Source organism: Nonomuraea monospora (assembly GCF_039531895.1).
Taxonomy (GTDB): Bacteria; Actinomycetota; Actinomycetes; order Streptosporangiales; family Streptosporangiaceae; genus Nonomuraea; species Nonomuraea monospora.
The window spans coordinates 1-194,162 of the sequence record NZ_BAAAQX010000023.1; the positions used below are offsets into that span (position 1 = coordinate 1).

The window sequence follows — 194,162 nt, forward strand, 5'->3', positions numbered from 1 at the left end:
CACCATGCGGACGGCTTCTTCCTTGAACTCCGGCGAGAACTGCCTACGACGCCTTGCCACGTACCTACCTCTTCCAGACTTCTGTCAGCTTATGTAGCCGACTGTCCGGAATCTGCTGGGCACCTCAACCGGTCCCCATGCGTCTCTGCGCCGCTGTGGAGATGAGTGTTGTGAGGTGGCGCAGTTGGCTTTCGTGGTCGAAGCCGGAGCCGTTGCCAGAGAGAGCGGATAGAGAGAGCAGTCATGAGTGGATCGCCTCCGAGGAGGGGTCCAGGACCGACGCAAGGACACCGGTCCTGGACCGATTCCTTACGTCACGCACAGTCCGTGTGCGTTAGTGATCAGGACTAAGGTCACGCTGCGTTCGTGCGCCCAGCGTGCGCCACGCGTGCGCCAAGTCCTGCTAAGTGCTGCTCGATGCTGCTCGATGTTTTTGCAGCTCAGAGCAACGTCCGCCCTCGGAAGTGGGTTTCCGTCTTCGTTCACACCGAAGAGGTCACTGGTTCGATCCCAGTATCGCCCACCAAGGTCAAGGGCCACATCCCACAAATGGGAGTGGCCCTTTCGATCTTTGTGCAGCAGCAATGTGCAGTAGTCTCCATGAATCGAGGCTGCCACCCAACCGCCTGAACGCGTTCCTGGTCTCCTCGTTCGGTGCTTCGCTGTAGACGTCCATCGTCACCGTGATCTCGCTGTGACGGAGGATCTGCATCGCCACCCGCGGGTGCACGTTCAACGCGACGAGGAGCGACGCGCACGTACGACGAGTGGACTGACGTTGCGCGGCTCGTACGGCGTGCCGTGCCTGGTTGTGATCACCGATCCGTTATCGACCCACGCCACACCGGCCGCGGCCTTGTCCACCACCTGCTGTTCTGACCGTTCCTTGAGCGCCGCCACGCACATGTCCGGGATCGGCAGCACCGCCGCCGACCCAGGCGTCTTGGTTTCACGATGGTGCAGCTTGCCGCCGACACGTTGGAGTCGCCAGGCGACCGTCAGCTCGCATGCATCGAGATCGACCCTCGCTGGACGAGCCCGAGCACTTCCCCACGACGCAGCATCGGCAGACGGACCGCTCCGGTTGCGCTCTTGGAGATGATCTCTTCGGTGATGGCAATGCTCGGCGCTGCTCGCAGGCTGTCCCGAGCGTCCTTGATCGTGCGGGCGGACAAGACGCTCTGGCAGCACTTGCCCATGGCACAGCGCTTCGGCGTGCGCCGCTGGGCATCCTTGCCCAGAGCGCAGCACTGGCAGGTCCGACGGAGCTTGTTGCGCCACTCGCGGACATGCTTGACCGTCAACTTGTCCAGGCGGCGAGAGCCGAGCCCGGGAACAAGGTATAACCGCACGAAGCTCTCATACCGCGCATACATTGCAAGCGTCAGATTGGGCTCCACCAAGGCACGTCCGGCCCGGTGCGACGTAACCTGTCCGACGAGGAGACGCCCCGAACCGCCCCCTTGTAGATGGCTGACGCCGGAGCCATCGAGCTGAACCACACCCCTTCCGTGCCAGACGGACGTTCGGGATTCGACTACATTCACGACAATGGTCATGTTTGCGTGCGCCACGTGCGGTACGGCTGTGACGTTGGACCTGGAAGAGACCGACTACCCCACCGGCCTCCAGTCCGATCGTGAGCTCAGCCTGACTGATGAGAAGCCGCAGCTGATCCCGCAGGGCAGGTACGCGGTCAATCCGCGGTCAGTCCGGCGGAAGCCGTACATCGCCATCGCGGGGTACGGCCGCGAGTTCGTGTCCGAAGGGCCAGGCAGATCGATCGTCGTGAATTCGGCGGACATCATCGCGTTGACCTGCCCTCCGAATCCCCCCGGGGGCGGGTGCTGCGGCTGGGGGCCGAACGATGGGCCCAACCTGGCGTGTGAGGCATGCGGCAGGGAGATCGCCACCGAGGTGAACGACTGCGGCATGAGCTGGTGGTGGGTCACGCTTTTCCTCGACGACGTGCTCGGAGCTCCCCCCGCACGGCCTGTCAGGAACCCGCCCGCCGTTCAGCGGAGGCATGACAAGAGGCGACGGCTGCGGTGACCCAGGACAAATCGCTCGGGAACCGGTCGTGTTCGTCTACCGGCGCGGTGCAGCGACAGAGTGCAGCCACTTCTCACGCGCGGGAGTGGCCCTTCGGTCTTTCCCTGACCGAGTGCCTGGCGACGACCCGTCATCTGCAGGCGGTAGACCGTCTCAGTGACGGCTGTCCACCGGGGCGTTGCCGGCGCGCTCATCTTGGGGCTGTTCTGGGCGGCGGCCACCAAGTCATCCTGATCGTCCCCCTGCCGGCGCCTTGCGGGTGGCGCTCAGAGGCTTCAGGACGCGTCGAGGGTCACGACGTGCGACCAGTTCAGGCCGTGAAGATGAAATGTCCTTTCAATGAGAAGACCACCAAGGCCATCGACGGAACTCTTGTCGGCATCGGGTCCTGCACCTTTTGGCCGTGATCGACCTCGTCCCGAGATCTGCGTGGAACAAGGCTGATGGCGAAGAGCTGGTTCGCGTCCCATCGCGTAAGTGAGTGACGAACTGCGTGACGTCCGGGATGCGCAATGAGGTCTGGTCATGAACGTCGCTGCAGCTCAAGGTCTTCCTGAGCGACCAAGGCTCCTGGCCGCCCTTGAGGCGACGCCGTTCCCGGAGACCGCCCCCCGACGCGCGCATACCTGCCGCATACCGGCCCTTGTTAGCGTCCGCCGCACAAGTACGTGCCCATTCTCCCGGCAGAGAGGAACGCGCATGTCCCGCACCCGACAATGGGTGGCCGCGCTCACTGGAGTCCTTCTCCCCATGGCCGTCGCCGGTGTCTGCGCCGCTCCCAGCGCGTCCGCGGATCCGATCGGCCCGACCTTCCGGTTCGTTTACAGCGTCAAAGTGACCAGCACGCACACGGCCGCGGTCAATCGTGACCGCGTGCTGGCGACCTGCTCGGCAGGAAAGGGCGGCACCTGCTCGATTTCGAAGTCCCGCTCCGTCGCGCGCACCATCGACCTTGGGCTGGGCGTTTCGCGAGGTTTCGTCGCAGGGCAACTGGGCTGGAGCAAGAGTTCTTCGGTCACGGTGACGGCGCAGTGCACCTCCCCGGTGTTCACCAAGAGCGGCCAGGTATACCGCGCTTACCCGCAGGGAATCAGAAAGCGCTACACGATCACGAAGAAGACCTATTCGTACGGTTCCAAAAAGCCCAAGCTGATCAGGATCGAGACCACCGGCGGGGTGGCCTTCAATCCCAAGGGCGTCTCCTGCTACCTGTCCTGAGCGTCACCATCCGATCTCGCCGCCGGGTAGGAACACCACGGAGATGTCGTCGTGGCGTTTGGCCCGCGGCCAGCGCTCACCCCCGGGGTCGCTGGTCTCGGCCGCTCGGATCTCGTCGAACAGGCGCCACGGCGTGCGTGAATCGAGTACGTCCAGGAGGTCAGCGAAGGTTCCCAGGCCGAACTCGACGAATCGGGTGGCGCCATCGCTCAGCAGGGCCAGGCGGCGCACCTGCCCGGCCGGATGGCTGCCCGTGAGCGCGTCGCGTGCCGCCTGGTCGTGGACCGAGGCGATGGGGTAGCCGCGGGGGTGGTTGCGCATGCGGCGCTGGTGTTCGACGAAGGCGATGCGGGCCGACTGGTGGGCGGGGGTGCCGGTGGGGAGCGAGGCCATTCGTTGCCAGAGGTTGTGGCCGACTGCCTCGATGCGCCGGTCCGTCACTGTGACGATCTCGCCGTCGATGTCGGCGACGAAGGTGGAGTCGCCGAGGACGAGGTGTTCGATGTGGCCGGCCCTGAGCCGGAACAGGGCGGCCGTGCTGGATGGGGTGCCGGGGTGGGCGAGGTCGCAGGTGTACGCGCGGTGCGTTCGTGTGACGGAGGCGATGGCGCGTACGAGGGCGAGGTTCAGGTCGGTGTCGGGGGTGCGTAGGTGGGTCATGGCGGCCTCGCCGAGGTGGGCGACGAACCAGGGGGTGCCGTGGTGGCAGCCGGTCGGGAGTTCGGCGGGGCCGCCCGCGCCGTCGAGCAGGAGGGCCTGGGTCGTGGTGCCGGCGGCTGCGGCGACATAGTCCTCGTTCGGCTTGTCGGGGCTGCCGGGCCTGCTGTGAAGGAACAAATGCTCTCCTTCGTCGGAGTCGGGGTGTGAGGTGGGGTGTCGGGGTGTGGATGGGGGAGGGTGGGTGTCCGGTGTGGGTGGGGGAGTCCGGTGGGGGTGGGGGAGTCGGGTGTGAGCCGGGGAGTGGTTGCGGGGCAGGGAGTTGGGGTGTGGGGCGGGGAGTCCGGGTGTGAGCCGGGGGTGTCGGGCGCGGGGCGGGGAGTCGAGGGTGTGAGCCGGGGAGCGAGGGTGTGGGTCGGGGGGTCGAGGGTGAGGCGGGGGAGTCGGGCGTGAGGCGGGAAAAATGGGTGGAGGGCGGGTCTGGTCTGATGCGATAGTCGACGCGCACGCCTGCATAGCTCAGTCGGTGAGAGCGCCGCACTCATAATGCGGAGGTTCCCAGGTTCGAGTCCTGGTGCAGGTACAGAGAAGATCGCGCCACCACCGCACAGGCGCCAGTGAGCAGAATGAGCTTTTCTTGACCTTGTCAGAGTGAGTCAGCAATGATCATCGCCGGACCCCACCGAAAGGTGATCACGTGCGACTCTTCTCAACAGCAAGAGCCGCGGCGTTAGCCGCCGTCCTGACCGTCGCCACCTTATCCGTCCCGCCACCGGCCTCCGCCGCCGCCCAGCTCATCGCGAACGGCACCTTCACCGGCTCGACCACCCCCTGGGCCGCTATCGGACAGACCACCGTAGCCGCCGAGAGCAACCGCCTGCGGATCGACGTCACGCAGGTCGTGGCCAACCCCTGGGACGCGATGGTGGCCGCACCCACCACCGCCGCCCTGAACCCCGGCAAGAGCTACACCCTCTCCTTCGACGCCTACTCCACCGTCGCCTTCACGGCCAGGACCACGGTGCAGTACACGGCCACCCCCAGCTCCAACCAGTCGCTCGCCGCCGACGTGCAGCTCACCACCGCGAGCAAGCGCTACAGCATCCCGTTCACGGCCGCGTCCGCCTCCGCGACGGCGGCCGAGGTGACCTTCCAGCTCGGCGGGTCGGGCGGCAAGCCGGTCGTGCGGCTCGACAACGTCTCGCTGATGGAGACGCAGACGACCAGGCCCACGTCCCTGTACGTGTCGCCGCTGTCGCACCCCGCCAAGTGGGCCGCGGACAACGGCAACACGACCATCATGACGAACATCGGCAGCAAGCCGATCTTCGAGTGGTTCGGCGGCTGGTTCAGTGACCTCACGCTGGCCGTGGACACCTACGTCGGCGCCGCGCAGGCGGCTGACCGGCTGCCGATGCTGGTGGCCTACAACATCCCCAACCGGGACGCGTGCGCCGGGCACTCGGGCGGCGGCGCCGGTGACGCGGCCGGGTACCACGCCTGGGTCACCGAGTTCGCCAAGGCGATCGGCACCCGGCACGCCATCGTCGTGCTGGAGCCCGACGGGGTCGCCGCCGCCGGATGCGTGACGCAGATCGGCAAGGACCCCGAGGACCAGTACCGGATGCTGCTGGACGCCGCGCAGGTGCTGCGCGCGCAGGCGCCGAACGCGTGGGTGTACCTCGACGCGGGCAACGCCACCTGGATCCCGGCCGCGGAGATGGCGTCGCGGCTGGTGAAGTCGGGCATCGCCAGCTCGCGGGGCTTCTCGGTCAACGTGTCGAACTACATCACCACGGCCGACAGCGAGACGTACGCGGTGGCGGTCAAGGCCGCGCTGCAGCCGTCGGTGGGCGCGAAGACGTACGTGATCGACACCAGCCGGAACGGCAACGGCCCGTACGTGGACAGCACGCCGGATGACAACTGGTGCAATCCGCCCAAGCGCAAGCTGGGCGCCACGCCGCGGCAGCAGACGAGCGGCGCCGAGTACCTGCTGTGGGTCAAGGTGCCGGGCGACTCCGACGGGCCGTGCGGCATCGCCGGGACGATCCCCGCGGGCACCTTCAGCCCCGACCTGGCCATGGCTCTGATCAACGGCAACCCCTGACGTCGTACACCCCCCAACACGTGGACCGCGGCCGGCCGGCCGCGGTCCGCGCCCGCGGCTCTCTGGAGGCTGAGATCCCCATGTCAGACCGGAAACGCTTAGCGGTGGGCGTCACCGCTCTCGCGCTCATGACCGTGAGCGTCATCTCCACCCCGGCCGCCGCGGCGGCCCCCGTCACCTACTACGTCGACAGCGTCAGCGGCAACGACGCTAGGCAGGGCACGTCCGAGGCGACCGCGTGGCGGACGCTGTCCAAGGCCAACGCGGCCAACCTGACCGCCGGCTCCAAGCTGCTGCTGCGCAGGGGCGGCACGTGGGCGGAGCAACTGCTCATCACCGAATCCGGTACGCAGGCGGCCCCGATCGTCGTCGAGGCGTACGGCACCGGCGCCAAGCCCGTGATCAAGGGCACCGACGAGGTGGCCTGCGTGCTGCTGTCCGGCGACCACCTCGAGGTCTACGACTTACAGGTCGGCGTGGAGGGCGCGGGCCGGTGCGAGTGGTCAGGGTTCTCGATCGAGGGCGACCACAACTTCCTCAACCGCAACTACATCACGGGCGCGTCGGCGGGCGTCTTCATCGACGAGGACGCCGACTACACCTCGATCAACAACAACGAGTTCGTCAACAACAACGTGATGAGCGTGAACACCGACGCCTCGGAGATGGGCGAGGAGTACTCCAACGACGACTCGGGCGCGTTCGCCATCCTGGTCCACGGCGACGACTCCGAGATTTCCTGGAACGACATCAGGGGCTCGATCGCGCCGAGCTTCGACTACGTCTTCGACGGCGCCGCGGTCGAGATCTTCAAGGGCTCGCGCAACCGGGTGCACCACAACATCTCGGTGGACAACGACACCTTCACCGAGCTGGGCACGCTGACCTCGGCCAACGGCCAGACGCAGGACCCGGACGGCACCGCGGACAACGTGTTCGAGTACAACGCCATCTACGGCGACCGCACCAGGGGCGGGATGGTCACCCGCGGCCCGTACAAGGAGGAGGCGGGCTCGCCGATCGAGCCGAACGGGCCCGTGCTGCGCACGGTCTTCCGCAACAACTCCATCTACCTCACCCACGAGGACGCCGAGGGCGTGGTCTGCGACGCCACCTGCACCAACCAGCATCTGACGATGACGCAGAACGCCATCTACGCCAAGAAGAAGAGCGTCTACGCGCCGGGCGTGACCGGGGCCGCCAACTCGTACAACGTGCTGGAGGGCGACCAGTACCAGGCGGGTGACGACGGCGTCGGCAACTTCTTCGAGGACCCGCGCTTCGACCCGGCCAACCCGCTGCGGCCGCTCGCCGGCAGCAAGGCGATCGGTCTCGGCAGGGTCGCGTACGGGCAGGTCGACCTGAACGGGGTGGCGGTCGGCTCGGGCGGCGGCATCGAGGCGGGCGCCTACGAGTACGTGGCGGCGCAGCGCTGAGAAACGCGTCGCGGGGGCACCACGCGCAGGCCGACCTGAAGGCCGGACGTGGTGCGGGGCACGGGCCGGGTCGTCATGATCCGGTTCGTGCTCACCGCGGGCTGCCGTGCCCGATGCGGAGAGTCAGAAGCCGCGCGTCCGGCGCAGTTCCGGCGGGCGGCCGTCCGGGTCGACCGCGAACCGGTACAGCGGCAGCGCCATCAGCTTGCGCGCCCGCGAAAGGCGCGGCTCAGGATGCGGCCGCAGCCGCCCCGACGGCCGCGGCCCCTCACCGCCGGACTCGTGCCACGCCTCCAACGCCTCAGCCGACCGCTTGAACGCGTCGAAGGCGGCCACCGGATCGCACAGCTCGTCCACCCGCTCGTCAGGCAGATCCAGATGCTCGGCCATCAACGTCAGCCGCAGATCCCTGGCGAACCGCAGCGCCCCGGCGGGCGCCCGCGGGTCCTCCTCCTCGTCGAGCACCGCGCAGCTCAGCTCGGAGTCGTACGTCCACGACCGCAGGTTGACGTTGTCGGAGCCGATGGCGGCCCACACGTCGTCCACGACGCACACCTTGGCGTGCACGTAGATGGGCGTCCCGTGGTGGTTCTCCAGGTCGTAGATGCCCACCCGGTCCCCGCCGGCGTCGCGCAGGCGGCGCAGGGCGTCGGTGCGGCCGATGAGGCTGGCGGGGCCGGCGAGCCAGCCGTCCTGGTCGGGGTGGCGGGGGACGATGACGATCATGCGCAGGTCCAGGTCGCGTTCGAGGGCGCGGGCGAACGGTTCGATGACGTCCGTGGACCACAGGTACTGGTCCTCCAGGTAGATGAGGGACCGGGCCCGGGAGAGGACCTTGCGGTAGGCGTGGGCGATGCTGCGCTCGCCGCCGGGCGCGAACGGGTAGCCGTTGCGCCGGGCCGGGTAGGTGCGCAGCAGTTGGACGCGGTGGCGGCCGGCGGGTGGCGGGGGCGGGCCGGGGTGGGGGAGCGGCGGGGCGTCGTCGAGGCGGCCGAGGTGGTCGCGCAGGCGGCGCAGCGGGTCGCGGGTCTCCGGGGCCGGGTCCTCCCAGCGTTCGCAGAACACCTTCTCCACCTCGGCCACGGCGGGGCCGCGGATGGCGGCCTGCACGTCGTGCCAGGGCGGGCGCGGCCCGTACACGTCGGGCATCGGGGCGAACTGCGGGTCGCCCTCGTGCGCGGCGTCGTCGCGGCGGCTGTGGCACAGGTCGATGCCGCCGACGAACGCCACGTCGCGCGTGGCGTCCTGGTCGTGGCGCAGGATGACGAACTTCTGGTGGTGGGAGCCGCCCGGCTTGGTGCGGGTGTCGAGGAGGGCCTGGCCGCCGGTGTCCTCGATCTCCTGGCCGAGGTGGCGGTTCTCGGCGGAGCTGAACCGCAGCAGGTCGAGGTGCGAGCGCCAGATGAGGCCGCGGACGAGCGCGCCGCGTTTGGCCGCCGCCGCCATGGCGGCGCCCACGGTGGGCCCGCCGGGCGTCAGGCGCTCGTCGGGGTCGCCGCGCCAGTCGGCGAACAGCAGCAGGTCGTCCTTGTCCAGCCGCTCCAGGCAGTCCTGTAACACGGCGAAGTAGGCGGCGCCGTGGACGAGCGGCCGCACGTCGTTCCCGCACGACCAGGGCTCGAGCTTGGTCGCCGGATTGCCGCGCTCCTCGTCGGTGAGGAACCAGTCCTCGATTCGCATTCGGTTCTGGCTACCCCGGCAGCGGCGGCTGATACCTCTGATAGGCGGGCTCCACGATCGGCACGGGCGGGTGGGCGGGCAGCCGTACGGTGAACTCGGCGCCGTCGCCCGGGCGGCCGTCGGCGGTGATGGTGCCGTTGTGGCCGTCCACGACCTCCCGCACCAGCGCCAGCCCCAGCCCGAACCCGGTCCCCTCGAACCGGGTGAACAGCCGCTCGGCGTCGCCGGGGTCAAGGCCCGCGCCGTCGTCACTGACGGTGAGGCCGACCGTGCCCGGCCCGCTGGACAGCGTCACCCAGATGTGCCCGCCGGCGCCGGTGTGGCCGAGCGCGTTGTCCAGCAGCGCCGAGACCACCCGCCGCAGGGCGGACTCCACCCCGCGCACCACGTGGTCGCCCGGCCCGTCGCAGCGCACCTCGATGCTCACCCCCTGGGCAGCGGCCCTGACGTCCTCGGCCACGGCCAGCTCGGCGGCCAGCACGGCCAGGTCCACCGGGCCGAAGGGGCGGCGCAACTGCTTGAACTGGGCGGATCTGAGCAGGTCCTCGACCACCTCGCCGAGCTGCCTGGTGCCGGTCGCGAGCTGGTCCACCTCGTCGATGAGCAGGATCGGGTCGGTGTCGCCGCGCAGTCGCCGCGACAGGAGCTGCGCGCGGGTGTGCAGCCGGGTGAGCGGCGTGCGCAGCTCGTGGCTGACGTCGGCGGCGAAGCGGCGCTGCCGGGCCAGCGCCTCGCCCAGCGGCGCGATCGCGCGGCGCGAGACGACCTGCCCGACCAGCAGCGCGGCCAGCAGCCCGGCGATCTCCGCGCCGATCAGCGTGCGCAGCAGCCGCTGCTGCTCGGCCATCAGCCAGCGCAGGTCCATCGCGGCCTGCACGGTCGCGCCGCCGCGTTCGCGCGTGTGCACCAGGTAGTCGCGCCCGGCCACGCTGACGTGCGCCGTCTGCGGCCCCGACCCGGCCGCGACGTACGCGAGCGCCACCCGTACGGGCAGCGCCGCGGGCGCGCCGGGCGAGGCGCGCACGGTGCCGTCGGCGCGCAGCTCGTACAGCCACACGCAGGGCGGCGGGTACGCCACGGGCGAGCGCCGCGCGGCGGCGGCCAGGTCGCGTTCGGCGGCCACGCCCTGGCTGTGCCCCATGGCGCACCACACCAGCACGCCGACGAGCGCCAGCACCACCGAGATCGCGCCCGCGACCTGCACGGTGATGCGCCGCCTGGCGCGGACGAGCAGCCGATGGTCCGGGTCCGGCAGCCGGGGCCGGTCGAACCGGGCGACGCTCATAACGCGCCCAGGCGGTAGCCCACACCTCGCACGGTGTCCACGACGCCGGAGCCGAGCTTGTTGCGCAGGTAGTACACGTACGTGTCCACGATCGACTCCTTGTTGGCCCCGTCGAAGACCCGCTGCCGCAGCGACCGGCGGGTGTGCACCTGGCTCGGGCGCACGGCCAGCGCGCTGAGCAGCCGGCACTCCTGGCCCGACAGCGTCACCTGCTCCCCGCTCGGCAGCCGGACGACGTGCGCCTCGGTGTCCAGCCAGCCCGCGCCCAGCGGCAGCAGGGCGGCCAGGTCGAGGTTGCGGCGGTGCAGCGCGCGCACCCTGGCCAGCAGCTCGTCGATCTCGAACGGCTTGACCAGGTAGTCCTCTGCCCCGGCGTCGAGCCCGGTGACCCGGTCGGCGACCGTGCCGAAGGCGGTGAGCACGAGCACCGGGACGGTGACCGCCTGCCGGCGCAGCCGCCGTACCAGGTCGATCCCGTCGAGGGCGGGCAGGCCGCGGTCGATGATGAGCACGTCGTACGCGCGGGACAGCGCCAGGTGCAGCCCGCGCTGCCCTTCCGGCGCCAGATCGACGGTGTAACCCTGTTCGGTGAACAGGCCGACCAGCATGTTCCCCAGTTCGCGGTCGTCCTCGACGAGCAGCAGCCGGCGTGCGGCGGGGCCGGCTGTGCCTGATGTCCCAGCCACCAGACCACGGTTGCACCGCCGTGGCGGATTTTCCAGGTCCACTCGGTCATTGGCCCACCAGAACCACGCGGGCGGTCACGGGGAAGGGGACCGGGCCTCGACGGGCCGCTCCTCCGCTGGGGCCTCGGCGCGGGCGCCGGCCTCCAGCCGGTCGGGCAGTGCCAGCTTGTACAGGGGCAGGGCGCCCGCGGTGGTGAGGACGGCCACGAGCACCAGCATGGCGAACAGCTCCTGCGTGATCATGCCCTGGGCCAGGCCGATGTTGATGAAGATGAGGATCATCAGGCCCCGGGCGTTCATCAGCGCCCCCACCGCGTACGACTCCCGCTTGCCGAACCCGATGCCGCGCATCGCCAGCGAGCAGCCGAAGTACTTCCCGGCGAACCCGGCCGCCAGGATCAGCCCGAACGCCCCCAGCATGGCGCCGCCCGCGATGCCGCCGAGCTGCGTGTTCAGCCCGGAGAAGGTGAAGAAGGTGGGCAGCAGCAGCGTCGAGACGAGCTCCATCATGCGGCTGTGCAGCGCCTGGCGGAAGGCGGGGTCGCGGGGCATGGCCAGGCCCGCGAAGAAGCCGCCGAACACCGAGTAGACGCCGATCCAGTCGGTCACCCAGCCCGCCGCGAGCGGGACGAGGATGACGACGTACATGGCGGTCGGGCCGAGCCGGCCGGTGCGCGCGACGGTCCTGCCCATCGGGCGCAGCAGCGGCGCCACGACCTTCAGCATGACGACGGCGAACAGCGCGGTCAGCGCGATCGTGGGCAGCGCGCCGCCCGCGCCGCCGCCGAGGTGCATGGCCGACAGGACGGCCAGAATGCACCAGGCCAGCGCGTCGTCGATGGAGGCGGCCAGCAGGGTGAGCCGGCCGATGGGGGTGTGCTCCAGGCCCCGCTCGTACAGGATCCTGGCCAGCATGGGGAAGGCGGTCAGCGACAGCGCGCCGCCGACGAACAGGGCGAACTGGAACGGCGGCACGTCGGGCCGGGAGAGCAGGTCGTACAGCAGGAAGCCGGTGGCGGCGCCGAGCAGCAGCGACGGGACGATGCCCGACGCGGCCAGCACGCCCGCCTTGCGGAACTCGCCGGGCGTCTGCGCGCCCTGCTCGATGCCGGCGCCGACGAGGAACATGTAGAGGGTCAGGCCGATGGTGCTCAGCACGTACAGGACGGGCCGCACCTCGGGCGGGAACAGCGCCGCCTGCGCCTCGGGGAACAGCCAGCCGAACAGGGTCGGCCCGAGCAGCACGCCGGCGACCATCTCGCCGAGCACGCGCGGCTGCATCACGAGCTGGGCCAGCCGCCCGCAGATCGCCGCCGTGAGGAGCAGCACGACGAGGGCGGGCAGGACCTTGAGCACCAGCGCGAGGTTCGCGTCAGGAGCTGTGACGTGAGCCAGGATGTGCATGGGTATTCTCCGGGGCGTCAGAGGCGAAGTGGCGCTCGCACAGCCGCAGCCTGCGCGCGTCCCACACCATGTACGTGCCGAGGACGAGCTGGACGAGGCTGCGCCAGACGCCCTCCCACCGGTCGCGCACGCGCAGGTAGGCCAGCGCGCGGCCGGGCCGGTGGGGGGCGCCGCGAGGGGTGAGCAGGCAGGGCCCGCGATGCGGCATGGACCTGGTGTGGGTGACGGAGGAGTCCAGGACGTGGCGGTCCAGCACCTCGCGGGTCACCGCCCGCATGGCGATCGGCGCCAGCCGCCAGGCCGGGCACGGCCGGTTGGCCGCGACGCCGAACGGGATGTGGTTGAGGTCCTTGGCGCCGGGCCCCGCGAACCGGTCAGGGTCGAACCGGCCGGGGTCGGGGCAGCCGGCGTGGTGGAAGGCGGGGTAGTTGAAGCAGAGCACCGACCCGGCGGGGATCGTGGTGCGCGCGTCGAGCTCGATGTCGCCGGTGGTGATGCGGTGCGCGATGCCGAACAGCGGGTAGAGCCGCATCGTCTCGGCGATCACCTGGTCGAGGTAGCGGTCGTCGCCCGCGCGGGCCCGCTCCTGCACGGCGGGGTGCCGGGCGAGGACGAGCAGCAGGTGGGCCATGGCCTCCGACAACTGCACGACCGCGGTGGTGAAGAAGGCGCCGTGCAGGTAGTACGCCTGCTGCCGCGGTGTCAGGCCCTCGGGGAGCGGCAGGCGCACCCGGTGCAGGTTGCGCAGCAGGTAGGCGTTGAGGCGGTCGCGGCGGCCCATGTGCCGCAGGCTCGTGCACTTCAGCGAGGAGGCGACGTCGGCGGCGTTCCCGGCGATGAGATCGCGGGCCTCGCGCGGGCAGGGCTCGGCGAAGACCAGCTCGTAGGAGAACTCCGCCCACAGCGGGATCATCAGGTCCCGCAGCCGCACCAGGCCGCGCACGTCCCGCAGCGCGCGGCCCGCGCAGCGGCGGGCCAGCTCCTCGGCCTCGGTACGGCGCACGGCGAGCATGCGGCGCGTCAGCCGGGCCACGGCGTCGTAGGCGTCGCCCGCCTCCAGGTGCTCCTGGTGCATCTCGGGGCCGGGCGAGAGCCAGTACCAGAACACGTCCGACAGCGCCGCCCCCTTGCTGCGCCCGCCGGCGGCCGGGTGCGCGTACACCTGCTCGAACCGCTCGACGGGGACGAGGTCGCCGGGCACCGGGATGCCCTCGTCCCCGTTGATCCGCTCGAACACGCGCACCCGCAGCGCCACGACCCTGGCGGGCAGCCACCACGGCAGGCTCGCCAGCACGGCGAGCAGCACGACCGTGATGAGCGCGGCGGTCAGCATGCCCGTCCCCTCCTCACGCGGGCACGCCGGCCAGCCGCGCGGCGAAGAAGGCCCGGAGCGGCTCGACGTGGACCTCGGGGGAGTCCCACTCGTTCTCCAGGTTCTCCGTGACGTGGTGCACCGCGACGGGCCGGCCCGGCAGGTGGTGCCGCACGACGGGGTGCAGGTAGTGGCCCTCGTGCGCGCGGGCCGAGTCGCTCTGGCTGATGCGGCCCACCTCGATGTCGAAGGGGTCGATCCGGTCGTGGTCCGGGCCGTACTCCAGGGTGATCGCGAAGTGGCCGCGGTCGCCGATCGGCGGGCCTTGCAGGTCGAACGGCAGTTCCTCCAGGTAGCGGGCGGTGCCGTCGCCGTCCGGCACGATCACGTCGGCCAGCAGGCCGAACTGCTGCCACAGGGCCGAGGAGCGGTTGACCCGGCCGATGACCGCCGCCGCCAGCGCCGCCGGGTCGGCGGGCAGCTCCGTGGCCGGCCAGGGCACGCCGTGGTGGCGCGACTCCATGATCCGGTGCAGGGCGCGCACGCCGTACCTGAAGCCGTGGATGAAGCCGCTGGTGCCGCGCTTGAAGTCGCGCGACTGGGTGATGGTGCCGGCGAAGTACAGGCCGGGCACGTTGACCGACTCGTACGCCGGGGTGAGCGCCGGGAACCTGCCGTTGATCACCAGGTCGGGGCGGCAGTCGCCGGCGAAGATCGAGGAGTCGAAGCGGAAGCCGGTGCAGACGATCACCCGGTCGTACGGGATGTCCTTGGTGACCTCGTTGACCCTGGCGAAGGCCACCGTGACCAGGTAGGTGCCGTCCGGCTGCCGCTCGATGCGCCTGATGTCGCCGTCGAGCAGCGCGTTCTGCGACTTGAGCTGGTAGGTGTCGAGCAGGCTGTTGTTGACCGCGCGCAGGTGGCCGACGTAGTGGGTGCGCCAGGCCATCCGTACGGAGTGCGGGCCCGCCACGTGGATGACCGCCGCCGTCTCGATGAGGTTGTCGGCCGTCTCGAACGCCGAGTTGCCCTTGCCGATGACGAGCACCCGCTGCCCGAGGTAGTCGGCCGGGTCGGTGGAGGCGGTGCCGTACGGGTCGGCCGTCTCGATGCCCGGGATGGGCGGGATGTTCGGCTGGGTGACGCCCGCCGCGACGACGACCCGGCGCGCCTCGTAGGTGCGGCCGTCCTCCACCGTCACGCGGAAGCCGGACGGCCGGTCCACCCGGGCCACGCGCGAGTCGAAGGCGATCCGCAGCCCGCACTTCTCGGCGAAGTCGCTCAGGTAGCGCACCATGTCGTCGGCGTGCGGGAAGTAGCGGTCGCTGTAGCCGGTGAACAGCAGGCCGGGGTCGTCCGACAGCAGTGAGTTCCAGTCCATCCGGAGGTTGAGCTCGGGGTCGTCCCATCCGGTGTGCTTCTTGTTGATCGAGATGAGCGTGCGATGGCGCGGGAAGGTGCTGAAGAACCGGCCAGGCGCCGGCCCCGCCTCGAGGATCAGGTACTTCCGGCCCGCCTTGTGCAGGAAGTAGCCGAGCTGGAGGCCCGCGGGCCCGGCGCCGATCACCAGGTAGTCGAGGGTGTTGTCCACCACTGACGCCTCCGTCACTGCGAAGTGGTTGAAGAGACAACCTCAGTGTTGGCGGCCGATTCTCAGAGTTTGATCAGAACAGGTTCTCGCCGTGCCGTGCCAGCAGGGCCCGCTTGTCGGGCTTGCCGCTGGTGGCCACCGGGACGCCCGGCACCACCGTGATCGTCTTGGGCACGCTGTCCTCGCCCAGCTCGGCCCGTACGCGGGCGGCCAGAGCGGCCTGGCCGGGCACCCGGCCGGGCGCCGGCACCACGAACGCGTGCACCGCCTCGCCGGTGCCCTCGTCCGGCGCGCCCACCACGTACGCCTCGTCCACGTCCGGGTGGGCCGTCAGCACCCGCTCGATCGGCCCCGCGTACACCACCATCGCGTTGACCATGACCACGTCCCTGGAGCGGCCCTCCAGGTGCAGGAAGCCGCCCGCGTCCACGTGGCCGAGGTCGCGGGTGCGCAGCCAGCCGTCGCGCAGGGTGTCGCGGGTCTCCGCCTCGTCGCCCCAGTACCCGGCCATGACGTACGCGCTGCGCACGCAGATCTCGCCCGTCCGCCCCGGCGGCAGGACGGCGCCGTCCTCGTCGCGCACGCTCAGCTCGACCCCGGGGTGCGGCAGGCCCACCGGCGCCACGATGCCGGCGGCGATGTGCGCGGGGGTGAGCATGGCCACGTTGCCCGCCTCGGTCTGCCCGTACCCCTGGTAGACGACCGGGCCGAGCCGCTCGGCCGCCGCCCTGAGCCGGCGCGGCCCGATCGGCGAGCCCGACACCATGAGCGCCCGCAGGCTCGACACGTCCGCCGAGTCCAGCAGCTCCAGCATCCTGAACAGCCGGGGCACGGTGATGATCGACCCGGTGATGCGGTACCGCTCGATCGCGTACGGGAACATCGGCCGCCCGTCGTCCTCCGGGATGACCGCCGTGCCCCCGCCGAGCAGGCACGGCGCCAGGAACTCCAGCACCACCATGCTCGCCAGCGTCCCGAACAGCAGGTACCGCTCGAAGGCGCGGGCGAAGGCCGCCGCCGACGGCCCCCAGACGCGCGGCTGCCACGCCCAGTGCTCGGTGAGCGCCTGATAGGTGATCGCGCAGCCCTTGGGGCGGCCGGTGCTGCCGCTGGTGAAGGTCAGGGCGGCCACGTCGCCGGGCCGGGCGGCCAGCTCCAGCGGATGGCCGTCGTCCGGATGGGCCAGCAGGTCGGCGGCGCCGGGCACGGGGCCGAGCGAGAGCGTGCGCTCGGTCATGAGTTGCGGCGTGGCGGTGAGCGGGTCCACGAGGACGGCGTCGACGTCCATGGCGAGCACGTGGGCGAGCTGGCCGGGCGGGTAGCCGGGGCGGACCCCGACGACGCGGCAGCCCAGCGCGTGCGCGGCCATGTGCGCGGCGAACGCCTCGGGCGTGACCTCCGTGCGGACGGCGAGCGCCCGGCCGGGGCCCAGGCCCGCCTCGCGCATGGCGCCCGCCAGCCGCCGGATCAGCTCCAGCAGCTCGGCGCGGGTGACGGTCCTGCCGCCGTGCTCGAAGGCGGGGGTCGCGGGGGCCTTGCGCAGCGCCTCGATCAGGGGGGACGGGAAGAGCATGGTGGGGCTCCTCTGTGCGGTGAGGGGGCGTTCCCGGAGTGCCTTATGCCGTCATATAACGGGATTTGTCGCGACATTAGGCGGCGCACATCAGAGAAGGATCAGAGGTGCGCGGGTGAAGGTGATCGGCGCGGGCTTCGGCCGTACGGGCACGAGGTCACTGAAAGCGGCGCTCGAACTGCTCGGACTCGGGCCCTGCTACCACATGTCCACCGTCATCGCGGAGCCGTACCGGGTGCGGCAGTGGCTCGACGTCGGCGAGGGGCGCACGCGGGATTGGGACACGCTGTTCGCCGGGTTCCGGTCGGCGCTCGACTGGCCCGCCTCCGCGTACTGGCGGGAGCTGGCCGCGCACTACCCCGAGGCCAAGGTCATCCTGACCGTGCGCGACCCGGGACGCTGGTACGAGAGCGTCAGCGCCACCATCTTCCGCAGCGCCCTCGAACAGCGGGGGAGGCAGCCGCTGCGGCGGCGCGCGATCCGGTGGCTGGTGGCCAGGCGGTCGCCCGACTTCGCCCTGTACCCGCGGATGGCCAGGGCGACCTTCATCGACCCGGTCTTCGGCGGGCGCATCGACGATCGCGAGCACGTCATCGAGGTCTTCGAACGGCACGTCGCCGAGGTCAGGGCCACCATACCGGCCGAGCGGCTGCTGGTGTTCGAGACGGGGGACGGGTGGGAGCCGCTGTGCGCGTTCCTCGGGGTGCCCGTGCCGGACGCGCCCTACCCGCAGGCCAACGAGCGGGCCGCGTTCCGGCGCAAACGGCCCCGTCGCCTCGCCCGGCTGATCCTGCGGGGGCGCTGAGCGTCAGGACAGCGCCCACTCGCCCTTCTGACTGGCGATCCCGTAGTTCAGGCCGAACTGGAACTTGGTCAGCCGCGCCGCCTCCGGCACCTCGAACACGATCACGCCCTTGCGCGAGTCGCCCGCGTTGACCGTCACGGTGCCGCCGAAGCTCTGGCCCTCGGTGACGTTGGAGAGCGAGAAGCGGTACTGCTGGCCCTCGGCGTCGATCAGCCAGGCGCCGGTCGTGGGGGCGTCGGTGTAGACGGCCTGGCCCGCGTTGGTGAGGGTGATCTCGACGGCGGCGAGCTTGTTGCCGGTCTGCGGCTTCAGGAAGTCGGAGGCGGGGGTGGCGGGGTTGATCACGCGGTTCAGGGTGACGCTCACCTTCAGGGCGGGGTCGGTGCCCTGGAGGGTGAGCGCGCCGCCCACGCGGGCGGTCTGTCCCTGGGCGGCCGGGTTCGTCGCGCCTGCACCGGCCGGAGGCTGGCTGGCGGCGGGCGAGGTGGCGGCGGGTGCGGTGGCGGCGGGTGCGGTGGCGGCGGGTGCGGTGGCGGCGGGCTGGCTCGCGGCCGGCTGACCGGCGGCGGGCGGGCTGGTTGCGGGCTGACCATAGGCGGGCGCGCTGACAGGAGGCTGCCCCACCGCGTCACCCGCCGCCGCCGGGGGTTCGCTCGGCAGCGGCTCCTGGGTGATGACCATGGTCGCCCCCTCCGAGCCGGTGAGCACGGCGGGCCGCCCGGTGTCCGTCAGCACCATCACCACGGCGGCGCACGCCCCCAGGAGCAGCATCGGAACGCCTACCGCGAGCAGCACGACGAGGGGCCGGTTGTCGGGAGGCTCCGGCGCGGGTTCCTGCCCGGCCGCAGGTCCAGGGGGCCGCATGCCGTACGGCGGCTGCCGGTACGGAGGCGGTGGTCCGTACGGGCCGGACGGCAGGGGCGGATATCCCATGGCGCGACTCCTGATAGGGGACGGGATTAGTGAGACGTCCGGCATCCGCCTCCGGTTGTCCTTGATCCCCCGGATGCCGTCATGCCGGGCCCATCCCCTAATGTGCCGTGCATGAGTGGACGTGCGGTTCTTGTCACCGGAGCATCGCGAGGCATCGGACGGGCGGTCGCGGCGGCGTTCGCCGCGCAAGGAGACAGGGTGGCGATCCACCACCGCGACTCCGCCGAGGAGGCCGACGGCCTGCTCCGCGAGCTGCCCGGCGAGGGGCACTCCGTGGTGCGCGCCGACCTGGCCGACCCCGAGGCCGTCAGGGCCATGGTGGACGCGGCGGCGCGGGAGCTGGGCGGCTCGATCGACGTGCTGGTCAACAACGCGGGCAGGTACTTCCACCACCCCGTCACCGACCTGTCGTACGAGGAGTGGCAGGACGCCTGGCGGCGCACGCTGGAGGTGAACCTGCTGGGCGCGGCCAACGCGATCTGGTGCGCGCTGCCGTACCTGCCGCCCGGCGCGAGAATCGTCAACGTCTCCTCGCGCGGCGCCTTCCGCGGCGAGCCCGACGCGCCCGCGTACGGCGCCAGCAAGGCGGGGCTCAACGCGATGAGCCAGTCGCTGGCGGTCGCCCTGGCCCCGCGCGGCATCGCGGTGGCCGCCGTGGCCCCCGGGTTCGTCGAGACGGACATGACCAACGAGCACCTCAAGGCGCCGCGCGGCGACGCCATCCGCGCCCAGAGCCCGTTCGGCAGGGTGGCGGCGCCCGAGGAGATCGCCGCGGCCGTCCTCTACCTGGCCGCGCCGGACGCCGAGTGGGCCAGCGGCGCCGTGCTCGACCTCAACGGAGCCTCCTACCTGCGCTGACAAGCAAGCCCGTGATCTTAGCGAGAGCGGGAGCTATGGTGAACTCTCAGGGCACTTCGGAAACTCGCTCAGAGGGGGACGGCGTGGCCAAGGGCTGCCTGTACGCGCTGTTATCGGTCGCGTTCTCCGCGGCCGTCCTGGTGACCTGCCTCGCCATGTTCCTGGTGGCCGGGCCCGTCGGCGCCGTGTTCAGCGTGCTGGCCGGGCTGGTCGGCCTGAGCGGGTTCGTCGTCGCCCAGGACTCGGTGCGCCGCCGGTCGCTGGCCGCCGAGGAGGCCAGGCGGCTGGCCCAGGAGCGCGACCACGTCAGGCGCACGGTCGACTTCGTCGCCGACCCCGACCTGACCGAGGAGCAGCGCCTGGCGGTGATCGACTCGTTCGTCCCGAGGCTGCGCGTCTCGCGCGCCCCGTACCGCGACCGGGTGGTCCTCGTCCCCGAGCTGTCACCGGCCGCCCGCGCGCTCCTGGAACGCGCCAGGCGGGCCGTGATGTCCGTCTACACCTCGCAGGCCATGCGGCGCCGCCTCCTGGACGGGCTGGCCAACGAGGTGCTGCTGCCCCGGCAGATCTGGGAGATCGCGCTGCTGCTGCGCGTCCAGACTCGCCTGTACGAGGAGCAGGACCGCGCGGTGCGGGGCGTCGTGATGACCCCCGAATTGCGGGCCGTGCTGGAGCCGCAGCAGGAGGCGCTGCGCCGGTCCGTGGCGGCCGTGACGGCCAGGGTGGAGCAGCTCGAACGGTACGCGCGCCGCGTCCAGGAGGCCGACGCCGCCCTGCGGGCCCGCGAGGCGCTGGACAACAACGACAAGTACCGGGCCCTGCTGGCGCACACCGACGACGCCGAGGGCATGCGCGCCCTGGAGGACCACGGCGCGGCCCTGGAGGAGACCCTCGCCAGGAGCGTGCGGGTGGCCATCGAGGCGGGCCACACGCTCGACCTGGACCGCACGCCCTGAGGGGGTCAGCCCAGCTTCCACTCGCCGTGCTGGTCGGCGTAGCCGCTGTTCAGCGTGAACTGCAGGGTGGTCATCCTGGCGCCCGCCGGCACCTCGAACACGACCAGCCCCTTGCGGCTGTCGCCCGGGTCGATCGTGGTCGCCCAGTGGAACTGCTGGCCCTCCTCGACGTAGGCGATCGAGAACGGGTACTGCTGCCCCTCCGAGTCGATCGCCACCGCCCCGTTCACGGGCGCGTCCTTGTAGGTGACGCGGCCCTTGTTCGTCAGCGTGAGCTGGACCGCCATCAGCCGGTTGCCGGGCTTGGGCTGCACGCTGTCCTGCGTCGGCCGGGCCTCGCTCCACACCCGGTTGAGCGTCACGGCCATCTTCGAGCCCGCCTCCATGCCCTTCAGCGTCACCGTCCCGCCGGGCTCGCTGGTGAGCGGGTCGCCGTCGTCGCCGCCCGGCGCCGGCTCCTCGGCGGGCGCGTCGGAGGGCCCGCCGGACGGCTCGTCGGGCGCCGCGGCGTCCGGCTCCGCGTTCTCGCGCGTCTCCGCGGGGGCGACGGTGGCCGAGGTGATCGAGTCGCGGACCGGGGCGATCAGGACGAACCATGCCGTCGCGAGGCCTGCGATCAGCAGCATCGGCACCCCGATGGCCAGGGCCAGGACGAGGCCGAGGCCGCGTCTTGGCGGGGGCGGGGCGGGCGGCCCGTACCCGTACGGCGGGCCTGCGCCGTACTCGGTGCCGCCCAGGTACGGCGGCATCTCCTGCTGCGGGCGTGGCGGTTCTGACGGGTATCCCATGGCGCGGCTCCACTGGAGGGAGAAGGACCGTCCAAGGATGCTCCCGGCAGCCCGCCCGGGATGGCCGTGATGCCGGTTGGGTCTCGGGTTGAACCTCGACGGCCCCTCAGCCGCCCCGCGTGGCCCAGTCGTGCAGCTCGTCCGCCGTGCCCGACGCGTCGAGGTTGAGCGCCGCCTCGATCAGCGCCAGGTGCGTGAACGCCTGCGGGTAGTTGCCCAGCATGCTGCCGTCGTCCGGCGCCATCTCCTCGGCGAACAGCCCCAGCGGCTCCGCCCGCGCGCACAGCGTCTCGAACCGGTCGCGGGCCTCCGCCGTCCGCCCCGCCAGCACCAGCGCCGACACCATCTCGAACGAGCACATCAGGAACGCGCCCTCCGGCCCGTCCACCCCGTCGCCCGTGCTCTCGGGGTCGTAGCGGTGCAGCAGCGCCCCGCCCTCGCCCAGCCGCGACTGCACGTGGTCGAGCGTGCCCAGCACCCGCGAGTCGCGCCCGTCGAGGAAGCCGACCAGCGGCACCCGCAGCAGCGACGCGTCCGCGCCCGTCGAGCCGTACGACTGCGTGAACGCGCCGGCGTCCGCCGAGTAGCCGTGGGCCAGCAGGTCCTCGCGCACCGCCTCCCGCTCGGCGCGCCACTCCTCCAGGGGCAGCCCGTTCTCGCCGGTCAGCTCCGCCAGCCGCACCGCCCGGTCGAAGCACACCCAGGCGTACAGCTTGGAGTACGTCCACGGGCGCGGCGCCCCGCGCACCTCCCAGATCCCGGCGTCGGGCTCGCGCCACTGCTTGCGCGCCAGCCGGACCAGCCGCCACAGCCTGGACGTGTCGTGGCCGGTCAGCTCGCCGGTCACCTCGTGGTAGGCCAGCGCCGCGTCCAGGATGTGCCCGTAGGTGTCGAGCTGGTGCTGCGTGGAGGCGTCGTTGCCGATCCGTACGGGCCGGGAGCCCGCGTACCCCTCCAGGTGGTCGAGCACGGTCTCCCCGGTGACGGGGCGGCCGTCGATGCCCGCCATCGGCGGGATCCGGTCGGAGCCGCCGCCGCACTGCCGCAGCAGGCACTCCAGGTAGCCGCCCGCCTCCTCGCGATGGCCGAGCCGCAGCAGCGCCAGCACCGTCAGGGCGGCGTCGCGGTGCCAGACGTAGCGGTAGTCCCAGTTGCGCGGCCCGCCCGGCCATTCCGGCAGCGACGTCGTGGGCGCGGCCAGCAGCCCGCCGCCCTCGTCGTACAGCAGGCCGCGCAGCACGATCGCGCTGTGCCGCACCTCCTTGGCGCCGATGCCCGCGTACCCGGAGCGGGCCGACCACGACCGCCAGGACCGCACCGTGTCCTCCAGCAGCCGCCCGGCGTGGCCGCCTGGAGCGGCCCCCGTGTAGTGGCCCGTGTAGTCGCCCGTGTAGTCGAGCGTGAGCGCCAGCGACTCGCCCTCCCGCAGCACGGTGCGCGACTCGGGCTCCGGCGCGCCGGCCAGGACCAGGCCGGACTCCTCCACCAGGGCCTCGCCGCGGGAGGTCCAGCGGGCCTCGCGCACCCCGTACTCCGGCCTGGCCAGCACCCGCGACCTGACGACCGCCCGGCCGCGCTCGCACCTGGCCCACCGCACGAGCAGGCGCACGGGGTTCATGCCGCCGTCGCCGGAGGGGGACAGGGCCAGGAAGTCGTGCACGACCACCGAGCCCTGCGCGCCCTCCCAGCGCGTGCGCAGCACCAGCGTCTCGTCCAGGTAGCCGCGCTCGGCGACCGACGCCTCCTCGACGTGCAGCTCCCACGCCCCGCCGCGCCCCCGGTCGAGGATCCTGGCGAACACGCTGGGTCCGTCGAAGCGCGGCACGCACATCCACTCCACCGCCCCGTCGGGAGCGACCAGCGCCGCCGTGTGGCAGTCGGACAGGAACGCGTACGAACCGATGGGCGGGTAGCCGCTCGTTCTCACCCGAACGGGCTGCCCGGCTCCTGACCTGCTTAAACGGCGTTCCGGCTAAGCGGAGGCGCGCCGCTCCAGCAGCACCGCGCCGCGCCCGGCCAGCAGCGAGCGGCACCACTCGCGCAGGTCCGCCGGCTTGGGGCCGCCCAGGTCGCCCTCGTCCAGCAGGTCCGCCCAGTCGAGCAGCGACTCGGCCAGCATGAGCGGCACGCCCTGCCGCTCGTGCACCTCGGCGGCGGCCTCGAAGTGCTCGGCCGCCCGCCGCGGATCGCCCATCGCCACCCGCAGGTGCGCCAGGTAGTGGTGCCCGCAGTGGTGGGCCACCGCGCCGTGCCCGAACGTCTCGCCGCCGGAGGCGGCCAGCGAGTCGTACAGCCGCCCGGCCAGCTCGGCCCGCCCCAGCCGGGCGGCGGCCACCGCCAGGTTGTCGAGCGCGGACCGGTGCGCCATGTTGCGCGGCGGCGCGGCGCCGCCGTAGTCGAGGATGCGGTCGAGCAGCGGCGCCGCCTCCTCGTCGCCCAGCTCGCACAGGTAACGCAGCACCGCGTGCACCGGATCGACGCGCGGGCGCTGCCCGGCGCGGCGCAGCCGGTCGCGCAGCTCCCACAGCCGCCCCTGCAGCCGCCTGATCTCGCGGATCTGCTCGGAGTAGATGGCCATGGCCTCCAGCCGGCGGCCGATCTCCGAGCCCAGCCGCAGCGCCGACTCCGCCTCCGCCTCGGCCTGCACCAGGTCGCCCTGCATGAGGGTCAGCCCGGCCTTGGAGTAGCCGATCAGCCAGGTCAGGTGCGGCTGCCCCAGCCGCCGCGCCAGCTCGTCGGCCTGGCCGAGCAGCATGGCCACCCTGGTGGTGTCGCCCAGGTCGAGCACCGGGGGAGTGCGCTGCATGTACGCGTGGAACAGCGCCAGGTCGTCACCCGTCCTGCGGGCCGCCTCCAGCATCTCGTCGCCGTCGCGGTGCCGCTGGTGCAGCGGGTCGGCCGGGATGATGGTCAGGCTGCGCATCCCCAGCACGCTCGCCAGCGTGCGCGGGTCGCCGGACTTGCGGGCCAGCGCCACCGCCTCGTCGCTCAGCGCGAAGCGCCGCTCGCCGTCGGGCGCCCAGATCAGCTCGGAGGCGAGCTGCGCGGCCAGCAGCGCCCTGGTGCTCACGTCGGTGGAGTCGACCACCTTGCGGGCCTCGGTCAGCAGCGCGATGCGCTCGTTGTCGGGCGCGGCCGAGATGGCCGAGCCCCTGTCGCCGCCGAGCGCCGCCGTGACCAGCAGGTCGTGCCGCTCGCACTCCCTGGCCAGGTCGGCGGCGTCCAGCAGGGTGCGCCTGGCCTCGGGATGCCCGGCCAGCCACATCGCCCTGCCGCACTCGACCAGCAGCTCGGCGCGCCGCTCCAGCGTGGTGCCGGGCAGGTCGCGCAGCAGGTCGAGCACCCGCTGGTACCAGGTGACCGCCTCGCGGTGCGCCAGCCCGGCCAGCGCGTGCTGGGCCGCCTGCACGCCCGCGTCGGCCGCCGCGCTCACCCGGCCGGGGTCGCGGCCCTGCTCGGCGGCGGCCATCAGATGCCTGGCCACCACGTACGGCCGCGCCCGCACGGCCGCAGGGTCCGTCTCGCGCAACGCGTCGGCCACCCGCCCGTGCAGCAGCGCGGCCCGCGGCGGCGACAGCGTGGCGGAGAGCGCGTCCCTCGTCAGCTCGTGGGAGAACTGGCAGGACCCGTTGTCGAGCATGGTCACCAGGCCGGTGCCCATGGCCTCCTCCACCGCGGCCACGAACCTGGCCTCGTCGAGGCCGAGCCCGCGGCGCAGCTCGGCCGAGGTCATCCGCTCGCCGACGGCCAGCAGCGTGACGAGATCCCTGGCGTCGGGGTGCAGCGGCGACAGGCGGGCCGTCACCATGCGGGTGACCGAGTCGGGCACGGCCAGCGCGTCGAGCTCCTTGCCCGCCGCCAGCTCCCTGATCACCTCGCTGACCAGGAACGCGTTGCCGCCCGTGATGCGGTGCAGCCGCTCGGGGTCGCTGCCGGTCCGCGCCTGCGTCAGCGCCGAGGACACCTCGTCCAGCCCGAACGACGGCACCTGGACGACCCGCGCGGTCGCGGTCAGCTTGTGCAGCTCAGGCAGTGCCTGGGGCGCTGCCTGCTGGGACGGGGACGGCGCGGACTCCACGGGCACGGGCCGCGAGGTGGCCAGCACGAACAGCGGCAGCGCGTCGGCGTCCCACATGAGGGAGCTGAGCATCTGCAGCGACTCCAGCGTGGCCCACTGCAGGTCGTCGATGATCAGCAGCACGGGCCGCACGGTGGCCAGCCGCTCGATCAGCGTGCGGGCCGCGGCCATCAGGTGGTAGCGCTCCGACACCGGCTCGGTGGCCGGCGGCACCTGCAGCGACAGCGGCGGCGCCGCCAGCGACGGCGCCAGCCGGACGAGCTGGCCGCACTGCTGGTCGACGCCCGCCCGCAGCAGCAGTGCGGGCGAGGTGCGGGCCAGCCGCTCCACGGCTCCGGCGATCGGCTCGTACGCCTTGCGCGCCGGATCCGTGCACCGCCCCGCCAGCACCGTGAACTGCCGCTTGAGCGCCCTGCGCGCCACCTCGGAGGCCAGCCGCGTCTTGCCCACGCCCGGCTCGCCCTCCAGGATCACCAGCCCGCTGCCGAACTCGGCCGCGGCCAGCTCCCCGTCGAGCACCCGCAGCTCCCGCTCGCGGCCGACGAAGGGCAGCACGCCGGCGTCGTCCAGCCACGGCGCCAGCCCGCCGCCGAGATGGTGGTCGGCGCTCTGCCAGTGCAGCTCGTAGGTGTGCAGCGGCTCGCGCAGCCCCTTGCCCGGCAGCCGGCCGAGATCCTTGAACTCGTGCCTGCTGCGCCCCTGCGCCAGCCTCCTGACCAGGTCGGTGCAGAGCACCTGCCCGCCCTCGGCCACCGCCACCAGGCGCGCCGCCTCCACCGTGGGCAGCCCGCTCACGTCGTCCTGGCCCCAGCACACGTCGCCCGCCGCCAGCGCCGCCCTGATGGAGATCTTCTCCAGGGCGCGCTCGTTCTCGTCGGCCACCGCCTGCTGCACCGCGATGATCGCGTCGAGCCCGGCCGTCGCGGAGTCGAACACGGCCATCAGCCCGTCGCCCAGGCTCTTGGTGAAGGTCGAGCCGCTGGCCGTCACCACCGAGCGCAGCAGCTCGTACAGGCGGCGGAAGACCACGTTGGCCCGCTCCTCGCCGAGCCTGATCCGCAGCGCGGTGGAGCTGACCACATCGGTGAACAGAATGGTCGCCGTGGTGAGCGTCCCCGGCTCACGTCTGTGCTCATCACGTCTGTGCTCATCACGCCGGGGCTCGTCACGCCGGGGCTCATCCCCCTTGGGCTCATACGCAGCAGTCACTAGCGCGGGCCTTTCCGCCCCTGCGCGGGCGCTCGTAGCGTCGTACGGACGGAGCGGCGGATCGCGCGGGTCTTGACCGCGGGGGCCGACCGCTTGATCCGCCAGGCGCGAGCCAGCTCGTCGGGGATCCTGAACGCCGCCTGCCCATCGGAGTGGCGGTCGATCAGCGCGACCACGACGTGTCGCCCGGCCTTCCGTACCAGCCAGCGAACCACACCCCGCACGGGACCTGCCAGCCGGTTTCGCCGATGGGCGGAACGTGCCACCGCGAACAGCCCGGTGAACCACCAGGCGGGCGCGGGCACGCCGAGCAGCTCGGGCACCCGGTCGGCGCCGTGCTCCGCGTGCTGGAAGATCCAGTGCACCAGGCTGCGCGGCATCTTGCGCCAGCCCAGCGGCATGTAGGCCTCCATCTCCGTCAGCAGCATCGCCATCAGCCGGCGGCCCTCGTCGCTGGTCTCCAGCATGCGGCCCAGGCGCGCGCTGACCGCCGGGACGTCGTCGAGCGTGAGGGGGCCGTCGCGGCACACCTCGATCCCCATCAGGTGGCCGAAGACGCTCCAGGTGTAGAGGTTGGCGGTGCGCTCCTCGTCGGTCAGCACCACGCCCATCGTCTCCATCGCCTCCCACGTGACCACGGAGAAGTCGAAGAGCGTGGCCAGCAGCAGCTCCTGGTTGACCGGCGGGCCGTAGCGCTCGGTGTCCCAGCGGTCGGCGTACTTCTCCTCGACCAGGGCCCGCACGACCGAGTGCAGGATGCGCAGCCCGATCGCCGTCGTGTGCCCGGGGCGGCCCGGCTGCAGGCTGTCGGTGGCCTTCAGCCCCATCACGTCCACCAGCATCTGGCCGGTCTCGGCGACCCGGCGGGTCAGGCTGTGCGTGGCCAGGTTGGAGACGCCGGCCAGCACCCTGGCGCTCGACACCTCCACGTACGCCATCGGCAGGCACGCGAAGAACAGCGCGGCCGACTGGTACAGCCCGTAGTCGGCGAAGACCGCCTGCCCCCTGGCCAGCAGCTCCCGGTCGTCGCCCCACTCGGGCAGCTCCCTGACGAACTCGATCGCCTCGAAGATCTCGGCGGCCGGCGGCTCTCCCGACGGCTCCCTGGCCTCCCGCTTGGCCGCCCCCAGCTCGGCGATCACGGCCTTGACCAGCTCCAGCGCGCCCTGCCCCGGGGGCCGCGTCTCGAGGTACCCGGCCACCACCTTGTCGACGTCAGGGTCGGCCTGCTGCCTGAGCTGCCGGAACCGCTCCTCGGGCCAGCGCTCGTCATGCTCGTTCATCTACCCCGTACTCCCCAGTTCGTGTCAGAGGCCGCCCCGTTTCCGCAGGGCGGCGACATCCAGCAGCGTGATCGTCCGCCCTTGGACGGCGATGAGGTTCCTCGACACCAGCGACTGCAGCGCGCGGTTGACCGCCGGCCGCGACGCGCCGATCAGCGCGGCGAGGTCGGACTGGGTCAGCCCGGGCAGGTCCACCACGTCGTCGGACTTGCCGTGCCTGTCGGCCAGTTGCAGCAGCAGCTTCGCCAGCCGGCCCCCCAGGTCGAGGAAGGCCAGGTCGGCGGCCTGGCCGGTGAGCCTGCGCACCATGCGGCCGAGCAGCCGCAGGAACTCGTCGGCCAGCCCCGGATGCTCCCGCATCAGCTCCAGCAGCCGCGCCCTGGGCAGCGCGAAGACCCACGCGGCCCGCACGGTCACGATCGAGGCCGAGCGCGGCGAGCCGTCCAGCAGCGCCATTTCGCCGAACGTGTCGCCCCGCCTGAGCATGTTCAGCACGATCTCGTCGCCGTGCTCGGTCGTGAAGACCACCTTCACCAGCCCGTCGAGCAGCACGTACAGCGACTCTCCCGGGTCCCCCTGATGGAAGATGATCTGCCCCGACCGGTAGCGGCGCGCGATCCCCGCGCGCGCCGTGCTCTGGATGCCGTTCTCCCCGAGCACGCGGAACAGCGGGATCTCCGCCAGCACGGCCGCGACCGGCTCGACGTCGTGGGGCAGGCCGCTGCGCGCGTTCATGCAAGAACTCTAGGCCGCAATCCGCGAGTGGACAGCAGGCGGCAGGCGATCTCCCGAATGTGACGCAGACCACACTCCGGCTGTCTCCTTCGGAACAGTCTTTTCGGATCATCCATCGCACGGTGAGGTAGCCGGCCGGAATTGGCCCCCCGAGAACCCGGACCGGCGGGGAGAACGACATGCAAGCGCAGACCATCGAGCGCCTCGACACCGGAGCCCTGGTGACCGCCGCCCAGGAAGGCGACGCCTGGGCGTGGGAACAGCTCGTCGAGGAGTTCAGCCCCATGCTGAGGGCCCGCATCCGGCGATTCAGGCTCAGCCACGAGGACGCCCAGGACGTGCTGCAGACGACGTGGATGCTCGCCTGGCAGAACCTGGGCAGCGTCGAGGACGGCCAGCGCATGCCCGGCTGGCTGGCCACGATCGCCTTCCGCGAGTGCCTCAAGCTCACCAAGCGCACCAGGGAGATCTGCACCCCGGATCTCGACTCGCTGGGCAGCACGGACGACGTCGACAGGGAACTGGCCAGGATCTGGCTGGCCGGCACGCTCGAAGAGCTGGTCGAGGAGCTGCCGGCAGCGCAGAGGGTGCTGTTCAGAGCGCTCACGGAAACCTCCGAGCCCCACTACGTGGACGTGGCGCGCAGGCTGGGCAGACCGGTCGGGAGCATCGGGCCCACCCGAGCCCGCGCTTTCGCGAGGCTGCGCGGGCTGCTTCAGGCCCGCGAGATCACCCGCGACTTCCTGGACTAACCACTACTGGTCAAGGGGGATCGCCTCCAGGAACGGCTCGAAGTCGAAGTGCGCCATCTCGTACGCGTCCGGATCGGTCTCCGTCGGGAAGGCGTAGAACTTCGTGCCGCGCAACGCCGGCATGCCGCTGACGGCCTCGGGGACGAGCCCCCGGGCCATCTCCTCGGCCAGCCCGTCGGCGATCTTCTGGTCGAAGGGCACCCGGTAGAGCGCGTCCACGGTCTGGTAGACCCGGAAGTAGCTGACGATGAAGCGCATGCGGTCGGGGTAGGACACCCAGTCGGTCACCCCGGCCGTGGACGCCTCCTGGTCCTCGGTGATGAACTCCTCGGCCAGCTTGCGCACCCGCTCGTTCTGGATCGGCACCCACGCCTTGGCCATGTCCACGCCCGCCGGGGCGGTCAGCGGCTTGCCGACCTTGACGTCGCTGAGCGGCGTGGCCACGGCGAACAGGTGGCGGGTGTAGAGGGAGGACCACAGGTCCTCCAGCTTGCGGGTCAGCCAGGGCTGGTCGGCGTGCGCCGCCGCGTACAGCTTGAAGCGTGGGAACGGCCTGCGCGTGACCAGGGAGCGCAGCGACCGCCACGACACCCGGGTCATCCACCGGACCGGCCGGTAGAGCACCAGCTCCAGCGCCGCCTGCGCGCGGGCCTGCTCGTAGGCCGACAGCGCGATGTTGGCGCCGAACATCAGCTCCGCGCGCGCCGCAGGGTCCTCGGTCTTGGCCGCCTCCACCATGAGCTGCGCGGCGTCCTTGAGGTAGCGCGGGTCGGCCGGTGACAGCAGGTCAGTCAGGAACTCCGGCGGCGCCGGCGTCAGGTCGGACTCGGGGCTGACCTTGAGGAAGCGGTCGGGCTCGTCGGTCCACAGGTTGACCGCGAGGCTGGCCGTCTCCAGGAAGATGGCGCGGTTGGCGAGCGCCAGGCCGAGCTGGTAGCTGGGCCCGAGCAGGGTGAGCAGCGCGGCCCTGAACAGCCGTCTGAAGCGCTGCGGCACGCGCAGGCGGCGGCCGAAGTCCTCGATGAACGGCGACTTCGGGCCGAGGTCGAGGCTGTCACCGACCGCCTTGGAGGTCCAGGTGGCGTAGCAGTACCAGTTGTTGGCGGCCCGGCCCAGGTGCACCGCGAGGTCCCCGGCCACGCGGTGGTAGCTGTAGGCGATGACCATGGCTTCGAGTGCCGCGCTCCGGTCCTTGTAGGCCGCGATGCGCAGCACGTCATCCGCGGTCATCGGAGTGTCGGACATGGAGTCTCCCGTTTGCTGGTCCCGTCGCCTGGCGGAGGGCTCACGGAGTTAAGAGCGCTCCCCGTCGGCGTCAGATACAGTCAGGCGGCTGGTCTCTCCCCGCAGCCGCGCCAGGAGCCTAGGAGCCCCCGCTTGCGGCATGCTTGCAGGATGATCACCACCCCCGGCGATCCGGGGGTGGGGCTCTCACTCCTTGACCGTCAACTTGCTGATCACCACGAATCCGCCGAGCGCCCCCGCGGTGCCCGCGGCCGTCGTCGTGGTGAGGTTGACCACCAGGTCATAGATGCCGGGGGTGAGCTGTCCGCGCATGGGGATCGAGGCCGTATATCGGCCCGAGCCAGGGGTGAAGGTCAGCACCACGGGTGGTGACGGATGTCTGGTCTCGCCACCGCCCATCAGGTCCGCGATGATCTCCACCTGCCAGCAGCCCGCCAGCCAGTCGATGAGCTCGCCGGTGACCTCCCAGCTCACGTCCACCGTCCAGCCCTCGTCGCGATGGACCACATAGGTGGGCTGGGCACCGGGATCGACAACCTGGCCGTGAAGAATGCCGGCCAACTGCTCGGCCGGCACCTTCATGACCTGGAACTCTCCTGATGCCATGGTGATCTCCTCTCCGCGGGCGGGTCCCCGTGCGAAGGAGCAGAGCGACGACACCGGTGACGAAATACCCGTCCCTTCTATCGATGCATATCCCGTTTTCGTCTAGACAAGTCGGCCGTTGATCCGGGTGAGGTCGCCGGGCCCCGCGGCGCCGGTGCGCACCCCGTTCAGCCGCACGCCGGCCTCCACGGCGCAGTCGAGGTAGGCGTTGAGCCCTCTGATCACGACGTCGCCCACCTGCCCGTCGGCCAGGCGCAGCACCGCGCCGGCGCCCTGCGCGGCGACCACCTCGACCGTCCCGTACGGCGTCCGCAACCCGATCGGCCCCTCGTTGTGCGACTGCACGAGCACGACGAGATAGTGCACATCCTCCACCGGATGGCTGCGCAGGAACGCGTCGGCCTCGCCGTACAGGACGAGGCTCTCGTCCGAGGCGGGCGGGGGAGCGGACGGTGTGATCAGCGCGCAGGGCGCCATCCGCTCGTCGAGGGCGGGCACCGGGCCGTCCACCAGCACCAGGCCGCCCGCCTGCGCGTAGGCGGCCAGCAGCTCCTGCACGCGCCGGTGCATGAACGGCCCGCCCGGCACCGTGACCGACCGGTAGGCGGCCAGCTCCGCCAGGCTCGCGCTCTCCAGCTCCACCAGCCCGTAGTCCAGCCCGCGCGTCCGCATGCGCTCGTGGAAGTCCAGCAGCGCCCGCCCGCATCCGGGCCCGCCGCCGTCCTGGGACAGGGCGGCGATCCCGGCGTAGGGCAGGTACAGGCCGAACGCGTCGCGCCGCACCGGCTCGCACTCCAGGAACTCGGCGCCGTGCGCGGCGAAGAAGCCCGCCAGCGCCCGCACCACCGGCGCCTTGCCCGTCGGGCCGCCGTCCGCGCCGATGGGCGGGCAGTCGGGGTACGGGCCGGCGCAGGCCGCGTCCAGCTCGGGCGCCCAGCCCGAGGTGGCCACCCCGGTGTAGACGTTGAAGCCGGTCGCGCCCGCCGCCAGCGCCAGCAGCGACTGGTGGAAGCTGGTCGCCCCGTCGATGAAGGCCGGGTCGTAGAGCTCCGAGAAGCCCCAGTTCTCCTCCAGGTTCGGGCCCGGGGCGCGCTTGGCCGCGATGACGTAGCGGGCGTGCGCGTCGCGGTCGGCCGACACGACGCCCATCCAGTTGGTGAACCCGTAGGAGATCTCGCCCCACAGCTCCGGCCTGACCCTGGCCAGCCAGTCGTCCAGGGCGGGCACGGTCGGCGGGTTGAGGTTCACCAGGACCGGCAGGTCGGAGCCGACGGCCTGCGTCCAGACGCGGTACACCTCGGCCAGGTACTCGGCGGCGAAGCGCCCCCAGTCGGCCTGGGCGAGCGGGCCCGAGGCGGCCGTCGGGGGCTCGATCTCCGCCCAGTCGCCGCAGGCGGCGCCGTGCGCGGCGTTGTACGCCTCCGGCGTCCCGTACCAGGCCCGCAGCCGGTCACGGTAGAACGCCACCCCGGACGCGCTGTAGTCGTAGGCCGTCAGCGGCAGCGCGCCACTGGTGTAGACGCCCTCGTTCGCGATCTGCAGCGCGATCACCGCCTCGGCGCCGTCCAGCACCTCCTTGCCCACCGCCGACAGCCACTCGCCCGCCCTGGCCAGGAACGCGGGGCCCAGCGGCGCGGGCAGCGGCCTGCCGCCGGGCGCGGCGGCGTCCGCCCAGCAGGAGGGCGCGCCCGACGCGTCGAGCAGCGCCTCGAAGGCGGGATCGGCGTCGGGGCACACCCAGTCGGGCAGCCCGCCGTAGTTCACCTCCGCGTGGATGAACGGGCCGGGCTTGGCGACCACCCGCAGGCCCAGCTCGTGGCAGAGCGCCAGGAAGCCGACGACGTTCCTGGACGGATGGGTCAGGCCGGTGAAGTCGGGCGCCGTGGCCGCCTCCGGCTGGTGGTGCCGCCAGGGCAGGTAGCAGGTGATCACCTCGATCCCGAGCTCGTCCCGCACGGCACGCAGCCGGTCGGCCCACACGGCCGGATCGTCGCGGTAGTACGGATAGTCGGCGGTGACGAGCACCCGCGGCACGCCGTCGACGACGGCGACCCCGTCGCGGACCTCGATGACCACAGTCGTTTCCTCCCTTGTCGACGGCCCGCCGGACGGCGGGCCGCGTTCTGGCCCTGGTCAGCCCTTGAGGCCGGTGAAGGCGATGCCCTGAAGGATGCGGCGCTGGAAGACCAGCAGGACCGCGATCACGGGCAGGACGGCGAGCGTGGCGCCCGCCATGATGTAGTACGCGCGCCCGCCGTCCGGGCTGGCGACGAGCTGCTGCAACGCCAGCGGCAGCGTGTAGAGCTCGGGGTCGTTGGTGACCAGCAGCGGCCACACCAGGTCGTTCCAGTGGAACAGGAAGCTGGTGATGGTCACGACCGCCAGCACCGGCTTCGACAGCGGCAGCACGATCCGCCAGAAGATCTGCATCCGGCCCGCGCCGTCGATCAGCGCGGCCTCCTCCAGCTCGCCGGGCAGCGACAGGAAGAACTGCCGCAGCAGGAAGATGTCGAGCACCGAGGCGATGTTCGGCACGATCAGCCCCCACCCGGAGTCGAACATGCCCAGCGACTGGGTGACGTGGATGCGCGGCACCAGCAGCGTGATCGCGGGCACCATCATGCCGCCCAGCATGATGAAGAACAGCTTGTCGCGGCCGGGGAACGGGATGCGCGCGAACGCGTACGCGGCCAGCGCGTCGATGAGCAGCTTGGCCGGCACCAGGATCGCGCACACCCAGACGCTGTTGACGAACGCGCTCCCGAGCCCGCCGACGTCCAGCACGTAGGCGTAGTTGTCGAGGGTGGCCGCCCACTCGCCGGTCTTCTTGTCCAGCGGCAGCAGGCTGGGCGTCTTGGTGTAGATGTCGGGGCCGTGCTTGAGCGAGGTGGCCAGCATCCACAGGAACGGCACCACCGACACGGCCGCCAGCAGCACCAGCGCGACGTAGACGGACGCCCTTCTCACGTGGCCTCCTGCTTGACGAACCGGAACTGCAGCGCCGTGACGATCATGATGAAGACCAGCAGGATGAACGACATCGCGCAGGCCGCGCCCATCGCGTCGTAGCGGAAGGCGAACAGGTACAGGTGCAGCACGTACGTCAGCCCCGACTGCTCGGGGCCGCCGGTGACGCTGCGCCCGTTGCCGGAGAAGATCACGTACACCAGGCCGAACACCTGCAGCGCCGCGATGACGCCCGTCACGAGCAGGTAGAACGTGGTCGGCCGCAGCATCGGGAAGGTCACCCGCCAGAACCGCTGCCACGGCCCCGCCCCGTCGATGATCGCCGCCTCCTGGATCGAGGCGGGGATGCCCTTCAGCCCCGCCAGATAGATGATCATCGAGATGCCGCACTGCCAGGCCGCGATGAACGCCAGCGCCGGGATGACCAGCTCGGGGGTGTTGAGCCAGTTCTGCCCCGGGATGCCGACGAGTTCGAGCAGCGTGTTGATCAGGCCGTACTGCGGGTCGTAGAGCCAGCGCCAGATCGCGCCCACCGCCGCCTCCGCCGTGACGACCGGCAGGAACAGCAGCAGCCTGAACAGGTTCGCGCCGCGCCTGACCGCGTTAAGCAGCAGCGCCTGCGCCAGCGCGGCGACCAGCGTCAGCGGCACGGCGAGGAGCGTGTACTGCAGGGTGACGCTCACCGACTTCCAGAAGTGCGGGTACTTGACGTCGTCGAACAGCAGATCGGTGTAGTTGGCCAGGCCCACCCAGGCCGCGTCGGTGCGCAGGTTCCAGTCGGTGAAGCTGTAGTAGAGCGCGGACAGGGCCGGGTACAGCAGGAAGACCACGAAGTAGGCCAGCGCCGGAGCGACCAGCAGCCAGCCGATCAGGTGGTCGCGGCGCCGGGCGCCCGGGCGGCGTCTGGCGCGCCTCCCGGGTCCCGTCGTCACCCTTTCGAGTACGGGAGCGGCCACGTCAGCCGTTCCAGCCGAGCAGGGACCGGGTCTTGGCCGCCGCGTCGGTCAGCGACTGCTGCGCCGTGGCCTTGCCGGTCAGCGCCGACTCGATGGCCGGGGCGATGATCTCGTCGTTGACCTGGATCCACTGCGGCACCGCGGGGCGCGCGTGCGCGACCTTGAGCTGCTCCAGGAAGGCCGCCTGCTCGGGCCCGCCCGCGGGCACCTGCGCCTTCAGGTGCACCGGGAAGCCGCCGAACGCGTCGGCCACCGCGCCGTTGTTCGCCGCGTTCGACAGGAACGCCAGCCACTTCCACGCCAGGTCGGGGTTCTTGCTGGTGGAGAAGACCACGGAGTCCTCGCCGCCGATGTTGCCCGCCGGCTCCGTCTTGTACGGCAGCGGCGCCACCCCGAAGTCCAGGTCGGGGAACTGCTCCTTGATCGTCGGCACGTCCCAGGGGCCGGAGACCGTCATGGCCGCCAGGCCGTTCTCGAACGGCTTGTCCGAGTCGGTGATCTTGCGGGGCGACGACTCCTGGAGGTCCACCCAGAGCTGCAGCGCCTCCACCGCCGGCGGCTGGTCGAACAGCACCTTCTTGCCCGCGTCGTCCACCATCTCGCCGCCCGCGCCGTGCACGAAGCCGGGGAACATCCAGGCGCCGTACCCGTCGCCCTTGGGCACGTTCATGCCGGCCACGTTCGCGTCGGCGGCGTGCACCTGGGCGGCGATCAGCTTCAGCTCGTCCCAGGTCTTCGGCGGGGTCGGCACCAGCTTCCTGTTGTAGAAGAGGGCGACCGTGGTCTGGTCCTGGGGCAGGCCGTAGAGCTTGCCGCCGGCGCGGTTGGTGTCGAGCGCGCCCTTGTAGTACTCGGCCTCGTCGATCAGCCCGGCGGGCACCTCCTTGATCGTGCCGTCGAGGGCGTACTTGGACACCAGGGGCTGGTCGAGAATGCCCGCGTCGGGCGCGCTCTTGCTGGCCACGGCGCTGCCCAGCTTGGTGTTGTAGTCGTCCTTGGGGATCTTGACGAGCTTGACCGTGACACCGGGGTTGGCCTTCTCGAAGTCCGTGCGGACCTTCTCCATGACCTGGCCCGCCTGCGGGGTGCGGTCCTGGTACATCCAGAACGTCAGCTCCTTGCCCGCGCCCTGTTCGCCCGCGCTCTGTTCGCCCGCGCCGCCACCGCCGCACGCGGCCAGCCCGCTCACGAGTGCCGCCACGACGGCGCCTCGCACAAGTCCTCGGCTCATTGCCATCTCCTCATCGGGGGGATGGCCCAGACCATAATCTAAGCCTCGAAGAAAGTCAGGAAACGCTTTGGTAACACCGGCTGCGTGCGTTCTTCGAGGCGTGAACTAACATGGCGGCGAACTTCTGAGAGGGACGGGGACGAGCATGGGCACGCCAGGGCGCAAGACCGTACGGGACCTTCGCCGGGGCAACCGGGCGATGCTGCTGCGCGCGCTCTACTTCGGCGGCCCCGCCAGCCGCAACGAGCTGTCCGCCGAGACCGGGCTGAGCGCCGCCACGGTCAGCACGATGACCGGCGACCTGCTGGCCGACCACGTCATCGTCGAGGCAGGCCAGGTCGACTCCGACGGCGGCAGGCCCCGCGTGCTGCTCAAGGTCAACCCCGCCTACGGGTACGCCGTCGGCGTGGACGTCGGCGAGACCCAGGTCAAGGTCGAGTTGTTCGACCTGGAGATGAACGTGCGGGCCAGAGCCCACTACGCGGTCCGCTCGGCCAAGCACGACCCCGAGCTGGTCGCCCGCCACATCCTGACCGGCGTGGACGCGGTCATCGCCGAGGGCGAGGTGCCGCCGGGCCAGGTGCTCGGCGTCGGCGTCGGCGTGCCCGGCATCGTCGAGCCCGGCCCCGACGGGCTGGTGCGGGCCAAGACGTTCGGCTGGGAGGCCGTGCCGCTCGGCGCGCTGCTGCGGGCCGGCACCGCGCTGCCGCTGGTCCTGGACAACGGGGCCAAGACCATGGGGCAGGCCGAGCTGTGGTTCGGCTCGGGCAAGGGCACCCGCGAGGCGGTCATCCTGCTCGTGGGGTCGGGCGTCGGCGGGACGATCGTGACCGGCGGGCACATCTACCGGGGCGCGGGCATGGCGGCGGGCGAGGTCGGGCACCTGAAGGTGGTCGCCGGGGGGCGGCGGTGCCGGTGCGGGGCGCGCGGCTGCCTGGAGGCGTACCTGGGGGCCGAGGCGATGCTGGAGCGCGCCGGCGTCGAGGCGGACTCCGCCGACGAGGAGGCGGCGCTGGCCGGGCTGCTGGAGGCGGGCTCGCCGGTGATCGGGGAGAGCGTCGAGCTGCTCGGGGCCGGGCTGTCGTCGCTGGTGCACCTGTTCAACCCCGAGCGCATCGTGATCGGGGGATGGGCCGGGCTGATGCTGGGCGGGCGGCTGCTGGCGGAGATCCGTGCGGCCACGGCGGCGAACACGCAGGCCCAGCCGTTCCAGCCGGAGTCGGTGGTGCTCGGGCGGCTGGGGCCCGACGCGGTGGCGCTGGGGGCGGCGACGCTGGTCATCGAGCCGTTCTTCGGCGACGCCGGGTATCCGGCGTCGGTGTCCACTATTGCGTAGAGGTTAAATCAAGCATTGACATAAGTTCGGGCCGCAGGCACGCTCTGCTCGATAGAGCGCTCTCTTCACCACCCCCGTTCGTGAGGAGCCCAGCAGTGCACCCGCGCAGAAGTCCCGCCCTCCTCGTGGCCGCGCTGGCCGCGTTACTCCTGTCCTTCCTGGTCACAGCCCCCGCCCAAGCCCGAGCTGAGGCACTGGCGTGTGGCACGACGAACGCCGCGCAAGGACGCCCCGCCACCGCCTCCTCCACCGAGAACGCCGGCACCCCCGCCTCCGCCGCCGTGGACGGCAACGCCGGCACCCGCTGGTCCAGCGCGTTCAGCGACCCGCAGTGGCTCCAGGTGGACCTGGGCTCGTCCCAGGAGATCTGCCAGGTCGTGCTCCAGTGGGAGACCGCCTACGCCACCGCCTTCCGCGTCCAGGTCTCCGGCGACGCCGCCACCTGGACCGACCTGTACTCCACCACCACCGGCACCGGCGGCACCCAGACCCTCACCGTCGCCGGCACCGGCCGCTACCTGCGCGTCCACGGCACCGCCAGGGCCACCGGCTGGGGCTACTCGCTGTGGGAGCTGGCCGTCCGCACCACCACCACGACCCCGCCGGGCGGCGGCGACCTCGGCCCCAACGTGCACGTCTTCGACCCGTCGATGTCGTCGGCGAGCATCCAGGCGACGCTGAACTCCGTCTTCACCCAGATGGAGTCCAACCAGTTCGGCACCCAGCGGCACGCCCTGCTGTTCAAGCCCGGCAGCTACAACGTCACCGCCGACATCGGCTTCTACACCTCGATCATGGGCCTCGGCCGCAACCCCGACGACGTCACCATCAACGGCCAGGTCAGGGTGGACGCCGGCTGGTTCGGCGGCAACGCCACGCAGAACTTCTGGCGCTCCGCCGAGAACCTGTCCATCACCCCGACCGGCGGCACCAACCAGTGGGCCGTCTCCCAGGCCGCGCCGTTCCGCCGGATGCACGTCAGGGGCAACCTCAACCTCGCCCCCTCCGGCTACGGCTGGGCCAGCGGCGGCTACATCGCCGACAGCAGGATCGACGGCACCGTGCAGCCGTACTCGCAGCAGCAGTGGTTCACCCGCGACAGCAGCATCGGCGGCTGGCTCAACGGCGTGTGGAACATGGTGTTCTCCGGCGTCGAGGGCGCGCCCGCCCAGTCGTTCCCCGAGCCGCCGTACACGACGCTCGCCAACAGCCCCGTGACCAGGGAGAAGCCCTACCTGTACGTGGACTCCGCCGGGGCCTACCAGGTCTTCGTGCCGTCCCTGCGGCAGAACACCCGCGGCGCGAGCTGGCCGGGCACCGGCACCTCGATCCCGCTCACCCAGTTCTACGTGGCCAAGCCGTCCGACACCGCCGCCACCATCAACGCCGCCCTCGCCTCGGGCCTGAACCTGCTCTTCACCCCCGGCATCTACCACGTCGGCCAGACCATCAACGTCACCAGGCCCAACACCGTCGTCCTCGGCCTCGGCTACGCCACGATCATCCCCGACAACGGCGCCGTGCCGATGAAGGTCGCCGACGTGGACGGCGTCAGGGTCGCCGGGCTGCTGTTCGACGCCGGCAGCGTCAACTCGCCCATCCTCATGGAGGTCGGCCCGCCCGGCTCGTCCGCCTCCCACGCCGCCAACCCCATCTCCATCCAGGACGTGTTCTTCCGCATCGGCGGCGCCCACGCAGGCAAGGCCACGACCAGCCTCGTCGTCAACAGCGACCACACCCTCATCGACCACATCTGGGCCTGGCGCGGCGACCACGGCGCCGGCATCGGCTGGACGGTCAACACCGCCGACACCGGCCTGATCGTCAACGGCGACGACGTCACTGCGTACGGGCTGTTCGTCGAGCACTACCAGAAGTACCAGGTCATCTGGAACGGGCAGCGCGGGCGGACCATCTTCTTCCAGAACGAGATGCCGTACGACCCGCCCAGCCAGGCCGCCTGGATGAACGGCTCCACCCGCGGCTACGCCGCCTACAAGGTCGCCGACTCCGTCACCTCGCACGAGGCGTGGGGGCTGGGCGCCTACTGCTACTTCAACGTCGATCCGAGCATCGTCGCCGAACGCGGCTTCGAGACGCCCGTCAACCCCAACGTGCGCTTCCACTCGCTGCTCACGGTCTCGCTCGGCGGCAACGGCACGATCAACCACGTCGTCAACAACACCGGCGGCCCGGCCCAGGGCACCGCCACCGTCCCCGTCAAGATCGTCAACTTCCCCTGAGCCGCACCAGGTCGGGGGTCAGCCCCTCGACGCCGCCGCTCACACCCAGGAGCTGCAGCGTCCGTACGAGCTCGGCGTGGAGCAGGTCCAGCACCCGCGCCACGCCCGGCTCACCCCCCGCCATCAACCCGTACAGGTAGGCGCGGCCGACGAAGCACGCCCTGGCGCCCAGCGCGACCGCGGCGGCCACGTCGGCCCCGCCGCGCACACCCCCGTCGAGGAACACCTCCGTACGGTCGCCGACCGCCTCCACCACCTCCGGCAGCAGCTCCAGCGGGGTGGCGGAGCGGTCGAGCTGGCGCCCGCCGTGGTTCGACACCACCACCCCGTCCACCCCGACCGCCGCCAGCTCCTTCGCGTCGTCCACCCGCTGCACGCCCTTGACCAGCAGCTTCCCCTGCCACACCGACCGGATCCACTCCAGATCCGCGATCGTCACCGACGGGTCGAACATCAGGTTCGTCAGCCCCGCCATGTCGGCGGGCGCCCCCTCCACCGTCGCGAACCTCAGCGGCTCGCCGGTCAGGAAGTCGAACCACCACGCCGGATGCCGCGCCGCCTCCAGCACCCCGCGCCAGCGCAACGACGGCGGAATCGTCAGACCGTGCCGCACATCCCGCAACCGCGCGCCAGCCACCGGCACGTCCACCGTCACCACCAGCACGTCCATCCCCGCGTCCGCGGCCCGCTCCAGCGCCTCCACGTTGCGCCCCCGGTCGCGCACCACGTAGAGCTGGAACCAGTTCCACCCGCCGGGCGCGGCCGCCGCCACGTCCCCGGCCGTCGTGGTGCCCATCGTGGACAACGTGTACGGGACCGCCGCCCGCTCCGCCGCCCTCGCCACCGCCCGCTCGCCGCCCCGGTGCATCATCCGGGTGAAACCCGTCGGGGCCAGCACCACCGGCATCGCGATCCGTCGGCCCAGAATCTCCACCGAGGTGGGCGCCTCGGCGACGTCGCGCAGCACGTGGGGGGCGAACTCCACCCGGTCGAACGCCGCCGTCGCCCTGGCCATCGACCGCTCACCCTCCGCCGCCCCGTCCACGTAGTCGAACACCATGCGGGGGGCGCGCCTTCTGGCCAGCCGCCTCAGGTCTGTGATGTCGGCGGCCCCCTCGATCCTGGCCGCCCTGGACCAGCGGGGGCGGGCGGGCGCGATTCTGCGCAGCTCCCGCCAGCTCGGCAGGCGCCGGGGTTCCTGGTGCGCGTTCGATCCGATGCCGGGACCTTAACATCGCGAGGGCCGCGTACGGTGGGGTGGTGATCGACGAACCGGCCACCCCACCCGCCCACGGCGGCACGCCCGCGCATGGCGATGCGCCCGCTTACGGCGGCACGCCTGCCCACGGCGGTGCGCCTGTGCGCGGCGATGCGTCTTCACGTGGCGATGCGCCTGCGCGTGGCGATGCGCCTGCGCGTGGCGATGCGCCTGCGCGTGGCGATGCGCCTGTGCGCGGCGATGCGCCTGCGCGTGGCGGTGCCTCTGCGCGCGGGGGCGCGGTCGGCGGCGGGTCGCGTGCTGGGCTCCTGCGTGGCTGGGTCGCGGTGGCGGGTGACACGCCCGCCGCGCTCGCCCTGGGAGCCGAGCTGATCGCCCGCTGGGCGGAGCCGCACCGCCGCTACCACACCCTCACCCACCTCACCGCCGTCCTGACCGCCATCGACGACCTCACCGACGCCGGGCCCGACGACCCGGCAGCCGTCCGCCTGGCAGCCTGGTTCCACGACGCGATCTACGACGGCCGCCCGGGCTGGGACGAGGAACGCAGCGCCCAACTGGCCCAGGCCCGCCTCCCGCAATGCGGCGTCCCCACCGGACGGGTGGCGGAGACGGCCAGGCTGGTCCGCCTCACCGCCGCCCACGACAAGCTCGACGCCGCCGACCGCAACGGCGCCGTCCTGTGCGACGCCGACCTGGCCGTCCTCGCGGGCCCCGGCTACGACGCCTACGCGCGGGCGATCCGCCAGGAGTACGCGCACGTCCCGGACGCCGCGTTCACCGAGGGCCGCTCGGCGGTGCTGCACCGCCTGCTCGCCACCCCCACCCTGTACCGCACCCCGCGCGCCCGCGACCTGTGGGAGGAACGCGCCCGCGCCAACATGACGGCAGAGCTGCGCACGCTACAGGCAGGCTGACCGGGCAGAGGCATGAGCACAGAGCACTCACCGCCGATGACAAGCCTCAGCGCGGCCGGTGCTGCTTGCGGCGGCGCAGCCCCGCCTCCACCAGCCGCCGCAACAGCTCCCGCGAGCTGACCGCCTCGGCCCCCAGCTCCACCGCCCGCGCGTGCACGGTCTCGGGCACGTCGTAGTGATCGCGATCGAACGCCCGCGTCGGCACCCCCAGCCGCACCGCGAACGCGTGCAGCTCGTCCAGGGACCTGTCGCTGACGAGATGCGACCACATGAGCCCGCGCGGCCCCGGCCAGTTGGGCGGATCGATGAGAACGGTCACGACGTCAAGGGTAGAACCCTCCCACGCACCTCGATCGCCCCCAGATCGGGCACCGCGGCACGATCCTCCTCGACCACGACCACCAGCCCGAACCCGCCCTTGCCCACGGCCTCGATGGCGGGCAGCGCAGACACCACCACCGCGACCTTGGCCGCGGGCAGGTCGAGCCGCCGCGCCGCCTCCAGGAAGAGGGCCGGGTCGGGTGTGCCGGGGAGGTTGAGCAGGGCGGCGTCGTTGCCGTCCACCATGAGGTCGAACAGGCGCATGACGCCCGCCGAGCCCACCAGCTTGCGTCCGTGCAGGCTGGCGGAGACGGCGGCCGTGCGGGCGCCGCGGTGCCGCAGCTCGTGCAGCAGCGCCACGGTGGCGGGGAACGCGGCGACGCCGTACTTGTCCACCTGTTCCATGAACACGCGGTCCTTGGCCAGGCCCAGCCCGTGCACGGTGGGAGCGCCAGGCTCGTCGTCGGGCGACCCCTCCGGGACGCTGAGGCCGCGGGCGGCCAGGAAGGTGCGGATGCCGTCGAGGCGCGGGCGCCCGTCCACGTGGCGCAGGTAGTCGCCGCGGATGTCGAACGGCGCCGAGCGGCCGCGCAGGAACGCGTCGAAGACGTGCTTCCAGGCGGCCGCGTGCCCCCGAGCGGTGTCAGTGACCACGCCGTCGGTGTCGAAGACGACGGCGCTGATCGCGGTCAGGTCGATGACAGGCTCGTTCACACAGCGAACGTAACCGCTCTACCAGGCGACGGGTAGCTCTTTGACGCCGTAGACGATGGCGAGTTCCCTGAACGGCACCTCTCCGGCGACGTGCAGGTCCGGGAAGCGGCGCAGCAGCGCGGGGAAGGCGATGCGCATCTCCATCTGCGCCAGGGGCGCGCCGATGCAGCGGTGGATGCCGTGTCCGAAGGCCAGGTGCGAGCCGGCCGTCTCGCGGCCGGGCCGCACCTCGTCCATGCCGTCGCCGAGCGCCGGGTCGCGGTTGGCGCCGGTCAGCGAGCACAGCACCATCTCGCCCTTCTTGATGGGCACGCCGTGCAGCTCCAGGTCGTCGCGGGCGAAGCGCGGGAAGGCGACCTGCACGACCGTCATGTAGCGCAGCAGTTCCTCGACCACGTCCACGACGTAGCCGTCGACCTCGCGCACCTTGGCGGCCTGCTCGGGGTTGCGCAGCAGCCAGAGCGTGCCGAGCGCGAGCATGCTGGTGCTGGTGTCGTGGCCGCCGGTCAGCAGGCCGTCGGCCATGCTGGCGAGCGTGCGGTCGTCGAGCTCGTCGCCGTGCTCGCGCAGGAGCTGGCCGAGCAGCCCGTCGCCCGGGTTCTGCCGCTCCCTGGCGACGAGGTCCGTGAGGTACGCCATCGCGTCGTTGATGGCCTGCAGCGACGCCTCGGGGCCGGCGGTGAAGTCGAAGCGGTCCTTGCTGAGCTTGACGAAGTCGGCGCGCTCGTCGTACGGGACGCCGAGCAGCTCGCACACGACGAGCGACGGGATCGGCAGGCAGAACTCCTCGACCAGATCGACAGGCATCCCGTCGGCGGCGCCCTTGGCCTCGATGCGGTCGAGGGACTCCGCGACCATGGCCTCGATGCGCGGCTCCAGCCTGCGCAGGCGGCGCATGGTGAACTCGGGCGTGAGGTACTTGCGCAGCCGCGTGTGCTCGGGTGGGTCGCGGAAGCCGAGACCGCCGGGGTCCTCCTGGTTGGAGCCGAGCCCGATCACGCCCGCGAAGTCGTTGCTGAAGCGCTCGTGGTCGCCTAGCACCGAGCGGACGTCGTCCCAGCGGGTGACGAGGTACACCGTCTGGTCACCCGGGATCCGCATGGGGAAGACCGGGTGCTCGGCCCTGATGCGCGCGAGCTCGCCCACGGGGTCGAACCCGTCGCGCATGAACTGGACGAGCGGGAACTCTTCTGTCTCTGACATCGAAATCCGTCCTGGCTGGGATGCATCACACCATGTTGGGATAAATCCCTGCATAGATGGTCCCATCCGGAAAGGTGAATGGTGCCCTCCGAAAGGACGAATTTACATCTCACCCTCACCGCCCTTGCCAGGGCGGGTGACGGTCATGTCCCGGCTAACGACCTGGTCACCTCCTCCGGCGGCGGCAATGTCCTGTCACGGGCATGAACGGGCGGATCGGGCGGCACCGCCTCCGCCGACAGGGCGGGCGGCGAGGGCTTGGGCCTGCGCGGCTCCCGCACCCCGCCCTTGCCTCCTGGCGGGTCGGTGAACGGCGGGTAGTCGCGTTGGGTCCAGTGAGGTTCGCCGGGGCCGAAGCCGGGTGGCCAGGCGGGTGCGCCGCTGGAAAGAGCACGGCGTCTTCGCGATCGCTTGCTCACATTCCCTCCTCCGCGTCCCATTGTGCGCCCGGCCACGGCCCGCGACCAGCCGAAATCGGAGCTGTCACCACGACGGCAGGGGCCGCGGCGACCGGGCCGCCGGGCTCGCGGTCACGCCGGCGGCGGCGCGGCGCTCCCGGGCGCGGCCTGCGGGGGAGCGGTGGGGGTGGCCGGTGCAGTGGTTGGTGCTGTGGCTGATGCTGTGGCCGGTGCTGTGGCCGGTGCTGTGGCCGGGGTCGACTGCTGGCGGACGAGCACGGCGCCCAGCAGCGCGACGAACGCCATGATCGACGCCGTCTGCTGCTCCGTCAGCGACACCCCGAACACCAGCCCCAGCGTGACGGCGGCCTGCGCGAACCCCAGCACCGCCGCCTTGACGCTCCTCCCGCCGTCCAGGTCCCGCGTGGCGAACGCCGTCCAGACGCCCAGCCCCGCCGCCGCGATCGAGTTGACCGCCGCGACCTGCTCGGTCGTCAGCGGCAGGAAGAGCGCCGTCAGCATCTGCAGGCCCGCGCTCAGCAGGCCGAGCGCGAGCGCAGGCTCGCGGACGAAGAACTTCATGGTCGGTTTCCCCCTCCGGTGAATCGGGCCCCTGTGACGGAAGAGGGAAAGAGCCCTGGCTTGATACACCTCCGTAAAGTGCCCTGAACAGCAGTGAAAGCAGGGCAAACTGGGGCAGCAGACGGCGTTTGGCGTACAAGATGGCGACATTCTGCGATGATCTCGTCGCATAGAGCCGGAGTTTGAGCCATCACGGATAGTGACTGATGCCGACATTTGAGGAAATAACAGCCTTCATCACCGAGAAGCCGCTCGCCACCGCCGTCATCGCGCTGCTGAGCCTGGTCGGCCTGGTGCTCGCGGTCCTGGCGCTCAGGGTCGCCTGGCGTGCCGTGGCCTGGTTGTTCACCAGGTACGTCGCCCTGCGGCCCGTCGAGGACGTGCTGACCATCGTGGCCGCCTCCATCGCCACCGGCGTCTCCGCCCAGGGCATGTGGCGCTTCTCGGGAGACGTGCTGGGCCTCGACGGGCCGCTGCGGTTACTGCTGTTCGCGTTCATCGAGGTCGCGATCATCACCTCCGCCGTACGCGCGCGCCGCAACATGCGCGAGAACTTCTCGGCCGGCATCGACGGCATCGCCGTGTGGGCCCTGACCTGCCTGACCGCCGTGCTGTCCTCGATGGACGCGCGCAGCCTGCCCGAAGCCGTCTTCCGCCTGGCCGCCCCGCTCGTCGCCGCCTGGCTGTGGGAACGCGGCATGGCCATCGAACGCCACCGCATTCGCGGCACCGGCCGCATCAACTGGCGGCTCACCCCCGAGCGGCTGCTGGTCCGGCTCGGCCTGGCCGAGGTCAGCGACCGCACCGCCAGTGAGGTCGACGCCCACCGCAGGCTGACCAGGGTCGCGCTGGCCGCCAAGAAGGCCAAGGCGCTGCGCGAGGCCGGCGCCCCCGACCGCAAGATGCGCGCCGCGCTGGCCAAGCTCGACAAGGCCATGGACCAGGCCGTCGAGCACACCGGCCTGGCCGTCGACCCGGCCCGCCAGGAAGCGCTGCTCGCCCAGATCGCCGCCCTCTACAACACCTCCGCGCTCATCGACGCCGACCCCCGCGTGCCCTGGGAGCCCGAGGCCGACCACCACCCCGTCCCCGCCAGGCCCGCCCTGCCGCCCGCGCTGGCCGAACTCGTCAACGACGAGGACGAGGACGCCGTGCTGTTCGACACCACCCCGCAGGTCGTCAGCACCGCGGAACGGGCCGCGCTCATGCGGGCCGCCCGCGTGTTCTGGGACCGGCAGATCTCCAAGGGCATCGTGCCGCGCACGGTGGACATCGCGCAGGAGATCGGGATCTCGCTGGCCACGGCGCGCGAGTACCGGGCGCTGTGGAAGCTGGAGCCGGCGGCGCACGCGCTCATCGAGGCGCTGTACCAGCAGCACGGCATCGTGGACACGGGCGCGTTCCCGGCCATCGCGGACGACGGGCGGGTGCTGACCACCAAGTCGTAAGCTGGTCCTCCGTCCCCCGGCCCGGTGCGACTGGATCGGGACGCGCCCGCGATCGGGCACGGCACTGTGTGAGGCGCGGCGCGTTGGCGAGCTGCGGCATCCACGTGAGGTGCGGCACGATGGCGAGCTGCGGCACGCGAGTGGGGCGTGGCATGCGTGCGGTGCGGGCAGGCGTGGGGCGGGTCGAGACGGAGGGGGGGAGCGGGTGCGGGAGCGGACGCTCGAACGCGTCAGGAAGCTGCTGGCCAAGGCCGAGCGCACCGACAACGAGCACGAACGCGCCACGTTCATGGCCGCCGCCTCCGCGCTGATGGCCAAGCACGGCATCGACTCGCTGCCCCCCGCGGGCACCCGCCAGGTCCCCGGCGACCGGATCGTCACCCTGCCCGCCCCCTGGGCCAGGGAGAAGGCCCGGCTGGTGAGCCTGGTGGCGCAGGCGCTGCGGTGCAGGCCGCTGCTGATCGGGCGGGGCGACGGCGGCCAGCGGGTGCACGTGTTCGGGTTCGCGGCCGACCTGGAACGGGCCGACCTGCTGGCGACGTCGCTGCTGCTGCAGATGGCCTCGGGCCTGGCCAGGGTGGAGCTGCCGGAGGACGTCACCGCCGTGCGGGCCTACCGCAGGTCGTGGCTGCTGGGCTTCACGGACGAGGTGTACCGGCTGCTGTGCGCGGCCGAGTCCAGGGCGGAGGCCGAGTCGGCCGGTACGGGCACCGCGCTCGTCCTGGCCGACCGCAACGCGGAGGTGGCGCGGGTGGTGGCCGCCCACTACCCCGACATCCGCATGAGCGTGCCCAGGACCAGCGGCACCGGCTACCGCGACGGGGTCGCCGCCGGGCGGGAGGCCGATCTGGGCCGTACGGGGATGGCCACGGCGACGGCGCACGAGCTGACCGCTCGGTAAGCCTTTTCCAAGATCCGTCCGACGTGGCCGTGCAGGCGGTGTTCTACGCGGAGCCGTTCGGGGCACGGGTTCGGTACACGGGGTTCGCGGCACAACCGGGCGGCACAACCGGGGTGGCACAACCGGGCGGCACAACCGGGGTGGCACAACCGGGCGGCGTCCCGTGGCTGGTGGCGGTGTTCCTGGTCGGCTCGTTCGCGGCGTTCCACGCCTCACGTGAGAGCAAGGAGACGGACATATGGACATGAACGGCACGGTCGCGGTGGTCACCGGCGGCGGCACGGGCATCGGCGCGGCCGTCGCGGAGAGCCTGGCCAGGAAGGGCGCGGCGGCCGTCGTCGTCAACTACTCGCGCTCGGCGGGCGAGGCGCAGGAGACGGTCGCCCGGCTGGAGGGCCTCGGCTGCAAGGCGGAGGCGGTGGCCGCCGACGTGTCGGACGACGCCGCCGTCCGACGCCTGGCCGAACGCGTCAGGGCCGACTACGGGCGGGTGGACGCCCTGGTGTGCAACGCGGGCACCACGAAGTGGGTGCCGTTCCCCGACCTGGAGGGGCTCACCGACGAGGTGTGGCAGCGCGTCATGGGCGTCAACCTCATGGGCGCCTTCTACTGCGCCCGCGCCTTCGCTCCCGCGCTGCGCGCGTCGCGCGGCGCGATCGTGAACGTCGCCTCCGTCGCCGGGCTGCTGGCCACCGGCTCCTCCATCGCGTACGGAGTCAGCAAGGCCGCCCTGATCCAGCTCACCCGCGACCTGGCGGTGGCGCTCGGCCCCGAGATCCGGGTGAACGCGGTCGCGCCCGGCATCGTGGCCACCCGCTGGCACATCGACCGGGTGGGTGAGCAGGTGTTCACCGAGATGGCCGCCAAGGAGGAGCTGAAGGCGCCGCTGCGCCGCACCGCGCGTCCCGAGCACATCGCGCAGCTCGTCACGGCCCTGCTGGAGTCGGACCTGGTGACGGGCGAGGTGCTGGTCGGCGACGGCGGGCGGCACCTCCAGTACTGAACTGAACGGGGGCGCCTCCAGTCAGGCGCTCAGCGCGTCGGACACCAGCGAGCGGGCCTCCTCCTGCACCTGGGCCAGGTGGTCGGGGCCCTTGAAGGACTCGGCGTAGATCTTGTAGACGTCCTCGGTGCCCGACGGCCGGGCCGCGAACCAGGCGCTGCGCGTCGAGACCTTCACCCCGCCCAGCTTGGCCCCGTTACCGGGCGCCGCCGTCTGCACCGACTCGACGGGCTCGCCCGCCAGCGAGTCGGCCGTCACCTGCTCGGCCGACAGCTTGCCGAGCACGGCCTTCTCCTCGCGGGTGGCAGGCGCGTCCACCCGCGCGTACGCGGGCTCGCCGAACCGCTCGACCAGCTTCCGGTAGCGGGCGCTCGGCGACTCGCCGGTGACGGCCAGGATCTCCGAGGCCAGCAGCGCCAGGATGACGCCGTCCTTGTCGGTGGACCACACCGAGCCGTCGCGCCGCAGGAAGGACGCGCCCGCGCTCTCCTCGCCGCCGAACCCGAGCGACCCGTCCAGCAGCCCCGGCACGAACCACTTGAACCCGACAGGAACCTCGTACAGCTGCCGCCCCAGCGACTCGGTGACCCGGTCGATGATGCCGCTGCTGACCATGGTCTTGCCCACGCCCGCGTCGGACGGCCAGCCGTCGCGGTGGGTGTAGAGGTAGTCGATGGCGACGGCCAGGTAGTGGTTGGGGTTCATCAGCCCGCCGTCGGGGGTGACGACGCCGTGCCGGTCGGCGTCGGCGTCGTTGCCGGTGGCGATGTCGTAGGTGTCGCGGCCGGCGATGAGCGAGGCCATCGCGTACGGCGACGAGCAGTCCATCCGGATCTTGCCGTCCCAGTCGAGCGTCATGAACCGCCACGTCGGGTCGACCAGCGGGTTGACCACGGTCAGCGCCAGCCCGTGCCGCTCGGCGATCTCCCCCCAGTAGGCGACGCTGGCCCCGCCCAGCGGGTCGGCGCCGATCCGCACGCCGGCGGACCTGATCGCGTCGAGGTCCACGACGGACGGCAGGTCGTCCACGTACGTGCCGAGGAAGTCGTAACGCCCGGCCCTGCCGAGCGCCGCCGCGTACGGCACCCGGCGCACGCCCTTGAGCCCGTCCTGCAGCAGCCGGTTGGCGCGGTCCTGGATCCAGCCGGTGGCGTCGGTGTCGGCGGGCCCGCCGTGCGGCGGGTTGTACTTGAAGCCGCCGTCGGCGGGCGGGTTGTGCGACGGCGTGACGACGACGCCATCGGCCAGGCCGTTGGTGCGGCCCTGGTTGTGGCGCAGGATGGCGTGGGAGACGGCGGGCGTGGGCGTGTAGCCGTCACGCGAGTCGATGAGCACCTCGACGTCGTTGGCCGCGAACACCTCCAGCGCCGACACCCGCGCGGGCTCCGACAGCGCGTGCGTGTCGATGCCCAGGAACAGCGGCCCGCCGGTGCCCTGCGACTGCCGGTACTCGCAGATCGCCTGGCTCGTGGCCACGATGTGGTCCTCGTTGAACGCCGAGTTGAGCGACGACCCCCGGTGTCCCGACGTGCCGAACGCCACCCGCTGGGCCACCTCACCGGCATCGGGGTGCAGCGCGTAGTAGGACGTCACCAGCCTGGCGACGTCGACCAGGTCGGATGGCCGGGCGGGCTGTCCCGCGCGTTCATGCGTCATAGAGGTCACTTTACAAATCGGGTGCGGCCCGGCGGGTGACCGCATGGCCGGGTGGGGAGATACATTCGCGTCAGTCACCAGAACGGAGTTCTGTTCCTATGCGTTATGGATGTTTCCTCGCCGAACCCCAGGGGTCCGACGCGATCGGCGGCCTGCGCGACCAGATCGCCCAGGCTGTGGAGGACGGCTTCACCTCCGCCTGGCTCTCCAACATCTTCGGGCTCGACGCCATCACCGCCCTGACGGCGGCCGGCGTCCAGGCGCCGCCGATCGAGCTCGGCACCGCCGTCGTGCCCACCTACCCGCGCCACCCGGTCGTGCTCGCCCAGCAGGCCATGACCGCCAACGCCGCGCTCGGCGGCCGGTTCGCGCTGGGCATCGGCCTGTCGCACAAGGTCGTCATCGAGGACATGTTCGGCTACAGCTTCGAGCGGCCCGGCCGGCACATGAAGGAGTACCTCGACGTCCTGATCCCGGCCTCGCGCGGCGAGCAGGTGGCCTACCAGGGCGAGACGCTCAAGGCGAACGTGCGGCTCACCGGCCCGGGCGCGGGCTTCCCCGTGCTGGTCGCCGCGCTCGGCCCGCGCATGCTCAAGCTCGCCGGCGCCGTCGCCGACGGCACCGTGCTCTGGATGACCGGGCCGAAGACGGTCGCCGAGCACATCGCGCCCACCATCAAGGCCGCCGCCGCGGAGGCGGGCCGCGAGGCGCCCAGGATCGTCTGCGCGCTGCCCATCAGCGTCACCGACGACCCCGCCGCGGCCGTCGCGCGCGCCGACGAGATCTTCAAGATCTACGGCCAGCTCCCGTCCTACCGTGCCATGCTCGACAGAGAGGGCGCGGCCACGCCGGGCGGGGTGGCCATCGTCGGCGACGAGGACACCGTCCTGGCCAGGCTCGACGAGCTGAGGCAGGCGGGCGTGACCGACTTCGTGGGCTCGACGTTCGCCAACCGGGAACGCACCAGAGCCCTGCTGATCGGCGCGGCGAAGGGCTGATCGGCGCACATCTCCATAAGATCCGGCAAGGTGAAGCGCGTGCTACAGGGCATCGATGTGTCGAACTGGCAGGGCACCGTCGACTGGGCCGGCCATGCGGACTCCGGCGTGGCCTTCGCCTTCGCCAAGGCGACCGAGGGCGGTGACTTCACCGACAAGTGGTTCACGCGCAACTGGAACGGCATGCGCGAGAGCTGGATCGTCTGCGGCGCCTACCACTTCGCCAGGCCCAAGGGCGACCCCATCGAGCAGGCACGGCACTTCCTGGACGTGATCAGGTCGGCGGGCGGGCTGCGCCGCGGCGACCTGATCGCGCTCGACCTGGAGACCAACGACGGCCTGCGCCCCGAGCAGGTCGCCAGGTTCGCCCGCCGCTGGTGCCACCACGTCGAGCGGCACGCCGGCGTGCGGCCGTTCATCTACACCTTCCAGGCGTTCGCGCGCGGCGGGCACTGCGCAGGGCTGGCCGAACACCCTCTCTGGATCGCCAGCCCCGAGAGCCCGCGCGGCAACCCGCCGGTGCCGCGGCCCTGGCGCGACTGGACCATTCACCAGTACGCCAACAGCCCTCTCGACCGCAACCTCTTCCACGGCACCCGGCAGGAGCTGACAAAGCTGGGGTTTCACCCGCGATAGCATCGGGTGCCTACCGACGAACCTGCCTCGGTGCCGGGCATCGAGCGCGATACTCAAGGAGTCACCGTGTCAGCCGAGCTACGCATCACCCTCGCCGGAGCCGAGCGTGTGGTCGCGGCCGGCACGACGGCCGGGGGCGCGCTGGAGGCCGACGGCCGCACGGTCATCGCCGCCAAGGTCAACGGCGAGGCCCGCGACCTGGCCTGCGAGCTGGCCGACGGCGACGCGGTCGAGCCGATCGAGGTCTCCAGCGAAGAGGGCAGGGCGATCGTCCGCCACTCCACGGCGCACGTCATGGCGCAGGCGGTGCAGGAGCTGTTCCCCGACGCCAAGCTGGGCATCGGGCCGCCCGTCGAGAACGGGTTCTACTACGACTTCGACGTCGCCCAGGCGTTCAACCCCGACGACCTCAAGCGCATCGAGAAGCGCATGCGCGAGATCGTCAAGCAGGGGCAGCTCTTCTCCCGCCGCCCGGTCAGCGACGACGAGGCGCGCGACGAACTGGCGGCGGAGCCGTACAAGCTGGAGCTGATCGGCCTGAAGGGCGGCGCGGCCGACGAGGAGAGCGTCGAGGTCGGCGCGGGGCAGCTCACCATCTACGACAACCTCGACGCCAAGAGCGGCGAGCTGTGCTGGAAGGACCTGTGCCGGGGGCCGCACGTGCCCTCCACCCGGTCCATCCCGGCGTTCAAGCTGATGCGCTCCGGCGGCGCCTACTGGCGGGGCAGCGAGAAGAACCCGCAGCTCCAGCGCATCTACGGCACCGCGTGGGAGTCCCGCGACAAGCAGGACGAGTATCTCAAGCTGCTCGAAGAGGCCGAGAAGCGCGACCACCGCAAGCTGGGCGCCGAGCTCGACCTGTTCAGCTTCCCGCCGGAGCTGGGCAGCGGCCTGCCGATCTTCCATCCCAAGGGCGGGATCATCCGCAAGGAGATGGAAGACTACATGCGCAGGCGGCAGGCCGAGGCGGGCTACGAGTTCGTCAACACGCCGCACCTGACCAAGAGCTCGCTGTTCGAGACCTCCGGCCACCTGCCGTGGTACGCCGAGGACATGTTCCCCGCCTTCGAGCTGGAGGGCATCGAGTACCGCGTCAAGCCGATGAACTGCCCGATGCACAACCTGATCTACCGGGCGCGCGGGCGTTCCTACCGCGAGCTGCCGCTGCGGTTGTGCGAGTTCGGCTCGGTCTACCGCTACGAGAAGTCGGGCGTGGTGCACGGCCTGACCCGCGTGCGCGGCATGACGCAGGACGACGCGCACATCTACACCACCCGCGAGCAGATGGCCGACGAGATCAAGTCGCTGCTGCGGTTCGTGCTGAGCGTGCTGCGCGACTTCGGCCTTGAGGACTTCTACCTGGAGCTGTCCACCCGCGACGACTCCGAGAAGTTCATCGGCGACCCCGCCGAGTGGGAGGAGGCGACCGAGGCGCTGCGCCAGGTCGCCACTGAGTCCGGCCTGACGCTCAAGGACGACCCGGGCGGCGCGGCCTTCTACGGCCCCAAGATCTCGGTGCAGGCCAAGGACGCCATCGGGCGCACCTGGCAGCTCTCCACCATCCAGCTCGACCTCAACCAGCCCAAGCGCTTCGGCCTCGAATACCAGGCGGCCGACGGCTCCCGGCAGACCCCTGTCATGATCCACCGGGCGCTGTTCGGCTCCGTCGAGCGCTTCCTCGGCGTGCTCACCGAGCACTACGCGGGCGCCTTCCCGCCCTGGCTGGCCCCGGTGCAGGTGGTGGGCATCCCGATCGCCGAGGCCCACGTCCCCTACCTGCAGGACGTCGCCAAGCGGCTGCGGGCCGCCGGCATCCGGGTCGAGGTCGACGCGGCCGACGACCGGATGCAGAAGAAGATCCGCAACGCGCAGAAGGCCAAGGTGCCCTTCATGCTGCTGGCCGGTGACGACGACATCGCCAACGGCGCGGTGTCCTTCCGCTACCGCAACGGCGAGCAGAAGAACGGCGTGTCCGTGGACGACGCCATCGGCGAGATCGTCAGCGCCGTGGAGCGCCGCGTCCAGGTGTGACCCCCGACGACGCGGAAGCGGGCCGTGCCTGGTGGCACGGCCCGCTTTCCGTTTCGCCGGTCTACTTGGCGAGCGGCTGACCCTGCTTGTCGGTGAACTTGCCGATCAGGATCATGATGAAGTCGATCAGCACCCAGACGCCGAGGCCGCCGAGCGTGACGATCTGGAGGATGCCCGTCCCGACCTTGCCGACGTAGAAGCGGTGCACGCCGATCGCGCCGAGGAAGAAGCAGAGTAAGACGGCGACGATCCATGACTTCTGCATGGGAGATACCTTTCGAGTGAGGGGTGGGCCGGGCGCCAGAACTGACGCGTCCGGCCGGCTTCTGCGGGAAGGATCTTCCGCAGGGCACGAAACCCTAGCAAGGTCCCACGGCTCGCCGCAGACACTCGCGCAAACTAGCGGCTGAACAGGCGGAACGTCACCGCGGGCCGGCCGCCGAAGCGCTCCGCCTGCTCCCGGGCGAAGCCCTCGATGAGGGTGCGGGCGTAGGTCTCCGGGTCCTCGCCGGTGAGCGCCTCGATGTAGGCGCGGTGCTCCAGGAGGGAGCGGACGCCCCGCTCCAGGCCGTCGGTGACGTCCACGGCGTGGGTGGGCTCGTCGGAGCCGGCGACGGCGATCCAGCGCACGCCGTTCCACGGCGCAGCCTCCGTATCCGGAAATATCCAGCGATTCCCGGCGTCTCCGACCGCGTCCATCACCGCCCGGCCGACCGCCCGGTGGTCGGGGGTGTTCCAGTACGTGCCGCCCCAGGTGTCCTCGTAGTTGAGCGTGATCACCAGCTCGGGGCGGTGCCTGCGGATGGCGGCGGCCAGCTCCCTGCGCAGCGCGACGCCGTACTCGATCACGCCGTCGGTGTGGTCCAGGAACTCCACCCCCGTCACCCCCGCCACGGCCGCGCTGGCCCGCTGCTCCCGCTCGCGCACCGGGCCCGCCTTGGCGGGCTCCAGCGTGTCGATGCCCGCCTCGCCGCGGGTGGCGAGCAGGTAGGAGACGGTGCGTCCCGCGTCGGTCCAGACGGCCACGGCGGACGCGCAGCCGTACTCGAGGTCGTCGGGGTGGGCCACGATGGCCAGGGCGCGCTGCCAGTCGTCGGGCATGGGTTCGAGCTGATCCGTCATGCCTGCCATCCTGACACCCGCCACCGGCGGCCGACAGCGCGCGGTTCGCGGGGGTTCGTGGCGGAGTGTGCTGTGCGGCGAGCGCGCTTTACGACGAGAGTGCCCTATGGCAAGTGCGCTGTGCGAGGCGTGCGCTCCGCATGGCGTGCGCTCCGTAAGGCGTGCGCTCCGTGAGGCGCGAGGCGTGCGCTGTGCGAGTCGCGCGAGTCGCGCGAGTCGCGTGAGGCGTGCGCTGTGCGAGTCGCGCGAGGCGTGCGCTGGGCGAGGCTGCGAGGCGTGCGCTCCGCGAGGCGGGCGTTCTGCGACGTGTGCGTTCGGGTGGGTGTGTCTCACGCGGCGGGCGCTTTGCGGGTCGGGCGGGGTTCACGGCGGGTGGGTGCTCGTGCGAGGCTTGCGCCGGGAGGGCGAGAGCGGCACGTGGGCCAGGGGAGGCGACGTGGGCGACGAGAGCGAGGCCGTCGCGGCCGTCAGGCAGGGCGGGCAGGCCGTGTTCGGCGAGCTGGTCGAGGAGCATCGGCACGAGCTGCACGTGCACTGCTACCGGATGCTCGGCTCGTACACCGACGCCGACGACATGGTCCAGGAGACCATGATGCGGGCCTGGCGGCGGCGCGAGACGTTCGAGGGCCGCTCCACGCTGCGGGCCTGGCTCTACCGCATCGCCACCAACGCCTGCCTGGACCTGCTGTCCGGCCCTGCCCGCTCCCGCGAGATCACGGTCGGCGTGGGCGGCGAGCCGCGTTCGCCGTTCGCGGAGGTGCCGTGGCTGCAGCCGTACCCCGACCGGCTGCTCGACCTGGCCGCGCCGGGGGAGGGCACGCCGGACGCGGTGGCGGTGGCCAGGGAGACGATCGAGCTGGCGTACCTGGCCGCGATCCAGCACCTGCCGCCGCGCCAGCGGGCGGTGCTGATCCTGCGGGACGTGGCCGGATGGTCCGCGGAGGAGACCTCGCAGGCGCTGGAGCTGAGCGTGGCGGCCGTCAAGAGCGCGCTGCAGCGGGCCCGCGCGACGCTGCGCATGCACCTGCCCGCCCGCCGTACGCAGTGGGGGCCCGCCACGGCGCCGAGCGAGCAGGAGCGGGCCGTGCTGCGCCGCTACATGGAGGCCTCCGTGGACGGCGACCTGTCGGCGCTGGCCGAGCTGCTGCGAGAGGACGCCCGGCAGACGATGCCGCCGGCGTCGCAGGTGTTCGACGGGCGGCAGGCCATCCTCGACATGTGGCGCCCCGTCATGGCCGGTCCGGAGGCGTGGGGTGACTGGCGGGCGCTGGCCACCCGCGCCAACCGGCAGCCGGCCGTCGCCAACTACGTACGCCGCCCGGGGCAGAGCCGCTTCACGGCGGTCAACATCGACGTGCTCCGCGTCGAGGACGGCTTGATCGCCGAGATCACCACGTTCGGCGCCGAGCTGCACGCCGCCTTCGACCTGCCGCAAGAGCTCTGACCGCAAGAGCAAGGCTCTGATCCCGAGAGCCGCCGGAGAAGCCCCGATCCGAAGAGAAGGGAGATTTCCCGATCCCGACCGATTCCTTTCCCGCCGCCGCGCCGTCATATGGCCGTACGACCACTCACTAGAGAGGAAATTCCGCCATGACCGAGCACAACGACCCCAAGCTCAAGGCCCTGGACCGCCTCGTCGGCACCTGGAAGGTCACCGGCGCCGCCCCCGGCACCGTCACCTACCGCTGGATGGAGGGCGGCCACTTCCTCATCCAGGACGTGGACCTCACGCAGGACGGCGGCACGGTCAAGGGCACGGAGTTCATCGGCAGGAAGCGCCCGTACGGGGCGGAGGCGCCCAGCGAGGACGTGCACTCCTGGTACTTCGACAGCGACGGCAGCACCCTGGCCTACGTGTACGAGGTCGAGGGCGACACGCTGACGATCTGGGCGCACAAGAGGGATTCCGGCGCCTACTACCGCGGCACGTTCAGCGCCGACGGGGCGAGCGTCACCGGCGCCTGGGTCTACCCGGGAGGCGGCGGCTACGAGTCGAACATGACGCGGGTGGGCTGAGCCTCAGCCCGGCTCCCCGCCGTCGTCGAGGTCCTCGGCGAGGTCGCGGTCAGCGGCCCGGCCCTCGCCGGGGAGCCGGACGTCGTCGACGGTGACGTTGACCTCCATGACGCGCATGCCGAGCATGCGGCTGACGTTCCTGGCGACGTTCGTCTTGACCTCGGCGGCCACGTCCATGACGACGTGGCCGTACTCGACCACGATGGTCAGGCTGACCGCCACCTGGCGGTCCTGGATCTGCGCGCTGACGCCCTGGGTGCCGCGGCGTGAGCCGATGCCGATGCGGTCGCGAACGGACTCGAAGGCCCGCGCCAGGTCGCCGCCCATGTCGGCGACCCCGGCCACCTCCAGCGCGGCCAGCGCGGCGATCTTCTCGACCACCTCGTCGGCGACCTTGATCCTCCCCTTGACCACCGCGCCGCCGGTGGGCGCCTCGATGTACGAGGGGGAGGGCTGCTCGGCGGACGGTGCGGGCTGCTCGGCTAAGGCTTCACTCATCGCGGCCTCCTGTAGGCAATGCTCAGGATTGTGCCGGAAGAGGACCCCGTTTGTCCGGGGTCCTATGCTGCTAGTTATGCACGATCAGGCAGGGGCCGGGGCCCCGGACAACTTCGACCGGCTGTGGACCCCGCATCGCATGGCCTACATCAAGGGCGAGAACAAGCCGACCGGCACGGGCCCCGGAGACGGCTGCCCGTTCGACGCCATCCCGAAGATGAGCGACGAGGACGGCCTGATCGTGAAGCGGGGGGAGACGGTCTACGCCGTGCTCAACCTGTACCCGTACAACTCGGGTCACCTGATGGTGGTGCCCTACCGGCACGTGTCCGACTACGACGAGCTGGACACGGCAGAGGTGGCGGAGCTGGGCGAGTTCACCCAGAAGTCGCTGCGGGCGCTGCGCAAGGCCAGCGGCGCGCAGGGCTTCAACGTCGGCATGAACCTGGGCCACGTCGCGGGCGCGGGCATCGCCGCCCACCTGCACCAGCACGTGGTGCCCCGGTGGGGCGGCGACACCAACTTCATGCCGGTCGTCGCGCGGACGAAGGTGCTGCCGCAGCTACTTCGCGACACCCGCCAGTTGCTCGCCGACGCCTGGGACTGACTCGCTCTCCCGGCGCAGCGCGCCGATGCCGGTGGCGAGCAGCAGCGGTACGGCCAGCGCCAGGGCCATCGACAGCACGGCCGCGCCCGAGTCGTTGACCAGCATCCCGACCACGCCGCTGACGAGCGTGCCGATCAGCCCGGCACGCAGCGCGGGGGAGTGCTCGAACGCCGCGGGCACGACCCCGGCCGACGCCTGCTCGGGGCGCAGGATCGCGTACACCAGGAACGCCACGGCGGCGATCACGATCGGCATCAGGTTCGGGTTGGCCAGGGTGGAGATCATGGCGACGAACTTGCGCCAGATGACGTCGAACGCCTCCCCCGTCAGCACCTGCCCGACGAACCTGCCCAGGTGCGACTGCTCGGCGGGCGGCCGCAGGTAGTTGAGCCACGCGAAGCCCATCACGATCACGCCTCCGGCCACGCAGAACGCGCCCAGCTTGACCAGCGAGACCCGCCTGCCCGACAGGATCAGCGCGGTCACCGCGATGCCCGGCACGAACGCGATCACGCCGCCGAAGTCGCTGCCCATCCCTGAGCCGCCCAGCACCATCGCGAACGCCCCCAGCACCACGATCGCGGCCACCCCGACCTTGCCCGGCCAGCGGTGCGCGATCACCGTGGTGGCCAGCAGCGTGCCGGTCGCCAGCAGCGCGAACGGGATGTTGCCGAGGCCGAAGTAGCGGGCGCCCTGCTCGGCGCTGTAGCCCATGAAGCTGTTGAGCTGCAGGGTGGTGCCGGTGAGCAGGTCGCCGACGAGCGTGAGCGCCGTGATCGCGGCGACCACGGCCAGCGGGCCGAGCGGCCTGCGCCGCCACGGCCCCGCCAGGGCCAGCGCGGTGATCGCCGCCCACCAGGCCGCCATGCCGCCGAACAGCTCCAGGTGGTTGTCCCACGGCAGCAGGTTGACCAGGAACGAGGTGACGGGCAGCGCCGCGAGCGCCACGGCGGCGCGGCGCACCCAGGGCAGGCTCTTGCGGCGGCGCAGCAGCAGGAAGGCCAGCACGTAGAACAGCACCTGGAACACCGCCAGGGCGGTGAAGTAGGCGGCCTTGGCCGAGCGCATGGTCTGGGCGGTGGCGTCGGCGCTCGCCAGGTGCTCGAAGGCGGCGGCCTTGTCGCCCTGGCTGTCGCCCGGCCCGCCGCCCAGCCTGTCGCCCAGGCGCAGTGGCGCGCCCACCACCGTGCTCGGGACGGCCACGCCCACCTTGTCCAGCACGGTGGCGGTCAGGTCGGTCAGGATCGAGATGTCGTCGCGGCGGGTGGAGGCCGCGCCCAGCAGCCGCCCCTCGGCGCCGGGCTCGCGCAGCGCGGCCACCCGCAGGTGCGGCACGGAGCCGTGGTCCGACAGGCCCGCCAGCAGCACCGTCGTGTCCGCGGGCAGCTTCGACAGCAGCGCGCCCGCCTTCGCGTCGGCCAGCCGCAGCGCCTGGCGGCGCTCGGCGGCATCAAGTTTCTCCGGCACCTTGGGCAGCTTGTCGGGCTCGCCCGCCAGGTAGGCCTGGACGAGGTCGTCCACGTCCATCGCGACCATCCGGCACCCGCCCAGGTCGGCGGCGGCCACCTGATCCGGCGTGGCGCGGTAGTGCGCCACCGCGCCCTGCTGGTCGGCCAGCGCCAGCGCCGCGCCGGGCCCGATCGCCACCGAGCACTGCCCGGCCGCCTTCAGCGCCTCGCCCAGCGTGCCCGCGGTGCGCTGACCGGCCACGTCGATGAGGTAGCGGTAGTCGGGGATGACGGCGCCGTCACCTTGGGCCTCGGGCTTCGGCGGCGCGCCGCACGCGTACCCGGCCGCCGCCCTGGTGCCCGCCGACACGGTGAGCCACCCGTCGTAGGGGCAGGTCACGTTGCCGACCGTGCGGACGGACAGGGAGCCGACCGCGCTGGACCCGGCCAGCGCCCACAGATGCGGGGTGTCGGACGGGGTCAGGTCGTTCCAGTGCAGGCCGGGCACTCCGATGAGCGCCACCCGGCCCGCCTCCGCCCGCGCCCCGGCGGGGCCGGCGAACCAGGCATGACCGATAATCAGCTGACCGACCAGCACGGCCAGCACGACCAGCGCGCGCCTCACTCCGATGACCTCCCGTGATCGCAGAGTTCTGTGGCACGGCCGAGCTAGGTAGTGCTAGGTCATGTTCCGGCGCCACCAGACGCGACTACCCTCTCATGGGTGGCGAGCGCGGGAGGCCGTTCTGGGCTTGCCGGGCGGCGATCGTACGGATCGATCGCCGCGCGCCACGCCGAGGTCAGGCGGTCACCGGGGTGAGCCAGTGCTGGTAGCGCTCGTCCCTGCCGTGCACCACGGCGTCGTAGGCGTCGGCCAGCCGGGCCGTCACGGAGCCGTGGCCGAGCTCCCGCTTGTCCACCGAGGTGACGGGCACGATCCCGGCCGCCGTACCGCACAGGAACACCTCGTCGGCGGCGTACAGGTCGGACCGCATCAACTCCCGCCTGACCGCCCGCACCCCGAGGTCGCCGGCCAGCCGCTCGACGGTGTCCTGCGTCAGCCCCTCCAGCGCGCCCGCACTGGCGGGCGGCGTGGCCAGCAGCCCGTCACGCACCACGAACAGATTGGCCCCCGTGCACTCGCTGACGTAACCGGCGGCGTTGAGCAGCACGGCCTCGTCGTAGCCGGCGTCGAGCGCCTCCTGCTTGGCCAGGACGGAGTTCAGGTAAGGGCCGGTGGCCTTGGCCGAGGTGGGCACCACCATGGGGTCGTTGCGCCGCCACGAGCTGGTCATCAGCCGCACCCCTGAGCCCAGCAGCGCGCCCCACTCCCAGGTGGCGATGGACACGGTGGTGGGGCAGTTGCGCGCCGCGATCCCCATCTCGCCGTAACCGCGGTGCGCGAGGTGGCGGATGTAGCAGGACGGCCGGCCGTTCGCGGCGACGGTGCGCAGCGTCGCCTCCCGCAGCTCCTCCAGCGTGTACGGCATCGCCAGCCCGATGATCCGGGCACTGAGCAGGAGCCGTCGCAGATGCTCGTCGAGCCGGAACACGGCGGGCCCCCGCTCCGTCTCGAACGCCCGCGTGCCCTCCAGGACGGCGGTGCCGTAGTGCAGGGCGTGGGACAGCACGTGCACCCGGGCCTCGCCCCACGCCACGAGCTCCCCGTCCATCCAGATGAACTTGGCCTCCTCCACCCGCACTCCTTCCCTCAGTGGCCCGGCCCAGCGACATTCCGATGGGCCAATCGCGCGGCGAGTGGCACATTATCTGGATAATGGTGGCCATGGGAAGGGAAGACACCCTCGTCACGCTCGTCCGCGACCGCCTCCGGCTCCACCAGGGCCCGCCCAGCCGCCGGCTGGCCGGCGCGCTCGCCGACCTCGCCCACACCGGCCTCATCAGCCCCGGCACCCGCCTGCCCTCCGAACGCGACCTGGCCCAGGCGGTCGGGGTCAGCAGGGGGACGGTGGCGGCGGCGTTCAACGCGCTGTGCGAGGAGGGGCTGTGCGAGCGGCGGCACGGCAGCGGCACCTACGTCCTCGGCACGCCCTCCTTCGGCGCACTCCTGCAGGCGGGCGCCGTCCGCGCGGACCTGTCCACCTCCGTGGTGCCCGACCCTTCCCACCTGGTGCTGCCTTCGGTCGATCCGGCGGAGTTGATGAGGGTGCCGAGCGGGCACGGCTACGACGCCATGGGCGACCTCCGCCTGAGGACCGTACTGGCGGCGTCCTCCGGGATGGCGGCGTCTGGGGCGGCGGCGTCCGGGGCGGCGGCGTCCGGGGCGGCGGCGTCCGGGGCGGCGGCGTCTGGGGCGGCGGCGAGTGCGTCGAAGGCGTCCGGCTTGGTGGCGGGCGCGTGGGCGTCCGGGATGGCGGCGTCCGGGATGGCGGCCTCTGGGGCGGCGGCGTCCGGGATGGCGGCGAGCGGGTTGGCGGCGAGCGGGCCGTCGGGCGGTGGGAGTGTTGGCCCGAAGGACATTCTGGTCACGGCCGGTGCCCAGCAGGGCATCGACCTGGCCGCCCGCGTGCTGCTGCGGCCCGGTGACCGTGTGCTGGTGGGGGATCCCGCCTACGGTGGCGCGCTGAGCGTGTTCCGCCGGGCGGGCGCGCACGTGGTGGCCGTCGATCTCACCTCACCCCAAGCCGTGGCGGACGCCCTGGCCCGCCACCGCCCCGCTGCCGTTTATGCGGCGTGCGTGGACAACCCGACCGGGACGGTCGCGCCGCTGCGGCACGTCGCCGAGCTGGCCAGGGACGCCGACGTGACGGTGGTGGAGGACCGGGCGCTGGCGGCCCTCGTGCACGACGGCGCGCCCCCGCCCGAGCCGCTGGCGGCGGCGCATCCGTACGGGACGGTCACGGTCGGGTCGCTGTCGAAGTCGTTGTGGGGCGGCCTGCGGGTGGGCTGGGTGACGGCACCGGAGCCGCTGCTGGCCCGGCTGACCGAGGCCAAGGTGGACGCCGACCTGGCCACCAGCGCGGTCGCCCAGCGGCTGGCCACCGACCTGCTCGAACGCAACCCCGTGGCGCCGTGGCTGGCCGAGCTGGGCCGGCGCAGGGACCACTGCCTGGCGGCGCTGTCCGCGCACCTGCCCGAGTGGACGTGGACGCGGCCCGCGGGCGGGCTGTCGGTGTGGGCCCGGCTGCCCGGCGCGGACACCGACCGGTTCGCGGCCGTGGCGCGCGAGCACGGCGTCGCGGTCGCGCCCGGCTCCCTGTTCTCCCCTGACGGCCGCCACCGCGACCGGCTGCGCCTCAGCTTCGCCCTGCCACCCGACCTCCTGGACCAGGCGATCGCCGATCTCGCCCAGGCCTGGCGGGCTTACGAGCGCTAAGGCTGCCCGCCGGCCCAGGGCAGGCGGCCCTACGGGTGCTGAGGCTGCCCGCTGGCCCAGGTCTGGCGGCCCTACAGGTGCTGAGGCTGCCCGCTGGCTTAAGGCGTGACGAGCCCACGAGCGCTAAGGCCAGGCCTGACGACCCTATGGGCGCTGATCCCGCTCGCTGGCTCAGGGCTGGCGGGCCTATGGGCGCCGAAGCCGCCCGCTGGTTCAGGCGTGACGAGCCTACGAGAGCCAAGGCCGGGCCTGGTGGCCCTACTCGCGCGGATGCCGCCTGCGCCCAGGCCTGGCGGGCGTTCGAGCGCTGAAGCTGCGCGCTGGCCCAGGGCTGGCGGGCCTATGGGCGCTGAAGCCGTTCGCTGGCCCAGGTGCGGTGAGCCGAGGAAGATGACGGGTGCGTCAGCCGACCACCACGTCGTCGCCGTAGAGGACGCTGATCCCCGCCAGCCCGTCCCGCATCCAGGCCGGGGTGATGTCCGCCTTGAAGCGGTGCCGGTCGATGAGGCGTCCCGTGCGGGCGTCGAGCTTGGCGAGCGTTCTGGTGTCCTCGGCGACGTAGGTGTGCACGCCGTCGGTCAGCACGGTGTCGCTCCACGTGTCCCCCAGGTCCCGGCGCCAGGCGAGGCTGCCGTCGGCGGTTCGGTAGGCGGTCACCTGCGTACGCGTCCGCACGGTCACCAGCCCGGCCGACACGCCCATCGACTCCCCGCCTGAGGCCTCGCCGCCCCCGGCCAGTGGCACTCGCCAGACTGGCTTCCCGTCCCCGGCCCTGCGGACGTTGAGGCGGCCGCGCTCGTCCACGTAGGCCAGGCGGCCGTCCCCGAGGTCGCGGGCGTGCCACAGCGCGCCGCCGTCGAAGCGCCACAGCGGCCTGCCGTCCGCAGCGCTGAGCACGACGTCGGGCTGCGGGCCCGTGCCAGCGCCAGGGCCAGAACCAGCGCCAGGGCCAGCGCCAGCGTCAGCACTAGCGCCAGCGCCAGCGCCAGCGTCAGCACTAGCGCCAGCGCCAGCGTCAGCACTAGCGCCAGCGCCAGCACTAGCGCCAGGGCCAGCGCCAGCGCCAAGGCCAGTGCTAGGGCCAAGGCCAGAGCCAGAGCCCGTGTCAGGGCCGGGGCAGTTGCCGGAGACGAGGACGACCTGGCCCACGCCGCGCGCCGCCCCCGGCACCTGACAGGAGCCCGCCGGCCCAGGCGGATAGGACCAGCGAACCGCCCCCGTACGCCCATCCAGCACATCGAGGCGCCCCTCGTGCAAAATCACCAGGACCGGCACGGAGCCGTCGCGGGCCACGCTGATCTCCCAGGCCGCCCCCCATTCCTCGTCGTAAACCCGGTTGGCCTCGTGCCCAGGCCCCGGAGGCATGCCGGTCTGCCAGACGATGCGCCCCTCCGGAGCGTCGATGAGGGTCACCCGGCCGTCACGCCAGACGGCCGCGAGCCGCCGGTCGTCCAGCACCACGTGGCCGACCAGGTCGTCACCCCAGTCGTTCCGGTACGTCCACGCCACGCCCCCGTCGCTGATCCGCCTGCCGGTCAGGCTGTCGCCGGTGAGCCCCCACCGCCCGGACACCGCCACACCGCCGACGACCTGACTGGTGGCGGAGACCGTGCCGACGACGTCGATCGGCGGCGTCCCGAGCCCCGCCGGGCGCCACGGCCGCGTGGCGTCCCCGGCCCGGATGACGATCTCGCCCGGAACGCCGACGAGACCCAGCAGGAGCACGCTGGCCACCGCGCCGGACAACAAGTGAATCAGCCGCATGGGCCCCAGCATGGCCGACAAAGCGGAGGAAATGCCGAAAGGCCGGTCGGAATCGACCAGCCTTTCGAGGTCAGGGGGTGGCTAGCCCGCCTTGACCTTCACGGCCTTGCTCTCGTGGTGCAGCCGGTCCAGCGAGGTGACCAGGTACGTCCCCGCCGACTTCACGGTGTAGGACGGGCCGCTCACCACGGCCACCAGGTTGCGCGCGTCGGTGGTGTGGCAGTCCTTGCCGGACTTCGGCACCTGGTACACGGCGTACCCGCGGGCCCCCTCGGAGGCCTTCCACGACAGCTTCGTGCCCTCGGCCTTGGCCCCGGCGGGCGCGGCCGGGGCTGACCCGCCGAGCGAGTCCTTCACCGGTAGCAGCGCCGGGCGGCTGTAGTAGGTCTTGACCAGCCGGTCGACCGACCCGAGCGGGTTGGCCACCAGGTTCTTGGCGCTGAAGTAGACGGCGCCGTCGACCTGCTTGCTGGCGCGGTTGACGCCCACCTGGGCGGCGAGCTCACCCGGCTTGAGCCAGGCCTTGTCGTCCTTGGCGCCGACCCGGTAGAGGCCCTGGCCGATGTAGAGCTGCACGTCGCTGCCCTTGACCTCGTTGGACCACCAGCGGGTCAGCGTGGTGTAGTCGGCCAGCTTGTGGCCGCGCGGCCAGTAGAGCTGGGGCAGCACGTAATCGACGGTGCCGGCCTTGATCCAGGCGCGCGCGTCGGCGTAGATCGAGTCGTAGGCGGACATGCCGGACGTGCTCGACCCCGTCGGGTCCTGGGCCTTGTTGCGCCAGATGCCGAACGGGCTGATGCCGAACTTCACGTGCTCCTTGGCGGCGTGCACGGCCTCGTCCACCTGCGCGACGAGCTTGTTGACGTTGCCGCGCCGCCAGTCGGCGAGCTTGTCGCCCTTGCCGTACTTGCGGAAGGCGGCGGTGTCGTCGAACTTCGCCCCCGCCACGGGGTAGGGGTAGAAGTAGTCGTCGAAGTGCACGCCGTCGACGTCGTAACGGTCGACGACGTCGGTGATGACCTTGGTCACGTGCTCGCGCACGGCGGGCAAACCAGGGTTGTAGTACAGGCGGCCGCCGTACTTGACGGTCCAGTCGGGATGCTGGCGTGCCGGATGGTTGGCGGGCAGCGCGGCGGTGCTGTCGCCGTAGGAGGCGCGGTACGGGTTGAACCACGCGTGGAACTCCATGCCGCGCTTGTGCGCCTCGTCGATGAGGAACGGCAGCGGATCCCAGCCGGGGTCCTTGCCCGCGGTGCCGGTGAGGTACTGCGACCAGGGCTCCAGCGAGCTCTTGTAGAGGGCGTCGGAGGCGGGCCTGACCTGGACGAAGACCGCGTTCATGTTGCGCTTGGCGGCGCTGTCCAGGATCTTGACGTAGTCGGCCTTCTGCCTGTCGGCGCTCTGCCCGGCCTTGGAGGGCCAGTCGATGTTCTGGGTCGTGGCGATCCACACCCCGCGCAGCTCACGCTTGGGATAGCGGGCATCGGCCTTGCAGGCCGCGGCGGGGGGTGCGGCGACGGTCGTCTTCTTCTCGCTCGCTGCGGGGCTCTCGCCGGGTCCGAAGACGTAGGCGGCGGTCGTCGTGGCGACGGCCAGGGCAGCAGCGGCTAGGAGTGGGCGTCCAGTTCGCATAGTGCCACCCAGTGTGACAGCTGCTCCGGCATGCTCGGTACGAAAAACCGAAATCAAGTCGTGACACATTTGTGACAAAAGCCTACGGCTGGGCCGGGAGGGACAAATCCCTCCCGGTCCTCAACGGGCCTCAATCCGTTGCCGTCACCTTGGTCGCGAGGTTCGGCGGCAGCGGTTCGTAGCGCAGGAACGTCCGCGTGAACGTGCCCGTACCGTGTGACATAGATCTCAGATCGATCGCGTACCGCGTTATCTCCAGCTCCGGCACCTCGGCCTTGACCAGCGTACGGCCGGTGCCGACCGGCTCCGTGCCGAGCACGCGCCCGCGCCGCGACGACAGGTCGGACATCACCGACCCGACGTAGTCGTCGGTCACCAGCACCGACAGTTCGTCCACGGGTTCGAGCAGCAGGGTCGACACCTTCGCCGCGGCCTCCTTCAGCGCGAGCTGCCCCGCGATCTGGAAGGCCATGTCGGAGGAGTCGACGGAGTGCGCCTTGCCGTCGTACAGGGTGACCCGCACGTCCACCATCGGGTAACCGGCGATGACGCCGCGCTCCATCTGGGCCCGCACGCCCTTCTCCACCGACGGGATGAACTGCCGGGGCACCACGCCGCCCACGATCTTGTCCACGAACTCGAAGCCCCCGCCGGACGGCAGCGGCTCGACCTCCAGGTGGCAGATGGCGTACTGGCCGTGGCCGCCGGTCTGCTTGACGTTGCGGCCCATCGCCTGGCACTTGCCGCCGAACGTCTCGCGCAGCGGCACCCGCAGGTCGATCCGCTCGACCTCCACGCCGTGCCGCTTGGCCAGGCGGTCGAGCAGCACGTCGGTGTGCGCCTCGCCCATGCACCACAGGACGAGCTGGCGGGTCTCGGCGTTGTTCTCCAGCCGCAGCGTCGGGTCCTCGGCGACCAGCCGGCCAAGTGCCTGCGACAGCTTGTCCTCGTCGGCCTTGGACTTGGCCCTGATCGCCACCGGCAGCAGCGGGTCGGGCATGGTCCAGGAGGTCATCAGCAGCGGGTGCTCGACCTCCGACAGGGTGTCGCCGGTCTCGGCGCGCGACAGCTTGGCCACGGCCACGATGTCGCCCGCCATGCCCTTGGCCGCGCCGCGCTGCTGCTTACCCAGCGGGCACGTCAGGGTGCCGATGCGCTCGTCCACGTCGTGGTCCTCGTGGCCGCGGTCGGCCAGGCCGTGCCCGGAGACGTGCACGGTCATGTCCGGGCGCAGGGTGCCGGAGAAGACGCGGACGAGGCTGATGCGGCCCACGTACGGGTCGCTGGTGGTCTTGACGACCTCCGCCACGAGCGGCCCGTCAGGGTCGCACGCGATGCCCTTGACCGGCTTGCCGGACAGGTCGGTGATCTCGGGCATGGGATGTTCGAGCGGGGACGGGAAGCCCTGCGTGATCAGTTCCAGCAGCTCCTGGGCGCCCACGCCGATGCCGCTGCACAGCACCGGGTAGAAGCTGCCGCGGGCGACGGCCTTCTCCAGGTCCTCGATGAGCACCTTGGTGTCGATGGGCTCGCCCTCCAGGTATCTCTCCATGAGCGACTCGTCCTCGCTCTCCTGGATGATGCCCTCGATCAGCGTGCCGCGGTGCTCCTCGATCTGCGCCTCGTACTCCGCGCCGGGCTCCTTCACCGTGCGCTCGCCTGTGGCGTAGTTGTAGAACTTCTGCGTCAGGAGCCCGATCAGCCCGTTGACGTGGCCGTTGGTGATCACCGGGAGGTAGAGCGGCGCGACACCGTCGCCGAAGATGTCCTGGCAGGTCGCGAGCACCTCGTCGAAGTCCGCCCGCTGGTGGTCGATCTTGGTGATCACGACCGCCCGCGGCATGCCGACCTGCGAGCACTCCTCCCAGAGCATCTGTGTGAGACCGTCGACCCCGTCGGAGGCCGACACCACGAACAGCGCCGCGTCGGCCGCGCGCAGCCCCGCGCGCAGGTCACCGACGAAGTCGGCGTAGCCGGGGGTGTCGAGAAGGTTGATCTTGATGCCGTTGTGCACCAGCGGCGCCACGGCGAGGTTGACCGACCGTTGCTGCCGGACCTCCACCTCGTCGAAGTCGCTGACCGTGTTGCCGTCCTCCACCCGTCCCGGGCGCTGAATGGTGCCCGTCGCGGCCAGCAGCTGCTCGACGAGGGTCGTCTTACCCGCTCCTGAGTGGCCGACCAGCACGACATTGCGTATCGCATCCGCCCTGTCGGCCGCTGGTGCCCTGCCCGCGGCTCCCACGGCGCCACCAGAGTTTCTTTCCGCCACATCGGCCTCCCGCGTCGTCGGTTGTCGCCAACGCCGCGCCCGCGCGGAGGGAGAGAGAAACCGCATGGACGCGGTGTGTTCACCAAATACCCGTGTGGCGGATATCACAAGGGGGGCGGGGCAAAGAAAGTTGTCAGGCGCGTCATGGCCTACGATCGGACCGCGATGCTCAAACTCCTGCGCCCGGCCATGACCCGGATACTCACCCCGCTGGGCAGGGCCCTCGTCGGCCGCGGGATCGGCCCGAACGCCGTCACGGCGGTCGGCACCCTCGGCACCGTCGTGTCCGCCCTGCTCTTCTTCCCCCTGGGCCACCTCACCTGGGGGGCTCTGGCCATCACCGTCTTCGTGCTGTTCGACCTGCTCGACGGCGTGGTGGCCCGGCTCGGCGGGAAGGGGGGCAGCACCTGGGGGGCCTTCCTCGACTCCACGCTCGACCGGGTCGCCGACGCCGCCATCTTCGCCGGCCTGATCCTGTACTTCATCTCCGCCGGCGACACCCTGATGGCCGCGGTGACGCTGGTCTGCCTGGTCGCCGGCGCCGTGGTCTCCTACGCCAAGGCCAGGGCGGAGGGGCTCGGGCTCACGGCCGACGTCGGGCTGGCCGAGCGGCCGGAGCGGCTGGTGGTGGCGCTGGTCGCCGCCTGCTTCGCCGGGCTGGGCGTTCCGTACGTCCTGCCCGTGGGCATGTGGCTGCTCGCGGTGGCCAGCCTGATCACCGTGGGCCAGCGGGTGGTGGCCGTATACCAGCAGACGAGGGAGCAATGAGCGAGAAGGTGTCCTTCGGCGACCGCGTCGTGGCCGGCGGGTTCGCGGCGGGGTGGAAGCTCGTGCCGCTGCTGCCGCAGCGCCCGACGGCCGCGGTCTTCCGCTTCCTGGCCGACCGGGTGTGGAGCAGGCGCGGCAAGTCCGTACGCCGCCTGGAGTCCAACCTGGCCAGGGTGACCGGCCTGACGCCCGGCAGCCGGGAGCTGCGCGAGCTGAGCAGGGCCGGGATGCGCTCCTACTTCCGCTACTTCCACGAGATCTTCCGCCTGCCGTCGATGGACCGCGGCGAGCTCGTCCGCCGCACCCACGTCATCGGGGCCGAGCACATCCACGACACCGTGGCCGCCGGGCGGGGCGTGGTGTTAGCGCTGCCGCACATGGGCAACTGGGACCAGGCGGGCGCCTGGCTGGTGGGCGTGGGCCACCCGTTCACCACCGTGGCCGAGCGGCTCAAGCCCGAGTCGCTGTTCCGCCGCTACGTGGCCTTCCGCGAGGGGCTCGGCATGGAGGTGCTGCCGCTCACGGGCGGCGACGGGCACAACTTCGGCACCCTGGCGACGCGGGTGCGCAAGGGCGGCGTGGTCTGCCTGCCGGCCGAGCGCGACCTGACCAAGAGCGGCGTCGAGGTGAGCTTCTTCGGCGCGGCCACCAAGTACCCGGCGGGCCCGCCGCTGCTGGCCGTGCAGACGGGCGCGGCGCTGCTGCCCGCCACCGTCTACTTCGTGGGCGACGACTGGGGCATCCACATCCACCCCGAGCTGCCCGTCCCCGCCGAGGGCACCAGGCAGGAGAAGGTCGCCGCCGTGGCGCAGGGCCTGGCCGACGTGTTCGAGAAGGGCATCTCCGAGCATCCCGAGGACTGGCACATGCTGCAGCGGCTCTGGCTCGACGACCTGGAACCCCGATGAGGGTCGGCATCGTCTGCCCGTACGCGTGGGACGTGCCGGGCGGCGTCAAACAGCACATCGACGACCTGGCGCAGGCGCTCATCGCGCAGGGGCACGACGTGTCGGTGATCGCGCCCGCCGCCGACGACGAGGAGCTGCCCCCGTACGTGACGGGGGCCGGCCGGGCGATCCCGGTGCCGTACAACGGGTCGGTGGCGCGGATGTCGTTCGGGTTCCTGTCGGCCGCGCGGGTGCGGCGCTGGGTGCGTACGGGCGGCTTCGACGTGCTGCACATCCACGAGCCGCTGATCCCCAGCCTGGGCGTGCTGGCCTGCTGGGCGGCCAAGGGGCCGATCGTGGCCACGTTCCACGCCTCCTTCACCCGCTCGCGGGCGATCGCCGTGGCGGAGCCGCTGCTGCGCAGCGCGCTGGAGAAGCTCAGCGGCCGCATCGCGGTCTCCGACGCGGCCCGCAAGAGCCTGGTCGAGCAGTTCGGCGGCGACACCGTGCTCATCCCGAACGGCGTCACCGTCGCCCGCTACACCGAGGCCGAGCCGCTCGACGGCTGGGGCCCCGACGGGCGCACGCTGGGCTTCCTCGGCCGCATGGACGAGGAGCGCAAGGGCCTGCCGATCCTGCTGGAGGCGTTCGGCGCGCTGGCGGCCGAGCGGCCGGAGGTGAAGCTGCTCATCGCGGGCCCCGGCGACGAGAAGGACGTCTACGACCAGGTGCCGAAGCGGTTCCGCGACCGGGTGACCGTGCTGGGCATGGTCAGCGAGGCCGACAAGATCCGCGCCTACCACTCGGTTGACGTGTTCGTGGCGCCCAACACGCGCGGCGAGAGCTTCGGCATCGTGCTGGCCGAGGCGATGGCGTCCGGGGCGACGGTGCTGGCCAGCGACATCCCGGCGTTCCGCAAGGTGCTGGGCGACGGGCAGGCGGGCGCGCTGTTCGCCAACCGCGACCCGGCCTCGCTGGCGCGGGAGGCCGCCGCGCTGCTCGACGCGCCTGAGCGGCGCGCCAAGCTGGCGGCCGAGGCGCTGGTGGCGGTCAGGAAGTACGACTGGTCCACGGTGGCGCGCGACGTCGTGCGCGTCTACGAGACCGTCACCACGAGCGGCGCCGGCCGTGTGGAGGAAGATCTGTGACGTCCACCATGATCGTGCTGATCGTGGGCATCGTGGTGGTGCTCACGGCCGTCTACATCTCCTGGCGGGCGGGCCGTCTCGACCGCCTGCACATCCGCCTGGAGCTGGCCCAGGAGTCGCTGGACGCCGCGCTGATGCGGCGCCGCGCCGTCGTGCTGGAGCTGGCCGGCTCGCGCCTGCTCGACCCGGCCACGTCGCTGGTGCTGGCCGCGGCGGCCCACGAGGCCAGGTCGGCGGGCCCTGAGGAGCGCGAGCACGCCGAGAGCGACCTGTCGCGGACGTTGCGGGCCGTGGTGGACCAGGACCGGTTCAGGGAGAAGCTCGCGGAGTCGCCTGGGGGCCGCGAGCTGCTGGAGGAGCTCGACACGGCGGTGGCCAAGGTGGTCTACTCGCGCCGCTTCTACAACAACGCGGTCGGGGTGACGCGCGCGGCTCAGGACCGCTGGCTCGCCAGGACGTTGCGCCTGGCCGGGCACACCGAATACCCACAATTCTTCGAGATTGATGACAATCCGCCCGCAGCCATGGCAACTGAATGACCTAATTTGGGGAAGCCAGTAAGCTTCATCCCGTTTTCGGGCTGAAGCGAGGAGAGTTACACGTGCGGCTACCCCGGATGATCACGGTCTACCTGGCCGGAGCGGCCGTGCTGCTGCCCGTGGCGGCCTGTTCCCCGGACGACCCGGCGGCCGGCCAGGCCCCCGCGCCGTCCGCCACGGCGGCGCCCAGCGAGGAGCCGGAAGAGGTCAACGCCCATCCGTTCACCGGCAAGCCGTACGAGACGCTCAAGCCCGTACTGGCCGTGAAGATCGAGAACACCGCGGCGGGCAAGCCGCAGCTCGGCCTCAAGAGCGCGGACATCGTCTACATCGAGCAGGTCGAGGCGGGCCTGACCCGCCTCATGGCCGTCTTCTCCTCCAAGCTGCCGGCCAAGGTGGGCCCGGTGCGCAGCGCGCGCATCTCCGACCTGCACATCGCGCCGCAGTTCGGCAAGCCGGCCTTCTCCTACTCCGGCGCGCAGACCAAGATGCTGCCGTTCATCGCCGAGGCCTCCCTGTGGGACGTCGGCGACACCCGCAACCCCGGCGCCTACTTCCGCCAGCCCGGCCGCTTCGCCCCCTACAACCTGTTCGCCAACACCAAGCAGCTCCTGGCCAAGGCGCCCAAGGCGAGCAAGGCCAAGGACATCGGCTTCACCTTCGGCGACGCCCCGGCCGAGGGCGGCGTGGACAAGAAGTCGTACACCGTCAGGTGGCCCGCGGCCCGCTTCACCTTCGCCTGGTCGCAGGACAAGGAGCAGTGGCTGATCTGGCAGGACGGCAAGAAGGACATGGCGGCGGAGGGCGGCCAGCTCGGCGCGCCGACGATCGTCATCCAGTACACCAAGACCGAGCGCTCGGAGTTCCACGACAAGAACGACAGCTACACGCCGCTCGTGCACACCACGGGCAAGGGTTCCGCGATCGTGCTGCGTGACGGTAAAGCTTTCAAGGCGCGGTGGGAACGGGAATCGGAGGAGAGCGGCACGACGTTCACCACTGAGAGCGGCGAGCCGATGAACTTCGCCCCCGGCCAGGTCTGGGTCGCCCTCGCCAGCCGCAAGCCTGTCATTCCGTAGAAGTCGGGGAGTGAATCCTGACATCTTGGCATGTCGGGGGAGGGGTCCTCCAGGACCTACGATGGGCTTGAAAAACTGACCGAATCGCCGTGAGAGCCCGTGAGGATGACCGTGTCGACCAGCACGCCAGAAAGCACCCCCGTCACCGGAACCGCGCGCGTCAAGCGCGGCATGGCCGAGATGCTCAAGGGCGGCGTCATCATGGACGTCGTCACCCCCGAGCAGGCCAAGATCGCTGAGGATGCCGGCGCGGTGGCCGTCATGGCCCTGGAGCGCGTGCCCGCCGACATCCGCGCCCAGGGCGGCGTGTCCCGGATGAGCGACCCCGACATGATCGACGGCATCATCGCCGCCGTCTCGATCCCCGTCATGGCCAAGGCCCGCATCGGTCACTTCGTCGAGGCCAAGGTGCTGCAGTCGCTCGGCGTCGACTACGTCGACGAGTCCGAGGTGCTCACCCCGGCCGACTACGCCAACCACATCGACAAGTGGCAGTTCACCGTGCCGTTCGTGTGCGGGGCCACCAACCTCGGCGAGGCCATGCGCCGCATCACCGAGGGCGCGGCCATGATCCGCTCCAAGGGCGAGGCCGGCACGGGTGACGTCTCCAACGCCGTCACCCACATGCGCACGATCCGCGCCGAGATCAAGCGGCTCACCTCGCTGCCCGAGGACGAGCTGTACGTCGCCGCCAAGGAGCTGCAGGCCCCGTACGAGCTGGTCGTCGAGGTCGCCAAGACCGGCAAGCTGCCGGTCGTGCTGTTCACCGCCGGCGGCATCGCCACCCCGGCCGACGCCGCGATGATGATGCAGCTCGGCGCCGAGGGCGTGTTCGTGGGCTCGGGCATCTTCAAGTCGGGCGACCCGGCCAAGCGCGCCGCGGCCATCGTCAAGGCCACGACGTTCTACGACGACCCCGACGTCATCGCCAAGGTCTCGCGCGGCCTGGGCGAGGCGATGGTCGGCATCAACGTCGACGAGATCCCGCAGCCGCACCGGCTGGCCGAGCGCGGCTGGTAACCGGCGCGTCGTCGCAGGTCACGGCGGTGGCGGTGTGAGACGATCACTTCCGGCAGGCCGACGGCGGCCTGGCGGGGGCGCCACCGCGTGACGGTGAAAATTGCCAAGTAAGGCGGCATCCGCGAAGGATGTCGCCTTTTTGGTGTTGTGTGGCGTTCACCACGTGGTCATGATCCTCAGTAAAGCTACGGGTCAACCCTCGTCCCCAGATCGTCCCGGGAGCCACACGTGTCCAAGCTGAACCGCAGACACTTCCTCGTCACGGGGTTAGCCGCAGGCGCCGCCGCGGCGATCCCCGCGGGTGCCGCGCACGCCGGCCCCGACCCGTCCGCCGAGACGGCCCAGACGCTGGCCTCGCGCGGCCTGACCACCGATCCGTTCACGCTCGGCGTCGCCTGCGGCGACCCCGACAGCGAGGGCTTCGTCATCTGGACCAGGCTCGCCCAGCAGCCCATGGCCGAGGACGGCTTCGGCGGCATGCCGCAGCGGCCCTTCCCCGTGCAGTGGCAGATCTACGCCGACGAGCGGGCCCGCCGCGTCGTCCGCACCGGCGTGTCCGTCGCCGCCCCCGAGTGGGGCCACAGCGTGCACGTCGAGGTGCAGGGGCTCAGCTCCGACCGCGAGTACTGGTACCGCTTCCGCGTCGGCCCGTACGTCTCGGCGCTCGGCCGCGCCCGCACCGCCCCGCACCCCCTCTCCTACGGCGGCGGCCTGGCCATGGCCTTCGTCTCCTGCGCCCAGTACGAGCACGGCTACTTCACCTCCTACCGCCGCCTGGCCGAGGAGCACCCGGACCTCGTCCTGCACCTCGGCGACTACCAGTACGAGTACACCAAGAACACCTACACGATCCCCGGCGGCAACGTCCGCCACCACGAGGGGCCCGAGACCGAGACCCTGGCCGGCTACCGCCAGCGGCACGCCCAGTACAAGGCCGACCCCGACCTCCAGGCCGCGCACGCCGCCGCGCCCTGGCTGGTCGTCTGGGACGACCACGAGCTCGACAACAACTGGGCCGACGAGGTGCCGGAGAAGCCCGAGGTCCCCCAGCCGGACTTCCTGACCAGGCGCGAGGCCGCCTTCCGCGCCTACTACGAGAACATGCCGCTGCGCCGCACCTCGATCCCGCGCGGCATCGACATGCAGCTCTACCGGCGCATCCGGTGGGGCCGGATGGCCACCTTCCACATGCTCGACACCCGCCAGTACCGCGACGACCAGGGCTGCGGCGACGGCTACAAGGACTGCCCCGCCGCCGTGGACCCGGCCCGCTCGATCACCGGCGCCGAGCAGGAGGAGTGGCTGCTGAACGGCTTCCGCCACTCCCGCGCGCAGTGGGACATCCTCGGCCAGCAGGTCTTCTTCGCCCAGCGCGACAACAACGCCGGGCCCGTCAAGGTCACCTCCCAGGACTCCTGGGACGGGTACGTCGCCTCCCGCCGGCGCATCACGCAGGGCTGGATCGACGCGCAGGTGCGCAACCCCGTCGTGCTGACCGGCGACGTGCACGCCCACTGGGCCAGCGACCTCAAGCTCGACTACGACGACCCGACCGGGCCGACCGTGGGCTCCGAGCTGGTGGCCACGTCGATCTCGACCGGCGGGAACGGCGCCGACTCCGACCCGGCCCAGCACCCGTTCCTGGCCATCAATCCGCACCTGAAGTTCTACAACAACCAGCGCGGCTACGTGCTGACGAGGATCGAGCGCGACCAGTTGTCCGCCGACTTCAAGGTCGTGCCGACGGTGCAGACGCCGGGCTCCGAGGTGTACACGCGGGCCACGTACGTCATCGAGGACCGGGTGCCCGGCGTGCAGCAGACGTACCTGCGGCCGCTCGACCCGACGATGCGCAGCGCGGCGGCGATGACCGTGGAGGAGACGGTCCGCCTGGAGACCGAGCGCCCGTAACCCACTCCTGGACCAGCGTGGGCACGCCGAACCTCCTGGGCGTGCCCACGCTCTCTTTACGGCCGGAATATTAGCCAGGCTAAGTTAGTTGGGCTAAGCATGAGGGACGATCCCACCCGCCTGGCCGAGCAGGTCTCCACCGTGCTGCGGCACCTGGTCCTCCTGCTCAGGCGCACCGTCGCCGGCCAGCCCGTGACCAGCCAGCAGTACGGCGTGCTCGGCTCGCTCGAAGCCGGCCCCCGCCGGATGACGGAGCTGGCCGAGGAGCACGCCGTACAGCTCCCCACCATGACCGTGCAGATCAACCGCCTGGAGGACGCCGGCCTGGTGGCCCGCGGCTCCGACCCCGCGGACGCCCGCGTCAGGACGGTCGAGCTGACGCAGGAGGGCCGCGACCGGCTCGGAGCCGTCCGCAGGGCCAGGATCGCCCGCCTCACCACGGAACTGGCCGCGCTCACGGAGGACGAGCGCGCCACCCTCGCGGCAGCCCTGCCCGTCCTGGCCAAGCTCGGACGCGCCCAGGAACGCCCCTAGGAGAAGGAGCACCATGCAATCCGGCGGCGGAATCCTTCGCCAGCCCATGTCCGTCTGGGCCACCGCGTTCGCCGCGGTCGTGGCCTTCATGGGCATCGGCCTGGTCGACCCCATCCTGCCTTCCATCGCCCAAGGGCTGAACGCCACCCCCAGCCAGGTCTCGCTGCTGTTCACCAGCTACTTCCTGGTCACCGCCGTGGCCATGCTGATCACCGGCTGGGTCTCCAGCCGCATCGGCGGCAAGCGCACGCTGCTCGTCGGGCTGGTGCTGGTCATCGTGTTCGCGGCGCTGGCCGGCACCTCCGGCAGCGTCGCCGAGCTCGTCGGCTTCCGCGCCGGCTGGGGCCTGGGCAACGCGCTGTTCGTGGCCACCGCGCTGGCCGTCATCGTCGGCGCCGCCAGCGGCGGCGCGGAATCGGCCATCATCCTGTACGAGGCCGCGCTCGGCCTCGGCATCTCGCTGGGCCCCCTCGCCGGCGCCCTGCTCGGCGACTGGAACTGGCGGGCCCCGTTCTTCGGCACCGCCACGCTCATGGCAGTCGGCTTCGTGCTGATCGTCACGATGCTCCGCACCACCCCCAGACCCGCCCAGAAGACCCGGCTGAGCGCCCCCATCAGGGCGCTGGCGCACGGCGGCCTGTCCACGACCGCCTTCACCGCGCTGTTCTACAACTTCGCGTTCTTCACCGTGCTGGCGTTCACGCCGTTCATCCTCGGCATGTCCGCCTACGGCATCGGCGCCGTCTTCTTCGGCTGGGGCGTCTGCGTGGCGCTGTCGTCGGTCTTCGCCGCGCCGCCGCTGCAGCGCAGGATCGGCTCGGTGAACGTGCTGCACCTGGCGCTGGCCCTGCTGGCCGTCTTCCAGATCGGCATCGCGCTGTCGGGCCACGCGGGCGTCATCGTGTTCACCATCCTGTCGGGCATCCCCATCGGCCTCAACAACACCGTCTTCACCGAGTCGGCCATGGAGGTCTCCGACGCGCCCAGGCCGGTCGCGTCGGCGGGCTACAACTTCGTGCGCTGGATGGGCGGCGCGCTGGCCCCGTTCATCGCCACCAAGCTCGGCGAGGAGGTCGGGATCGCGGTGCCGTACGTGGTGGGCGCGCTGTGCTGCGTCGTCGGCATGGCCATCCTCTACACCAGGCGCCACCACCTGAGGTCCCTGTCCCGCGTGGACGCCGATCACACGGCGCACGACGCCGAGACCGTGCCCGCCACGTGATTTGCTGTGTCCCACCATGATGGGACACATCCTGCTGCTCCTGGCGAGCCTCCTTCCCGTCCAGCAGGCGAACCTGGCCGTGATGACCTGGAACGTCTGCACCGGGACCAACTCCGGCTGCCGCCTCTACCGGGCGACCGCCGTCGAGCTCGCCGGGCACGTCGGCGGGCAGGCGCTCGCACACCGGTCGGAAGTGATCTTCCTCCAGGAGTTCTGCACCGGCGCGACGGGCGCGCTGGAGCTGTGGCTCGAACAACGCACCGGGCGGCCATGGACGATCGGCTCCTGGGGCCTGACCAACCAGGACGGCACCCCGTACGCCTGCCACCCCGACCTGCTCGGCCGCCCGCGCGGCGCGCAGAGCATCGCCGTCGCGGTGGCGGGCGACGCGGCCGTCGAGGTGCACCCGCTGCCCGCCCCGCCCTGGTACGTCAAGCGGGCCGCCATCTGCGCGGACCTGCCCGCCAGGAAGGTCCGCGCCTGCGGCACCCACCTGTCCGCGGGCACCGCCTACGACGACCGCCAGCCGGGCGCGCCGTACCGCACCGAGCAGCTCCGGCGGCTGCTGGAGATCTCCGCCAAGCCCGGCTACCGCAGCGTCGTCGGCGGCGACCTCAACGTCTCGCCGCCCGACAGCGGCTACGGCTCCGCCGCCGGACGCCGGGCCGTCGCCCCCTTCTACCGCGCCTACCAGGAATGCGACCAGCGGGGCGGGCGGCGTACCGGAGGGTGGACCAGGCAGGGCAAGAAGCTCGACTACCTCTTCGCCCCCAAGGGCAGCGTGCGGCGCTGCCACGTGGCCCGCGAGATCACCCTGTCGGACCACAAGCCCGCACACATCGAGGTGACCCTCTAGGAAGACTCCAGGCCATCCTGGTGTTGAATATCTGGCAACCCGTACCCGGACGAAAGGATCGACTGTGCCCTCGATCGGTGTGCTCGCCCTCCAGGGGGACGTGCGCGAGCATCTGCGCATGCTCCAGGAGGCAGGCGCCACGGCCACAGCCGTGCGCCGTCCCGCCGAGCTGGACGCGGTCGACGCCCTGGTCATCCCCGGCGGCGAGTCGACCACGATGTGGAAGCTGGCCGAAACCTTCGACATGCTGCAGCCGCTGCGCCTGCGCGTCAAGGAGGGCATGCCCGCCTACGGCTCCTGCGCCGGCATGATCATGCTGGCCGACCGGATCGAGGACGGCATCGCCGGGCAGCAGACCATCGGCGGCATCGACATGGTGGTCAGGCGCAACGCCTTCGGCCGTCAGGTCCATTCCTTCGAGGCCGACCTCGACTTCGGCGGGGAGCAGGTACACGCGATCTTCATCCGGGCTCCCTGGGTCGAATCGGTCGGCGCGGACGTCGAAGTGCTGGGCAGGTGCGAGCCTGGGGATAGGATCGTCGCGGTCCGTCAAGGGCCGTTGCTCGCTACGTCGTTCCATCCCGAGCTCACCGGGGACGTACGCGTGCACCGTTACTTCGTAGACATGGTGAGGGAGCTCTAGGTAATGTCCGGCCACTCCAAATGGGCGACGACGAAGCACAAGAAGGCCGCGCTCGACGCCAAGCGCGGCAAGCTGTTCGCCAAGCTCATCAAGAACATCGAAGTGGCGGCACGGACCGGTGGCCCTGACCCGGACGCCAACCCCACCCTCTTCGACGCCATCTTCAAGGCGAAGAAGAACTCCGTGCCCAACGACAACATCGAGCGGGCGCGCAAGCGGGGCGGCGGCCTGGAGGCGGGCGGCGCCGACTGGCAGACGATCATGTACGAGGGGTACGCGCCCGGCGGCGTCGCCGTGCTCATCGAGTGCCTCACCGACAACCGCAACCGCGCCGCCTCCGAGGTGCGCGTCGCGCTGACCCGCAACGGCGGCTCGCTGGCCGACCCCGGGTCCGTCTCGTACATGTTCAACCGCAAGGGCGTCGTGATCGTCCCCAAGGCCGACGGGCTCGACGAGGACACCGTGCTGATGGCCGTGCTCGACGCGGGCGCCGAGGAGGTCAACGACCTGGGCGACACCTTCGAGGTCGTCTCCGAGGCGGGCGACCTGGTGCCGGTGCGCAAGGCGCTGCAGGACGCCGGGATCGACTACGACTCCGCCGAGTCCGGCTTCCTGCCGACGATGAGCGTGCCGCTCGACGAGGAGGGCGCCAAGAAGGTGTTCCGCCTCATCGACGCGCTGGAGGACAGCGACGACGTGCAGAACGTCTTCGCCAACTTCGACGTCTCCGACGAGGTGCTGGCGGCGCTCGACTAGCGTACGGACGCTCGTAGGGGCGCTCGTACGGGCGCTTTCGCAAGGGCCTGGCGCACGCCGGGCCCTCCGTCATGCCCGCCGCCCGCCGTATTCGGTGCATTTCAGGCCGTATGGCGATCTTCCCTGCCCAACGCGTTTCATCGCGTGCGAGCGGGCCCTGGGCAGCGTAGGGTCTGGCGACGTGACTTCCCCCACCCCTCCTCAGACGTACGTGTCATCCGCTCTCGGCTGGCTCCTGGCCGTGCCTGCGCTGCTCGGCACCCTCATCACCCTGGTGCTGCCGACCGCCCAGACGATCTGGCTCAGCTTCCAGAGCGGCGGCGTCCTGCGGGAGAGCACCTACGTGGGGCTGGCCAACTACGGCGAGCTGCTCGGCGAGGCCGCCTTCTGGCGGGCGCTCGGCTTCACCTTCTCGCTGACCGTGATCCCGCTGCTGGTGGCCGTCGTGGTGGGGCCGCTGCTGGCGCTGGCGCTCGACAGGGCGGGCACCTGGACCCGCCGCGCCGGGCGGATCGTGCTCTCGCTGGCGATCGTCGCCTTCTCGCCGGTGGCGGTCGCGGGGGCGTGGCTGCGCGGCTCGATCGGGCAGGCGTCCGGGCTCGTCACCCTCGCGGAAGGGCTGCGCGAGCCCGCGACCGCGCCGGGCACGCTGCGGCTGATCGTCGCGGCGGCCACGTTCGGGCTGGTGTGCGCGCTGGCCGTGATCGCGTTCCTGCCCGCCCTGCGCGGCGGCACCGCGGGGCCCGCGACGCTGGTCGTCGGCGTGCTCGTCGGGCTCGCCGTGGTGGCCGTGGGGCTCCAGACGTTCTCGATCGGGCTGGTGCTCACGCGGGGCGGCCCTCAGCGGGCCACAGAGACGCTCGCGGGGCTGCAGTTCGACTACGCCTTCCGGCTGGCCGAGTTCGGGCCTGGGGCGTCCGTGGCGGCCCTCACGGGGGTGATCCTGGGCGTGCTGGGGATCGTCGCCACGGTCGTCGCGGCGGCCACCCGGCTCAGCATCACACTGACCCCGCGCACCCCGGCCCCGCATGCTCCGGCCCCGCACGCTCCGGCCCCGCACGCTCCGGTCCCGGGCGTCCAGGCCCCGGGCACTCCGTTCCCGGACGCCCCGGCCCCGGACACCCGGGCCACGGCCGTCGGGATGACCGTGGTGGGCGTCGCCGCGCTCGTGCTCGTCACCGCGGTCGGCATCGTCCTCACCTGGCCCTGGATGGACGGCGTCCTCGCCTCGCCCGCCACCCCGGCCGGCACCGTCACCACCCAGGTCAACACCTGGGCCCCCGCCATCGCGGGCGCGATCGTCTCGGTGGGCGTGGCGTACCTGGCGGCGCTCGGCATCGGCGGCCTGCGCCCGCTGGGCAGGGCCAGCGAGTGGCTGCTGCTGCTCTTCGCCCCCTGGCTGTTCGTCGGCCCCGGCCCGCTCTCCGTCGCCAACTGGCAGAACGTCCACAACCTCGGCCTCATCGACACCTTCCCCGCGCTCATCCAGCCCCTCCTGGTGAGCGTCCCTGCGCTGCTGGTGCTCACGCTCCTGTGCAAGGGCCTGGCCGAGCGGGCGCGCCCCGGCGACTTCTTCGGCGGCGTGCTGCTGCCGTCCCTGCCCATGGCGGGCGTCCTGGTCGGCGCCGTCGCGCTCCTGAACGCCCACGACCTGCTCTGGCCGATGCTGGTCGTGCAGAAGCAGGACCTGTTCACCACCCCGCTGGCCCAGGCGAACCAGCTCACCGGCTTCGCCGTGACCTCACCCGACGTGGCCGCCGCCACGCCGCTGGTCGTCGTCGCCGTCGCGCTGGCCGCGCTGGTGGCCGCCCAGCTCCTGTACCTGGACCGGCTCGCCATCCGGACAAACGGCTCGCAGGTTCGCACATCGGGTGCGTAGGGTGGCCGCTTGTGGAGATACGCGACCTGACTGCCGAAGACCTCGACGACGTCCTTGACCTGCGTAGGCGCTCGTTCGGCCCGCTGTCCGCCGACGACAGGGAGCGGTGGCGCAAGGCCGTGCTCCCGGCGCTGGGGGAGGGCCGCTACCTGGGGGCGTTCGACGGCAGCCGGCTGGCCGCCGCGGCGCGCCTGCGCCGGTTCACGCAGTGGTGGCACGGCAGGCCGCAGCCGATGGCGGGCGTCGCGGGCGTCACGGTCAACCCCGAGGACCGCGGGCGCGGCGTCGGCAGCGCCATCATGCGCGCGGTCATCGGCCGCGCCGCCGACCTCGGCGACGCCGTCTCCGCGCTCTACCCGGCCACCACGGCGATCTACCGCGGGGTCGGCTTCGAGCACGCCGGAGCCCAGTACAACGTGCGCCTGCCCGCCGAGTCGCTGCGCGGGATCCGGCCGTCCGGGCAGGTCAAGCTGCGCAGGATGGGTCCCGGCGACGCGGCCGAGCTGATGGCGGTGCTGCACCGCGTGCACGGGGCCGCCCGCTCCAGCGGGCCGATCTCGTGGGACGAGGACACCTGGAACCTGTGGCTGGCCAACGAGGACGACTTCCTTTACCTCGCCGACGACGGCTACGTCGTCTACCGGTGGCGCGGCGACGACATGGAGGTCGAGAACCTCGTCGCCGCCTCCTCCGACACCCTGCGCGCCCTGTGGTCCATGGTCGGCAGCGCCTCCACGATCGCGCGCGAGGTCGTCGCCTCCGTGGCGCCGGACGACCCGGTGCTGTGGCTGCTGCGCGAGCGGACGAAGGAGCAGGTGCAGCAGGTGCGCTGGATGTTCCGGGTGCTGGACGTGGCCGCCGCCGTGGAGCGTAGAGGCTTCCCCTCGAACGCGTCCTGCGAGGCCGTCGTCACCGTCGACGACCCGATCAGGGGCGGCGGCACGTGGCGGCTGACCATCTCCAACGGCTCCGGCACCGCCACGCCGGACTCCTCGATCGATGAGTCCGGCGTCAAGCTCTCAGTGAACGGCTTCTCCGCCCTGTACGCCGGCATTCCCACCCGAACCCTCCGCCTCGCCGGCCTCATGTCCGGACATGAACGACACGACGCCGCCCTCGACGCCGCCTTCGCCGCCAAGCCCTACATGCTCGACTACTTCTGATCCCCGCTTCCCGCTGCACACCCCTCCCAGCCGGGGTAAAGTCTCATGCCGAACAGATGTTCGGCGACGGGATGGTGGGCCGGTGCGGGTGATGGGCGTCGATCCGGGGCTGACCCGGTGCGGCCTCGGTGCTGTCGAGGGGCGCCCCGGCGCGCCACTGAGTCTGGTGGCCGTCGGGGTGGTGCGCACGGGGGCCGACGAGGAGCTCGGCACCCGCCTCGTCGGCATCGAAGCCGGCATCGAAAGCTGGCTCGACGAGGTGCGGCCCGACGCGGTGGCGGTGGAGCGCGTCTTCAGCCAGCACAACGTACGCACCGTCATGGGCACGGCCCAGGCCGCGGGCATCGCGGTGCTCTGCGCGGCCAGGCGCGGCCTCCCGGTGGCCCTGCACACGCCGTCGGAGGTCAAGGCCGCCATCACCGGCAGCGGCACCGCAGACAAGAAGCAGATCGGCGCCATGGTCACCCGGCTGCTGCGCCTCTCCGAGATGCCCAAGCCCGCCGACGCCGCCGACGCCCTTGCGCTGGCCATCTGCCACGTGTGGCGCGGCGGCGCCCAGCATCGCCTCTCCGAGGCCCTGGCCCGCGCCACCAGCCGAAGGAACCCGGCCCGATGACCGCGCGGCCCGCCGCGCGTGGCGCGAGTGGGCTCTTCGCCGCCGAATGCGCTATGACAGGAAACCGGATCGTGAAGAGAAGCCGGAACGTGGTGCGCCCCTCGGCAGGCAGCCGGGACGCGGCATGGCCTCCGACGGGACGCTGGACCGCGATGCGGCCGGTGGCCGGCCGTGGGGTCGTGGTGCGGCTTTCGGCAGGCTGCCGGGTCGTGACGCGGCCTGCGGTGGGCCGCCGGGTGGTGGTTCGGTTTTCGGCGGGCTGCCGGATCGTGGTACGGCGGATGACAGGAAGCCGGGTCGTGGCGCGGCTGACGACAGGAGGACGGGTGTGATCGCTTCGGTGGCGGGCAAGGTGACGGCGATCGCGCCCGACGGGGCCGTGATCGAGGTCGGCGGCGTCGGCATCCTCACCCACTGCACCCCCGGCACGCTCGCGACCCTCAGGATGGGCGAGCAGGCGCGCCTGGCCACCTCGCTGGTGGTGCGCGAGGAGTCACTCACCCTGTACGGCTTCGCCACCGACGACGAGCGCGTCGTGTTCGAGCTCCTGCAAACCGCCAGCGGCGTCGGCCCCAAGCTGGCCCTGGCGATGCTCGCCGTGCACACCCCCAACACGCTCCGGGTCGCCGTGGCCAGCGCCGACGTCAAGGCGCTCACGCAGGTGCCTGGCATCGGGCAGAAGGGGGCACAGCGCATCATCCTGGAGCTGAAGGACCGGCTCGGCACCCCGGAAGAGGCCGTGGACGCCGCACTCAACGGCCGGCGCCGGGCGGCGGCTTGGCGCGACCAGGTGCACTCGGGGCTGGTGGGGCTCGGCTACTCGGGCAAGGACGCCGACGAGGCCGTCGCCGCCGTCGAGCCGGACGCCGACGCCGAGCTCGCCGCGGGCCGCCAGCCGCAGGTGGCCGCCCTCCTGAAGGCCGCACTCCGCTCGCTGAGCGTCCGATGACTTCCACACTCGCCGCCCCGAAGCACGTCAAGCGCCTGCCGGCTGCCGTCCTCCGCGCTCGAAAGCCCGCTGAGGGCCGAACGACCCCGGTGCCCTGCGCGGGAAGGCCCGCCAAGCGGCTCTGCGCCCGGCAGCCCGTCAGGCGTCCGATGACTTGCGCGTCCTCAGCTCAGAAGCCCGCCGGGCAGGCGTCGGCTCGCGCGCTCTCCCTCCGCCACCCGCACCCGTGCAGCGCCGGGGTGAGGGCTGCGGGCGGCGGGGTGACATCTTCGGATCCCGAGACCCAGAGGAGGTGCGGGCGTGGCGCTTGAGCGGGAGGAGATCCTGTCGTCCACGGCCGGAGGCGACGAGCTGCAGATCGAGGCGGCCCTGCGCCCCAAGCGCCTCAGCGAGTTCATCGGCCAGGCCCGGGTGCGGGAGCAGCTCTCGTTGGTGCTGGAGAGCGCCCTGCGCCGGGAAAGCACCCCCGACCACGTGCTGATGAGCGGCTCGCCGGGCCTCGGCAAGACCACCCTGGCCATGATCATCGCAGCCGAGCTGAACGCCCCGCTGCGCATCACCTCGGGCCCCGCTCTGGAGCGGGCCGGTGACCTGGCGGCGATTCTGTCGACGCTGTCGGAGGGCGAGGTGCTGTTCATCGACGAGATCCACCGGATGGCCAGGCCCGCCGAGGAGATGCTGTACCTGGCGATGGAGGACTTCCGGGTCGACATCGTCGTCGGCAAGGGCCCGGGCGCCACCGCCATCCCGCTGGAGATCGCCCCGTTCACGCTGGTCGGAGCCACCACGCGGGCAGGGCTGCTGCCGGCGCCGCTGCGTGACCGCTTCGGCTTCACCGCGCACATGGACTTCTACGAGAGCTCCGAGCTGGAGCAGGTGCTGCGCAGGTCGGCGAGGCTGCTCGGGGTGAGCCTGCCCGACGAGGGCGCGCACGAGATCGCCAGGCGCTCGCGCGGCACGCCGCGCATCGCGAACCGGCTGCTGAGGCGGGTGCGCGACTTCGCGGACGTGCGGGCCGACGGTGTGATCAACCGGGACGTGGCGGCGGCGGCGCTCAACCTGTACGAGGTGGACGGCGAGGGGCTCGACCGGCTCGACCGGGCGGTGCTCGGCGTGCTGCTGAAGAAGTTCGGCGGCGGCCCGGTCGGGCTGTCCACGCTGGCGGTGGCCGTGGGGGAGGAGCCGGAGACGGTCGAGGTGGTGGCCGAGCCGTTCCTCGTCCGGCAAGGGCTGCTGGCCAGGACGCCGCGCGGCCGGGTCGCCACGGCGGCGGCATGGGTGCATTTGGGGATGACACCGCCACCGGATGCGTTCGGAGCGTCACTTTTCGAGTGATCACAGATCGGTTGCAACCGTTTCAAAATGGGAACTTCCCCGCGCGCCGGAACGCTGCCTCGTTGCCGCGTTTCATAACAAGCGCCTACACTCCGTGGCTTGGCTGGCTGTGTAGGCTGACGGGCTGAGCGGCGCGGCCCGACGCAACGCACGGAATTTCCGGCGCGAGGCCGGTGTCAACTTCTTGTACGACAATGGAAGGTCGCCCCTTATGGACATGGGACAACTCGGAAGTATCCTGCCGCTGATTCTTCTGGTGGTGGTGTTCTACTTCCTGCTGATCCGCCCCCAGCGCAAGCGCCAGCAAGAGGCGGTCCAGATGCAGAACTCCCTGACGCCGGGCAGCCGGGTCATGACCACGACGGGCCTGTTCGCCACCGTCGTGGCGGTCGACAACGAGGACGTCGTCCTCGAGGTCGCGCCAGGGATCGAAACCCGCTGGGTCAAGGCCGCGATCGGCCGAGTCGTCACTCCTGGCGACGCCCCGGTGAGTGACGACGAGTCGGCCGCTGACCAGGTCGAACTCGACGAAGAGGGCAAGAAGGAGTCCGAGGCCACCGTAGAGCGTGACGGCGACCAGGGCTCCAGTACCAAGCAGTCCTGACTAAGCTCTGCGACACAACCTCTATCTGAAAGAACTGACGACCAGTGGCCCGACCGACCAGCCGCCACAGCCGACCGGGGCGTACGCTCCTCGTGCTTCTGGCGCTCATCCTCGCCCTGGGCGGGACGATGTTCTTGCAGCAGGCGTACACGCCGAAGCTGGGACTCGACCTCGCGGGCGGCACCACGGTGACTCTGACACCCGTGACCCAGAACAACGCGTCGCCGCCTGAGGAGATCCTCGACCGCGCGGTCAACATCATCCGCGACCGGGTCAACGGCACCGGAATCTCCGACGCCGAGGTCGCCAAGTCCGGCGACAACATCATCATCTCGATCCCGGGCGTCGGTCAGAACGAGGCCATCAAGCTGGTCGCGACCACCGCGGAGCTCCGCTTCCGCCAGGTGCTGGCCGTGGCGGCCACGCAGGTCCCGCAGAATCTGGCCACCAACGCGCCGACGCCGAGCGGCTCGCCCTCGGGCTCCGCGAGCCCGTCGGCCGGCGCCTCCACCTCCCCGACGGCGCAGCCGTCCACGCAGCCCTCCAGCTCGCAGTCGATCACGACGCCCAGCGCCTCCCCGACGGGTAAGGCGCTGTCGTCGGCTCTGACCGCCCCGACGCCCGCGGCCTCGGGCGCGGCGGACCCGTCGGCCAAGCCGGCCGAGACGCAGAAGACCGGCCAGGACGGCAAGACACAGACCGGCCAGGACGGCACGCAGCAGACGGGCCAGGACGGCAAGCAGCAGGAGCAGGGCGGCAAGAAGGGCCAGGAGGCCAAGACCTCCCCGACGGCCAAGGCCTCCCCGACGGGCAAGGCCACGCCGAGCGCGCAGGCCAGCACACCTCCCGCCCAGGACCCGAACGCCGGCATCGACACCACGGGCATCGACCCGGCGGTGCTGGCCCAGTTCAACAAGCTCGACTGCTCCGACCCCGCCAACCGCGGCCAGGGCGTCCAGGACGACCCGGCCAAGCAGTACGCGGGCTGCGAGACCGACGGCAGCTACAAGTACGTCCTCGACGTCGCCAAGGTCGTCGGCACCGACATCGACACGGCCTCGGCGGGCGTGCGCCAGGGCACCACCGAGTGGGTCGTCCAGCTCGACTTCAAGAGCAAGGGCGCCGGCGAGTGGGGCAAGCTCACCACCACCGCCTACAACTCGCCCGAGCCGCGCAACATGGTCGCGGTCGTGCTCGACGGCGTCGTCATCACCGCCCCGGTCATCCAGAGCCCGATCCCCGGCGGCCGTGCCGAGATCACCGGCGGCTTCGACCAGGCCAGCGCCACCAACCTGGCCGACCAGCTCAAGTACGGCGCGCTGCCGCTGAAGTTCAACCGCAGCTCCGTCGACACGGTGTCCTCGACGCTGGGCCAGGACCAGCTCGAAGGCGGTCTGATCGCGGGCATCATCGGCCTCGGCCTGGTCGTGCTCTACTGTCTGCTCTACTACCGGGGCCTGGGCATCGTGGCGGTGCTGAGCCTCGTGGTGGCGTCGGTCCTGACGTACACGGCGGTGGTCGTGCTCGGCCACAACGCCGGCTTCCGGCTCTCGCTGCCGCACATCATCGGCCTGGTGGTCTCGATCGGTATCACCGCCGACTCCTTCATCGTGTACTTCGAACGTATTCGTGATGAGATGAAGGAAGGACGGCGGACGCTGCGCGCGGCCGTCGAGGTGGCCTGGGTCCGTGCCCGGCGCACGATCCTGATCGCCGACGCCGTCATGTTCATCGCCGCCATCGTGCTGTACTTCCTGGCGGTGGGCGGTGTGGCCGGGTTCGCGTTCGCGATGGGCCTGACCACGCTGATCGACATCGTGGTGGTGTTCCTGTTCACCAAGCCGTTCATCGCTCTGCTGGCGAGGATGAAGTTCTTCGCCAAGGGCCACCCGCTGTCGGGTCTCGACGCCGAGCGCATGAGCGACACGTCGTCGACCGGCCGCACGACCACTCCGCAGGAGGCCTGAGATGGGACTTGCGCGTCGCCTCTACCGCGGCGAGATCGACGTCGACTTCGTCGGCAAGTGGCGGTTGTGGTACAGCCTGTCCGGCCTGCTGCTGGTCGTCTCGCTGGCCGGGCTGCTGTTCAACGGGCTCAACCTGGGCGTGGAGTTCAAGGGCGGCACGATCTTCTCGTTCAAGGCCACCCAGACCTCCGTCCAGGAGGTGCGTCAGTCCGTCCTCGACGAGGGCGTGCACCAGGTGATCGTCCAGCAGGCCGGCACCGACGGCTGGCGGGCCACCACCGAGAGCCTGTCGGAGGACACCCGGGCTCAGGTGCAGAGCGCCATCGCCAAGGACTTCAGCGTCCCGGTCGACCAGGTCAGCATCCAGGCCATCGGCCCGTCCTGGGGCGGTGAGGTCTCGCAGAAGGCGTGGATCGGCCTCGGCGTGTTCATGCTGGCGATCATCCTGTACCTGTCGATGGCGTTCGAGCCGAAGATGGCGCTGGCCGCGATCGTCGCGCTCGTGCACGACCTCGTCATCACGGCCGGCATCTACGCCTGGTCGGGCTTCGAGGTCACGCCCGCGACGCTGCTGGGCTTCCTGACCATCCTCGGTTACTCGCTCTACGACGCGGTCGTGGTGTTCGACATGATCAAGGAGGTCACGGCCAAGCTGGGGCACACGTCCAAGCAGACGTACTCGATGGCCGCCAACAACGCGCTGAACCACACGCTGATCCGGTCGCTGAACACCTCGCTGGTCGCCATCCTGCCTGTGGCGGCGATCCTGTTCATCGGCACCACGGTGCTCGGCGCGGGCACGCTGAAGGACCTGTCGCTGTCGCTGTTCGTCGGCATGATCGTCGGTACGTACTCGTCGCTGTGCGTCGCCACGCCGCTGCTGGTGACGTTGAAGGAGCGCGAGCCGAAGTACCAGGCCATCGCCAGGCGGCTGGCCTCCACGGGAGGTGGGGGCAAGGGGTCGAAGGGCTCCAAAAGCGCGGCGGTAGCCAAGGGTTAGCCGCCCTTCAAGGCTCCGTACGGCGCCCTCGCCCCTCGAACGGGGCGGGGGCGCCTTCGTGTGCGCCCGAACGCTGTTCGCGCGCTCGCGGGCCGCCACAGGTCCTCGGGACGCTGTTCGCGCGCGTAAGGGCCCACACCAGGCGCGCGGGGCGCTGCTCGCGTACGTGCGGCGGGGCCGCGCCAGGGCACGCGAGGCCGTACGCGCTGCGAACCGCGCCAAGGCACGCGAGGCCGTACGCGCTGCGCACCGCGCACCGCGCTCTGGGCGCGTGTAGGGGACCGCACCAGCCTCGCGCGCGGCGCTGGGCGCGGGCACGTTGGCCGCGCCAGGCTCGCGAGACCGCACGTGCTGCGGGCCACGCACCGCGCTCTGGGCGCGTGTTGGAGGCGCATCAGGCTCGCGCGCGGGCGGGCAGGCTGGCCGTGCCAGTCTTGCGGGGCGCTGCTCGCGTACGTGCGGCGGGCCGCGCCAGGGTCGTGGGGTGGGGTACGGGGTGGCGGTGGGATGCACCATCATGGAGCCCGGCAGACGGCCGGCTGGACGAAATGCGAGGGAAACACCGATGACCGAGCTGAGCGCGCTGATCCTGGACCGGATCAGGGACGTCCCCGACTACCCCAAACCGGGCGTCATGTTCAAGGACATCACCCCCCTCCTGGCCGACCCGGTCGCGATGGCGGCCGTGGTGGACGAGCTGGCCGGGCTCCAGCAGGTGGACAAGATCGTGGGCATCGAGGCGCGGGGCTTCATCCTGGCCGCGCCGGTGGCCTACCGGGCGGCGGCCGGGTTCGTCCCGGTGCGCAAGAAGGGGAAACTGCCCGCCGCGACCCTCGAAGAGTCCTACGATCTGGAGTACGGCTCCGCGACCATCGAGGTGCACCGCGACGCGTTCGCGCCCGGCGACCGGGTGCTGGTCGTCGACGACGTGCTGGCCACGGGCGGCACCGCGAAGGCGGCGGTGGAGCTGGTGCAGAGGGCAGGGGCCGAGGTCGTCGGCATCGCCGTGCTGATGGAGCTGGCGTTCCTCAAGGGGCGCGAGCGGCTGACAGGGGTGGATGTGCACTCCCTGGTGATCGTCTGAGCCCGGCCCCCGACAGGTCCAGGTTCGCCACCTGGATACACTGGGGGATCTGGACTCGAAACGTGAGGAGCTTTACGTGGGGAGTCAGTGCGGGAGGAGTCTGAGTGCCCCGTGATGCGGTCGTGCCCGAGGTAACCGAAACCGGGAGTGCAACCGGCAGTGCCGAGGCGTCCGGCGTGCCCGCGGTGCGTCGCAGGCGGTTTGGGGGTGGGGCCATGAATCCGGTGCTGGAGCCACTGTTCCGCACGGTCAGAGCCACCCATCCCAAGGCCGACCTGCGGCTCATCGAGCGCGCCTACGACGTGGCCGCCTACCACCACCGTGACCAGAAGCGGAAGTCGGGCGACCCGTACATCACGCATCCGCTGGCCGTGGCGACGATCCTGGCCGAGCTGGGCACCGACGACGAGACGCTGTGCGCGGCGCTGCTGCACGACACGGTCGAGGACACCGCCTACAGCCTCGACGAGCTGCGCGGCGACTTCGGCGACACGATCGGCTCCCTGGTCGACGGCGTCACCAAGCTCGACAAGGTCAAGTTCGGCGACGCCGCGCAGGCCGAGACCGTCCGCAAGATGGTCGTGGCGATGTCGCGCGACATCCGCGTACTGATCATCAAGCTGGCCGACCGCCTGCACAACATGCGGACCATGCGGTACCTGCCGGAGCACAAGCGGCACCAGAAGTCGCGCGAGACGCTGGAGATCTTCGCTCCGCTGGCGCACCGCCTGGGCATGAACACGATCAAGTGGGAGCTGGAGGACCTCGCGTTCGCCATGCTCTACCCCAAGCGGTACGACGAGATCGCCCGCATGGTGTCGGAGCGGGCGCCGCGCAGGGACCTGTTCCTGCAGGAGGTCATCGAGAAGGTCCACGGCGACCTGCGCGAGGCGAAGATCCGCGCGGTGGTGAAGGGCCGGCCGAAGCACTACTACTCGGTCTACCAGAAGATGATCGCCAGGGACGTCGCCTTCGACGACATCTACGACCTCGTGGGCATCCGCGTGCTGGTCGACAGCGTGCGCGACTGCTATGCGGCCCTCGGCACGATCCACGCCAGGTGGAACCCGGTGCCGGGCCGGTTCAAGGACTACATTGCGATGCCCAAGTTCAACATGTACCAGTCGCTGCACACGACGGTGATCGGTCCCGAGGGCAAGCCGGTGGAGCTGCAGATCCGCACCCACGCGATGCACCACAGGGCCGAGTACGGCGTGGCCGCGCACTGGAAGTACAAGGAGGAGGTCGGCGCCCCCGGCCCCACGGGCAAGGTCAAGCCGGGCAGCGACATGGCCTGGCTGCGCCAGCTCCTCGACTGGCAGAAGGAGACCTCCGACCCGGGCGAGTTCCTGGAGTCGCTGCGTTTCGACCTGTCGGTCTCCGAGGTGTACGTGTTCACGCCGAAGGGCCAGGTCATCGCCCTGCCCGAGAGCGCAACGCCGGTCGACTTCGCCTACGCGGTGCACACGGAGGTGGGCCACCGCTGTATCGGGGCCCGCGTCAACGGCCGGCTGGTGCCCCTGGAGTCGCGGCTCGGCAACGGTGACACGGTGGAGATCTTCACCTCCAAGTCGCCGGACGCCGGGCCGTCGCGCGACTGGCTGAAGTTCGTCAAGTCGGGCCGGGCCCGCAACAAGATCCGGCAGTGGTTCTCCAAGGAGCGCCGCGAGACCGCGATCGAGGCGGGCAAGGAGGCCATCGGCCGGGCGATGCGCAAGCAGGGCCTGCCGCTGCAGCGCCTGATGTCCGGCGAGGCGCTGCTGGCGCTGGCCCGCGACCTGCGCTATCCCGACGTGTCCGCCCTGTACGCGGCCGTCGGCGAGGGCCACATCGCGGCCCAGGCGGTCGTGCAGAAGCTGGTGGCCTCGATCGGCGGCGTCGACAGCGCCGAGGAGGACATCGCCGAGACCTCGCTGCCGACGCGGCTGCGCGGCCGTCCGCGCGGCGGTGGCGGTGCGGGTGTGGTGGTGGCCGGCGACGCCGACGTCTGGGTGCGCCTGTCGAAGTGCTGCACCCCGGTGCCGGGCGACGAGATCGTCGGCTTCGTCACCCGGGGCCACGGCGTGTCGGTGCACCGGGCCGACTGCACGAACGTGCAGTCGCTGAAGTCGCAGCCGGACCGCCTGGTGGAGGTGAGCTGGTCGCCCAGCGACGACAGCGTGTTCCTGGTGGCGATCCAGGTGGAGGCGCTCGACCGGCCGCGGCTGCTGTCGGACGTCACCCGTACGCTGTCGGACCAGCACGTCAACATCCTCAGCGCGTCGGTGACGACGTCGCGCGACCGGGTGGCGATCAGCAAGTTCACGTTCGAGATGGGCGACCCGAAGCACCTGGGGCACGTGCTCAAGGCCGTGCGCAACATCCAGGGCGTCTTCGACGTCTACCGGGTGAGCGGCGCGGGCGGCTGAGCCGCTCAGTGCTGGCGCAGGTCGGGCAGGTTGACGACGATGGCCTCCTGGGTGCTGCGCGCGATGACCACGACCGCCTCCTGTGACGGGTCGGGGTTCTCCTCGCGGTGCGGCACGTAGGGCGGCACGAACACGTAGTCGCCGGGGCCCGCGTCGATGCGCCGCTCCCGCCCGTCCTCCAGGAACACGAACGACGGCGTGCCGCTGACCACGTAGATGGCGGTCTCGGAGGCCCCGTGGTGGTGGTCGGAGGAGCGGGTGGCGGGGGAGACGTGGGTCTGCCCCATCCACAGCCGCGACGAGCCGGTGGTGGCGCCGCTGATGGCGGCCAGCCGCCGCATTCCGGTGCTTTGGGCTGTTTCGCCCGAGAGCGTCCCTGAGGGCATGTGACGCAGCGGCTGGTGGAAGGGGTCCCCCTGGGCGCGGTAACCCTCCCAGAGGCGGCCTCCGGCCCGCTCAAGGACGTCCGTGGCCACCGCGGCCAGCCTGGCGGGGTCGTCGCGGACGGCCAGCAGCTCATCCGCCAGCTTGGCATCGTGCGTGCGCAGCTCGCGCAGCAGCCACTTGCCGTTGCCCTGCCACGCCCGCCCCACGCCCAGCGCAGTCCGCGCGGTCGCCTGGACGACCTCCCAGCCGATGAACGCCTGCTCGCCGGGGTCGGTCGCGCCCGTCAGGTCGTCCAGCAGGTCGGACAGCACGTACCTGAAGCGCTCGGCCTGGCCGGTCGTCAGCCCCGTGGGGCCGTCGGCGAGGCGCTCGGCCAGCTCGTTCTGCAGGTCGCTGGCCCGCCCGCCCGTCCTGTCGGTCACCACCGCGCCCTCGGCGCAGATGCGTGCCAGGACGGGGCGCCGCTGCTCGAAGCCGTCGCCGACGTAGACGGCCAGGCTGGTCTCGCTGTGCGCGAACAGCTCCACCGGCCACTCGCGCCAGCGCAGCGACTCCCTGTACGGGGTGGCCAGGCCGTCGAGCACCACGATCACGTCGAGGTCGGAGGTGCCGGTGCGGTGCCCGGTGAGCACGCTGCCGCCGACGAAGGCGTACAGAGCGCCGGGGAACAGCTCTTCGACGAACGCGCGCGCGGCCGAGACGGGATCCATGCCCGCCAGCCTAGATCCCGGGCCCCGTCGCGCGCCGCCCGATCGGCGACGGCGACCCGGGGGAGAGGCCTAGCTGAACTCGGTGAGCGTGCGCTCGGCCTCCGCCAGCCACGAACGGCGGGCGATCAGCGCCTCCTCGGCCTCCTTGACGTCCTTGGCGCGCCCGGCGGCCTGCGCCTTGGACAGCCGCTTCTCCAGCTGCTCGATCGAGGTGCGGAGCTGGTCGACCGTGCTCTGGGCGCGGGCCCTTGCCTCGGGGTTGGAGCGCTTCCACTCGGCGTCCTCGGCCTTGCGCACGGCCTCGTCCACCTTGCGCAGCCCGCCCTCCAGCCGGTCGCGCTGCTCGCGCGGCACGGGGCCGGCGGCCTCCCAGCGCTCCAGGATGTGCCGCAGCGCGCCCCTGGCCGTACGCACGTCGGTGACCGGGAGGATCTTCTCGGCCTCGGCCAGCAGCTCCTCCTTGACCTCCGCGTTGGCGGCCAGGGAGGCGTCACGCTCGGCGAAGACCGCGGAACGGGCCTGGAAGAACTGGTCCTGGGCGGCTTTGAAGCGCCCCCACAGCTCGTCCTCGGCCTCGCGGGAGGCCCTGCCGGCGTTCTTCCACTGCTGCATCAGGTCGCGGTAGATCGCCGCGGTCTGGCCCCAGTCGGTCGAGTCGGCGATCGCCTCCGCCTCGGCGACGATGCGCTCCTTCTCCGCGCGGACGCCCTCGCGCTGCTCGTCCAGCCCGGCGAAGTACTGCTTGCGCCGCTTGGCGAACGCCGTGCGGGCGGCCGACAGCCGCTTCCACAGCGCGGCCTCGGTGACCCGGTCGATGCGGTCGGCGGCCTTCCACTCCTCGACGAGCTGACGCAGCCGTTCGCCACCCGACTTCCAGTGGGTGGTCTCCTCGGCGATGCGCTCGGCCTCGCCGACGATCCGCTCCTTGACGGCCCTGGCCTCGGCCCTGGCGTGCTCGCGAGCCGCCTTGACCTCCTCGCGGCGCTGCGCGACGAGCTCGGTCAGGCCGTCCAGCCGCCGCGTCAGCGCGTCGAGGTCGCCGATGGCGTGCGCTTCGGAGACGGCCTCGCGCAGCTTGGTGATGCTCGCCTCGGCCTGCGCCGGAGCCAGATCGGTGCCCCTGACACGCTGTTCGAGCAGCTGCACCTGACCGGCCAGCTCGTCGTACTTGCGATGGAAGTAGGCCAGTGCCTCTTCGGGTTCACCGGCCTGCCAGGAGCCGACGGCCCGCTCTCCCTCAGCCGTACGCACGTAGACGGTGCCGTCGTCGTCTACCCGGCCCCACGGGTCGGTGCTCACCGTGTCCTCCCGCACTATCCATCAGACCCTTCGGGACTACTTCGTCCCTAGTTTGTATTACGTCAGCTCTTGCCGGCGATTGTCACGTCTTTGATTTCGACGGTTTGCTTTGGTGCTCCGGTCCCATCTCCCATGGCGCTAGGGATGTTGCCTGCTTTGTTCACCTTGTCCAGGATGTCGAGCCCCTTGGTGATCGTACCCACCGGCGTGTAATCCGGGGTGAGTCCGATGTCCCCGTAAACGAGGAAGAACTGGCTGCCCGTGCTGCCGGGGGCGGAGGTCTTGGCCATGGCCATCACGCCGCGCTTGTACTGGGCGCCCTCCAGGTTCTCCTCGGCCATCACGTAGCCGGGGCCGCCCTGGCCGTCGGTCTCGTTCTTGCCGTCCGCCTTGGCGGTCGGGTCGCCGCACTGCAGCATCGGGAACTGGTCGCCGCCGAGACGGTGGCACTTGCTGCCGTCGTAATAGTTCTTCTCCGCCAGGAACTCCAGCGAGTTCGTCGTGCACGGAGCCTTGGCGTTGTTCAGCTCCACCACGATGTCGCCCTGGTTCGTCTTGAACGTCATCGTCTTCGTGGCGGGCTCGGTCTTGACCTTCGCCGGCGGCATGCCGACGTCCTTGACCGTGCCGCCCGAGGTGTCCTTCACGTAGTCGCACGTGCCCGTCTTGGCGTCGTACGGCTTCGGGCCCGTGCTCGCCGATGCCTGCGCGGTGTCGGCGGGCGAGGCCGAGGCCGACGGCGACGCGGCGGCCTCCGTGCCCGTGTCGTTGCCGCCCAGCAACGCGACCGCCGCCACGATGCCGCCGACCACGATCACCACGCCCACGGTGGAGCCGATGATCGCCGTGCGCTTGGCCTTCTGCTCGCGCTCGATGCGGCGCTGCATCTGCCGCTCGTAGTGCTCGCGTGCCAGCTGCTTCTGCCGGTCCTTCCCCGTGGCCACCGCTTTGCCTCCCATAGTCAATCAACTGAGGTGGGCGAATCGTATCGGCCAACGGGTAATGATTCGCAGCCCGGCGACCCGCACCGGTACCCTTCGGTTACATTCCCATTGGCTTTTCGACGAGATCACCTGAGGCAGATGCTCATCGCAGGCTTCCCCGCAGGGGCCTTCCAGACCAATTGTTACGTCGTCGCGCCCGCCGCCGGCGAGGAGTGCGTGATCGTCGATCCAGGTCAGGACGCGACGGAGGGCGTCGAGGAGCTGCTGCGCGAGCACCGGCTCAAGCCGGTCGCCGTCCTGCTCACCCACGGTCACCTCGACCACGTCTGGTCGGTGGCCCCCGTGTGCGGCGCGCGCGACGTGCCCGCGTGGATCCACCCCGACGACCGCCACCTGCTGAGCGACCCCGCCGCCGGCTGGTCCGACACCAGCGCCTCGCTGTTCGGCGGCATCACGCTGAGCGAGCCCGACGACGTGCGCGAGCTGTCCGACGGCGCCGTCCTGTCGCTCGCCGGCCTGGAGCTCGTGGTCGACCACACGCCCGGCCATACCAGGGGGTCGGTGAGCTTCCGCACGCCCGGCGACGAGATCATGTTCTCGGGCGACCTGCTGTTCGCCGGCTCCATCGGCCGCTCCGACCTTCCCGGCGGCGACTATCCGACGATCCTGCGCAGCCTGGCTACCAAGTGTCTGCCGCTGCCTGACGATACGGTCGTCCTGCCGGGCCACGGACCACAGACCACGATCGGCCGCGAGCGCGCGACCAACCCGTACCTGAAGGAAGCAGCGCCGCACGCCGGTCCCACACGAGGGATCTAATGAGCTTCCAAGCACCGAAAGGCACCTTCGACTGGCTGCCTCCCCGCTCCGAGCGGGTCCTCGCCGTACGCGAGGCCTTGGCCGAGCCGCTGCGGCGGGCGGGGTACGGCTACATCGAGACGCCTGTCTTCGAAGACACACAGTTGTTCGCCAGGGGCGTAGGCGAGTCGACCGACATCGTCACCAAGGAGATGTACACCTTCTCCGACAAAGGCGGCCGCTCCCTGACGCTGCGGCCCGAGGGCACGGCCTCGGTCGTGCGCGCGGTGCTCCAGCACAACCTGCACACCGGCCAGCTCCCGGTGAAGCTGTGGTACTCCGGCAGCCAGTTCCGTTACGAGCGCTCGCAAAAAGGCCGCTACCGGCACTTCTGGCAGGTGGGAGCCGAGGTGCTCGGCTCGGAGGACCCGGCGCTCGACGCCGAGATCATCCTGCTCGGCGCGCGCGGCTTCGCCTCGCTCGGCCTTCGGGGCGTGCGGCTGCTGCTCAACTCGCTCGGCGACAAGAGCTGCCGGCCCGCCTACCGGGCGGCGCTGCAGGAGTTCCTGCGCGGGCTCGACCTCGACGAGGAGACCCGCGCCCGGATCGAGATCAACCCGCTGCGGGTGCTGGACGACAAGCGGCCCGAGGTGCAGGCCCAGCTCACCGGCGCCCCGCTGGTCGTCGATCACCTGTGCGCGGACTGCCGGGCCTACCACGAGGAGGTCAGGAGCCTGCTGACCGCCTCGGGCGTGGCCTTCGAGGACGATCCCCGGCTGGTGCGGGGTCTCGACTACTACACGCGCACCACCTTCGAGTTCGTGCACGACGGGCTCGGCTCGCAGTCGGCCGTCGGCGGCGGCGGCCGCTACGACGGGCTCAGCGAGATGCTCGACGGCCCGCCGCTGCCCAGCGTCGGCTGGGCGCTCGGCGTCGATCGCACCCTGCTGGCCATGGAGTCGGAGGGTTTGCTCGGCGAGGAGAGCGCACAGCGGCGCGTGCAGGTGTACGGTGTCCCGCTGGGTGACGACGCCCGCCGCCGCATGTTCCTGCTCGTGGGCGAGCTGCGCGAGGCGGGCATCAGCGCCGACATGGCCTTCGGCGGCAAGGGGCTCAAGGGCGCGATGAAGGGCGCCGACCGTTCGGGCGCCGCGTTCGCGCTGATCCTGGGCGAGCGTGACCTGGCGGCCGAGGCCGTGCAAGTGAAGGACCTGGCCACCGCGGAGCAGATCCAGGTGCCGCTGGCCAAGGTCGCCGACGTCTTGAAGGAGAAGGTGAAGTGATCGGCTCGCCTTCCTCCCCCTATCCGTACGAAGGGATTGTGCAGTGATCCGCACGCATACGGCCGGGTCGCTCCGTGAGGAGCACGCCGGGCAGCAGGTGACGCTCGCGGGATGGGTGGCCCGCCGCCGTGACCACGGCGGCGTCGTCTTCATCGACCTGCGTGACGCCTCCGGCTCGGCGCAGGTGGTCTTCCGCGAGGAGGACCACGCCCACGACCTGCGCGCCGAATACTGTGTGCAGGTCGTCGGCCAGGTCAGGGTCCGCCCCGAGGGCAACGAGAACCCCGACCTGCCGACCGGCGCCATCGAGGTGGTGGCCGACAGGGTCGAGGTGCTGAGCGAGTCGGCGCCGCTGCCGTTCCCGATCGAGGGCAACGTGGGCGTGTCGGAGGAGGCGCGGCTGAAGTACCGCTACCTCGACATCCGCCGCCAGCAGGTCGCCGCCGCGATGCGCACCCGCTCCAAGGCCACCTACCTGGCCAACGAGGTCATGCACGAGCTGGGCTTCGTCTACGTCGAGACGCCCACCCTGACCCGCTCCACGCCCGAGGGCGCGCGCGACTTCCTGGTGCCGGTCCGCCTGCAGCCCGGCAACTGGTACGCCCTGCCGCAGTCGCCGCAGCTGTTCAAGCAGCTCCTCCAGGTGGCCGGCCTCGAGCGCTACTACCAGCTCGCCAAGTGCTACCGCGACGAGGACCTGCGGGCCGACAGGCAGCCGGAGTTCACCCAGATCGACGTCGAGATGTCCTTCGTCGACCAGGAGGACGTCATCGAGGTCGGCGAGAAGCTGATCGGCAGGCTGTGGCGGGAGATCGCCGGCTACGAGCTGCCGCTCCCGCTGCCCCGCATGACCTACGCCGACGCCATGGCCCGCTACGGCTCCGACAAGCCCGACCTGCGCTTCGGCCAGGAGCTGGTCGAGATGACCGAGTACTTCTCCGGCACCACCTTCCGCGTCTTCCAGGCCGACTACGTGGGCGCCGTCGTCATGCCCGGCGGGGCCTCGCAGACCCGCAAGGAGCTCGACGGCTGGCAGGAGTGGGCCCGCTCGCGCGGCGCCAAGGGCCTGGCCTACGTGCTCGTCCAGGAGGACGGCACGCTCGGCGGCCCCGTCGCCAAGAACCTGTCGGAGCAGGAGCTGTCCGGCCTGGCCGCCAAGGTCGGCGCCGCGCCCGGCGACGCGATCTTCTTCGCCGCCGGCGCCAGGAGCGCCGCCCGCGACCTGCTCGGCGCGGCCCGCCTGGAGATCGGCCGGCGCTGCGGCCTCATCGACGAGTCGCAGTGGTCGTTCCTGTGGGTCGTCGACGCCCCCATGTTCGAAGAGGACGGCGAGGGCGGCTGGACGGCCGTGCACCACCCGTTCACCGGCCCCAAGCCCGAGTGGGCCGACAACTTCCAGGACCACCCTGGCGAGGCGCTGGCCTACGCCTACGACATGGTCTGCAACGGCATGGAGATCGGCGGCGGCTCCATCCGTATCCACCGGGCCGAGATGCAGCAGCGCGTGTTCGACGTGCTCGGCATCTCCAAGGAGGAGGCGGAGAGCAAGTTCGGCTTCCTGCTGGAGGCGTTCAAGTACGGCCCGCCCCCGCACGGCGGCATCGCCTACGGCTGGGACCGGATCTGCATGCTGCTGTCCGGCGGCGACTCGATCCGCGACGTGATCGCGTTCCCGAAGACGGCGTCCGGCTTCGACCCGCTCACGGGCGCGCCGACGCCGATCACGGGGGAGCAGCGCAAGGAAGCGGGCGTGGACGCCAAGCCCAAGACCGAGGCCTAGCGGTGGCCTAGCGGTCATGACGAGAAGGGCCGGGGCGATGCCGCCCCGGCCCTCTTCGTGTGCGCGCGTCGCGTCAGGAGAACGTGATCCGCTTGATGATCACCGGGTTCTTCGGCACGGTGGTGCCGCCGTCGCCCGTGATGTCCGCCTCGTTGACGATCAGGTCCTTGCCGCTGGTGGCCAGGCCGAGAAGCATGTCCATGCCTTCGCTGACCATGCCGACGACCGAGTAGCCGTCGCCGATCTGCACGTTCTCGTCCGACAGCGAGATCGCGAACTGGCTGTTGTTCTGGCCCGCCGCGTCACCCGGCTGCGTCATGAACACCACGCCCTTGCCGAGCGGGATCTCGATGTTCTCGTCGGCGTAGACGTACCCGGCCGTGCCCTGGCCGTCCGTCGGGTTCTTGCCGTCGGCCTTGGCCAGCGGGTCGCCGCACTGGAGCATGTGCACGCCGGACACGTCGGGCGTGACCAGGCGGTGGCACTTCATGTTGTCGTAGAACTTCTTCTTCGCCAGGAAGTTCAGCGAGTTGACCGTGCACGGCGCCATGTCCGTCATGAGGTCGACGACGACCGTGCCACGGTTCAGCTCGATCGTCATCTTCTTCAGCTTCATGTTCGGCTTCTTGCCCGGCAGGCCCACGAACTTGTTCGGCACCGAGGTTTCCCGCTTGTAGGTGCAGCTCACGGGGGCGGCCTTCGACGGGCTCGTGGACGGCACGGGGATGGACGCCGATGCAGAAGGCGACGCCGACGCGCTGGGCGAGGCGCTGCTCTGCGCCGCCGCCTCCCCGGAGTCGTTGTTGACCAGGGTGGTCGCGGCGAAGATGCCGCCCGCGACCACGACGACGGCCACGGCCGCGCCGATGAACGTGTTCCGCCTCGACTTGACGCTCTGCTCAGCGGCGCGCTTCGCCTGCCGTTCCTTGTGCTCCCGCGCCAGCTCTCTCTGGCGGTCCTCTTCGTTCTGGCGGTCGTCGCCGCTCACCGCTATGTCCTCTCGTCTTTGCCAAGGGATGACCAAACAACTCCGCGCATGCTACCGGCCTCCGATATGTGACGGACGTAAGTGGCGAAAGCCGCGGGTGCGACTGTTGTGGTCGCGAACCTTATGGTGTCGGCAAACGTAGTTGAAACGAGCACTAAGGAGGCGTTCCATGTTCGACGAGATCATGGGCCTGCCGGCCCACCCCTTGATCATTCACTTCGCCGTGGTGCTGACCCCGCTGCTCGTCGTGGTCGCGATCGCGTACGCGCTGTTGCCGCGCTGGCGCGTGAACGTCGCGTGGGCGGTGGTGCTGCTCTCCCTGGCCGCCCCGGCGGCGGTCTTCGCGGCCAGGGAGAGCGGCGAGAGCCTCAAGGCGGCCCGCTTCGGCACGGCGGAGGGCGAGATGGCCGCGCGCATCTCCACGCACCAGAGCTTCGCCACCCCGCTGCTGATGTCGGTGCTGGGGCTCGGCGTCGCGGCCCTGCTGCTCGTGTACGCCACCCGGCCCGCCCGCGACTCCGTCGGCCGCGACCGCTTCGGCCGGGCCGTCACGGTCATCCTGTCGGCGCTGACGGTGGTGCTGGCGGCCGTCTCCGGCTACTACGTCTTCCAGTCCGGCGACTCGGGGGCCAGGGCCGTGTGGTCGTGACGCGGGCCGGTGACCCGGAGCGTGCTGACGCGGACCGGTGACGGCGGCGCAGCGTGTAATCTCGCGTTGTGGATAGCCTGTTCGACTCGGCGGCTGAGGAGGCCACCCCGCAGCCTCTCGCGGTGCGCATGCGCCCGCGCACGCTCGACGAGGTGATCGGCCAGCGGCACCTGCTCGGCTCTGGCACCCCGCTGCGGCGCCTGGTCGAGAGCGAGGCTCCCATGTCGCTGTTCCTGTGGGGGCCGCCGGGCACCGGCAAGACCACGCTCGCCTACGTCGTCTCCAACGTCACCAAGCGCCGCTTCGTCGAGGTCTCGGCCGTGTCCGCGGGCGTCAAGGACGTCCGCGCCGCCATCGACAACGCCCGCCGCGAGCTGGGCATGTCGGGGCGGCAGACGGTGCTGTTCGTCGACGAGGTGCACCGCTTCAACAAGGCCCAGCAGGACGCCCTGCTGCCCGCCGTGGAGAACCGCTGGGTCACCTTCATCGGCGCCACCACGGAGAACCCGTTCTTCTCGGTCATCTCGCCGCTGCTGTCGCGCTCGCTGCTGCTCACGCTGGAGTCGCTGACCGACGACGACATCCGCGCCGTACTCCAGCGCGCCGTGGCCGACCCGCGCGGCCTGGCCGGGCGCGCCACCCTCGCCCCTGAGGCGCTGGAGCACCTCGTCCGCCTCGCGGGCGGCGACGCGCGCCGCTCACTGACCTACCTGGAGGCGGCGGCGCTGCTGGCCGACGACATCACGGTCGAGGTGGTGGAGAAGGCCGTCGACAAGGCCGCCGTCCGCTACGACCGGCAGGGCGACCAGCACTACGACGTGATCAGCGCGTTCATCAAGTCGATGCGCGGCTCCGACGCCGACGCCGCCCTGCACTACCTGGCCCGCATGATCGAAGCCGGCGAAGACCCGCGCTTCATCGCCCGCCGCATCGTCATCTTCGCCTCCGAGGACGTCGGCATGGCCGACCCGACCTGCCTGCAGACGGCGGTGGCGGCGGCGCAGGCGGTGCAGCTCATCGGGCTGCCCGAGGGGCAGATCAACCTCGCGCACGCCGTCATCCACTGCGCGATGGCGCCCAAGTCCAACGCCGTGGTCAAGGCCATCGGCGCGGCGATCGGCGACGTGCGCAAGGGGCTGATCGGGCAGGTGCCGGGGCATCTGCGCGACGCGCACTACCCGGGGGCGGCCAAGCTCGGGCACGGCGACGGGTACAAGTACCCGCACGACTTCGACCATGGGCTGGTGCGCCAGGACTACGCGCCCGAGCAGGTGCGGGAGCGGCGCTACTACGAGCCGACGCGGCACGGGGCCGAGGCGCCGGTGGCCGAGCGGTGGGCCAAGATCCGCGACTTCCTGCGCAAGTCCTGAACCCCGCGGCGGTAGGTTGAGCGGGACATGATCGAGTACCGCGCCTCCTTCGACGCCGCCATCGTCTTCAGCAACGGCGGCGACCTCACCGTCCACGGCTTCCGCGTGGACCTGCCCGGCCCCGACACCTCCGAAGCCGACATCGCCGCGCTGTTCGTGGCCTCCCTCGGGCTGCTGATGACCGACCACGTCGAGCTCACCGACGTCCAGATCTTCCCCGAGCCGCACAAGGGCACCAGGGGCGGCCCGTCCGACTCGCGCCGCACCGCCCCGCCCGCGCCCGGCGGTGGCAGGCTCGTCGAGCTGGACCACCTTCCGCAGGAGGGCGGCACGTACCTGGAGGCCCCCGACCTGGCGGCCGTCTCGCTGGCGCGCGTGGCCGACCTGCCCGCCGTGGTGGTGCGGGTCACGGGCGCGCGCCGCAGCCCCGTCGGGGTCGGCTCGCTGGCCCCCTTCGACGTACGCGGCCACGCCGTGCTCCTGCACACCGGCGTGCGCGAGGGCCACTGCCTGGCCCCCGAGGCTGCCGCCTGGCTCGTCGAGCACGGGGCGGTGCTGGTCGGCACCGACGCCGACGGTCTCGACGACTGCGCGCGCGAGGAGCGTCCGGCGCGCGAGTCGCTGCTGGCCGGCGGGGTTCCCGTCGTGGAGCGGCTGACCGGGCTGGAGCGGCTGCCGCCGACCGGCGCGCTGTTCACGGCCGCGCCGCCGCGCCTGCTGGGCGTCGGCCGCGTCCCGGTACGCGCCTACGCCCGCCTCCCCTGAGCGCCGCACCGGAGCCTCAGCGGCGGCCCGCGAGCGCCGCACAACGCTTCGCCGACGAATCGTGCAATGTCGTACTAAGCAAGCGATCGCTGGGAATCACCATCATGTGAAGGCAACGGTTACCCCCGGCGGCGGCCTCTTCGGCCCCCGGTCGATCAGCTGGCGAGTGCACACCGAGACGCCCGGCTGGCCGGCCGCCGTACGCGCCTTCCAGCTCCAGTCCCTGCACCCGCGCACGATCCGCGGCATCGCCCAGAACTGCCTCCTCGACGACCCCGAGGTGTCCAGGGCCCGGCTGCGGCGGCAGCTCGACTACCTCGCGGTGCGCACGTTCGGCACCCGCGAGCAGGCCGAGCACGCCGCCGAGCGGGCCCGGCGCGTGCACGCCCGCCTGATCGGCCTCGACACCGACACCGGCACCCTGTTCCGGGTGAACGAGGAGGAGAACCTGCGCTGGGTGCACTGCGCGGAGGTCTCCTCGTACCTGGAGGTGGCCGGGCGCGCGGGCGTGCGGCTCAGCGCGGCCGAGCGCGACGCGTACGTGGCCGAGCAGTGCCGCAGCGCCCGCCTCGTCGGCCTCGGGGACGTGCCGCGCGACGCGGGCGAGCTGGACGACTACCTCGACGGCATGCGCCCCTACCTGTCGGCCACGCAGGAGGCGCGCGACGCGCTGCGCCGCAGCGTCAGCCCGCAGCTCTCGCTCAGGCTGGCGTTCATCGCGCCGCCGCTGGCGCTCGGCTCGCTGCCCGCCGTCGGCGCGCTGGCGTTCGCGACGCTGCCCGCGTGGGCCAGGCAGATGTACGGCTGCCGCGGCAACAGGGCGGCCGAGTTCGCCGCGGACACGGCGCTGAAGGCGCTGCGCGCGGCGGCCATGGCGATGCCGGAACGGCTGGTGGCGCCCGAGATCAGGGCGGCACGAGGGCTCATGCGCGCGGTCACGGAAGTGCCAGGGGCCGACGTGGCGGCCTGAACGAGGGGGCATTCGCCACTAACGTTGTCACTCGAACGCGATAGGGTCTTGCCGTTCCGGCCCAGCGTACGAGGGAGATGCGCGGATGCTTACCGCTGGAGAGGTCGCCGGGCTGATCGCGGCCACGGGCTGGGTGGTCCTGGTCTGCGTCATGGCCATGGTGCTCATCAAGCTCGCGAGGCTGCTCACCGAGACCACCAAGGCGGTCTCCGACCTGAACAACCGCCTCGCGCCGCTGCTCGACGACATGAGCGTCACGGTCAACGAGACCAACAGGCAACTGGTCGCGGTCGAGGCGATCGCCAAGGACGTCAAGCAGGTCAGCGGGCACGCGGCCAAGCTCAGCGCCGTCACGCAGACCATCTTCACCGGCCCCCTGATCAAGGTGTCCTCGCTCGGCCACGGCGTGCGCCGCGCCATCGAGGCCCGCCGCGTCAGCCGGCCCCGGCCTCGCGTGAGACGGCCCGAGCAGGGGCGAGTGCGATGATAAGAAGGCTGTTCTACCTGTCGCTCGGCGCGTTCCTGGCCTTCTGGGTGATGCGCAGGCTGCAGGCGCTGCATCCCGACCACGTCGCCCGCAGGACCGCCAGCGGCGCGGCGGGGATGCTCCGGAGGGTGAGAGACTTTACTACCGACGCGCTCGGCGAGGCCGCGGAGCGCGAAACGGAGTTGCGAGCCCGCTTCGGGCTCGACAACGCTGAAGACAGCAACCGCTGACGGCGGCGCCCGCCGCGGCGGCGTCGCCGGATGCGGCGATCGTCAACGCTATGAACAACTGACTACAGCAAAGGATGGCCACAATGGAGTCGGCAGAGATCGCGCGCCGCTTCCTGCGCTTCTTCGAGGAGCGTGGGCACAAGGTAGTGCCCTCGGCCAGCCTGATCGCTGAGGACCCGACGCTTCTCCTGGTCAACGCGGGTATGGTGCCATTCAAGCCGTACTTCCTGGGGCAGCGTAAGCCTCCGGCGCCACGGCTGGCCACCGCGCAGAAGTGCGTGCGCACCCCCGACATCGACGAGGTCGGCAAGACGACCAGGCACGCGACGTTCTTCCAGATGCTGGGCAACTTCTCGATCGGCGACTACTTCAAGTCCGAAGTGATCCCGTTCGCCTGGGACCTGCTCACCAAGTCCGAGTCCGAGGGCGGCTTCGGCTTCCCGGAAGACAAGCTGTGGGCGACGGTCTACCAGGACGACGACGAGGCGTTCGAGATCTGGCGCGACAAGGTCGGCCTGCCCGAGCACCGCATCCAGCGCCGCGGCCTGGAGGACAACTACTGGCACATGGGCGTGCCCGGCCCCGGCGGCCCCTGCTCGGAGATCTACTACGACCGCGGCCCCGAGTACGGCAAGGAGGGCGGCCCCGTCGCCGACGAGGACCGCTACCTCGAGGTGTGGAACCTCGTGTTCATGCAGTACCAGCTCAGCCAGGTCCGCTCCAAGGTCGACTTCGACATCGCGGGCGAGCTGCCGGCCAAGAACATCGACACCGGCATGGGCCTGGAGCGCATGGCCGCGATCCTCCAGGGCGTCGACAACATCTACGAGATCGACACCACGTACAAGATCCTCGACAAGGCGGCGGAGCTCACCAAGACCCGCTACGGGCGCGACCATCGCTCCGACGTGAGCCTGCGCGTGATCGCCGACCACGTCCGCACCGGCACCATGCTGGTCGCCGACGGCGTGCTGCCCAGCAACGAGGGCCGCGGCTACGTGCTGCGCCGCATCCTGCGCCGCTCCATCCGCAACCTGCGGCTGCTCGGCTCCGGCGACGAGCGCTACATGCACGAGCTCACCGACGTCGCGATCAACGTCATGGGCGAGCAGTACGAGGAGCTCAAGGCCGACGCGCCGCAGATCCACTCGGTCATCGACGCCGAGGAGGCGAGCTTCCTCGGCACGCTGCGCACCGGCACGGCGATCTTCGACGTGGCCGTCGAGGAGACCAAGCGCAAGTCCGGCACCACGATCTCCGGCGACCAGGCGTTCCAGCTCCACGACACCTACGGCTTCCCCATCGACCTGACGCTGGAGATGGCGTCCGAGCAGGGGCTCAAGGTCGACGAGGAGGGCTTCCGCCGCCTCATGAAGGAGCAGCGGCAGCGGGCCAAGGCCGACGCGGCGGCGAAGAAGACCGGCAACGCCGACATCTCCGTGTTCGGGCAGCTCCTGGAGTCGGCGGGCAAGGTCGAGTTCCTCGGCTACGACGAGACCGAGGCCGACACCAGCGTGGTGGGCATCCTCGTCGACGGCGTGCCCGTCCCGGCGGCGGGCGCGGGCACCACGGTCGAGGTCGTGCTGCAGCGCACCCCGTTCTACGCCGAGGGCGGCGGCCAGCTCGCCGACCAGGGCGTGATCCGCACCAGCGGCGCCGAGGTCGAGGTGACCGACGTGCAGACGCCGATCGCCGGCCTCGTCGTGCACCGCGGCAAGATCCGCACCGGCGAGCTGAAGGTCGGCGACGAGGCGCAGGCCGAGATCGACCTCGAGCGCCGCCGCGCCATCTCGCGCAGCCACAGCGCCACCCACCTCGTCCACCGCGGCTTCAAGAACGCGCTCGGCGAGACGGCGGCGCAGGCCGGCTCGGAGAACTCGCCCGGCCGCTTCCGCTTCGACTTCACCTCCGCGGGCGCCGTGCCGCCCAGCGTGCTGCGTGACGTCGAGGACGAGGTCAACGCCGTCCTCATCAACGACCTCAAGGTCAACGCGTTCTACACCTCGCAGGCGGAGGCCAGGGCGATGGGCGCGCTGGCGATGTTCGGCGAGAAGTACGGCGACGAGGTCCGCGTCGTCGAGATCGGCGACTACTCGCGCGAGCTGTGCGGCGGCACCCACGTCCACAGCTCCGGCCAGCTCGGCCTGGTCAAGGTGCTGGGCGAGCAGTCGGTCGGCGCGGGCGTGCGCCGCGTCGAGGCGCTCGTCGGCATCGACGCCTTCCGCTTCCTGGCGCGCGAGAGCGTCCTGGTCGCGCAGCTCACCGAGCAGCTCAAGGCGCGCCGCGAGGAGCTGCCCGAGCGCATCGACGGCATCGTCACCCGGCTGCGCACCGCCGAGAAGGAGCTGGAGCGGCTCCGCTCGGCCCAGGTCCTCGAAGCGGCGGGCGAGCTGGTGTCCCAGGCTCGCGACCTGCGAGGTGTCTCCGTGGTGACACACCGCGCGCCTGATGGCACCGGCGCCGATGACCTGCGTAAGCTCGCGCTTGATGTGCGTGGCAGGTTCCCGGCCGACAGGCCGGCGGTCGTCGTGATCGCCGGTGCCCCCTCCGACCGGCCGGTGGTGGTTGCCACGGTCAACGAGGCGGGGCGCGAGCGGGGGCTCAAGGCCGGACAGCTGGTCGGCGTCGCCGCCAAGGCTCTTGGGGGTGGCGGTGGCGGCAAGGACGATGTCGCGCAGGGCGGTGGCACGCGGCCGGAGGCGATCGGCGACGCGCTGCGACTGGTCGAAGAGACGATTTCTGGGCAGCTCGGCTGACATGAGGTTCGGTTCACGGATCGGCGTCGACGTCGGCTCCGTACGCGTCGGCGTGGCCCGCAGCGACCCCAGCGGGCTGCTGGCCACGCCGGTCGAGACCGTCAGGCGAGGCAAGGGCGACCTCGACCGCATCGCGGCGATCGTCGCCGAGCACGAGGCGATCGAGGTCGTCGTGGGGCTGCCCACCTCGCTGTCGGGGCGTGAGGGGCCGGCGGCGGGGCTGGCGCGCGAGTTCGCCGCCAAGCTCGCCGCCAAGCTGGCGCCCACGCCCGTACGGCTCTTCGACGAACGGCTCACCACGGTCGCGGCGCAGCAGGGGCTGCGGGCCAGCGGCGTGCGGGCCAAGAAGCAGCGGGGGGTCGTCGATCAGGCGGCCGCCGTCGTTCTGCTGCAGGACGCGCTCGACTCCGAGCGTGCAACGGAAAGACCACCAGGCAGGCCCGTCGAACCGCCATCCGCGGCCGACGGACCTGCCTCATGAGCGGGCGTCCGACGGGGGGCCGCCCCGCTGAGGGCCGGCGACGCGCCTTGCAGGCCGAGGATCGCGCCGCGCATGTGGTGGGCCGGGCAGTGTGCGTGGCGGGAGGCGTCGCGTATGCCGAGGATCGCCCCGCGCATGCCGAGAGGGGCCTAACGCCTGCCACCGGCCGCGCAGTGCGCGTGGCCGCCCACGGCATGGGCCGCGCAGTGCGCGTGGCGGGAGGCGTCGGGCATGCCGAGGATCGCGGCGCGCATGCCGAAAGGGGCCTAACGCCTGCCACCGGCCGCGCAGTGCGCGTGGCCGCCCACGGCATGGGCCGCGCAGTGCGCGTGGCGGGAGGCGTCGCGCATGGCGAGGGGCGTGAAGGGCGCGTCGCGGGAAGTGCCGCGCATGGCGAGGGCCGTGCAGCGAACGCCGCGGGAAGCGCAGGGTGCCGCGCGTCGCAGGGTGCCGCGCCCGTGAGGGGCGGGCGGCTCGTGGGTGGGGTGGTCGCATGACCGGGACGCCGGAGGACGACGACGTCGGCGACGTGATCCCGTTCCGGCAGGGCGAGGGCCAGGGCGACCAGCCCGACCCGCGACCGGCCGCCAAGGAGACCGTCCCGGAGGCGGAGGTCATCCCGCTGCCGGCCGCCCCGCGCAAGCGGGCCGTCCGTAAGGTGGGTCTGCTGTCGGCGGGCCTGCTGGCCGGGGCGCTGGCTCTGGGCGGGGGCGCCATCGCGGTGCTCAAGCCGTACCTGAGCCCGGACGACTTCGACGGCCCGGGCAGCGGCGCGGTGACGGTGCGGATCGCGCCCGGTTCGAGCGCGCAGGCGATCGGCGCGGCGCTGGCCGAGGCCGGCGTGGTGGCCAGTTCGGGCTCGTTCGTGAACGTGACGGAGGACCGCGCGGTCAGCGACCGGCTGCGGCCCGGCCACTACCGGCTGCGCAAGGGCATGGCGGCGGGTGCGGCGCTCGACCTGATGCTGAGCCCGGCCGCGCGGATCGTGCGGCGGGTGACGTTGCCGGAGGGCATGCGGGTGGCGGAGGTGCTGGCCCGGCTGTCGAAGCAGGCCGGGCTGTCGCTGCAGGCGCTGAAGGGCGTGGACAAGGCGCTGGTGGGCCTGCCCGAGTACGCGAACGGCCTGGAGGGCTTCCTGTTCCCCGCCACGTACGAGATCGAGCCGGGCGACACGGCCGTGGACGTGCTGGCGGCGATGGCGGAGCGGTTCGCGGCGGCGGCGCGGCACGTGGGCCTGGAGGATCTGGCGCCGCAGGTGAAGCTGTCGCCGCTGCAGGTGGTCACGCTGGCGAGCCTGATCCAGGCTGAGGGCGGCACGGACGCCGACTATCCGAAGATCTCGCGGGTGATCTACAACCGCCTGGCGAGGGACATGCCGCTGGAGATCGACAGTACGGTGCTGTACGCGCAGAACCGGAGGACACTGAAGGTCACGGAGCGTGACACCAAGGTGAGCTCTCCCTACAACACCTATCGCCGTAAAGGACTGCCGCCGGGGCCCATCGCCAATCCTGGAGAGAAGGCGCTGATGGCGGCCCTGAACCCCGCCGAAGGTGATTGGCGGTGGTTTGTGACGACGGATCCAGCGCATAGAATCACCAAATTCACCAGCAAAGAGAGCGAGTTCGTGAGATACCGGGAAGAGTTGAACAAGAACCTCGGGACGAGCTGATGTTCGACGGAACCCCCTCCGTACGCGCACAAAGGTCCCAAAGTGGGGCGAGTGTCCTCTTTCCGTCCCCTAGCATGGCTACCCAGAGTGATTCCCGCCGTGCGGTGCAGAGCGTACGGCGACTCCCCCAGTTTCGCTCGGTGACACCAGCCGATTGGGCAGTTCCGCTTGACGTCCGACCGGCTGTACCGGGAGATTGGCCAGCGCACCTATGAACGATCTCGATCTGAACACCCTGCTCGGTGCCGAGGACGACGAAGGCTCTTCCCGGCGCCGGTCCCGGAATTCCGGCAAGCGCGGCGGTCGCAGGCGGCGCCGCAGGCGCAACCGGGGCGGTTTCATCGCCCCGCTGCTGGCGTTCGTCATCCTGGCGGGCATCATCGGCGGCGGCGGCTACTACGGCTACATGTGGCTCAACGACGCTCTCGTACCCGACGACTACACCGGCCAGGGCACCGGCGAGGTCGTCATCGAGATCAAGGCGGGCCAGAGCGCGTCGGAGGTGGCGCAGGAGCTGGAGAAGCAGGGCGTGGTCAAGAGCGCCAGGGCGTTCACCAACGCGATCTCCAACGCCAACATGAGCGCCAGGCTGCAGCCCGGTGAGTACAAGCTGCGCAAGCAGATGTCGGCCGCCGCGGCGGCCGCGGCGCTCGTCCCGGGCAACAAGCTGCTCGCCAAGGTACGCCTCGCGGAGGGCCTGCGCCTCAGCCAGATCTACAACGAGCTGGCCAAGCAGACCGGCAAGCCGGCCAAGGAATTCGCCGCCGCGGCCAAGGACGTCGACGCGCTCGACCTGCCGTCGTACGCCAAGGGCAAGCTGGAGGGGTACGTTTTCCCCGCCACCTACGAGTTCCAGCCCAAGACCACGCCCAAGGAGATGCTGGCGGCGATGGTCGACCGCTACAAGCAGGCGGCCGAGCAGGCGGAGCTCGAAGCGGGCGCCAAGTCGCTCGGCTACACGCCGCACCAGCTCGTCGTCATCGCGAGCATCGTGCAGGCCGAGGCGGGCCGCCAGGAGGACATGGCGAAGATCGCCAGGGTCATCTACAACCGGCTCAAGCTGCCGATGAAGCTGCAGATGGACAGCACCACGATGTACGCGCTCGGCAAGTTCGGCACCGCGGCCACCAACGCCGAGACGCAGACCAAGCACCCGTACAACACCTACTACGTGGACGGTCTGCCGCCCGGCGCCATCACCAACCCCGGCGACCACGCCATCGAGGCCGCGCTGAACCCGGCCAAGGGCAACTGGCTCTACTTCGTCGCCACCGACCCGAAGAGCAACGTCACCAAGTTCGCCAACACGGAGGCGGAGTTCAACCAGCTCCTGGCGGAGTACCGCGCGAACGGCGGCTGACACGCAGGCTGACACGCAGGCGACCTGAAGCGGCCGTCCGGATCTCCGGGCGGCCGCTCGCTGTAAGGTCGTACAGTTCGGAAGGGAGTGGGGGATGCGGGCTGCGGTGATGGGGTCGCCCATCGGCCATTCGCTCTCGCCCTGCCTGCACAGGGCCGCCTACCAGGCGATGGGGCTCGGCGGGTGGAGCTACGAGGCGTTCGAGTGCGACGAGGCGCGGCTGCCGGGGCTGCTGGCGGAGCTGGGGCCGGTGCGCGGCCAGGCCGGCGCCGGTGCGGACGCCTGGGCGGGCCTGTCGCTGACGATGCCGCTCAAGCGGGCCGTGCTCCCCCTGCTCGACACGGTCTCCGACCTGGCCGTCGAGGTGGGCGGGGCCAACACCGTGGTGTTCCGCGACGGGCGGCGGCACGGCGACAACACCGACGTCTACGGCATCGGGCAGGCGCTGGCCGAGGCGGGGGTGCCGGTGCCGCGCTCGGCCACCGTCCTGGGCGGCGGGGCCACGGCGGCCTCCGCGCTGGCGGCGCTGCGCGACCTCGGGCTGTTCTCGGCCACGCTGCTGGTCCGCGATCCCGCGCGGGCGGGGGAGACGGTCGCGGTGGCCGAACGGCTGGGCGTGGCGCTGGCGGTGGAGACGTTCGACAAGCTCGACGCGTTCACGGGGGTGGACCTCGTGGTGTCCACGCTGCCGGGCGGCGCGGCCGACGTCTTCGCGGGCCGGCTGGCGCGGGTGCCGGCGCTCTTCGACGTCATCTACTCGCCGTGGCCGACCGAGGCGGCGGCGGCCGTCACGGCGGCGGGCGGCATCGTGGTCGGCGGGTTCGCGATGCTGCTGCACCAGGCGGTGCGGCAGGTGCAGCTGATGACAGGGGAGACGCGGGTGCCGGTGGCGGCCATGCGCGCCGCTGGCGAGGCCGAGATCCTCAGGCGGGCCGCCGCGCGAACGGGATGATTCGAGCGGGCTCGGGCGTTGTGGTAATGTAGCTCTCTGATCGGTCCGGCATGCCTTGCTGGACGCGCAAGCGGAGGTCTCCCTCCCACCTGAGTCACCGCGAGGTGGCCGGGTCCAGGATCACGCCGGACTCTCCGGGGAGCTCGAGGCCACGAAAGCCACAGAGCTCAGTGGCCCCGCATGCGCGACGTGCGGGGCTTTTCGCATTCGGGGGAATGCGTCAAGCTCCGATACGACGAGCACGTAGGGATCGCAAACCTAGGAGGCCCCATCAGCACTGAGCCCCGCATCAACGAGCGTATCCGAGTTCCCGAGGTTCGCCTCGTGGGCCCGAACGGCGAGCAGGTTGGCATCGTCTCGATTCACGACGCCCTCAAGCTCGCCCAGGAGGCCGACCTCGACCTCGTCGAGGTCGCGGCCACGGCTCGACCGCCCGTGTGCAAGCTCATGGACTACGGCAAGTTCAAGTACGAGTCCGCGATGAAGGCGCGCGAGGCGCGCAAGAATCAGGCGCACACGATCATCAAGGAGATCAAGCTCCGGCCGAAGATCGACCCGCACGACTACGAGACCAAGAAGGGTCACGTGGTGCGGTTCCTCAAGGCGGGGGACAAGGTCAAAGTCACGATCATGTTCCGCGGACGTGAGCAGTCCCGGCCGGAGCTCGGTTTCCGGCTGCTGCAGCGGCTGGCGGACGACGTCCAGGAGCTCGGCTTCGTGGAGTCCCACGCCAAGCAGGACGGCCGTAACATGATCATGGTGATCGGTCCGCACAAGAAGAAGGCTGAGGCCAAGGCCGAAAAGGCCGCAGCCAAGGCACAGCGTGGCGACGAGGAGCTTTCCGTACCGGAAGAGTGACCCGTGGTTGGGGTTAGCCTTACAGCACCCCAGCAGCCACCGGCAGACGTAGGACGCCGCGACCGGGCCGGCCAGCACCGGCCCGGCCACCGGCACGACCGAAACGAGGAGAGACGGCGACATGCCGAAGATGAAGACGCACAGCGGTGCGAAGAAGCGGTTCCGGGTCACCGGCACCGGCAAGATCAAGCGTCGCCGTGCCAACCGCGCGCACTACAACGAGTGGAAGTCGTCCACGCTGACGCGCCGTCTCAAGAACGAGGTCGTCCTTTCCGACGCCGATTCCAAGAAGATCAAGAAGCTGCTCGCCAAGTAGCGCGAACTTTCCCCGGGGAGAAGAAACATGGCACGCGTGAAGCGGGCGCTCAACGCCAAGAAGAAGCGCAGGGTCGTCCTCGAGAGGGCGAGCGGTTACCGTGGCCAGCGGTCGCGTCTGTACCGCAAGGCCAAGGAGCAGATGCTCCACTCGATGACGTACGCCTACCGGGACCGCAAGGACCGCAAGGGCGCCTTCCGTCGTCTGTGGATCCAGCGCATCAACGCCGCCGCTCGTCAGAACGGCATGACCTACAACCGCCTGATCCAGGGTCTGCGGCTGGCCAACATCGAGGTCGACAGGAAGATTCTCGCCGACCTCGCGGTGAACGACAGCCAGACCTTCGCCACGCTCGTCGAGGCCGCCAAGAAGGCGCTTCCGGCGAACGTGAACGCTCCGGCCGCGAGCTGAAGCGGTCGATCTGATCGAGGGGCCCACCGAACGACGGTGGGCCCTTTGTTGCTGTCTGCACGAGTTGGGGGAAGTCTGTGGCCGGGTCTGAGCTGACCAACGTCAGGTCGCCGCGGGTGAAGGCCGCCAGGCGGCTCGCCAAGCGCGCCTTCCGCGAGCAGGACAGGAAGTTCCTGGCCGAGGGCCCGCAGGCGGTGCGCGAGGCGCTCAGGCTGGACGACGTGGCGCTGGAGCTGTTCGTCACGGCCGAGGCCGAGCTGCGCCACCCCGAGCTGGTCGGCGAGGCCGCGGACAAGGGCGTGCCCGTGCACCGGGCCAGCGGCGAGGTCATGTCGGAGCTCTCCCAGACCGTGACCCCGCAGGGCCTGGTGGCCGTCTGCCGGCTCGTGCACGTGCCGCTGGAGCAGGCGCTGAGCGGTGAGCCGCGGCTGGTCGCCGTGCTCGCGCACGTGCGCGACCCGGGCAACGCGGGCACCGTGATGCGGGCCGCCGACGCCGCCGGGGCCGATTCGGTGATCTTCACGGACGCCTCCGTGGACCCGTACAACGGCAAGTGCGTGCGCGCCAGCGTCGGCAGCCTGTTCCACCTTCCCGTCACGATCGGTGCACCGGTGGGCGCCGCCGTGCGTCAACTGAGGGAGCGTGGACTGCGCGTGCTGGCGGCCGACGGCGCGGGCAAGCACACGCTCGACGATGTCGATCTTTCCGGACCCACCGCGTGGATCTTCGGCAACGAGGCCTGGGGACTGCCGGAGGAGATACTCGCCGAGGCGGACGATGTGGTCAGAGTGCCCATCTACGGACAGGCTGAAAGTCTGAACCTGGCCACCGCCGCGGCGGTATGCCTTTACTCCTCGGCCAGGGCTCAGCGAGTGCCCTAGGCGGCCGGAAACCCGCTATTGTCGGCGTTGTAGGCGGAGGAGGCGAGGTCGTGCACGGCGCAGACACCGACGGGCGAGTTGTGGCCGCCGCGTGCACGATAGCCATCGACGATCTTCCCGACGGCCTCATCGTGACCGACCGATATGGGTGCGTCCTGGCCGTCAACCGGGCCGCGGCGCGGCTCACCGGCGTCGCCATGGAGCGCGCGGTCGGCCGGCACATGACCGACGTCTTCCCCTTCCGCGACCACGACGGGCGCGACTGGTGGAAGGCGCTCGACCCCGAGGGCGGGCTGCGTACCAGGAGCCGGGTCCCCGAGCGTCCGCTGCACCTGCCCGGCGGGCAGGAGCTGTACGTGGCGGCCAGGCTCGTGCGCGAGCCCGAGCGGGCCGGCGAGGTCGAGCGCGTCACGATCACCCTGCGCGACGGCGGCGCCCGCGCCCGGCTGGAGCGCAGCCGCGCCGACCTGGTCTCGACCGTGGCCCACGAGCTGCGCTCGCCGCTGACCAGCGTCAAGGGCTTCACCGCGACGCTGCTGGCCAAGTGGTCCCGCTTCACCGACGAGCAGAAGCGCGTCATGCTGGAGACGGTCAACAACGACGCCGACCGCGTCACCCGGCTCATCACCGAGCTGCTCGACGTCTCGCGCATCGAGTCCGGGCGGCTGGAGGTGCGCCGCCAGGTCGTCGACCTGCCCGCCAGGGCGCGCAGGCTCATCGCGGGCCGGGTCGCGGCGGGCGAGGCGGAAGACCGGTTCCGGCTCATCGTGGGCGACGACCTGCCCGAGATGTGGCTCGACCAGGACAAGATCGACCAGATCCTGGGTAATCTGGTGGAAAACGCGCTGCGCCATGGGCGCGGCACTGTGACAATGGAAATCGAGTCCGTCGGATGGGGAGTTGCCGTGTCGGTGCGCGATGAGGGCGAGGGCATCGAGCCCGAGCTGGCCCCGCGCGTCTTCAGGCAGTTCTGGCGAGGCGGCAACAGCCGTCGCCGCGGCGGCACCGGCCTCGGCCTGTTCATCGTGAAAGGCCTGGTGGAGGCGCACGGCGGCACGATTACGGTGCAGCGCGCGCCCGAGGGCGGGGCGGAGTTCCGATTTACCGTGCCCACCGGCACGCCCGACTTCGCCAGCGTCTAGTTGCCGAATGCGGGCCCGGTGGGCGGGCCCCACTAGACTCTTTTCCGCTCAAGCCCTGGATACGGAGCCCACTCTTGTCTGACTACGATCCCGTCGAGGTGACACCGTTGCATGCCGACGAGCTGTCCCGGATGGAGGCCGACGCCATCGCGGCGATCAAGGCGGCCGGCGACCTCGACGCACTCAAGCAGGCCAGGCTGGCGCACGCGGGCGACCGCTCGCCCATCGCCCTGGCCAACCGTGAGATCGGGGCCCTGCCCCCGGCCGCCCGCGCCGAGGCGGGCAAGCGGGTCGGCGGCGCCCGCAAGGCGATCAACGAGGCGCTGGCCGCGCGCCAGGCCGAGCTCGAGGCCGAGCGCGACGCGCGCGTGCTCGTCGAGGAGACCGTCGACGTCACCCTGCCGTGGGACCGCCGCCCGCGCGGCGCCCGCCACCCGCTGACCACCCTCCAGGAGCGCATCGCCGACGCGTTCGTCGCCATGGGGTACGAAGTGGCGGAGGGGCCCGAGCTCGAAGGCGAATGGTTCAACTTCGACGCGCTCAACATCGCCAAGGACCACCCGGCCCGCTCCGACCACGACACGTTCTTCGTCGGGTCCACCGGCTCCGGCATGGTGCTGCGCACGCAGACCTCGCCGGTGCAGATCCGCGCGCTGCTCCAGCGCGAGCTGCCGGTGTACGTGATCTCGCCGGGCAAGACGTTCCGCACCGACGAGCTCGACGCCACCCACACCCCGGTCTTCCACCAGACCGAGGGCCTGGCCGTCGACGAGGGCCTGACCATGGCCCACCTCAAGGGCACCCTCGACCGGTTCGCCGAGGTGATGTTCGGCAAGGGCATCACCACCCGCTTCCGGCCGAACTACTTCCCGTTCACCGAGCCGTCCGCCGAGATGGACCTCAAGTGCTTCGTCTGCCGCGGCACCTCGGCGATCCCCGGCAACCCGCCCTGCCGCACCTGCAAGTCGGAGGGCTGGATCGAGTGGGGCGGCTGCGGCATGGTCAACCCGCGCGTGCTCGTCGCGTGCGGCGTGGACCCGTCGCGCTACTCCGGGTTCGCCTTCGGCATGGGCATCGAGCGGACGCTGATGTTCCGCCACAACGCCGAGGACATGCGTGACATGGTCGAGGGCGACATCCGGTTCACCCTCCCGTTCGGAATGGAGATCTGATGAGGGTCCCGCTCTCCTGGCTGCGGGAGTACGTCGATCTCCCGGCGGTCACCGCGCATGAGGTGGCCGAGAAGCTGACCGCCGCCGGGCTCAAGCTCGAGTCGATCACCTCGCACGGGCACGACGTCAAGAACGTCGTCGTCGGCGAGGTGCTGGAGATCGAAGAGCTGACCGGCTTCAAGAAGCCCATCAGGCACTGCAAGGTCGAGGTGGGCGAGGCCACGCCGCGCGAGATCGTCTGCGGCGCCTCCAACTTCGCCGCCGGTGACCGCGTGCCCGTCGTGCTGCCCGGCGGCGTGCTGCCCGGCGGGTTCGAGGTCGGGGCGCGCAAGACGTACGGGCGCATGTCCGAGGGCATGATCTGCTCCGAGCGCGAGCTGGGCCTCGGCGACGACCACAACGGCATCATGGTGCTGCCCGAGGGCACGCCCATCGGCACCGACGTGGTCGAGCTGCTCGGCCTGCGCGACGACGTGATCGAGCTGGAGATCACGCCCGACATCGGCTACGCCCTGTCGATCCGCGGCGTGGCGCGCGAGGCTGCCACCGCGTTCGGCGTCGCCTTCCGCGACCCCGCCGACGTCGAGCTGCCCGCCGAGACGGCGCCCGCGTGGCCGGCCTCGATCGCCGACCCGACGGCGTGCGACCGGTTCGTGCTGCGCGAGGTGAGCGGCTTCGACCCGGCCGCGCAGAGCCCGCTGTGGATGCGCGTACGCCTCACGCGGGCCGGCATGCGCCCCGTGTCGCTGGCCGTCGACATCACCAACTATCTGATGCTGGAGCTGGGGCAGCCGCTGCACGCGTTCGACCGCTCGAAGCTGCGCGGCGAGATCGTCGTGCGCAGGGCCGCGGCCGGCGAGCGGCTGGAGACGCTCGACCACGTGGTACGCGAGCTCGACCCCGACGACATCCTCATCACCGACCAGTCCGGGCCCATCTCCATGGCCGGCACGATGGGCGGGCTGGAGACCGAGATCTCCGACGTCTCCACCGACATCGTCATCGAGGCCGCGCACTTCTCCGCGACCGGCATCTCCCGCGAGTCGCGCCGCCACGGGCTCGTGTCCGAGGCGTCCAAGCGGTTCGAACGCGGCGTCGACCGCGAGCTGCCGCTCGTCGCCTCCTGGCGGGCCGTGCAACTGCTGGCCGAGCTCGGCGGCGCCACCGTGCAGCCCGGCGTCACGCACGCCGAGGTCGAGGTGGAGCCCGCGCGCATCGCGATCCCGTCCGGGCATCCCGGCCGGGTCGCCGGCGTCGACTACTCCCGCGACACCGTCATCGCGCGGCTGGAGCAGGTCGGCTGCGTCGTGGCCGACGGCGACGACCCGGCCGTCCGCAAGGGCGGCGTGGCCCCCACCGGCGTCGTGACCGGCGGCGCCTTGGCCGCCAGGCTCGCCGTCACCGGCGACGACATGCTCACCGTGACGCCGCCGTCCTGGCGGCCCGACCTCACCGACCCCAACGACCTGGCCGAGGAGGTCATCCGGCTGGAGGGCTACGAGAACCTCCCGTCGGTGCTGCCCTCCGCGCCCGCCGGCGCCGGCCTCACCGAGGGCCAGCGGCTGCGCAGGCGGGTCGGCAGGGCGCTGGCCGAGGGCGGCTACGTCGAGGTGCTCAGCTACCCGTTCATCAGCGGCGACGACTTCGACCGGCTGCTGCTGCCCGCCGACGACGCGCGGCGCGTGGCCGCCCGGCTGGCCAACCCGCTGTCCGAGGACGAGCCGCTGATGCGCACGACGCTGCTGCCGGGGCTGCTCAAGACCCTCGTCCGCAACGTCGGGCGCGGCTTCCCCGACGTGGCGCTGTTCGAGACCGGCGCGGTCTACCGGCCCCGCCCCAGCGCGCCCGACGCGGCGCCCGTGCTCGGCGTCGAACGCCGGCCGACCGCCGAGGAGATCGCCTCCATCGAGGCGGCCCTGCCCGACCAGCCGCTGCGCGTCGCGGTCGTGCTGGCCGGCGAGTTCGAGCGGTCCGGCTGGTGGGGCGGCGGGCGCGCCGCCTCCTGGGCCGACGCCGTGCAGGCCGCGCGCCTCGTGGCCGCCGAGGCCCGGGTCGAGCTGTCCATCAGCGCCGACCAGCACGAGCCCTGGCACCCCGGCCGGTGCGCCGCCCTCTACGTGGGCGACACGCTGGTGGGGCACGCCGGGGAGCTGCACCCGCGAGTGATCGAGGCGTACGGGCTGCCGCCGCGCACCGCCGCCATGGAGGTCGAGCTGACCCGGCTGGAGGCCGTCATGCCGGGGCCGGTGCAGACGCCCGTGGTGTCGGCCTACCCGGTCGCCACGCAGGACGTCGCGCTCATCGTGCCCGACTTCACGCCGGTGGCCGACGTGGAGGCCGCCCTCCGCGACGGGGCCGGGGGGCTGCTGGAGTCGATCCGGCTGTTCGACGTCTACGCGGGGGCGCAGGTGGGCGAGGGGAACAAGTCACTCGCCTACTCGATGCGGTTCCGGGCCGCCGACCGGACGCTGACCGTGGAGGAGACCACGGCGGCGCGGGACGCGGCCGTGGCGATGGCGGCTGATCGGGTGGGGGCTCAGCTTCGCGGGTGAGCGCCTGGTGGGGGCCGGTGCGGCGGGTGCTGTGCCGGCCCTTTCGCGTCACATGCGGTCGATCTCGGTGAGGTCGATGTCGACGTCGAACGGGACGATCAGCTTCAGCCTGCCGTGATGAACGATCACCGCTTCGGAAGTCATGGCGCGACGCTACCGACCTATTGTGCTCACGCCTGGTGAACGTCACGAAACGGAGGGCGGTCGATGACCCAGTTGCTCGTCTTCAGCGAGAGAGATGACGCCGAGGAGGTCGCCGAGACGCTGGGGGAGTGGTTTCCCGAGCTGGGCGTGCCCAGGGTGGTGCGGGAGACGCTCGCCGGTGAGGACGACGCCGAGGACGCGCAGTGGCTGGTCGTGCTCGAAGGCCTGGACGGTGAGGCTTTGGGCAAGGTGGATGAGCTGGCTGAGCGGTACGACGGGTGGCGTGAGGAGGCTGGGGGGTTCGCCGCCGGGTAGCGACGCGGGCCTCCGGTGCGCTACGGCGCGGGAAACTGCAGTGTGTCGGCCCTGTAGAGCTTGGTGAGGTCGATGTCGATGTCGATGTCGAACGGAACCGTGAGCTTCAGCCAGTCGTGGAAGACGCCGGCGGGGGCGTAGGCCTTGGTGGCGGGGTCGAGTTCGAAGGCGAAGACCGCGGGCTTCGCGTTGATCTCCTCGATGCGCCAGAAGTGCGGGATTCCGGCTTCGGCGTAGAGGACAGGCTTGCGGTACCTGTCCCGCAACTCGGACGCCGCGGAGACGACTTCTACAGCGAGCACGACATCCGCGGCGTCCAAGCAGATGACTTCGGGCGCGATTCTTGCTTGGGGCCCCACGACCAAGAGGTCAGTCTCTGGACGTTGCCGCGGACCTAGCTTGACGGTCATCTGCGAGAGCACCTCATGACTCGTGGGCGTCAGGGTCTCCAGCAGGTTGTGCAACCGATGAATGACCGCCTGATGGAAGTGTCGCTGGGGGCTCACGAAGACCAAGCTTCCATCAATCAACTCTGTGTGCGCAGGCAAATCCGGAATGTGATCGAGATCTTCTGCCACGAAGCCCTGCGGTGGCGGAAACACCCAGTCGGGGAGCGAGGTAGGCGTCATCTCAACGATCACGGCTTCGGCAGTCATGGTTGAACGCTACCAATCTCTTGTGCTCACGCCAGGTAAACGTCAAGACACGGACGTGGAAGAGTGGGGGCATGCGAGTCGCCGTGCTGTCCGACATTCATGGGGTGCTGCCCGCGCTCGAAGCCGTGCTGGCCGAGCCCGACGTGGCCGGGGCCGACCGGATCGTGGTGACCGGTGACATGGCGGCCGGGCCGATGCCGGTGGAGACGCTCGACCTGCTCCTCTCGCTGGGGGAGCGGGCGCTGTGGCTGAGCGGGAACGCCGATCGGGAGCTGGTCGAGGTGGCGGCAGGGAAGGCGAGTCCCCGCACGGTGTCGCAGTGGGTGGGTGGGCGGTTGCGTCCTGACCAGGTCGAGTTGCTGGCCGGGCTGCCGCAGCGGCAGGTGCTGGAGCTGGGGCGGCTCGGGGTGACGTTGTTCGTGCATGCGACGCCGCGCAGCGACGAGGAGGTGATCCTGGTCGACAGCTCGCTGGAGCGGTGGGGTGAGGTGCTGGCGGGGGAGAGCGCCGCGACCGTCGTGGTGGGGAACACGCACATGCCGTTCGTGCGGCTGGTCGATCGGGTGCGGGTGGTCAATCCCGGGTCTGTGGGGATGCCGTACGGGACTTACGGGGCGCACTGGGCGTTGCTCGATGGGGAGAGCGGGGCGGTGGCGTTGCGGTGTACGGCGTTGGACGCCCGGGTGGTGGGGGAGCGGTTGCTGAGGGCGAAGGTTGTCAGGTGGTGGCTTTTGCCGCTGCCTGGGCGGCTTCGGCTGCGGCGGCGGCCTCGCGGCGGGCCTTCTCCCTCAGCGCGTGCTCGTCCGTCCTGGCGTCGTACCGCAGGAACTTCGGCAGTGCGGCGGCCAGCCCCAGGACGGCGGCCACGCACAGGATGCCGCCGCTGGTGAGCGAGAAGCGGGTGCCGCCGAAGTTGGCCATCAGGCTGGCGCGGGCGTTGCCCAGCATCGGCCCGCTGGCGTAGGAGAGCAGCTCGATGCCGGCCAGGCGGCCACGGTACTCGGGCGGGATGGTCTGGTTCCACATCGTCATGCGGAAGATGCCGCTGATCATGTCGGCGGCGCCGGCGAGCGCGATGCAGACGAAGACCAGCCAGACGTTCGGGGCGAGGCCGGTGAGGGCGACCGCGGCGCCCCAGAGCACGGCGGCGACGATCACGCCGAGGCCTTGGCGCTGCACGCGCGCCGACCAGCGGCCGGTGAGTGAGGCGATCAGCGCGCCGACGGCGGCGGCCGAGTAGAGCAGCCCGAGCGCCTGGGGCGCGCGCAGCTCGTCGGCCAGGAACGGGTACAGCGACGTGGCCATGGCGAACACCATGGCCGCGATGTCCACCAGGTACGTGCCCATCAGGTCCTTGCGGCTCACCGCGTACCGCACGCCCTCGACCAGCGAGCGCAGCGACGCAGGCGCGGCGTCCTCGGCCGGTGGGATGGACCGGACGCGCCAGAGCAGGACGAGCGACAGCACGAACGTCAGCGTGTCCAGGCCGTACGCGGCGGCGGTGCTCCAGGTGACGAGCAGGCCGCCGAGGGCCGGGGCGACGATGGCGCCGAAGTTCCAGCGCAGGCTCGACAGCACGGCGGCGGCGGCCTGCTGGTCGTGCTTGACGACCTGCTGGATCACGGCTTCGAGGCTCGGGCGTTGCAGGGAGGCCAGGCCGGTGGAGAGGGCGCCGACCACGTACAGGACCCAGACCTGCGGGGAGGGCAGCAGCGCGTTGACGAACAGGGCCGCGGAGGTGACCAGCAGGCCGAGCTCGCTCAGGAAGATGATGTTGCGGCGGTCGAGCGCGTCGGCGATGGCGCCGCCCCACAGGCCACACACCACCATCGGCACGAACTCCGCCAGGCTGACCAGGCCGACCGCCAGGTAGGAGCCCGTCAGCTCCTTCATCTGGTACGGCACCGCGACCATCGTGATCATCGTGCCGAACATGGTGATGACGCCGGAGCCGAAGAGCAGCCGGTAGTCGCGAGAATCGCGCAGCGGGCTCAAGTCCAGCGAAAGGTGACGGAGAAGGCGTTTCACGGCAGGTAGCACGAAGTGCAATTGTCGGTGAGCGGTGGACCGTTGGGCAAATCGTTTTCTGAGGCGACGCGAACGGCCCTCCGGAGGTCCGGAGGGCCGTTGACGTGGACGTTCAGGCGGCGGGAACCTTGTCCAGGAAGCCGAGGACCTTGCTGATCCTGCCGTCCTCGGCCAGCTCGATCACGTCGAACCCGACCGCGACCGGCTCCCCGCCCGCCGGCCCCAGGTGCCAGGTGAAGCGGGCGAGATGGTGGTGGGCGTCGTACACCTCGCCCGGGGTGAAGACCAGGCCGGGGAACATGCCCTGCGCGCCCTCGATCACCGCGGCGATCCCGGCGTGGCCGGCGACGTCGGCGAGCGGGTCGGTGTAGGTGGCGTCCTCGGTCCACAGCTCGGCGACGGCCTTGGCGCGGGTCTCGGGGTCGGTCTCGTTCCAGCAGGCGATGTAGCGCTCGACGATGTTCATGGGATGTCTCTTTTCCAGGTCGTCTCAGGTGGCGCGGCTCTTGCGCAGGTCAGTTGGCGCGGCTCTTGCGCAGGCCGGTGATCTGCAGCTCGGCGAACCCGGCGACCACCAGCGCCTGGGCGATGGCCCAGACGGCGCCCATCGTGGTGAAGCCGGCCGCGCCGGTGACGACGGCGGCGACGCTGGCCAGGGTCCAGATGATGTTCATGGCGATGACGGCCTTGGTGGCGGCCGGGCTGATGGCGCGGCGGGTGGCCAGGAAGCCGACGGCGGCGCCGTACACGAGCAGGAAGACGCCGATGCCGCGCAGCAGGCCGGTGTCCGGGCCGAGCAGGGCGCCGACCGGGCCGGCGAAGGCGAGGTAGACCAGCCCGTTGCCGCCCGTGACGACGGCGTCGGCGGCCAGCGAGAGACGCAGGAACTTCATCCGGTCGGTGGTGACGGTCAAGGCGGTCATGTCGGGCTCCTTTTGGATGGCCTCGTTCGTGCGGACATCTGAAAGATGCCAGGCCAGGGGTAGGGGCCGCGATTACGCGCCAGGTAAAGCGGGGCGATGATCCCCGCGCCGAGCAGGGGAACACGGGGATTTGTGAGGGTCGTCACAGCGAAGGCCGCCGTCCGGAGGGGGACGGCGGCCGTTGCCTGGCGAAAGGGGGTCAGACGCCCAGGACCTCCCGGCGCAGGTGCGTCTTGAGGATCTTGCCGCCGGGGTTGCGGGGCAGCTCCCCGTCCCGGAACCACACGTGTACCGGGATCTTGAACTTGGCGATCCGCTCCGCCAGGAACGCCTGCAGCTCCTGCACCTCGACCGTCCTGCCGGGAGCCAGCCGGACCACCGCGCCGACCTCCTCGCCCAGCTCGTCGTGCGGCACGCCGATCACGGCGGCGTCGTCCACAGCCGGGTGCTCGAACAGGGCCGCCTCGACCTCGGCGCAGTAGACGTTCTCGCCGCCTCTGATCACCATGTCCTTGGCGCGGTCCACGATGTAGACGAAGCCCTCGTCGTCGATCTTGGCCAGGTCGCCGGTGTGCAGCCAGCCGCCGACGAACGTCTGCGCGGTCGCCTCCGGCTTGTTCCAGTAGCCGAGGATGACGTTCGGGCCGCGTACGCACAGCTCGCCGACCTCGCCCGGCGGCAGCTCGTTGCCCATCGGGTCCACCACGCGCACGTCCACGACCGCGGACGGCAGGCCGATGCTGTCGGGTTTGGCCTGGTAGTCGGCTCCGCCGTTGCCGATGGCCAGGGCGGAGGTCTCGGTCATGCCGTAGCCGTTGGAGGGGGCGCGGTTGGGGAGGTTCGTGGTGATGCGTTCCAGCAGCTTGGGCGGGGCGGGGGCGCCGCCGTAGCCGAGGGTGGCCAGGGATGACAGGTCGTACTTGCCGAAGTCGGGGTGGGACATGAGCTGCCAGGCGTTGGTGGGCACGCCGATCATCGCGGTGACGCGCTCCCGCTCGATGAGGCGCAGCGCCTGCTCGGGGTCCCACTTGTACATCAGCACGAGGCCGCCGCCGCTGAACATCGTGGTGGTCATGGCGGAGAAGCAGCCGGTGACGTGGAAGAGCGGGACGGTGAGCAGGGTGATCCTGCGGGTGCCCGCCGCGGCGCCGACGTCCTTGCCGGCCATGGCGACGGCCTTCATGAGGCCGAACGCGACCGTCATGGGCGACTGGCCGATGTTGCGGTGGCTGCCGAGCGCGCCCTTCGGGTTGCCGGTCGTGCCGGAGGTGTAGAAGATCGTGGCCGGGTCGTCGGGGGCCAGCTCCACGTCGGGCAGCTTCACGTCCGCCACGACCTCGCCCATGACCTCGTCGAACGCGCGCGCCCCCGCCGGCACCTCACCCCTGGTGACGATCATCGGCACGCCGGTCGCCGCCAGCCGGACTGCGCGCTCGGCGTCGGCGATCAGCACCTTGGCTCCGGAGTCGCGCACGCCGTAGGCCAGCTCGGCCTCCGTCCACCAGGCGTTGAGCGGTACGGCGATCGCCCCCGCCGCCAGCGCGGCCGAGAACGCGACCACCCACTCGGGGTAGTTGCGCATCGCCACGGCCACCCGGTCGCCCTTCGTCACGCCGTACTCCTCGACCAGGCGGCAGGCGAGGGTGGCGGCGCGGCGGAAGTGCTCCTCGAACGTGATGTGCTCGTCCTCGTAGACCAGGAACACCTTCTCGCCGTGGAACCTGCTCATCTCCAGCAGGGCGCGAAAGTGGGCGGGAGCATGCTTCCAGGTGCGTACGCCGGTGTCGCCGATCTCCTCGATCTCGAAGAGCTGGCCTGGGGCGGTGAGCTGGGCCTGGACCTGGGCGTGCGAAAGAGACATACGCAGAACTCCCGCAATGGACGATTATTCCGGAGATTTCACAGTACCGACCGGCCGGTACGTCGCGCTAGACGGTCATGGGGGCACCCTTCGGTCATGAAAGTTTCATTACCGAACCGATAGTTTCTGGCTTCCAACTGCTGCTTTAGCGTCGGCGTGGGCTTGCCATTGACCGTTCGCGTGCATGTCAATACCGTCTGCGATGCGATCTCCAACCGGCCGAAACTTTCGTGCGGAGGTAGATGTCCGTGCATTCGTCCAAGCTTCTTCGACTCCTCACGTTAGTGGGGATGTTCGCCGTCTTCCTCCTGCCCGCCACCCCGGCGCAGGCGTCCGCGCCGCTGCGCACCCACGCCGCCGCCAGGAGCAAGTTCATCGGCGCTGCGCTGGCCACCAGCCCGCTGTCGAACGAGACCTCCTACCGCACGATCGCGGCCACCGAGTTCAACCAGGTGACCGCCGAGAACGCGATGAAGTGGGACTCCACCGAGCCCAGCCAGAACCAGTTCAACTTCTCCGGCGCCGACGCCATCGTCAACTTCGCCACCCAGAACAACCAGCAGGTCCACGGCCACACCCTGATCTGGCACCAGCAGACGCCAGGCTGGGTGCAGAGCCTCGGCGCCACCGCCATGCGCTCGGCGATCCAGAACCACATCAGCCAGGTCGTCGGCCGCTACGCCGACAACGCGACCGTGGTCTCCTGGGACGTGGTCAACGAGATCTTCGACGACAACGGCGGCTGGCGCACCTCCTTCTGGTACAACACGCTCGGCCAGAGCTACGTCGCCGACGCCTTCCGCGCCGCCCGCGCCGCCGACCCCAACGCCCGGCTGTGCATCAACGACTACAACGTCGAGGGCATCAACGCCAAGAGCACCGCGATGTACAACCTGGTCTCCTCGCTGCGCCAGCAGGGCGTGCCGGTCGACTGCGTGGGCTTCCAGGGGCACCTGGCCATCCAGTACGGCTTCCCCAGCGACATCCAGCAGAACATGCAGCGCTTCGCCGACCTCGGCGTCCAGGTGCGGGTCACCGAGCTGGACGTGCGCATGCAGATGCCCAGGGACACCACCAAGGACACCACCCAGGCCACCTACTACCGCAACGTGGTCAACGCCTGCAACGCCGTCACCGCCTGCGCGGGCGTGACGATCTGGGGCTTCACGGACAAGTACTCCTGGGTGCCGGACACGTTCTCCGGCCAGGGCGCCGCACTGATCTACGACGAGAACTACCAGCAGAAGCCGTCCTACACCGCCGTGCACGACGCGCTTGCGGGCGGCACCACCACCGACCCCACCCCGCCGACCACGCCGGGCACGCCGGCGGCGAGCAGCGTGACGTCCAACTCGGCCACGCTGACCTGGACCGCCTCCACCGACAGCGGCGGCAGCGGCCTGGCCGGCTACAACGTCTACCGGGAGCAGGGCACGACGGACACGCAGCTCGGCCAGAGCACGACCAACTCGATCAACCTCACCGGGCTCACCCCGAACACCCAGTACCAGGTGTACGTGCGCGCCCGTGACGGGGCGGGCAACCTGTCCGCCAACTCGGCGCTCGCCACGTTCACCACGCAGTCCGGCCCCGCCGGCGGCGGCTGCACCGCCGCGGGCACCGTGCAGAGCCAGTGGAACAACGGCTACGTCGTCCAGCCCGTCACCGTCACCAACAGCGGCTCGTCGGCGATCACCGGCTGGACCGTCACCTTCACCCTGCCCGCCGGCCACACGCTCGCCGGGTCGTGGAACGCCACCCTGACCGTCAGCGGCCAGACCGTCACCGCCAGGAACGCCTCCTACAACGGCAACCTGGCGCCGAACGCCGCCACCTCGTTCGGCTACCAGGTCAACCGCCCGACCGGCAACACGCAGACGCCATCCGGCTACACCTGTGCCTGATCGGGGCGCCTGAATCGGGGATCCCCTGGGGCCTGCCCGCCTGCCCGCCCGGCATCGGCACCCGCCCCAGGGGATTCTCTCCGCCCGGAACATTGACATTTAAACCGTCGAGGTCTGTCGTTCGCCGTAGGAGGTGAACGGCATGAACGAATGGGATGCCACCTCGTACGCGGGAAAGGACACGATCCTGCGAGTCGTCCGGGAGGAGGCCGAGCGGCTCTTCGCGCTCGCCGAACCGGAGGAGGCCTGGGAGGCGCCGACCGCCTGCACGGGCTGGACCACGCGCGACGTGGTCGCGCACATCGTCGACACGACAGAAGGCTACTTCGCCGCCTTCGACGCCGCCCGCGGCGGAGGTGACCCCGGGACGGCGTACGGGCTGGCCGGCATGGGCGACCGGGTCAACGCCCAGGCGCTCGCACTGCGCGGAGTGCCGCAGAAGGAGCTCCTCGACCGGCTCAAGGCCGACTTCGAGCGGATGCAGACCATCCTGCGGAGGCTCGGCGAGGACGAGTGGGCCGGGCTGACCGTCCCGCACTTCTACATGGGGCCGCTGCCCGCGTACTTCTACGCGGCGGGGCAGCTCATGGACTACGCGGTCCACTCGTGGGACGTCCGGCAGGGGAGCGGGCGGGCGCACGGGCTGCCGGGGGAGGCGGCCGACCTGCTCGTGCCGTTCATGTTCGTGCTGTGGCAGTCCACGATCCGGCAGGGGGCGGATCTGACGCCGTTCGAGATCGGGATCCGGGTGGGCGGGGTCAACGGGGGTGACTTCCGGGTCTCGGTGGGGGCGCGGGGGATGACGTACGAGCCTGGGGGGCTGGAGGGGCTGCCGGCGGTCATCGAGTTCGACGCCGGGAGCATGGTGCTCACGACGTTCGGGCGGAGCAACTCGGGGACGGTGCGCGGTGATCTGCGGGTCGCCGACCGGTACCTGAATCTGTTCTTCCGGATCTAGCTTCGGGCCGTGGCGCAGTGGCTTGCTGGTGGGGTGGCCGGCAGGCCACTGAGCCGCGGGAGATCCCGCGGTGCGATCGTCGAGACGCGGGCGGATGGGGCAATGCTGGAAGTGGCGCTCGGGATCGTTCTCGGGCTGGCGGGCATCACGGTTTCGGTCCTGCTCGGGCGAGGGCAGGCACGTGAGGCCAGGAGACGTAAGAGCATCGACCGCTTCATGCGGACGCGCAGATGGCTGAAGACGAACGAGAAACTACTGGCTCCCGTGGCGGCGCGCCGGCATCCGGATCTCCCCGGAGCGGATCCGAACGTTCCCGGCTTCTACCGGCCCGAATGGTTACTCGAGAAGCCGATCCCGCTGGACGGGGTGACCTTCGCCCTCCTTCCTGAACCGCCTGAGCCACCCCCGCACCTCGACGCTATGAAGCGCCTGTGGCCGTTCGACAGCACCGGGAGGCGTCTCGACTCGTACAGCGAGGCGGTCACCGCGCATGACCGCCCTGCCCACTGGTTCAACGGAACCAGTTATCGGCTGCTCGACGTCACCCGCACCGATGCCGGCCACCTGCGTCTCTCCGTGTGTCTCATGCGCTACCTGAACGGCTTCGACTCGTGGGGAGGGCTCCTGCACGAGGCGGCCGAGCGATACCGGAAGACCTCGGGGCGTGATGTCGGCGGGCCTTATCGGCGACGACTCGGCGACCCGTTCGACCTGCGTGCACGACACTGCGCGATCGGCTTCAGCGTCCTGACCGTGCGCCGGGCGCCGGGCGGCTCCACCTTCTTCCTGCATCGCCGGAACGAGTGCGTGGCCAGTGGGAACAACGTCACCAGCCTCATCCCCGCCGGCGAGTTCCAGCCCTCCGACGACTCCAGGCTCGCCGCGGGAGCCGACCTCGACCTCTGGCGGGCCATGACGCGCGAGTACGCCGAGGAACTCCTGGGCATGGAGGAAGCCCGATTCCGCACCGGGGCTCCCCTCGACTACGCCGGTGAGAGCCCGTTCAAGGAGCTGGGGCAGGCCTACCGCCGTGGTGCCGTCCGCGCGTACCTGCTGGACGTCAGGCTTCATCCCGTCTCCTGGAAGGCCAGCCTCCGGATCGTCTGCGTCTTCAACGCGCGGACCTTCGACCGGATCTTCAGCGGCATGGTGGCGAAGAACGCCGAAGGCATGCTCGAGTTGCCGTCCCCGCGCCGCCGCGCGACCGGCAGCTTCCAGGGCTGGCCTCTGGACGAGGAGACGGTCGCGCGTTGCCTCGCGGACGTCACCTTGGTCGAGGGCGGGCGTACGTGCATAGCCAGGGCGTGGCAACATCGCCATGCTCTCGGCCTCGTCCCTAGCCCTTCACCGACCCGCCGAAGTTGAACGACCCCGCCAGATACTTGTTGACCGCCACGTACAGAATCACCGCAGGCGCCGTATAAAGCACCGAGAACGCCGCGAGCTGCCCATAAGCCACCTGCCCGTACGTGGAGAAGAACGTGTAGATGGTGACGGCCGCAGGCTGCTTCTCCGGCGTGTCGAGCAGGACGAACGGCGCGAAGAAGTTCCCCCACTGCCCCACGAACACGAAGATGGCCACCACCGCGATCCCCGGCGCCATCAACGGCCCGACCACGGCGCGCAGTGACTGCACCCAGCCGGCGCCGTCCACCCAGGCGGCCTCCTCCAGGCTGACCGGTACCCCGTCCATGAAGTTCTTCATCATCCAGATCGAGAACGGCAGCGAGCTGGCCGTCAGGAACAGCACCATCGCCGGCACGGAGCCGTACAGGTTGAACCGGAAGAACATCGCGTAGACGGGCACGAGGATCGCCGTGACCGGCAGGCCCGTGGTGAACAGCAGGGTCAGCATGAAGTGGCGGCGGTAGCGGAGCTGGTAGCGCGACAGCGGGTACGCGGCCAGCCCCGCCACCAGCACGGTGAGGAGGGCCGTGGAGCCTGAGATGACGACCGAGTTGATCAGCGGGAGGATGATCGTCTCCCAGGTGAGCACGGCCTGGAAGTTGGCCAGGGAGAAGGTGAACGTCGGGGTGGCGGAGAGCGACGCCTCGGGCTGCACCGAGGAGACGAGCACCCACAGGAAGGGCCCGAGGAAGGCCAGCGTGATGACGAGCAGCGACAGCAGGGCCGCGCCCCTGGCGGCGATCCGGGTCATGCGTCCTCCACCTTGATCAGCCGCAGGTAGACGAGCGAGAACAGCGCCCCGATGACGAGCATGACCAGCGCGATGGCCGAGCCGTAGCCGATCTCGAAGTAGCGGAAGGCCTGCTCGTACATGTAGAGCGGGGTGGTCTGGCTGGCGGTTCCCGGGCCGCCGCCGGTCAGGGCGTAGATGAGGCCGAAGCTGGCCAGCGTCTGGAGGGTGATCAGCATGAGGTTCGACATGATCGAGCGGCGGATCAGCGGCAGCGTGATGTGCAGCAGCCGCCGCAGGGGGCTCGCCCCGTCCACCGCGGCGGCCTCCACCAGGTCGGGCGGCACCTCCGAGAGCGCGGCCGAGTACACCAGCATGGAGAAGGCGGTGCCGCGCCAGACGTTGGCCAGGATGACGGCGAGCATCGGCGCGGTGTAGAGCCATTCCTGCGAGATGCCGAGGACGGTGTTGAGCGTGCCGTCCTCCGACAGGAACGAGAACCAGCAGGCGGCGGCGACGATCTCGGGCATCACCCAGGCGCCGATGACCACGCCGTTGACGACGCTGCGCGTCACCCGGCCGCGGCCGCGCTGGAGGAGGGCGATGATCAGGCCGAGGGTGTTCTGGCCGATCACGGCCGAGCCGATGACGAAGACGAACGTGAGCAGGAAGGAGTTGACGAAGTTCGGGTCGTCGAACATCCTCGTGAAGTTGTCGAACCCCACGAACTGCGAGTTCACCGAGGCGGAGCCGGTCAGGGTCTCGTTGGTGAAGGCGATGTAGACGCTCCACAGGATGGGGCCCGCCAGGAACAGCGCCAGCAGCACCAGCGCGGGGGCCATCGGGAGCAGCCAGCGCAGCACCCGCCGCCGCCGTGCCGGGCCGCCTGGCGGCGTGCCCGTCACGGCCGGCGACGGCGCTGTGGCGATCGTCATCGGGCCAGGACCTTGTCGGCGCCCCCGACGGCTCCTGGCAGCGCCTTGGCGTAGGCGGCGGTGGCCTCCTCAGGGCTGCGCGAGCCGGTGGTGACCGCCTCCATGGCCTCCTGGACCTGCGCCGACACCTTCGGGTACGCCTCGTACGCCGGCCGGTAGTGCGTCACCTCGGCCAGGTCGGTGAAGAACTTCACGCTCGGGTTGTCGGCGGTGTACTTCGGGTCGGCCGCGACGTCCTTGCGCGGCGCCAGGTCGCCGGTGCTCACGGAGTACGTCAGCGAGTTCTCCTTGTTGGTGGCCACCGTGATGAAGTCGAACGCCTCCTGCTTGAGCTTGGCGTAGGAGCTCATCGCCATCACCCAGCCGCCCGACATGCTGACCGCGCCGGGCTCCTCGCCGTTCTGCGTCGGCATGGCCGTCCAGCCGACCTTCTGCTGCCACTCGGGCCACGGCTTGGTGCTGGTCGGCTTCCAGGCCGCCGCCGTCCACGCGCCGTCGAGCGAGATGCCGATCTTGCCGGCGGGGAACCACTCCAGGTTGACCTTGTCGGCGAGCTTGGCGTTGTGCGCGTCGGCCTGCTTGGGGCCGAGCTCCTCGCGGTAGACGGTGTTGATGAAGGTCAGGGCGTCGGTGAAGTTCTTGCCGCCGGCCACCCACTTGTTCTGCGTGTCGTCGTAGAGGGTGCCGCCGGGGGTGCCGTACAGGAGCATCTCGAAGCCCTGCATGGTGGACGCCTCACCGTGGATCTTGGTGGAGTACATGCTGAACGGGACGGCGTCCGGCACCTTCTGCTTGATCGTGCGGGCGGCGGTCAGGACGTCGTTCCAGCTCTTCGGCTCCCACGGGACGGGCAGGCCGGCCTTGGCGAAGACGTCCTTGTGGTACCAGAGGCCGCGCGTGTCCGTGCTGATGGGCACGCCGTAGATCTTGCCGTCGATGCCCTTGGCCGCCTCCTTGACCGAGTCGGGGAACTGGGCGGTCCAGTCGGGCCACTTGGTCAGGTAGTCGTCGAGCGGGGCCAGCTTGCCCGCCGCGACGTCCGCGTTGACCTGGAACGTGTCGTGCAGGTAGACGTCGGGCGCCGAGTCGGGCGAACGGTTCAGCAGCGCCAGTTTCGTGTAGTAGGCCTCGTTGTTGCCCTGCACCGGCGTCAGCTTGATCGTGACTCCGGGGTGGGCGGTCTCGTACTGCTTCTTCGCGTCGCGGAGCACCTTCTCCAGATGCGGCCACGTCGGCTCCACCTTGTAGAGGACTTCGAGCTCCTTGGCTCCGGACGCCTCCTGCGTGGCGCCGCCACCGCAACCCGCGGCTGTCAGCGCTGTCAACAACACGAGGGAACCAGCCAGGCTCCGTCTCATCACGGCCTCCCCTTGTTTCCTTGGGTTGCTGGAGAACGTAAATCTTTTTGATTTACTAAGTCAACACTCTGTGGTGATATTGCTCACATGCAGCAGGGCACGAACCTGCCCAAGGTAGGCAGCTACAACCGCGCCGTCGTGCTGGAGGCCATCCAGGCGTCCGACGGCATCAGCCGGGTGCAGATCGCCGCCGTGACCGGACTCACCGCCCAGACCGTGTCGGTGATCGTGCGCAGGCTGCTGGAGGAGGGCCTGGTCGTCGAGGACGGCTCCGCGCCGTCGAGTGGCGGCAAGCCCAGGACGATCCTGCGCGTGGACGCCCGCGCCGGCTACGCGGTCGGCGTGCACTTCGACCCGCAGGAGCTGTCGTTCGTGCTGGCCGACCTGGCGGGCCGCCCCGTCACCCGGCTGCACCTGCCCTTACGCCCCCGCACCAGGCCCGACGCGGTGATCCGCCGGATGGCCAGGGCGGCCCGCAGGATCCTGCGGGAGGCGGGGGTGCCCGACGGCAAGGTGCTCGGCGTGGGGCTGGCCTGCCCCGGGCCGCTGGACGCCGACGGCGTGATGGTGTCGCCGCCGCGGCTGCCCGGCTGGGACCGGGTGCCGATCAAGGGGCTGCTGCAGGAGTACACCCGCTTCCCCGTGACCGTCGACAACGACGCCACGGCGGCGGCCATCGGCGAGCGCTGGGCGGGCATCGCCCGCTCCGCCCCCGGCTTCGCCTACCTCTACCTGGGCACCGGCATCGGCGGCGGGCTCATCCTGGACAACCAGGTCTACCGGGGCAGCTCGCTCAACGCCGCCGAGTTCGGGCACATCACGGTGGAGCCGGAGGGGCCCGAGTGCTATTGCGGCAACCGGGGGTGCGTGGAGGCCGTGTGCTGCCCGAGCGCCATCGAGGCCGCGCTCGGCAGCGGCGCCGACCACGCCGCCATCTGCGCGGCGGCGGCCGTCGGCGAGCCGGAGGCCCGCCGGGTGATCGAACGGGTGGCGCAGCGGCTCGCCGACGCCGCCGTGAGCGTGGTGAACATGCTGGACATCGACCTGCTCGTGCTCGGCGGGCCCGCGCTGCGGGAGGTCGGGGAGATCTACCGGGAGGTGATCGCGCGGGCCGTGACGGAGCGTCCGCTGGCCAGGCGGCTGCACGGGGTCAGGGTGGAGACCTCGCCGATCGCGGCTGACGCCGCCGCGATCGGCGCGGCCTCGCTGGTCTTCCACGCCACGTACGCGCCTCGCCTGGGCACCCTCGTCAGCGGTTGAGGCGGGTGATCAGGCGCGCTTGAGCCTCAGGGTCACCAGCTCGAACGGCCGCAGCGTCACCGGGATCTCACCTCCCTGGGCGCGCGGCTCGCCCGTTGGCCGCTCCAGCAGGTCCGTCGTGACGACCTGCGCGACCGGGAACGCGGCACGCAGGGTCGCCCCGGCCCGGCCGCCGCGCGACTCGTGGAAGCGGACGATCACGTCGCCGCTCTCGTCGTCGGCCAGCTTCACCGCCGTCACCACCACGGCGTCGTCGTCCACCGTGACCAGCGGCTCGACCGTGCCCGCGCCGGGCACGCGGCGTTCGGGCAGGTTGATGAAGTACCCCTCGCGGACCGCGTCGCCGATCGCCGCGCCCGGCACCAGCGCGTGCCGGAAGCGGTGCGTGCCCTGGTCGGTCTCCGGGTCGGGGAAGCGCGGGGCGCGCAGCAGCGAGACGCGCAGCGTCGTGGTCGTGCCGTGCTCGTCCACCTCGCGGGTCACGTCGTGGCCGTAGGTGGAGTCGTTGACCACCGCCACGCCCCAGCCCGGCTCCTCCACGTGCACGAAACGGTGGTTGCACGCCTCGAACTTGGCCGCCTCCCAGCTCGTGTTCGTGTGGGTGGCGCGGAAGGAGTGGCCGTACTGGCTCTCGGCGGCGTACCGGTCGGCGCGCACGTCCAGCGGGAAGGCCAGCTTGAGGAACTTCTCCGTCTCGTGCCAGTCGACCTCGGTGCCGATCTCCAGCCGTCCGCCGGTGACCGTGAGCCGCTGCGTCACCGACGACGCGCCGAACGAGCGCTCGACCACCACGCCGTCGCCCTCCAGCCGGACGTCGCGCGCCTCGGTGAGGTCGGTGACCGTGTGGCGGTAGAACTCGTCCACGTCCCAGGCGTCCCACTTGTTCGGGAAGTCCTGGTGGAGCTGGAGCAGGTTCGCCGCGCGTCCCGGCGCGACCGTCTCCCTGCCCGCCCGCAGGTCGAAGGCCGACACGACCAGCCCGCGCCCGTCGATCCCCACCCTGATCAGCTCGTCCTCCAGGACGAAGCCGCCGCCCTCGCGGGCGCGCGCCACCGCGGCGGACGGCCTGGCAGCGGGCGCAGCGCCGCCCGCGGGGACGCCGTCGCGGGCGTGCGGGGCGCCGTTGAACGTCAGCTCGCCCGGACCGTCCCCCGTCAGCGCCCGCTGGGCGCCGTCGATGATCTCGTTCAGCTCGCCCGCCACGATCTCGTACGTCCTGCGCGCCTCCCGATGCACCCACGCGATCGACGACCCCGGCAGGATGTCGTGGAACTGGTGCAGCAGCACCGTCTTCCAGATCCGGTCGAGCCGCTCGTACGGGTAAGGGTGGCCCGCCCGCACCGCCGCCGTCGCGGCCCACAGCTCGGCCTCGCGCAGCAGCGACTCGCTGCGCCGGTTGCCCTGCTTGGTCTTGGCCTGGCTGGTCAGCGTGGCGCGGTGCAGCTCCAGGTACAGCTCGCCGACCCACACCGGCGGCTGCGGATACTCGGCCTCTGCCTTGGCGAAGAACTCCGCCGGCGTCTCCCAGGTGACCTTGGGCGAGCCCTCCAGGTCGCGCACCCTGGCCGCCTTGGCCACCATCTCCCGCGTCGTGCCGCCGCCGCCGTCGCCCCACCCCGTCGGGGCCAGGGAGTGGCGGGCCACGCCCTTGTCCTTGAAGTTGCGCGCCGCGTGCGCCAGCTCCCCGCCCCGCATCGAGCAGTTGTAGGTGTCGACCGGCGGGAAGTGCGTGAAGATCCGCGTCCCGTCGATGCCCTCCCACAGGAACGTGTGGTGCGGGAACGTGTTCGTCTGGCTCCACGAGATCTTCTGCGTGAGCAGCCGCTTCGACCCGGCCGCCTTGATGATCTGCGGCAGCCCGGCCGCGAACCCGAACGTGTCCGGCAGCCACACCTCCTCGTTGTCCACGCCGAACTCGTCGATGAAGAACCGCTTGCCGTGCACGAACTGCCGGGCCATCGCCTCCGAGCCCGGCATGTTCGTGTCGGACTCCACCCACATGCCGCCCGCCGGGACGAACCTGCCCGCCGCCACCGCCTTGGTCACCTTCGCCCACACCTCGGGCCGGTGCTCCTTCACCCACGCCCATTGCTGGGCCTGCGACATCGCGAACACGAAGTCCGGCTCGTCCTCCAGCAGCGCCGTCATGTTGGACGTCGTACGGGCCACCTTGCGCACCGTCTCACGCAGCGGCCACAACCACGCCGAGTCGATGTGCGCGTGCCCGACCGCGCTGATCCGGTGCGCCGACGGCACGGCCGGCGAGGCCAGCACCCCGGCCAGCTCCGCCCTGGCCGCCGTCGCCGTACCGCCGACGTCCTGCAGATCCACCGCGTCCAGCGCCCGCTCCACGGCGCGCAGCAGCTCCCAGCGGCGGGCACTGTCGACCGGCAGCTCCAGCATCAGCTCGCCCAGCACCTCCAGGTCCATCACCAGGTCCCACACCGTCCTGTCGAAGACGGCCAGGTCCATGCGGGTCAGCAGGTACAGCGGATCGCCGCCCGCCGTCGCCTTGTCGCCCATCGCCGTCGGACGGAACTCGTTGTGACCCAGAATGATCGGGTTCGACGCGGCCTCAATGTGCAGCCGCACCTCCTCGCCGCCCTCGACCGGCTCGCCGATCCGCACCCACTGGTTGCGCGGGTTGAGCCCCTTCACCGGCGTGCCGTCGGGCCGGTAGACCAGCCCCTCGCACTGGAAGCCCGGTTTGTCCGCGTCGAAGCCGAGATCCAGGATCGCCTCCACGTTCCGGCCGCTCCACTCCATCGGGACGGTGCCGGTGACGGTGAACCAGCTCGTACCCCACGGCCTGCCCCACGCCCGGCCCACCGCGATCGGCTCCGGCACGGCCGCCAGCCCCTCCGCCACCGGCACCGGCTCGTCGGGCGCATGCCAGACGGCCACCTCCAGGGGGACGGACTCGGGGTAGATCGCCGGGCGGATCCGCTCGTCCAGAACGCGCTTGAGCCGGGCTTCGACCAGGTTGCGGTCGTCATGCATCAGGGAGGGCTCCTCATCGGTCAGGCAGTGAGTCAGGCAGTGGCCAACAGCACGTTAGGCACGCTGTCGGCGCGAGGGCAATGGATCAAACGGTCGTACGGCAGGGATGTGTCCCTTAACGGGGATAGTTGAAAGGCGTACGTTTGACGCATGGCTGCGACCCCGGAAACGGTGCACTGGCGCGGCGTGCACCACCTCGCCCTGGTGACCTCGGACATGGACGCCACCGTGCGCTTCTGGCACGGCGTGCTCGACGCCCGCCTCGTCACCACCCTCGCCGTCCCCGCGTTCAAGCACTACTTCTTCGAAGTGGGCACGGGCAACACCGTCGCCTTCTTCGAATACACCGACCAGGAGCTCGACAGCTTCGCCAAACCGGCCGGCGTGCCGTACGCGAAGGCGGCGCAGTTCGACCACCTGGCGCTGCACCTGCCGGACGAGGACGCGCTGCTGCGGCTGCGCGACCGGCTCAAGGCGCACGGCTGCGAGGTGACGGACGTCATCGACCACGGCTTCCTGCGCTCCATCTACTTCAGCGACCCGAACGGCATCGCGCTGGAGGCCTCCTGGTGGACCGTCGACCCGACGGGCCGCCCGGTGGACTACTTCGACGAGCGGCTGTTCGCCGACCCCGACCCGGTGCCGGCCGTGCGGGAGCTGCGCGACGACGGCCGGCTGCACCACACGGTGGCCACCCGGCTGGTGGACGGCATCGTCGAGGACCTGCGGCGCGAGGGCATCACCCTGGACTGAGTCGCGGGCGAGGCCGCGCACGTCAAGCCGACAGGCAGGCGTGCAAGGCCTCGGCGAAGGCGGCCGGCTGGCGTAGGTAGCCGACGTGGTCGCCGGGCAGCTCCACGGCGTACCTGCCCAGGTGCCCGGCCACGGCCAGCGTGGTGCGGTGGAAGAGTGTGCCCTGGTCCTCGGCCCCGTACGCCACCACCAGGGGAGCCTCCCGCAGCGCCGCCGCGTCCGGAAGGTAACGGCTGAAGGCGCGCAGCTCGTGGCGCAGGTTCGGCTCGGCGTTGGCCGCGATCCTGGTCAGCATGTCGCGCAGCCACTCCGGCAGGCCGGGACCGGGCGGGCCGGGGGCCGCCATGCCGGTCTCCTCGCCCATCAGGCGCATGGCGGGCCCGGCGCCCTCGCGTTCGAACCGGTCGAGCGCCTCGGCCGTCATGAGGCGCCAGCGTTCGGCGTCCGGCAGCAGCTCGTAGACGGGAGGCTCGTGCGCCACGAGCCGCCGCACCCGCTCAGGACGGCGGGCCAGCAGGTCGAAGGCGATCAGCGCGCCCGCGTGGGTGGCGAAGAGGCAGGCGGGGGCGGGCCCGGCGGCGTCGAGGAGGTGGAGGGCGTCGGAGGCGTGCTGTTCGACGGGATGTCCGCCGAAGGGCTGTGACAGGGGGCTGCGGGAGTAGCCGCGCCGGTCGTAGGTGATGACGGTGTAGCGGGCGGACAGGATCTCGGCCAGCGGGGCGGCCATGGCCGGGTCGGTGCTGCCGCCGAGCATCACCAGGAGCACCGGCCCTGAGCCACGGACCTCGTAGTAGAGCCTGGCGCCGGGAACGTCGAGCATTCCTGTGTCCATGGTGGGATCACTGTAAACGGGGCGTGTTCGTTAGCCAACTCACGCGTGGCGGATTTACGACAAGTCTGGATGTAGCCACCCAAAAAAGATAGACACCGCCAGCTCAGGGTGACTAGGAATTCGGTATTCGTGCTTACCGATGCTCTGGAGGTCGTCCATGCGTGGCTTAAGGCGGGGGATGGTGATGGCCGTCGTGGCGGCCATGGCGGCCTCGCCGCTCTCGGTTCCCGGCGCGTACGCCGCTACCGCTGCGGCGGTGGCGTTCACGGCGGAGGCGGACGGCGGCGAGATCACCCTGATCACCGGTGACCGGGTGCTGGTGCGGGCCGTGGACGGCGAGCACAGCACGGTGACGGTCACCCCCGCGCCCAGGGCCGACGGTTCCGTGCCGACGTTCCAGGTGCTGGAGACCGGGCGCGGCACGACGGTCATCCCCGACGACGTCGCCGCCCTGGTGCCCGAGCGGCTCGACACCGAGCTGTTCAACGTGACGGCCCTGGCCGAGCAGGGTTACGGGGCGGCCATCCCGCTGATCCTCACGTACGCCTCGCCGAACGCCACCAAGGCCGCGCTGCCGGGCGTCGAGCAGGTGCGCACGCTGGAGAGCATCGGCGGCGCGGGCGTGCGGGTGGCGGCGAAGGACGCGGCGGCGTTCGGCGCGGAGCTGGCCAAGCTGGCCGCCCCGGCGGCGCAGCGGGCCGCGGCGCCGCTGGCCGGGGTGGCGAAGGTCTGGCTGGACCGCGAGGTGCGGCCGGTGCTGGAGGAGAGCCTGCCGCAGATCGGCGCGCCCGAGGCGTGGGCCGCCGGCTACGACGGCGCGGGCACCACCGTGGCGGTGCTCGACACCGGCATGGACGCCGCCCACGCCGACCTGGCCGGCAAGGTCGCCGACCAGCGCGACTTCACCGGCGAGAACACCACGGGCGACCCGCACGGCCACGGCACCCACGTGGCGGGCACGGCGTCCGGCGTGGCGCCCGGCGTGAAGCTGCTCAACGGGCGGGTGCTGGGCGCCGACGGCTACGGCCAGCTCTCCTGGATCATCGACGGCATGGAGTGGGCGGCCGGCGAGAAGCACGCCGAGGTCGTCAACCTGAGCCTGGGCGGCCAGGAGGCGGGCGGCCCGCTCACCGAGGCGGTCACCCGGCTCACCGAGCAGTACGGGACGCTGTTCGTGGTGGCCGCGGGCAATGACGGCTGCGACGCGTGCGTGGGCACCCCCGGCGACGCCCCCGAGGCGCTGACCGTCGGCGCGGTCGACAAGCAGGACCACCTCGCCCCGTTCTCCAGCAGGGGCCCGGTCGTGGCCGACCAGGCCGTCAAGCCCGACGTCACCGCGCCCGGCGTGGACATCACCGCAGCCAAGGCGGGCGGCGGCCGGGTCGCGATGTCCGGCACGTCGATGGCCACCCCGCACGTCGCGGGCGCGGCGGCGCTGCTGCGCCAGGCCCGCCCCGGCATCGCCGCGAACGAGCTGAAGTCCCTGCTCATGGCGACCGCCGAGCCGGGCGGCGACATCCCGGTGGACGCGCAGGGCGCGGGCCGCATCGACGTGGCCGCCGCGGTCAAGGGCACGGTGGTGGCCTCGGCGGGCTCGCTGAACTTCGGCCGGCTCACCACCGGCGAGCAGAAGACGCTCACCATCGGCTACCGCAACCTCGGCCAGACCCCCGCCGAGCTGCCGCTGACCGCCGGTGACGCGTTCACCGTCGAGCCGGCCACGCTCACCGTCCCGGCGGGCGGCACCGCAGAGGCGAAGGTCACGCTGAAGGCGGGCGAGGAGGGCCTGCTGCGCCAGGAGTTGACGGCGGCGGGCGTCCGCACGCTGCTGACCGCGAGCGTCCAGGAGAAGCTGGTCGAGCTGCGCGTACGCGGCATCGCCAGGGACGGCCGCACCGGCCGGGGCGGCTTCACCGTGCTGAACCTGGACGAGGGCACCCTGGTCGGCCGCCTGCTCCCCGGCGACCCCGCCCAGCCGTGCACCGACGCCAAGTACGGCTCGGGCACCTGCCTGCTGGTCAAGCCGGGCACGTACTCGGTGCTCGGCCACATCTTCACCATGCCGGCCACGCAGGACAGCACCACCGGCGGCAAGCCGCTGCACGAGAGCCTCGTCGGCGACCCGGAGCTGCGGATCACCGGGAACACCGAGGTCGTGCTGGACGCCCGCAAGGCCGTCGAGGTCAAGGTCGAGACGCCCGACCACGAGACGAAGCGCAACACCGGAGCCGCCGCCGCCCTCATGTGGTATCGGGCGGGCGAGCAGGGGACGGCGCTGCGCGGCGGCACCACGATCACGCCCGGCGGGCAGGTCGAGGAGCGCCTGTTCGTCCAGCCGACGAAGAAGGTCACCAAGGGCACGTTCGTGGTCTCCACCCGCTGGCGGCTCAAGGCCCCGGAGATCGCCTTCTCCACGCTCGGGCTCGACCTGAACCCCGAGTATGTGGACCCGGTCATGTTTAGCGACTTCGCCACCGAGTACCCGCGCCTGGACGGCACCCGCCTGCTCCTGGCCGTGGACGCCGGCCGGGGCAGCGCCGGTGAGCTGAAGGGCCGCGACCTGCGCGGCAAGCTCGCCGTCATCCGCCGCACCGAGGGAGTCGCGGTCTCCGCCCAGGCGAACGCCGCCGCCGCGGCCGGCGCCGCCATGGTGGCCGTCTACAGCGACCGGCCCGGCTCCGACGTCACCACCGGCGGCGGCGGAGTCAAGCTGGCCGTGCCGACCGTGCGGCTGACCCACGAGGAGGGGCTCAAGCTCCTCGAACGGCTGCGCCGCCTGCCGGTGCCGATCGTCGCCAAGGGCATCGTGGCCAGCCCGTACGTGTACGACCTGCTGCTGCGCGAGCAGGGCAGGGTGCGCGACTCGCTGACGTACACGGTGCGCGCCAGGTCGCAGGCCAGGGTCGAGACCGGCTACCACAGCCAGCTCGCCGACGACGTGACGGTCAACGAGGCCCGCTACGTCTTCGAGCCGTGGGACCAGGTGTCGATCTCCACGAACCATCCCATGGCGCACGTGCCGCGCACCCGCGTGGACTACGTCACCCCTGATCCTGACCTGCGCTGGAGCACGTCGGCGGTGACGCCGGAGCGCCCCTACAACAACCTGTGGCCGCGCGAGGACGTCTTCAGGATGGGCGTCGCGGCGCCGGAGATGCGCTCGTACGAGGCGGGGGAGCGGGTCAGCCGCACCGTGTTCAAGCAGCCGCTGCTGCCCGGCGTCAACCCGCGCAACCCGCTGCGCAGGGAGGGCGACAAGCTGCGGGTGTCGATGCAGGGCTTCGTGGACGCGGGCGGCAACTACGGCGAGGCCTACACGAGCCTGTTCGAGCACGGCCTGAAGACCGACTTCCGGCTCTACCAGGGCGAAACGCTGCTCTGGCAGACGAACTACCTGCCCGCCGGGTCGGGCACGCTGGCACCGGAGAAGGCGGCGTACCGGATCGAGTACGACGTGGCGAACGAGTCGCCGTGGGCGAAGCTGTCCACCCGCACCCGCGGCGTGTGGACGTTCGCCTCGCAGCGGGAGACCGCAGTGATCCCGCTGCTGGTGGCCTCGTTCGACGCGCCGGTGGACCTGACGAACCAGGCCAGGTCCCGCACGCTCGACCTGAGCGTGCGCCACCAGGAGGGCGCTGAGCGCAGCGCGATCGAGGACGTCTCGCTGGAGGTGTCGTACGACGACGGCGCCACCTGGAAGCCGGCCCGCCTGCGTGACAGGGGCGAGGGAGCCTACCGGGCGACGCTCGACCGGGCCCGCTCCGGCTTCGTCTCGCTGCGGCTCAACGCCTCCGACGTGAACGGCAACACCGTGACGCAGGAGGTGATCCGCGCCTACGCCGTCCGCTGAACGCCGTGCAGGAGGGTGTCGATCACCTTCTTCGCCACCGCGTCAGCGTCCTGACCTGGGGGAGTGCCGCCGTGCGCGGCCTCCCCCAGCAGTGCGAGATAGACCTGCCTGGCCCAGACGAGGTCGGCGCCGGGCCCCAGCAGTTTCGAGAAGACCTCCTCGCACAACCCCATCACCTCCGCCTGCACGGCCTGGGCCTGCGCGCTGAGGGGGATCTGCCTGGCCAGAGTGAAGCGCCAGGCGGGCTTGATCTGCAGGATGCCGGCCGTGGCCTGGTGCAGCGCGACCAGCGGGGGAGCGGTGTGCGGGCGGGCGGCGTGCACCGCGTCGAGGATCTCCTGCCAGGCGGTCACCTCCATGGCCTCGATCAGCGCCTCCCTGCTGGCGAACCTGCGGTGGACGGTGGCCCTGGCGACGCCGGCCGCCTCCGCGATCTGCTCCATCGTGGCCACCGGGCTGGCGCTCAGCACGTCTTCCGCCGCCGCCATGATCGCGCGCATGCTGCGCTCGGCGTCGGCCCGCAGTCTTCCCATGGGAAGGAACGTTACCGCCTGGAAGTGAGACAAAGTGTTGCAGTTGGATGAGAATCTGCTACTTTCTTGCTCATGAACACCAAGGGAACCGCTCTCGTCACCGGCGCGTCCTCCGGCCTCGGCGCCGAGTTCGCCCGCGCGCTCGCCGCCCGCGGGCACGACCTCGCGCTGGTCGCCAGGTCCGCGCCCGCCCTCCAGGCGCTCGCCGCCGATCTGCGCCGCGACCACGGCGTCCGCGCGGAGGTCATCGTCCAGGACCTGTCCGCGCCCGACGCGGCCACCCGGGTCGCCGAACAGAGCGCCGATCTCGGGCTCACCGTCGATCTGCTCGTCAACAACGCGGGCTTCGGCACCGCCGGCCACTTCGACCGGATCGCCGCCGAACGCGAGCACGACGAGCTCATGGTCAACGTCGTGTCGCTGGTGGGGCTCACGCACGCGTTCCTGCCCGGGATGCTCAGCCGCCGCACCGGCGGCGTGATCAACGTGGGCTCCACGGCCGGGTTCAACGTCGCGCCGTACTTCGCGACCTACGCCGCGTCCAAGACGTTCGTGCTCAACTTCAGCCTCGCCCTGTGGAGCGAGCTGCGCGGCAGCGGCGTGAAGGTGCTCGCCGTCACGCCGGGCCCGGTCGAGACGGCCTTCTTCGACCGCATCGGCACCAGGAAGGCCGCCATCGGCGCCACCCCCGCCACCCCCGTGTCCGTCGTCGCCGACGCCCTGCGGGCCTACGACCGCGACCGGGGCTACGTCGTCCCCGGCCGCGGCAACTTCGCCATGGCCCACCTCATGCCGCGCCGGCCGCGCAAGCTCGTCGCCCTGCTCGGCCGGCGCGTCACCCGGCAGGTGGCCGACGAGCTCACACCCAGCGCGGCCCGGTGAGCGGGCGGCTCCTGCTCCTGTCGATGACCTCCTCCGTCGTCAGCGGAGAGCTGGGATGCCAGGTCAGGCACATCGGCACCCGCGTCTTGGCGAACGCGGCGCCCTCCCGCGCCACGTAGAACTCGCCCGAGCTCAACCGCGAGACGTCCGGCACGTCCCCGCCCTTCGCCCGGGCCATCTCCCTGGCGGCGGTGATCTGGATCGGCGCGTTCAGCAGGCCGAAGAACTGCGTGGCCGAGTTGCCCGGGATGTGGTTGTGCAGGGCCTTGGGCGCCTGAGTGGCGAAGACCAGGCCGAGGCCGTACTTGCGGGCCTGCGACGCGAGCAGCACCGTGCTGCGGGTCGAGGCCGACGGGCCCGTCGCCGGCGCGAACGTCTGCGCCTCGTCCATCACCAGCAACGCCCCCAGCGGCCGGTCCTGAGCCGGATGCCGCTTGAACCAGACGAACAGCTCCATCTGCAACTGGCTCACGAAACTCTGCCGCTGCTCCACCGAGGGCAGCCCGACCAGGCTGATCACCGACACCCGCGCCCGCCTCCCCTCGGGCGGCGTCACCAGCAGGCCAGGATCCACCGGCGTGCCCGCGCCGCCGAACAGCGGATCGTTGTCCATCGCGGCCGTCAGCGACTGCGCCAGCTCGGCGGCGATGCGCGGCGCGTTGGCCAGCTCGCTCACCCCGTCCGGCAGGTCGGACAGCAGCGCCGCGAACCCCTTGAGGCTCGTCGCGCCCCGCCGGCCGTAGTGCGCCAGAGCCTTCCTCAGCACGGCCTGGCCGAGCTGCGCCTTGCCGGTGTTGGCGTCCAGGCGGATCCGCGGCGCGATGAACGCCACCGCTGCCTCGATCGCCTCGGTGAACTCGTCGGGGTCGTCGGCCAGGCCTCTGAAGTCCGGCAGCGGCTGGAACGCCAGCGGGCGGCCGCCCGCTCTGCCGGGGGTCCAGATCACCACGTCGGTGCCGGTCAGGTACGTCTCGGCGCGGCGGGCGTCGTTCTCCATCCAGGTCGTGGGCGGGTGCGGCCAGCGTTCGCCCAGTCTGGCCAGGTCGTTGTTCGGGTCGAGGACGATGGCGGAGACGCCCAGGAGTGCGCACTCCTCGATCAGGCGCCTGATGAGCACCGTCTTGCCGGAACCTGAGCCGGCGAAGATCGTGACGTGCTTTCTGAGCGCCTCCAGGGCCAGGGTCACGGGGGCGCCGTCGGCCGTCCTCCTGCCGATCGTGAGGGACGGCGTGCGCGTCGCGGGGGGCTCGGAACCGGGGTGCGGCGAGCGCGCGTGCGCCGGCTGCGGGCTTCCGGGCGCGGGCGTCGAGCGCGGAGTGGCGGACGGGCCTCCGGGCGCGGACGCCGAGCGCGGGTTGGTGGGCGGGTGCGCGGGTGGCGGTGCCGGGCGCGAGGGCGCGGGCGGGTTGGCGGGTGGGGGAGCGGGTGCCGGGTGCGGGGACGCGGGCGGGGGTGTCGGGTGGGGGCTTCTGGGTGCGGGACGGGGGCCTGCCGGACGGTTTTCCGGAACGCTCCACGCCTCGGCCAGCGCCTCCCGCAGGAACCACACCCCGGACGTCGGCCGGCGTTCGGCCAGCCAGGCCGCCAGGTGCGGCGGGTTCTCCGCGAGCAGCACCTGGAGCGCGGCCAGCACCCGCAGATCCTTCTCGCTCACCGGCAGGGTCCTGCCGCCCGCCTGCTCGAACTCCCGCAGGGCCGCCCGCGTCGCCGCCCCCTGCGACCACGGCGTGTTCCGCAGCAGGAACAGCCGCCGCTTCGGCACCGCCGCGTCCAGCCCCGCCGCCACGGACGCCCGCCGGATCCGGTTCAGCGCCGCGTTGCCGTGCCCGGCGGAGACCGCGCGGAAGGCCCAGTGGATCTCGTCCTCCCTGGACTCGTCGAGGGTGCGGCGCAGCCGCGCGTGCAGCGGCGGCTTCGGGCTCGGCGGCGGATCCACGCCGAACGCCAGGCCGCCCTCCCCCCGCTCGGCGATCCACGCCGACAGCCCGGCGGCCAGCAGCGCGGGCATCGTCGCGTCCTCGGTCGTCTGGTCGAAGCGCGGCGCGGGGCCGCCGTCCCGCAGCTCCGCGAACCGCGCGTCGATCACGCTCAGGTCCCCGGGTGGTGGATGCGCCGCCGGGGTGGCGGGCTCCTGCTCGGCGGCGAAGCCGGTCAGCTCCCTGACCTCCTCGTCCAGCAGGCACGCGCGGACGTGCTGGTCGATGCGCCGGAGCAGCTCGCGCGGGGTGAACCCGGGCGCCTGCTCGAAGGCCTCGGGCCGCACCGGCCACGTCGGGTAGGGCGGTTTGACGCCGGCCTCGCCGTACTGGACCTCGAAGCGCCTGGTGACGATGGCGCGGGCGGTGGCCGCGTCCGGGATGGTCATGAGCTGGACCGCCTGCCTGAAGCGGTCGCGCACCGTGTCCACCGCCACGTTCTCGATCAGCGCCCAGGTGGCGGGGATGCAGGTCACCACGGTCAGCGTCCTGCGGGTGACCTCCCGCAGCGCCATGAGGCCGCCCGCGATGCGCTCGATCATCAGCGCCTCGCCGTGGTCGTGGACGGCCCCGGCGGTCGCGGTCGAGGACTGCGCCACCAGGGGGTCGATCTGGTCCACCGCGATGATCGTCGGCCCGGTGAGGGCCAGCAGGCGGGAGACGTCCCTGACGATCTCCTGAGGCGACCTGCCGAGCTGCCTGATGCCCCACCTGGCGCGCTCGCCGGCCTCCCCCTCCGGCGCCGACGACAGGAAGGCCTCCCCGAGGTCCTGGAGGCCGAGGTCGTCGCCGGCCAGCAGCACCAGGGCGCGCACGGTGTCCTGGCACTCCCGGCCGACCTGGGGCTCCCTGCGGCGCAGCGCCACCACGAACGCGTCCAGCTCCTCCCGGGTGACGGGCCGCTTGCCGGTGATCGCCCGCCTGGCCATGCGGGTCAGGCCGGTCTCCGTGGCCAGCCGGTCGAGGAACAGCGTGAGCTGCGCCTGGCCGTCCGCGCCCCGGCGCGACAGGCTGTCCAGGATCGACACCATGGTGCTCTCCCAGAAGCCCCTGGCGTCCAGCAGCCCCACGAGGACGAAGTAGCCGCCCTGGCTCTGCACCTGCTCACGGACCCAGCCGAGCAGGTGCGTCTTGCCCGTGCCCCGCTGGCCCTGGATCACCACGCCGATCGGGCTGGTCTCCGGACGGTGCGCCGCCTCGGCCAGGCCGTCGCGCAGGATCCTCGTGGAGGCGCCGTGCAGCCCCGCCACGTGGTACGCCGAACGGCGCCACACGTCGTCGGCGCTCTCCGTGTAGTTGAAGGTCAGCGCGGCGAGGTCGGGCACGCCGCCCGTCATGCCGGGCCGATCCACAGCAGGTGCTTGCGCTGGCCGCCGATGAGGACGGCGGCCTCGCGATCGGCGGGCGTGAGCGTCTTCTGGTTCGACTCGGGGACGAGGTTGACGTCCGGGAGGCGTTCCATGCGGGTCAGGGTCTCGTCCACCTGCGCCCTCGGCACGTCCGCGAGGAGCGCGCGCAGGCCGGCCAGCCCCACCCAGGTGCCGGGGCTGCGGGCCAGTTCGGCGTACGCGCCGCGAACGCGCGCCTCCAGGTCGCCCGTCGCCAGGTCGCCCGTCGCCAGGTCGCCTGTCGCCGGGCCGCCCGTCTCGGCGCTTTCGTCGTCCGGCTGGAAGACGTCCGCGAGGCTCTGGTCCGTGCGCCGCATGTAGCGGGGCAGCCAGTCCAGCAGCGCCCGCGCCATCGCCCCTGACGAGCCCGTCTGCGGCGGGATGTTGCCCGTACGCAGGTCCTCCGCCAGCCGCGCCCAGCCGGCGTCGGTGAGCACGTGCAGGAACACCCGGCCGGGCTTCCTGCTCTCGACCAGCTTCAAGGCGTTGAGCCGGTGCCGCTTCTGGCCGTCGATCGTCAGTCTGTGTCGTTGCCTCAGCTCGGTGTTGGAGACCTCACGGGCCTCGACGGCCAGCACTACCAGGGCCGAGAAGTCGGGGAGTGAAAGCCCGTTGTGCGGCATCTCTTATCCTTCCGTCCTGCGGCGGCTCCGCAGGAACTGTGCGATCTGGCGGACCACGGTTTCCGTGTCGGTCAGTACCTGAACATCGAGGAAGCGCAGGACGGCGTAACCATCGAGCTGGAGGCGCACGTCGCGCTGCCGGTCCGCGGCGAACTTGGCGGCGCCGCGGTGGTCGGGGCCGTCGATCTCCACCACGCACCGCTCCGTCTCCCACAGCAGGTCCAGGCGGTAGGGGGTGGCCAGCGGGTGCGGCTGGTACGTCTGGTTCCAGGCGCGGCCCGACGCCCACGCGCGTCCGGCGAGCGCCGCTTCGAGTGCCTGCTCGGCGGGGCTGCCGGGGTGCGGTCTGCCCGCTATCGCCGGGTAGAGCAGGCGGGGGTCGCCTTCGTCGGCCGGGGCGGGGAGGACCGCGGGTGGAAGGTGCGGTTTCACCGTCTCCACGCGGTCCACGGCGTCCAGCGGGGCGCCCGTGAGCCACACCGCGGCCGGCGCCCGGTGGGCCAGCCACTCGCAGCCCGCGACGAGCACCTCCTGCGCGGCCGGCGCCAGGCCCGCCGGGACGCGGACCAGGACGGCCAGCCCCGACCTGCCGAAGCTGTCGGCCAGCACCCTGGCCAGGCCCGCCACCCGCACCTCCGGCCCGAACACACTGGGCAGCTCAGCCCGCGCCAGCTCCGCTGAGCCGGCCTGCGCCGAGCCGGCCTGCGCCTGTGTGGCCCAGTCGCCCGGCATCCGCGCCGCCGAGCCTGCCAGGGCCCGTGACGCCAGTTCGGCGAGGAACGGGCCGTAGTGCTCGCTGGCCGAAGCCCTGCGCAGCGCCAGCGACCGGACGGCCGCCACGTTCGCGCCGCCCGTCCCCTCGATCCCGGAGGCCTCCGGCAGCCAGGCGGGGAACAGCGCGATGGCCGCCTCGTCCAGCGAGCGCAGGACCGAGGCGACCAGGCGGGGGAGCGAGCGGACATCGCCAGGAAGGTAGGTGAGGATGGCCGGGGCGTCCGGCGGGAGCGGGTCGATGCTCAGGGCGAGCGCCTCGGCGTCCGCGTCCAGCCGGACCACCCGGCCGGGAGGGAGCTGTGACCACGACCGCACGAGCACCGCCCCAGATGGACCTGATGATCAACATCTGTGACGTTATAGGCCCTTCAGCCGGCTGTCACCCGATCGGCGAAAGGGGCAGGGGCGCGGGTGAGCATGGCCTGGGCGAGGCTCGCCTTGACCAGGGCCGCGCCGCGCACCACCGGGACGAGGGTCAGCGCGAACACCACCCCGATCGCGGTGTTGAGGACGACGAACGTCGTGTCGCCGCCGCCGAGGCCGAGCAGCTCGGGCAGGGTCAGGTCCAGGCCGGGCAGGGCGGCGATGACCCAGCCGTACAGGGGGAAGGTGAGGCCGGCCAGGGCGCCGGTCCACCAGACGGCGGCGACGACGGAGGCGGCCAGCGAGATCGGGAAGGCGATGACGCCGTACAGGAGGTCGAGCGCGGCCTGGCCGTTGGCCAGCGGGTTCATCGTGCGGCGGAACCAGCCCGCCCACGCGGGGGCGGCCGGGTAGGGCGGGCGGGCCACGTCGCGGCCGAGCACGCCGGGGAGCGCGACGCGTTCGAAGTCGGCCAGGTTCCTGGCCGCGGCGGCGGTGGCGGCCAGGATCGGCAGGCCGATGAACACGACCGCGGTGCCCAGCCCGGCCGAGACGCCGGCCACGACGACGGCGAAGTGCAGGAGGGCCGCCGGGAGGCCGAGCAGGGTGTAGCGGGTGTCGGTGGCGAGCCGATGCCAGAGGGGGTGGCGGGTGCTGGTGGCGGGGCTGTGCCGGAGGGTTGTCATGGGGACGACGCTACGGGCGCGCCCCCGTCCCGCTCGATCCCGCGTGCGGCCCAATGCGGGGTAGGGCTGGCACTACTGCCGGAAGCCGCGCTCGCCCCGGTCGTGGCGGAAGGCGTCCAGCCGGTCGAAGTCCAGCTCGTGGGGTGAGACGGGCGCGTCAGGCGGCCCGGTGAAGAAGCCCGTGGGCGTCTGCGGGCACGGGTTGGCGAAGCCGGTGACCCCGGCGCACGGGTGGCCCAGGTAGGTGGTCTCGTGGTGCCAGTCGCTGACCGCCACGTACGTCATGAACTCGTAGGCCCGCGCCACGCTCATGTGCTGCCACAGCTCGCGCGCGGGCGCGGGGCCTTCCCAGCGGGTCACGGAGAAGGCGGGCACGAGGACGGCGTCGAGCCGGTCGTGCCCGGCCAGGCTGGCCGAGTACCACAGGTCGGCGCAGAGCAGCACGTGCAGGCGGCGGCCGTCCAGCTCGAAGCCGCCGCTCGGCCGGCCCGGCCGCACGCCGGAGCGCAGCTCCAGCCCGTACGGATGCACCTTGTCGTACTCCAGCAGCAGGGTGCCCAGCGGGTCGTAGACCGCGCCCCGGTTGACGGGGCCGTCGTAGTGGGAGCCGCCGACGACCGTCATGCCGGAGCCCTCGGCCAGCGCGCGGACCCTGGCCAGGTAGTCGGCGCGGGGCAGGCTGGAGCCCGCCAGCTCGGGCAGCAGCACCACGTCCCCCGAGCGGGGGCGGAGCAGCTCTTCGACGGCGTCGAAGTTGGCGTGACCGTCGGGGGACCAGTGCGGGGGCTGAACCAGGAGGATCTTCACGTCTCTACTGTGACCGGCCGGGGATGGCGGCGAGCAACTCGCGGGTGTAGTCGTCGGACGGATGGTCGAAGATCTCCTCCGCGGTGCCGCTCTCCACGATCCGGCCGCCGCGCATGACGTGCACGGCGTGCGAGATCATCCGTACGACGGCCAGGTCGTGGCTGATGAACAGGTAGCTGAGCCCCAGCTCCCGCTGCAGCTCGGCGAGCAGCTCCAGGATCTGCGCCTGCACCAGCACGTCCAGCGCGGAGACGGCCTCGTCGAGCACGACCAGCTCCGGCGACAGGGCCAGCGCGCGGGCGATGGCCACCCGCTGGCGCTGCCCACCCGACAGCTCGTGCGGCAGCCGCCCCGCCAGCGACGCGGGCAGCGACACCTTCTCCAGCAGCTCGGCCGCCGTCCTCCTGCGCTCGGCCGCGGTGCCGACGCCGTGCACGCGCAGCGGCTCGGCGATCGACTTCTCCACCGTGTAGCGGGGGTCGAGCGAGGCGTACGGGTTCTGGAAGACGGGCTGCACCCTGCGGCGGAAGGCGAACAGCTCCTTCCTGCCCAGCGCGGTCAGGTCGGTGCCGTCGAAGCGGATGCCGCCCGCGGTCGGCGCGTCCAGGCCGAGCAGCAGGTTCGCGGTGGTGGACTTGCCGGAGCCCGACTCGCCCACGATCGAGACGGTGCGGCCGCGCGGGATGGCGAACGACACCCCGTCCACCGCCGTGAACTCCTCCCCGCCGCCCCTGATGGGGAACACCTTGCGCAGCCCGTCCACGACGACCAGGTCCGGCTCGTCGCGGGGCGGCTCGCTGACGCGTACGGACGACAGGCTCGGCACGGCCTGGAGCAGCCGCTTGGTGTACTCGTGCGCCGGGTCGGACAGGATCCCGGCCGCCGGGCCTGTCTCGACGATCTCGCCCTGGTACATGACGGCCACCACGTCGGCCCGTTCGGCGGCCAGCGCCAGGTCGTGCGTGATGAGGAAGACGGCCGTGCCCATCTCGGCGGTGAGCTCCCCGAGCTGGTCCAGGATGCGCCGCTGCACGGTCACGTCCAGGGCGGAGGTCGGCTCGTCGGCGATGAGCAGCCGGGGCCGGCAGGCCAGCCCCATGGCGATCAGCGCCCGCTGCCGCATGCCGCCGGAGAACTCGTGCGGGTACTGCCCGCTCCGCCGTTCCGGGTCGGGAATGCCGACCATGTCGAGCAGCTCGACCACGCGGGCCCGCGCGGCCCGGCCGGTGGCCACGCCGTGCACCTCCAGCGCCTCGGCGATCTGGTCGCCGATGCGCATGAGCGGGTTGAGGTTCGACATCGGGTCCTGCGGCACCAGGCCGATGCCGGCGCCGCGGATCGCGGTCAGCTCGCGGCGGCTCGCCTTGGCCAGGTCGCGGCCCTCGAACAGCACCTGGCCGCCGGTGATGCGGCCGTTGTCGGGCAGCAGCCGGTTGACGGCGGCGGCCGTGGTGGACTTGCCGGAGCCCGACTCGCCCACGACGGCGACGGTCTGGCCGGGCAGGATGTCCATCGAGACGTTCCTGACGACGGTGACGTCCCGCTTGCGGGTGCGGAAGGCGACGGAGAGGTCGCGGATCTCCAACAGCGGGCTCATGCGGTCCCCGATCGGTGTGCGATGTCCTGCAGCAGGGCGTTCCAGAGGTCGTCCGTGGGCGTGGGCGCGCCCTCGACGAGCAGGCGGTTGCTCGCCAGCGCCAGGGCGACGTCGCGGCCGGGCACGAACCCGACGGCGCAGCCCACGTAGCCGGGGTGGCCGAGGACGGTGACGGTCTCGCCGGGCAGCTCCAGCGCGTACCTGCGGAAGCCGAGCGCCTGCTCCTGGTCGGGGCCGGGGGTGAGGAACTCCTTGACGACCTCCGGCCGCCACAGGTGGTCGTACTCCTCGTACCTGGACATCGCCAGGCCGTACCTCAGCAGGTCGGGCACCGTGGAGAACAGGCCCGCGTGCCCGGCGACGCCGTCGAAGGCGTGGTAGGCGTTGCCGTCGGCGACCTCCCCGAGCACCGGCCCTGACCGCCAGCGGCCGAAGTCGCCGCTGCGGTAGGGCACCGGGTAGGGACGGCCGGTGTCGAGCATCGTCATCTCGGCCCGGTCGTCGAACGCGCTCATGGCCGCCTCCGAGCCCGCCGGGCGGGCGTAGGTGGTGGACGTCAGGCCCAGCGGCCGGGCGACCAGCTCGGCCAGCGCCCGGTCCAGGCGCAGCCCCGTCACCTGCGTGACGATCCTGCCCAGCAGGATGAAGCCCAGGTCGGAGTAGTGGCGGGCGCGGCCCGGCCGGTAGCGGGGCGGCGGGAGCTGCGGCTGGATGTACAGCGGCCACCACTCCCACAGGCCGCCGCGGTGCAGCAGCAGGTCCCGCACGGTGATCGCCTCGTACGACTTCGGCAGGTACGCGCTGAGCGGCGCGTCCAGATCCACGAGCCGGTCGGACACCAGGCGGATCAGCATCGTGGTGGTGGCCACGACCTTCGTCACCGAGGCCAGGTCGTGGTAGGTGTCCATGGTCATCGGCGCCGCGCCCTCCGGGTGCGCCGTCCGGTGGCCGTGGCACTCGTCGAGGTCGAACCAGGGGGTGCGGGCCGCCATGATCAGGCCGGGTGGCGGCGCGTTCATGCCAGCCTCAGCGCGCGGGGTGGCGCGGCGACCGGCTCGGGCAGCGCCAGCGGCCCCGCGCCGGGGGTCAGCGTGCCCAGGATGCGGGCGCCCGCCGCGCCCGTCCCGCCGGGCGCCGTGCCGGGCAGGCCGTGCGCGGTGAGCCAGCCGATCAGCGCGAACGCGATGGCCTCCTTGTCGTCGGAGGGCGTGCCGAAGTCGTCGGACGGCGACACGGTCACGCCGGGCAGCGCGGCCCGCAGCCCGTCCATGACGACCGGGTTGCGGCATCCGCCGCCGGAGACGACCAGCGTGCCGACCCCGGCGGCCCGCACGTCGTGCGCGACCGTGCGCACGGTCAGCTCGGTCAGCGTCGCCACCAGATCGGCGTCACCGACGCTCACCGCGGCTTCGGCCAGGGCCGCGTCCACGTACGCCAGGTGGAACAGCTCCTTGCCGGTGCTCTTCGGCGCGGAAAGCCGGTAGTACGGCTCGTCCAGCAGCACCTCCAGCAGCCGCTCGGACACCCGTCCGGACGCCGCGATCCGCCCGTCCTCGTCGAAGCCGCGCGGATGCAGCCCCCGGCTGGTCACGACAGCGTCGATGAGCGCGTTGGCGGGGCCGATGTCGTAGGCGTACAGCGTGCCGCCGCGCACCACGGTCATGTTCGAGATGCCGCCCAGGTTGAGCGCCCCCGCGCCGCCCTCGTACCCGCCGAGCAGCAGCCCGTCCAGCACCGACACCAGCGGCGCTCCGTGCCCGCCGGCCGTGATGTCCCTGATGCGCACGTCCGACAGGACGGGCGCGCCGGTCCGCTCGGCGATCCAGGCGGGCTGCCCGATCTGCAGGGTGCCGAGCGCGTGCGCGCCCTCCACCCAGTGGTAGACGGTCTGCCCGTGCGAGACGATCAGGTCGACCGGCCCGCTCGCGTCGATCGCCGCGGCGGCGGCGCCGGCGAAGCTCTGCCCGATGAGCGTGTCGAGCACGCACACCTCCGCCAGCGTCGCCGGCGCGGGCGGCAGGGCCGCGATCAGCCGCGCCCGCAGCTCCTGCGGGTACGGCGTGCTCGCGGAGTGCGCCAGCCGGCCTTCGAGCACGCTCCCGACGAGCTCGAAGTCCACCACGGCCACGTCGATCCCGTCGTGCGAGGTGCCGGAGATCATCCCGAGTACTCTCATGACAGCTCCCCCAGAGCGGCGCGCAGCCGCCCGCCGGCCGCGGCCAGCCGGGCCGCCGCCTCCCGTGGCGGCAGGTCGAAGCGCGTGGCCACGACCGCCTGCTTGACGTTGAACCCGTTCGCGTCCAGCGCGGCCAGCGCCTCGTCACGCCCGGCCCCCGTGATCGTCCGCACCATGCGCACGGCCCGCTCGCGCAGCTTGCCGTTGCTGGCCTTCACGTCGACCATCAGGTTGCCGTACGTCTTGCCCAGCCGCACCATCACGATGGTCGAGAACATGTTCAGCACGAGCTTCTGCGCCGTGCCCGCCTTGAGCCTGGTCGAGCCGCTGATCACCTCGGGCCCGACGAGCACCTCGATCGCGTGCCCGGCCGCCGCGCTGAGCGGCGCGCCCGTGTTGCACGACAGCCCGACGGTCAGCGCGCCCAGCTCGCGCGCCCGCCGCACGGCGGCCAGCACGTACGGGGTGCGCCCGCTGGAGGCGATGCCCACCACGGTGTCGAGCGGCCCGACCTGGGCGGCGTCCACCGCGGCGGCCCCGGCCTCCTCGTCGTCCTCGGCCCCCTCGCAGGGGGAGACGATCGCGCTCTCGCCGCCCGCGATGATCGCGAAGACCTGCTCGGGCGGCGTGGAGAAGGTCGGCGGGCACTCGGAGGCGTCCAGCACGCCGAGCCGTCCCGGCGTGCCCGCGCCCACGTAGACGAGCCGGCCGCCGGCCTCCATGCGCGCGGCCGTGGCCTCGATCGCCGTCGTGATGCTGGGCAGCGCCGCGGCGACGGCGGCGGGCACCGTGGTGTCGGCCGCGTTCATGGCCGCCGCCAGGTCGCCCACGCTCATGGTGTCGATCTCGGCGAAGCGCGGGTCGGCCGACTCCGTCGTCAGTTCTGAAAGGTTCACCGCGTTCCCCGGTTCCGTGGGTCGAGAGTGTCACGCAGGCCGTCGCCGAGCAGGTTGAGCCCCACCACGAGCAGCACGACGACCACGCCGGGCGCGATCAGCGTCCACGGCGCGACGAACACCAGGCTGCGCGCCTCGAAGATCATCGAGCCGAGCGACGGCGCAGGCGGCGGGGTGCCGAGGCCGAGGAAGCTCAGCGACGCCTCGGTCAGCACCGCCCACGACAGCGACAGCGCCACCTGGACGACGATGATCGAGGTGATGTTGGGCAGCACGTGGCGGAGCATGATCTGCCAGCGGCTCTGGCCGGTGGAGACGGCCGCCTTCACGTACTCGATCTCCCTGAGCGAGAGCACGGGGCCGCGCGTGACGCGGATGAAGATCGGCACGTACACGATGGCGATGGCCACGGCGATGGTGAACCAGTTGCGGTCCAGCACCGAGGCCAGCGACAGCGCCAGCAGCAGGGGAGGGAAGGCGAACAGCACGTTCGTCACGCCGCCGATCGCGCCGTCGGCCAGGCCGCGGTAGAAGCCGGACACCAGCCCGCCCAGCGTGCCCACCACGGTCGCGAACGCCACCGCGACCACGGCGATCAGCGCCGAGTTGCCGACGCCCGCCGCCACGCGGGAGAAGACGTCCCGCCCGAACTGGTCGGTGCCGAACAGGTGCGTGCCCGACGGGGCCTGAAAGCGCGACGGCGGATGTTGCGCGATCGGGTCGTACGGCAGCAGCCCCAGGTACGACAGCATCGCCACGACCGCCAGCACCGCCAGGATCACGATGCCCGCCAGCGCCGCCGGGCTGCGCCTCACGATGCCCTCACCCGCGGGTCGATCACCCGGTAGAGCAGGTCGGTCAGCAGGTTGACCAGCACGAACGCCAGCGCGATCACCAGTACGGTGCTCTGCACCACCGCGTACTCCTTCTGCTGGATGCCCAGCAGCACCTGCCGCCCGATGCCCGGCACGGAGAAGATCTGCTCCACCACGACGGCCCCGCCCAGCAGGTAGCCGAACTGGAGCCCTGTCATGGTGACGATCGGCACGAGCGCGTTGCCCAGCACGTGCCTGGCCTGCAGCCGCCGCTCCGGCACGCCCTTGGCGCGGGCGGTGCGCACGAAGTCGTTCGAGCGCACCTCCAGCACCGCCGTGCGGGTGGTGCGCAGGATGGGCGCGGCGATGCCGAAGCCCAGCACCAGCGCGGGCAGCAGCATCTGCCGCAGGTTGAGCAGCGGATCTTCGAGCAGGGTGGCGAAGCCCTGCCCGTTGGGGTTGAACCCGAATGACGCCGCGAAGATCGACAGCAGCGTCGTGGCCAGCAGGAACGCCGGGATCGACAGCCCCGCCAGGCTGACCACCTGGCCGGCGGCGTCCCTGACGGAGTTCGTCCGGGAGGCGGCCAGCATGCCCAGCGGCACCCCGATCAGCAGCGCCAGCAGGATCGACAGCACGGCCAGCTCGAACGTCACCGGCAGCGCGTGCAGGGTCAGGTCGAGCACGCTCTGCTGCGAGCGGGCCGAGTAGCCGAAGTTGCCGGTGAACATGTTGCCCAGCCACGAGAAGAACTGCGTGACCAGCGGCTGGTCGAGGCCGTAGTACTGCTCCAGGGCCTGCCGCTGGGCGGGGGTGAGCGCGGCGGCCTCCGTGCCCAGCCCGGCCGTGATCTGGTCGCCGGGCAGCGCCCGCAGCATGACGAAGACGACCACGGCCACCCCGAACAGGATGCCCGCCGTCTCCGCCACGCGGCGGACGACCCGGTTGCGCGCGAACCTCATCCGACGGCGGTGGTCCGCAGGTACTGCAGCGAGCCGCTGGCCATCGGCGTGAAGCCGCTGACGTTCGCCGTCGTCGCGGTGTAGGTGTAGCCGGAGAACAGCCAGATCCAGGCCGCGTTGTCCTCCAGGTGCGCGCCGACCTTGTCGTAGATCGCCTTGCGCTCGGCCTGGTCGGTGGTGGCCTTGCCCTGCGCGAACAGCTCGTCCAGCTCGGGGGAGCTGTAGCCGGCGACCTTGTTCAGGTTGCCCTCGCTGGTGAAGTAGCGGCCGTAGGAGCCGTCGGGGTCGGGCCGCCCGCCGTTGAGCGCGACGGCCGCGTCGAAGTCGGCCGCCACCCAGCGGTCCACGAACGCGCCCGACTCCAGCACCTCCAGCTCCAGGTTGATCTTCGCCTCGGCGAGCTGGGCCTTGAGGTTCTGGGCCTCGTTGACGGAGGTCGCGTACTCGCCCTGCGAGACGATCGCCTTGACCGTCAGGCCGCCGGACTTGCCCGCCTTGCCGAGGTACTCGGCGGCCTTGGCCAGGTCACGGGAGGGGCAGGGGCGCTTGTTCGGGTCGGACTTGAAGGCCGGGGCGGTGATCGGCCCGGTCACCTCGCCCTCGCCGAGCGCGGCGGTGTCGAGCACCTGCTTGCGGTCGATCGCGCACTGGATCGCCAGCCGCACGTTGACGTCCTTGAGGTCGCCGTGCTGGGCGTTGAGCTGGAGCGCGTGGTAGTTGAGCTGCGGCGTCTTGGCCACGGTGATCGTGCCGCCGCCCTCGGCGGTCTGCGCGACGAGCGGGTCGTTGAAGACCGCGAGCTGCACGTTGCCCGACTGCATGGCCGACACGATGGACGACTCGTCGGGGATCACCCGGAACTCGACGGCGGCGACCTTCGGCTTCTCCGCGCCCCAGTACTTGTCGTTCCTGTTGAGCGTGATCGACTGGCTGGCCACCCGCTTGCCCAGCGTGAACGGCCCGGTGCCGTTGGGCGTGGCGGTCAGCTTCTCCTCGGTGTCGTCGGAGGAGATGATCGCCATGTTGACGGTGGCGAGGTTGGCGGGCAGCGCGGCGTCGGGGCCGGTCAGCTCCAGCACCACGGTGCTCGCGTCGGGCGCCTCGACGGACTTCACCGAGGCCAGCGACGCCCTGGCCACGGCCGCCGTCTTCTCGTCCATGATCTTGTCGAGGGACGACTTGACGTCCTTGGAGTCGAACGCGCTGCCGTCGGCGAACGTGACGCCCTGCCGGAGCTTGAGCGTCAGCTTCTTGCCGTCGTCGGACGGCTCCCAGGACTCGGCCAGGCCGGGCACCACGTTCAGGTCCTTGTCGAACTCGGTGAGCGTGCCGTACAGGTTCTGCAGCACGTTGACGGCCGTGAACTGGGTGGCCTTCCAGGGGAAGAGCGTGTCGGGGTCGGAGGTCACGCCGACCACCAGTGAGCCGCCGCCCTGGCCGGCAGGGGTGCTGCTGGTTGCTGGCCCGGAGGAGGACGAACAGGCGGTGAGGGCGAGGGACAACGCGGCGGCGAGGCCGGCCGCGGAGAAGGCGCCACGGGTCATGTGGTCTCCTTCGGGCAGTAGGTCATAAAATTACGCAGACCCTACCACCAGGGTATTTTCTTTCCAGCGACGGGGTGACGATGGCCGAGGAAGCCGAGACGCTGCTGATCCGCATCCGGGCGGCCATGCCCGCCCTGCGGCCGTCGGAGCGGCGCATCGCCGAGATGTTCGTCGGCGAGCCGTCCGCCGCCGCCAACCTGTCGATCGCCGAGCTGGCCGCGCGCTGCGAGACCTCGACGACCTCCGTGGTGCGCTTCTACCAGCGCATGGGCTACGCCCACTACAAGCACTTCCGCATCGACCTGACCAGGGCCGTGGCCAGGGAGGAGCTGGCCGCCGCCAGCCTGCCGGAGGTGTCGGGCGACATCGACAGGAACGACAGCCTGGAGGGCATCGTCTCCAAGGTCGCGATGAACGAGACGCTGTCCATCGCCGACACGGCCCGCATGCTCGACATGGAGGCGCTGGGCGAGGCGGTGGCGCGGCTGCTGGCCGCGCGCAGGATCGACACCTTCGGCGTGGGCGCCAGCGCGCTGGTCGGTCTGGACCTGCAGCAGAAGCTGTCGCGCATCGGCCGCACCGCGATCAACTGGCACGACTCCCACTCGGCCTGGACGTCGGCGGCCACGCTCGACGCCGGCTGCGTGGCGGTGGCCGTCTCGCACAGCGGCGCCACCGTGGACACCGTCGAGTTCCTGGCCATCGCCCGCAAGACCGGGGCGGCGACCGTGGCGATCACCAACTTCCGCGAGTCGCCGCTGGCCCGCGCGGCCGACGTGACGCTCACGACGGCCGCGCGGGAGACCCGGTTCCGCTCCGGCGCGCTGGGCAGCCGCATCGCCCAGCTCATGGTGGTGGACTGCCTGTTCACCGGGGTCGCGCAGGCCTCCTACGACGCGTCGATGGAGGCGCTGCGCAACACGTACGCGGTGGTGCACGACCGCAGGGTCAAGCGCACCTAGCTGGGGCTCTGAACCGTCTCGCAGTCCACGCTGACCCGGTCGCGCGCCCCCGCGTCGATCAGGGCCAGGTCGGCGCCGTCGCCGCAGAAGGAGAGCTGGTCGCCGACGGTGTCGCGCAGGTCGATCACGTCGTTGCCGCGGCCCGAGGACAACAGGTCCCGGCCGTTGCCGCCGGTGAGCCGGTTGGCCAGGTCGTCGCCGGTGAGCGTGTCGCCGAAGGAGCCGCCGACCACGTTCTCGGTCTGGACGTTGTCCTCGTCGGCGGGGCGGGCGCCGTCGGCCTCGCGCCCGTCGTTGTAGCGGAAGTCCAGGCTGACGTTGACGCCGTTCGTCCCGGTCGGGCCGGTGGCCGGCACGCCCTGGTAGTCGGCGGTGTCCACGCCGAGGCCGCCGAAGTACATGATCCGGCTGGCCGCCGCGCCCACGGTGCCCTTGGACTGGCTGGGACGGAAGACGTCGTCGCCGCCGTCACCCTCGACGTAGCCCTCCAGCGGGACCAGCGAGCTGAACCTGTCGGCGCCCTCGCCCAGCCGGGCGTGGATCCTCGTGATGCCGACGGAGCAGCGCGCGGTCGTCAGGTCGCCGGGGGCCGAGACGCAGCCCGCGCCGGGCGTGATGTTCACCGAGTCGCTGATCCGCAGCACGTTGCTGCCCGACTCCAGCGTGACCAGGACCTTGTTGGAGTCGGCCGAGCCGACGTAGTCGAGCTGCAGCAGGCCGCCGCTGACCACCCGCACGGAGGCGGACGAGGTGCCCGCGGACACGGCGTGACCGGCGGTGGGCAGCGCGGCGAGCGCGCCGACGGCCAGGCCGCCGAGTAACGAGAGGTGCAGGGCTCGACGCTTGAGCGTGTGCATGACTCCTCCTCATGGAGTGCTTGAAACTTTGACAGGCCCCATGGTGATACGGAATTTTGTTCTGCTCTGCGTCTTTGTGCACGGATGATCTGTCATCCTCGCGACAGTTCACAGGTCCGATTCACCTGCGGTTCACTGGCCGCCCCTACCTTGTAGCCCCATGAGCTGGAGGTACCGGGCCAACGCCACACTTGAGGGCCTGACGGGATACACGTTGACGCGCAAGCTGCACAAGGAGCCGCCCAAGCCGCCACCGCCGCCCAAGGTGCCGCTGGAGCTGCAGCGGCTGCCGGGCGACAAGGCCCGCCCGCCCGTGGACCCCGCGCACGACCGGCTGCTGCGCGAGCCCGTCTTCCTGCTGTCGTCCGTACGGTCCGGCTCCACGCTGCTGCGCGTCATGCTCAACAGCCACTCGCGGATCCACTCGCCGATCGAGACGCACTTCAGGCGGGTGACCGTCGGCCTGGGCACCGACCCCGTACGCCAGGCCATGGAGCTGCTCGGCCACACCCACAGCGACCTCGAGCACCTCGTCTGGGACCGGCTGCTGCACCGCGAGCTGACCCGCAGCGGCAAGTCGATCATGTGCGAGAAGACGCCCAGCAACGTCTTCGTCTGGCGGCGCGTGGCCACCTGCTGGCCGGACGCGCGCTTCGTCTTCCTGCTGCGTCATCCGATGTCGATCGTGCAGTCGTGGCACGAGGCCGACCCGGTCAAGCGGCCCATGAGCGAGGCCGTGCCGCGCACGCTCAACTACATGAAGTACCTGGAGGAGGCGCGTACGCACCTGGAGGGGCTGACCGTCAGGTACGAGGAGCTGACCGCCGACCCCGAGGGCCAGCTCCGCCGCATCTGCCTGTATCTGGGCGTGGAGTTCGAGCAGATCATGCTGGAGTACGGCAAGAAGGACCACGGCGGCTTCGTCAAGGGCATCGGCGACTGGCGCGACAAGATCCGCACCGGCACCGTCGTGGCCGGCCGGCCCCTGCCGACGCCCGACGAGATCCCCGTTGAGCTGCACGAGATCTGCCGGACGTGGGACTATCTCGCCTGACGGGTATCGCACAGCCTCGGTTGCGACTCTGTGACAGAGTTCGCCTGCGATTTGCCCGCCATTCGACCAAAGCTCCGATATGTTGCCCTTCGTGATCAACGGGCCTTCGCGCCGAGCCTTACTTGCCGGTACCTTCGCCGGCCTCGCCCTGCCCGCGGTGGCATCCGCGGGCGCCGAGGCCGCCTCTCGTCGTGGCAGCCTGCCCAGGCGGCCGAACATCCTGCTCATCCTGGCCGACGACCTCGGCTGGGGAGAGATTGGCAGCAACGGGCAGCGCATCATCCACACGCCGAACCTGGACCGGCTGGCGGCCGAAGGCGTGCAGTTCAAGGCCGCCTACTCGGGGGCGCCGCTCTGCGCGCCCTCGCGTTGCTCCCTGCTCACCGGCCTGCACGCCGGGCACAGCACCGTCCGGGAGAACCCGGAGGGCGGGCCGCAGCACTCGCTCACCGACGCGGACCTCACCTTCGCCGAGGTGCTGCAACTGTCCGGCTACCGCACCGCCTGCATCGGCAAGTGGGGCTTCGGCCCCGAGGAGCCCGGCCAGGCCTCGCACCCCAACCTGCGCGGCTTCGACGAGTTCTTCGGCTACATCGGTCACAAGCACGCGCACCAGTACTTCCCCAAGTACCTGTGGCACAACGGGCAGAAGGTGCAGCTCAACGGCAGCACGTACGCGCCGCACCTGTTCAGGAAGCGGGCCGTCGAGTTCATCAACGCCGAGAGCGACAAGCCGTTCCTGCTCTACTACGCCACCAACCTGCCCCACTCGCCCAGCGTCATCCCCGGCGACGCGGGCGAGTACGAGAACAAGCCGTGGAGCGCCGCGAACCGCCGCCACGCCGCCCAGGTCGCCAGGCTCGACACCGACGTCGCCGCGCTGATCAGAGCACTGCGCGACGCGGGCCTGGCCAAGGACACCCTCGTGCTGTTCACCAGCGACAACGGGCCGCACAGGGAGCACGGCGTCACGCCCTGGCTGTTCGACTCCAACGGCCCCTACCGGGCCGACAAGCGCGACGTGTACGAGGGCGGCATCCGCGTGCCGCTCATCGCCTGGTCGCCGGGCCTGGTGCCGAGGGTCGAGCGGCAGCCGGTGGCGTCCTGGGACCTCCTGCCGACGCTGGCCGACCTGGCGGAGACGCCCGTCCCCGCCAACCTCGACGGCCTGTCCTTCCGCGGCCTGCTCACCGGCGGCGACGCCCCCCAGCACAGCCACCTCATCTGGAACCGGCCACGCAAGGCCCAGGCCATCCGCAAGGGCCGGTGGAAGCTCGTCAGGTTCGCGCCGAACATCGCCGGCGCCGGGCCCGAGGGCCGGGTCGAGCTGTACGACCTCACCAAGGATCCGGGGGAGAGCCGCGACCTCGCCGCCGCCAGGCCGCGGATCGCCCAGGAGCTGGGGGAGCTGCTCGACGGCTCGATCGGGGACGACCCGCGCCTGCCGTACGGGCTGCGGACCGAGCTGGCCTCAGGGCAGGTCGTCGTCACCCTGCACAACGGCTCCGCCGTGCCGTGGACCCAGGTCGAGCTGGGCCTCGGCGGGAAACGCCGGGCGCGGGCGCACACCGTCGCCCGCGTGGACCCGGGCATGGCCGTCTCCGTCGGGTTCCCCGTGCCGGCCACCGGCAAGATCACGGCGCGGGCCGACTTCCAGGCGAACGGCCGCTCGCACACCTTCCGCCGCGCCCACCAGGACGGGGCGTCGCCCGTCACGCTGACCTCCGCCGGGTAAGAACGCCCCGCAGGGAACTCTCACCCCGGCGGCACCTCACTCTAGTGACGAAGAGTGATGACACAGCTACCGATAGTTGACATTCTGGTGACCAGGACCATCCTTCGAGGAGAGGAACACATGAATCTGGTCACCCGTGCGGAGTGGGACGCGAAGAAGCCGACCAGCGACTACGTCCGGCTCTCGTCCACCCAGGGCATCAAGATCCACTACACGGGCGGCAAGGTGCCCGCCGACCTCGCCGAGTCCGGCAACCACGACCGCTGCGTCGACCTGGTCAAGGACATCCAGCGCATGCACATGTCAGGGGGCCGCGGGGAGAAGTACATCGACCTGGGCTACAACATGGTGTGCTGCCCTCACCGGCGCACGTTCATGGGCCGCGGCCCCCACGCCCTGCCGGCCGCCAACGGCGCCGGCCTCAACTCCGACCACTACGCGGTGCTCGCGCTGGTCGGCAGCTCGGGGCTGACGGAGCCGAACGACGACCTGCTCAACGCCCTGGTCGACGCCATCGAGTACCTGCGCGAGCACGGCGACGCCGGCCGCGAGGTGAAGGGCCACCGGGACGGCTACGACACCTCCTGTCCCGGCGACCCCCTCTACCGCTGGGTCCGCGACGGCGCGGAACGCCCCTGACCGGTCAGAGCAGGCGGCCCACGTGGGCCAGGGCCTGCTTGAGCAGCACACCCTGCCCGCCGGCCATCTCCTCCTGCACCATCGGCGAGGCCGCCTCCTCCGGCGTGAACCACACCAGGTCGAGCGCGTCCTGCCGGGGCCGGCAGTCACCGGCGACGGGCACGATGTAGGCCAGCGACACGGCGTGCTGGCGCGGGTCGTGGTAGGGCGTGACGCCGGGCGTGGGAAAGTACTCGGCGACGGTGAACGGCTGCGGCGAGACGGGGATGCGGGGCAGCGCCACAGGCCCGAGATCCTTCTCCAGGTGCCGCAGCAACGCGTCGCGGATCCGCTCGTGGTGGAGCACCCGCCCCGAGACCAGCGCCCGGCTGACCGTGCCGTCCGACAACATGCGAAGCAGCAGGCCGACGTGGGTGACCACGCCGGTGTCGTCGACGCGCACCGGCACCGCGTCGATGTAGAGGATCGGCATCCGGCCCCGCACCGACTCCAGTTCTTCCGGTGCGAGCCAAGCAGGCGTGGTTTCGGTCTTTTCGGTCATCTGCTGATCGTACGGTGCGGGAGGTCAGCGGCGCGCCAGAGTCCGGTCAGGAGGCGTACGCCCCGCCACCCACGACGCCGTGCAGATGAACAACACGATGCCGACGAACGGCAGATACTCCACGATCTTGCGCTTCATCCGAGGTCACGCTCCGCTCTCTCCTGCGCCAGCCGCCTGCGCTGCGGCTGGACGGTGTGCTTGGGATCGTTGGCCGACTCCATGCCGGCCTGGAAGATGCCGAACCTGGTGCACGCCGACCCGGCCAGCAGGGCCACGCCCGCCGCGACGGCCGCCACCCTGCTGCGCCGGCCCAGCGTCGCCCCGGCCAGCGCGCCCGCCAGCGACAGCGCCTCACCCAGGCGCAGCAGCCTGCTGCGCTTGAGCGGCTCGGCCAGCGGCCCCAGCCGCCGCTCCATCCTGGTCGCCGCCGCGACCTCCACCGCCGCGCCCAGCAGCGCCGCCCGCCGCGCCGGACCCGCCTCCGACACCGGCGCGGCCAGCATGCCCAGCCCGCCCGCCGACGCCGCCGCCGAACCGGCGAACAGGAACGGCATCTCCCGGTACGCCTCGTGCCACACCGGCACCGCCGTGTCGCAGATCAGCGCCGCCGTGTACGTCGCCACCGCCGGCCCCACGATCCCGGCCCCCACCGTGGCGGCCCGGCCGAGGCCGGGGAACAACCCGGTCACGTCCGTGGCCGCGGCGGCGCCGGCGTGCGGGCCGTACACGCTCAGCACCCACGTGCCGACGCTCATCGGCGAGGTCACCTTGAACACCCGCAACATGTTCAGAAACCGCTCGGGCCTGCCCAGGTCGTGGATCAGCGCGTACAGCGAGCCGCCCAGCGCGCCCAGCGCCCCCACCTTGGCCGCCCTGGCCAGGCGCGGGCGGCCGGTCAGCTCCGCGGCGGCGGCCAGCGTGGACGACGCCCCGGCCAGGCCGCCCAGGAACAGGTAGCCGGCGATGTCGGGCGCCTTCCAGGTCGGCTCGTTCAGCACCGGCCGGCCGTAGTAGGAGTCGAAGCTCGCCTTGGGCACCATGAGCCGCTCGCGCCTGCGGCCCGCCGAGCCCGGCGTGGCCTCCCGCTCGCCGCGCAGCTCAGGAGAGCCGTCCATCCGCACATCGGTCTGACTCGCCACGTCGGCCTGACCCGCCAGGCTGGTGTCGCTCATCGCTTCCGCCTCCACGCCGTCGCCGCCACCCCGGCGAGCAACGCCACGGCCGCCACCCCCACGTGCCGCCACATCGACGGCAGGTCCCTGGTCGTCACCACCGGGTCCGGCGGCAGGCCGTACACCTCCGGCTCGTCCAGCAGCAGGAAGAACGCCCCCGTCCCGCCCACCCCGTCGTCCGGGTCGTGCCCGTACAGGCGGGCCGAGCCCACCCCTGCGGCGCGCACCTGCTCCAGCCGCCGCTCGGCCCGCTCCCGCAGCTCCTCCAGGTTCCCGAACTGGATGGAGTCGGTCGGGCAGGTCTTGGCGCAGGCCGGCTCCTCCCCGGCGCCGAGCCGGTCGTAGCACATCGTGCACTTGGCGGCCGTGCCGCTCGTCTCCCGCTTGCCGATCACCCCGAACGGGCACGCGGGCACGCAGTAGCCGCAGCCGTTGCAGATGTCCTCCTGCACCACGACCGTGCCGAACTCGGTGCGGAACAGCGACCCCGTCGGGCACACGTCCAGGCAGGCCGCGTGCGTGCAGTGCTTGCACACGTCGGAGGCCATCAGCCAGCGGAAGTCCATGTCGCCGACGCCGGCCTCCTGGTGCCCCAGCGGCCGCCGCTGCTCGACGAACGCCACATGCCGCCAGGTGTCGGCGCTCAGCTTCATCGTGTTGTCGTAGGACCAGCCGGTGAAGTTCAGGCCGTCGTCGGGGACGTGGTTCCACTCCTTGCACGCCACCTCGCACGCCTTGCAGCCGATGCAGATGCTGGTGTCGGTGAAGAAGCCCACCCGGCCGCTCTCGTCGAGCCGCTCGTCGAGGTCGAAGGCCATCACGCCTCCATTCCGGTGCCCGCGCCCACGCCGGCCCGCCGCTGATAGGCCCGCACCAGCTCGGGCAGCGCGGGGCCGCGCGGTCTGCGGCCCGGGCGGATGTCCGCCGACAGCGCCTTGACCTCCTGGATGTGCGAGTTGGGGTCCAGCGAGATGGCCGACAGCTCGTTGGCCGCGTCGCCCCTGGCCAGCCCGTTCGGGCCGTAGTGGAACGGCAGCCCGATCTGGTGCAGCGTCCGCCCGTCCAGGTGCAGCGCCGGGATGCGGTCGGTGACCAGCACCCTGGCCTCGATGGCGTTGCGGGCCGTGACGATCGTGGCCCAGTCGCCGTGCACCAGCCCCCGCTCGGCCGCCAGCGCGGGCGAGACCTCGCAGAACATCTCCGGCTGCAGCTCCGCCAGGTACGGCGTGAACCGGCTCATGCCGCCCGCCGTGAAGTGTTCGGTCAGCCGGTACGTCGTCACCACGTACGGGTAGACCGACGCCCCCGGCTCGTCGCCGCTCGGCTGGTACCGGTTGTGCTCGTGCGGGTAGAGCTTGCGGATCGGGTTGCGCTGCTGCCCGTACAGCGGGTTGGCCACCGGCGAGTCCTGCGGCTCGTAGTGGGTGGGCAGCGGCCCGTCCACCACCCCGGCGGGCGCGAACAGCCAGCCCTTGCCGTCGGCCTGCATGATGAACGGGTCGATGCCCGACAGCGCATCCACGCCCGTCGCGCCGGGCGGCGGCCGGTAGCCGGGGCTCTTGCCCGTCTCGAAGTCGGGCACGTCGTGCCCGGTCCAGCGGCCCGCCTCGGCGTCCCACCAGACCAGCCGCTTGCGCTCGCTCCACGGGCTGCCGTCGGGCCTGGCCGAGGCCCTGTTGTACAGCACGCGCCGGTTCGCGGGCCAGGCCCACGCCCACTCGGCGGCGATCCAGTCCTGCTCGGAGCCCGGCTTGCGGCGGGCGGCCTGGTTGACGCCGTCGGCGTACACGCCGCAGTAGATCCAGCAGCCGCAGGTGGTGGAGCCGTCGTGCTTGAGCTCCTGGTAGCCGGAGAGCGGGCGGCCATCGGCGTCCCAGCCGTTGATCTCGGCCAGCACCGACTCGGCCGACGGCTCTTCCGTCTCGCCGCTCACCGGGTAGTCCCAGGTCAGGTTGAGCACGGGCGCGTCGGCAGGGTCCTGCGAGCCGGCCAGCTTCGCGCGGATGAGGCGGCCCAGGTGGTACATGAACCACAGGTCGCTGCGGGCGTCGCCGCGCGGCTCGACGGCCTGGTGGTGCCACTGCAGCAGCCGGTTGGTGTTGGTGAAGCTGCCGTTCTTCTCGGTGTGGCAGGCGGCCGGCAGGAAGAACACCTCGGTGCCGATGCCGGCCGTGCTCAGCTCGCCCGTCTCGATCTCCGGGCCGTCCTTCCACCAGGTGGCGCTCTCGATCAGGTTGAGGTCGCGCACCACCAGCCACTCCAGATTGGCCATGCCCAGGCGCTGCATCTTGGCGTTGGCCGAGCCGACCGCCGGGTTCTCGCCGAGCAGGAAGTAGCCCTTGCAGGTGCCGTCGAGCTGCGCCAGCACCGTGTCGTACGTGCTGTGCGAGCCCGTCAGCCTGGGCAGCCAGCCGAACCGGTAGTCGTTGTCCGGCTGCGCGGCCTCGCCCCACCAGGCCTTGAGCAGGCTGACCAGGTAGGCGGGCATGTTCGCCCAGAAGCCCTGGTGCGGCGCGTCGGCCATCAGGAAGTCGCGCAGCCGCTCATTCTCGTGCGCGTGCGGCATCGGGATGTAGCCCGGCAGCAGGTTGAACAGCGTCGGCACGTCGCTGGAGCCCTGGATGCTGGCGTGCCCGCGCAGCGCCTGGATGCCGCCGCCTGGCCGGCCGATGTTGCCGAGCAGCAGTTGCAGGATGCTCGCCGCCCGGATGAACTGGGAGCCGTCGCTGTGCTGGGTCCAGCCCACCGCGTAGACGAACTCCGAGGTGCGGTCCGGCCCCGAGTTCTCCGTCAGGTGGCGGCACACCTCCTCGAACAGCCGCCGGGGCACCCCGCACACCCGCTCCACCATCTCCGGCGTGTAGCGGGCGTAGTGGCGGCGCAGCACCTGCAGCACGCAGCGGGGGTGGCGCAGCGTCTCGTCGCGCTCCGCCCGGCCGTCGAGCGGGACGCCGGTGCCGCCGTGCACCTCGCTGCGCCCGGGAGGCGTCCGGGCCGAGCGCCGCTCCTCGAACTCCTCGTCCCGATCGCCCGACGCGGCCACCGCCGTCATGCCCTCGTACTGCCAGGAGTCGGGGGAGTAGCTGCGCTCCTCGGGGTCGAAGCCGGAGAACAGGCCGTCCAGGTCCTCCGCGCCGCGGTAGTCCTCGCGCAGGATCGTCGCCGCGTTGGTGTAGTTGACCACGTACTCGTGGAAGTACTTCTCGTTCTCCAGCACGTGGTTGATGATCGCGCCGAGGAAGGCCACGTCGGAGCCGGCCCGGATGGGCACGTGCAGGTCGGCCAGCGCGCTCGTACGGGTGAAGCGCGGGTCCACGTGAATGATCACCGCGCCGCGCGCCTTGGCCTCCATCACCCACTGGAAACCCACCGGATGCGCCTCGGCGAAGTTGGAGCCCTCGATGATCACGCAGTCGGAGTGCTGCAGGTCCTGCATGAACGTGGTCGCGCCGCCCCGCCCGAACGACGTGCCCAGGCCCACCACGGTCGAGCTGTGGCAGACGCGCGCCTGGTTCTCGATCTGCACCACGCCCAGCGCCGTGAGCAGCTTCTTGATGAGGTAGTTCTCCTCGTTGTCCAGCGTGGCGCCGCCCAGGCTGGCGATCCCCATCGTCCTGGCGGTGCGCCTGCCGTCGTGCTCCTGCTCCCACGTCTCGCGGCGGGTCGCGATGACCCGGTCGGCGATCATGTCCATGGCCGTGGCCAGCTCGATCGGCTGCCAGTCGGCCGCGCCCGGCGGCCGGTAGAGCGCCTGCTGCCGGCGCCCGGAGTCGGTGGTGAGCTGCAGGCTGGCCGACCCCTTCGGGCACAGCCTGCCGCGGCTGATGGGCGAGTCGGGGTCGCCCTCGATCTGCACGACCCGCTCGTCGCGGACGAACACGTTCTGGCCGCAGCCCACCGCGCAGTACGGGCACACCGACTTGACCACCCGGTCCGCCGTGGACGTGCGCGCCCGCAGCCCGGCCGTCCGCGCCGACTTCGCCGCCGATCCCCGCGCCGTCCGGTCCCCGCCCGTGAGCTGCCGCAGCAGCGGCCACCCGAACTCCATGACACCCCCCGATGCCCCCCGGCCGAGTCCTGCCCTCGACAGGCCGGGGGAAAACCGGCAGGTCAGAACACCCTTGAGGCCGCCTCGTCCCAGGCCGCGAAGTCACCCGACGGCTCGTAGCGGCGCAGCGGCTGCGAGGCGGCGACCAGCGCGCGCATCTCGCCGAGGTCCGACACCAGCCCGGCCGCCCGCGCCTGCACCAGCACGTTGCCGAACGTGGTCGCCTCGCCGGGGCCCGCCACCACCGGCAGCCCGCACGCGTCGGCGGTGAATTGGCACAGCAGCTCGTTGCGCGACCCGCCGCCCACCAGGTGCACCACCTCGACGTCGCGGCCCGACAGCTCCATCGCCTGCCGCACGGCCAGCCGGTGGCCGAGCGCCAGGCTCTCCAGCACGCACCGGACGTACGCGGCGGGGGAGGCGGGCGGGCGCTGGCCGGTGCGGCGGCACTCGGCGGCGATCCTGGCCGGCATGTCGCCCGGCGGCAGGAAGGCGGGCTCGTCCGGGTTGACCACGGCGGCGAACGGCCGCTCGGCCGCCGCGGCCTTCAGCAGCTCGCCGAGGTCGGAGCCGGGCCAGGCGCGCAGGCACTCCTGCAGCAGCCACAGGCCCATGACGTTGCGCAGGTAGCGGACGGTGCCGTCGATGCCGGCCTCGTTGGTGAAGTTCGCGGCGCGGCTCCCGGGGGTGAGCACCGGGCCAGGCAGCTCCACCCCGGCCAGCGACCAGGTGCCGCACGAGACGTAGGCGAAGGCGGAGCCGGAGGCGGGCACCGCGGCCACCGCCGAGGCGGTGTCGTGCGAGCCGACCGCCCGCACGGGCGCCGACCAGCCGATCTCCCCGGCCACGTCGCGGCGCAGCCCGCCGGCCATGTCGCCGGGCTGACGCAGCGGCGGGAAGATGCCCGTCGGCAGGCCGAGCTGCTTGATCAGCGGTAATGCCCACTCGCGGGTGCGCACGTCGAGCAGGCCCGTGGTGGAGGCGTTGGTCACCTCCGCGCCCTGCTCGCCGGTCAGCCAGTAGCCGATCAGGTCGGGGATCAGCAGCATCGTGGCCGCGTCGCCGAGCCGCGGCTCCGCGAGGAGCTGGTAGATCGTGTTGAACGGCAGCACCTGCAGGCCCGACACGTCGTACAGGGTCTCGGGCCCGACCGAGGCGGCCACCCGCTCGGCCAGCCCTGCCGTGCGGTCGTCGCGATAGTGCACCGGGTTGCCCAGCATCGCGCCCGTCTCGTCGAGCAGCGCGTAGTCGACCGCCCACGAGTCGACGCCGATGGAGGAGACCGGGCCCGCGGCGCGCAGGCCGGTGAGGATCTCGCGGTAGAGGCCGAGGATGTCCCAGTACAGGTGGTCGGCGACGCGCACCGGGCCGTTCGGGAAGCGGTGCGCCTCGGTCAGACGCAGCCCGTCGGACAGGTCGGCCAGCATCACCCGCCCGCTGGAGGCGCCCAGGTCAACGGCGGCGAAACGGCGGCTCATGCGGCGGACTCCCTGACGGCGGCGGAACGGCGGCTCATGCGGCGGCTCATGCGGTGGACTCCCTCGCGACGAGCTCCGGCTGGAACATGATGTGCTGGTGCGCGTGCGTGTCCGGATTGTCGCACTCGTCCAGCAGCAGCTCGGTGGCGATCCGCCCGAGCTGGTACGTGGGCTGCCGCATCGAGCTGAGCGACACCGTGGACGCGGCGGCGAAGTCGATGTCGTCGTAGCCGATCAGCGCCACCTCCTCAGGCACCCGCACCCCCGAGCGCAGCAGAGCGCGCAGCACGCCCAGCGCCAGCAGGTCGTTGGCGCAGAAGACGGCCTCGGGCAGCCCGTCCGCGATCAGGTCGGCGGCGGCCTTCTCGCCCGCGCGGGCCGTCATCGTCGCGGCCTCGGCCACCCGCAGGCCGGCGGGGTCCAGCCCGGCCGCGCGCATCGCGGCCCTGGCGCCCTCGCACCGCTCCACGCACTGGCGGATGGTCATCGGGCCCGTCACGTACGCGACGCTGCGCGCGCCCCTGGCCAGCAGGTGCGCCACGGCGGCCCGGCCGCCCGCGACGTCGTCCACGGCCACCGCGCACTGGTCGGGCCGGTGCGCCGGATGGTCGACCAGCACCACGCTGATGCCGTTCTCGCGCAGCCGGTCGAGCCTGCCCGGGTCCTCGCCCGACGGGGTGATCAGCACGCCGCGCACCCGGTGCTCGGCCAGCACCCGCAGGTTGCGTTCCTCCTTGTCCTGCGAGCCCGCGGAGTTGCCGAGGATCACGGCGTACCCCAGCTCGCTGGCCACGTCCTCGACCCCGGCGGCGACCTCGGTGAAGAACGGGTTGCCTATGTCGATCACGCTCAGGCCGATCGTCCTGCTGTGCCCCGCGCGCAGCGTGGAGGCCGAGCCGTGGCGGACGAACCCCAGCTCGCTGATCGCGGCCTCCACCCGTTCGCGCGTCGCGGGGGCGACTTTGCCGGGCCGGTTCAGTACGTTGGAGACCGTGCCGGGGGAGACGCCGGCGTGTGCGGCGACGTCCTTGATGCTGACCATGGCCATGGGCACAAATTAAAACGTACTAACGGAGAGTGCGCCAGTCGCGGCACCGGTCGGAACGCGAATCCGCGTTGACACCGCCCTGGCCGCCGCCTAACGTCGCGCGCCGGAAGTAAAACGTTTCTATAAGAGGGGGCGCTCGTGATCCGCGCTGCCATCGTAGGGGCCGGCGCCATCGCCGCGCACAGCCACGTGCCCGCGCTGCGGGCCCACAGCGACCGGGTCGAGCTGGTGGCGGTGGCGGACGTGGCCGAGGACAGGGCCAAGGCGCTGGCCGACGGAGCGGCGGCGTACACGGACCTGGGGGAGCTGCTCGACGCCGAGCACCCCGACCTGGTGATCATCTGCACCCCGCCGTACCTGCACGCCGGCCAGGCCGTCGCGGCCCTGTCGGCCGGGGCGTGGGTGTGGTGCGAGAAGCCCGCCGCGCTCTCGCTGGCCGAGCTCGACCGCATGTCGGCCGCAGAAGGCGCGGCCGGGCCGTACCTGTCGGTCGTCTACCAGCAGCGCTTCGGCTCCGGCGCCCAGCACCTGCGCGCGCTGGACGGGGCGCTGGGCCGGCCGCTGCTGGCGCTGTGCCAGACGACCTGGCACCGGGGCGAGGACTACTACGCCGTGCCGTACCGGGGCAAGTGGTCCACCGAGGGCGGCGGCACGACCGTGCTGCACGGCGTGCACCAGATGGACCTGATGTTGTCGGTGTTCGGCGACTGGGCCGAGATCAGGGCCATGGCCGGGCGCCTGGACCGGCCGATCGAGACCGAGGACGTGTCGCTGGCCATGGTGCGCTTCGAGAACGGCGCCATGGGCTCGGTCGTCACCAGCGTCCTGTCGCCGCGCCAGGAGAGCTACCTGCGCTTCGACTTCGCCGACGCCACGGTGGAGCTGCGCCACCTGTACGGCTACGGCAACGCCGACTGGACCTCCACCTCGCCGCTGTGGAGCCCGCCCGGCGACCTGCCCAGCAGCCACGCCACCCAGCTCGGCCTGCTGCTCGACGCCTACGAGCGCGGCGAGCGCCCGCCCGCCTCCGGCGCGGACGCCAGGCGGGCCATGGAGTTCGTCACCGGCCTGTACGCCTCCGCCTTCACCGGCCGCCCGGTGCTCCGCACGGAGATCACCCAGGACAGCCCGTTCTACCACCGCCTCGACGGCGGCATTGAATCGTTCTTCACCGCCGGGAACCCCTGAGCGCCGCAGCCGCGCCTCGCCGCGATCGGCCGTTCGCTTGCTGCACTTCGCTGACCTGCGGCGATGCCTCGTCCAGGACAGTGAGGGCTTGTGCGGCAGGCGGCCGGAACGTTTTAATCCCCGTTAAATGTGAGCGCTCGCAGTTGACTCGAAAGGCAGACATTCATGCCGGATGGCATCGCGTACGGCGGGGACTGGAATCCCGAGCAGTGGCCCGAGGAGACGTGGGAGCAGGACGTCGCGCTCATGCGCGAGGCCGGCGTCAACCGGGTCAGCGTCGGGATCTTCTCCTGGTCGTCGCTGGAGCCCGTCGAGGGCGTGTTCGACTTCGGCTGGTTCGACCGGGTGATGGACCTGCTGGCCGAGAACGGGATCGGCGCCAACCTCGCCACCCCCACCGCCTCCCCGCCGCCGTGGTTCTCGGACGCCTACCCGCAGGCGCTGCCCGTGGACGCCGACGGCCGCCGCCTCCACCACGGCAGCAGGCAGGGCTTCTGCCCCAGCTCGCCCATCTACCGCGAGAAGGCCCTGCGCGTCGCCGAGCAGGTCGCCCTGCGCTACCGCGACCACCCGGCGCTGGTTCTGTGGCACGTGCACAACGAGTACGGCTGCCACAACGCCCGCTGCTACTGCGACACCTCGGCCGCCGCCTTCCGCGACTGGCTGCGCGGCCGGTACGGCACACTCGACGTGCTCAACGACGCGTGGGGCACCGCGTTCTGGTCGCAGCGCTACAGCGACTGGGCGCAGATCCTGCCGCCGCGCGCCACCCCCAGCCTGCCCAACCCCGCCCAGCAGCTCGACTTCCGCCGGTTCAGCTCCGACGCGCTGATCGAGCTGTACGTCGCGGAACGCGACCTGCTCAAGCAGCTCACCCCGGACGTGCCCGCCACCACCAACCTCATGGCCGGCGCGCACTGGGACATGGACTGCTGGGCCTTCGCCGCCGAGATGGACGTCGTCTCCACCGACCACTACCTGATCGGCGCCCGCCGCGAACGCCACATCGACCTGGCCTTCGCCGCCGACTACGCCCGCTCGCTCAACGGCGGCCGGCCGTGGCTGCTCATGGAGCACTCCACCAGCGCGGTCAACTGGCAGCCGCGCAACCTCGCCAAGACCCCCGGCGAGCTGCGCCGCAACTCCCTGACGCACCTGGCCAGAGGCGCCGACGGAATCATGTTCTTCCAGTGGCGGCAGTCCAGGTCGGGCGCCGAGAAGTGGCACTCGGCGATGCTGCCGCACGCCGGCACCGACACCAAGATCTGGCGCGAGGTGGCGGCGCTCGGAGCCGAGCTCGCCGCCCTCGGCGACGTCGCAGGCAGCACCGTCAAGGCCGACGTCGCCCTGCTCCTCGACCACTCCAGCGTGTGGGCGCAGGACCACCCCGCCCAGCCCACCGCCGAGCTCGACCCGGTCGAGGAGGCCAAGCGCTGGCACGCCGCGCTGTGGCGGGCCGGCGTCACCTGCGACCTGGCCCACCCCGAGGCCGACCTCACCGGCTACCGCCTCGTCGTGGTGCCCCAGCTCTACCTGGTCAGCGACGCCGGAGCGGCCAACCTGGAGGAGTTCGCCCGGCGGGGCGGCGCCGTGGTCGTGGGGCCGTACAGCGGGATCGTGGACGAGCACGACCGCGTCCGGCTGGGCGGCTACCCGGGCGCCTGGCGCGACCTGCTCGGGGTGAGCGTCGAGGAGTTCTTCCCCCTCGACGAGCCGATCCGGCTCGCCTCCGGCGCCACGGGCAGCGTGTGGAGCGAGGCCGCCCGGGTCACCACCGCGAAGGTGCTCGACACGTACGCGACGGGGGAGCCCGCCTGGACGCGCAACGAGTTCGGGGACGGCGCCGCGCACTACCTGACCACGCTGCTCGACGACGCCGCCCTCGCCGAGGTCCTGGCCACCGCCTGCCGCGAGGCGGGGGTGTCCGCCGTGGCCGCGAGTGTGGCGGGGGTGGAGGTGGTGCGGCGCTCGCATCCCGACGGGCGCTCGTTCCTGTTCTGCATCAACCACACGACCGAGGACGCCGCCGTCACGACCCCCGCCGGCGGCACCGTCACCGTCGCGGCCGGTGACGCCGTGGTGATCCCGGGCTGATCGCGGTGGCGGCGCGTGACGGCACACCACCCGCCGCCCCGCGCCACCACCACCTCACCACCACGGCCACACCACCGCGCGCCGCCACGGCCGCACCCGCGCGCCGCCACGCGCCACCACCACCGCGCGCCGCGATGCGCCACCACGGCAGCGCCATGACCGCCCGCATCACCGACCGCCGCCACCACCGCACCGCATCGCCGCACCGCAGCGCCGCACCCGCCGACCGGCGAGTTCGGCTCGGCGGAGATGAAGGACTTGGTCTTGCACCCGCCGACGTGGGTCTCCACCGACACCACGACCCTGTGCGGCCTGCCCGCCATCCGGAAACCTGGCCCTGGTCGGAGCCCGGCCGGCCGATTAAAACGTGTCACCCTCCCGATCCGGTTCCGTCACCGGATCGGGGGCCGCTGGTCCATTGACAGCGAGCACCAGGAATCATAGTTTCCTGCACGACGGATTAAAACGTTTTTGAAAGGAGTGTCAGTGCAACGCGTCTGCTTCCTGCTGAAAGTCCGCCCAGAGCGGCTGGCGGAGTACCGCGAACGCCACCGCGACGTCTGGCCGGAGATGCGAGAGGCGCTGTCGCGCACCGGCTGGCACAACTATTCGCTCTTCCTCAAGGACGACGGCCTCCTCGTGGGATACCTGGAGACCGAGGACTTCGAGGCCGCGCAGAAGGCGATGGCGCAGACCGAGGTCAACGCCCGCTGGCAGGCCGAGATGGCGCCGTTCTTCGAGGGCCTCGACGGCCGCCCCGACGAGGGCATGGTCCCGCTGACCGAAGTGTTCCACCTGGATTGATCGGGGAGTAATGACTGACATCAAGGCCGCGCTGCGGTCGCAGCGCATCGAGACGCCGTCCTGGGCCTACGGCAACAGCGGCACGCGGTTCAAGGTGTTCGCCCAGCAGGGCGTGCCGCGCGACCCGTACGAGAAGCTGGCCGACGCCGCCCAGGTGCACGCCTACACCGGCATCGCCCCGACGGTCGCCCTGCACATCCCGTGGGACAAGGTGGACGACTACGCCGACCTGGCCCGCCACGCCGGCGAGGCGGGCGTGCGGATCGGCGCGATCAACTCCAACGTGTTCCAGGACGACGACTACAAGCTGGGCAGCGTCACCCACCCCGACGCGCGGGTCCGCCGCAAGGCCACCGACCACCTGCTCGAGTGCGTGGACATCATGGACGCCACCGGCTCCGACACCCTCAAGCTGTGGTTCTCCGACGGCATCAACTACCCGGGCCAGGACGACATCAGGTCGCGCCAGGACCGCCTGGCCGAGTCGCTGGCCGAGGTCTACGACCGCCTGGGTGAGGGCCAGCGTTTCCTGCTGGAGTACAAGCTGTTCGAGCCCGCGTTCTACGCCACCGACGTGCCCGACTGGGGCACCGCGTACGCGCACTGCGTCAAGCTCGGCCCCAAGGCACAGGTCGTCGTGGACACCGGCCACCACGCGCCGGGCACCAACATCGAGTTCATCGTGGCGTTCCTGCTGCGCGAGGGCAAGCTCGGCGGCTTCGACTTCAACTCCCGCTTCTACGCCGACGACGACCTGATGGTGGGCGCGGCGGACCCGTTCCAGCTCTTCCGCATCATGTACGAGGTCATCAGGGGCGGCGGCTTCACCGACGAGGTCGCGTTCATGCTCGACCAGTGCCACAACATCGAGCCCAAGATCCCGGGCCAGATCCGCTCGGTCATGAACGTGCAGGAGGCCACCGCCAAGGCGCTGCTCGTGGACCGCGACGCGCTGAGCGCGGCGCAGCGCGAGGGCGACGTGCTGGGCGCCAACGCCGTGCTGATGGACGCCTACAACACCGACGTGCGGCCGCTGCTCGCCGAGCTGCGCGAGGAGCAGGGCCTGGCGCCCGACCCGATGGCCGCCTACGCCAAGTCCGGATACTTCGAGAAGATCGCCGCCGAGCGTGTCGGCGGCCAGCAGGCCGGCTGGGGGGCCTGAACCATCATGTCCAACGTCATCAACGAACTCCTCGAACGCTCCCACCGCCTGGGCGCCGACCCGCGCAACACCAACTTCGCGGGCGGCAACACCTCGGCCAAGGGCAGCGAGGCCGACCCCGTCACGGGCGAGGACGTCGAGCTGCTGTGGGTCAAGGGCTCCGGCGGCGACCTCGGCACGCTGAAGCAGGCCGGCCTCGCCGTGCTCCGCCTCGACCGGCTGCGGGCGCTCAAGGGCGTCTACCCGGGCGTCGAGCGCGAGGACGAGATGGTCGCGGCCTTCGACTACTGCCTGCACGGCAAGGGCGGCGCCGCGCCGTCCATCGACACCGCCATGCACGGCCTCGTCGAGGCCGGGCACGTCGACCACCTGCACCCCGACGCGGGCATCGCGATCGCCACCGCCGCCGACGGCGAGGAGCTGACCGGGCGCGTCTTCGGCGACAAGGTCGTGTGGGTGCCGTGGCGCAGGCCCGGCTTCCAGCTCGGCCTGGACATCGCCGCCATCAAGGAGGCCAACCCGCAGGCCATCGGCTGCGTCCTGGGCGGCCACGGCATCACGGCCTGGGGCGAGACGTCCGAGGAGTGCGAGGCCCGCTCGCTGGAGATCATCCGCACGGCGGAGGCGTACCTGGCCGAGCACGGCCGCCCCGACCCGTTCGGCGCGGTCGTGTACGACACGCTGCCCGAGGCGGAGCGGCACGAGCGGGCGGCGGCGCTGTTCCCGCTGATCCGCGGCCTGGCCTCGACCGACGTCCGCGTGGTCGGCCACTACACCGACACCCCCGAGGTGCTCGACTTCGTCTCCCGCGCCGAGCACCCGAGGCTCGCCGCGCTGGGCACGTCCTGCCCCGACCACTTCCTGCGCACCAAGGTCGCCCCGCTGGTGCTGGACCTGGCGCCGGACGCCCCGCTGGAGCAGGTCGCCGAGCGGCTGCGCGAGCTGCACGCCGCCTACCGCGCCGACTACACCGCCTACTACGAGCGGCACGCCACCCCCGACTCCCCGGCCATCCGCGGCGCGGACCCGGCGATCGTGCTGGTGCCGGGCGTCGGCATGTTCTCCTTCGGCAAGGACAAACAGACCGCGCGCGTGGCCGGCGAGTTCTACGTCAACGCCATCAACGTCATGCGCGGCGCCGAGTCCGTCTCCTCCTACGCCCCCATCCCCGAGTCGGAGAAGTTCCGCATCGAGTACTGGGAGCTGGAGGAGGCCAAGCTCCGCCGGATGCCCAAGCCCAAGCCCCTGGCCACCAGGATCGCGCTGGTGACGGGCGGCGGCTCGGGCATCGGCGCGGCCACCGCCCGCCGGCTGGCCGCCGAGGGCGCGTGCGTGATCGTCGCCGACCGCGACCTGGGCGCGGCGGAGAAGGTGGCCGCCGAGATCGGCGCGAACGCCTACCGCGTCTCGGACGTGGCCGTGGCGGTCGGCGTGGACGTCACGTCGGAGGAGCAGATCACGGCCGCCGTACGCGCGGGCGTGCTCGCGTTCGGCGGCGTGGACCTGGTCGTCAACAACGCCGGCCTGTCGCTGTCGCGCGCGCTCCTGGAGACCACGCTGGCCGACTGGGACCTGCAGCACGACGTGATGGCGCGCGGCTCGTTCCTGGTCTCCCGCGAGACGGCCAGGGTCATGATCGACCAGGCCATGGGCGGCGACATCGTCTACATCTCCTCCAAGAACGCGGTCTTCGCCGGCCCGAACAACGTCGCCTACGGCGCCGCCAAGGCCGACCAGGCCCACCAGGTGCGCCTGCTGGCGGCCGAGCTGGGCGCGCACGGCATCCGGGTCAACGGCGTCAACCCCGACGGTGTCGTACGCGGCTCCGGCATCTTCGCCTCCGGCTGGGGCGCCAACCGCGCGGCCGTGTACGGGGTGGAGGAGGAGAAGCTGGGCGAGTTCTACGCCCAGCGGACCCTGCTCAAGCGCGAGGTCCTGCCCGAGCACGTGGCCAACGCGGTCTTCGCCCTCGCGGGCAGCGACCTGACCCACACCACGGGCCTGCACGTCCCGGTGGACGCGGGCGTGGCCGCCGCCTTCCTCCGTTAGTCAGGAGTAGGCGGCCACCATCCCGGTGACCATCACCACGAATCCGGCCGCCGTGACCAGGACCCCTCCGGTCACGGCGGCCCGGCTGCGCACGCCCCGCCAGTACAGGAGCACGTACGGCAGGAAGCCCAGACCGCCCAGCCCCACCCCCGGCAGCGCCAGGGCCGCCAGCACGCCCCTCGTCCCGGCCGGCGCCGCCCGGTCGCCCTCCGGCGTGAGCTGCGCCCGCGTCACGTCGCCCGCCGAGGAGTCGGGCGAGGCGGCCACCTCGACGGCCGGCTCCCCGTTGTCGGGCGTGAACCGGCCCCGGCAGTCGTAGCGTCCCTCGCCCAGGTCCTCGCACGAGAGCACCCGCAGCGTCCCCGGCGTCCCGGCCCGTCCGGTGGCCAGCTCCAGCTCGCCCACCGCGAGGATCATCGGCGCCACGCAGACCGTCAGCCACAGCAGCACGAGGACGGCCCGGCCCCACGGCCCGGGCCCGTTCCCAGGTGTACGCGGTGTTAATTCGGACAAGAACTCGGTCATGGCCGCCATCATGACGCCCCCGTCTTGGAGCTCACCTGTAGGTGACAAGTCTCACGATGCGGGCGTCAACACTGCTCTGGCTTGCATGTTCATCCTCTAGAGTGCATCATCTTCACAAGCAAGGTCATGAGTGTTGATGCATAATCATGCAGGGGGTCGCATTGAGGGCAGCGGTCGCGGGAGCCAGCGGCTACGCGGGAGGGGAGCTGCTCCGCCTCCTGCTCGGGCACCCCGAATTCGAGATCGGCGCACTCACCGCCGCCTCCAGCGCCGGCAGCCGCCTCGGCGCCCACCAGCCTCACCTGCCGCAGCTCGCCGGCCGCGTCATCGAGGAGACCACGGCCGACGCGCTCGCCGGCCATGACGTGGTCTTCCTGGCGCTGCCGCACGGCCACTCCGGCGCCGTCGCCGCCCAGCTCGGCGAGGACACGGTGGTGGTCGACTGCGGAGCCGACCACCGGCTCTCCGACCCCGCCGCCTGGCAGGAGTTCTACGGCGGCGAGCACGCCGGCACCTGGCCCTACGGCCTGCCCGAGCTGCCCGGCCAGCGCGAGCTGCTCAAGGGCGCCAGGCGCATCGCCGTGCCCGGCTGCTACCCGACCTCCGTGCTGCTCGCCATGACGCCCGCCTTCGCCGCCGGCCTGGCCGCCCCCGACGTGGTCGTGGTCGCCGCCAGCGGCACCAGCGGCGCCGGCAAGTCGCTCAAGCCCAACCTGCTCGGCAGCGAGGTCATGGGCTCGGTCAGCGCGTACGGCGTCGGCGGCGTCCACCGGCACACCCCCGAGATGGAGCAGGGCCTGTCGGCCGTCGCGGGCACGCCCGTCCGGGTGTCGTTCACCCCGACCCTGGCCCCCATGAGCCGCGGCATCCTCGCCACCTGCTCCGCCCCCGCCGCGCCCGGCCTCACCAAGGAGTCGCTGCGCTCGGCGTACGAGGTAGCGCTGAAGGACGAGCCGTTCGTCCACCTCCTGCCCGAGGGCGTGTGGCCCGCCACCGCCATGACCTACGGCGCCAACACCGCGGCGCTGCAGGTGACGCTCGACCCGCGCGCGAACCGCGTGGTCGCCGTCATCGCCATCGACAACCTCACCAAGGGCACCGCCGGGGGCGCCCTGCAGAGCGTGAACCTCGCCCTCGGCCTGCCGGAAGAGCTCGGCCTCCCCACGACAGGAGTTGCTCCATGAGTGTTACCGCCCCCCTCGGCTTCCGGGCCGCGGGCGTCGCCGCCGGGATCAAATCCGGCGGCGCCCGCGACCTGGCCCTCGTCGTCAACGACGGGCCGAGCCGCGCCGCCGCGGGCGTCTTCACCGCCAACCGCGTGAAGGCCGCCCCTGTGCTGTGGTCACAGCAGGTCCTGGCGGGCGGGCGGCTGCGAGCGGTGGTGCTCAACTCCGGCGGAGCCAACGCCTGCACCGGCCCTGAAGGCTTCCAGGACACCCACGCGACCGCCGAGAAGGTCGCCGAGGCGCTGGAGGACTCCGCGGGCGAGATCGCGGTCTGCTCCACCGGCCTGATCGGCGAGCGGCTGCCGATGGACGAGCTGCTGACCGGCGTCGGCACCGCCGCGGGCCAGCTCTCCCGCGACGGCGGCCTGGCCGCCGCCGACGCCATCCGCACCACCGACACCGTCTCCAAGATCTCCTTCAAGCGCGGCACCGGCTACATGGTCGGCGGCATGGCCAAGGGCGCCGGCATGCTCGCCCCCGCCCTGGCCACCATGCTCTGCGTGATCACCACCGACGCCGACCTGACCAGCGAGCAGCTCGACGCCGTGCTGCGCCGGGCCACGTCCGTGACGTTCGACCGGCTCGACACCGACGGCTGCATGTCCACCAACGACACCGTGCTGCTGCTGGCCAGCGGCGCCGCCGGCGTCCAGCCCGACCTGGCCGAGTTCGAGCAGCGCGTCACCGACGTCTGCGCCGACCTGGCCAGGCAGCTCCTCGTGGACGCCGAGGGCGCCTCCAAGGCCATCGCCATCGAGGTCGTCGGCGCCGCCTCCGAGGCCGACGCCGTCAAGGTCGGCCGCTCCGTGGCCCGCTCCAACCTGCTCAAGTGCGCCATCCACGGGGAAGACCCCAACTGGGGCCGCGTCCTGGCCGCCGTCGGCACCACCGACGCGGTGTTCGAGCCCGACCGGCTCAACGTGGCCATCAACGGCATCTGGATCTGCCGCGGCGGCGCCGTCGGCGACGACCGGTCCAAGGTGGACATGCGCCCCCGCGACGTGACGATCACCATCGACCTGTCGGCAGGCCCGCAGACCGCCACCGTGCACACCACCGACCTGACGGCCGACTACGTGCACGAGAACTCGGCGTACTCCTCATGAGACTGACCACCGCGCAGACCAAGGCCGAGGCGCTGATCGAGGCGCTGCCCTGGCTGACCCGCTTCCACGGCGCGACCGTCGTCATCAAGTACGGCGGCAACGCCATGACGGAGGAGGGCCTCAAGGCCGGCTTCGCCGAGGACGTCGTCTTCCTGCACCAGGCCGGGCTGCGGCCCGTCGTCGTGCACGGCGGCGGCCCGCAGATCAGCACCGCGCTCGACAAGGCGGGCATCGAGTCCACGTTCACCGCCGGCCTGCGGGTCACCACGCCCGAGGCCATGCAGGTCGTCAGGATGGTGCTCACCGGCCAGGTCAACCGCGACATCGTCGGCCTGGTCAACCGGCACGGCCCGTTCGCCGTCGGCATGTCGGGCGAGGACGCCCACCTGTTCACCGCCGTGCGCAAGCAGGCCATCGTGGACGGCGAGCCGGTCGACATCGGCCAGGTCGGCGAGATCACCAAGGTCGACCCCGGCGCCGTGAACGCCCTGCTGGACAACGGCCGCATCCCGGTCATCTCCAGCGTGGCCAGGGGCGACGACAACGAGATCTACAACGTCAACGCCGACACCGCCGCCGCCGCGCTGGCCGTGGCGCTCCAGGCGCACAAACTGATCGTCCTGACCGACGTCGAGGGCCTGTACGCGAGCTGGCCCGACGACACCGACGTCATCGACCTGCTCACCGCGGCCGAGCTGGAAACGATGATGCCCACCCTGTCCAGCGGCATGGTGCCGAAGATGGAGGCGTGCCTCACGGCCGTGCAGGGCGGGGTGCCGCAGGCGCACGTCCTCGACGGCCGCGTGCCGCACTCCCTGCTGCTGGAGATCTTCACCAATGAAGGAATCGGAACGATGGTGATGCCCTCATGAGCCTGTTCGAAAGGTTCGAAGCCGCTTTCATGCCCAACTACGGCGTCCCCCCGGTCGCCCTGGCGCGAGGCGAGGGCTCCCGCGTGTGGGACGTGGACGGCAAGGAGTACCTCGACTTCATCGCCGGCATCGCGACCAGCTCGCTCGGCCACGCCCACCCGGCCCTGGTCGAGGCCGTCTCCCAGCAGGTCGCCACCATCGCGCACACCAGCAACCTGTTCCTGCACGAGCCTGAGGTGCTGCTCGCCGAGCGGCTGCGCGCCCTGCTGGACGCCCCCGCCAGGGTCTTCCTGGCCAACTCCGGCACCGAGGCCAACGAGGCCGCCTACAAGCTGGCGCTCAAGTACGGCAGGCGCGAGGGCCGCTCCTACTTCGTGGCCGCCGAGAACGGCTTCCACGGCCGCACCATCGGCGCCCTGTCCCTGACGGGCAAGAAGTCCATCCGCGACCAGTTCGGCCCGTTCCCGGTGCCCGTCCGGTTCGTCCCGTACGGCGACGCCGACGCGCTCAAGGACGCCGTGACCGGCGACTGCATCGCGCTCTTCCTGGAGCCCACCCAGGGCGAGGCCGGTGTGGTGCCGCCGCCCGACGGCTACTTCGAGGCCGCCCGCGAGATCTGCGACTCCACCGGCGCGCTGCTGGTGGCCGACGAGATCCAGTCGGCCATCGGCCGCTCGGGGCACTGGTTCGCCCACCAGGCCGACGGCGTCACTCCCGACATCCTCACCCTGGCCAAGGGCCTGGGCGGCGGCCTGCCGATCGGCGCCTGCGTCGGCTTCGGCGACGTGGGCAAGCTGTTCGACAAGGGCGACCACGGCTCCACGTTCGGCGGCAACCCGGTCTCGTGCGCCGCCGCGCTCACCGTGCTCGACCACGTCGACCTCGACCACGTCAGGACGGTCGCCGACCGGCTGCGCGGCGGGCTGGAAGCCGTTTCCCACCCGCTGCTCAAGGGCGTGCGCGGGCGTGGCCTGTGGCTGGCCGCCGTGCTGGCCGAGCCGCGCTCGGCCGAGGTCCAGAAGGCCGCCGCGAACGCCGGCTTCCTGGTCAACGCCCTGCAGCCGGACGCCGTACGCATCGCGCCCCCGCTGATCGTGACAGCCGCGGAGGTGGACGCGTTCGTGTCCGCGTTCCCAGAGATTCTTGAGGCAGCAAAGTGACCAGGCATTTCCTGCGCGACGACGACCTCAGCCCGGCCGAGCAGGCGGAGGTGCTCGACCTCGCCGCCGCCATGAAGAAGGACCGGTTCGGCTACCGCCCCTTCGAAGGCCCGCAGAGCGTCGCCGTCCTGTTCGACAAGCCGTCGGCCAGGACCCGCGTCTCCTTCCACACCGGCATCGGCGAGCTCGGCGGCCTGCCGCTGATCGTGGACAACGTCTCGGTGCTCATGGGCCGCGGCGAGCCCACCGCCGACCTCGCCCGGGTGCTCGACCGGCAGGTGTCCGCCATCGTCTGGCGCACCACCGGCCAGGAGCTGATCGACGAGATGGCCGCCCACTCCCGGGTGCCGGTCGTCAACGCGCTCACCGACGAGTTCCACCCCTGCCAGATCCTCGCCGACCTGCAGACCATCCAGGAGAAGCTGGGCCGCACCGCCGGGCTCACCCTCACCTACGTCGGCGACGGCGCCAACAACATGGCCCACTCCTACCTGCTCGGCGGCGCCACGGCCGGCATGCACGTACGCGTCGCCGCGCCCGCCGGCTACCAGCCCGACGCCGTCATCCTCGACCAGGCCGCCGCCATCGCCGCGAAGACCGGCGGCTCGGTGGTGGCGCTGACCGACCCGGCCGCCGCCGCGCAGGGCGCGCACGTGATCGCCACCGACACGTGGGTTTCGATGGGCCAGGACGGCAAGGAGGAGAGGGTGGCCGCGCTCATGCCGTACCAGGTCAACTCCGAACTCCTCGGGCACGCCGCGCCCGACGCCGTCGTCCTGCACTGCCTGCCCGCCTACCGCGACTACGAGATCACCCCCGAGGTGCTCGACGGCCCGCGGAGCGTCGTGTGGGACCAGGCGGAGAACCGGCTGCACGCCCAGAAGGCCTTGCTGCACTGGCTAGTGTCTCGCACATGATGATCCCGATGACCAAGGCCGCCCGGCAGGCGAAGATCACCGACCTGCTGCAGCGGAAGGCCGTGCGCTCCCAGCCCGAGCTGGCCAAGCTGCTCGCCGAGAGCGGCGTGGAGGTCACGCAGGCCACGCTCTCGCGTGACCTCGACGAGCTCGGCGCGCTCAAGCTGCGCGCCGACGACGGCTCCCTGGTGTACGCGCTGCCCGGCGAGGGCGGCGGCAGGATCCCGCTGACCCGGCTGGGCACCGGCGAGAGCCCGGCCGCCCGCCTGCACCGCATCGCGGAGGAGTTGCTCGTCGGCGCGGACGCCTCGGCCAACCTGGTCATCGTACGGACACCGCCGGGCGCGGCACAGTTCCTCGCCTCAGCCATCGACCACGCCGACTGGGAGTCCATCCTCGGCACGGTCGCGGGCGACGACACCATCCTCGTGATCAGCCGCGACCCGGCGGGCGGCCAGGCCCTCGCCGAGGCGCTGCTGAAGGTCGCCGACCGGCGAAGCTAGCAGACTTTGGAGATTGTGAAATGCCCGACAGAGTAGTGCTCGCCTACTCAGGCGGCCTCGACACCTCGGTCGCCATCCCGTACCTCGCCGAGAAGATGAACGCCGAGGTCGTCGCCGTCGCCGTGGACCTCGGCCAGGGCGGCGAGGAGATGGACGTCATCCAGAAGCGCGCCGTCGACTGCGGCGCCGTCGAATCTGTCGTGGTGGACGCCAAGGAGGAGTTCGCCGCCGACTTCTGCGTGCCGGCCCTCCAGGCCAACGCCCTCTACATGGACCGCTACCCGCTGGTCTCCTCGCTGTCGCGCCCGCTGATCGTCAAGCACCTCGTCACGGCCGCCAAGCAGTTCGGCGGCACGATCGTCTCACACGGCTGCACCGGCAAGGGCAACGACCAGGTCCGCTTCGAGGCCGGCCTGGCCGCCCTCGCCCCCGACCTGCAGACCATCGCCCCCGCCAGGGACTTCGCCTGGACACGCGACAAGGCCATCGAGTACGCCGAGGCCAAGGGCCTGCCCATCGAGACCTCCAAGAAGAACCCGTTCTCCATCGACCAGAACCTCTGGGGCCGCGCCGTCGAGACCGGCTTCCTGGAGGACATCTGGAACGGCCCCACAGAAGAGGTCTACTCCTACACCGCCGACCCGACGCGGGCGCGCGAGCCCGACGAGGTCGTGATCACCTTCGAGCGGGGCGTGCCCGTCGGCCTCGACGGGCGCACGCTCACGCCGTACGAGATCATCGACGAGCTCAACCGGCGCGCCGGCGCCCAGGGCGTCGGCCGCATCGACATGGTCGAGGACCGCCTGGTGGGCATCAAGTCGCGCGAGGTGTACGAGGCGCCGGGCGCCATCGCCCTCATCGCCGCCCACATGGAGCTGGAGAACGTCACCGTCGAACGCGACCTGGCCCGCTTCAAGCGCGGCGTCGACCAGCGCTGGAGCGAGCTCGTCTACGACGGCCTGTGGTTCTCGCCACTCAAGAGCGCGCTCGACGCGCTCATCGCCGACGCGCAGAAGCACGTCAACGGCGACATCAGGATGACACTCCACGGCGGCAACGCGACCGTGACCGGCCGCCGCTCCGTGGACTCCCTGTACGACTTCTCGCTCGCCACGTACGACACGGGCGACACCTTCGACCAGTCCCTGGCGAAGGGCTTCGTCCAGCTGTTCTCCCTGCCCGCCAAGATCGCGGCGGCCCGGGACGCGAGGAAGGGCTGAGTTGCACTATGGTCTCGGGGGACGCGAAGGAGATGACGGTGAGTGATGGCAAGCCGATGCGGCTGTGGGGCGGACGCTTCGAGAGCGGTCCGTCCGACGCGCTGGCCCGGCTGTCGGTGAGTGTGCACTTCGACTGGCGGCTGGTGCCGTACGACCTGGCGGCGTCCAGGGCGCACGCCCGCGTGCTGCACAGGGCGGAGCTGCTGACCGCCGAGGAGCTCGAGCGCATGATCGGCGCGCTCGACGACCTGGAGCAGGCGTGCAAGGCCGGCGAGTTCCGGCCGACGGTCGCCGACGAGGACGTGCACACCGCGCTGGAACGCGGCCTGCTGGAGCGGCTCGGCTCGCTCGGCGGCAAGCTCCGCGCCGGCCGCTCGCGCAACGACCAGATCGCCACCGACCTGCGCCTGTACCTCCGCGACCACGCCCGATCGGTCGTCTCCCGGCTGGTCGAGCTGGAGACCGCGCTGATGGCGCAGGCCGAGCAGCACGCCGAGACCGCCGCGCCGGGCATGACCCACCTGCAGCACGCGCAGCCGGTCTCCTTCGGCCACCAGCTCCTGGCCCACGTGCACGCCTTCGCGCGCGACATCGACCGCATCACCGACTGGGACAAGCGCGCCGCGATCTCCCCCCTCGGCGCGGGCGCCCTCGCGGGCTCCTCCCTGCCGCTCGACCCGCAGGCCGTCGCCCAGGAGCTGGGCTTCGCCGCCGCCGCCCCCAACTCCATGGACGCCGTCGCCGACCGCGACTTCGCGGCCGAGTTCCTCTTCGACGCGGCCATGATCGGCGTGCACCTGTCGCGGCTCGGCGAGGAGATCGTCCTGTGGGCCTCGCAGGAGTTCCGCTGGATCGAGATGGACGACGCCTACTCCACCGGCTCGTCGATCATGCCGCAGAAGAAGAACCCCGACGTGGCCGAGCTGGCCCGCGGCAAGTCCGGCCGGCTCATCGGCAACCTCATGTCGCTGCTGACCACCCTCAAGGGCCTGCCGCTCACCTACAACCGCGACCTCCAGGAGGACAAGGAGCCGGTGTTCGACGCGGTCGACACGCTGCTGCTCGTCCTGCCCGCGATGGCCGGCCTGGTCGCCACCATGCGGGTCAACACCGCGCGCATGGAGGCCTCCGCCCCCGACGGCTACGCCCTGGCCACCGACCTGGCCGAGCTGCTCGTCCGGCGCGGGGTGCCGTTCCGCGACGCGCACGAGGCCGTCGGCCACCTCGTCGTGTGGTGCCAGGTCAACGATAAGGATCTCGGCGAGCTGACCGACGACGAGCTTGCCAAGGTCTCGCCGCACCTGACGCCCGACGTGCGCGACGTGCTCAGCGTGCCCGGCGCGCTGGCCGCCCGCAAGGCCCACGGCGGCACCGCGCCCGACCGCGTCCGCGACCAGCTCATCGCGCTGCGCGAGGCGGTCGACGCGCAGGCGGCATGGGCCGCGGGGAGCTGAGCTTCGAGCGGGGCGGGGAGCTCAGCCTTGCGCCCCTGCCCCGGAGCTTCTTCGACCGGCCGTCCCACGAGGTGGCGCCCGACCTGCTCGGGCGCGTCCTCGTGCACGGGCCCGTCGCCGTACGCCTGACCGAGGTCGAGGCGTACGGCGGGCCCGGCGAGGACCCGGCGGCGCACACGTACCGGGGCAGGACGCCCCGCAACGCGGTCATGTTCGGGCCTCCCGGGCACCTGTACGTGTACTTCACCTACGGCATGCACTTCTGCACGAACCTCGTCTGCCTGCCCGACGGCTTCGGCTCCGCTGTTCTGTTGCGGGCGGGCGAGGTGGTGGCGGGCGTCTCCAAGGCCCTCACCCGCCGCACCTCCGGCAAACCGTCCACCGGCCGCGACCTGCCCGATCCGGCCGGCGCCCGCCGCTCGGGCGACTCGCCTGATCCGGCACGCATCCTTAGCTCGGGCGACGTACCGGCCATCGGCCGTGAGCCGCAGTCCGAGACCGGCGCCCGCCGTCCGGCCGGGAAGCCGATCGCCGAGCGTGACCTGGCGCGCGGCCCCGCACGACTGGCCGTCGCCCTCGGCCTGATCCGCGACCACAACGGCCTCGACGCCATCCTCGAAGGCTCACCCTCAGGCCGCCCCCACGACTCACTCACCGTGCTCGAAGGCCGCCCCGCCGACCCGGCGCTGATCAGGTCAGGCCCCCGCACCGGCGTCTCGACGGCCAAGGAGACCCCGTGGCGGTTCTGGATCGACGGCGACGCCACCGTGTCCCCGTACCGCGCTCACGTCCCCCGCCGCCGCAGCGCCGCGGCCACCTCCGTAGGAGAGGTGCCCAGGTCGTGAGGGCTGAAGATGTGCAGGTTGTCGCCGGTGTCGATCTCCAGCATCTCGCTGCGCAGCCCCCAGCGCCTGCGTACATCGACCTTGATGTCCCAGATCGCCTCCCACGGCACGTGCAGCTTGCCCGCGAACCCGTGCACCACGGTGATGCCGCTCGGATCGGCCGCCAGCCGTACCGGAACCAGGACGTCACGCAGCCCCATCGCACCCACCAGCACGGCCGCGGGGACAGCTAGGATCACACCCCGGAAATCACCCTCGAACCACCAGTAAACGCCGAGCCCGGCACACACCAGAGCCTCTAAGATCTTGAAAACGGCCAGCTCGCGACGGACCCTCCACATGGACACCCAGCGTATCCAAGTGGCGCGCATCCTGACCGATCGGGCAGGCTTAAGGCATCCGCATCCGAACAGGAAAGCCAGATCACCGTGACCGACATCCTTGACGACCTCGCGTGGCGAGGCCTGATCGCCCAGTCCACCGACCTCGACGCCGTGCGCGCGTCCATGGCCAAGGCTCCGATCACGGTCTATTGCGGCTTCGACCCGACGGCGGCGTCCCTGCACGTCGGACACTTCGTGCCGTTGCTGACGCTGCGCCGCTTCCAGCTCGCGGGCCACAACGCGATCGGCCTCGTCGGCGGCGCCACCGGCCTGATCGGCGACCCGAGCGGCCGCAACACCGAGCGTTCGCTCAACTCCACGGACGTCGTCGCCGGCTGGGTGGAGCGCCTGCGCGGCCAGGTCGGCCGGTTCCTCGACTTCGACGAGTCCCGCCCCAACCCGGCGCGCCTCGTCAGCAACCTCGACTGGACGGGCGAGCTGAGCGCCATCGAGTTCCTGCGCGACATCGGCAAGCACTTCCCGGTCAACCGCATGCTGGCCAGGGAGTCGGTCTCCGCCCGTCTGGCGGGTGAGGGCCTGAGCTACACCGAGTTCAGCTACCAGCTCCTGCAGTCCAACGACTACCTGGAGCTGTACCGCCGCTACAACTGCACGCTGCAGATCGGCGGCAGCGACCAGTGGGGCAACATCACCGCGGGCGCCGACCTGATCCGCCGCGTCGAGGGCGCGCACGTGCACGTGATCACGCAGCCGCTGATCACCAAGGCCGACGGCACCAAGTTCGGCAAGACGGCGGGCGGCGCGCTCTGGCTCGACCCCGCCATGACCTCGCCGTACGCCTTCTACCAGTACTTCCTCAACTCCGACGACCGCGACGTGATCCACTACCTCAAGGTGTTCACGTTCCGCAGCCGCGACGAGATCGAGGCCCTGGAGAAGGCCGTCGCCGAGCGGCCCTTCGCCCGCGAGGCCCAGCGCACGCTGGCCGAGGACCTCACCGAGCTGCTGCACGGCCGCGAGGAACTGGACGCGGTGCTGGCCGCCTCCAAGGCCCTGTTCGGGCAGGGCGCTCTCGAAGAGCTGCCCGCCTCCACCCTGGAGGCCGCGCTGGCCGAGGTCCCCAAGGCCGCCGTGCCCGCGCTCGGCGCCTCCTTCGTCGACCTGCTCGCCGACAGCGGGCTGGTCGAGTCGAAGTCGGCGGCGCGGCGGGCGGTCAAGGAGGGCGGGGCCTACCTCAACAACCAGAAGATCACCGACGAGGCGTACGTGCCGGGGGCCGAGGACCTGCTGCACGGGCGGTTCATGGTGCTGCGGCGCGGCAAGAAGTCGATCGGCGGCGTCACGGTCGGCTGACCCCCCGTCCTGCTTCGCCTGAGCGGGCCTTTCGCACAGCGAAGGGCCCGCTTTCGCATCCCGCGCCGCGGCTCACGTCCCGGCGTTCACTCACGGTCGCGTGAACAACGCCACCGTCAGCCCCGGCAGATCCCCCGAATGCTTGGCCACGCTCAGCTCGAACCCGGCGTCCTCCACTTCCCCCACCCGGGCGATGGAGCCCCCCTCAAGCCCCGACTGTTTCGTGCCCCGCCACACGACCCAAACCCGCTCCCGGTCCGCCAGCGCCCCCGAGACATCGGACCCCTCCGGATACCCGAACCCATCGGGGTCAGGCGCGCTCCCCGCCAGCAGCACGTCCACCGGCATCAGGGAATCGGCGTAGTACTCGAACCCGGCCCGCAACTGGCTCTGCCCGTAGACGATCGCGTCGTCCGGCTCGGCCTTGATCACCCGAAGCGCCCACGGGATGTTCTCGAACCGCCCGTCCTCCTCCCGGATCTCCGAATGTTCGGTGAAGGCCAGCCCGAACCCGACGACCACCACCATCACCGCCGCCACGGTCTGGAACCGCGGCAGCCCCGCTACAGCCAGCCCAGCCAGCAGCGCCAGCGCGGGCGCCGTCACGAACAGATACCGATCCACATACGCCGGCGTCACGAGCACCGACACCGCGAGCAGCAGCACCGGCGGCAGCACCAGCCAGCCCACCAGCACCGGAGCCCACACCCGGTCGTCGCGCCCGGCCGCCGCCCGCCACAGCACCACCGCCCCGGCCAGCGCCATCGCGAACAGCACGACCCCGAGCGTGGTGGCCCCCGCCGCCATCTTCGGGAACTTGAGCCACACCTCCGGCCCCCGCTCCGGGATCCAGCTGATCGCGTGCCGCTCCCCGTACCCGATCAACCCCAGCACGGCGGCGGGCACGCACCCGACGGCCAGCGCGGCCAGCATCCGCACCGCCACGACCCGCCGCAGCAGCAGGAGCTGCGCGGGCAGGACGAGCACCGCGAACAGATGCGTGGAGCAGACGAGCGCCACCGCCACCCCGTACAGCACCCACCGCCGCGCCGCGCCCGGCCGCTCGACGGCGCGGTGCAGCGCCCAGAACGAGAGCACCACCGCGGCTGCCGCGAACGCGTACGACCGGGCGAACGCCCCGTAATAGGACACGGACGGCAGGATCGCGAAGACCCCGGCGCCGATCACGCCCGCCCGCACGCTGTGCAACCGCCGGCCCAGATCTACCAGGAACCAGGCCGCCACCCCGATGGCCAGCGCCGACGGCAACCGCAGCCACAGCTCCGACGTTCCCACCATCGACCAGAAGTGCATGAACAGGTAGTAGGGGAGGAAGTGGCCGTCGATGTGGCGTGCCAGCTCGAACATTCCGGACAGCGAACGGGAGGCGGCGCTGATAGTCGCGAGTTCGTCACCGTTCAGCGTGGCGGAACCCGTTCCTGACAGCCCGGCCACCGTGCCCACCAGCGCCATCCACCAGGGAGGTGAGCTGCGCAGACGTCCGGTGGCGGGGCGGGGGGACGGGGGAGCGAGTGTGGCGGCAGTGGTCACCGGGGCAGAATACGCGTTTTCTGCCGTACACCTCGGACCTCCGACCGCTGCATTTCGGACGTCCACCCGCCCCGCCACCAGAGTCCCGCCAGTACCGCCGACCCGGCAACGGGCCGACATGGCCCGTCGTTGATGGTGCTCACCGGTGAACGACAGCACTGCTCGCCCTCCATGGCGCGCGTCTACCGGCTACGGCAGCACCGCCCGCCTTCCACGGCACGCACCTACCGGCAGCGGCTCCATCGCCCGCCCTCGATGGCTCGCGCCTACCGGTATGGCCGCACTACTCGCCCTTGATTGCCGGCACCGGTCGCGGATGCTCGCCCTTGATGGAGAGTCGGCAATGGGCCGGCACCCAAGCCTGCTCAGCCCGGCCAGCCTCACCGTCCCTCTCCCTCCGGGGCCCTCCTCCCCTCCGCACTCCTCTCCCATCGCACTCCCGTCCCGCAGTACTGCGCGGCCCTGCTCGCCCTCCTGGCCCGCACCACTCGCCACCCCGATCGGGTGCCCATCTCAACGCGCCCACGCGGGGCGATTTGACGTCACGCGGATCGCGACCTAATCTTTCACTTCGCCCCGGGAGTGAGCCGGACGCCGGTCAGGCGGACGGGCCCCAGGGCAAGCCCCTTGATACAAAACGAGCCAACCCGGCAGAGCCGCTTCGGCGTGCTCCAGCATGGGCGGCTTCTGGGTGTGCTCAGATCACCGGAAAATCGGTTGATTCGACACGAGCCGGATGCCACGGTAAGTTACGAGGGTTGCCTCGGAGACGGGGCGCACAATCCTGGAAGATCAAACCACTTCAAGTCAAGTCGCTCGATTTGACACGAAGTAGGGCGATCGGATAAGATTGAGAAGAGCGAGATAGCGCCTCCGCGCTAGGGTTCAGGGATCTGAATTCGAGCCGGAAGTACGCGTCCGTTTCTTGAGAACTCAACAGTGTGTCAAAAGCCAGTGCATGATTTTTCATGCAACACCTCGTCAAGTGATACTTGATGAAACGCTTGGATTAGTTTCCAGACATTGTTTGGAG

The 194,162-nt window shown here is 71.4% G+C and carries 166 protein-coding genes, 1 tRNA gene and 1 pseudogene; 94 read left to right on the forward strand and 74 right to left on the reverse strand.

The annotated features are described in order from the left end of the window. Positions 1–732: 732 nt before the first annotated feature. Both ABD331_RS36090 and ABD331_RS36095 read right to left on the reverse strand, forming a co-directional pair. Positions 733–924 carry a hypothetical protein gene (locus tag ABD331_RS36090; protein ID WP_187414518.1) on the reverse strand — a complete coding sequence of 64 codons (192 nt, stop codon included), beginning with the start codon at positions 922–924 and terminating at the stop codon, positions 733–735. A 74-nt stretch (positions 925–998) separates the two neighbouring features. Continuing rightward, a complete protein-coding gene (locus ABD331_RS36095) occupies positions 999–1,400 on the reverse strand; it encodes a tyrosine-type recombinase/integrase (RefSeq protein ID WP_344485167.1) in 402 nt (133 codons plus the stop codon). Positions 1,401–1,587: 187 nt separating this feature from the next. Here ABD331_RS36095 and ABD331_RS36100 point away from each other — a divergent pair, with 187 nt between their 5' ends. Both ABD331_RS36100 and ABD331_RS36105 read left to right on the forward strand, forming a co-directional pair. Further along, complete coding sequence (locus ABD331_RS36100; protein ID WP_344485170.1) at positions 1,588–2,052, forward strand: hypothetical protein; 465 nt, start codon at positions 1,588–1,590, stop codon at positions 2,050–2,052. Positions 2,053–2,751: 699 nt separating this feature from the next. Continuing rightward, on the forward strand, positions 2,752–3,270 hold the full coding sequence (locus ABD331_RS36105) for a hypothetical protein (RefSeq protein WP_344485173.1): 519 nt from the start codon (positions 2,752–2,754) through the stop codon (positions 3,268–3,270). 3 nt (positions 3,271–3,273) lie between these two features. On the opposite strand, the gene ABD331_RS36110 is transcribed toward ABD331_RS36105, so the two are convergent. Continuing rightward, on the reverse strand, positions 3,274–4,107 hold the full coding sequence (locus ABD331_RS36110; protein WP_344485176.1) for a protein phosphatase 2C domain-containing protein: 834 nt from the start codon (positions 4,105–4,107) through the stop codon (positions 3,274–3,276). A gap of 328 nt (positions 4,108–4,435) precedes the next feature. Here ABD331_RS36110 and ABD331_RS36115 point away from each other — a divergent pair. The 3 genes from ABD331_RS36115 to ABD331_RS36125 all read left to right on the forward strand — a co-directional run bounded on the left by ABD331_RS36115 (position 4,436) and on the right by ABD331_RS36125 (position 7,473). Continuing rightward, positions 4,436–4,510: transfer RNA gene (locus tag ABD331_RS36115), tRNA-Met, on the forward strand. A gap of 114 nt (positions 4,511–4,624) precedes the next feature. Next, entirely contained in the window at positions 4,625–6,037 is a 1,413-nt protein-coding gene (locus ABD331_RS36120) for a glycoside hydrolase family 6 protein (RefSeq protein ID WP_344485179.1), read from the forward strand. Positions 6,038–6,117: 80 nt separating this feature from the next. Next, positions 6,118–7,473 carry a hypothetical protein gene (locus ABD331_RS36125; RefSeq protein ID WP_344485182.1) on the forward strand — a complete coding sequence of 452 codons (1,356 nt, stop codon included), beginning with the start codon at positions 6,118–6,120 and terminating at the stop codon, positions 7,471–7,473. 123 nt (positions 7,474–7,596) lie between these two features. On the opposite strand, the gene ABD331_RS36130 is transcribed toward ABD331_RS36125, so the two are convergent. The 7 genes from ABD331_RS36130 to ABD331_RS36160 form a co-directional block, all read right to left on the reverse strand. Beyond that, positions 7,597–9,153, reverse strand: coding sequence for a phospholipase D family protein (locus ABD331_RS36130; RefSeq protein ID WP_344485187.1), 1,557 nt, complete (start codon positions 9,151–9,153; stop codon positions 7,597–7,599). 10 nt (positions 9,154–9,163) lie between these two features. Further along, entirely contained in the window at positions 9,164–10,438 is a 1,275-nt protein-coding gene (locus ABD331_RS36135; RefSeq protein WP_344485190.1) for a sensor histidine kinase, read from the reverse strand. Then, the gene (locus ABD331_RS36140; protein WP_344485193.1) at positions 10,435–11,124 is read right to left on the reverse strand and encodes a response regulator transcription factor; all 690 of its coding nucleotides are present in this window, start codon (positions 11,122–11,124) and stop codon (positions 10,435–10,437) included. Before ABD331_RS36140 ends, ABD331_RS36135 begins: the two co-directional genes overlap by 4 nt. Before the next feature lie 75 nt (positions 11,125–11,199). Continuing rightward, positions 11,200–12,528, reverse strand: coding sequence for a cation:proton antiporter (locus tag ABD331_RS36145; RefSeq protein WP_344485195.1), 1,329 nt, complete (start codon positions 12,526–12,528; stop codon positions 11,200–11,202). Further along, entirely contained in the window at positions 12,497–13,861 is a 1,365-nt protein-coding gene (locus ABD331_RS36150) for a cytochrome P450 (protein WP_344485199.1), read from the reverse strand. Before ABD331_RS36150 ends, ABD331_RS36145 begins: the two co-directional genes overlap by 32 nt. A 13-nt stretch (positions 13,862–13,874) precedes the next feature. Continuing rightward, on the reverse strand, positions 13,875–15,434 hold the full coding sequence (locus ABD331_RS36155) for an NAD(P)-binding domain-containing protein (protein ID WP_344485202.1): 1,560 nt from the start codon (positions 15,432–15,434) through the stop codon (positions 13,875–13,877). Positions 15,435–15,504: 70 nt separating this feature from the next. After that, entirely contained in the window at positions 15,505–17,004 is a 1,500-nt protein-coding gene (locus tag ABD331_RS36160) for a class I adenylate-forming enzyme family protein (RefSeq protein ID WP_344485205.1), read from the reverse strand. 115 nt (positions 17,005–17,119) lie between these two features. Between ABD331_RS36160 and ABD331_RS36165 the strand changes: the two genes are divergently transcribed. Next, positions 17,120–17,809, forward strand: coding sequence for a sulfotransferase family protein (locus tag ABD331_RS36165; protein ID WP_344485207.1), 690 nt, complete (start codon positions 17,120–17,122; stop codon positions 17,807–17,809). A 3-nt stretch (positions 17,810–17,812) separates the two neighbouring features. Here the strand turns inward: ABD331_RS36165 and ABD331_RS36170 are convergent, their stop codons facing one another. Further along, positions 17,813–18,742, reverse strand: coding sequence for a DUF4352 domain-containing protein (locus ABD331_RS36170; RefSeq protein ID WP_344485210.1), 930 nt, complete (start codon positions 18,740–18,742; stop codon positions 17,813–17,815). 111 nt (positions 18,743–18,853) lie between these two features. Between ABD331_RS36170 and ABD331_RS36175 the strand changes: the two genes are divergently transcribed. Further along, complete coding sequence (locus ABD331_RS36175; protein ID WP_344485213.1) at positions 18,854–19,600, forward strand: SDR family NAD(P)-dependent oxidoreductase; 747 nt, start codon at positions 18,854–18,856, stop codon at positions 19,598–19,600. Positions 19,601–19,683: 83 nt separating this feature from the next. Beyond that, the gene (locus ABD331_RS36180) at positions 19,684–20,556 is read left to right on the forward strand and encodes a hypothetical protein (RefSeq protein WP_344485216.1); all 873 of its coding nucleotides are present in this window, start codon (positions 19,684–19,686) and stop codon (positions 20,554–20,556) included. 5 nt (positions 20,557–20,561) lie between these two features. On the opposite strand, the gene ABD331_RS36185 is transcribed toward ABD331_RS36180, so the two are convergent. The 5 genes from ABD331_RS36185 to ABD331_RS36205 form a co-directional block, all read right to left on the reverse strand. Further along, positions 20,562–21,344 (reverse strand): DUF4352 domain-containing protein, encoded by a 783-nt coding sequence (locus ABD331_RS36185; RefSeq protein WP_344485219.1) that lies wholly within the window; start codon positions 21,342–21,344, stop codon positions 20,562–20,564. Positions 21,345–21,450: 106 nt separating this feature from the next. Beyond that, entirely contained in the window at positions 21,451–23,271 is a 1,821-nt protein-coding gene (locus ABD331_RS36190) for a glycoside hydrolase family 15 protein (protein ID WP_344485222.1), read from the reverse strand. Between the two features lie 45 nt (positions 23,272–23,316). Continuing rightward, complete coding sequence (locus tag ABD331_RS36195; protein ID WP_344485225.1) at positions 23,317–26,631, reverse strand: ATP-binding protein; 3,315 nt, start codon at positions 26,629–26,631, stop codon at positions 23,317–23,319. Next, positions 26,631–27,914 carry an oxygenase MpaB family protein gene (locus ABD331_RS36200; RefSeq protein ID WP_344485227.1) on the reverse strand — a complete coding sequence of 428 codons (1,284 nt, stop codon included), beginning with the start codon at positions 27,912–27,914 and terminating at the stop codon, positions 26,631–26,633. Before ABD331_RS36200 ends, ABD331_RS36195 begins: the two co-directional genes overlap by 1 nt. A gap of 24 nt (positions 27,915–27,938) precedes the next feature. Next, positions 27,939–28,649, reverse strand: a complete 711-nt coding sequence (locus tag ABD331_RS36205) for a Crp/Fnr family transcriptional regulator (protein WP_344485229.1) — start codon at positions 28,647–28,649, stop codon at positions 27,939–27,941. A gap of 179 nt (positions 28,650–28,828) precedes the next feature. On the opposite strand from ABD331_RS36205, the gene ABD331_RS36210 reads away from it, so the two are divergent. Further along, complete coding sequence (locus ABD331_RS36210) at positions 28,829–29,401, forward strand: RNA polymerase sigma factor (RefSeq protein WP_344485231.1); 573 nt, start codon at positions 28,829–28,831, stop codon at positions 29,399–29,401. Positions 29,402–29,404: 3 nt separating this feature from the next. Here the strand turns inward: ABD331_RS36210 and ABD331_RS36215 are convergent, their stop codons facing one another. From ABD331_RS36215 to ABD331_RS36240, 6 genes are all read right to left on the reverse strand, one after another. After that, on the reverse strand, positions 29,405–30,646 hold the full coding sequence (locus ABD331_RS36215) for a hypothetical protein (RefSeq protein ID WP_344485233.1): 1,242 nt from the start codon (positions 30,644–30,646) through the stop codon (positions 29,405–29,407). A gap of 186 nt (positions 30,647–30,832) precedes the next feature. Beyond that, the gene (locus ABD331_RS36220) at positions 30,833–31,252 is read right to left on the reverse strand and encodes a hypothetical protein (RefSeq protein WP_344485235.1); all 420 of its coding nucleotides are present in this window, start codon (positions 31,250–31,252) and stop codon (positions 30,833–30,835) included. A gap of 102 nt (positions 31,253–31,354) precedes the next feature. Next, a complete protein-coding gene (locus ABD331_RS36225) occupies positions 31,355–33,328 on the reverse strand; it encodes a beta-galactosidase (protein WP_344485237.1) in 1,974 nt (657 codons plus the stop codon). Between the two features lie 57 nt (positions 33,329–33,385). Then, the gene (locus ABD331_RS36230; RefSeq protein ID WP_344485240.1) at positions 33,386–34,219 is read right to left on the reverse strand and encodes a carbohydrate ABC transporter permease; all 834 of its coding nucleotides are present in this window, start codon (positions 34,217–34,219) and stop codon (positions 33,386–33,388) included. After that, positions 34,216–35,151 carry a carbohydrate ABC transporter permease gene (locus ABD331_RS36235; RefSeq protein WP_344485243.1) on the reverse strand — a complete coding sequence of 312 codons (936 nt, stop codon included), beginning with the start codon at positions 35,149–35,151 and terminating at the stop codon, positions 34,216–34,218. The genes ABD331_RS36230 and ABD331_RS36235 overlap by 4 nt, the downstream gene beginning before the upstream one ends. Before the next feature lie 25 nt (positions 35,152–35,176). Then, positions 35,177–36,406: an ABC transporter substrate-binding protein gene (locus tag ABD331_RS36240; RefSeq protein WP_344485246.1), complete on the reverse strand. Its 1,230-nt coding sequence runs from the start codon at positions 36,404–36,406 to the stop codon at positions 35,177–35,179. Positions 36,407–36,551: 145 nt separating this feature from the next. Between ABD331_RS36240 and ABD331_RS36245 the strand changes: the two genes are divergently transcribed. After that, on the forward strand, positions 36,552–37,742 hold the full coding sequence (locus ABD331_RS36245) for an ROK family protein (protein WP_344485249.1): 1,191 nt from the start codon (positions 36,552–36,554) through the stop codon (positions 37,740–37,742). 95 nt (positions 37,743–37,837) lie between these two features. Beyond that, on the forward strand, positions 37,838–39,985 hold the full coding sequence (locus ABD331_RS36250; protein WP_344485252.1) for a discoidin domain-containing protein: 2,148 nt from the start codon (positions 37,838–37,840) through the stop codon (positions 39,983–39,985). Here ABD331_RS36250 and ABD331_RS36255 read toward each other — a convergent pair. Beyond that, positions 39,972–41,204: an alpha-hydroxy acid oxidase gene (locus ABD331_RS36255; protein WP_344485631.1), complete on the reverse strand. Its 1,233-nt coding sequence runs from the start codon at positions 41,202–41,204 to the stop codon at positions 39,972–39,974. The genes ABD331_RS36250 and ABD331_RS36255 overlap by 14 nt on opposite strands. A 150-nt stretch (positions 41,205–41,354) precedes the next feature. On the opposite strand from ABD331_RS36255, the gene ABD331_RS36260 reads away from it, so the two are divergent. Continuing rightward, positions 41,355–41,576: a hypothetical protein gene (locus tag ABD331_RS36260; RefSeq protein WP_344485255.1), complete on the forward strand. Its 222-nt coding sequence runs from the start codon at positions 41,355–41,357 to the stop codon at positions 41,574–41,576. Beyond that, complete coding sequence (locus tag ABD331_RS36265; protein WP_344485258.1) at positions 41,531–42,121, forward strand: HD domain-containing protein; 591 nt, start codon at positions 41,531–41,533, stop codon at positions 42,119–42,121. The genes ABD331_RS36260 and ABD331_RS36265 overlap by 46 nt, the downstream gene beginning before the upstream one ends. 46 nt (positions 42,122–42,167) lie before the next feature. On the opposite strand, the gene ABD331_RS36270 is transcribed toward ABD331_RS36265, so the two are convergent. From ABD331_RS36270 to ABD331_RS36290, 5 genes are all read right to left on the reverse strand, one after another. Beyond that, a complete protein-coding gene (locus tag ABD331_RS36270) occupies positions 42,168–42,440 on the reverse strand; it encodes a DUF4031 domain-containing protein (protein ID WP_344485261.1) in 273 nt (90 codons plus the stop codon). Further along, positions 42,437–43,156, reverse strand: a complete 720-nt coding sequence (locus ABD331_RS36275; protein ID WP_344485264.1) for an HAD family hydrolase — start codon at positions 43,154–43,156, stop codon at positions 42,437–42,439. Before ABD331_RS36275 ends, ABD331_RS36270 begins: the two co-directional genes overlap by 4 nt. Before the next feature lie 18 nt (positions 43,157–43,174). Beyond that, the gene (locus ABD331_RS36280) at positions 43,175–44,359 is read right to left on the reverse strand and encodes a cytochrome P450 (RefSeq protein ID WP_344485267.1); all 1,185 of its coding nucleotides are present in this window, start codon (positions 44,357–44,359) and stop codon (positions 43,175–43,177) included. A 143-nt stretch (positions 44,360–44,502) separates the two neighbouring features. Then, positions 44,503–44,778, reverse strand: a complete 276-nt coding sequence (locus ABD331_RS36285) for a hypothetical protein (RefSeq protein WP_344485270.1) — start codon at positions 44,776–44,778, stop codon at positions 44,503–44,505. Positions 44,779–44,889: 111 nt separating this feature from the next. Beyond that, on the reverse strand, positions 44,890–45,339 hold the full coding sequence (locus tag ABD331_RS36290) for a hypothetical protein (RefSeq protein WP_344485272.1): 450 nt from the start codon (positions 45,337–45,339) through the stop codon (positions 44,890–44,892). Positions 45,340–45,545: 206 nt separating this feature from the next. Here ABD331_RS36290 and ABD331_RS36295 point away from each other — a divergent pair, with 206 nt between their 5' ends. The 3 genes from ABD331_RS36295 (at position 45,546) to ABD331_RS36305 (ending at position 48,691) form a co-directional block, all read left to right on the forward strand. Next, the gene (locus ABD331_RS36295) at positions 45,546–46,787 is read left to right on the forward strand and encodes a hypothetical protein (protein ID WP_344485275.1); all 1,242 of its coding nucleotides are present in this window, start codon (positions 45,546–45,548) and stop codon (positions 46,785–46,787) included. A gap of 205 nt (positions 46,788–46,992) precedes the next feature. Further along, positions 46,993–47,688 (forward strand): DUF2786 domain-containing protein, encoded by a 696-nt coding sequence (locus ABD331_RS36300; protein WP_344485278.1) that lies wholly within the window; start codon positions 46,993–46,995, stop codon positions 47,686–47,688. Positions 47,689–47,926: 238 nt separating this feature from the next. Beyond that, complete coding sequence (locus tag ABD331_RS36305; protein WP_344485281.1) at positions 47,927–48,691, forward strand: SDR family NAD(P)-dependent oxidoreductase; 765 nt, start codon at positions 47,927–47,929, stop codon at positions 48,689–48,691. Positions 48,692–48,712: 21 nt separating this feature from the next. Here the strand turns inward: ABD331_RS36305 and pgm are convergent, their stop codons facing one another. Continuing rightward, positions 48,713–50,347, reverse strand: a complete 1,635-nt coding sequence (gene pgm, locus ABD331_RS36310) for a phosphoglucomutase (alpha-D-glucose-1,6-bisphosphate-dependent) (protein WP_344485284.1) — start codon at positions 50,345–50,347, stop codon at positions 48,713–48,715. Between the two features lie 98 nt (positions 50,348–50,445). Between pgm and ABD331_RS36315 the strand changes: the two genes are divergently transcribed. The 3 genes from ABD331_RS36315 to thrS all read left to right on the forward strand — a co-directional run bounded on the left by ABD331_RS36315 (position 50,446) and on the right by thrS (position 54,012). Beyond that, positions 50,446–51,345 (forward strand): TIGR03564 family F420-dependent LLM class oxidoreductase, encoded by a 900-nt coding sequence (locus tag ABD331_RS36315; RefSeq protein ID WP_344485287.1) that lies wholly within the window; start codon positions 50,446–50,448, stop codon positions 51,343–51,345. A 30-nt stretch (positions 51,346–51,375) separates the two neighbouring features. Then, the gene (locus ABD331_RS36320; protein ID WP_344485290.1) at positions 51,376–51,981 is read left to right on the forward strand and encodes a glycoside hydrolase family 25 protein; all 606 of its coding nucleotides are present in this window, start codon (positions 51,376–51,378) and stop codon (positions 51,979–51,981) included. A 66-nt stretch (positions 51,982–52,047) separates the two neighbouring features. Next, positions 52,048–54,012 (forward strand): threonine--tRNA ligase, encoded by a 1,965-nt coding sequence (gene thrS / locus ABD331_RS36325; protein WP_425566125.1) that lies wholly within the window; start codon positions 52,048–52,050, stop codon positions 54,010–54,012. A 61-nt stretch (positions 54,013–54,073) separates the two neighbouring features. Here the strand turns inward: thrS and ABD331_RS36330 are convergent, their stop codons facing one another. Continuing rightward, the gene (locus tag ABD331_RS36330) at positions 54,074–54,277 is read right to left on the reverse strand and encodes a TM2 domain-containing protein (RefSeq protein ID WP_148436560.1); all 204 of its coding nucleotides are present in this window, start codon (positions 54,275–54,277) and stop codon (positions 54,074–54,076) included. A gap of 134 nt (positions 54,278–54,411) precedes the next feature. Then, positions 54,412–55,134, reverse strand: coding sequence for a PIG-L deacetylase family protein (locus tag ABD331_RS36335; protein ID WP_344485297.1), 723 nt, complete (start codon positions 55,132–55,134; stop codon positions 54,412–54,414). Positions 55,135–55,516: 382 nt separating this feature from the next. Here ABD331_RS36335 and ABD331_RS36340 point away from each other — a divergent pair, with 382 nt between their 5' ends. Both ABD331_RS36340 and ABD331_RS36345 read left to right on the forward strand, forming a co-directional pair. Continuing rightward, the gene (locus tag ABD331_RS36340) at positions 55,517–56,578 is read left to right on the forward strand and encodes an RNA polymerase subunit sigma-70 (RefSeq protein ID WP_344485299.1); all 1,062 of its coding nucleotides are present in this window, start codon (positions 55,517–55,519) and stop codon (positions 56,576–56,578) included. 146 nt (positions 56,579–56,724) lie between these two features. After that, the gene (locus tag ABD331_RS36345) at positions 56,725–57,150 is read left to right on the forward strand and encodes a hypothetical protein (RefSeq protein WP_148436562.1); all 426 of its coding nucleotides are present in this window, start codon (positions 56,725–56,727) and stop codon (positions 57,148–57,150) included. Between the two features lie 3 nt (positions 57,151–57,153). Here ABD331_RS36345 and ABD331_RS36350 read toward each other — a convergent pair whose 3' ends face one another. Then, the gene (locus ABD331_RS36350) at positions 57,154–57,648 is read right to left on the reverse strand and encodes an Asp23/Gls24 family envelope stress response protein (protein ID WP_344485304.1); all 495 of its coding nucleotides are present in this window, start codon (positions 57,646–57,648) and stop codon (positions 57,154–57,156) included. Between the two features lie 76 nt (positions 57,649–57,724). Between ABD331_RS36350 and ABD331_RS36355 the strand changes: the two genes are divergently transcribed. Then, complete coding sequence (locus ABD331_RS36355; protein ID WP_344485307.1) at positions 57,725–58,255, forward strand: HIT family protein; 531 nt, start codon at positions 57,725–57,727, stop codon at positions 58,253–58,255. On the opposite strand, the gene ABD331_RS36360 is transcribed toward ABD331_RS36355, so the two are convergent. Continuing rightward, on the reverse strand, positions 58,211–60,328 hold the full coding sequence (locus tag ABD331_RS36360) for a hypothetical protein (RefSeq protein WP_344485310.1): 2,118 nt from the start codon (positions 60,326–60,328) through the stop codon (positions 58,211–58,213). The two genes, ABD331_RS36355 and ABD331_RS36360, sit on opposite strands and share 45 nt — an antisense overlap. Before the next feature lie 175 nt (positions 60,329–60,503). Then, positions 60,504–61,400 (reverse strand): branched-chain amino acid transaminase, encoded by an 897-nt coding sequence (locus ABD331_RS36365; protein WP_344485313.1) that lies wholly within the window; start codon positions 61,398–61,400, stop codon positions 60,504–60,506. Between the two features lie 89 nt (positions 61,401–61,489). Between ABD331_RS36365 and ABD331_RS36370 the strand changes: the two genes are divergently transcribed. Further along, positions 61,490–63,040: an aminotransferase-like domain-containing protein gene (locus ABD331_RS36370; protein ID WP_344485316.1), complete on the forward strand. Its 1,551-nt coding sequence runs from the start codon at positions 61,490–61,492 to the stop codon at positions 63,038–63,040. 402 nt (positions 63,041–63,442) lie between these two features. Here ABD331_RS36370 and ABD331_RS36375 read toward each other — a convergent pair whose 3' ends face one another. From ABD331_RS36375 to ABD331_RS36385, 3 genes are all read right to left on the reverse strand, one after another. Then, positions 63,443–64,804 carry an outer membrane protein assembly factor BamB family protein gene (locus ABD331_RS36375; RefSeq protein ID WP_344485321.1) on the reverse strand — a complete coding sequence of 454 codons (1,362 nt, stop codon included), beginning with the start codon at positions 64,802–64,804 and terminating at the stop codon, positions 63,443–63,445. 81 nt (positions 64,805–64,885) lie between these two features. Then, positions 64,886–66,436 (reverse strand): glycoside hydrolase family 10-like protein, encoded by a 1,551-nt coding sequence (locus ABD331_RS36380; protein ID WP_344485324.1) that lies wholly within the window; start codon positions 66,434–66,436, stop codon positions 64,886–64,888. Positions 66,437–66,566: 130 nt separating this feature from the next. Further along, positions 66,567–68,705 carry an elongation factor G-like protein EF-G2 gene (locus tag ABD331_RS36385; protein ID WP_344485326.1) on the reverse strand — a complete coding sequence of 713 codons (2,139 nt, stop codon included), beginning with the start codon at positions 68,703–68,705 and terminating at the stop codon, positions 66,567–66,569. A gap of 144 nt (positions 68,706–68,849) precedes the next feature. Here ABD331_RS36385 and pgsA point away from each other — a divergent pair, with 144 nt between their 5' ends. From pgsA to ABD331_RS36495, 22 genes are all read left to right on the forward strand, one after another. Continuing rightward, positions 68,850–69,473, forward strand: a complete 624-nt coding sequence (gene pgsA, locus ABD331_RS36390) for a phosphatidylinositol phosphate synthase (protein WP_344485328.1) — start codon at positions 68,850–68,852, stop codon at positions 69,471–69,473. Continuing rightward, positions 69,470–70,381, forward strand: a complete 912-nt coding sequence (locus ABD331_RS36395) for a phosphatidylinositol mannoside acyltransferase (RefSeq protein ID WP_344485331.1) — start codon at positions 69,470–69,472, stop codon at positions 70,379–70,381. The genes pgsA and ABD331_RS36395 overlap by 4 nt, the downstream gene beginning before the upstream one ends. Then, positions 70,378–71,508, forward strand: coding sequence for a glycosyltransferase family 4 protein (locus ABD331_RS36400; protein WP_344485334.1), 1,131 nt, complete (start codon positions 70,378–70,380; stop codon positions 71,506–71,508). Before ABD331_RS36395 ends, ABD331_RS36400 begins: the two co-directional genes overlap by 4 nt. Next, the gene (locus ABD331_RS36405; RefSeq protein WP_344485337.1) at positions 71,505–72,047 is read left to right on the forward strand and encodes a hypothetical protein; all 543 of its coding nucleotides are present in this window, start codon (positions 71,505–71,507) and stop codon (positions 72,045–72,047) included. Before ABD331_RS36400 ends, ABD331_RS36405 begins: the two co-directional genes overlap by 4 nt. A gap of 62 nt (positions 72,048–72,109) precedes the next feature. Further along, the gene (locus ABD331_RS36410; RefSeq protein ID WP_344485340.1) at positions 72,110–73,126 is read left to right on the forward strand and encodes a DUF3048 domain-containing protein; all 1,017 of its coding nucleotides are present in this window, start codon (positions 72,110–72,112) and stop codon (positions 73,124–73,126) included. Positions 73,127–73,231: 105 nt separating this feature from the next. Continuing rightward, positions 73,232–74,146: a pyridoxal 5'-phosphate synthase lyase subunit PdxS gene (gene pdxS, locus ABD331_RS36415; RefSeq protein WP_344485637.1), complete on the forward strand. Its 915-nt coding sequence runs from the start codon at positions 73,232–73,234 to the stop codon at positions 74,144–74,146. A gap of 228 nt (positions 74,147–74,374) precedes the next feature. After that, positions 74,375–76,057 carry an alkaline phosphatase D family protein gene (locus ABD331_RS36420; protein WP_344485343.1) on the forward strand — a complete coding sequence of 561 codons (1,683 nt, stop codon included), beginning with the start codon at positions 74,375–74,377 and terminating at the stop codon, positions 76,055–76,057. Between the two features lie 99 nt (positions 76,058–76,156). Then, positions 76,157–76,591, forward strand: a complete 435-nt coding sequence (locus ABD331_RS36425) for a MarR family winged helix-turn-helix transcriptional regulator (RefSeq protein ID WP_344485346.1) — start codon at positions 76,157–76,159, stop codon at positions 76,589–76,591. Between the two features lie 46 nt (positions 76,592–76,637). Continuing rightward, a complete protein-coding gene (locus ABD331_RS36430; protein WP_344485349.1) occupies positions 76,638–77,813 on the forward strand; it encodes an MFS transporter in 1,176 nt (391 codons plus the stop codon). A 16-nt stretch (positions 77,814–77,829) separates the two neighbouring features. Then, entirely contained in the window at positions 77,830–78,669 is an 840-nt protein-coding gene (locus ABD331_RS36435; protein WP_344485352.1) for an endonuclease/exonuclease/phosphatase family protein, read from the forward strand. Positions 78,670–78,733: 64 nt separating this feature from the next. Further along, positions 78,734–79,312, forward strand: coding sequence for a pyridoxal 5'-phosphate synthase glutaminase subunit PdxT (gene pdxT, locus ABD331_RS36440; RefSeq protein WP_344485355.1), 579 nt, complete (start codon positions 78,734–78,736; stop codon positions 79,310–79,312). A gap of 3 nt (positions 79,313–79,315) precedes the next feature. Next, positions 79,316–80,068: a YebC/PmpR family DNA-binding transcriptional regulator gene (locus ABD331_RS36445; RefSeq protein WP_148436580.1), complete on the forward strand. Its 753-nt coding sequence runs from the start codon at positions 79,316–79,318 to the stop codon at positions 80,066–80,068. Positions 80,069–80,249: 181 nt separating this feature from the next. Further along, positions 80,250–81,947: a hypothetical protein gene (locus ABD331_RS36450; RefSeq protein WP_344485360.1), complete on the forward strand. Its 1,698-nt coding sequence runs from the start codon at positions 80,250–80,252 to the stop codon at positions 81,945–81,947. Between the two features lie 11 nt (positions 81,948–81,958). Continuing rightward, positions 81,959–83,110, forward strand: coding sequence for a GNAT family N-acetyltransferase (locus tag ABD331_RS36455; protein ID WP_344485363.1), 1,152 nt, complete (start codon positions 81,959–81,961; stop codon positions 83,108–83,110). Between the two features lie 82 nt (positions 83,111–83,192). Next, on the forward strand, positions 83,193–83,726 hold the full coding sequence (gene ruvC / locus ABD331_RS36460; protein ID WP_344485366.1) for a crossover junction endodeoxyribonuclease RuvC: 534 nt from the start codon (positions 83,193–83,195) through the stop codon (positions 83,724–83,726). 328 nt (positions 83,727–84,054) lie between these two features. Further along, positions 84,055–84,675: a Holliday junction branch migration protein RuvA gene (gene ruvA / locus ABD331_RS36465; RefSeq protein ID WP_344485369.1), complete on the forward strand. Its 621-nt coding sequence runs from the start codon at positions 84,055–84,057 to the stop codon at positions 84,673–84,675. A gap of 300 nt (positions 84,676–84,975) precedes the next feature. Then, entirely contained in the window at positions 84,976–86,010 is a 1,035-nt protein-coding gene (gene ruvB, locus ABD331_RS36470; protein ID WP_344485372.1) for a Holliday junction branch migration DNA helicase RuvB, read from the forward strand. A gap of 211 nt (positions 86,011–86,221) precedes the next feature. Then, positions 86,222–86,614 carry a preprotein translocase subunit YajC gene (yajC, locus tag ABD331_RS36475; RefSeq protein ID WP_148436585.1) on the forward strand — a complete coding sequence of 131 codons (393 nt, stop codon included), beginning with the start codon at positions 86,222–86,224 and terminating at the stop codon, positions 86,612–86,614. Positions 86,615–86,706: 92 nt separating this feature from the next. Continuing rightward, positions 86,707–88,581, forward strand: a complete 1,875-nt coding sequence (gene secD, locus ABD331_RS36480) for a protein translocase subunit SecD (RefSeq protein WP_344485376.1) — start codon at positions 86,707–86,709, stop codon at positions 88,579–88,581. A 1-nt stretch (position 88,582) separates the two neighbouring features. After that, complete coding sequence (gene secF / locus ABD331_RS36485) at positions 88,583–89,581, forward strand: protein translocase subunit SecF (protein WP_344485378.1); 999 nt, start codon at positions 88,583–88,585, stop codon at positions 89,579–89,581. A gap of 565 nt (positions 89,582–90,146) precedes the next feature. Beyond that, positions 90,147–90,665: an adenine phosphoribosyltransferase gene (locus tag ABD331_RS36490; RefSeq protein ID WP_344485381.1), complete on the forward strand. Its 519-nt coding sequence runs from the start codon at positions 90,147–90,149 to the stop codon at positions 90,663–90,665. Positions 90,666–90,880: 215 nt separating this feature from the next. Next, positions 90,881–93,073 carry a RelA/SpoT family protein gene (locus ABD331_RS36495; RefSeq protein ID WP_148436589.1) on the forward strand — a complete coding sequence of 731 codons (2,193 nt, stop codon included), beginning with the start codon at positions 90,881–90,883 and terminating at the stop codon, positions 93,071–93,073. A gap of 5 nt (positions 93,074–93,078) precedes the next feature. On the opposite strand, the gene ABD331_RS36500 is transcribed toward ABD331_RS36495, so the two are convergent. The 3 genes from ABD331_RS36500 to ABD331_RS36510 all read right to left on the reverse strand — a co-directional run bounded on the left by ABD331_RS36500 (position 93,079) and on the right by ABD331_RS36510 (position 96,413). Next, on the reverse strand, positions 93,079–94,170 hold the full coding sequence (locus ABD331_RS36500; protein WP_344485385.1) for a cupin domain-containing protein: 1,092 nt from the start codon (positions 94,168–94,170) through the stop codon (positions 93,079–93,081). Between the two features lie 69 nt (positions 94,171–94,239). Beyond that, positions 94,240–95,469 carry a DUF349 domain-containing protein gene (locus tag ABD331_RS36505; protein WP_344485388.1) on the reverse strand — a complete coding sequence of 410 codons (1,230 nt, stop codon included), beginning with the start codon at positions 95,467–95,469 and terminating at the stop codon, positions 94,240–94,242. Between the two features lie 62 nt (positions 95,470–95,531). Further along, complete coding sequence (locus tag ABD331_RS36510; RefSeq protein ID WP_316247635.1) at positions 95,532–96,413, reverse strand: peptidylprolyl isomerase; 882 nt, start codon at positions 96,411–96,413, stop codon at positions 95,532–95,534. Between the two features lie 138 nt (positions 96,414–96,551). On the opposite strand from ABD331_RS36510, the gene ABD331_RS36515 reads away from it, so the two are divergent. From ABD331_RS36515 to aspS, 3 genes are read left to right on the forward strand one after another with little or no spacing between them, the layout of a single operon-like run. Then, positions 96,552–97,232, forward strand: a complete 681-nt coding sequence (locus ABD331_RS36515; RefSeq protein WP_344485393.1) for an MBL fold metallo-hydrolase — start codon at positions 96,552–96,554, stop codon at positions 97,230–97,232. Continuing rightward, positions 97,232–98,494 carry a histidine--tRNA ligase gene (hisS, locus tag ABD331_RS36520; RefSeq protein ID WP_344485396.1) on the forward strand — a complete coding sequence of 421 codons (1,263 nt, stop codon included), beginning with the start codon at positions 97,232–97,234 and terminating at the stop codon, positions 98,492–98,494. Before ABD331_RS36515 ends, hisS begins: the two co-directional genes overlap by 1 nt. A gap of 43 nt (positions 98,495–98,537) precedes the next feature. Beyond that, positions 98,538–100,274 carry an aspartate--tRNA ligase gene (aspS, locus tag ABD331_RS36525; protein WP_344485399.1) on the forward strand — a complete coding sequence of 579 codons (1,737 nt, stop codon included), beginning with the start codon at positions 98,538–98,540 and terminating at the stop codon, positions 100,272–100,274. Positions 100,275–100,347: 73 nt separating this feature from the next. Here aspS and ABD331_RS36530 read toward each other — a convergent pair whose 3' ends face one another. Beyond that, a complete protein-coding gene (locus tag ABD331_RS36530) occupies positions 100,348–101,262 on the reverse strand; it encodes a peptidylprolyl isomerase (protein ID WP_344485402.1) in 915 nt (304 codons plus the stop codon). A 169-nt stretch (positions 101,263–101,431) separates the two neighbouring features. On the opposite strand from ABD331_RS36530, the gene ABD331_RS36535 reads away from it, so the two are divergent. The 19 genes from ABD331_RS36535 to ABD331_RS36625 all read left to right on the forward strand — a co-directional run bounded on the left by ABD331_RS36535 (position 101,432) and on the right by ABD331_RS36625 (position 120,745). Next, the gene (locus ABD331_RS36535; RefSeq protein ID WP_344485405.1) at positions 101,432–101,911 is read left to right on the forward strand and encodes a DUF2231 domain-containing protein; all 480 of its coding nucleotides are present in this window, start codon (positions 101,432–101,434) and stop codon (positions 101,909–101,911) included. 128 nt (positions 101,912–102,039) lie between these two features. Further along, on the forward strand, positions 102,040–103,281 hold the full coding sequence (locus ABD331_RS36540; RefSeq protein ID WP_486348510.1) for a replication-associated recombination protein A: 1,242 nt from the start codon (positions 102,040–102,042) through the stop codon (positions 103,279–103,281). A gap of 27 nt (positions 103,282–103,308) precedes the next feature. Further along, entirely contained in the window at positions 103,309–104,046 is a 738-nt protein-coding gene (locus ABD331_RS36545) for a cyclase family protein (protein ID WP_344485411.1), read from the forward strand. A 106-nt stretch (positions 104,047–104,152) separates the two neighbouring features. Further along, the gene (locus tag ABD331_RS36550) at positions 104,153–105,016 is read left to right on the forward strand and encodes an oxygenase MpaB family protein (protein ID WP_344485414.1); all 864 of its coding nucleotides are present in this window, start codon (positions 104,153–104,155) and stop codon (positions 105,014–105,016) included. Positions 105,017–105,101: 85 nt separating this feature from the next. Further along, positions 105,102–105,503, forward strand: a complete 402-nt coding sequence (locus ABD331_RS36555; RefSeq protein WP_344485417.1) for a DUF948 domain-containing protein — start codon at positions 105,102–105,104, stop codon at positions 105,501–105,503. After that, positions 105,500–105,733, forward strand: coding sequence for a hypothetical protein (locus ABD331_RS36560; protein ID WP_344485420.1), 234 nt, complete (start codon positions 105,500–105,502; stop codon positions 105,731–105,733). The genes ABD331_RS36555 and ABD331_RS36560 overlap by 4 nt, the downstream gene beginning before the upstream one ends. Positions 105,734–105,816: 83 nt before the next feature. Next, positions 105,817–108,489: an alanine--tRNA ligase gene (alaS, locus tag ABD331_RS36565; protein ID WP_344485423.1), complete on the forward strand. Its 2,673-nt coding sequence runs from the start codon at positions 105,817–105,819 to the stop codon at positions 108,487–108,489. Position 108,490: 1 nt separating this feature from the next. Then, positions 108,491–108,970: a Holliday junction resolvase RuvX gene (ruvX, locus tag ABD331_RS36570; RefSeq protein WP_344485426.1), complete on the forward strand. Its 480-nt coding sequence runs from the start codon at positions 108,491–108,493 to the stop codon at positions 108,968–108,970. Positions 108,971–109,463: 493 nt separating this feature from the next. After that, on the forward strand, positions 109,464–110,642 hold the full coding sequence (gene mltG / locus ABD331_RS36575) for an endolytic transglycosylase MltG (protein ID WP_344485429.1): 1,179 nt from the start codon (positions 109,464–109,466) through the stop codon (positions 110,640–110,642). 211 nt (positions 110,643–110,853) lie between these two features. Beyond that, positions 110,854–112,002 (forward strand): endolytic transglycosylase MltG, encoded by a 1,149-nt coding sequence (mltG, locus tag ABD331_RS36580; RefSeq protein ID WP_344485432.1) that lies wholly within the window; start codon positions 110,854–110,856, stop codon positions 112,000–112,002. A gap of 94 nt (positions 112,003–112,096) precedes the next feature. After that, positions 112,097–112,954: a shikimate dehydrogenase gene (locus ABD331_RS36585; RefSeq protein ID WP_344485435.1), complete on the forward strand. Its 858-nt coding sequence runs from the start codon at positions 112,097–112,099 to the stop codon at positions 112,952–112,954. A gap of 288 nt (positions 112,955–113,242) precedes the next feature. After that, a complete protein-coding gene (gene infC, locus ABD331_RS36590; protein ID WP_425566133.1) occupies positions 113,243–113,812 on the forward strand; it encodes a translation initiation factor IF-3 in 570 nt (189 codons plus the stop codon). Positions 113,813–113,933: 121 nt separating this feature from the next. After that, complete coding sequence (rpmI, locus tag ABD331_RS36595) at positions 113,934–114,128, forward strand: 50S ribosomal protein L35 (protein ID WP_090761693.1); 195 nt, start codon at positions 113,934–113,936, stop codon at positions 114,126–114,128. Between the two features lie 27 nt (positions 114,129–114,155). After that, complete coding sequence (gene rplT / locus ABD331_RS36600) at positions 114,156–114,539, forward strand: 50S ribosomal protein L20 (RefSeq protein WP_043622113.1); 384 nt, start codon at positions 114,156–114,158, stop codon at positions 114,537–114,539. 77 nt (positions 114,540–114,616) lie between these two features. Then, complete coding sequence (locus ABD331_RS36605) at positions 114,617–115,420, forward strand: TrmH family RNA methyltransferase (RefSeq protein ID WP_344485453.1); 804 nt, start codon at positions 114,617–114,619, stop codon at positions 115,418–115,420. A gap of 50 nt (positions 115,421–115,470) precedes the next feature. Further along, positions 115,471–116,562, forward strand: coding sequence for a sensor histidine kinase (locus tag ABD331_RS36610; RefSeq protein ID WP_344485456.1), 1,092 nt, complete (start codon positions 115,471–115,473; stop codon positions 116,560–116,562). Positions 116,563–116,693: 131 nt separating this feature from the next. After that, the gene (gene pheS / locus ABD331_RS36615) at positions 116,694–117,734 is read left to right on the forward strand and encodes a phenylalanine--tRNA ligase subunit alpha (protein ID WP_344485643.1); all 1,041 of its coding nucleotides are present in this window, start codon (positions 116,694–116,696) and stop codon (positions 117,732–117,734) included. After that, complete coding sequence (locus ABD331_RS36620; protein ID WP_344485459.1) at positions 117,734–120,286, forward strand: phenylalanine--tRNA ligase subunit beta; 2,553 nt, start codon at positions 117,734–117,736, stop codon at positions 120,284–120,286. Before pheS ends, ABD331_RS36620 begins: the two co-directional genes overlap by 1 nt. Before the next feature lie 207 nt (positions 120,287–120,493). After that, complete coding sequence (locus tag ABD331_RS36625) at positions 120,494–120,745, forward strand: hypothetical protein (RefSeq protein ID WP_344485462.1); 252 nt, start codon at positions 120,494–120,496, stop codon at positions 120,743–120,745. Positions 120,746–120,765: 20 nt separating this feature from the next. Here the strand turns inward: ABD331_RS36625 and ABD331_RS36630 are convergent, their stop codons facing one another. Beyond that, positions 120,766–121,401, reverse strand: coding sequence for a Uma2 family endonuclease (locus tag ABD331_RS36630; protein ID WP_344485465.1), 636 nt, complete (start codon positions 121,399–121,401; stop codon positions 120,766–120,768). A gap of 71 nt (positions 121,402–121,472) precedes the next feature. Between ABD331_RS36630 and ABD331_RS36635 the strand changes: the two are divergent. Next, a pseudogene (locus ABD331_RS36635) lies at positions 121,473–122,027 on the forward strand (metallophosphoesterase family protein); the annotation flags it as partial. A gap of 91 nt (positions 122,028–122,118) precedes the next feature. On the opposite strand, the gene ABD331_RS36640 reads toward ABD331_RS36635, so the two are convergent. The 4 genes from ABD331_RS36640 to ABD331_RS36655 form a co-directional block, all read right to left on the reverse strand. Beyond that, complete coding sequence (locus ABD331_RS36640) at positions 122,119–123,429, reverse strand: MFS transporter (RefSeq protein ID WP_344485468.1); 1,311 nt, start codon at positions 123,427–123,429, stop codon at positions 122,119–122,121. Positions 123,430–123,541: 112 nt separating this feature from the next. Next, entirely contained in the window at positions 123,542–123,895 is a 354-nt protein-coding gene (locus tag ABD331_RS36645) for a nuclear transport factor 2 family protein (protein WP_344485471.1), read from the reverse strand. A gap of 49 nt (positions 123,896–123,944) precedes the next feature. Beyond that, a complete protein-coding gene (locus ABD331_RS36650) occupies positions 123,945–124,352 on the reverse strand; it encodes a hypothetical protein (RefSeq protein WP_344485474.1) in 408 nt (135 codons plus the stop codon). 199 nt (positions 124,353–124,551) lie between these two features. After that, positions 124,552–126,213, reverse strand: coding sequence for a class I adenylate-forming enzyme family protein (locus tag ABD331_RS36655; protein WP_344485477.1), 1,662 nt, complete (start codon positions 126,211–126,213; stop codon positions 124,552–124,554). Positions 126,214–126,503: 290 nt separating this feature from the next. Between ABD331_RS36655 and ABD331_RS36660 the strand changes: the two genes are divergently transcribed. From ABD331_RS36660 to ABD331_RS36670, 3 genes are all read left to right on the forward strand, one after another. Then, the gene (locus tag ABD331_RS36660; protein ID WP_344485479.1) at positions 126,504–128,117 is read left to right on the forward strand and encodes an endo-1,4-beta-xylanase; all 1,614 of its coding nucleotides are present in this window, start codon (positions 126,504–126,506) and stop codon (positions 128,115–128,117) included. 142 nt (positions 128,118–128,259) lie between these two features. Continuing rightward, on the forward strand, positions 128,260–129,075 hold the full coding sequence (locus ABD331_RS36665; RefSeq protein ID WP_344485482.1) for a maleylpyruvate isomerase family mycothiol-dependent enzyme: 816 nt from the start codon (positions 128,260–128,262) through the stop codon (positions 129,073–129,075). A gap of 9 nt (positions 129,076–129,084) precedes the next feature. Continuing rightward, positions 129,085–130,440: a hypothetical protein gene (locus ABD331_RS36670; RefSeq protein ID WP_344485485.1), complete on the forward strand. Its 1,356-nt coding sequence runs from the start codon at positions 129,085–129,087 to the stop codon at positions 130,438–130,440. Here the strand turns inward: ABD331_RS36670 and ABD331_RS36675 are convergent. From ABD331_RS36675 to ABD331_RS36685, 3 genes are read right to left on the reverse strand one after another with little or no spacing between them, the layout of a single operon-like run. Then, the gene (locus ABD331_RS36675) at positions 130,412–131,233 is read right to left on the reverse strand and encodes a carbohydrate ABC transporter permease (RefSeq protein WP_344485488.1); all 822 of its coding nucleotides are present in this window, start codon (positions 131,231–131,233) and stop codon (positions 130,412–130,414) included. The genes ABD331_RS36670 and ABD331_RS36675 overlap by 29 nt on opposite strands. Next, complete coding sequence (locus tag ABD331_RS36680) at positions 131,230–132,147, reverse strand: carbohydrate ABC transporter permease (protein WP_148436618.1); 918 nt, start codon at positions 132,145–132,147, stop codon at positions 131,230–131,232. Before ABD331_RS36680 ends, ABD331_RS36675 begins: the two co-directional genes overlap by 4 nt. Beyond that, positions 132,144–133,472 carry an extracellular solute-binding protein gene (locus tag ABD331_RS36685; protein WP_344485493.1) on the reverse strand — a complete coding sequence of 443 codons (1,329 nt, stop codon included), beginning with the start codon at positions 133,470–133,472 and terminating at the stop codon, positions 132,144–132,146. Before ABD331_RS36685 ends, ABD331_RS36680 begins: the two co-directional genes overlap by 4 nt. 120 nt (positions 133,473–133,592) lie before the next feature. Between ABD331_RS36685 and ABD331_RS36690 the strand changes: the two genes are divergently transcribed. Next, positions 133,593–134,765 carry an ROK family transcriptional regulator gene (locus ABD331_RS36690; protein WP_344485496.1) on the forward strand — a complete coding sequence of 391 codons (1,173 nt, stop codon included), beginning with the start codon at positions 133,593–133,595 and terminating at the stop codon, positions 134,763–134,765. Positions 134,766–134,774: 9 nt separating this feature from the next. Here the strand turns inward: ABD331_RS36690 and ABD331_RS36695 are convergent, their stop codons facing one another. Further along, complete coding sequence (locus ABD331_RS36695; RefSeq protein WP_344485500.1) at positions 134,775–137,765, reverse strand: alpha-mannosidase; 2,991 nt, start codon at positions 137,763–137,765, stop codon at positions 134,775–134,777. 150 nt (positions 137,766–137,915) lie between these two features. Between ABD331_RS36695 and ABD331_RS36700 the strand changes: the two genes are divergently transcribed. Further along, a complete protein-coding gene (locus tag ABD331_RS36700; RefSeq protein WP_344485503.1) occupies positions 137,916–138,518 on the forward strand; it encodes a VOC family protein in 603 nt (200 codons plus the stop codon). A gap of 22 nt (positions 138,519–138,540) precedes the next feature. Here ABD331_RS36700 and ABD331_RS36705 read toward each other — a convergent pair whose 3' ends face one another. Further along, entirely contained in the window at positions 138,541–139,350 is an 810-nt protein-coding gene (locus tag ABD331_RS36705) for an alpha/beta fold hydrolase (protein WP_344485506.1), read from the reverse strand. 157 nt (positions 139,351–139,507) lie between these two features. Between ABD331_RS36705 and ABD331_RS36710 the strand changes: the two genes are divergently transcribed. Next, positions 139,508–143,200, forward strand: coding sequence for a S8 family peptidase (locus ABD331_RS36710; RefSeq protein WP_344485509.1), 3,693 nt, complete (start codon positions 139,508–139,510; stop codon positions 143,198–143,200). Here the strand turns inward: ABD331_RS36710 and ABD331_RS36715 are convergent. Further along, positions 143,185–143,733, reverse strand: a complete 549-nt coding sequence (locus ABD331_RS36715; RefSeq protein ID WP_344485512.1) for a TetR/AcrR family transcriptional regulator — start codon at positions 143,731–143,733, stop codon at positions 143,185–143,187. The two genes, ABD331_RS36710 and ABD331_RS36715, sit on opposite strands and share 16 nt — an antisense overlap. 72 nt (positions 143,734–143,805) lie before the next feature. Here ABD331_RS36715 and ABD331_RS36720 point away from each other — a divergent pair, with 72 nt between their 5' ends. Then, the gene (locus ABD331_RS36720) at positions 143,806–144,615 is read left to right on the forward strand and encodes an SDR family NAD(P)-dependent oxidoreductase (protein WP_344485515.1); all 810 of its coding nucleotides are present in this window, start codon (positions 143,806–143,808) and stop codon (positions 144,613–144,615) included. Here the strand turns inward: ABD331_RS36720 and ABD331_RS36725 are convergent. The 12 genes from ABD331_RS36725 to ABD331_RS36780 all read right to left on the reverse strand — a co-directional run bounded on the left by ABD331_RS36725 (position 144,593) and on the right by ABD331_RS36780 (position 159,222). After that, the gene (locus ABD331_RS36725; RefSeq protein WP_344485518.1) at positions 144,593–147,943 is read right to left on the reverse strand and encodes a helicase HerA domain-containing protein; all 3,351 of its coding nucleotides are present in this window, start codon (positions 147,941–147,943) and stop codon (positions 144,593–144,595) included. The genes ABD331_RS36720 and ABD331_RS36725 overlap by 23 nt on opposite strands. Next, the gene (locus tag ABD331_RS36730) at positions 147,925–148,602 is read right to left on the reverse strand and encodes a hypothetical protein (protein ID WP_344485521.1); all 678 of its coding nucleotides are present in this window, start codon (positions 148,600–148,602) and stop codon (positions 147,925–147,927) included. Before ABD331_RS36730 ends, ABD331_RS36725 begins: the two co-directional genes overlap by 19 nt. A 3-nt stretch (positions 148,603–148,605) precedes the next feature. Beyond that, entirely contained in the window at positions 148,606–149,691 is a 1,086-nt protein-coding gene (locus ABD331_RS36735) for a DUF559 domain-containing protein (protein WP_344485525.1), read from the reverse strand. Between the two features lie 53 nt (positions 149,692–149,744). Beyond that, the gene (locus ABD331_RS36740) at positions 149,745–150,425 is read right to left on the reverse strand and encodes a sensor domain-containing protein (RefSeq protein ID WP_344485528.1); all 681 of its coding nucleotides are present in this window, start codon (positions 150,423–150,425) and stop codon (positions 149,745–149,747) included. A 72-nt stretch (positions 150,426–150,497) separates the two neighbouring features. Further along, positions 150,498–151,232, reverse strand: a complete 735-nt coding sequence (locus ABD331_RS36745) for a carbon-nitrogen hydrolase family protein (protein ID WP_344485531.1) — start codon at positions 151,230–151,232, stop codon at positions 150,498–150,500. Between the two features lie 4 nt (positions 151,233–151,236). Continuing rightward, positions 151,237–152,829 carry an ABC transporter ATP-binding protein gene (locus ABD331_RS36750; RefSeq protein ID WP_344485534.1) on the reverse strand — a complete coding sequence of 531 codons (1,593 nt, stop codon included), beginning with the start codon at positions 152,827–152,829 and terminating at the stop codon, positions 151,237–151,239. Beyond that, positions 152,826–153,848, reverse strand: coding sequence for a serine hydrolase domain-containing protein (locus ABD331_RS36755; protein WP_344485537.1), 1,023 nt, complete (start codon positions 153,846–153,848; stop codon positions 152,826–152,828). Before ABD331_RS36755 ends, ABD331_RS36750 begins: the two co-directional genes overlap by 4 nt. Then, on the reverse strand, positions 153,845–155,005 hold the full coding sequence (locus ABD331_RS36760) for an anhydro-N-acetylmuramic acid kinase (protein WP_344485539.1): 1,161 nt from the start codon (positions 155,003–155,005) through the stop codon (positions 153,845–153,847). Before ABD331_RS36760 ends, ABD331_RS36755 begins: the two co-directional genes overlap by 4 nt. After that, positions 155,002–155,901, reverse strand: a complete 900-nt coding sequence (murQ, locus tag ABD331_RS36765; RefSeq protein WP_344485542.1) for an N-acetylmuramic acid 6-phosphate etherase — start codon at positions 155,899–155,901, stop codon at positions 155,002–155,004. The genes ABD331_RS36760 and murQ overlap by 4 nt, the downstream gene beginning before the upstream one ends. Beyond that, positions 155,898–156,716, reverse strand: coding sequence for an ABC transporter permease (locus ABD331_RS36770; RefSeq protein WP_344485545.1), 819 nt, complete (start codon positions 156,714–156,716; stop codon positions 155,898–155,900). Before ABD331_RS36770 ends, murQ begins: the two co-directional genes overlap by 4 nt. Next, a complete protein-coding gene (locus ABD331_RS36775; RefSeq protein ID WP_344485549.1) occupies positions 156,713–157,678 on the reverse strand; it encodes an ABC transporter permease in 966 nt (321 codons plus the stop codon). Before ABD331_RS36775 ends, ABD331_RS36770 begins: the two co-directional genes overlap by 4 nt. After that, positions 157,675–159,222, reverse strand: a complete 1,548-nt coding sequence (locus ABD331_RS36780; protein WP_344485552.1) for an ABC transporter substrate-binding protein — start codon at positions 159,220–159,222, stop codon at positions 157,675–157,677. The genes ABD331_RS36775 and ABD331_RS36780 overlap by 4 nt, the downstream gene beginning before the upstream one ends. Positions 159,223–159,302: 80 nt before the next feature. On the opposite strand from ABD331_RS36780, the gene ABD331_RS36785 reads away from it, so the two are divergent. Continuing rightward, a complete protein-coding gene (locus ABD331_RS36785; protein WP_344485555.1) occupies positions 159,303–160,184 on the forward strand; it encodes a MurR/RpiR family transcriptional regulator in 882 nt (293 codons plus the stop codon). Here ABD331_RS36785 and ABD331_RS36790 read toward each other — a convergent pair. Further along, positions 160,181–161,041 (reverse strand): hypothetical protein, encoded by an 861-nt coding sequence (locus ABD331_RS36790; RefSeq protein WP_344485558.1) that lies wholly within the window; start codon positions 161,039–161,041, stop codon positions 160,181–160,183. The two genes, ABD331_RS36785 and ABD331_RS36790, sit on opposite strands and share 4 nt — an antisense overlap. A gap of 160 nt (positions 161,042–161,201) precedes the next feature. Between ABD331_RS36790 and ABD331_RS36795 the strand changes: the two genes are divergently transcribed. From ABD331_RS36795 to ABD331_RS36805, 3 genes are all read left to right on the forward strand, one after another. Further along, positions 161,202–162,095 (forward strand): sulfotransferase family protein, encoded by an 894-nt coding sequence (locus tag ABD331_RS36795; protein ID WP_344485560.1) that lies wholly within the window; start codon positions 161,202–161,204, stop codon positions 162,093–162,095. Between the two features lie 157 nt (positions 162,096–162,252). Then, positions 162,253–163,830, forward strand: a complete 1,578-nt coding sequence (locus tag ABD331_RS36800; RefSeq protein ID WP_344485563.1) for an arylsulfatase — start codon at positions 162,253–162,255, stop codon at positions 163,828–163,830. A 120-nt stretch (positions 163,831–163,950) separates the two neighbouring features. Beyond that, a complete protein-coding gene (locus ABD331_RS36805) occupies positions 163,951–164,469 on the forward strand; it encodes a peptidoglycan recognition protein family protein (RefSeq protein WP_344485565.1) in 519 nt (172 codons plus the stop codon). A gap of 4 nt (positions 164,470–164,473) precedes the next feature. On the opposite strand, the gene ABD331_RS36810 is transcribed toward ABD331_RS36805, so the two are convergent. From ABD331_RS36810 to ABD331_RS36835, 6 genes are all read right to left on the reverse strand, one after another. After that, on the reverse strand, positions 164,474–165,010 hold the full coding sequence (locus ABD331_RS36810; RefSeq protein WP_344485568.1) for an NUDIX hydrolase family protein: 537 nt from the start codon (positions 165,008–165,010) through the stop codon (positions 164,474–164,476). 134 nt (positions 165,011–165,144) lie between these two features. After that, positions 165,145–166,182, reverse strand: a complete 1,038-nt coding sequence (nrfD, locus tag ABD331_RS36815) for an NrfD/PsrC family molybdoenzyme membrane anchor subunit (RefSeq protein ID WP_425566129.1) — start codon at positions 166,180–166,182, stop codon at positions 165,145–165,147. After that, on the reverse strand, positions 166,179–167,000 hold the full coding sequence (locus ABD331_RS36820; protein WP_344485570.1) for a 4Fe-4S dicluster domain-containing protein: 822 nt from the start codon (positions 166,998–167,000) through the stop codon (positions 166,179–166,181). Before ABD331_RS36820 ends, nrfD begins: the two co-directional genes overlap by 4 nt. Then, positions 167,000–170,230 (reverse strand): formate dehydrogenase, encoded by a 3,231-nt coding sequence (gene fdh, locus ABD331_RS36825; protein ID WP_344485573.1) that lies wholly within the window; start codon positions 170,228–170,230, stop codon positions 167,000–167,002. The genes ABD331_RS36820 and fdh overlap by 1 nt, the downstream gene beginning before the upstream one ends. Before the next feature lie 62 nt (positions 170,231–170,292). Next, a complete protein-coding gene (locus tag ABD331_RS36830) occupies positions 170,293–171,708 on the reverse strand; it encodes a rhamnulokinase (protein WP_344485576.1) in 1,416 nt (471 codons plus the stop codon). A gap of 46 nt (positions 171,709–171,754) precedes the next feature. Further along, positions 171,755–172,756, reverse strand: coding sequence for a LacI family DNA-binding transcriptional regulator (locus tag ABD331_RS36835; RefSeq protein ID WP_344485578.1), 1,002 nt, complete (start codon positions 172,754–172,756; stop codon positions 171,755–171,757). 138 nt (positions 172,757–172,894) lie between these two features. Here ABD331_RS36835 and ABD331_RS36840 point away from each other — a divergent pair, with 138 nt between their 5' ends. The 5 genes from ABD331_RS36840 to ABD331_RS36860 all read left to right on the forward strand — a co-directional run bounded on the left by ABD331_RS36840 (position 172,895) and on the right by ABD331_RS36860 (position 180,053). Next, on the forward strand, positions 172,895–173,944 hold the full coding sequence (locus ABD331_RS36840; protein WP_344485581.1) for a Gfo/Idh/MocA family protein: 1,050 nt from the start codon (positions 172,895–172,897) through the stop codon (positions 173,942–173,944). A 165-nt stretch (positions 173,945–174,109) separates the two neighbouring features. Continuing rightward, a complete protein-coding gene (locus ABD331_RS36845) occupies positions 174,110–176,038 on the forward strand; it encodes a beta-galactosidase (protein ID WP_344485584.1) in 1,929 nt (642 codons plus the stop codon). A gap of 486 nt (positions 176,039–176,524) precedes the next feature. Continuing rightward, positions 176,525–176,842: an L-rhamnose mutarotase gene (locus ABD331_RS36850; protein ID WP_344485587.1), complete on the forward strand. Its 318-nt coding sequence runs from the start codon at positions 176,525–176,527 to the stop codon at positions 176,840–176,842. A 10-nt stretch (positions 176,843–176,852) separates the two neighbouring features. Next, a complete protein-coding gene (rhaI, locus tag ABD331_RS36855; protein ID WP_344485589.1) occupies positions 176,853–178,004 on the forward strand; it encodes an L-rhamnose isomerase in 1,152 nt (383 codons plus the stop codon). Between the two features lie 6 nt (positions 178,005–178,010). Continuing rightward, complete coding sequence (locus ABD331_RS36860; protein ID WP_344485591.1) at positions 178,011–180,053, forward strand: bifunctional aldolase/short-chain dehydrogenase; 2,043 nt, start codon at positions 178,011–178,013, stop codon at positions 180,051–180,053. Here ABD331_RS36860 and ABD331_RS36865 read toward each other — a convergent pair whose 3' ends face one another. Beyond that, entirely contained in the window at positions 180,054–180,578 is a 525-nt protein-coding gene (locus ABD331_RS36865) for a hypothetical protein (protein WP_344485594.1), read from the reverse strand. Positions 180,579–180,724: 146 nt separating this feature from the next. On the opposite strand from ABD331_RS36865, the gene argC reads away from it, so the two are divergent. Genes argC through ABD331_RS36910 form a run of 9 tightly spaced genes read left to right on the forward strand, consistent with a single transcriptional unit; the run spans position 180,725 to position 189,881 of the window. Next, entirely contained in the window at positions 180,725–181,762 is a 1,038-nt protein-coding gene (argC, locus tag ABD331_RS36870) for an N-acetyl-gamma-glutamyl-phosphate reductase (protein ID WP_344485597.1), read from the forward strand. After that, positions 181,759–182,910, forward strand: coding sequence for a bifunctional glutamate N-acetyltransferase/amino-acid acetyltransferase ArgJ (gene argJ, locus ABD331_RS36875; RefSeq protein ID WP_344485600.1), 1,152 nt, complete (start codon positions 181,759–181,761; stop codon positions 182,908–182,910). The genes argC and argJ overlap by 4 nt, the downstream gene beginning before the upstream one ends. Further along, positions 182,907–183,782 (forward strand): acetylglutamate kinase, encoded by an 876-nt coding sequence (argB, locus tag ABD331_RS36880; protein WP_344485603.1) that lies wholly within the window; start codon positions 182,907–182,909, stop codon positions 183,780–183,782. The genes argJ and argB overlap by 4 nt, the downstream gene beginning before the upstream one ends. Further along, the gene (locus ABD331_RS36885; protein WP_344485606.1) at positions 183,779–184,942 is read left to right on the forward strand and encodes an acetylornithine transaminase; all 1,164 of its coding nucleotides are present in this window, start codon (positions 183,779–183,781) and stop codon (positions 184,940–184,942) included. Before argB ends, ABD331_RS36885 begins: the two co-directional genes overlap by 4 nt. After that, the gene (argF, locus tag ABD331_RS36890; RefSeq protein WP_344485609.1) at positions 184,939–185,859 is read left to right on the forward strand and encodes an ornithine carbamoyltransferase; all 921 of its coding nucleotides are present in this window, start codon (positions 184,939–184,941) and stop codon (positions 185,857–185,859) included. The genes ABD331_RS36885 and argF overlap by 4 nt, the downstream gene beginning before the upstream one ends. Then, a complete protein-coding gene (locus ABD331_RS36895) occupies positions 185,856–186,362 on the forward strand; it encodes an arginine repressor (protein ID WP_344485612.1) in 507 nt (168 codons plus the stop codon). Before argF ends, ABD331_RS36895 begins: the two co-directional genes overlap by 4 nt. A 20-nt stretch (positions 186,363–186,382) precedes the next feature. Beyond that, positions 186,383–187,582, forward strand: coding sequence for an argininosuccinate synthase (locus ABD331_RS36900; RefSeq protein WP_344485615.1), 1,200 nt, complete (start codon positions 186,383–186,385; stop codon positions 187,580–187,582). 32 nt (positions 187,583–187,614) lie between these two features. Continuing rightward, on the forward strand, positions 187,615–189,036 hold the full coding sequence (gene argH / locus ABD331_RS36905) for an argininosuccinate lyase (RefSeq protein ID WP_344485618.1): 1,422 nt from the start codon (positions 187,615–187,617) through the stop codon (positions 189,034–189,036). Then, positions 189,018–189,881, forward strand: coding sequence for a DNA-3-methyladenine glycosylase (locus tag ABD331_RS36910; RefSeq protein ID WP_344485620.1), 864 nt, complete (start codon positions 189,018–189,020; stop codon positions 189,879–189,881). The genes argH and ABD331_RS36910 overlap by 19 nt, the downstream gene beginning before the upstream one ends. On the opposite strand, the gene ABD331_RS36915 is transcribed toward ABD331_RS36910, so the two are convergent. Continuing rightward, positions 189,821–190,120, reverse strand: coding sequence for a PH domain-containing protein (locus ABD331_RS36915; protein WP_344485622.1), 300 nt, complete (start codon positions 190,118–190,120; stop codon positions 189,821–189,823). The genes ABD331_RS36910 and ABD331_RS36915 overlap by 61 nt on opposite strands. A 189-nt stretch (positions 190,121–190,309) precedes the next feature. On the opposite strand from ABD331_RS36915, the gene tyrS reads away from it, so the two are divergent. Continuing rightward, entirely contained in the window at positions 190,310–191,578 is a 1,269-nt protein-coding gene (gene tyrS / locus ABD331_RS36920) for a tyrosine--tRNA ligase (protein WP_344485625.1), read from the forward strand. Between the two features lie 90 nt (positions 191,579–191,668). On the opposite strand, the gene ABD331_RS36925 is transcribed toward tyrS, so the two are convergent. After that, positions 191,669–193,129 (reverse strand): glycosyltransferase family 39 protein, encoded by a 1,461-nt coding sequence (locus ABD331_RS36925; RefSeq protein ID WP_344485628.1) that lies wholly within the window; start codon positions 193,127–193,129, stop codon positions 191,669–191,671. Positions 193,130–194,162: the final 1,033 nt, after the last annotated feature.

Excerpts from the sequence above, each read along its gene's own strand:
- ABD331_RS36105 (WP_344485173.1), top strand. The coding sequence starts at position 2,752 with ATGTCCCGCACCCGACAATGGGTGGCCGCGCTCACTGGAGTCCTTCTC.
- ABD331_RS36125 (WP_344485182.1), top strand. The coding sequence starts at position 6,118 with ATGTCAGACCGGAAACGCTTAGCGGTGGGCGTCACCGCTCTCGCGCTC.
- ABD331_RS36130 (WP_344485187.1), bottom strand. The coding sequence starts at position 9,153 with ATGCGAATCGAGGACTGGTTCCTCACCGACGAGGAGCGCGGCAATCCG.
- ABD331_RS36135 (WP_344485190.1), bottom strand. The coding sequence starts at position 10,438 with ATGAGCGTCGCCCGGTTCGACCGGCCCCGGCTGCCGGACCCGGACCAT.
- ABD331_RS36145 (WP_344485195.1), bottom strand. The coding sequence starts at position 12,528 with ATGCACATCCTGGCTCACGTCACAGCTCCTGACGCGAACCTCGCGCTG.
- ABD331_RS36150 (WP_344485199.1), bottom strand. The coding sequence starts at position 13,861 with ATGCTGACCGCCGCGCTCATCACGGTCGTGCTGCTCGCCGTGCTGGCG.
- ABD331_RS36160 (WP_344485205.1), bottom strand. The coding sequence starts at position 17,004 with ATGCTCTTCCCGTCCCCCCTGATCGAGGCGCTGCGCAAGGCCCCCGCG.
- ABD331_RS36170 (WP_344485210.1), bottom strand. The coding sequence starts at position 18,742 with ATGGGATATCCGCCCCTGCCGTCCGGCCCGTACGGACCACCGCCTCCG.
- ABD331_RS36175 (WP_344485213.1), top strand. The coding sequence starts at position 18,854 with ATGAGTGGACGTGCGGTTCTTGTCACCGGAGCATCGCGAGGCATCGGA.
- ABD331_RS36185 (WP_344485219.1), bottom strand. The coding sequence starts at position 21,344 with ATGGGATACCCGTCAGAACCGCCACGCCCGCAGCAGGAGATGCCGCCG.
- ABD331_RS36200 (WP_344485227.1), bottom strand. The coding sequence starts at position 27,914 with ATGAACGAGCATGACGAGCGCTGGCCCGAGGAGCGGTTCCGGCAGCTC.
- ABD331_RS36205 (WP_344485229.1), bottom strand. The coding sequence starts at position 28,649 with ATGAACGCGCGCAGCGGCCTGCCCCACGACGTCGAGCCGGTCGCGGCC.
- ABD331_RS36210 (WP_344485231.1), top strand. The coding sequence starts at position 28,829 with ATGCAAGCGCAGACCATCGAGCGCCTCGACACCGGAGCCCTGGTGACC.
- ABD331_RS36215 (WP_344485233.1), bottom strand. The coding sequence starts at position 30,646 with ATGTCCGACACTCCGATGACCGCGGATGACGTGCTGCGCATCGCGGCC.
- ABD331_RS36220 (WP_344485235.1), bottom strand. The coding sequence starts at position 31,252 with ATGGCATCAGGAGAGTTCCAGGTCATGAAGGTGCCGGCCGAGCAGTTG.
- ABD331_RS36240 (WP_344485246.1), bottom strand. The coding sequence starts at position 36,406 with ATGAGCCGAGGACTTGTGCGAGGCGCCGTCGTGGCGGCACTCGTGAGC.
- ABD331_RS36245 (WP_344485249.1), top strand. The coding sequence starts at position 36,552 with ATGGGCACGCCAGGGCGCAAGACCGTACGGGACCTTCGCCGGGGCAAC.
- ABD331_RS36260 (WP_344485255.1), top strand. The coding sequence starts at position 41,355 with ATGCGTCTTCACGTGGCGATGCGCCTGCGCGTGGCGATGCGCCTGCGC.
- ABD331_RS36280 (WP_344485267.1), bottom strand. The coding sequence starts at position 44,359 with ATGTCAGAGACAGAAGAGTTCCCGCTCGTCCAGTTCATGCGCGACGGG.
- ABD331_RS36290 (WP_344485272.1), bottom strand. The coding sequence starts at position 45,339 with ATGAAGTTCTTCGTCCGCGAGCCTGCGCTCGCGCTCGGCCTGCTGAGC.
- ABD331_RS36295 (WP_344485275.1), top strand. The coding sequence starts at position 45,546 with ATGCCGACATTTGAGGAAATAACAGCCTTCATCACCGAGAAGCCGCTC.
- ABD331_RS36305 (WP_344485281.1), top strand. The coding sequence starts at position 47,927 with ATGGACATGAACGGCACGGTCGCGGTGGTCACCGGCGGCGGCACGGGC.
- pgm (WP_344485284.1), bottom strand. The coding sequence starts at position 50,347 with ATGACGCATGAACGCGCGGGACAGCCCGCCCGGCCATCCGACCTGGTC.
- ABD331_RS36315 (WP_344485287.1), top strand. The coding sequence starts at position 50,446 with ATGCGTTATGGATGTTTCCTCGCCGAACCCCAGGGGTCCGACGCGATC.
- ABD331_RS36330 (WP_148436560.1), bottom strand. The coding sequence starts at position 54,277 with ATGCAGAAGTCATGGATCGTCGCCGTCTTACTCTGCTTCTTCCTCGGC.
- ABD331_RS36335 (WP_344485297.1), bottom strand. The coding sequence starts at position 55,134 with ATGACGGATCAGCTCGAACCCATGCCCGACGACTGGCAGCGCGCCCTG.
- ABD331_RS36345 (WP_148436562.1), top strand. The coding sequence starts at position 56,725 with ATGACCGAGCACAACGACCCCAAGCTCAAGGCCCTGGACCGCCTCGTC.
- ABD331_RS36350 (WP_344485304.1), bottom strand. The coding sequence starts at position 57,648 with ATGAGTGAAGCCTTAGCCGAGCAGCCCGCACCGTCCGCCGAGCAGCCC.
- ABD331_RS36355 (WP_344485307.1), top strand. The coding sequence starts at position 57,725 with ATGCACGATCAGGCAGGGGCCGGGGCCCCGGACAACTTCGACCGGCTG.
- ABD331_RS36370 (WP_344485316.1), top strand. The coding sequence starts at position 61,490 with ATGGGAAGGGAAGACACCCTCGTCACGCTCGTCCGCGACCGCCTCCGG.
- ABD331_RS36375 (WP_344485321.1), bottom strand. The coding sequence starts at position 64,804 with ATGCGGCTGATTCACTTGTTGTCCGGCGCGGTGGCCAGCGTGCTCCTG.
- ABD331_RS36380 (WP_344485324.1), bottom strand. The coding sequence starts at position 66,436 with ATGCGAACTGGACGCCCACTCCTAGCCGCTGCTGCCCTGGCCGTCGCC.
- pgsA (WP_344485328.1), top strand. The coding sequence starts at position 68,850 with ATGGCCTACGATCGGACCGCGATGCTCAAACTCCTGCGCCCGGCCATG.
- ABD331_RS36395 (WP_344485331.1), top strand. The coding sequence starts at position 69,470 with ATGAGCGAGAAGGTGTCCTTCGGCGACCGCGTCGTGGCCGGCGGGTTC.
- ABD331_RS36400 (WP_344485334.1), top strand. The coding sequence starts at position 70,378 with ATGAGGGTCGGCATCGTCTGCCCGTACGCGTGGGACGTGCCGGGCGGC.
- pdxS (WP_344485637.1), top strand. The coding sequence starts at position 73,232 with ATGACCGTGTCGACCAGCACGCCAGAAAGCACCCCCGTCACCGGAACC.
- ABD331_RS36425 (WP_344485346.1), top strand. The coding sequence starts at position 76,157 with ATGAGGGACGATCCCACCCGCCTGGCCGAGCAGGTCTCCACCGTGCTG.
- ABD331_RS36430 (WP_344485349.1), top strand. The coding sequence starts at position 76,638 with ATGTCCGTCTGGGCCACCGCGTTCGCCGCGGTCGTGGCCTTCATGGGC.
- ABD331_RS36435 (WP_344485352.1), top strand. The coding sequence starts at position 77,830 with ATGATGGGACACATCCTGCTGCTCCTGGCGAGCCTCCTTCCCGTCCAG.
- ABD331_RS36445 (WP_148436580.1), top strand. The coding sequence starts at position 79,316 with ATGTCCGGCCACTCCAAATGGGCGACGACGAAGCACAAGAAGGCCGCG.
- yajC (WP_148436585.1), top strand. The coding sequence starts at position 86,222 with ATGGACATGGGACAACTCGGAAGTATCCTGCCGCTGATTCTTCTGGTG.
- secF (WP_344485378.1), top strand. The coding sequence starts at position 88,583 with ATGGGACTTGCGCGTCGCCTCTACCGCGGCGAGATCGACGTCGACTTC.
- ABD331_RS36490 (WP_344485381.1), top strand. The coding sequence starts at position 90,147 with ATGACCGAGCTGAGCGCGCTGATCCTGGACCGGATCAGGGACGTCCCC.
- ABD331_RS36495 (WP_148436589.1), top strand. The coding sequence starts at position 90,881 with ATGAATCCGGTGCTGGAGCCACTGTTCCGCACGGTCAGAGCCACCCAT.
- ABD331_RS36500 (WP_344485385.1), bottom strand. The coding sequence starts at position 94,170 with ATGGATCCCGTCTCGGCCGCGCGCGCGTTCGTCGAAGAGCTGTTCCCC.
- ABD331_RS36515 (WP_344485393.1), top strand. The coding sequence starts at position 96,552 with ATGCTCATCGCAGGCTTCCCCGCAGGGGCCTTCCAGACCAATTGTTAC.
- hisS (WP_344485396.1), top strand. The coding sequence starts at position 97,232 with ATGAGCTTCCAAGCACCGAAAGGCACCTTCGACTGGCTGCCTCCCCGC.
- ABD331_RS36535 (WP_344485405.1), top strand. The coding sequence starts at position 101,432 with ATGTTCGACGAGATCATGGGCCTGCCGGCCCACCCCTTGATCATTCAC.
- ABD331_RS36540 (WP_486348510.1), top strand. The coding sequence starts at position 102,040 with ATGCGCCCGCGCACGCTCGACGAGGTGATCGGCCAGCGGCACCTGCTC.
- ABD331_RS36545 (WP_344485411.1), top strand. The coding sequence starts at position 103,309 with ATGATCGAGTACCGCGCCTCCTTCGACGCCGCCATCGTCTTCAGCAAC.
- ABD331_RS36555 (WP_344485417.1), top strand. The coding sequence starts at position 105,102 with ATGCTTACCGCTGGAGAGGTCGCCGGGCTGATCGCGGCCACGGGCTGG.
- ABD331_RS36560 (WP_344485420.1), top strand. The coding sequence starts at position 105,500 with ATGATAAGAAGGCTGTTCTACCTGTCGCTCGGCGCGTTCCTGGCCTTC.
- alaS (WP_344485423.1), top strand. The coding sequence starts at position 105,817 with ATGGAGTCGGCAGAGATCGCGCGCCGCTTCCTGCGCTTCTTCGAGGAG.
- ruvX (WP_344485426.1), top strand. The coding sequence starts at position 108,491 with ATGAGGTTCGGTTCACGGATCGGCGTCGACGTCGGCTCCGTACGCGTC.
- mltG (WP_344485429.1), top strand. The coding sequence starts at position 109,464 with ATGACCGGGACGCCGGAGGACGACGACGTCGGCGACGTGATCCCGTTC.
- mltG (WP_344485432.1), top strand. The coding sequence starts at position 110,854 with ATGAACGATCTCGATCTGAACACCCTGCTCGGTGCCGAGGACGACGAA.
- ABD331_RS36585 (WP_344485435.1), top strand. The coding sequence starts at position 112,097 with ATGCGGGCTGCGGTGATGGGGTCGCCCATCGGCCATTCGCTCTCGCCC.
- rpmI (WP_090761693.1), top strand. The coding sequence starts at position 113,934 with ATGCCGAAGATGAAGACGCACAGCGGTGCGAAGAAGCGGTTCCGGGTC.
- rplT (WP_043622113.1), top strand. The coding sequence starts at position 114,156 with ATGGCACGCGTGAAGCGGGCGCTCAACGCCAAGAAGAAGCGCAGGGTC.
- pheS (WP_344485643.1), top strand. The coding sequence starts at position 116,694 with ATGGAGGCCGACGCCATCGCGGCGATCAAGGCGGCCGGCGACCTCGAC.
- ABD331_RS36620 (WP_344485459.1), top strand. The coding sequence starts at position 117,734 with ATGAGGGTCCCGCTCTCCTGGCTGCGGGAGTACGTCGATCTCCCGGCG.
- ABD331_RS36625 (WP_344485462.1), top strand. The coding sequence starts at position 120,494 with ATGACCCAGTTGCTCGTCTTCAGCGAGAGAGATGACGCCGAGGAGGTC.
- ABD331_RS36630 (WP_344485465.1), bottom strand. The coding sequence starts at position 121,401 with ATGACTGCCGAAGCCGTGATCGTTGAGATGACGCCTACCTCGCTCCCC.
- ABD331_RS36645 (WP_344485471.1), bottom strand. The coding sequence starts at position 123,895 with ATGAACATCGTCGAGCGCTACATCGCCTGCTGGAACGAGACCGACCCC.
- ABD331_RS36650 (WP_344485474.1), bottom strand. The coding sequence starts at position 124,352 with ATGACCGCCTTGACCGTCACCACCGACCGGATGAAGTTCCTGCGTCTC.
- ABD331_RS36655 (WP_344485477.1), bottom strand. The coding sequence starts at position 126,213 with ATGTCTCTTTCGCACGCCCAGGTCCAGGCCCAGCTCACCGCCCCAGGC.
- ABD331_RS36660 (WP_344485479.1), top strand. The coding sequence starts at position 126,504 with ATGTTCGCCGTCTTCCTCCTGCCCGCCACCCCGGCGCAGGCGTCCGCG.
- ABD331_RS36665 (WP_344485482.1), top strand. The coding sequence starts at position 128,260 with ATGAACGAATGGGATGCCACCTCGTACGCGGGAAAGGACACGATCCTG.
- ABD331_RS36675 (WP_344485488.1), bottom strand. The coding sequence starts at position 131,233 with ATGACCCGGATCGCCGCCAGGGGCGCGGCCCTGCTGTCGCTGCTCGTC.
- ABD331_RS36680 (WP_148436618.1), bottom strand. The coding sequence starts at position 132,147 with ATGACGATCGCCACAGCGCCGTCGCCGGCCGTGACGGGCACGCCGCCA.
- ABD331_RS36690 (WP_344485496.1), top strand. The coding sequence starts at position 133,593 with ATGCAGCAGGGCACGAACCTGCCCAAGGTAGGCAGCTACAACCGCGCC.
- ABD331_RS36695 (WP_344485500.1), bottom strand. The coding sequence starts at position 137,765 with ATGCATGACGACCGCAACCTGGTCGAAGCCCGGCTCAAGCGCGTTCTG.
- ABD331_RS36700 (WP_344485503.1), top strand. The coding sequence starts at position 137,916 with ATGGCTGCGACCCCGGAAACGGTGCACTGGCGCGGCGTGCACCACCTC.
- ABD331_RS36705 (WP_344485506.1), bottom strand. The coding sequence starts at position 139,350 with ATGGACACAGGAATGCTCGACGTTCCCGGCGCCAGGCTCTACTACGAG.
- ABD331_RS36710 (WP_344485509.1), top strand. The coding sequence starts at position 139,508 with ATGCGTGGCTTAAGGCGGGGGATGGTGATGGCCGTCGTGGCGGCCATG.
- ABD331_RS36715 (WP_344485512.1), bottom strand. The coding sequence starts at position 143,733 with ATGGGAAGACTGCGGGCCGACGCCGAGCGCAGCATGCGCGCGATCATG.
- ABD331_RS36720 (WP_344485515.1), top strand. The coding sequence starts at position 143,806 with ATGAACACCAAGGGAACCGCTCTCGTCACCGGCGCGTCCTCCGGCCTC.
- ABD331_RS36730 (WP_344485521.1), bottom strand. The coding sequence starts at position 148,602 with ATGCCGCACAACGGGCTTTCACTCCCCGACTTCTCGGCCCTGGTAGTG.
- ABD331_RS36740 (WP_344485528.1), bottom strand. The coding sequence starts at position 150,425 with ATGACAACCCTCCGGCACAGCCCCGCCACCAGCACCCGCCACCCCCTC.
- ABD331_RS36750 (WP_344485534.1), bottom strand. The coding sequence starts at position 152,829 with ATGAGCCCGCTGTTGGAGATCCGCGACCTCTCCGTCGCCTTCCGCACC.
- ABD331_RS36755 (WP_344485537.1), bottom strand. The coding sequence starts at position 153,848 with ATGAACGCGCCGCCACCCGGCCTGATCATGGCGGCCCGCACCCCCTGG.
- ABD331_RS36760 (WP_344485539.1), bottom strand. The coding sequence starts at position 155,005 with ATGAGAGTACTCGGGATGATCTCCGGCACCTCGCACGACGGGATCGAC.
- ABD331_RS36775 (WP_344485549.1), bottom strand. The coding sequence starts at position 157,678 with ATGAGGTTCGCGCGCAACCGGGTCGTCCGCCGCGTGGCGGAGACGGCG.
- ABD331_RS36780 (WP_344485552.1), bottom strand. The coding sequence starts at position 159,222 with ATGACCCGTGGCGCCTTCTCCGCGGCCGGCCTCGCCGCCGCGTTGTCC.
- ABD331_RS36785 (WP_344485555.1), top strand. The coding sequence starts at position 159,303 with ATGGCCGAGGAAGCCGAGACGCTGCTGATCCGCATCCGGGCGGCCATG.
- ABD331_RS36790 (WP_344485558.1), bottom strand. The coding sequence starts at position 161,041 with ATGCACACGCTCAAGCGTCGAGCCCTGCACCTCTCGTTACTCGGCGGC.
- ABD331_RS36795 (WP_344485560.1), top strand. The coding sequence starts at position 161,202 with ATGAGCTGGAGGTACCGGGCCAACGCCACACTTGAGGGCCTGACGGGA.
- ABD331_RS36805 (WP_344485565.1), top strand. The coding sequence starts at position 163,951 with ATGAATCTGGTCACCCGTGCGGAGTGGGACGCGAAGAAGCCGACCAGC.
- ABD331_RS36810 (WP_344485568.1), bottom strand. The coding sequence starts at position 165,010 with ATGACCGAAAAGACCGAAACCACGCCTGCTTGGCTCGCACCGGAAGAA.
- nrfD (WP_425566129.1), bottom strand. The coding sequence starts at position 166,182 with ATGAGCGACACCAGCCTGGCGGGTCAGGCCGACGTGGCGAGTCAGACC.
- ABD331_RS36820 (WP_344485570.1), bottom strand. The coding sequence starts at position 167,000 with ATGGCCTTCGACCTCGACGAGCGGCTCGACGAGAGCGGCCGGGTGGGC.
- fdh (WP_344485573.1), bottom strand. The coding sequence starts at position 170,230 with ATGGAGTTCGGGTGGCCGCTGCTGCGGCAGCTCACGGGCGGGGACCGG.
- ABD331_RS36830 (WP_344485576.1), bottom strand. The coding sequence starts at position 171,708 with ATGAGCCGCCGTTTCGCCGCCGTTGACCTGGGCGCCTCCAGCGGGCGG.
- ABD331_RS36835 (WP_344485578.1), bottom strand. The coding sequence starts at position 172,756 with ATGGCCATGGTCAGCATCAAGGACGTCGCCGCACACGCCGGCGTCTCC.
- ABD331_RS36845 (WP_344485584.1), top strand. The coding sequence starts at position 174,110 with ATGCCGGATGGCATCGCGTACGGCGGGGACTGGAATCCCGAGCAGTGG.
- rhaI (WP_344485589.1), top strand. The coding sequence starts at position 176,853 with ATGACTGACATCAAGGCCGCGCTGCGGTCGCAGCGCATCGAGACGCCG.
- ABD331_RS36860 (WP_344485591.1), top strand. The coding sequence starts at position 178,011 with ATGTCCAACGTCATCAACGAACTCCTCGAACGCTCCCACCGCCTGGGC.
- ABD331_RS36865 (WP_344485594.1), bottom strand. The coding sequence starts at position 180,578 with ATGACCGAGTTCTTGTCCGAATTAACACCGCGTACACCTGGGAACGGG.
- argC (WP_344485597.1), top strand. The coding sequence starts at position 180,725 with ATGCAGGGGGTCGCATTGAGGGCAGCGGTCGCGGGAGCCAGCGGCTAC.
- argJ (WP_344485600.1), top strand. The coding sequence starts at position 181,759 with ATGAGTGTTACCGCCCCCCTCGGCTTCCGGGCCGCGGGCGTCGCCGCC.
- argB (WP_344485603.1), top strand. The coding sequence starts at position 182,907 with ATGAGACTGACCACCGCGCAGACCAAGGCCGAGGCGCTGATCGAGGCG.
- ABD331_RS36885 (WP_344485606.1), top strand. The coding sequence starts at position 183,779 with ATGAGCCTGTTCGAAAGGTTCGAAGCCGCTTTCATGCCCAACTACGGC.
- ABD331_RS36895 (WP_344485612.1), top strand. The coding sequence starts at position 185,856 with ATGATGATCCCGATGACCAAGGCCGCCCGGCAGGCGAAGATCACCGAC.
- ABD331_RS36900 (WP_344485615.1), top strand. The coding sequence starts at position 186,383 with ATGCCCGACAGAGTAGTGCTCGCCTACTCAGGCGGCCTCGACACCTCG.
- argH (WP_344485618.1), top strand. The coding sequence starts at position 187,615 with ATGACGGTGAGTGATGGCAAGCCGATGCGGCTGTGGGGCGGACGCTTC.
- ABD331_RS36910 (WP_344485620.1), top strand. The coding sequence starts at position 189,018 with ATGGGCCGCGGGGAGCTGAGCTTCGAGCGGGGCGGGGAGCTCAGCCTT.